The following is a 195,923-nucleotide window of genomic DNA, read 5'->3' on the forward strand; positions in this document are numbered from 1 at the left end:
CCCGCGGAGCGGGATACCGCGCGGCAAGCCGCGCGGTAGTTTCGGCTCCGCTGACGCTCCGCCAAATTCCCGCGCAAGCGCGGGAATTGAATTCCGCAAGCGGAATTCTGAAAGCGAGTCAATTCGCGCAAGCGCGAATTGCGAGCACCCGCGCAAGCGCGGGTGCCGAAGCTGGCAGCAAGGGAGGTGCATCACCCGCGGGACTGTGTAGGGCTTGGGAATCCCAACCACCACCCCCCAAACGGAAGTGACGGACCGTCGGGCTGACGGTGTGCCGGCCGCACCGCAGCGACGGGCTCCGTTACGCTCCACCCGAACCCCTCCCCCACCCTCGAACCATCCCGAGACGTTCACCAATACCCCGCCACCATACACCACAACTCGCCGCATCGGGGCGGGATTCGGCCATGTGTCACCCTGGGGCGGGAACATGGTACGCGGGTGATGCATCACATGGATTTGCTGTGTAGAGTCTGGGATCATACACCACACCCCCGGCCACCCTCATCGCGCCGGACTTTCATTTCAGATTGCGCGCCACATTCCGCGAAAAGGAGAACACGGGAATGGCCGTGAAACTGCGTGACCATCAGATCGAGGCCGTTGCCGGCATTGTGCGCGGTCTCGATATCCCGCAGGGCGGCATTCCCGTTAATGGCCTGCGCGGGCAGGTACACGCTGCGTGCGGGACGGGGAAGACCATCATTGCGGCGGTGTCGGCAAAGCGTCTTGTCCCCAAGGGCCGCATTCTCGTGCTGGTGCCGACGCTGGATCTGCTGACCCAGACGGTGCAGGCGTGGCGTGCGGCTGGGCACACGGGGCCGGCGGTTGCTGTGTGCTCGCTCCTGGACGACCCGGAGCTGTGGAACTTGAAGGTGCGCTCCACCACGAACCCCGTGCAGTTGGCGCTGTGGCACGGGCAGGGGCCGGTGACCATCTTCGGGACGTACGCCTCGCTGGGAGTCTTGGCGGAGGCGTTCGAGGGCGCCTACGGGCAGCAGTTGGCCCCGATGGACCTGACGGTGGTCGATGAAGCCCACCGGACTTCGGGCTCGATGGGTAAGGCGTGGGCCGACGTCCACAACCAAAGCGTCATCCCGTCGCACCGCCGCCTGTATCTGACGGCCACCCCGCGGATCTGGGAAGAGCGGCTGAACCGCGAGGTCGCAGAGGGGGCGCGGGACCCGCTGCCGCGCGAGATGGCGGCCTCTATGGACGACGAGAAGGTCTTCGGGCCGGTCCTCTATAAGCTCTCGCTCGCGTCGGCCGTGTCGCGTGGGCTGCTGGCGCGGTACCAGATCATCGTCCTGGAGCTGAAGGACCCGGTCGTCACCCCGGAGCGGCTGATGGGCGAGGACCGGCACACCGAGGAAGTCCGCGGGCAGCGCCTCGGGGCGCTCCAGGCCGCGCTCCTGCATACGATGGCGCAGCACGGGCTCCAGACCTGCATCACCTTCCACCACCGGACGATAGAGGCACAGGCTTACGCGGAGGGCCTGGAGCGCGTCGCGGCGAAGCTGCACGCCAACGAGCCGGAGAAGTACCCCGCTCAGATCTGGGCGGACTGGCTGTGCGGCGAGCACGTCCCCGAGCGCCGACGCGAGGTCCTGGGAGGGTTCGGGTCCACCGCGCGGCGGGCCGTGCTCTCGAACTGCCGTGTCCTGGGCGAGGGCGTGGACATCAGAGCGGTGGACAGCGTTGCCCTGTTGGACCCCAAGGGTGCTCCGCACGACATCGTCCAGGCCATCGGCCGGGCGCTCCGTCAAAAGCCAGGAGAAGGAAAGCTCGCCTCTCTGATCGTACCGGTATTTCTCCAGCCCGGAGAAAAGCCGGAGGATATGTTCACCTCGGGATCGTATCGCCCGTTGGTGAAGGTATTGGAAGGTCTGCGGGCTCACGACGAAGAGGCCATCGAGCTGCTCGCGATCCCGCAGGAGCCTCAGAAAGACGTCGCGCAGCCGTCCATGAACATCGGTGTCGCGCCAGAAGAGGGCGAAGAAGAATCCCGCTTGCTGCTCCGTTTTGCCGCCCCGAGGGATCCGGTGATGGTCGCGGACTGGGTTTCCTTCAACGTGATCGACACCGAACGCCAGGACTGGGCTCGCGGCTGGGCGAAACTGAAGGCGTACGTCGAGCGGGTCGGGAACGCACGGGTGCCGTACGGGCACCGGGAGGGTGCGACACCCCTTGGGCAGTGGGTCGCGGAGCAGCGACGGGCCTACGCGGCCGGGGAAATGAGCGGGCAGCGCGCGCAGCGGCTGGAGCGGCTCGGCATGGTGTGGTCCGTGGCCGATGAACGCTTCCAGGAGAACCTGGAAGCCGCCAAGGCCTACTACGACCAGCACTGGACACTCTGCGCACCCCGCACCGCGACGATGCTGGACCGGCCGATCGGGCAATGGCTGTCCAACCTCCGCCGCCCAGGCGCCCTCGACGGGCACCCCGACTGGAAGACCGCGCTCGAGGCCGTGGACGAGGACTGGAACCCGGAGTGGCCGGCCGACTGGCAGCGGCACTACGCAGCCCTGCGCGAGCTCGTGGCCGACGAAGAGGGCAGAGCCGACGTCCTGCCGGGCGTCACGGTCCACGGAATGGACATCGGCAAATGGCTGGCCCGGCAGCGCAAGCCCGAGATCTGGCAGGCCCTGGCCGACGGACAGCGCGAACGCCTGGAGCAGCTCGGCATCACACCGCACGCCCCGAAGCCGGAGGAGCCCGCGAAACCGTCCACAGCGCCTCTGAGCGCCTTCGAGCGGGGCGTAGCAGCCCTCGCGCAGTACAAGGCCCGCGAGGGCTCTGTGACCGTCCCCAGAGGCCACGTAGAACGACTCGAAGACGGATCGGAGGTCAAGCTCGGAGTGTTCCTGTCGAACACCAAGACCAGGCGCGCCAAGCTCACCACCGACAAACTCGCCGCACTCGCCGCGCTGGGGCTGGAATGGGCCCTGGAAGGTTAAATAATGGGGTAAATTTGTGGTTAAGTAATCTGGCCTGGAGTAAGGGTGCGGGGTCATGGCATCTGAGGAAGAGTTGTTCGCGTCGGTCGACGCTCTGTTGAACGAGGAGCCGCACCTGCCGCCTCCGGCGGAGCGTGCTCGGCTGCGTGAGGCCGCTGGCATCACCCAGGCCCGCCTGGCCACCGCGTTGAAGACGACGACCCAGTCGGTGAAGAACTGGGAGAACGGCCGCAGCGAGCCGAAGTCTCCGCGGCTGGATGCCTACCAGCGGCTGCTGAAGGGGTGGGCGGCGAAGTATCCCGCCCCCGGTGCAGCCCCGGCACATGCTCCGGCGCGAGCGGCGTCTACCGAGCCGGCCGCGTCCAGGGGGGAGACGGCAGATGCCCCACAGACTCCCGCCGTTCCGGCTGCGGCGCCGGCTCGCCCGGCCTTCCGACCCGCTGCGACATCGCGGCGGCCGGCCACGCAGAAGGCGGCGCAGCCCGCAGCCGACCCGCGCTTCCCGCACGGGCCCCTCGCGGTCCTGGACGGTGACGGCTGCGCGTACGGCGTCGACGGGATCGTGCTGGACTGCCCGGCGACCACGGTGGTGGAGCTGGTGGAGTGGACGCTGCGTGAGTCCGGTCTCGGTGCGCCGAAGCTCAACCGGTACGGCAAGGACAGCGACCCGCTGATCGTGCTCACCGCCGCGGCTGCCGTGAAGCTCGGGCTGCCGGAGCGCCTGGAAGGCCACGAGCAGCGTCGCTCCCTGCGCCTGCCCGAGGACCATCCGGTGGTCAAGCAGGTGGTAAAAGCGAAGTGGCGGCTCACCCAGCGCGGGTTCGGCCCGTGGGTAAGGATCTACCGCAAGGCGCAGGGCCGCGAACGGCAGTGTGTGCAGCTGGCGGTCCTATCCTGGGACGCCCTTGATGAGCGGTCCTGGCCTGGCGTGAGCGAGATGGAGCCGGCCGACATCGCCCGCGTTCTGGGCGTGTACGCCACCCGGGTCATCACCCCGCGCGGATCGACGGCCGTGTCCGGGCTGGAGCTGATGACGGCGCTGCGCCCGCCGACGAAGCCGGAGCGCGATGAGGAGACCGGGAACTGGGTGTCCGCCTACAACCCGGGCTCGCTGGGGACGGAGCCGATGGACCCGGCGCCGCCGGAGGCCACCGCTGAGCACCCCGTCGTCGTGGGCAGCGGCTGGACCGGTGGCTTCCTCGATGAGGAGGCGTACCAGTGGGTGCGGCCGGTGGACCTGCTCACCGATGAGGAGTGCACGCTGCCCTTCGCGGTCGGCCTGGACCTCAACACCGCCTTCCTCGCCGCCGCGGCCCGCCTGGTCGTTGGCCTTAGCGCTCCGGACCACTTCCACGCCCCGAAGTTCAACCCGAAGATCCCCGGAAGCTGGCTGGTCGACCTGAGCCACATCGAGCTGGACCCGCGCCTGCCCTCGCCGTTCACGCCGGACGGCTCCCGGCCCACGGGACCGGCCTGGTACCAGACGCACACCGTCGCCTACGCCCAGGAGATCGGCTACGACGTCCACCCGGTCGAGGCGTACCTGCGGCGGGAAGCCGGCGCGTACCTGGACCCGTGGCACGACCGGCTCAAGAACGCCTACGTCGACACCCTCGCCGACCTCGGCGTCACCCGGGAGCTCTCCGACACCGAGTTCCTCGCGGCGATGGAGCGGCACAAGGACGTCGACCCGGCGATGGCGGCCGTCCTCGCCGCCATCAAGGCCACCGTCAAGGGCGGCATCGGCAAGCTGCGTGAACGCCCCCAGGGCAAGAAGTACAAGGAGGGCGAGCGGTGGCCGGCTCTTCAGCGGCCGACCTGGCGCCCCGACATCCGTGCCGCCGTCATCTCCAAGGCCCGGGTCAACATGCACCGCAAGATGCGCAACATGGCCACGATGACGGGCCTGTATCCGCTCGCCGTACTCTCCGACTGCGTCGTCTACCCCTCACCGGGCGACAGCCCTCTGGACTTCCTGCCCTACGCCGCGTCCGGCAAGCCGCAGCCCGGCGCCTTCCGCCTCGGGCCCACACCGGGCCTGGCGAAGCTGGAGGGTGTTCAGTCGATGCTGTGGGCGGTCGACCTCATGGAACAGGGCCTCAACCCGGCCCGTCACATCAAGGGCGGCGACGCTGTCCTGGACGAAGGCGAGTAGGCGCTGTGGGAGAGATCGACGATGCCATCGAACGCGCCGACCAGGAAGCCTTCACCCGCCAGCCGCCCAAGACCCTCCAGGCCCGCATCAACTTCCTGATCAAGCAGCTCAAGACGACCAAAGCCGTCGCGGCGGAGATCGGGGTCAGCCAGCGGTCGGTGGAGCGCTACCGCAAGGGCGAACGCAAGCACCCGCCCCAGGCCATCGCCGAACGGATCGACGCGGCCGTACGGGCCCGCTGGCAGCCACAGGTACGCAAACGCCGGCAGAAGCAGGCCGCCACCACACGCGGGATCACGGTGGAGACAAGGGCCCGCTTCGGCTACACCGCGCCGATCGGCACGACCGACGACGGACGCTTCCGCCGCCTCACCGTCCACCTCCCCCCCACCTACGCGCAGCGCCTCTTCGACGCCCGCGACGCCGGAGCCAGCGACCAGCAGATGCGCCAGATCATCGCCGAAGGATTCAAGGACGTGTACTTCCAGGACGGCGGAAACCGCGCCATGGGACTCTCCGACGTCACCCTCAACGACATCGACTACCTCGACCTCGACTACTGACCAAACGCCGACCGGGGCAGGAGGCTGCCCCGGTCACTGTACGAGCCGAAGAAGGCATCGGGGGTGAGGTGTGGCCGCAGGGGTGTTGCGAACCGTGCCGCTGGCCGGGGAGCTGACCTCCTCGCTGATCAGCCGGGTGGCGACCCGATACGGTCTCGCAGCCGGCAGCGTGCTGCGGCTGTGGACGTGCCGCAACTCCCCCACCCGGCACGACGACGGCGGTGTGAGGGCAGATGCGGAGGTCGTCCTGAACGGGGCCGGGCGGGGTGTCCTCGCCGAGCTGTGCAGGGTGGAACCGGCGGTGCTGGTGCGCGCTCTTCCGTCGTTCACCGTGGACGATCCCACGATCAGCACCGGCCGGGACGCCTCCCTGGCGCAGGCACGGTGGCGGGCGGCGGCCGCGGTGGCGGGGGAAGCAGCGTTCGGCTGCCGGCTGTGCACAGCGCGGCGCACCGGGCAGGCGCTGCGGGCGGTGCGTTATCTGCCGCGCTGGCAGCGGGTCTGCCTGCGGCACGGGCGCTGGCTGCTGGACGCGGACGCCGACCAGCCGCTGGAACACCTCGATCTGTGCCTGCTGCCGGAGGTGGTGGCCGCGCAGCGGCGGTGGCCGGGCGTGGCACGGCGTGCGGTGCGCGCCGGAATGGAGCCGCAGCAGGCGTTCACGCTGGCGCATGCGGTGGTGGCCCGCTGGTGGGATCAGGCTCTGTACTGGGAGCAGGAGGAGGTCTGGCCGCGCCGTCTGCACCACTTGGCGGGCGGCAACGCGGGATCGCGGCTTGAGTGGTGGCGGATCGTGGGCCGGGACGCGGCGATCTTCCCGGAGGTGACGGCCGTGGCGCAGGCGCTGCTGGAGCCGGCGATGGCCGAGGTGGCCTGGCGGGCAAGCGGCGGGATGCAGCCTCGGGCGCGGGGCGCCGACGATGCGTTCTGTCACCGGCTGGGCGAGTTGGTGGGCCGCACCTGGCTGGGACCCGAGCTTGCGGCTGACCACGGCAGCCCGCTGAACGACTGGAGGGGTGCGATCGTGCGCGCCCGCCGCCACGAGACGGGGCCGGCGGGGTGGCGGGAGGATCCGTGGCGGCTGAAGCGGGAGCAGCAGCCCGCCACGATGGCCGGCCAGCTGCGCGTCCTGGCGGCAGGAGCCCAGTCGGGCGGCTCGGGGACCCGGTGGCGGGCTACGGTGAGCGCCGAACAGCGTTTCCGTATCACGCAGTTGGTCGACGAGGCGCGTGAACAGTTGGTGGAGCTGCGCGGCGTGCACAGCGGCACCACCGCCGAGGTGGCCCGCACCCTACTGGAGCACCTCAGCCGCAGTGCCGCCCTGATCGACCAGGCCCTCGTGCACACCGCCACCGCGGCCGTCGCCGCCGGGGTGGCACTGGAGGAGGTCGCCGCGTGGTCCCGCCTGCCCGCCCACGAACTGGCCGAGGTGCTCGCCGCGGGTGAAGGAGAGGACTGACACGACCGGCGGCAGCCGAATGGCGGCGCGGGCCGGTCGGCAGTCGGCGAGCCGTTGCCCGACAGGGTGCGGCGCGGCGGGGTGAGAGTGCAGAACTCTGCACTGACACCGGTGCCCCCGCCCGGCACTCTGGGTGCCGCGCGCAGCCCAACATCCGGCGGCTGCACCGATGTTGGTTACCGGCCGGTTCTCCTGCGCGGCAGGTCAGGCATGGCGTTGTGTGGAGTACGTGATCATCGAAAGCAGCCATGAGGCCGCATCGTCCGCGGTACCCGGGGCGGGGTGCCGCATCCCCGAGCCGCACAGTACGGGTGGTGCTGTGCGACGTGAAGGCGCTACGGCTGTAGATGCCAGCCTGATCGATGTGCGCTTTCGAGACCCTCTGGGGTGCTCGCGTCAGGTCCCCTGGCTTGAGGCTGCGCAGGACGTCCCCTTCGAGGACTCTCCTGCAGTACGGCCTTTCCCCGTCCGGCACGGGCGGCGGGTTGCTCCTGGCTGGTGGTGGTCGTCGACGACCGGGCGGCTGGTGGCGTACGGGTCCGGTGTCATGCGGACCGAGCTGATGCTGCTGGACCGGGATCCGGCGGTGGCGGCGCTGGCCTGCCGACCGGTGGAACTGGTGTGGCGTGAGGACGGCAAGACTGTCGGTCATGCGCCGCAGCTGATGGCCAGGCTGCAGGACGGCAGCGGCCTGTTGCTCGACTGCGCCGGACGCAGCGGGCCCTCTGCCCGGCTGGCGGAGCGGGCACGGGTTGTGGCGGCTGCCGCCAAGGCAGCGGGCTGGTCCTACCGGCTCGCGGGGCCGCCGGATCCGGTGCTGGTGGCCAACGTGCGGTGGCTGGCGGGATACCGGCATCCCGGGTACGCCGCAGGGCCGTGGACGCCAGCTCTGCTGGAGGCCTTCGGTAGTCCGCGGCCGGCGGTGGAGGCGGTGCGTGAGCTGGGAGACCCGATCGCCGTGTGGCCCGCGGTCTTTCACGCACTGTGGAACGGTGTGCTGCGGGTGCGGCTGGACGAACCGCTGCACGAGCGCGTTGTCGTCTCGGTCGCACGGCAGAAGGCCGAAGCGGCGTGACGCAGGCGGTTGTCGAGGTCGGGGCGCGCCTTCGCTACGACGGACGGGTATGGACGCTCGCCGTGCTGGAAGGCGCCCGGGCCACGCTGGTGACCGACGAGGGCACCTCGGCGGTGGTACTGCTGCCCTACCTGTTCGCTCATCCGTCCTTTGAGGTGGAAGGCGGACCGGCGCCGGGGAGGGTGCCGCCGTTCGGGCTGCTGGAGGCGCTGCCGGTTGAGGTGCGGGAGCGGGCTCTGGCGTGGGAGCGGCATGTGCGGGAGGTGGAGACCGGCTTTCCTGACGCGGTCGGGCAGGGCGCCCCGCGTGAGCAGTTCGATCCGGCGACGCGGAGCCTGGCGCAGCGGGAGCGGGCGAAGGCAGAGGAGTTGACGGCGGCGGGCTGGTCGGCGAGTGCGGCGACGGTGCGCCGGATGCGGGCGCGCTACCGCAGCGAGGGCTTGTGGGGGCTGGTCGACGGCCGGGCGGTGCGGGAACGGTCGGCGGTGGGGCGGGCCGATGAGCGGGTGGTCGCGGCAGTCCGGAAGGTGCTGGAGGAACAGCGGGAGCGGTCGACGGGCACGCTGGTGCGACTGCGCCGCCGGGTGGGGTGGCTGCTGGAGGAGGAGTACGGTACCGGAGTGGTGGCCCTGCCGCCGGCGTCGACGTTCAACCGGCTGGTGCACGCGGTGGCCGACGGACAGGGCCTTCTGGGGACAGCCACACAGCGGCGCTGGCATGCGTCGCGGCCAGCACCTCCGTTCACGCCGACGGTGGCACTGCGCCCGGGTGAGCTGGCGATGCTGGACAGCACACCGCTGGATGTCCTGGCGGTGCTGGACGACGGTGTGACCGGCCGGGTTGAGCTGAGCATCGCGCTGGACGTGGCGACGCGCAGCATCTGCGCCGCGGTGCTGCGGCCGGTGGGCACGACGTCGGTGGATGCGGCGATGCTGCTGGCGCAGATGGTGGTGCCGGCCGCGATGCGGCCGGGCTGGGATGCGGCGCTGTCCATGCAGCGGTCGGTGATCCCGTATGAGCGGCTGATCGCGGTGGACGCACGGCTCGAGGGGGCGGCTGCCCGGCCGGTGATCATGCCGGAGACGGTAGTGGTGGACCAGGGCCGGGTGTATGTGTCGGCTTCGTTCATCTCCGCGTGCGAGAGCCTGGGGATCTCGGTGCAGCCGGTGCCGCCGGCGAACGGCCCGGCGAAGGGGAACGTGGAGCGGACCTTCCGCGCCATCGCCGACGGGTTCAGCCAGTACCTGCCCGGCCACACCGGCTCGGACGTCTCTCAGCGGGGCGCGACCGCGGAGCAGGATGCCTGCTGGAGCCTGGCGCAGCTTCAGGAACTGCTGGACGAGTGGGTCATCTGCGGGTGGCAGGAGCGCCGGCACGAGGCGCTGCGGCACCCGATGATGCCGCAGGTCGCCGTCTCACCCAACGAAATGTGGGCGGCGCTGGTGGCAGTGACGGGGCATGTACCGGTGCCCTTGGCCGCCGACGATTACGTCGAGCTGCTGCCTGTGCGGTGGCAGGCCGTCAACGACTACGGCATCCGCTTCGGCTACCGCACCTACGACCACCCCGGCCTCAATCCCTACCGGCGTCGCCGCTCACCGCGGGCGGACAAGAACGGACGGTGGGAGGTCCACCACAACCCCTACGACCCGAACCGGGTGTGGGTGCGCCTGCCCGAGGGATGGCTCGAGGTGCCGTGGGTCAACGCCGGGGCGGTCAGGCGCCCGTTCACCGCGTTCACCTTCGACCACGTCCGCCGCACCGTCCAGCGCCGGCATGGCCGTGAAGAGCACGAGGCGGCGATCGCCCAGGCACTGGATGCGCTGCTGCGCCGTGCCAGCCAGGGACTGGGCAGCAGGCGCGAGCGGACGGTAGCCGCCCGGGCCCAGGCGGCCGCGCAGATGACCGATCCCTCCCCCGCCACCACCGGGCAGCAGTGGCCTGCGCCTCTCGCGCCGGGGGCCTCGTTCGGGCTGCCCGGCTCCTTCACCGTCCCGCTTGAAGACGGCGACGGCTGGGACACCGACGACAGCCTGGACAACCTCGAGGACGACCCGGACGGCGAGGACTACCTTCTCGCCGCCCTCGCCGACGGCCCAGACGCCGCGGCAGACCACGCGGATGAGGCCGAAGCATCCGAGCCGACGGCCGAAACGGCCCGGGACCAGGCCGCTGAGCAGACGCCGGACGCCGCCGGGGCGGGCGGCATGCGCATCTACGACCCGTACCAGGAGGCCCAGGCATGGTGACAGCGGCCCAGCCCGCCACCACGAGCGCGTTCAGTCCGCTGACCACGTGGGACGGATGGCAGAAGTTCGTCGACACACCCCACGCACCGGCACGGGACACCAGCGACCAGGAATGGACGCTGGAGCAACGGGAGGACTACCACGCACGGTTCGTGGTGCTGAAGACCCCCGCCATGGACACCATCTCCACCGCGGTACGCCGCCTGCTGCTGCTCAACCGCGGCCAGCAGGGCGGAGCCAGACGCGGCCTGATCATCTCCGGGCCTGCCACCACCGGGAAGACCACCGCGATGCAGCAGCTCGGGCGCACCGTCGAACTCGCCGACCGGCGCCGCCACCCCAACCAGGACGGGCGGCTGCCGGTGCTGTTCATCACCGTGCCGCCGTCCTCCACCCCGAAGATGCTCATCAGCGAGTTCGCCCGTTTCCTCGGCCTGCCCGCCCTGGAGAGGATGAACCAGATCCAGATCACCAACGCCGTGTGCGGGCTGCTGTGCGAGCTGAGCACCCAGCTGGTCCTGGTCGACGACGTACACCTGATGGACACCCGCAGCCGGGCCGGCGCCGAGACCTCCGACCAGCTGAAGTACCTCGGCGAGCGGATCCCGGCCACCTTCGTCTACTCCGGCATCGACGTCGAGTCCTCGCCCCTGCTGACCGGAGTGCGCGGCTCCCAGCTCGCCGGCCGCTTCAAAATCGTGCGCAACCAGCCCCTGCGCTACGGCAGCGCAGCCGACAAGCAGATCTGGCACGACCTGGTACACAGCATGGACAGCGCCCTGCGACTGCGCCACCACCGGCCCGGCACCCTGCTCACGCACGCCGCCTACCTCCACGCCCGCACCGGCGGCCGCATGGGCAGCCTCTCCCACCTCATCCGCGAAGCCGCCCTCGTCTCCCTGCTGGACGGCACCGAGAAAATCACCAAGAAACTGCTCGAACAGATCGAACTCGACACCGCCGCCGAACAACGGGCCCGGGCACCACACCGCCGCCGGACGCCCTCGCAACGTCGGCCCTGACCGACGGCGTCCGCCTCAACCGTCCGCCCCGCCCCCCGTTTGGCCCACCCCCGGCCGGCGCATCCGGGCCCGCCAGGAACGGCCTCTGCTGCCTCATGCACGACTTTCTTCCGCCCCAGCCGCAGCCGCCTCGGACAGCAGCGGCACGTCCGGGGCCGGTACGGCTCGCGCCAGTGCAGGGCGAGACGAACCTGTCGTACCTGGACTGCCTGGCCGACCGCTACCGGCTCAGCGTCAGAGACCTCATCCCCGCCCTCCTCCAGACCGGCGGAGGCCTGTTCAAGGGCTACCGCACAGACGGCGAGGTCTACCTCAACACCGAAGCCCGCGCCCGCATCTCCGCGTTCAGCCGCGTGCCCGAAGAGATCCTTGGGCGGGCCCTGCCCGCCTGGACCGCCCAGGAACCCCTCTCGCCGGACGGGGCGGGCGCGGCCGGGCGGTTCCGCTTCGGGAGCGTAGTGCCAGCCACAGGAGAAGGCTGCCGGCCGTGCACGGCCGCACGCACCGGACGGACCAAGCCCGCACGGGTGTACCTGAAACCGCACACCCGGATCTGCCCGCGCCACCAGCGGTGGATGCTCGGCACCCACTGGATCGACGGCGCGCCGGCCGACACCGAACAGGTCGGCCTGACGGGACTGCCGGAGATGGTCACGGCGCACCGGCGGCATCTGGATCTGCTGCGCCATCGGCCGGACGCGGCCCGCGCGTTCGAGGTCGCGCATGCCGTGGTCGTCTCCTGGTGGGCGCAGCAGTGGCCCGAAGAAGAGCAGTGGCCGCACCGGGTACGCCAACTCACGCCCCAGGGGGCCGATCCCGGCTGGTGGCGGCTGCTGGTCAGGGACGCGGTCACCTACCCGGAGACCGTCGCCCTCACCTCCCTCCTCACCGACGAACGCGCCAGGCAGCGGCTGCTCGCCGACACCGGCGGGCATCTGCCCCACACGCTCGCTCACGTGCCTGGTCTGGTCGGCGAACTGGCGCGGGTCACGGGGCGGCCGTGGCTTGCCGAGCGGGTCGCCTCGACCTCGGCCGGTCCTTTGCTGCTCTGGGTGCAGCACTGCGCACGGGCCGACGCAGACCCAGCCGGCGCGGACCGGCTGTGGACACTGCACATGGCGCACCGGCCCCGGCCCATCGCCCGCGAACTCACCGCCTACCGCGACGCCGCTCACAACTCCGAGAGGGCAGAGGGCGGGACGCGGCTTCACCTGGGACTTCGGCACAGGTCGGATCAGGCGTTCACCACCGGTCTGGCGCACGCCCGTGCCTACGCCGCCGTCCACGGCCACCTCGCCGCCCCGATCCACAGCCGCTTCAACGGCTTCGCCCTGGGCCGGTGGCTGTCGAATCACCGGAAATTCCCTGCGATGCCGCCCGAACACGTCGCCGCGCTCGAGGCGCTGGATCCGTGGTGGCGGCCGCCGTGGACAGTGATGTGGCAGCGCTTCTACTACCAGGCCCGCGACCACACCCGCGCCCGCGGTCCCCTGCGCCCCGAACACGGCTTCCCCACCACCAGCTTCGGCCTGGGCGAATGGCTCTACAACCAGTGCACCGGCTACGACACCCTGCACCCCGCACAACAGCGCCTCCTGGCCGACATCGGCCTCACCCCCGAGGCCGTACAGGCGGCCCGGCCCCGCCGCAAGCACATGGCCACCCACTTCCAGCGCGCCCTCGCCTGCGCCCGCTCCTGCACCGGCACCCACGGCACGCTGGTGACCGCGACCACCGATACCGTCCAGGACGGACTGAAGCTGGGGCAGTGGCTGGCCAACCAGCGCAGCAAAGACCGCGCCTACCAGAACCGCCACGGCACCCCCTCACCCCGGGCCCTGGCGCTGTCGGCGATCGACCCCTGGTGGAACCCACCCTGGACGCTGGAATGGCAGCGCTCCTGGCAACAGGCACGCACCCACGTCCAAGACGGTCACGTCCTGGACGCCGCGGCCGGGTTCCCCAGCACCAGCAGCGCGCTGGCCACGTGGCTGACCACCCAGTGCGCCCAGTACGACACCCTCCAGCCCGACCAGCAGGACCTCCTCGCCCACATCGGGCTGACCGCAGACCGGGCTCGCGGCGCTGCCGCACGGCCCGCCGAGCGCGAGACCGACGTTGCTGTCGGCCTCGGCTACGCGCGCTCCTACCACTCCACACACGGCACCCTCGCCGCCGCGATCAGTACCGTCCACGACGGGTTCGAACTGGAGCGGTGGCTGCGCCGGCAACGCCAGCACGCCCGAACCGACGCCGACAGGGGCGCGCCTCAGTCTGCTGCGGCGAAGGCGCTGACCGCCGTGGATCCGTGGTGGTGTCCGCCCTGGAGCCTGGCGTGGCAGCGCGCCTGGCAGCACATCCACGACCAGATCAAGGCAGGCCATCACCTCGACGCCGACCACCACTTCCGCAGCTTCGCCCCCGCCCAGCGCACCTGGCTACGCACACAACGCAACCACTACGACGACCTCCACCCCGACCAACAGAGCCTCCTCGCCGACATCGGCCTCACCAGCGAAACCGCCCGCACCCGGCCCCTCAACCCCTACGCCGAAACCGCGCTCGCGCACGCCCGCGCCTACGCCGCCGCCCACCACACCCTGGCCGTGGCCTACTCCACCATCCACGACGGTTTCCCCCTCGGCCGCTGGCTCAACGACCAACGCCAACAAGCCCGACGCGACACCACCACAAACGCCCGCCACCAGGCCCTCACCACGATCGACCCGTGGTGGAACCCACCCTGGGACCTGGCGTGGCAGCGCGCCTACACCCGCGCCCGCATCACACAAAGCCGCCCCACCGGCTTGCCGGCTGACGTACGAAGCTGGATCCGAGCACAACACGCCGCCTGGACACATCTACGCCCCCAACAGCAGCAACTCCTGACCGACCTGGGCATCGCCCCCGTCGGCCGCCGCCGGACCATCCGCGTCTACCCCACAAGCCCCGGACTCGCCCACGCCCGCGCCTACGCCGCCCTCAACGGCCACCTCGCCTGCAGCAAAGACACCCGCCACGACGGTTTCGCGCTGGGCGAGTGGCTGACACAAAAACGCCGCGCCGCCCGGCAAGGCCGCCTCTCCCCCACCATCACCCAAGTCCTTGAAAACCTCGACCCCTGGTGGTGCCCGCCCTGGCCCCACACCTGGCAACGCACCTACCACCAAGCCCGCGAGCAGCACGATGCCGGCCAGGACCACTCCCCCGCCCTCCAGCGATGGACCGAGCAGCAACGCACCTGCTGGAACACTCTCCACCCCACCCAGCAACACCTCCTCACCAACATCGGCATCCAACCCGAGTAGAACCGACAACACCACCACTGTCAGACCCATACGGAACAATCCCGCCATGGGCGAATCCCTCGCGACACAGTTCCTCAGCACGGACCTCGAAACGGCTTGCCCCGCCTGCGACTACCTGATGTGGGTCCGCTACTCGGAGGTCGTGGCCCAGACCGCCGTGACCTGCCCCTGCTGCTACACCCAGGTATGGCTGGTCGACGAGACCGGCAGCGCCCAGAACGCGGGCGATGTCATCCAGCAGCAGATCACACAAGCTCTGAAAGGCCTCTTCGGGTGAAGTACCAACAGCGCCTCCAGGTCGCCGTACGCGAACGCCTGCGCAAACTCATGACCGCGCCCTTCTCCAGCGCCGGCCACGAAGTCCACCTCGCCGTCACCTGGATCAACAGCCAACCAGCCCTGCGAGGCCTCCTCGAAGAAGCAGCCCAGGCCGAACAAGATCTCGACTACGAGCGCTTCCGCGCCGGCACGGACGGCGACCTGCAGTTCATCTGGTGCAGCCAGACCGAAGAAGGACGCGCCACCCTCATCTGGCGACTCATGCAGGACATCGCCCAAGGCGAGGCAACAAACCCCTCTTCCGGCTGGCGCATCGCAAGCGGCTACAGCAACAAGAGAAACATCCAAGACAGCTGGCGAGAGTTCGCCGAGGACATCCTCCAGCCCTTCTTCGACTTCCTCAGCGAACGCGTCGGCGCCGAAAGCAGCATCCTGCACACCCTCGAGCGCTACCGCACCCGCATCGAATGGTTCGACCGCGAAGAGCTCTACGCCCGCTTCGAAGCTGACCGGCCCAACGGTGAAGAGGTCTACAACCTAGACCTGCAGCGCTTCCTCTTCCTCGAAGGCGACCACATCACCCACGCCAAGCCCCGCTCAGCCTCCGGCGAAGCAGACCTCGTCGGAGAACTCGACGGCCGCGACCCCCTGGTGTGCGACGGCAAGATCTTCGACGGGAGCAGCCGCGGCAAGAGCTACCTCGTCAAAGGCGTGCACCAGATCCTCAAGTACGCCCACGACTACGGCCAGCACACCGCCTACCTCGTCATCTACAACATCACCGACAAGCTCCTCGACCTGCCCACCGACGGCACCCCCGACGCCTGGCCCCCGTACACCGAACTCACCGGCGTCCGCGTCTACTTCATCCACGTCCGAGTCCTGCCACCCACCACCACCGCCAGCAAAGCCGGCAAAGCCACCCGCGTCACCCTCACCCACGACGAACTCACCAACCCCGACACCACCTGATCGGCCGCGCCAAGTAGCAGCTCACTGGAATTGCACTACGCTCGATCAACCTGCGCACACCCGCGTATGCGCAGGTCAGACAGACACCACCCCGCCCAGCTCCACACCCTGCGAGCCCCCAGGGCATCGCGAACATCACCCACAGGAACTGAGAAACCCCAGCTCGCAGCCACAGCAACCACTCAGAAAAACTGGGCGACGACACGTTCATACGCCGCCCAGTCCACGATCTGCACCGCCGCGCCGGCGGCCTCCTGCCCCCGGCAGTGGGCGTGGTGTCTGCGGGCGATGCCGTCCAGGTCGAGGTGGGAGCCGAAGGCGGGGTGCGCCGCCAGCCGTCGTGCGTACGCCCACAGACGGGGGTGGTTGGTGATCCGGTGCACCGCTGCGGCGTCCAGGTGGTAGCGGTGCACGGTGTCCAGCTGCACCAGTGTCACCCACAGCTGTACGTCCGCGAGGGTGATTTCGCCGCCCAGCAGGTGCTTCCGGGAGGCGAGCCGCCACTCCAGCACGTCCAGCGCGCGCAGCAGGGTGGCCAGCGCGGTGTCGCGTGCCGCCGGGTCGCCGCCGGGCTGCCCGGCGCGTTGGGCGGCCCGGGTGATGCCCTGGTCGCAGAGCTGGCCCACGGCCGCGATCGCCTCGTCGGCACCGCGCGGGTGGAGATCGGGACCGTGACCGGCGAACTGCCGGGCCAGGTCGCGCAGGATGTCGGGGGTGTGCGTGCTGACGATCCGCCCGGTCCAGTTGTCGCTGAGGACCGGCGCCACGGCCGGACCGGGGTGCTGGTGTGAGCTGGCCTCGTACAGCGGACGCAACGCCTGGTGTCCGCCGCCGGGTGCGTCGGGCACGGCGGGCAGCAGCGTCACCGGCAGGGTGTCGTCGAGGCTCAGCAGGCTGTGTGTGACGGCGATCTGCAGACAGTGCGGACAGGCCGGCGAGAGGTGGAGCCGGTAGCGGTGCGGCGTGGCGTAGTAGCCGCTGCGTGCGTCACATCCGATCCTGCTCCGGAAGGACGGCACGGCGGTTGGGGATGTGGTGGGCATGCGTCTCCCTGGGGTGCTCGGTCACTGGCATACGGAGGCGACGGCACGCGGCGGCTTCGGCACGGCCGGGGCGGCGGTACTTGTGGGGGAGGGTCAGGCGTGGACGGGGGCTGGGCCGTCGGCGTGCAGGGAACTTGCCGCACTGCACACACGCACGAGGTCGATGTGGCGGCGGGACGTCAGTAGGGGCAGCGGACGGATGGCGGTACGGACAACGTCACTGCCGAGTTCCAGCGCAGCGCGGCCCATGATTCCCTACCAGTTCACTAGGATTCCTGTAGTGGAGTGTCGGGCCGCGTCCAGGCTGCGTCAAGAGGGCCGGTCGTGCCGCACCGGGACGTCTCACCACATGAGAGGGTCCCGGGCCCGCCGGTGCGGTCAGGCCGCGCGGCGGGTTTCGCAAGCGGCGAGCAGTGCGCGGACCGCCTCGACGGCGGCACCGGTCAGCGAGGGGTCCGCGCCATGCCCAGAGCGCGCGCTGAGCCGTACCGGAGAAACAGCGGGCAGGCCCTCGACCGGGGTCAGCCCCTCGGGGTGCTGGCCGCCGGGCACGGCGAGCAGCGCGGCGCCCAGTCCGGCGCGGGCCGCGTCCAGGACGCCCGCGAGATATCCGGCCTCGGCGACGACGGTGGCCTGGGTGTGGTCGGCGGCCAGCGCGGCAAGGGCGCGGCGGCGGATGACGCATGGTTCGTTGATGGCGACCAGCGGCAGCGGGGCGGGGGCGGCGGGCGGCTTCCAGCCGGGGGCGGCGTACCAGCGCAGCGGCAGTCCGCCCACGGGGGTGCCGGCCGCGGCGGTCGCCTCGGTGACGTAGACGGCGAGGTCGAGCTCGCCCCGGTCGACCGCGTCCGTCAGTCGCGCCGAGCGGTCGATCCGCACCCGGACCTCGGCTCCCGGCCGCACCTGCCGTACCGCCTCGGTGAGCACCGGGAGGATCTGGTCGGCGCCGTGCTCGGTGGCGCCGATGACGACGGTCGCGGCAGCCGGGCCGTCCTCGCCCAGCAGCCTGCGCACGGCCGCGTCATGCGTTCCGACGATCAGCCGCGCCTCCTGAAGCAGCTGGGCGCCGTGGGCCGTGAACCGGGTCTTGCGGCCGTCGCGTTCGACGACGGGACGGCCGAGCGTCTTCTCCAACCGCCGTACGTGCTGGCTGACCGCGGACTGGCTGAGCGCGAGCGCGCCGGCGGCACGGTGGAAGCCGCCGTGGTCGGCGACGGCGATCAGGCTGCGCAGCGCCACGATGTCCAGGACCGGTCGCATGGGCGCAGGCTAGCACCGATTGATTAAGGATCGTGATCGGTTTTGATGGCGAATCGTCGTTGGACGTACGTCTTTCGCCTCCTGCATGCTGGGCGCATGCCGCGTACAGCCAACGCGCCGGCCTGCGGGCCGCGTCCCCTCAGCACCGGACTCCGGCCGACGGCCGCCGGGTCGGCGGTGTGCTGCGGTGCGGGCACGTGGCTGACCCGGCGGCGGGTGGTCGATCTCGGCCGTGCCGTCACCATGCGCTGTCGCTGATCCGCGCACGCGCACATTCCCCTTGAGCCGAACCGGTTCTTGAGCTGATCCCGTACGCCCGGCGCTGTGCGGGCCCTCGACTCATGTGCGCGTCACGTTCTCCCCCGCCCACGGCACAGGTGCGCCCTGGCGCCTCCCTGAGCCCTCCCATGAATCGAGTCACCATGAGCTCTCCTCAGCCTGTCCACGCCTGGGACGAACCAGAGGGGATCGCCCCGCGTGGCACCCTCGTCCTCCTCCCCGGCCGCGGCGAACACGGCGGTGTGTACGAGCGGTTCGGCCGTCGCATTGCCGCCGACGGCTACCGCGTACGGGCCCTGACGGATCCCTCCCCCGACCCGGCGGCGGTCACCGACGAGGCCGCCAAGCTGCTGCGCGACGAGACGCTGCCCGGCCCCCGGGTGCTGGTCGGGTCCGACACCGGGGCCCTGTACGCGGCGCGGCTCGCCGCACGTGGCACACCGGGCCTGGACGCGCTGATCCTCGCGGGGCTGCCCACCGCATCGCACGCCGTCGCTGCGGCACCCGACTGGGAGGCCGAACTCGACCGGCGCACCGCCTGCCCCACCCACCGCGGCAGGCTCACCTCCGACGCGGCGTTCCGGCGTGGCGCTCTCACGGACCCACCGCCTGCCGAACTGCCTGCCCTGGACGGCATCTCCGTCCCCGTCCTCGCCCTGCACGGCGCCGACGACACGGTCAGCCCGCTCCCGGAGGCCCGCCATGCCTACCGGGCGCTGCCCGGCGTGGAGTTGGTGAGCCTGGCCGGGACCCGGCACGACGCCCTCAACGACCTCACCCATCGCACGGCCGCCGCCACGGTCGTGCTGTTCCTGGAGCGGCTGCGGCTCTCCCCGGCCCTCGCACCCATCGCCGTACGGGAAGACCTCGCGTGACCGCCCCGGTGCTGACCGGTGTGGCCGAGCTGCGCTCCCTGCTGCGCGGCGGTGTTCCGGCGCCCGTCGTCCTGGACGTGCGGTGGAAGCTGGGCGACCCGCACGGGCGCGAGCACTACGTCAGGGAACACATCCCCGGCGCCGTCTACGTCGACCTCGACACCGAACTCGCCGCCCCGCCCACCCCTCAGGGCGGCCGCCATCCTCTCCCCGACCCCGCCGAGTTGCAGGCGTCCGCGCGCCGCTGGGGCCTCACCACGGGCCGACCGGTGGTCGTGTACGACGACAGCGGCAACACCGCCGCCGCCCGCGCCTGGTGGCTGCTGCGCTGGGCGGGAGTCGAGCGGGTGACGCTGCTCGACGGGGCCCTGGGCGCCTGGCGGGCGGCAGGTCTGCCGACGGAAGCCGGCGAGCCCGAGGCCCCCGTGCGGGGCGACATCGTGCTCACGCCGGGGCGGCTGCCGGTGCTGGACGCCCATGCTGCTGCCGAAGTCGCCCGGGATACGGGGTGCTGTTGGACGCCCGCGGCGCCGAGCAGTACCGGGGTGAGAGCGAGCCGGTCGATGCGCGTGCCGGGCACATCCCCGGTGCGCTGTCCGCGCCCACGGGCGACAACCTCCGTCCCGACGGGACCTTCCGCGACGTGGAGGAACTCGCCGTGCGGTTCACGGCGCTGGGCGCCGATGACGCGACCGAGGTGGGGGTCTACTGTGGGTCCGGCGTCACGGCCGCCCACCAGATCGCGGCGCTCGCCCACGCCGGCATCCGCGCGGCGCTCTACCCGTCGCAACCCCCGTCTCCTGGTCCGCCTACTCGGGGCTCGCCGACCGGCTCCGGCTCATGGTCGAGGATCCGGGGCGGCGCTGCGCGAACGCCGACGCGACGTCCCCCGCCTCCGGCGTGGTCGAGTGGAGGCTGGCGGCCATCGACGCCGAGATCGGCCGCCTGAGCCGGCTGCGCGCCCGGCTGGCCCAGCGGACAGGACGGGTGTAGGCGCTTCCCGTTCGGTGTCGGCGGACCCTGGCAGATCTTCCCTTCCGTCCACCGAAAGCCCAGGTCAGCGACGCATCCGACGGTGCGTCAGGTGGCGCAACACTTCCGCAACACCACTATCCCTACCGGATCGGTATGGTTCCGGCCATGCCGCCCACCGACCGCATCCGAGACCACGCCGGCCAGGGCGCGCCCACCGTCGCCGCCCAGCGCACGCGGCGTCGGCTGCGCGCGGACCGGGCACGCCAGCTCGCCGACCTTCTGCGTCACCAGCTCCTCACCGGGGGCTTCCCGGCCGGCACCCTCCCGCACGAGTCGACTCTCGCCAGCGACTACCGGGCCTCCCGCAACACCGTCCGTCAGGCCCTCGACCTCCTGCGCGCCGAGGGCTTGGTGGAGCGCCTCCCCGGCGTCGGCACGGTGGTCGTCGCCGAGAAGTACCCCCATGGGCTCGACCGGCTGATGGGTCTCGCGGAGACCCTGCACGAGCACGGCCGCGTCACCAACGAGGTCCGCACCATGGGCCCGGTCCCGGCCCCCGCCCCGGTCGCCGAGCGCCTCCGCGTCCCACCCGGCACCGACGTCCTCTACATAGAACGCCTGCGCCGCCTGAACGGCCTCCCCCTGTCCCTGGACCTCACCTACATCCCCCTGGACATCGGCACGGCCCTGCTCGGCTGCGACCTGGAGAACACCGACGTCTTCCGCCTCCTGGAGTCCCTCACCGGCCAGCGCCTCGGACACGCCGACATCACGCTGGAGGCGGTCAACGCGGACGCCCATTCCGCCGCCGTGCTTCAGGCCCCGCGCGGTGCGGCCGTCCTGATGCTGGAACGTCTCACGCACCTCGCCGACGGGCGCCCCGTAGACCTGGAGTTCATCCGCTTCCGCGGCGACCGCATCACGATGCGCGGCCTGCTGCACCGCTCCCTCTGACACCGCCCTCTCCCCCACAGCAAGACCTACAGCGCGACATTCCTGGAGACAGCCATGGCCTTGGTGCCCCAGCGGGCCGACGTGCCCGTGACCATCGACGAGTCGAAGTGCATCGACGGCTGCACGCTCTGCGTGGACATGTGCCCGCTGGACTCCCTCGCCATCGACACCGACAGCGGCAAGGCGTACATGCACGTCGACGAGTGCTGGTACTGCGGTCCGTGCGCGGCCCGCTGTCCCACCGGAGCCGTCACGGTCAACATGCCCTATTTGCTCCGCTGATCCCCTTGACCTGCTCCGGTGAAAGGCCGAACCACCATGAAACGCACGGCAGTCGCAGCATCCGCAGTCGTCCTTCTGCTCCCGCTCAGCGCCTGCGGCGGTGACGCCGAGGCCGGCGGCGGCTCCACGGTCACCGTCACCGTCGGCTACCAGTCCAAGACCATCAACACGGTCACAGCCGGCACCCTGCTCCGCTCCCTCGGCTACTTCGAGAAGCAGCTGACCTCGCTCGGCGACGGCCGCACCTACAGGGTCGTCTGGCAGGACTACGCCACCGGCGCCCCCATCACCGCCCAGATGACCGCCGGGAAGATCGACATCGGCTCGATGGGCGACTTCCCGCTGCTCATCAACGCCGCCCGCGGCAAGCAACTGAACCGCCCCACCCATCTGGTCTCGGTCACCGGCTACAACCTGCGCGGTGGCCTCAACACCATCGTCACCGCACCCGACTCGGGGCTCACCTCCCTGAAGGACCTGAAGGGAAAGAAGGTCTCCACGAGCGTCGGCTCCGCCGCCGACGGCACCCTCGTACGGGCCCTGCAACGCGTCGGCATCGACCCGAACGACGGCATCGAGAAACTCAACCAGCAGCCCGCGGTGGGCGCTTCGGCTCTGGCCGCGGGCAGCGCGGACGCGCTGTCGCAGTTCGTCGCCTGGCCCGGCCTGCTCACCTACCAGGGCAAGGCGAAGGCTCTGTACGACGGCGCCCAGCTGAACCTGCCCACATTCCACGGAGTCACCGCCCGCGAGGACTTCGCGAAGGAGCGGCCGACCGTGCTGGAGGCGTTCCTCAAGGCCCAGGCACAGGCCACCGACTACCTCAACGACCATCCCGTCGCCGCCGCAGAGAAGGTCGCGAAGGCCACCGGTCTGCCCGCCGAGGTCGTCTACCTCTACAACGGCGCCCACGGCATCTCCACCTTCGACCCGGCCGTCAAGCCGCAGCTCGTCTCCGCGCTGAAGCAGGACGTGTCGGTCCTGAAGGCGGCGAAGCTGACCGGCGACGTGGACGTGGACTCGTTCGTCGACGACCAGTACGTCAAGAAGGCGCTCGGCGCCTCGTACGAGAAGCAGCTCGCGGCCACGCCACCGGCCGCCGCGAGCGAGGTGTGGCCGAAGGGCGCCCAGGAGACCAGGACCTTCAAGTCCCCGGCGCAGCTGCTCGGTTACCTGGCCGCCCACCCCGACGGCTTCCGCGCCGCCTACGTTCCCGACGCCACCACCGGCACCCTCTGGTTCGCCGGCAAGGCGGTGTGGGTCACCGACGGCGAGGAGCTGCTGCCGTTCGTCGCCCCCGCGACCGCGCAGGCGTACGCCGACGGACACGACGGGGCGCGGGTCATCACGTATGCCGATGCCCTGGAGCGTGCCTCGTGAGCCGGCCCGCACCACGAGCCGCCCGGTACGCGCTGCGGGTGGCCGCCCTCGCCGCCGCCCTCGGCCTGTGGCAGCTCCTGACCGGCCTGGACGTCGACCTGTGGCTGCGCTTCTCGCAGTTCCCCACGGTCACCGACGTCGCCCACGCCTTCGCCGACCGCCTCGCCGGGGCCGACTACTGGACGGACCTCACCGACAGCCTGACCCGCATCCTCACCGGCTTCCTGCTGGCGGCGGTGCTGGGTGTGGCGGGGGGCGTGCTCGTGGCACGCTCCCGATTGGCCGAGGACCTGCTGGGCCCGCTGCTGGAGGTGGTCCGCCCGATCCCGGCGATCGCCCTGGTCCCCGTCGCGATCCTCCTGTTCCCCTCCAACGAGCAGGGCATCGTCTTCATCACCTTCACCGCCGCCTTCTTTCCGGTCCTGGTCTCCACCCGGCACGCCGTCCGCGCGCTGACGCCCGTGTGGGAGGAGGCCGTACTCACGATGGGCGGCGGCCGGTGGCGCATCCTCGGCTCGGTCGTCCTGCCGGGCGCCCTGCCCGGCGTCTTCGGCGGCCTGTCGGTCGGCATCGGCGTCTCGTGGATCTGCGTGATCTCCGCCGAGATGATCTCCGGCCAGTACGGCGTGGGTTACCGCACCTGGCAGGACTACACGATCGTCGACTACCCCGGTGTCTTCGTCGGGATGGTCACGATCGGCGTCCTCGGCTGGCTCACCTCCACGGCCGTCGAGCTGCTGGGCCGCCGCCTGACCCGCTGGCTGCCGCGCACCTCGTACCGCCCCGGCTCGCGCCTCACGCGGCGGACGCGCGAAGCCCCCTCCCCCGCACCGGTCGGCCCCAGACCCAAGGAGGACGTGTCTCATGACCAGCTCGTCTGACGTCCGTTCACCGTCCCGCACCGGCACCCGCCTCGCCCTGCACGACGCCGCTCTCGGACGCCCCGGCACGCCCGTGCTGGACAAGGTGGACCTTGATGTGGCCCCCGGAGAGATCCTGACCGTCGTCGGCTCCTCCGGCTGTGGCAAGTCGACCCTCCTGCGCACCCTGGCCGGACTTCTGCCCCTGCTCTCCGGAGGGATCACGCAGGACGGACGCCCCCTGACCGCCCCGTCCGCCGAACGCGCCCTCGTGTTCCAGGAGGACGCCCTGCTCCCCTGGCGTACTCTGCGCGCGAACGTCGAACTTCCCCTCGCCATCAAGGGCTTGCCCCGCGCCGAACGCCGTACCCAGGCCGAGGCATGGCTCACCCGCGTCGGGCTGACGGAGCAGTCCCGGCACCTGCCGCACCGTGTCTCCGGTGGCCAGCGTCAGCGCGCCCAACTGGCCCGGGCCCTCGCGGGTGCGCCCCGTGCCGTCCTCATGGACGAACCGTTCGGTGCCCTCGACGCCCAGACCCGTGCCGGCATGCAGGACCTGCTGGTGGAGGTGCTGCGCGGCACGGGCGCCACCGTCGTCTTCGTCACCCACGACGTGGACGAGGCCCTCTTCCTCGGCGACCGCGTGGCCCTGCTGGGCGCGGGCCGCCTCATCGCCGTACGGGACGTACCGCGCCCGCGCGAGCGCGCCGCCCACGACGCTCCGGCGCGTATCGCCCTGCGGCGCGAAGTCCTCACGTCACTCGGTTCTTGAAAGGCACCCTGGTGGACACCCCCCTGCAGATCCCGGACCTCACCGACGCCGAGGAACTGACCTGCGACGTCCTCGTCATCGGCGGCGGCACCGCCGGCACCATGGCGGCCCTGACCGCCGCCGAGCACGGCGCGGACGTGCTGCTCCTGGAGAAGGCCCACGTCCGCCACTCGGGCGCGCTCGCCATGGGCATGGACGGCGTCAACAACGCGGTCATCCCGGGCCGCGCCGAACCTGACGACTACGTCGCCGAGATCACCCGCGCCAACGACGGCATCGTCGACCAGTCCACCGTCCGCCAGACCGCCACCCGCGGCTTCGCCATGGTGCAGCGGCTGGAGTCGTACGGGGTGAAGTTCGAGAAGGACGAGCACGGCGAGTACGCGGTCCGCCAGGTCCACCGCTCCGGCTCCTACGTCCTGCCGATGCCGGAGGGCAAGGACGTCAAGAAGGTCCTGTACCGGCAGCTGCGGCGGCGCGAGATGCGCGAGCGGATCCGGATCGAGAACCGGGTGATGCCGGTACGCGTGCTCACGGCGGAAGGGCGGGCCGTGGGGGCGGTGGGCTTCCACACCCGCACGGGCGCCTTCGTCACCGTCCGCGCGGGCGCGGTGATCCTGGCGACCGGCGCCTGCGGCCGCCTCGGCCTGCCTGCCTCCGGGTACCTGTACGGCACGTACGAGAACCCGACGAACGCGGGTGACGGCTACGCGATGGCGTATCACGCGGGCGCCGAGCTGACCGGCATCGAGTGCTTCCAGATCAACCCGCTGATCAAGGACTACAACGGTCCCGCCTGCGCGTATGTCGCCAATCCCTTCGGCGGCTACCAGGTCAACCGGCACGGCGAACGTTTCGTCGACTCCGACTACTGGTCGGGCCAGATGATGGCGGAGTTCGCGGAGGAAGTCGCGAGCGACCGGGGCCCGGTCTACCTGAAGCTGAGCCACCTCCCGGAGGAGTCGATCTCGGCCCTGGAGTCGATCCTTCACTCGACGGAGCGCCCGACACGAGGCACCTTCCACTCCGGCCGGGGCCACGACTACCGCACCCACGACGTGGAGATGCACATCTCCGAGATCGGCCTGTGCGGCGGCCACTCGGCCTCGGGAGTACGGGTCGACGACCACGCCCGTACGACCGTCCCCCGCCTGTACGCCGCCGGGGACCTGGCCTGCGTCCCGCACAACTACATGATCGGCGCGTTCGTCTTCGGGGACCTGGCGGGCGCGGACGCGTCCCAGTACACGCCGTACGAAGGGGAGTTGCCTCTCGACCAGCTAAAGCAGGCGCACCAGCTGATCTACCGCCCGCTGCGCAACCCCGACGGCCCGCCGCAGCCCCAGGTCGAGTACAAGCTGCGCCGCTTCGTGAACGACTACGTGGCACCGCCGAAGTCCGGCGCCCGGCTGTCGCTGGCCCTGGAGGCGTTCGAGCGGATGCATGACGACATCGCCACGATGGGCGCCCGCACCCCGCACGAGCTGATGCGCTGCGCGGAGGTGAGCTTCATCCGCGACTGCGCGGAGATGGCCGCGCGGGCCTCCCTGGCCCGCACGGAGTCCCGCTGGGGCCTCTACCACGACCGTCTCGACCACCCCCACCGTGACGACGCGTCCTGGTTCCACCACCTCGATCTGCGCAAGTCCCCCACCGGTGCGATGGAGTTCACGGCGCGTCCCGTGGCTCCCTATCTGGTCCCGGTCGACGGTCTCACCGCGATCGGCGGGCCCTCCCGCCACCTCGGCGAGGTCCACCCGGAACAGGTGGCGACCGCTGGGGCCCGGGAGGCGGCGCCGGCGGCGATACGGCAAAAGCCCGCCCTGACCGATACGACCGCCCGCCCCGGTTCCGGCACGGACACGCCGGCCACACCGCGCCTGCTCGAACTGCTCTCCCTCGCGGAGGACGAGCCCCGGCTCTCCGCCCTCGCCCCTTACCTGACCGACCCCGAGCCCACCGTTCGCCGAACGGCCGTCACCGTGCTGACGGAGACGGTGCCGCCGGGCACCGGACCGGCACTGGCCGCCACGCTCGCCGACCCCGACGCCGGCGTCCGCGCTGCCGCGGCCGCCTCACTGCGCGAACTGGTCGAGACGCTGGACCCTGAACCAGCCCTGCGCGACGGCCTCGTCGCCGCCCTGTCCGAAGCCGACCCCGTCGCCCGTGCCGCCGCACTCGACGTCCTGCGTGCCCTGCGCCTCGGCGCCACCGGGCTGTTCGCAGGCTCCCTTTCGGACGCGGACATCGCCGTGCGTATCGCTGCCGTGCGAGCACTCGTGTCGGTCGACGCCGCCGGAGAGCTGGCCCGCGCGGCGACCTGCGACCCGTCCCGCGAGGTCCGCGTCACCATCGCCAAGGCCCTGGCCACCGTGACCGCGGGACAGTTCGACGACACCACGTCGGGCGGCCCCGGACCCGACATGGTCCTTGCGGCCCTCACCGAACTCATCGACGATCCCGACGCCCTGGTGCGTGCGGCCGCCTACGAAGCACTGGGCACGACCGGCTGCCCGGCGCCCCTGGCCGCACACGCGGACGCGGCCCTGTCCGACCCGGCCTGGCAAGTGCGGGCCGGCGCGGCCACCGCCCTCTCCCTCGCGGCCCCCGGCCTCGCCGTACCCGCCCTCGCCAAGGCCCTCGCCGACCCCAACGCCGACGTCCGCAAGGCCGCCGTGGCAGCACTGACCCGGCACCGTGCCACCGAGGACGCCCGAGCGGCCCTGGCCACGGCGAAGACGGACACGGACGCGGACGTCAGGGCCTATGCGACCCGGGCACTGTGAGCGAACCGCTGCGACGCAGACGACAGCTGCGGAGCGCGGGTAGCGACGTGGGCCGTACTGACAAGGGCCCTCACAAGCCATGCGGAGGTTGACCGAGCTTCCGCGACTGTGCGCCGAGGCCGAGGGAAGCCGGTGGTGCTCGATCCGGCATTCGCCCGTACCGTCGGCATCGCATCAGGCATCGTCGTCGGACGGCTGCGCCCGGCCGCCCGCCCGCCACTGGCAAGCCCAGACTGCTCAGCCGGACATCATCCGGAGCGCCCCTTTCGAGGGTGATGCGTTCCGCGTCACGGAGGGCGGCCTCGCGGGCGAACTCGGCGGCCGGCTCGGCGGCGAGGGCGTCCGCCTCGGCGCGTCGGCGATCACGTGGGTCATCGCCGGCTCCCGGCGTCCGCGAACGGGATCTGAGCAACGGGCTGTGCGGCCGTCGCGCCGCGGAACGGATGGCTCCACAGCCCGCGCGCCTGAAGCCGTGGCAGGACGCCCTCGCCGAACCAGTACGCCTCCTCCAGGTGCGGGTAGCCGGAGAGCACGAACTCGTCGATGCCGAGGGAGTGGTACTCCTCGATGCGCTCGGCGACCTCGTCATGGCTGCCGACCAGTGCGGTGCCCGCGCCGCCGCGGACCAGGCCGATGCCGGCCCACAGGTTGGGGTGGATCTCCAGACGGTCGCGGCCGCCACCGTGCAGGGCGAGCATCCGCTGCTGCCCCTCGGACTCGCTGCGGGCGAGCCCGGCCTGGACCGACCGCACGGTTTCCGGGTCGAAGCCCTCCAGGAGACGGTTCGCCTCCGCCCACGCCTGCCCGGAGGTGTCGCGGGTGATGACGTGCAGCCGGATCCCGAAGCGCACGGTGCGGCCCTCCTCGGCCGCCAGCCCTCGGATCCGGGCGATCTTCTCGGCGACCGCGGCCGGCGGCTCGCCCCAGGTGAGGTACACGTCGACGTGCTTGGCCGCGACCTCCCCGGCGAGGGGCGAGGACCCTCCGAAGTACACCTCCGGCACCGGGTCGGGCAGCCGGGCCAGCTTCGCCTCCTCGACCCGGAGGTGCTCACCGGTCAGGTCGACGGTCTTCCCTTGCCACAACCCCCGGACGATCTCCAGGAATTCGCCGGTCCGGCGGTAGCGGGCATCCTTGTCGAGGAAGTCGCCGTAAGCCTTCTGCTCGTGGCTCTCGCCACCGGTGACCACGTTGAGCAGCAGCCGTCCGCCGGTCTGCCGCTGGAAGGTGGACGCCATCTGCGCGGCGAGCGTCGGCGAGACGAAGCCGGGCCGGAAGGCGACCAGGAACTTCAGCCGCTCGGTGTTCTGGCTGACCATCGCCGTGGTCAGCCACGCGTCCTCGCACCATGCGCCGGTGGGGGTGAGCGCGCCCACGAAGCCCAACTCCTCGGCCGCACGGGCGATCTGGCTCAGATAGGCGACCGTCGGCGGCCGGTCACCGCCGGTCGTGGTGACCGGGGTGCCGTGGCCGCCGCCGACGACGTGGCGGCTGTCGCCATTGGTGGGCAGGAACCAGTGGAAGGTGAGGGACACGTGGGCCTCCGATGGGGGATTGGTTCGTCAGAGCAGGCCGTGCCGGGGCGGCCGTGTGCCGTTGAGCAGGTAACGGCCTATGTGCTGGACCTTCCAGCGGGCCGGGTCGTGCAGGGTGTGGGTGCGCGCGTCACGCCAATGGCGGTGCAGGCCGGCGGAGTCGAGCGCCGAGCGGGTGCCGGAGACCTCGAACAGGGCGCTGCCGACCTCCACGGCCGCCTCCGCCGCCGTCACCTTGGCCGCAGCCACCGCTATCGAGGCTTCCGCCGCGGAGTCGTCCGTCAGCTCGGTGCGGGCGGCGTCCACGGTTCTGGCTGCGGTGGCGAGCAACGCGTCGGCGGCCCGCACCCGGATGGCCAGTTCCCCCAGCCGTTGGATCAGCAGCGGGTCGTCGGCGGCGGTCGGGTGTCCTTCGTCGACGCTCTCGAACCAGGGACGGCTCTTCGTGCGCACGAAGTCCACGGCCTCGGCCAGCGCTCCGGAGGCGATCCCGGCGTCGATGGCGGCGTGCAGCAACTGCGCCACCGCACCGTGGAGCTGCGGTCCCCGGAAGGTGAGGTGGTGCGGCACCACACGGTCGGCGGGCACCGGCACCGACTCCAGGCGGACGGTTCCGCTGGCGGTGGTGCGCTGCCCCATGCCGTCCCAGTCGTCCACGACCGTGAGGCCGGGGGCCTCCCGCGGCACGAAGGCCACGTGCAGGTTGTCGTCGTCGGCGCGGGCGAGGACCGGGACCCAGTCGGCGAAGAGGGCGCCGGTGGAGTAGTGCTTGACGCCGTCGAGGACGTACGACCCGTCCGGGCGGCGAGCGAGCCGGGTGCGGATGTCCAGCACGTGCTTGGTTCCCGCCTCGGACTGGGCGTTGCCGAAACGCTTGCCTCGCAGCACCTCGCCGAAGAGGAACCGCTGCTGCTCGTGGGTCCCCTGCCGGCGCAGCACACCCACGTACACGAAGTGGCTCTGCGGGATCTGGGCGAGGCTGGCGTCGGCGGCGGCCAGCAGCCGGAAGATCTCGGCGAGCGTCTCCACGCGGACGTCCGCGCCGCCGAACTCGGCCGGCACCGTCACCCCGAGCAGTCCGGAGGCGGACAGCCGCCCCAGCTCCGCGTGCGGCAGCCGGCGGAGCGCGTCCCGCTCCGCGGCGCCCTTGCGGAAGTCCGCGGCCAGCTCGGCGGCGACGGCGAGGGCCTCCCCGTCGCCGCCGATCACGGCCGGGGCGCTCATCCGGTGGCCGCCAGCAGCGTCGTACGGCCGCCCAGCGCGAGCGAGAACTGGTCCGTGACCTGGGCCAGCGCCTCGGCCGAGGCGGGCGCGACGATCAGCGAGCCGTCGTCGCCGACCGTGATGTCCTTGTCGAGCGTGAACCACCCCGGTGTGATGTGCGCGGGTCCCATGGAGGCGAGGACCGGCCGCAGGGCGTAGTCGATGGCCAGGACGTGGGCGGTGGAACCGCCGGTGGCCAGGGGCAGTACGGTCTTGCCCGCCAGGGCGTACTGCGGGAGGAGGTCGAGCAGTGACTTCAGCAGGCCGGAGTAGGCGGCCTTGTAGACGGGGGTGCCGATGACGACGCCGTCCGCGTGCTTGACCAGGGCGCTGGCCTCGACGATCGCCGGGTGAGCGAAGTCGGCGTGCAGCAGGGCCTCGGCCGGCAGCGTGCGGACGTCGAACGGGATCACCTCGTGGCCCTGGGCCGCGAGCCGGTCGTCGAGGTGGCGCAGCAGCCGGGCGGTGCGGGAGGTGGGAGAGGGACTGCCGGAGACGGAGAGGATGGTGGCCATGGGAGGGACCTTTCAGGAGTACCAGGTGGGCTGCGGCAGTTCACCGGTGAGGACGTGGCGGCCGACCTCACGGCGTTTGTAGGCGACGGGGTCGTGGAGCGTGTGGGTGCGGATGTTGCGCCAGAAGCGGTCGAGGCCTTCGGCGGAGGCGGTGGCGCGGGCTCCGGTCACCTCGAAGATGCGGTGGGTGATCTCCAGGGCGACGTCGGTGGCGCGGGCCTTGACGGCGGCCACCCGCACCTCGAACTCGCCCCGGGCCTGTGCGGTGACCGCGTCCGGGTCGTCGTGCAGCTTCTGGCCCTCGTCGGCCACGGCGTCGGCCAGGGCCTCGACGGCCCACAGCTGGGCGGTGAGGTCGCCGTAGATGTCGATGACGTAGGGCTCGTCGACGGCGTGCTCGTGGCCGCCGTGCAGCCAGGGCCGTGACTTGGTCCGGGTGTAGGTGGCGGCGGTCTTCAGCGCTCCGGCGGCGATGCCGAGGTAGAAGTTGACGAAGACGAGCTGGATGGTCGGCACGTTGAGGGTGTTGTACACGCGGGGCCGGAACTGCTTGTCCACGTATCCGGCGGCGGCGGTCCAGGGGACGCGTACGGCGTCGAGGGTGACGCCGCCGCTCTCGGTGAGGCGCTGGCCGATGTTGTCCCAGTCGTCGTGGAAGGTCAGGCCCTCGCTGTCGGAGGGGACGATGGCGAAGACGTGGTCGTCGGTGCCCTCCAGGACGCCTTCGAGGACGGTGACGTCGGAGACCTTGCTGCCGGTGGAGAAGGTCTTGCGGCCGGTGAAGGTGAGCGTGTCGCCCTCGTCCTTCACCACCACGTCCTCGTCGCGCGGGTTGACCGCGCCGCCGAAGAACCACTGGTTGCGGGCGGCCTCGGCCTCGACGTGCTCCCACTGTTCGCGGGTGCCGACCAGGCGGGCGGCCCAGTTCCACAGGTAGTGGTAGCCGAGCAGCTGGCCGATGGAGCCGTCGGCCTTGGCGACCTCGCGGACGACGCGGTAGGCGGTGGTCCAGTCCTGGCCCGCGCCGCCGTGCTCGACGGGGCCGAGGAGGGTGACCAGGCCGGACTCCTTCAGCAGCCGGACCTCCGCGTACGGGGTGGCGGCGGCCTTGTCCCGGGCGGCGGCGTCGGAGGCGAGGACGGCTGCGATCTCGGCGGCGCGGGCGATCCAGCCTGCGGCGTCGGTCGGGTCGGGGGCGGTCTTCCAGTCGGCCGGTGCGGCGGTGCTCATGGTGGGACCCTTTCGGTCTCGGGTGGGGGAGGGTTCGGGGCGTGCGGTCAGGCGCGGGCGGCGACGGGCTCCGACTCGAACTGCCGGGCCTCCAGTTCGCGTACGAGGGGCAGCACCCGCTTGCCGAAGTACTCGACCTCCTCGTGGTAGTGCAGGAAGCCGAGGAGGAAGAGGTCGACGCCGAGCCGCTTGTAGGCGACGATCCGCTCGGCGATCTGCTCGGGCGTGCCGATCAGGCCGGTGCGGAAGCCGTCGTTGTACTGGACGAGGTCTTCGAAGCTGGAGTCCTGCCACATGCCCTTGCCGTCTGCGGTGGACTGCCCGGCCTGCTGGACGGCGGCGCGGAAGCCGTGGACGGCCGGTGTGTCGGCCTTGGCGACGATCTCGCGGAGTGTGTCGCGGGCCTCGGCCTCGGTGTCGCGGGCGATGAGGAAGCCGTTGAGGCCGAACTTCGGTGCTGTGCGTCCGGCTTGGGCGGCGGCGGCGCGGACGTCTTCGATCTGCTCGGTGACGCCGTCGAAGTCCTTGCCGTTGCTGAAGTACCAGTCGGAGACGCGGCCCGCCATGGTTCGGGCGGCGGTGGAGTTGCCGCCCTGGAAGATCTCCGGGTGCGGACGCTCGGGGGTGTTCAGCGGCTTGGGCTTGAGGGAGAAGTCGCGCAACCGGTAGAAGTCACCGGCGAGTTCGGTGTGGTCCTCGGTCCAGATCTGGCGCAGGGCGGTGATGAACTCCTCCGCGCGGCGGTAGCGCTCGTCGTGCTCCAGCCAGGGCTCGCCGAGGGCCGTGAACTCGCCTTTGAACCAGCCGCTGACGACGTTGACGGCGAAGCGGCCGTTCGACAGGTGGTCGGCGGTGGCGCCGAGCTTGGCGAGGACGCCCGGGTGCCACAGGCCGGGGTGGACGGCGGCGATGACCTTCAGCCGCTCGGTGGCGAGCAGCAGGGCGAGGCTGAAGCTGGTCGACTCGTGCTGGTACTCGGCGCCGTAGCTGGCCATGTAGCGGACCTGGCTGAGGGCGTAGTCGAAGCCGTTGTTCTCGGCCAGCACGGCCAGTTCGCGGTTGTAGTCGTAGCTCCAGTCGGTGCGCTGCTCGATGGTGCTGGTGACCAGGCCGCCGCTGACGTTGGGTACCCAGTAGGCGAAGCGGACGGGGTCGGGTCCGGGGGGTGCGGGCATGGGGAACTCCTGGCGGGAATGCGCATGCGAAAAGGCGCGTGCGGTGACAGGGAAACGTGTTCAGTGATCGGGATTCAGGCGTGCGGCGACGGCGTTCCCGGGACGGCAGAAATCACCACGGAAAAGGCCGGCAGTGGAATCCAGGAAGGGCGTGTCGGCGCAGGTTCGAGGGTTTCCGTCGGGTGCGCTCAGACCCGACAGCGACAGCAGGAGCTGGAGACACGCGCGAGGTCGACGTGGCGTCGCCGCGTGAGGTCCTGTCGCTTCATGCCTTCGATCAAAGCAGTGGGGGTACGGCCGGTCAAGAATGCCCGGATGTCATTTCACATGCTGAGAGTCGGTATTCACGAGGTTGTGACAGGGATTCCCTTGAACGCGGCGCGCGGTGAACGGCAGTCTCCTTGCCGTGCGTATCGAACAGCTCGAATACATCGCTGCCGTCACGCGGTTGGGGTCGCTGCGGCGCGCCGCAGAAGAACTGCACCTGTCCCAGCCCGCGCTCAGCGAGACCGTACGCAACCTGGAGCGCGAACTCGGCGTGGACCTGCTGGAGCGGAAGCGTTCCGGGGCGAAGATCAGCGACGAGGGCCGGGAACTGCTGCCGTACATCATGACCGTGCTGGATGCGGTCGACCGGCTGCGTGGCGCGGCCGGCGACCAGCACCGCATCAGCCGCATGGTCCGCCTCGGCACGGTCAACACGGCCACCGTCCCGCTGGTCATACCCACGGTGCGGGAGTTCCGGGCCTCGCACCCGGCCACCCAGGTCGAGTTGGTCGGCGCACAGCAGTCCGAGATCCACCGCGGGCTGCTGGAGGGCGCGTTCGACCTGGGGCTGGTGAACTACCTCGGAGGCGACGACATGCCACCCGGCTTCGAGACCACCGAACTCCTGCGGGGCCGGCCGGTGGTGTGCGTGCGCCCGGACAGTCCGCTCGCGGCCCTGGACGCGGTGGACGTGGACAGCCTCCTGGCCGAGCCGCTGGTCGTGATGCGGTCCGGCTATGTCATGCACCGCTTTGTCCACCGTCTGCTGGGCGGCCGTACGCCGTCCTTCTCGTACTCCACCGACGGCGCCGAGATGGGCAAGCTGATGGTCGCCGAGGGACTGGGAGCCACGGTGCTGCCCGACTTCAGTGTCATCGGCGATCCCCTGGAACGGCGGGGCACGATCACCGTACGGCCGCTGGCCGGGGACGCGGCCGACGTGCTGCTGATCCTGCAGCGCCGGCACTCCGGTTCCGTCCCGCGAGCCGTCCGCGATCTGCACGAGCTGTTCGTGCGCAACGCCCGTGCATGCCAAGCCCTTTCCTGAGTCAGACATCGCGCTGTCCCCGTCCGGTCAGCGGATGTTGCTCGGAACGGCTGGCCTCAGTCGAGCGCAGCTCCCGCGAGTTCGCCGAGCTGCGCGCGCAGATCGCCCACGCCGTCAAGGCCGCCGCGGCGGCCTGATCCCCCTGCTTGGGAACAGGGCACCCCGGTGAGCAGGCCCGGCGTGGCCCCAGGTTGCGCGGGAACACTGTGGCCGGTCCCGCGCCCGCTCCCTGCCGGCCTGCGCGCGGGAGGCCTGGCGGCGGTTTCCCGCATGCCGGGCCTCCGCCCGCTCACCTCCGGCTCCACTCCTGCGCGAGCAGCTCGTACGACCTCACCCGGTCGGCGTGGTCGTGGGTGATGGTCGTGATGAGCAACTCGTCGGCGCCGGTGGCCTCTTGGAGCTGGAACAGGCGGTCGGCCACCTGTCTCGGTGAGCCGACGAACTGCGTGTCCACGCGGTCCCGCACCAGCTCCCGGTCCTCCTCACTCCACTCCAAGGCCCGGGCCTGCTCCGGCGTCGGGTACTCGATGGCGCCCTCGGCGGTGCGGATGCTGCGGACCCAGGCCGCGTAGCCGGTGGCGAGCTCGTGGGCCGTCTCCTCGTCCTCCGCCACGACCACGTCGGCCGAGACGCTGACGTACGGCTTGTCGAGGACGTCGGAGGGCTGGAAGAAGGCCCGGTAGCCGTCCACGGCCTCCAGCACGGTGGCGGGGCTGACGTGGTAGTTCGCGGCGAACCGCAGCCCCCGCGCGCCGGCGACCTCGGCGCTCTGGCCGCCGCTGCTGCCCAGGATCCACACCTCGACGTCGGCGCCCTCGCCCGGCACGGTGTGCGCCTCGATGCCCTCCGGGGTCCGGTAGGTGCCGGCCAGCAGGGCGAGGATGTCGTCGATCTGCTCGGCGTAGTCCTGCGACTGGGCACCGGGCAGCAGGAGCAGCTTGCGCTGCAGGGCGATGCGGGGTGAGCCGAGGAGGCGTTCGAAGGAGAAGCGGGGCGGGATGAGGAGGCCGTTCGGGGCCCGGCCGCTCACGACGGGGGTCACGGTCGCGGGGGCTGCGGTCGGTTGTGCCGGCGGGCGGCCGCCCGAGCGGCCCAGGCCGAGGTCGAAGCGGCCTGGGTGCAGGGCGTCGATCAGGCCGAACTCCTCGACCGTGCTGAGCGCGGTGCGGTGGCCGAGCTGTACGGCGCCGGAGCCGAGCCGGATCGTGGAGGTGGCGGAGGCGGTCAGCGCGAGGACGACCGCGGGGGACGTGCCTGCGACGCCCGGGTTGAGGTGGTGCTCGGCGAACCAGTACCGGGCGTACCCGAAGCGCTCGGCGTGCTGTGCCAGGTCGATGGAGTTGCGCAGGGCGTCGGCGGCCGTCGAGCCGGACGGTATCGGCACCAGGTCGAGGACGCCGAGGGGAATGTCAGGCATGGGCGGGCTCCTCCTCGGTGACGGGCAGGACCGGTCCCCAGACGAAGGGCGGGTCCGGGATGTCGCGGCGCAGTACCGGGGCGACTTCGGACTGGAAGAGCTGGAGCGAGGCGCGGTGCTGGGCATCGGTCAACCCGTTCGCGTCCGCGTGCAGATGGAGCACGGTGTGCCCGAACTGCTCGTGGTAGCGGTGCACCTTGTCGATGATCTGCTGCGGGCTGCCGATCAGGGCGGAGCTGCGCTCGGCGAAGTCCTCCACGGTCTCGAAGACCACCGGCAGGCCGGACTGCTTCTGGAACGCCAGCGTCGACTCGAAGATCGGCCGGTACGCCTTGAGGGCTTCCTGGGAGGTGCGGGTCACGAGGAGCCCGGCCGTGCCGGCACCGATCGCGATCTTCGCCGGGTCGTGGCCGTAGAATTCCCAGCGCTCGCGGTAGTGGCTGATCAACTCGCTGTACGGCTCGATGGGGTTGGTGACGTTCGCCGAGAACAGCGGGTCGCCGTAGCGGGCGGCGAGGTCTACCGACTCCTTGCTGGTGGCGCTGCCGTGCCAGACCCGGACGGGCCGCTGGTAGGGCCGCGGCCATACCTCGGCGTCCGTCAGCGGCGGGCGGAAGCGAGTCGCCGCGGTCACCTTGTCCTGCCGCCAGATCTGCCGGAACACCTCATAGCTCTCGGCGTTGCGGTCCCACTGGTCCTCGGGAGTGACATGGAACAGCTCGCGCTGGGCGGCGCCGTTGCCCTTGCCGATGATCAATTCCAGGCGTCCGCCGGAGAGATGGTCGAGGGTGGCGTAGTCCTCGTAGGCGCGCACCGGGTCGAGGAGGCTGAGCGTGGTCACGGCGGTGAACAGCCGGATGCGTCGGGTCAGTGCCGCGATGTGGCTGAGGACGACGGTCGGCGAGGAGGAGATGAACGGCCGCTCGTGCCGCTCCCCCACGCCGAAGCCGTCGAAGCCGAGTTCCTCGGCGAGCAGGGCGTTGTCGAGGACCTCGCGGAAGCGGTCCTGGGTCGGCTTGTGCACGCCGGTGATCGGATCCGGCCGGTGCACGATCAGGGTGATGGCGAGGAACTTCACGACGCTGCCCGTTCGTCGCGGACGTCGCCGATGGGGGTCCCCCCGCTCGAGCGAAGCCGAGAGTGGGGGAGGGCCAGGCCGAGGTGGTCGCGCAGGGTCGGGCCCTCGTACTCCGTGCGGAACACGCCTTGTTCCTGCAGGAGCGGGACGACCTTGTCGGCGAACTCGTCGAGGCCGGTCGGGGTGATGTGCGGGACGAGGATGAAGCCGTCACTTGCGTCGGCCTGCACGAACTCGTTGAGGGTGCGGGCGATCGTCTCGGCCGAACCGATGAAGTTCTGCCGGTTGCCGGTCTCGATGACCAGGTCGCGGATCGACCAGTTGTTTGCGGCGGCGAGCTCGCGCCACTCGCGGGCGGTGGCCAGCGGGTCGCGGTACATGCGGACCTGGGCGCGGCCCTGGGAGATGTGGTTGTCGCTGACATCGGGGTCGATGTCGGGGAGTGGCCCGTCCGGGTCGTAGGAGGACAGGTCCCGGTTCCAGACGAACTCCAGGTGCTTGAGGGCGGTGGCGCCGCTGACTTGCTGGCGGCGTACCAGCTTGGCCAGTTCCTCCGCCTCGGCGTCGGTGTCGGCGAGGGTGAAGGTGGCGGCGGGCAGGATCAGCAGCTGGTCGTGGTGGCGGCCGTACTTGGCGAGGCGGTTCTTGACGTCGGTGTAGAAGGCTTGGCCGGCTTCGAGGGTGGCGTGCCGGCTGAAGATCGCGTCGGCTTCGGAGGCGGCGAACTCGCGGCCCTCCTCGGAGTCGCCGGCCTGGAAGATCACCGGGCGGCCCTGCGGGGAGCGCGGCACGTTGAACTGCCCGTGGATGTCGAAGTGCTGTCCGGTGTGGACGAAGGCTCCGGCCTTGGCGTGGCGCAGGAAGGTGCCGGTGGCCTGGTCGGCAAGGATCTCGTCGCCGTGCCAGGAGTCGAAGAGCTCGTTCGCCGTGGCCAGGAACTCCTTGGCGCGGGAGTAGCGCTCCTCCTGGGGCAGGAAGCCGCCGCGGCGGAAGTTCTCGCCGGTGAAGGCGTCCCAGGAGGTGACGACGTTCCAGGCGGAGCGCCCGCCGGAGAGGTGGTCGAGGCTGGCGAACTGGCGGGCGACCTCGTAGGGCTCGTTGAAGGTGGAGTTGATGGTGCCGGTCAGGCCGAGGTGCTCGGTGACGGCGGCGAGCGCGGCGAGCACGGTGAAGGTGTCGGGGCGGCCGACGACGTCCAGGTCGTAGATCTGCCCGCCCTGTTCGCGCAGCCGGAGTCCCTCGGCGAGGAACAGGAAGTCGAACTTCGCGCGTTCGGCGGTCTGCGCGAAGTGGACGAAGGAGCTGAAATCGATGTGGCTGCCGGCCTTCGGGTCGCTCCACACGGTGGTGTTGTTGACGCCCGGGAAGTGGGCGGCCAGATGGATCTGCTTCAAAGGCTTGGTCATCGGTCGGGGATCCTTCCGGCTCAGGCAGCGGCGTAGCGGTTGGCGGGGCGGGCCAGGCCCAGCAGGCCGCGCAGGGTGCCGGCCCCGTAGGCGCGGCGGAAGGCGCCCCGGCGCTGCAGTTCGGGGACCAGCCCCCGGGTGATCGCCGGGAGGTCGTGGCCGGCGACGGCGGGACGCAGCCGGAATCCGGTCAGCCCGACGCTGTGCAACTCCTGCAGCAGATCGGCGAGTTGGGAGGGCGTGCCGGTGAAGATGTGGGCATCACTCGTGTACGGCTGTCCCGCGAGCGCGTCGAGCCGTTCCCGGCGGGCGGTCGCGGCGGCCGGGTCGTCGTCGAGGAAGACGACCAGGTCGCCGAAGACATGGAGGGTGTCGGCGGCTCGCCCCGCCGCGTTCTGTTCGGCGCGGATCCGGGCGACGACGGCGCGGGCCTCGTCGGCGTCGTGCGGGGTGACGTACCCGATGTCGGCGGCGCGGGCCACCAGCCGGTACGGGACGGTGTCGTGGGCGAGGGCGCTGACGATCGGCTGGCCCTGCGGCGGGCGGGGCGTGATGCTGGGGCCTGTGACGCTGAAGTGCCTGCCCTCGAAGTCGATGTGGTGCAGCTTGTCGCGGTCGATGAAGCGGCCGGTGGCGGCGTCCCGGATCTCGGCGTCGTCCTCCCAGCTGTCCCACAGGCGGCGCACGACCTCCACGTAGTCGGCGGCCTCGTCGAAGAGGTCGGCCACCGGCTCCCGGGTGTCCGGGTGGTCGTAGGCCTCGATGCGCGGGACGGTGCGGCGGCCGAAGTGCGCGGCCTCGTTCGGGCGGGCGGTGATCTGCACGCGCAGGCCGGCGCGGCCGGTGCTGACGTAGTCGAGGGTGGCGATCGCCTTGGAGATGTGGAACGGCTCCGTGTGCGTGGCCACCACCGTCGGCACCAGGCCTATGTGCCGGGTCAGCGGTGCGACGCGGGAGGCGATGAGGACGGCGTCGAGGCGGCCGCGTACCTGGTCGGTGCGTTCGTCCGGGTCCAGGAAGTGGGAGGACTGAGGGCCGAGGCCGTCCTCGATGGTCACGAAGTCGAGCAGACCGCGCTCGGCCTCGGTGACCAGATCGGCCCAGTATCCGGCAGTGAACAGGTCGCGCGGGCGGGCCACCGGCTCGCGCCAGGAGGCGGGATGCCAGCCGGTGCCGTCCAGTGCGACGGCAAGGTGCAGGGAAGAGGGAGGTGTTGAGGACACGAGTGGGTGCCTTCCTGGAAGTCCGTGACGAGAACACCGGCCCCCTCGGACAGGAGGAGGCAACGGCGGTGAAGGAACGGGTCAGGAACAACACAGCGCGCCGGCCACGCGCTGGAGGTCTACGTGGGGCCGGGTGTGGAGGTGGACAGCGTGGAATATGTGCGTCACGTCCACCACCTCCGTCCCTGGGGTCATGCGTGGATTCGTCCGCCGAGCGCCGAGAGCCGCCGCCTCGCACCGGGCGTGGACGTGAGCAGGCTCGACAGCAAGGCGGTGGGTCCCTCCGAGCCCGGGCTCAAGCCGAGTGCGGTGCTCGCAACAGCCGACCGCTACGACGCGAGCCCGGTGATGGCCAGGGACACTCCGTGGGCAGCCGCTCCTGGTGCCGGCGCCGCTCACAGCGTGCCGAACAGGCGCGGGGCGCCTCGCAGGGCGTGCGTCGCGACCCGCTCGAGGGCCGGGGTGCGCAGGCGTCGTACGGCCTGCGCACCCCGGGTCTGCTACTTGTTGGTCTTGGGCAGGCCGGGCGGGTTGATCTCGGACTTGGTCACGGCCTCGTCGGACAGGCCCCAGCGCTCGAGTACCTTCGCGTAGGTGCCGTTGTCGATGACGTGGTTGAGGGCGTCGGCGAGCGGCTTGACCAGGCCGCTGTCCTTCTTGGTGGTGGCCGCGATGAGGCCCTGGAGGGTGGAGCCGGCGCCGGAGTAGGTGCCGACGACCTCGGTCTTGCCGGTGGTGGCGGCGTGGTAGGCGGCGGTCGGGTTGGGGCCGAGGTAGAGGTCGATGCGGCCGGACTGGAGCGCGAGGTAGGTGTCGCTGTCGTTCTGGTAGTACTTGATGTTCACCGGCTTGCGGCCGGCCTTCTCGTTCTCCTTGCTCCACTCGATGAGCAGCTTCTCCTGGTTGGTGCCGCTGCCCACGGCGACCGTCCTGCCCGCCACGTCCTCGGGCCCGGTGATCTTCAGGCCGCTGCCCTTCTTCGCCTCGAAGCCCAGGTTGTCCTCGCGGTAGGTGGCGAAGTCGTACTTCTCCTTGCGCTCCTCGGTGACGGTGATGTTGCTGAAGCCGACGTCGTACTTGGCGCTGTCGAGGCCGACGAAGATGTTCTCCCAGGAAACCGTGTTGATGTGCAGCTTGAGGCCGAGCACGTCGGCGACCAGAGAGGCGATGTCGGGCTCGACGCCGATGACGGTCTTGTTGTCGGTGGCGAAGAAGGTCAGGGGCGCGGCGGAGCCGGAGGAGTCGACGATCTCCAGGGTGCCTCTCTTGCGGATCTTCTCGGGGACCTCGGCGGCTATGGAGTCGACCTTGTCGGTGGTGATGCGGTTCTGGTCGGGACTGATGTTGATCTTCGTCTTGCTGCCCGACGTGGCCGCGACCTCGGTCGTGCCGCCGTCGTCGGGGTTGCTGCACGCGGCGAGGACGAGGGCGGTGGCGAGTCCGAGCGCGGCTGCGGCGGTGCGGCGGGTGATCGAGGTGGGCATGGTCGTGCTCCTTGCTTGCGGAAAGGGGTGAGGGTCGGTCAGAGGACCTTGGAGAGGAAGGCGCGGGTTCGCTCGTGCTGCGGGTCGTCCAGGACGGCTGCGGGCGGGCCCTGCTCCACGACGACTCCGCCGTCCATGAACACCACGGTGTCGGCGACCTCGCGGGCGAAGCCGATCTCGTGGGTCACGACGATCATGGTGGTTCCGGTGCGGGCCAGGTCCTTGATGACGTCGAGGACTTCGCCGACCAGTTCCGGGTCGAGCGCCGAGGTGGGCTCGTCGAAGAGCAGCACCTTCGGTTCGAGGGCGAGCGCGCGGGCGATGGCCACGCGCTGCTGCTGGCCGCCGGAGAGCTGGCGGGGGTAGGCGTCGGCCTTGTCGGCGAGGCCGACCCGGTCGAGGAGCCGGCGGGCGGTCTCCTGCGCGGCCTTGCGCGGGCGGCGCAGTGCGGAGACGGGGGCCTCGATCAGGTTGTCCAGCACGGTCAGGTGCGGGAAGAGGTTGAAGTTCTGGAAGACGAACCCGATGTGGGTGCGCTGCTTCAGGACGTCCTTCTCCTTCAGCTCGTGCAGCTTGCTCCCGGCGCGGCGGTAGCCGATGAGTTCGCCGTCAATGCTGATCCAGCCGCTGTTGACCTTCTCCAGGTGGTTGATGGTGCGCAGCAGCGTGGATTTTCCGGAGCCGGACGGGCCGAGGATCACGGTGACTTCGCCGGTACGGACCTGGAGGTCGACGCCGCGCAGCACCTCCAGCGGGCCGAAGCTCTTGTGGACGCCGTGGACGTCCACCATCACGTCGTCGACCGTCGGCGTCGCGTCCTTGACGGCCACCGTCACGTCGCTCATCGGCTGTCTCCCAGGGGCTTCAGGGGTCTGACGGGCTGGTTGCGCTGGGCGGCTGCCGCGCGCAGGGTGCGGACGAAGCGGCGGGCGCGCTGGAGCGGGGTGGGCGGCGGGGTGCGGTTGGCGCCCCGGGCGTAACGGCGCTCCACGTAGTACTGCGCGATGGACAGCAGGGAGGTCAGCACCACGTACCAGGCGGTGGCGACCAGCAGCAGCGGGATCACCCGGCCGTTGCGGCCGTAGATCACCTGCACCTGGTAGAACAGCTCGCCGATGGACATCACGTAGACCACCGAGGTGCCCTTGAGCAGGCCGATGATCTCGTTGCCGGCCGTGGGCAGGATGGCGCGCATGGCCTGCGGCAGCACGACCCGGCGGATCTGCCGCAGCCGGGGAATGCCGAGTGCGGCGGCCGCCTCCAGCTGCCCGTGGTCGACGGCGATGACCCCACCGCGCACGATCTCGGCGGCATAGGCGGCCTGGTGCAGCGTCAGCCCGATGACGGCCGCGCCCATGGTGCCGATGATGCTGTTGCTGTCGACGGACCAGAACACCGGGCCGAAGGGGATGCCGAAGCCCAGCCTCTCGTACAGCGCGCTCAGGTTGAACCAGAACACCAGCTGGACGATCATCGGGATGGACCGGAAGATCCAGATGTAGGTCCAGGCGACGGTCTGGAGCACCGGGCTGCGCGACAGCCGCATGAAGGCCAGGACGGTGCCGAGGAGGAAGCCGAGCACGGTGGCGTACGCGGTGAGTTGGAGGGTTACCCACACCGCCTGGACGATCGTCTCGGACAGCACGTAGTCGCTGAAGACGCCCCATTCCCAGACCGGGTTGGTGGCCAGCCCGTGCACGAACTGGGTGACCAGCACGGTCACGGCGACGGCCGCCACCCAGCGGGCGTAGTGGCGGGCGGGGACGACCTTGAGGGAGGCCGGATCGTCCGGAGCGGGCGGGGCCCCGGGGCCGGTGCCCGGGGTGGCCGCGCCGGGCGGCGCGGTGTCGGTGGTGGATGGCAGCGTGGACATCGTGGACGTTCCTGCTCAACTCTCAGGTCTGCTCGGGCGGGTTGATCCGCGACGTGTCGATCGCGGAGGCGGAGGTGCCCCACTTCTTGAGGATCCGGGCGTACGTGCCGTCCTTGATCAGCTCGTTGACGGCGGCCTGGAATGCCTTGGTGAGGGGGGAGCCCTTCTTGAAGGCGAAGCCGACGTCGAGGCGGTGGAACTCGCCGAGGAAGGTGGTCTGCGAGGCGGGCTGGGCCGCCTGGTGGCGCAGGCCGTTGATGGTCGACATGATCACGTCGATACGGCCCTGCTGGAGTGCGGTGAGGGTCGCCGCGTTCTCCGAGTAGACCTTCACGTCGTACGGCTTCCTGCCCGCCTTGGCGCACACCCCCTTCTGCGCGGTGAGGGTCGCTTCGAAGGTGGTGCCGGCGCCGGTGCCGATGGTCAGCCCGCACAGCTGGGTGAGGTCGGTGACCTTGTTGCCGAGGGCGGTGTTGCCCGTCTTCACCGCGAAGCCCTGGCCGTCGTTGATGTAGGTGACGAAGTCGATGGTCTTCAGGCGTTCGGTGGTGACGCCGAAGTTGCCGGTTCCGAAGTCGTACTTGCCGCTGCCCAGGGCGGGCAGGATCGTCTCGAAGGAGGCGTCCTGCCGCTCCAGCTTCACTCCGAGGACCTTGGCCACCGCGTCGGCGATGTCGATGTCCTGGCCTGCGGGCGGCTTGTCCTGCCCTCCCCCACTCTCGACTTCGCTCGAGCGGGGGGACCCCCATGGGTAGTACGCCCCGGGCGGGAATCCGACCGAGCTGCCGACCCGCAGCGTGCCCGCTTCGCGGACGTCGGCGGGCAGCAGGGCGGCGGCGGAGTCCACCTTGCGTACGGCGGCGACCGGGTCGTCGGTCGGGGCGGGAGACGCCTGAGCGCCCCCCGGTGCGGTGCCGGAGGTGTCGCCGGAGCCACAGGCGGTCAGCGCCAGTACGGGCAGCAGCGCGATGGCCGCGACGATACGCAGGCGGGTTCTGATCGGGCGAGGGTTCACAGGTCGGCTGCCTTTCCCGTGCGTGCTGTGCGTGCTTCGGCCGGCAGATGCTTCTCGAAGGGCAGCGGGCCGATGGTTTCCGGGTCGGCCTCGGTGTCGAACAGCGGTGTGTAGCCGGTGGCCAGGTACAGGCCGCGGGCCTCGGGCTGGCGTGGCCCCGTGGTCAGGTAGATCCGCCGGTAGCCGCGTGTGCCCGCCTCGCGTTCCAGCTCGGCGATGACACGGCGGGCGAGGCCACGCCGCCGGTGGGCGGAGTGGGTCCAGATCCGCTTCAGTTCGGCGGTGGTCGCGTCGTACCGCCGGAAGGCGCCGCCTGCGACGGGCTGCCCGCGCTCCAGCAGCAGGAGCAGCAGGCCGCCGTACGGTTCGGTGAACTCCTCGTCGGGGTAGCGGGAGATCTCGGTGTGGGCGTCCTTGCCGTAGCGCGTGGAGTACTCGTGGCCGAGTTCGCGCAGCAGGGGTCTCACGCGCGGGTCGGAGACGAGTACCTGAATGACCGTCAGTTCGGGGGCGGAGGTCATCCGTTCACCGCCTTCAGGGTCTGCGTCCCGCCTGCCGCCCGCTCGGCGTCGCGCTTGGCGTCGCGCTTGGCGACCTCCTCGCGGACGATCGGGATCACGTACCGGCCGAAGTCGATGGCGTCGTCCAGCAGGTCGTAGCCGCGGGCGGAGAGGATGTCGACGCCGAGGTCGTAGTAGTCGAGGAGCGCCTGGGCGACCGTCTCCGGGGTGCCGACCAGGGCGTTGGAGTTGCCTGCGCCTCCGGTCGCGGCGGCGGTCGGGGTCCACAGGGCGCGGTCGTAGCGCTCCCCCGCCTCGGCGATGGCGAGCAGCCGTTGCGAGCCGGTGTTCTGCGGCTGGGCGTGTCCGTTGTGGCGCTTGGTGATGGCCTCGCCGCGCTGCCTGCGGGCCTTGATCGCGCCGACCGTGCGGTGGGCCTTCTCCCAGGCCAGTTCCTCGGTCGGGGCGATGATCGGGCGGAAGGCGACCTGGATGCGGGGCACGTCGGTGCGGCCCGCGGCCTTCGCGGCGGTCTTCACGTTCGCGATCTGCTCGGCGGTCTTCGCCAGCGGCTCGCCCCACAGGCAGTAGATGTCGGCCTCGGCGCCTCCGGCGGCGTACGCGGCAGGGGACGAGCCGCCGAACGAGACATTCGGGCGGGGCTGTTGGACGGGGAAGACGTCGCTGACGAAGTCGTGGAAGCGGTAGTGCTCGCCCTCGTGGTCGAAGGGCTCGTGGGTGGTCCAGATCTTCTTGACGATCCGGATGTACTCGCGGGTGCGGGCGTAGCGCTCGTCCTTGGTGAGGGTGTCGCCCTCGCGGCCCTGCTCGTGGTCGTTGCCACCGGTGATGAAGTGCACGGTCAGCCGGCCCTCGCTGATCCGGTCGAGGGTGGCGAAGGTCTTGGCGGCGAAGGTGGGGTAGGAGACGTTGGGCCGGTGGGCGAGCAGGATCTGCAGGCGCTCCAACCTGCTCGCGATGTACGCGGCGGCCGGTGCGGGGTCCGGCGATCCGGAGCCGTAGGCGAACAGCACCCGGTCCCAGCCGTGGTCCTCGTGTGCCCGGGCGAGCCGGAGCGTGTACTCCTTGTCGAACGCGGCGCCGGAGCGGGGCGTGGTTTCGGAGCCGTCGTTGGTGGCGGCGATGCCGAGGAACTCCACGGGCATGGGAGATGGCCTTTCAGGGTGCGGCGACACGCAGGCATGACGGAATCGCCTTGCGTGCAGGCATGAGTGAACAGACCGTCAGGCAGACGGGTCGGTGCAGTCGTGACGACGTCGAGCGTCGGGAGAAACAGAGCTGCGGCAGCGCGCGTGAGGAGAGAACTCGGCCCGCGACGGGGTCACCGAGGGAGGGAAGGGCCGGTCAGACGGCCCGCTGCCGAGTCAGGCGCAACACGCGGCGGACCACACTCGACCGAAGTCGATGTGATCGCGCGAGACCAAGCGCTGCTGGGCATTCATGCGACTAATTGAGCAGTACATCGTGGCGCTCGTCAAGCAGTGCCCGGATGCCGGACCGCCCGGGGCCGGCGCCGCCCTGGGCGCTGTTGACACATCGATGCCCTGGGCACATACGATCGACAGCGGATCGGCCGCCCTGCCCGGCAGCCTTTCCGGCCGCGTTGAGGGACGCGGCGATCGTGACGGCGCCGAACCCCGGCCGCACCGTATGCATGCAGCGCCTGTGCCGTTGTGCTCCCTGCGAGTGCCACCGGGTGGTCACCCAAGCCTGCGATTCCCTCTCCCGGAGAGCCTCTCGATGGTCACCCCTTCCGAAGTCACGCCGGCCCCTGCGACGAAACCCCCGAAACGGGCGAGCGTGCCTGGCCCCGACCTCCCGCGGATCGTGCCGCGCCGGCACGTCGGCCGGTGGCTGACCGCTGCGGTCGCCCTGCTGCTGTTCGCTATGGTGCTCAACTCCGTCGTCCGCAACGACGCCTTCCAATGGAGCGTGGTGGGCCGGTACTTCACCACCGCCGCCGTGCTCGACGGACTGCTGCTCTCCCTGTGGCTGACGGCTGTGGTGATGGTGCTCGGATTCCTGCTCGGCACCGTGCTAGCGGTGATGCGGCTCTCCGCCAACCCCGTGCTGCGCACGATGAGTTGGGGGTATGTGTGGATCTTCCGGTCCACGCCGCTGCTGGTGCAGCTGCTGTTCTGGTTCAACATCGGCGCCCTGTATCCGACGCTGGGCCTCGGCATCCCGTTCGGCCCGCAGTTCCTCACCGTCAAGACGGTCAATCTGCTCGGTCCCACCCTGACCGCCGTCATCGGCCTGACCCTGCACGAGACCGCCTACGCCGCCGAGGTGGTGCGCGGCGGCATCCTCTCCGTGGACTCCGGGCAGACCGAGGCAGCCCATGCCCTCGGGCTGAGCAGACGCCGCACCCTGCGCCGGATCGTCGTCCCCCAGGCGATGCGCTCCATCGTGCCCACGGCCGGAAACATGCTGATCGGCACCCTCAAGGGCACCAGCATCGTCAGCGTGCTGGCCGTGCACGACCTGCTGTACTCGGTGCAGCTCATCTACAACCAGACCTACCAGGTCATCCCGCTGCTGATGGTCGCCACCCTGTGGTACATCGCGGTCACCACAGTGCTCAGCGCGGGCCAGTTCCACGTCGAGCGGTACTACGCGCGCGGGGACTCCCGCGCCCTGCCGCCGACCCCGCTGCAACGGCTGCGCGGCCACCTGACCGCCGTGCGCCACCGGCTGAGCGCGGCCACGGCCGCCGACGCCCGCCCGGCGATCGGCGGTGACCGGTGAGCAGCACCCCTTCGCCGGCCGTCCTGGTCGTCGTCGGCGCGGGGCCGCGCGCCACGGGCCTGCTGGAGCGGATCGCCGCCAACGCGCCCGAACTGTGGCACGAGGCACGGGAGTTGCGCATCCACCTGGTGGACCCGCACCCGCCCGGCCCGGGACGCGTCTGGCGTCACGAGCAGTCGGCACTGCTGCGGATGAACTCCATGGCCGAGGACGTCACCATGTTCACCGACGAGTCGTCCACCATCGAGGGCCCGGTGCGGCCCGGCCCCTCGCTCGCCGAGTGGGCCGCCCAGTTCTCCGGCCGGAGCCCGCGCCACGCCCCGTACGCCGAACCCGCCGACCCGGAGGTGCTCGCCGAACTGCGCACGCTCGACGGGTCCGACTTCCCCACCCGCCGCGCCCAGAGCGCCTACCTGGACTGGGTGTTCCGCAGGGCGCTGGCCCAGCTGCCGCCCTCGGTCACGGTCGAGTGGCACCGCACCACCGCGACCGCCGTCACCGGTCCGCCGGACGGCCCTCAGCAGGTGCACCTCGCCGACCGTGCCACTGCGCTCACCGCCGACCTGGTGGTCCTGGCCCAGGGACACCTCGGCTCCACTCCCGCCGCCGAGTACCGTGACCACGCCGCCTTCGCCCGCCGGCACGGCCGCTTCCACCTCCCGCCCGAGTTCTCCGCCGACGCCGACCTGTCCGCACTGCGACCCGGCGAGCACGTCATCGTGCGCGGCTTCGGACTGGCCTTCATCGACCTGATGGCGCTGCTCACCGAGGGCCGCGGCGGCACCTACCGCAGCGAGGCCGACGGCACCCTCACCTATCTCCCGTCCGGCCGCGAGCCGGTCCTGCACGTCGGATCGCGGCGCGGGGTGCCGTACCACGCGAAGACGCGCTACCGCCTCCAGGGTCCCCGGCCTCCGCTGCCACGCCACTTCGGCCCCGAGGCGGTCGACGGGCTGCTCGCCGAGGGCCGCCCGCTGGACCTGCGGCGCGATGTGTGGCCGCTGATGGCCAAGGAGATCGGCTTCGGCCACTACCACGAGCTCTTCCACGCCCACCCCGAGCGCACGGCCGTCCCCTGGCCGGATTTCGTCGCCGTCTACGACCGCCTGGGCTGGTACGACGCCGAGATGGCGGTCCTCGTCGCCACGGCCGTACCCGACCCGGCGGACCGCCTGGACTTCGAGGTCCTGGACCGCCCTCTGGACGGCCTCGCCTTCCCCACGCCTCAGGCCTTCCAGGACCACCTGCGCGACCACATCGCCCGGGACGTCGCCCGCCGCGAGGACCCGGCGTTCAGCGCCGACCTCGGGGCATTCCTCGCCCTGCTCTCGGTCTACGGGCAACTGCCCCGCCTGGTCGCGGCGGGACGGCTGACCGCGCATTCCGTCGCCGGGCAACTCGACGGCTGGTGGCACGGCTTCTTCAGCTTCCTGGCCTCCGGCCCGCCCGGCTTCCGGCTGCGGCAGCTGCTGGCTCTGTCCCGGGCCGGGATCGTCCGCTTCCTGGGCGCCGGCATCCGGATCGACACCGACGAGAGCACCGGCGCCTTCACCGCGACCGGCCCCACCGTCCCCGGCCACACCCTCCACGCCACCGCCCTCGTCGAGGCGTACCTTCCGGGCCCCTCCCTCGACCGCACCGAGGACCCACTCCTGCGCGCCCTGCACCGGGCCGGCGCGCTCACCGAGGAGGTCATCGCCGACCCCACCCACATCCACCGCTCCGGTCTGCTCGCCGTCTCCCCCACGGACGGCCACGTCCTCGACCCGTCCCTCGGCAGCCCCCACCCCCGCCGCATCGCCCTCGGCGCCCCCACCAACAGCCGGGCCGTCGCCGCCTTCGCCCGCCCCCGCACCAACGCGCCCGCCTTCCGCCAGAACGACGCGGTGGCCCGCGCGCTCCTGCGTGCCCTGAGCGCCACCGAGGCTGACACGGCCACGTCACCGGTGGACGGCCGGCCTCTCAGAGCGTGAGACCTTCCCTACTTTTCCTATTGGATTACTAGGGAAGCCTTGACTGCGTCCGCCGGGGGTGCGCAGGATGATGAACATGTCCCGTAAGCAGCAACGACTCGTTCGTCGTCGGCATGTCGACTTTGGTCACGTCGTCAGTGCCGCCTGCTGCCGCGCGTAAGGCACGCGACTCACACCTTCGCCCGTGCCACTCCGCTCCCCCCTTCACAGGCGATCAGGCGAACTCACCCACTGCGCCTGACGGCCCGACACACTTCTGAGGGACAACGCCATGACCACGGCACTTCCGGCCCAGGCCGCCCCACACGTTCCGCTCCCCGCCGACACACCCCGTCTTCGTCTGGTGGGCGATACCGCTCAGCGAGCCGCCCAGGGACACACGTCCGCGCCGCTCGTCGGCTACCTCGTGCTCGTCCCCGAGGGCACCGATCCCACCGAGCTCTTCGCCAAGGACAGGCCACGGCCCGAGATCCGACCGGTCGGCGCCGCAGGCCCGGCCCCTGTCCGGCCGACGGCGGACGACGTCGTCCGCATCGATCCGGCGCGGCATGTCGCCGAGGTCAACGGACGTGAACTCGACCTCACCTACCTGGAGTTCGAGCTGCTGGCGCATCTCGTTCAGCATCCCCACCACGTGCAGACGCGTGATCGGCTGGTGGCCGCCGTCTGGGGCTACGACCACATCGGCGACGGCCGCACCGTGGATGTCCACATCGCCCGCCTGCGCCGCAAGCTGGGCGAAGCTCACCGGCACCGCATCGTCACGGTTCGGCGCGTGGGCTACAAGTACGTGCCCGACCTGCAGGAGAGCTCCAACGCCGCGCTCTGCGGCCGACCTTGAGGAGACCACTTCCATGGGCCTTGCCTCCGCGCCGTCCCACCCCGCCTCGCCGTCCGACCGGACCGGGCCCGGCCATGCGCACTGGCTGCGCGTGGCCCGCGAGACGGCGGACGACCTGGCCACGGACGCGGCGGCCAGGGAGCAGGCGGGCAAGGCCCCGATCGACGAGGTGTCCCGGCTGCGCGAGGCGGGACTGTTGACGCTCCTGACGCCGGCCGAGCCCCGGGGAGGCGGCCCGGACTGGCCCACGGCCTACGCCGTCGTCCGGGAGATCGCCGCGGCCGACGGCGCGATCGGTCGACTGCTCGGCTGTCACTACTTCCTGTCGTGGAGCGCCCGCTTCTTCGCCGGGCCCGCTCTCGCCGCGCAGACAGAGGAGCGGTCCGCGGCCGAACAGTGGTGCTGGGGCGGCGGTTTCGCGCGTCAGGAGCCGCCTCTGGTGCTGGCCAGGACCTCCAGGGGGCTGGTGCTCGGCGGTCGGCAGAGCTACACCACCGGGGTCCTGGTCGCCGATCGTCTCGCCGTGCGCGCCGTGCGGGAGGACACGGGTGAACCGCTCGCCGTCGTGGTGGATCCCGCCCGTCGCGGTGTGGTGGTCGACGGCGATGCGGACACCTTCGGCCAGCGGCTCGCGGCCGGCGGCAGCGTGGAGTTCGACGACGTACCGGTGGATGCCGACGACGTGCTCGGCTCCCTGTCCGCGGACGAGGACCTGCTGTCGCCCCGGGCCGCCCTGGCATCTCCGGCCGGGCGGCTCTTCTCCGCCCAGCTCCTTGTCGGCATGGCCGAGGGAGTGCTCGCCGAAGCCCGTGAGTACAGCAGGACGGGCCACGCACCCTGGCACCCCGCCTGGCCGGCCGGCACCCCGCACGACCCGCAGGTGCAGACCGCCTACGGAGAACTCGCCGTCCTCACCCGATCGGCGTCGGCACTCACCGATCAAGCGCTGGAAGCCGTGCGGGGCGGCCTCGATCGCGGCGAAGAGCTCACCTACGACGAGTGTGCGGACATCTCCGCCCTCGTGGCCATGGCCGAAACCGCCGCGGCCCGGGCAGCGCAGGAGTCCACCACCCGCGCCCTCGACATCATCGGCGCCCGCTCCGCCTCCGCACGGCTGGGCTTCGACCGGTTCTGGCGCAATGCCCGGACCCACACCCTGTACGAGCCCGTCGCCCACCGGCTCCGCGATGTCGGGGAGTACTTCCTCAACGGCGCTCACCCTCCGTTCGTCCTGCCCGCCTGATCGGGAGGCGGGGACGTCCGGCAGGACCGGTTCCGGGGATCGATTCCGCAGTCGCGCCCCTGCCTGAGCCGATCGGCCTGCTGCCAGGATCCCTCGCTACCGGGGGTGCCCAGCAGCCCGGTGGGCCGGCAGCGGGACCACGGCGGCGATACTGGCCGGACATGCGAATCGGGGGGCCTGCCGTGACATGGTCAACGGGGCTGGCCGGACTGGCGGTCGGCCTGCTCATAGCAGTGGTGACCGCGCCGGTGGGGGTGTCGGGTGCCGTGTTCCTGCTGCCCGTGCAGTTGAGTGTCCTCGGGGTGCCCAGTCCGGCCGTCACTCCCACCAATCTGCTGTTCAACGTGGTGGCCGGGCCCGGCGCCCTGGCGCGCTACCGCCGCGAGGGCCTGCTGTACGGTCCGCTGACGCGCCGCTTGGTGACCGGCACGCTGCCCGGAGTGGTCATCGGCGCCGTGATACGGGTCTTCGCCGTCCCGGGGGCCACCGTCTTCCGCCTTCTGGTCGCCGCTCTGCTGATGCCACTGGGCCTGTGGCTCGTCGGGCGCACCCTCCGGCCCGCCCGGCCCGCCCCGGCTGCGGAACCCTCGCCCCGCGCCATCACCGGCCTGGCCCTGCTCGTCGGGGTTGTCGGCGGAATCTACGGGATCGGCGGCGGATCCATCCTCGGCCCCGTACTGGTCGGCCGGGGCATGCCCGTCGCCCGCGTGGCGCCGGCCGCCCTCGCCTCCACGTTCGCCACCTCCGTGGCCGGGGCCGCGACGTTCGCGCTGCTGTCCCTGACGGGCTCCGGTGACATCGCCCCCGACTGGTACCTCGGACTGGCCTGCGGCCTCGGCGGACTGATCGGCGGCTACCTCGGGGCGCACCTGCAACCTCGGCTGCCCGAAACGGCACTGCGTCTCCTGCTCGGCGCCCTGGCCTCCGCCCTCGGTGCCCTCTACGCCGTGCAGTCACTGCGCTGACGGCGGTGGCGGCATGAAACGGCGGTCACCACCCCACCGCCCATCCAGACCATTGTGAACGCCTCGCTTCATTCGCATGTCGGACCGTTGAGAACATATGACGCATACACAAGCGACGTTGACCTGGCTGGATTTCGCTGCAACTCTCGTGGCTGTGAGCAAGTCCGAGATTCTCGCCGCGCGTCTGCACGTCGATCTGCGACGTCAGGCCAGCGCCATCTGTGCCGTCGGCCGCCGCACGCGCTGACAGGCACAGCTCCCCTTCGCTCCATTTCACAGTCGGCTTCTTCTACGCAAGCCGCTGCTTTTCACAACAGACGTCGGTCCTCGTCGTAGCAATTTCTGCTGAGATCTTTTCTCCGCCGTTCGACGTCTGCCTTTCCTTTCCCCGTTTCCCGAACAGGAACCTGCCATGGCCACGACGGCATCGACCCGACGTCACTTCCTCACCCTTCTCGGACTTTCGGCGGTGTCGGTGAGCTGCGGCACGACCGCGTCCGGGACACCGGCCGCCAAGGACCAGACCAAGACGCTGAGATACCAGGGCTGGGCCGGTCAGGTCACGCTGCCCGAACTGGCCGAGGATCTCGGCTATCTGGAGGACGTGAAGCTGAAGTGGGTCGGCAACACGATCAGCGGACCGCAGGACATCCAGTCCGCGGCCACCGGGCAGGTCGACTTCGGCGGCGCTTTCAACGGCGCGGTCGTCAAACTGGCCGCCAACAACGCTCCCGTCAAGGCCGTCATCAGTTACTACGGCGCCGACAAGTACGCCTACAACGGCTTCTACGTCCTCAAGGACAGCCCGATCCGCTCGGCCCGGGACCTGATCGGCAAGAAGGTCGGGATGAACACCCTCGGAGCCCACTCCGAGGCCATGCTCGACATCTACCTTCAGCGGGGCGGTCTGTCCCAGGCCGACATCGGCAAGGTCGAGCCGCTCGTGGTGCCCCCGGTCAACACCGAGCAGTCCCTGCGCCAGAAGCAGATCGACGTGGCCGTACTCGGCGGCATCCTGCGCGACAAGGCCCTGGCCACCGGCGGCATCCGCCCGCTGTTCACGGACTACCGGCTGCTCGGCGCGTTCAGTGCCGGCACGTACGTGATGACGGACCGCTTCCTGAAGCAGAACCCCGACACGGCCCGGACCTTCGTCACCGCCGTGGGGCGGGCCATCGAGTGGTCCCGCTCCACTCCGCACGAGGAGGTCGTCGACCGGATGACAAAGATCGTGAAGAAGCGCGGCCGCAACGAGGACACCGCACCGCTGAAGTTCTGGCGGTCCTACGGCGTCGCGGAGACGGCGGGCCGGATCACCGGCAAGGAACTCCAGTTGTGGATCGACTGGCTGGCCGAGCGGGGCGACATCAAGAAGGGCCAGGTCACGCTGTCGGACCTCTACACCAATGAGTTCAACGCCTACAAGAAGCCCTCCTCCGCCGCGAAGAGCGGGAGCTGATCCCATGCCGGAAGACACCACGCAATCCACGACGCCCAAGGTCGTGTTCGAGGACGTACGGAAGGACTTCACCGTCAAGGACCGCACGGGGGCCGGGCAGACCACCCGTTTCACCGCCCTCGACGGTATCGACCTGGAGATAGCGGACGGCGAGTTCGTCGTCCTGGTCGGTCCCAGCGGCTGCGGAAAGTCGACACTGCTGGAGCTGCTCGGCGGCCTCACCCAGCCCACCGGCGGACGGATCCTGCTGGACGGCGCACCCGTCACCGGGCCGGGACTGGACCGGGGCATCGTCTTCCAGCAGTACGCGCTGCTGCCGTGGCGCACGGCGCAGGGCAACGTCGAGTTCGGCCTGGAGGCCACCGGCGTCCCCCGGCGCCAACGAGCCGCACGCGCCCGGCAGTTCCTGGATCTGGTCGGCCTGACCGGGTTCGAGGACCGCCATCCGCACGAGTTGTCGGGCGGGATGCGGCAGCGGGTGGCGATCGCCCGCAGCCTCGCCTACGACCCCGACGTCCTGCTGATGGACGAGCCGTTCGCCGCGCTGGACGCCCAGACCCGGGAGTCGCTGCAGGACGAACTGCTGCGCATCTGGCAGCGCACCGGCAAGACCGTCGTCTTCATCACCCACGGCATCGACGAGGCCGTCTACCTGGGACAGCGCGTCGCCGTCATGACGTCGAGGCCCGGCCGGATCAAGCAGATCGTGCCGGTCGCCCTCGGCTCCCGTACGGCGACGGACGACCTGCGCTCCAGTGCCGAGTTCGCACGGCACCGCCACGAGATCTGGTCGCTGCTGCACGACGAGGTGGCCAGGGCCCAGCAGCTGGAGAAGGAGGAGGCCTCCGTATGAGCTCCACGACCGGCACGACCGCCGAGAAGGCCGACGCGACCCACGCGACCGCCACCACCGACGCGGCGAACACGGCCGACGCGGCGAACACGGCAGAAGAAGTGCAGGCACCTTCCCTCACCAAGCCCGCCGAGTCCGCCACGTCCCCTGAGACCGGCCCATGGACCGCGCCCCCGTCCGGCGTCTCATCACCTCCGGACGCGCGCCGGGCCCCCTTCCTCACGGCCCGTGTCCGCCGGACAGCGCTGCGGACGGTCCGCCGGCTGCCGTACCTGCTGCTGAAGGGGGCGACCAAGTCCGCGGCCATCGTGGCCCTGCTCCTGCTGTGGGAGATCGCGCCACGAGCCGGTCTGGTGGACCGGACCTTCCTGCCGCCGTTCAGCGAGGTCGCCGACGCCTGGTGGGGGCTCGCCGCAGACGGTCAGCTCGCCGACAACGCGCGTGCCAGCCTGGCGCGTTCGTTCAGCGGATTCGGTATCGCCGTGGCCGTCGCCGTACCGCTCGGGCTGCTGATCGGCTGGTACCGGCCGGTCGCCGACCTCGTCGGACCGCTGCTGGAGGTGTTCCGCAACACCGCGGCGCTGGCCCTGCTGCCGGTGTTCGTCCTGCTGCTGAACGCGGGCCACCACGACGCCGCCTGGCGGCACCCGCGCACCCAGCCCGAACGCGTCACCGACCTGCGCTACTTCCAGCAGCTCGCCCGGACCGCCGAGCGCGGTCTGCTCGATTCGGTGTTCCTCGCCGACGGCCTCGCCCTGTGGGGGAAGGTCCGCTACAACGCCCTCGGCGGCTTCGAACCGCTCACCCTGCTGTCCGCCCTGGCGGCGGTCACCGAGCACGTCGGTCTGATCGCCACCGTCTCCACCACCTTCAACGAGCCCTTCCACACCGCACGCAAGTTCGCCTCCCTGGACCACATCAGCGGCGGCCGGGCGGGCTGGAACATCGTCACCTCCGGCACCGTGAACGAGGCCCGCAACTTCGGGCAGGACGAACACCTGGAGCACGCGCTGCGCTACGAGCGGGCGCGGGAGTTCGTCGAGGTCGCCACCAAGCTGTGGGACAGCTGGGAGGACGACGCGATCCTCCTCGACCGGGAGCGCGGCGTCTACGCCGACACCGGCAAGGTGCGGGAGATCGACCACCGCGGGGAGTACTTCGGGGTGCAGGGCCCGCTGAACGTACCGCGCAGCCCGCAGGGCTACCCGCTGCTGGTGCAGGCCGGCTCGTCGCAGGACGGCAAGGAGTTCGCCGCCCAGTACGCCGAGGCCGTCTTCACCGCCCAGCAGACCCTCGCCGACGGCCAGGCCTTCTACAAGGACCTCAAGTCCCGCCTCGCCCGCTACGGCCGCACCGGGGACCAGCTGCTGGTGCTTCCCGGCATCGCCCCCGTGATCGGCTCGACGGAGGCGGAAGCTCGCTCCCTGGAGCAGGAGTTGACGGACCTCCAGGTCCCGGAGTACGGGCTCGCCCAGCTGTCCGGGATGCTCGGCACCGATCTGACCGGGCTGCCGCTGGACGGGCCGCTGCCCGAGCTGCCCAAGGAGCGGGACATCAACGGCAACAAGAGCCGCTTCACGCTCGTCGCCGAACTCGCCCGACGTGACGGCCTCACCCTGCGTGAGCTCATCGCCCGCCTCGGCGCCGGCCGCGGCCACCGCGTCTTCGCCGGCACTCCCGAGCAGATAGCCGACGAGATCGAGGAGTGGTTCACCCAGGGCGCCGCCGACGGCTTCAACATCATGCCGCCCCATCTGCCGGGCGGCCTGGAGGACTTCGTCGACCACGTCGTCCCGATCCTGCAGCGGCGCGGGCTGTTCCGCACCGAGTACACCGGCCGCACCCTGCGCGAGAACTACGGCCTGGCCCGCCCCGCCAACCGGCTGGCCGCGACAGCCGCAGGAGAGGAAGTGGCCGTATGACCGGTCTCGACCTCACCACGGACGTCCTGGTGGTCGGTGGCGGCCCCGCCGCCACCTGGGCCGCTCTCAAGGCGGCCCAGGACGGGGCGGACGTGGTCCTCGCCGACAAGGGCTACTGCGGCACCAGCGGCGCCACCGCCTCCGCCGGAACGGGCGTCTGGTACGTCCCCCCGGAGCCCGCCGCGCGGGAGGCGGCCATGGCGAGCAGGGAGGGACTGGGCGGATACCTGGCCGACCGGCGCTGGATGGCCCGGGTGCTGGACCAGACATACGCCGGGATCAACGAGCTCGCGGCGGCGGGGCGCTACCCCTTCCCGACCGGGCCCGACGGCAAACAGTTCAGGAACGGCCTCCAGGGGCCGGAGTACATGCGCAGGATGCGCATCCGCGTCCAGCGGGCCGGGGCACGCGTCCTCGACCACAGCCCGGTCACCGAACTGCTCACCGATCCCTTTGGGGCGGTCGCCGGGGCCCGGGGGCACCGGCGGCAGGCCGGGCAGCCGTACCGGGTGCGTGCCGGGGCGGTCGTGCTGGCCACGGGCGGCTGCGCGTTCCTCAGCGGCGCGCTCGGCTGCAACGTCAACACCGGCGACGGCGCGCTGTTCGCCGCCGAGGCGGGCGCGGAGCTGTCGGGGATGGAGTTCTCCAATGCGTACGGCATCGCGCCCGAGGGCACCTCCGTCACCAAGACCGCGTTCTACTCGTTCGCGACCTTCTACCACGAGGACGGTACGGTCCTGGAGGGTGCGGCCAGCCAGGGCGGCCGGTCGGTGATCGCGCGGGCGCTGCTCAGCGAGAAGGTGTACTGCCGCCTCGACCGGGCGGACGCGGCGGCCCGGCAGGCGATGCGGCTGGCCCAGCCCAACTTCTTCCTCACCTTCGACCGGCTCGGCATCGACCCCTTCACCCAGCGCTTCGCCGTCACCCTGCTCGCCGAGGGCACCGTGCGCGGCACCGGCGGCATCCGCATCACCGGCGACGACTGCTCCACCACCGTCCCCGGACTGTACGCGGCCGGCGACGCGGCGACCCGTGAGCTGATCTGCGGCGGCTTCACCGGTGGCGGCAGCCACAACGCCGCCTGGGCCATCTCCTCCGGCATCTGGGCCGGCCGGGGCGCGGCCCGCCACGCCCGCTCGCTCGGCGCACGCGCCGCCACGAGGCGCCTGGTGGCCGTGGGCGGGGCCGGGCTGCGGCCCACCGGAACACCGGGTCCGGCCGGCGGCTTCCGCGAGGTCGTCACCGCGGTCCAGGCCGAGGTGCTGCCGTACGAGAAGAACTACCTGCGCCACGGCGACCGGCTCACCGCCTCGCTGGAGGTCCTCGACACCGTGTGGGCGGAGTCCCGCGCCTCCCTGCACGCCGAGGGCGGGGACGCGATACGGGCGAGGCAGGCGGTGGCGATGGCGGCACACGCCCGCTGGATGTACGCGGCCGCACTGGCCCGTACCGAGACCCGCGGTATGGCCAAGCGGCTCGACTTCCCCGCGCAGGACCCCGGTCAGCACCACCGCATCACGACGGGCGGTCTGGACCGGGTGTGGACCCGCGTCGAGCCCGTGACGGATGCGTCGGCCGCGTCAGCCGCTGCCCTGGAGACGGCCTCATGATCGAACTGGTCTCGGCGGAACGCTGCATCGCCTGCGACAAGTGCATCAGGGTCTGCCCGACCGATGTCTTCGACCGGGGCGAGGACGGCATCCCGGTGCTCGCCCGCCGCGACGACTGCCAGACCTGCTTCCAGTGCGAGGCGAACTGCCCGGCCGACGCCCTGTACGTCGCGCCCCTGACCCATCCGCTGCCCGACGACTCCACCGCCCGCGACGAGGACCACCTGGACCGTACGGGGCTGCTCGGCAGCTACCGCCGGCACATCGGCTGGGGACGAGGCCGCACCCCCGGCGCGCTGCGGGCCGTCGGCCCTGCCCTCGGCCCGCCAGGGTCCCGGGGAACCTCCCTGCCCATCACCTCCTGACGGCCTCCCGGCTGATCGCCCCTCGAAAGGACACCGCGCATGACCACCAGCACCGGCTTCGACATCCGCAGGATCGGCGGCCGTATCGGCGCCGAAATCCTCGGCGTGGATCTTTCCGCCGACCTCGACCCCGCCGTCGTCACCGAGATCAACTCCGCGCTCCTGGAACACAAGGCGCTCGTCTTCCGCGACCAGGACCTGGACGACGCGGGCCAGCTCCGCTTCGCCTCCCTCTTCGGTGAGCTGACCACCGCGCACCCGACGGTCCCCTCCGTCGACGGCCAGCCGAACATCCTGCCGGTCGACGGCGACGAGGGGATCCGCGCCAACCAGTGGCACACCGACGTCACCTTCGTCCGTACGCCCCCGAAGGCGTCCACGCTGCGCAGCATCGTGGTCCCGCCCTACGGCGGCAACACCCTCATCGCCAACTCGGCCGCCGCGTACCGGGATCTGCCCGAGGCGCTGCGCGAGCTGGCGGACAGGCTGTGGGCGGTGCACACCAACGACTACGACTACGCCGCCCCGAAGAGCGAGAAGGCGGCCGAGCACCGCAGGCGGTTCGTCTCCCGGAAGTACCGCACCGCCCACCCGGTCGTCCGCGTCCACCCCGAGACCGGGGAGCGCGGGCTGTTCGTCGGCGGCTTCGCCCAGAGCATCGTGGGCCTCGGCCCGTCCGACTCCCGCGACCTGCTGCGCATCTTCCAGTCGTACGTCACGCGTCCCGAGAACATCGTGCGCGTGGCCTGGGCGCCCGGCGACCTCGTCCTGTTCGACAACCGCATCACCCAGCACTACGCCCCCGACGACTACGGCGACCTGCCGCGCCTGCTGCACCGGGTGACCGTCGCGGGCGACGTCCCGGCCGGTGTCGACGGCCGCCTCAGCCACGTCATCGAGGGAGACGACGCCGCCCACTACACCCCGGCCGCGGCCTGAGCACCGCACCCGCCACGCGCGGCCGCCGGGCAGGGGGCATCGGCTCCCGCCCGGCGGTCTGCCTCTGTCCGATGACGGCCGAGGCCATACGGGATAATGGACGCATGCGGATCTCAGCCAGAGCGGACTACGCGGTACGTGCCGCACTGCAGCTCGCCGCGTCCCGGGATGACGGGCCGCTGAAGGCCGAGGCCATCGCCGACGCCCAGGACATCCCGCACAAGTTCCTCGAGAGCATCCTCAACGACATGCGCCGGGGCGGTCTCGTGCTCAGCCAGCGCGGCGGCAACGGCGGCTACCGGCTGGCCAAGCCCGCCGAGTCGATCAGCATCGCCGACGTCATCCGCGTCGTGGAGGGCCCCCTGGTCTCGGTACGCGGCGTCCGCCCGCCCGAGCTGTCGTACACCGGCCCCGCCGAGTCACTGCTGCCCCTGTGGATCGCGTTGCGGTCCAACGTGCGCGAGATCCTGGACGGCGTGTCACTCGCCGACGTCGCATCGGCCCAACTGCCCGCCGATGTAGCCGCGCTGACCGACGCCCCGAGAGCGTGGGCAAACCCCTGACACGCCGGGCCGCCGACCGGGAATCCCGAAGAGTGAGATAGTCGCGTCCATCATATGAACGCCCTCTTGGGGTGAACGCCTCCTTCTGCCACGATCCCTATCAGCCAGGTAGGAAAACTAGGGATCCGGGGGGGTCATGCGAACGCGCAACCGCGCAGACCTGTCGCTCCCCCTGCTGACCTCGCGCCGCCACATCGACCTCGGCCGCACGTCCAGCGCCCTCTGTCGGCCCGCCTGAGGCCGTCGTGCCCGAGGCCGTCGGCAGAAGATCCTTCGGTCGGCAGCGGCACCCGCGCCCGCCCCTCCCCGCGCAGCTCCTCCCCCGGATCCGCGACGGCATTCCCGCCGCCGAGGTCCGGCGAACGAAGCGCATGCCCATGAGCTGTGCGCCTCGCGCTTTCGGCATCTCCCTGATCAAACCATTCCCCGAGAGGACACCTCCGTGTCTGCCGCAAGACCGCTCACCGCCCTGCGCACCATCGCCGTCGTAGCAGCGCTCCCCCTCCTGCTCACCGCCTGCGGCTACGGATCCGACGCCGCCGACGACGGCAAGCAGACCGAGGTCGCGGCGGGCGCCGAGAAGCTCTCCGCCGACGAGGTGAAGATCGGCTACTTCCCCAACCTCACCCACGCCACGGCCCTGGTGGGCGTCCAGGAGGGCCTGCTCCAGAAGGAGCTCGGCGGCACCAGGATCAAGGCCTCGACCTTCAACGCCGGCCCCTCCGAGATCGAGGCGCTCAACGCCGGCTCCATCGACATCGGCTGGATCGGCCCCTCCCCCGCCATCAACGGCTACACCAAGTCGGGCGGCAAGAACCTGCGCATCATCAGCGGTTCCGCCTCCGGTGGCGTGAAGCTCGTCGTCAACCCGAAGAAGATCAAGTCCCTGGACGACGTCAAGGGCAAGAAGATCGCCACGCCGCAGCTCGGCAACACCCAGGACGTCGCGTTCCTCAACTGGATCGCGGAGCAGGGCTGGAAGGTCGACGCGGAGAGCGGCAAGGGCGACGTCTCCGTCGTCCGCACGGACAACAAGATCACCCCGGACGCCTACAAGTCCGGCTCCATCGACGGCGCGTGGGTGCCGGAGCCGACCGCTTCCAAGCTGGTCGCCGAGGGCGCGAAGGTGATCCTCGACGAGGCCGACCTGTGGCCCGACAAGAAGTTCGTGATCACGAACATCATCGTGCGCCAGGACTTCCTCAAGGATCACCCGGACGTCGTCGAGGCCGTGCTGCGCGGCTCGGTGAAGACCAACGAGTGGATCAACGCCAACCCGGACAAGGCCAAGGCGTCCGCCAACGCGGCACTGAAGGAGGAGTCCGGCAAGGCCCTGCCCGCCGAGGTCATCGACCCGGCCTGGAAGTCCATCACCTTCCTCGACGACCCGCTGGCCTCCACCCTCAACACCGAGGCGGAGCACGCGGTGAAGGCCGGTCTGCTGGAGAAGCCCGACCTGAAGGGCATCTACGACCTCGCACCGCTCAACAAGGTCCTCAAGGCCGAGGGCAAGGACGAGGTCGACGACGCCGGTCTCGGCGCCGAGCAGCCGAACAGCTGACAAACGGCAACCGCCCCGATGAGTACCCAGGAGGTGACGACCATGGCCACCACGGTCGCCAAGGCTGTCCAGGACGCCACGGCGGTGACGCACGCCGCCCGCATCGAGCACGTCTCGAAGTCCTTCCCCGCGCCGGGCACGCCCGGCGGGCAGCAGCTCGTGCTGGACGACATCACCCTCGATGTCGCACCGGGCGAGTTCGTCACCCTCCTGGGGGCCTCCGGCTGCGGCAAGTCCACCCTGCTCAACCTGGTCGCGGGACTGGACCTGCCGTCCGCCGGCTCCATCGGCACGGACGGCCGGCCGGCCCTGATGTTCCAGGAGCATGCCCTGTTCCCCTGGCTGACCGCGGGCAAGAACATCGAACTCGCGCTGAAGCTGCGCGGCGTCGCCAAACCGGAGCGCCGCGCCGAGGCGGAACGGCTGCTGGACCTCGTACGGCTGCAGGGCGCCCACGGCAAGCGGGTGCACGAACTGTCGGGCGGCATGCGCCAGCGGGTCGCGCTGGCCCGCGCGCTGGCCCAGGACAGCCGGCTGCTGCTGATGGACGAGCCGTTCGCCGCGCTGGACGCCATCACCCGTGACGTCCTGCACGACGAGCTGACCCGCATCTGGCACGAGACGGGAGTGTCGGTGCTGTTCGTGACACACAACGTGCGCGAGGCGGTGAAGCTGGCGCAGCGGGTGGTGCTGCTGTCCTCGCGGCCGGGCCGGATCGCCCGCGAATGGACCGTCGGCATCCCGCAGCCGCGCCGCATCGAGGACAGCGCGGTCGCCGCACTGTCCGTCGACATCACCGAAGAACTGCGCAGGGAGATCCGCCGCCATGGCCAGCACTGACACCGGCACCGACGCCGACAAGGCCGGCTCACCGGCAGCCGGGGAGCCCCGGGAAATGCAGGACACGCACGATCTGACGGGGCTGGAGGCCGGGCTCGACGCGCTGGACTCGGTACAGGCCGGCCGTACACCGCTGCGCGAGACCCTGATCCGCAAAGCACTGCCGCCCATCACCGCCGTCGCACTGGTGCTGGCGGTCTGGCAGCTGCTGGTGTGGGCCGAGGTCGCCCCCGACTACAAACTGCCCTCGCCGTTGGCGGTGTGGGACGAGGTGAGCGACGCCTGGCGGCAGGGCACCCTCCTCGACTACATCTGGACATCCGTCTCACGCGGCCTGCTCGGCTTCCTGATGGCACTCGCCATCGGTACACCGCTCGGCCTGCTGGTCGCCCGGGTGACATTCGTCCGGGCCGCCGTCGGCCCCATCCTGTCCGGACTGCAGTCACTGCCGTCCGTGGCCTGGGTGCCGCCCGCCGTGCTCTGGCTGGGCCTGAACAACTCGATGATGTACGCCGTGATCCTGCTCGGCGCGGTCCCCTCCATCGCCAACGGCCTCGTCGCAGGCATCGACCAGATCCCCCCGCTGTTCCTGCGCGCCGGACGCACCCTGGGCGCGACCGGCCTGCGCGGCGCCCGGCACATCGTGATGCCGGCCGCGCTCCCCGGCTACCTCGCCGGACTGAAACAGGGCTGGGCCTTCTCCTGGCGATCACTGATGGCCGCCGAGATCATCGCCTCCTCACCCGACCTCGGCGTCGGCCTCGGCCAGCTGCTGGAGAACGGACGCAACAACGCCAGCATGTCGCAGGTGTTCCTGGCCATCTTCCTGATCCTGCTCGTCGGCATCGCCATCGACCTGCTGATCTTCAGCCCGCTGGAGCGACGGGTGCTGCGCGGCCGGGGCCTGCTGGTCACCCGCTGAACAAACGGACCGCCAGCACCACCACTCCGCCGACACACATGCCGTGGCCGCGTGCACGTACTCAACTCGCAGCCCTGCCCAGGGCAACGAACCGGCCGCCGCCGCTCCGAGCTGGAGCGGGCGGACGTCTTCCACGTCATGGCCACCACCCGGCACGACACCGTGGTCACCCGCTGGGCGATCGACCATCCCGTCCACGACCTGTTCACCGGCCTTGCCCGGCAGAAATGGAAGCGCCGTTCCTGCGGCAGCGGGGCTCACGGCCTGCGGATCTACGACTGGGCACGCGTCGAGGTCCGGCCCTGGCACCGGCCCGACCGCCGCCACTGGGTGATCGCCCGCCGCAGCGTGAGCCGACCCGGGGAGATCTCTTACTATATCGCCTACTGCCCGGCTGAGACAACGCTTGACGACCTGATCCGCATCGCGGGCAGCAGGTGGGCCATCGAGAGGTGCTTCCAGAGCGCGAAACAGGAATGCGGCCTGGACGACTACCAGGTCCGCCGCTATCCCGGCTGGCACCGCCACATGACCCTCGCCATGGCCGCCCACGCCTGCCTGACCGTCCTGCGAGCCCGCGAGCTGGACGCCGGGAAAGCAGAAACGGATCCTCCCAGCTCATCCACCTCAGCCTCGCCGAGATACGACGGCTGATCACCCGCCTCACCGACCGCCGACCCACACCCGTCGAGCACATCCTGCGCTGATCGGCGTGGCGCCGACGACGACAACACCAGGCCCGCACCAGCCACTACAAACGACGCGGACACAGCCCCTGAACTGGCCAGCAGTCACGGCAAGCACCGTTGCAGTACTAAGCTTGTCGTTTATCGTCCGCTGTCGAACGATGCTCGAACTTGCTCGGGGTTTCCCCAGTTCACGGGACGTGTGCGGGGCTGGCGCCTGATCCTGTGCACAGGGTTTCTGCGGCACGGAGGCGGGGATCGTGGAACTGGTCGAGTACGGGGTTCAACGAGACGCGTTCGTGGCGGTGACGGGGTTTCGGTTGGAGTTGTACGCATGCCTGGTCTCCCGGAGCGACGCCCTGTTCGAGCTTTGCGACGCCCTGCTGTGCACCGAAGGCCCGGTCCGCACGCTTGTGGACCTGGCCCTCGCTCCCGAGCACTGACGCGGGCACGGTGCCCTGTATTCCGGACTCAACCAAGGCCGGATCGACGTCGCCCGGCTGCGACGGGCCCTGGTCGGCGTGCCGCTGCCCCGGGCCCGTGACGGCCGGTTGGTGCTGGCGGTGGACGTTTCTCCGTGGCTGCGGCCGGACGCGGACACCTGCTCGGACCGCTCGTTCTGCCACACCTTCGGCCGCGGCCTGGGCAAGCATCAGATGGTGCCCGGCTGGCCGTACTCGATCGTCGCCGCGCTGGAGGCGGGCCGGACCTCGTGGACCGCGCTGCTGGACGCCATCCGGCTGGAGCCCGGCGCGGACCTGGCCGCGGTCACCGCCGTCCAGGTCCGCGAGGTCATCGAACGCCTCGTGGAGGCTGGCCAGTGGCGACCGGGTGACCGCGATGTCATGGTCGTGCTTGATGCCGGCTACGACGCTCCCCGCATCGCCCATCTCTTGGCTGACCTGCCGGTCGAGGTGCTGGGCAGGCTCCGGTCGGACCGGGTCATGCGCAAGCCGGTCCCGGTGCCGTGGATTTGCCCGCCTCAGGGCGGGCGCCCGCCCAAGCACGGCGGCGAGTTCGTCTTCGGGCGTCCCGAGACTTGGGGCGAGGTGGCGGTGGTGACTGTGACCGACACGGAGCGGTACGGGACGGCGACCGCCCAGGCGTGGGACCGGCTGCACCCCCGGCTGACCCGGCGGGCGGCGTGGCTCGACCATGAGGTGCCCTTGCCGATCATCGAGGGCACCGTGATCCGGCTGTCGGTGGCGAAACTGCCGAGCGGCGGGGTGAACAAGCCAGTCTGGCTCTGGTGGTCGGGCACCGACGCCTGCCCCGAAGACGTCGACCGATGCTGGCAGGCGTTCCTGCGAAGGTTCGATGTGGAGCATACGTTCCGCTTCCTCAAGCAGACGCTCGGATGGACCCGGCCCAAGCTCCGGGATTCCGGCGCGGCGGACCGGTGGACCTGGCTCGTCCTGGCCGCGCATGCCCAACTCCGCCTCGCCCGCCCCCTCGCACGGGATCTGCGCCGGCCATGGGAGCGGCCAGCGGAACCGAACAGACTTACCCCCGCCCGCGTCCGCCGCGGGTTCAGGTACCTGTACGCGAAGGCGGGCACGCCAGCCGGTGCACCGAAACCCACGCGCCCCGGTCCCGGCCGCCCGCTCGGCTCGAAGAACCGGCGGCCCGCCACCCGCTACGACGTCGGACTCGTCCTCGCCACCGGCGAGTCCTACTCCCGGCCCTCACACCACAAGAAGGGGACGAAGCCCCGGCGAACGACCGATGATGGCCGCCGTCGATAGGCTGCTCGGATTGCAGCTTCAGCCTGAGATCTACGGGGGGCCACCCATGGAGCACAGCTCTGAGCGGGAGAACGGCGACAGCTCAGCTCGTTCTCGGTACACCCGGGACATGCAGGAAGAACGACACCCAGTGCGCGAGGCACTGCGCTCAGATCTGCCTGCCGCCCACATGGGCTTGGGCGTGACCGTCATCGCCTTGATCGTGATCGCCAGTTTCTCCGGCGCTCGATGGACCTTGATAGTTGCTGGTGCCTTCGCGGCCTGGTTCCTTCTTGCGCTGGCAGTGATTCACATCGGCAGCGGCCGTGGCTGGGACGCCGTCCGACGGGCCTACATCGCCACGTTCGGCTGGGGCAACTGGATCTGAACACCCTTCGGTGCCCACTGCGGGCAGCGAGCCGGGGCGCGCAGGGGGCTTGCTCTCGCCGTCAGTGGCGCGGGGCCCACGGGTCGTCGCACCCCACCGGATCAGGCCGTTCAGGATGGAGCAATCTTTCGGACGCAGTGTCGCAGTCCCGTCTCGCCGGATCCGCCGGCGGCGGCCATCCAGGGCAGGACGTCCATGGCGTGGGCGCACTCGTCGGTGGCGAGACCGTCGACGGCGGCCCGCAGGTCGTCAGGGGCGGGTTCGTCGGTGAGGCAGAGCCAGCCGATCGCGGCGGCCAGCCGGACCTCGGGCGTCTGTGTCCGGTCTCGCCACCGCTCTCGCATCCACGCGGTGCTCGGCGGGTGGGGGTGAGAGCGGGTGGCTTCGGCGATGGCGAGGACCAGGGCGGCGCGGACCATCGGGTCCTGCTCGGCGGCGAGCCGGGCGCGGAAAGCGGAGCGGACGATCCGATCGGGGTCGGTGGCCGTGGCCAATGCGTAGGCGGAGTGGATGCGGATCGACGGGTCGGGGTCGTCGAGAAGGGGCTGCAGGAGGGCGGTGTCGGCGGTGATCGCGGCCCGGGCGGCAGCGATCGACCAGCCCGCCGGGTAGCCGGTCACCTCGACGCCGTAGTCGTCATAGAGGTCGTCGTACTGGGTGTCGGCGCGGTGGAGCAGCAGTTCGTCGCGGGAGGCGACGCCGAAGTAGCGGGCGCGGGCCGGGGAGGAAACTTCGTCGAGCGCGTCGACACGGTGAGGGTGGCGGGTGTCGGCGGCGATCCGGATCAGGAACGGCACGGCGAGCACGGCCGCAGCCCGCATGTCGTTGGCGCACATGCCGCTCACAACGCCCGTTCCGGTGCGAACGGGTGAGTCGCCGGCATGCAGCAGGTGAACGGCCTCCCTGACGCGATCCCCCCGTGGGAAATGCTCCCAGGGGACTTCGTCGAGCAGGAATCCGTCCTTGGCCTCGGCCCGGATGGCGGCCACCACCGCCCGCACGTCGAACGGCCCACCCGCGAATGAGGGCAATTCCACCCCGTCCGCCAACGCCCGGCACATCGCGAAGGTCGGATCGGTCCGCCACTCGCCCACGTCACGCCACCCCACCGCCGAGTCTGATCAAAGCCAATCATGCCCGAGCGGACCGACCTCGGTGCCGACGCGCTGCGTTCGCACCGCAGGGCGGACACGAGGTCAGCCGTGCAGGCGGGTGATCACCAGGCCAGCCTGTTCGAAGGCGGACGTTAAACGCCAAGCTAAGACGTTGTTTCACTTGGTGAGTCGGCGGTAGCTGATGAGGGCTGCGGCGATGCCGACGAAGGCCAGGAAGTGTTCGGCCTTTTGCTCATAGCGGCGGTGCAGCCTTCGGCATCCGGCCAGCCAGGAGACCGTTCTCTCGACGACCCAGCGATGTCGGCCGAGCCGCGTGGACGACTCGATGCCCTTGCGGGCGATGCGGTGGCGGATGCGACGCTCGCGAAGCCATTGCCGCAGGTGGTCGTAGTCGTATCCCTTGTCGGCATGGAGCTTGGCCGGACGCCGGCGGCGCGGGCCGCGGCGGGAGCGGACGGGCGGGATTCCTCGCACGAGCGGCTGCAGGCCGAGGCTGTCGTGCATGTTGGCGCCGGAGATACCCAGTGACAACGACACGCCGTTTCGGTCGGTGATGAGGTGGATTTTCGATCCCGGCTTGCCTCGGTCGGGTCGGATTCGGTCCGGTCAGTGGCCCCCTTTTGTCGCCCGGACGCTGACGGAGTCGATCGCGCACCGCGACCAGTCCAGCTCGCCCCGAGCGCCGAGTTCGTCCAGGATGACGCGGTGGAGCCGGGCCCAGACCCGGTCCCGGCTCCACTGGGCGAAGCGCCGGTAGACTGTAGGCCAGGCGGGCCCGAACGCCGGCGGCAGCTGCCGCCACGTGCAGCCCGAGGTGGCTACGAAGATGATCGCCGCCAGGCATTCGCGGTCCCCGGCCCGCCGTCGGCCGCCGCCTTGCGGGCGTATGACCTCCGTCGGCGGGACCACCCGCCGGAACAGTGTCCACAACTCGTCCGGCACCAACCGCTCCACCAGATCCGTCATGCACGGCACAACGAGCGATCACGCCATCAGAAACGACGTCTTACACCCCGGCCGGGGTCGGCATTCAGGTCGCCGACGGTGGCCTGCCCTGGCGCTACGACCCCGACGGCAGCGTCGCGGTGGCCTCGCCGCCCAAGGAGACACGTACTGGCTTTGTTCACGAGTTTCGACAGCAGGTGTACGCCTCACCGCGCAGCGCGTGGACGGCGGCGTGTTCGATGTTCATGAGAAGTGACAGCGGCCGTGAGGCGGTTGGCCGAGCAGTCGCCTCCGCCGGTCGAGGACTGAGCCACGGTCACGGCCTGGTGGCCAACCAGACGGTCACGGCCGCGGTGGCGGTGAGTGCGACATTGAGTGTGATCCGGCGGTCTTCTCCGGTCAGGTGAACGGCGATCGCACCGGTCTGCAGAAGTACGTAGCCGATGGCTGCGGCCGACGCCAGCCAAGGAGCGGTACCGGTCAGCGGTGGCAGGACCAGACCGGCCGCGCCGAGTATTTCGACCGCCCCCAGCGCCCTGAGGGCGGGCAGGGGAATACGGTCGACCCAAGCCATCATCGGTCGGAGTTGATCGCGGCTGCGGATCACCTTCAGCGTGCCTGCGTAGAAGTAGAAGATCGCGAGCAGTCCCGCGACGATCCAGTAGGCGATGTTCATGGTTTCCGTTCACGGGGGCCCCGGTTCGCGGGGTCCTGTCGATTGCGTCGAGTGCCAGGGAAGCCGCTGGAGACGGCCGGTCCGTCGTCCGAGGGGTTCGGACGTGAAAGGCGGGAGCGCCACGGCCCCAGAGGCCGAAAGGAGGGCGGCCGGGCCGTTCCGTCCCGCCGACTTCAGGCGAGGTCGGTCGCGGGCTGTGTCGCGTAGCGGCTCATTGTGTCGATGTTGGCCTGTGGCGTCAGCGGCTGTCCGGATGCGAGCACCTCATGAAGGTCTCGGAAGTACTGCACATACAGGTCGGGTGTGAATGTGCTGAGCATGACGGCGGGTTGGTCGGTCAGGTTGGCGAAGGTGTGCGGGGTGCCGGGCGGAACCATGACGAGCGTCCCCGCGGCGGCGTCGTAGTCCTCGTCCCCGACGGTGAACCGCACGGTGCCGGAGAGGACATAGAAGCCCTCGTCGTGTTGGCCATGGCGGTGCTGCGGCGGGCCCTGCGTGTGCGGGGCGAGGACGGACTCGGCGATCGCGAGGCGGTGCCCGGTGTGGCTGCCGTCCTCCAGAACGCGCATGCGCGTGGCGCCCAGAACGATCGTCTCGCCGTCGTGGGGACCCACCACCGATACGGCGGGGTCGGCCTGCGGCTCGCTGGTCTTCGCTTTTTCGGTCATGGTCACGAGTGCACCGCCGGGACCTCTCCGGTGTCCAAGACCCATTCAGCAGAGCCGATACCTCATGGGTATCGTTGCAGCGTGGAGCTACGGACCTTGCGCTACTTCGTGGCGGTCGCCGAGGAACTCCACTTCGGCCGGGCCGCCACCCGACTGCATATGAGTCAGCCGCCACTGAGCCGGGCGATCAAGCAGTTGGAAGCCGAGGTCGGGGCCCTGCTCTTCGCCCGCTCGACCACCGGCGTCACGCTCACTCCAGTGGGCGCGGCGCTGCTCGACGAGGCGCGAGCCCTACTCGACCACGCCGACCGCGTCCGGGTACGTGTGAGCGCAGCAGCCGGCGTCGCGACTATCACCGTCGGCATCTTGGGCGACGGCACCGACCCGGGAGTGGCCAGGCTGGCCGCGGCCTACCGCCGAAACCACCCCGGAGTCGACATCCGCATCCGCGACACCGATCTGACTGACCCGACGTGCGGACTGCGCGCTGGACTGGTCGACGTCGCCCTCACCCGGGCCCCGTTCGACGAGACCGCCCTGACGGTGCGTGCGCTGCGGACCGATCCGGTCGGCGTGGTCCTGCGCGTCGACGATCCGCTGGCCCGCCGCGATGAGCTGCGGCTGGCCGAGCTGCGCGACCGCCGGTGGTTCCAGTTCCCGCAGGGCACAGACCCCATCTGGCAGTCGTACTGGAACGGTGGCAGGCCGCGGGAGGGACCAGTGGTGCGCGCCGTCCAGGAATGCCTGCAGGCTGTGCTGTGGAACGGCACGGTCGGCCTGGCCCCGCTCGGACACGACCTGCCCGCGGAGTTCACCGTGGTGCCGCTGATCGACATGGCGCCGAGCCGAGTGGTGGCGGTGTGTAACGAAGGAGACACCAACCCGTTGACCCGGTCATTCATCAAGATCGCGACAGCCGCGTACCGCCACTGAGGATCGGCATTGGCGCTGCCGCAGCTCGTGAACAACTCGAACGCTGCAGCCCTCGTGACCACCTCCGGACATGGTGAATATCTGCTGTCGCTTCCCGTGAACAAAGCCACACGTATCTTCCGCATCCGGGCGTACGTCCTGGAGGAGGCCACTACCACCGACTTCGCCTGTCGGACTCGCTCATCGGCGGGCCGCCCGGGCTGATCCCGGACGCTTCCGCCGGCGCCAGGTACTTCCTGACCGTCGTGCGGTCCACCCCCAGCGACGCAGCCAGCTCGCTCTTCGAGCGGCCCGCGTACCAGTGGACGTAGATCTCGGTGATGTCGACCACGACGAACGTTCTCCTCGCCATCCGGGCTGCCCATCGGCCATCCGAACCACGGGACGAGGAACTTGACCAGCTCCGCGACGACCAGGTCCCTCGATCCCGACCTCCGCGCTACCCATGGCCAATTAGGAGAATTCGGGATGGGGAATTACATGACGCTCAAACCGCCCAACCTGGGGAAAAACTTGATCGTCGACAACACCGACCTGTCACCCGATCAGTGGCCACGCTGAAAGAGCTCACTCACGGAATAGGAATTCCCCGCGGAATCATTCACTCTGTGCCTGCCTGTGAGACCGGGGCCTCGGGGAGGAGGAGGCCCCGGTCTCAGTCGTACGTTCGGGTGCTGTCAGCGGCGGTCGGCCGTGTGGGCGAGGTCGTAGGGGCGCGGGTAGGGGCCGGGCCGGTAGGCGATGTACCGGGCCGGGGTGCTGGGGTCGGCGGTGGTGGCGCGGCTATTGAGGGAGGTGGGGTCGGTTTCGGGCCAGCGGCCGGTGGTGATGTGGTCTTCCAGAGTGTTGAGGGCGCCGAGGCGTTCGGCCGTGCTCAAGGCGCAGTGGCCGGCGTTGTCGACGTAGGCCTGGCGCAGCAGGCCACCGGAGCCGGTTGCGGTCACGGCGCGGTGGTAGCGTTCTCGACCTGTACTGGCACAGTCGCGTCGCCGATGGTGTGGATGTCCATCTGGGGTTTGGTCAGCTTGCCGGTAAGGGCGCTGGTGGTGCTGGTCTCGGCCAGGGCAGCGGGGTTCTCGCTGATCCGGGGGGCGTGGTTGAGGGTGGTGAGGTCGCCGGTCAGGGACAGGCCGGAAGACCTGTAAATCTCGCCCACTTCCTTGGCCACGGAGGACTTCGCCAGCAGCGCGGCGAAGTTCACCCCAGTGGTCCAGGAGGGGTTTCCGCTAGCTCGGGCCTCGGCGTCCTGGCGACGTACGAAGGTGCGCTGCAGGAAGCCCAGGACCGCCGAGTACTGGTTGACCTCCCGGGCAGCCCAGTCGGTTGGTGCGGGACGGGTCTGGCTCGCGGAGTTCCAAACCGGGATGTTGTGCAGGGCGGCGGCGAGAGCGATCCGAGCCCGGCCCTCCGGGGTCGACTGTGCCTCGGTGACCGCGGCGCTCAATGCGCCGGCGGAGTCAGCGGCGGTCTGCGGGGAGGACAGGTCGGTCAGCGGGATGTCGGCATCAGGCGCGATCAACGTCTTGAGGGCGAAGACCGCGTCGAGGGCGTCGTTCCAGTTGGCGATGCCGCCCTGGGCAAGGCCGCACATGGACAGAGATCCGTCGATGCGGTTCCCGTCGCGTTCGGCGATCGGCACCGACAAGACCAAATAGGAAAAACCGGTGGACGTCGTCGGGATACGTGGCAGTAGAGGCGGTCGCTGGCGGTCCTTCATCCGGACGCGGCGTTTCGGCAATCAGTTTGGATGGCTGTGCCTCAAGCGCTCCGCGGTGAACGCGCGCTTGCCGGCCGCGGTCCCATCGTGGCCGTTGGGGCGCCGGTGGAGTGGGGACCTGCGTCGGTGCGGCGTGTCGCGGTTTCCCACGAAATCCGGTGGAGTCTCAGCGGCCGGAAGTGGTTGGGTCCTGCTCAATGCTTCGCTGACACGGCCCGGCACAGTGCGAGGCGCAAGGTCCGAATCGCAGGCGCGGTCTAGCCCGCATGTCGTCGAGTGATGGAGGTTATCGCGGTGGCTGGTTATGGGGCGCTTTCCGACGTATACGAGTGGCTGATCGGGGACGACAGGTTGACCCCCGCCAAGGCAGCCGCGGTTTACTACAGCGATGTCGTGGGCTCTCTGCCGCCCAACGCGCGCGTCCTCGACTGCGCGTGTGGAACCGGCCAACTCGCCGTCGGTCTTGCGAGTCTTGGCCTTGACGTGGTCGCCGCAGACGCCAGCAGTGGGATGGTTCGCCGGACCGAGAAGGCCGCCGACGAGCAGGGTGTCTCTCTTCGAGCCCTCCGCGCGAGCTGGGACGAGCTGCCCGACCACCTGGAGGACTCCACGTTCGATCTGGTGTTCTGTGTCGGCAACTCGCTCGGGCACGCTGAGGGCGCAGCCGGGCGCCTGACCGCACTGGACGCGATGTCGCGGCTGCTGAATCCGGGCGGACGCCTCGTGCTCACGTCACGCAACTGGGAGCTCGTGCGCTCCGCCGGCTCACGGGTAGACGTCCGCGATCGACTCATCCGCCGCAACGACCGCGATGCGGTCGTCAGCTACTACTGGCAGATCGAGCAGCACTGGGAGCAGGAACACTTCCTCGAGATCGTGGTCGCCCAGATCGAGCCGGATGGGGCAGTGCGAGCCTGCTCGGAGCGGTTGTCCATCTGGCCCTACCGGTACGAGGACCTCGTGGCGCAGTTGCGGAGCGTTGGGCTCACGGTGCAGTCCACCACCTTCGACCCCGAGAGCGATGGATACCTGGTGGTCGCCAGCCGTGACCAGGCGCAAGGCACGTCTGAGCCGGCGCACTGATCACGCCTTTCGTCGTCGTCGTTGCCGACCTGCCAGCTCGCGACCGCCTGCAGTGCTTCGCGAAGTGTTGAGCGCTTGAAGCGGTTGCTGCGGGTGCGGTCCTCACCTTGCATCTGACCTGCTCAAGCTGAGGTTGGAAACGGCTCACGGTCTGCCTCACCGTCAGCTCACGTCAGTAGCTGGGGAATTACGTGAACCTCCGCCTGGGGAATTTCGCGATCGTCCACAGGTGTCCCGCAACGCACGAGGCTCCCGTGCCGTTGAGAGAGGTGTTCGACGTCTCAACTCATCAGCGCAGGAGTCTCGTTGGTTCCCTATCCTGCCCCTCACGCTCTCGTCGAGTGGGTAACCATGCTCATCGTCACCCGTGAGGGTGACCGACGCTGCAAGCTCCCGCCTCACCAGCGTGCGCTCGTCGCCCTGGTCTACCTTCGGCGGCACGACCCGCTTACGCAGATCGCCGCCGGGTTCGGCATATCCGTCGGCACCACTCACGCCTACGTCACTGCCGTCGTCGACCACCTCGCCCGGCGGGCACCCGGCCTGCTGCGAGTCCTGAGAGAGACCGATCCCGAGCACGTCCTGCTCGACGGCACGCTCGCCGAGTGCGACCGGGTCGGCGACAGCCGGGCCGAAACTTCTCGCACAAGCACCGCCGACACGGCGTGAACGTGCAGGTCGTCGCCGATCCCGTGGGCGAGCTGCTGCGGATCTCGCCCACACTGCCCGGGCGCACCCACGACCTGACCGCAGCCCGCACCCACCGCATCATCCGGATCTGCGAACGCCAGGGCGTTCCCGTTCTCGCCGACCGTGCCTACATCGGGGCCGGCCCCTGGGTGACCACGCCGATCAGGCGACTCCCGCACCATGACCTCACCCCGACCCAGCGGACGATCAACCGAGCCCTGTCAGCGGCGCGGGCGCCAGTCGAACGAAGCGTCGCAGGACTGAAGTCCTGGCGCATCTTCCGCAGAGCCCGGTGCAGCCCCAACCGCATCACGGTCATCGCCAAAGCCGTCCTCACCCTGGAAAGGCAACGCTGAAAACCCTCATTGATCACGCGGGGGCGGCATCGAGGCCGTGTTCGGCGAGCACTTGGGCCAGCATCTGCTCCTGGCCAGGCGTCAGTTGCCCGTTGTTCAGATTGGTGCGGGTCTTGGCGAGCCAAAGGCCGACACCGACGTCATCACCGACATCGAAACCAACCCCGAGGGCGGCGGGTGCCTTGGCGGGCGGGGAGCGGGTCGCTGGTGATGAGGGTGGCGCGTCGGGCGAGTTGGGCGCCGCGGGTGCCGGTGAACAGGGGGGTGTCGGGGAGGTTGATGCCGGCGTGGACGAAGGTGGCGGGGAGGCGTTCGGTGAGGTCTTTCAAGAGGTCGGCGGTTTGGGCGCCGGTGGTGGTGCGGGGGTTGAGGCGGTGGATTTCGTCGATGAGGACGAGTTGGACACCCGCCTGGGTGTAGGTGTGGCAGACGGCTGTCAGTACCTGCCGTCCGGCTGCGTTCAGCAGCACCTCGGCGTCGGCCCGCGGGCCCCCGCGGTCGTGCCCAAGCTGGTAGCTGCGCCAGTGCCAGTAGAAGCGCAACGCCTTCGCTTCCAGCCCGTAGCGGCTCGCGATGCGGCAGATCAGCGACGAGGCCGTCCCCCGGGTCGCGCTCCAGATGTGCAGGGTCCGCCATCTCGGGCCGGGGTGGATCTGACGCCCGATCAAGTGTCAGCTTTCGGAGTCGGCTGCACTGAGGTCCGAAGTCACCTGCACACGACCGTGAGTTGGTTGAGCAGGCATTTCGCCATGGTGTCGTTGCGGTCCCGCGCACAGGGCTTCCAGGAGCTGGCCGGGAGGCGGCGTGCGAGGGTTCCCGTTCGCTGAGGCTTCCACAGTGACGGCGATCGCGGCGCATACACCTGTCGGCGGCATTACAGCCGGCCCGGGACGATCGGCACCGTCGTGATCGAGGACACCTACTGGCGCGCCAGCCTGTGGCGGTCAGCCCAGGCGTCAATCGCCGCGGCCAGCTCCTCGGGACGGTCCTCCGGGGAGTGGTGGCCGGCGAGGCCGTGGCGGGAGACCTCCAGGCCCGCGATGTTCTCCTCGCACCAGGCCACGGCCCCTTGATCGGTCATCGCGCCCGGGCCCGGCTCGAACGCGGCGAGCACCTTGGGGACTTCGGGGCTGGCGGCCAGCCAGGCGTCGTAGTGCTCGATACGGGCCACGACGTCGGCTGGCTCGGCGTCCAGCGGCATCATGCGCGTCCACGCCAGCACCGGGCGGCGGCTCTGCGGGGTCGGGAAGGGGCGGCGGTAGACCTCCAGGTCGGCAGGGTCGAGCGGGGTGGCGAGCGTGTCCGGGAGCCCCTCGATGAACAGCGACTTCTCCAGGATCATCTCCTCGCCCACCCCGGGCGCGCGCAGGAGGGTGAACAACTCCCGCCCTGCCGCCGGGAACTCGTCGCCTACCAGCGGCTTGATGATCGTCTCGGTGAAGGCAAGACCGCGGACGCGGCCCGGGAGACGGGCGGCGCGGTCGAAGGCCAGCGCGCCGCCCCAGTCGTGGCCGACGAGGACGGCCTCGGCAAGGCCCAGGGCGTCGAACCAGGCGTCGAGGTAGCGGGCGTGGTCATCGAAGGAGTGGGCGAGGTCAGGCTTGCCGGAGTCGCCCATGCCAATGAGGTCGAGGGCCAGAAGGCGGCGGCCGGGCGCGGCCACACCCGGCAGGACGTTCCGCCACAAGTGGGAGGAGGCGGGGTTGCCGTGGAGGAAGACGAAGGGCAGCCCGTCGGGGTCGCCGGACTCGCGGTAGTGGAGGGTGGAGTCGAGGACGGGGAGGGTGGGCACGGCGGTGTTTCTCTTCGCTTTCAGGACGGGGATTCAGAGGCTGAGGCTCAGGACACGGTCGACGGCGATCTCGACGACGACCAGGTCCAGCGGGGCGGGCGGGGCCGCGCGGTAGCGGACGGTGTAGCGGCGGACCGCCTCGGCCAAGCGCGCGGGGTCGTCGGTGACGGCGGCCCGGCCTTCGAGGGTGACCCAGCGGAAGCCGTCCGCCTGGCAGAGCGCGACACGGGCCGTCGGGCCGCCCGCCACCACGTTCCGGGCCTTGCGCGCTCCCGCCCGGGTGGTCACCCGGACCAGGCCGGTGGCCGCGTCGAAGGTGAAGCAGACAGGGGTGACGTGCGGGGTGCCGTCGGGGCGGAGGGTGGTGAGGGTGGCCGTATGAGGGCGAGTGAGGAACGCCCGTGTGACGGCCGATAGTTCGACGGTCGCCCGGCTCACTTTCTCTTCACGCCCTCGTTCCAGATCAGCTTGGCGATGTTCGGCTTCACGGTGGTGGTGATGACACCCATGGCTGTACGGACGTACCGCCGCTCCTCCAGCTCGCGCAGCATGCTCGCGGCGAGGTCGGCACGGGCGGTGAAGACGCCGTCAGCGCTCGTCTCGGCGGTGTGGTAGTCCGTGACGTCGGGGTGCTCGAAGAGGCCCGAGGGCCGGACGAGGGTCCAGTCCAGGTCCGTCTGACGGATCACGGCCTCCATGCGGCGCATGTCCTCGTGGAGGGTACGGCCGAGGCGCCGGTTCACCAGCGGGTCGAGCACATGGTTGAAGAAATGCGCGCCGGCAGGACGCCAGTTCGGGTCGGCGATGCTGGAGCTGACGGCGAGCAGCCGCTTGATGCCGTGGCGGGCCATGGCCCCGGTGATGGCCGTGGCGCTCGCCGAGTACGTGGTGATGGTCTCCTTGCTGAAGCGCGCGCCCAACGCGGAGAGGACGGCGTCCGTCCCCCCGATCGCGGCGTCGACGGCCGCCGGGTCGGTGGCGTCGGCGACGGCCAAAGCGAGGCCGGGCCGCGTGGGGAGGGAGCCGGGGCGGCGGGTCACGGCGACGACCTCGTGGCCGGCGGCGAGGGCCTGGTCGGTGAGGTGGCGGCCGGTCGGTCCGTTGGCGCCGAAGACTGCGATACGCATGGTGTCGGGTCATCCCTTCGTGTGGTTCCCGGAACGCCCTTGACTGTGCCGATCATGAAGCGCAGGCTCAACGCTGATGAATAACGCCGCCCCTGCCCCCACCCGCACCCGAGGCCGCCCCCGCGGCAACCCGCCGACCCGTGAGTCCATCGTCTCGGCGGCCCGTGCGCTGTTCCTGGAGCGCGGCTACCGACGTACCACCCTGCGCGCGGTGGCCGGGGCTGCCGGGGTCGACCCGGCGCTCATCGCGTACCACTTCGGCTCGAAGAAGGGCCTGTTCGCGGATGTGATGCAGTTCCAATGCGCCAATGCGCTGGCTGTGGACGACGTCCTCGGCGGCGACCCGGACACCCTCCCCGCCCGCCTGATCGACGCGGTGACGGACCTGTGGGAGGACGCCGACTTCCTACAGCTCACCGCCCAGGGCGACGAGGCTGCCGAGGCGATCCGCGAATACCTGGAACGCGAGTTGCTGGACCGGCTTGTTGAATTTCTCGGCGGCCCGGACGCGACCGCCCGGGCCACGGCCGTGGTGACGATCCTCGGCGGCCTCATCTACACCCGCTACCTCAACCCCCTCCCCACCCCCGCCGCCCTCACCCCGTCCGAGACCCGCCACATCCTCACCCCGGCGCTGCGCGTGGCACTGGCCCCGAGGCCGCGCACCGCGGCAACCATCAGAGCGGGCCGTCGGGGCTCGCCGACATCCGGTGGAGGCGCCGTCCGGCCTTGACCACCTCAGCACATCCGGTGCGGCTACCCCTGTAGGTAGCGGTGCAGGGAGGTTTTCGGGATGCCGGTCTTGGTGCTGATCTCGCCCGGCTCCCTCTCCGGCCGAACGGGCAGCACGAGAGGGATTTGACGAGCGGCAGTCACTCCCGGACGTCACTGGGGACCATGTCGTCGCGCAGTCGCAGGTAGCGCACCGGGTGCCGGTGCCGGGCCCAGGTCCAGCGCGGTAGCGGCGTCGACTTCGGCGACGTGCTCGGGCACCACGGGCTGGAAGACCAGCAGTTCCTTCGTTCCCCATCCTGCCGAGAACTCCCGGCCCCACCAGGGGTGCTCGGCTCCCGCCGGGCGCAGAACCGCACCTAGCTCGATCGCCGCCGTGCGGGACAGCGTTGTGGAGCGGGCGATCAGCCGCAGACGGCCCGTCGCGTCGAGCCGGCCGAGCAGGAGACTGCGGGGGCGTGCGAGGTGCCGGTGACCGCACCGATGATCCCTCCGCCGTCAGGCGCGTCGACTGGTGAAGAGGCAGTGTTCCACCCATGCGCTATTCGGCGAGGGGTGACGTGATCGCCCCTGCCGTCCAGCCGCACTCGGGGAAGGCGAGCCCCGCCCGTTCCCGCGGTGCGTCAGCCCGGCAAGAAGCGGGCGAGCACATCGAGGGCGAGCGGCTGCAACCGGAGACTTCCGGAAGCATGTACGAGGCATGAGGGCGCTGTCACGTTCACTGACCGGGGTGGGATGATCTCCGAGTTGATCATGCTGGAGGGGGCTCTCCGTGGGGAACGTGTCACCGTCGTACAAGGGACACCGGTACCCGGCCGAGGTCATCTCCCACTGTGTGTGGCTGTATCACCGCTTCCCGCTCGGCTTCCGCGACGTCGAGGAGCTGATGATGGAGCGCGGTGTCGTCGTCTCCTACGACACGGTCCGGCGGTGGTGTGCGAAGTTCGGCCAGGCCTACGCCCGCGAGTTGCGGCGCCGCCTGCCCCGAGCAGGCGACAAGTGGCACCTGGACGAGGTCTTCATCAAGATCAACAGTGAGCAGAAGTACCTGTGGCGGGCCGTCGACCAGGACGGCACGGTGCTCCACATCCTCGTACTCTGCACGCCCTGGCCGTCGCCCCGCACCCCCCGGCGGATGGCCGCCTACGCGGCCGGCTTTCGCTGGCACACCTCCTGCCCCGCCAGGAGGTCCTGGCCGGTCTGGGCGGCCGCCTTCCTGGCTCCGCTGCACGACCTGCCGAAGACCCCCGTGGACGTCACGCGCCTCGCCGTGACATTCCCGCGATCCGCCGTGGCCCGACTGCTGCACATCAGCCGCACCACGGTCGCGGCCCACTGCCGCAGGGCGGAGGAGGCCCTGGGAGTGGACCTCAGTGATGTCCGCGCCCGCGCCACCGTCGACTTGGCCCTGTCCCTCACAGGACCCCAGTCCGTTGCCACGGGCTTGCCGCACCTCGCGCCGCCGCACCTGGAAGACTTGCTGCGCACGGGACTCGCCGTCGACTGGGCGGAGTCCTTTCTGCGCCCCCTTCACGGTGCCCGGCCCTCCACCCTCCACATCACCGTGAGCGCATGGATTGACGCCGACACCGACGCCCGGCGGACGGCGGCACGCGGGGGATTGAGCCGGAATACCGTCCGGGCTCATCTGCGTGCCGCCGAACGCCTGCTCAACCGCGATCGGCTGACCACCGGATCGGGCATCCACGACCTGGTTCACGCCCTGGGCGTGACCGGCGGCCGCCCGCACACCGCCCTCCGGGCAGACGCGTTCTGCCGGAGCCCGTGACCGTTCCGTGGCCGCCCGGGGAGGCTCACGTGTGGGCGTTCACCCAGGAGCCGCAATCCCACGGGGTGCCGCCGGAGCCGTCCTGGAGACAGCCCCGGACCTGGATCGACAGGTTCTCTCCCAGGTCCAGGTCATTGTCGTCCTGGTAGCTGTAGCCACGGCCGTTGTAGTACGAGTGGATCGTGGCGCCGCTGACGGTGTAACGCCACTGCCCGACCGCACCGTGGTCGTCCCGGGACCCGTCCATGACGTAGAGGTGCTCGCCGTACGCCGTGAACGTGACGAGCGATCCGTTGCTGCAACACGACTTTGCGTCAAAGACGTCATAGTCGCCTGCACTGGCGGGAGATGCCACCAGTACGGAGGTGGCGGCGAGCGCGAGGAACGAGCCCGCCAGGGTGGCGGCCCGTCTGTGACCGATGGACGCGAACATGAGTGAACGGCCTCTCTGGCAGAGCCTTCCGGCCGGCGGCCGGACCATCAGGTAGGACGTTAGAAGCAGCCGCACTCGCGGTACCACGGTGCACGCTGACCACATTCGCCCGTCAGCTGTGCACGGTGCCCAAGTGCCGGGGACTGCCGGTGGGACGTCGCGGTCCGACGGTCCATAACCGTCGGTCCCCCGCCCCCTGGGTGCCGGCGGCGCGTTCGGAGTTGCGGCAGCTGGCCCGCGCCCGGGGAGCCGTCCAGGCCGCGTGACCGGGCGCCTCGGGCGACCGCGAGCACGAGGTTGCGCCTATCGGTGCGCTGGATGTTGCGCCAGGGGTTGCGCCTACTGTTGCGCGCCCCGCAGGAGCGTCCCCGTGCCGTGCAGGTCACCATGCCGGTTAGGCGGTGGTCGGAGGCCCGACATCCCTCGATGCCCCCGGACCAGCCCCACAGCAGGAAGAACAAGGAAAGTGGGTGGGTGGGGCAGGCTGGACGGCCGGCGAGGGGATCGGGGCGTGGTCAGCCGGTTGCGCGTCGGCGGGGCCGGCACTCCAGGCGGCCAGCACCGACACGAAGAAGTCGACACCGTTGGGAAGCGCGATCAGCACCTTCCCGGTGGGATGGTCCATCGAGCGCAACGCATGGCCCGCAGTGTGCACACGCCGAAGGAGTTCGGCGTTGGTGCCCCTGCCTGGGTCCACTGGTACCACGAGGAAAATGGCGTCTGGCCGGTCCCGGACGACCGTGACGTCGACCTCAACGCCGAGCGGTGCTCGGTCACGGCGTGGGTTCGACGAACAAACGGGCTGTTGTTCCGGTGAGCCAGCCGAAGCCATCGCGGCCGCCCAGGCCGTCGTTGACGCGCCCGACGGGATCGGCGCCATCACCTCCTACGCCACCGAGGTCGCCTTCCCGGCGACCGGCACGTGGAAGACCCCCGGCATGGGGTACGCGTGGGCCGACATCGTCCTGGTCGCAACGATCGGCACCTTCCCGTTGTTCGCAGCTCCTCTCCCCCTCAGGTGCGGCCGCCGTCGATGGACAAGCCGTGCCTACGCAGATCGTTGAGAGCGCCGCGATGGGAGGCGATGCGCGCCTCCTTCCGCTCAGCCGCCATCTTCTTCGTGGTGTGCCGATACGTCAGGTGCGGTGAGGACAGGCTCTGCGTCTGGTCCGCAGTCGCGGCCTTGAGCACCCCGAGCACGCGCAACGCATCGGCGCGGTGACCGGCCGACGATCCCGCCTCGTTCTCGCGACGACCTACGAGGGCGCGGTCGAGCACGACTACGCCCCTGACGCCAAGAAATTCAACTTCTCCGCGAAATCGATCGCGGCAGACGACAACGGCGCGGGCGGCAGCATCCTGCTCAGCTTCACCGCCAAGAACCGCATCATCGACGGGATGGACGACGCCTTCATCGTGAAGATCGTCTCCTGAGGCTTGTCCGGGCGGAGACGGCCCCACGGCCGTCTCCGCCCGCACCGCCTTCAGGACTTGGCGGGCCAGAACTGCATCAGGTATCGCTCCACGCCCTGGCCGGTTCCCTCGTCCTCGGACAAGGCAGCGGCCTCGGTGCGGCCCAGGCTCATCGACCACAGCGCAACCTCACCGCTGGTGGACTCGAAGTCGGCCTCCGCCTGCTCGTCCCAGGCCCCAGGCTCTCGTACGTGAGGCTGTGCGTCCCACACCTCGACGTCGACCGAAGCAGTATGGGTGTGCCCCGCACTGAAGATGTCCAGACGCCCCGGAAAGACGTTGAGGAACACGCCCCGCGTGAAGCCGTCCGGGAACGGGACAGGCAACGCAGCATCATCACATTCCTGGAGCCCAAAGGCGTGGTAACCCACATCCGCTTCCAAGTGCTGCTTCAGGACAAGCTCAGCCATGACACTTCCGTCGCAACGACAGGCCACTGGTCATCACGGCGATCGTAGGCCGGATCGGGCATCCACAGCAGCAGGAGGTGATCGGGTGGTGCAGCCGACAGGAATGGGGTGCCAGACCTGAATGGACCACGCGAGCGCCGAGCGTTGGGCAGGAGCGTGACCTCAGACGATACCGAAGCACCCCCGCCGACGCAGGGGTGTTCCCGCCAGGTGCGATCACGCCCGCGATACCGCCGGCTGGTGGCGCCACCCCACACACTGGCACTGCGCTCGCTTAGACCTCTCCCCCACCGGCGTCCTCCACATAACGCCACCGCACTGACGATGCCAGCCCTGGGGCGCGCCCCGCCCACGCGTGGGCGACCTATTACAGACATCCACGCAATTGCCCGACCCATGGGGAAGGGCCAAGCGGGAAGGGCGATTGGGCCGTCAACTGCAGGCGTTTCGGCCCGGGGAGGCGGCCAGCCGTCGGTCTTGCTCACCGTAGTGAACGTCGGGATAGGTAGTGGTGTAGTCGTCCGTAGTGAGGGCCTGGTCGGCTACGTACTCTGCGCGTGCCTCCTGGTCTTCCTCGGTGATCTCGGCGGGTACGGGGGGCGTGTGGGGGGCGGGCCAGAGCTGGATGAGGTGGCGTTCGCCGTGGTCGCCGATGGTTCAGGGAGCCGAAGAAGGAACAGGGCCGTGCGGCCGTCAGCGTGGCACAGATAACCTGCGCGAATGAAGCGGATTCAGCGGGCCGCTGGCGCAGTTGTCGGCTCAGCGGTGGGTGACGCCCTGGGCGGCCCCTTCGAGTTCGGTCCCCAGGGAGCGTTTTCCGCGCGGTTTCCCGCGCCTGGTGCCGGTGACGAGATGTGCGGAGGCGGTGGCTGGGACCCCGGCGAGGCCACGGACGACACGCAGATGGCCGTCCTGGTCGCGGAGTCACTGCTGGAGCAGGGCGGACTGGATCTTCCGGACATCTTCGCCCGCTTCCAGCGGTGGGCAGCGTCAGACCCCAAGGACATCGGCCTGCAGACCGAAGACGTCCTGACCAACGGCATGCCCTGGGACCTCGCCGCCGCGATCCATTTCCAGGTCAACCAACGAGCAGCCGGAAACGGCTCCTTGATGCGGGCATCGACCTCCGCAGTCCACTTCGCGGCCGCCGGCCAAGAAGCCACCATGGACGCCGCGCGCCGCATCGCTGCTCTCACCCACGGTGACCGCGCGGCCTGGGAAGGAACCGCGATCTTCCACGAACTCATCCGCGTCACGTTCGAGGACACCGACCCCCTCACCGCGCTCCCGGACATCCTGGCTCATGTCCACCCCGACCACCGCAGCCGCTACGCCACCGTCCTCTCGCCCGACTGGCACCCCGATCAGGCAACCGAGTTCAACGGTGCCGTCTGGCCCTGCCTGGGCTCCGCCGTGTGGGCCCTGCGCACCACCACCGGCTTCGAAGACGCGATACGCGCGGCGATCGACCTGGGCGGCGACACGGACACCGTCGCCGCGGTCACCGGAGGCCTCGCGGGGGCGTACTACGGGCTGGACGCAATCCCCGCCCGCTGGACCCAGCCACTCCATGTCCCCCTCCCCGGCTTCGACGGACGGGTACTGCACCTAGCAGATCTGCTCCACCTTGCACACCGCCTCGGAGGCTGAACGGGGTGCTGCTCCGCGATGGCACTCTCCACGAACTCCAGCCCTCAGCAGCAGCCACCTGACCAGTGGCTCCGCAAGGAGGACGATTCGATCGGCTTCGCCATCGAATCCGAGCACCGGATGACCATGGGCACCCTCCGGATGCATCAACACCGGCTTGCCCAACCGCCGCCCGATCTCGCGCAAGAAGCCGCGGAACACATCAAGTCGCTCCTGCCCCTGCAACTCGCGCAGGTCAACGTCGAAATCGATCTCCTCGTCCGAATAGAAGCGGAAGATCGCCAGCACTTCAGCTCTCAGCCAGACGCGCGATGCGCGACGACCAGCTGGTGCTGGCTCACGCGCACTCCGCACCCGGTGCGCACCGGTAGCCGCACCACCGTGGGGATGGTCGCGCATCTGGGGGGACTTGGCCGAAACCGCGCGCGGAACTCGGTGCCCCGCCTCCCTCGCGTTCGGCCTTCTTGCCGGTGGGCGTCCTGGGCGGCGTTTTTGCGCCGTGCTTATAGCGGCACTGGAGTCATCCCGAACCATGGGTGAGGAAGATGCCACGTGCAGGGTCACTCGCGGGCGGCCGGCAGGAGTTGGTGCGCAAGGCGTAGGCCTCCCGCGGCGAGGCCGCCCCCGCGGTCCGGCCGGGACGGTGGCCCACCGCTCGAGCCGGCCGGCACTCCTCGGGGCTGTGTCCGCGCTGCCCGTACGGGCAGCGCGGACACAGCCCTGCAGCTCGTCAGGGAGGCGGACGGCCTGGAGCTGGACACCAGCTCCAGGCCGTCCGCGGCCTTCCTGGACGCCTCCGGCATGGTGGCACCGACCGCGGCGTACACCGCCGCCGGGACCCGTATGCCCTCTGCCCGCCCAGCAGTTCGCAGCCCTGGCCGAACACGCCGCAGCCCGCCTTGTCCGCGGCCGCGGGGCGGGGAGCTGCCGCGGCCATGTGCGTGCTGTACGCGGGCGTTGCCCGGCCCTGCGCTAGAAGGTCAGGTTCCAGGCGTCGATCTTGCCTGTGTCGGAGGCGGCGTTGTCGTTGACGCGCAGCTTCCAGGTGCCGTTCGCGACCTCCGAGGAGGCGTTCACGGTGTAGCTCTGGGCGATGTTGTCGGCGCTGCCGCCGGCGTGGTTGTGCAGCGTGTAGACGGTGCCGTCCGGCGCCACCAGGTCGACTTTCAGGTCACCGATGTAGGTGTGCTTGATGTCCACACCCACCTTGAGGGTGGCCGGGGCGTTGCCGGTCACACCGGTTACGGCGATCGGGCTCTCCACGGTCGCGTTGTCGTTGATGGCGAAGTCCGCGAGGTTCTCGAAGTACTTGCCGGCCGGCGGGGCGGTCCCGACGGCCTTGAGGGCGTCGACCTGTCCTTCGCCGAAGAACGCGTTGTTGGCCGTCGTGCCCGTGCAGCGGCTGTCCGAGGGGCAGGCGATGTCGTTGGCCTGCTCGGCCAGCTTGGCGCGGAGCTGCGCCGGGGTGATGCCCGGGTTGGCGCTGGCGATGAGTGCCGCAACGCCGGCCACGTGCGGGGTGGCCATCGAGGTGCCGCTCTTGCTGCCGTAGCCGCCGCCGGGGACGGTGGAGTACACGTTGCTGCCCGGCGCCGCGACGTCGATGACGCCCTGACCGTAGTTGGAGAACGAGGCCTTGGTGACGCCGGTGCCGTTGGCCGCGACCGTGACCACGCCCGGCAGCTCGGTCGGGATGTCGAGGCAGGCGTTGGTGATGGTGCGGGTGACCGGCGTCGAGTCGTTCGGGCTCGCGGAGTCGGTCGTCTTGTGGGCGAGGTCGTAGTTCTCGTTGCCCGCGGCGGCGATCTGGAGGGAGCCCTTGCCCTCGGCGTACTCCTGGGCGCGCTTGACGCCCTCGATGATGGCGGCCTGGTCGATGTTGTCCGGGCAGTTGAACTGCCACGGGTCCGTGTAATAGCTGTTGTTGGTGACCTTGAAGCCGTGGTCACCGGCCCAGACGAAGCCGCAGATGGTGTTCTCGGCGAAGAAGAAGGAGGTGCTCGGCTCGGCGACCCGGACCGCGGCGATCTTCACCCCGGGTGCCACGCCGACGACGCCCTTGCCGTTCTTGGCCGCGGCGACGGTGCCCGCTACGTGGGTGCCGTGCGTGTCGACGTCCCGCCACGCGCCGGCACGGGTGTCGGGCTTGCCGTAGGCGCAGGAGACCGAGTCGGCCGCGTCGAAGTTGGGCGCCAGGTCCTGGTGCTGGTCGTCCACACCGGTGTCCAGGATGCCGACCGTGACGGAGGCGGAGCCCGGGTTCACGGCCCAGGCCTGGTCGGCCTTGATCTGGCTCATGTCGGCCCGGACCGGTTCTCCGGCCGGGGTCGAGGCCTGGGCCGGATTGGCCGGGAGTGCCGGGTTGTAGGCGTCGGCCGGGACGTCCGAGGTACGCGTGGCGCCGACGTGCTGCACGCCGGCGACGTCGCGCATGGTGGCGGCGAATCCGCTGGACGCCGAGTGGGCGACGATCACGCCGATGGCGTCGAAGTTCGAGAAGACGGTGCCGCCGTTGGCCGTGATCGCCGAGCGGACCGCCGAACTGTCACCGGGGGCGGTGATCACGAGGTAGGCACGCGTCCCGGCCACCCAGGTCGCACTCCGGGATGCCGGCACGGCGGCAGGAGCGTGGGCCTTGGCGGCCGGCGCGGCGGAGGGGACGACGGGGAGCGTGCCCGCGAGGGCTCCCGGGGCGCCGAAGGCGAGGGCGGCACCGAGCGTGGCCGCCAGCACCAGTGTGCGTCTGGGGCGGCTGGATATGGGGGGTATCAATGCGTCCTCCGGAGACGGCCCGGCCGTGCTGAGGGCACCGGCCGGGCCGTAGGAAACGAGTGGTGGATGCAAGATGTCAGGTGCATGCCCTGTACGGAAGTACCTTTCCGCGCAGGGACGTCATAGAGGCATGGCTGAAAAGAGACGTACTCAGGGCATCGAGGGTCGGGATCCCCCGAGAGCTCGGCGACGTCGACCGCGCCCTGGTGGCCGTCGGCAACCTACTACCCTCTCGTGCCGGTCGAAGCGCCGAGCAAATGGCCGGCGTTCCCGGACCTGGGGTACAGCGTTTCGGGAGCCATCTCGCCGTACCCTCTGAGCTGCTGAACGGACTTTCGTTCAAGTCCTGCACCTGGTGCGGTGGTGAGCATCCACCCTGTGCGCACCACCGCACCAGGTGCGCATGTCGGCGCCGGCGGCGGGGAAGGCCCGCGCGCTGTCCCGCCAGTCCTCGCGGAGCTGCGTCAGGGAGCGAGGCCGCGGTTTTGCGGGGCGGGTCTTGCGGGCGGCAATCCGGTTCAGCTTCGCCCGGGTCCACTCGGAGACCTCGGGCCCGAACTTCAGGTTGCCGTCGTCGTCAGTGGCGGCGACGTACTCGTGCTCCAGGTCGGTGAGGCAGGCGGCGATCTGCGCGCTACGACGGGATGTCCAGCGGATCAGCTCGTGCGGGACGCCGGCGGCTTCCATGACCGGTCGGCGGCCCGGCGTGACAGTGCGCGGCTCGGAAGCCGGCCCCAGCGCCTCGCACGCCTCAGCCATGACGACTTCGTTGTAGAGCGCGGACGCGGCGACGGCCGACTCCAGCAGGGCCGTGGAGTGCACCGCACCCCCAGACACCGTCCTTCCGACGCAGGCCCTTGAGGGACAGAAGGAGGTAGTCGTGGAGCAGCGGCATGCCCGATCTGGCCTCGTAGTGGCGGTAGCGGGCGGCGACCAGGCCGTGCGCGGGGCGGGTGCGGTGGATGCCCTGCGGGCCGTAGCGGATGACGGCGACGTCGTCCTCGATCCATGCGGGCACGAGGGCGATGGCCCGCTCGTGTGCGGCCTCGATCGCCTTCCGCGTCTCCTCATCCCCCAGCGCCCACAGCAGTTGCAGGGTCGGCTCCGAGCCGGTCAGCGTCCGGGTGCCGGCCTTCGCCGTACAGGGAGCGCAGCTGCGCCTCGGCCACCTCCTGACCGAGCGCGAGACCGAGGGCGGGCAGGCCCGGCGTCCTGCTGCGCCTTCTCCAGCGGCGTGCGCCCGGTCGGCGGCCGTCGCCGACGAGGACCTGGCGCAGGAAGTAGCGGTACATCTGACCGGCGGTGATCAGCGCGATAGCGTGACATCCGTGGGAGGGGTCCGTGACAGGCGGCGTGACACTGCGAGCGTGACGTGTGACGATCACGCTCGGTCATCCGGATGCGGCGCCTTCGGCTCGGTGGGACGCCCTCCGTTGGAGAGGCCGGCCTGCCGCTCCCACGCCAGCTCCCAGGTGGTGAGCTCACCCTTTGTATTGCGGGTAGTTCCGCCGTCCAACTCGCCCGTGGGGACCGGGATGCCACGATCACGCGAACGTTTGAAGTAGGTGCGGACCGTGGCGGCTTCCACGGGAGGATGGCTTCCTCGAACGCCTCAGCCGGCGAGCAGCGAGCAGGACGGGGGAACTCCTTCGCATCGTCAGCAGGCAGCGTCTCGGTGGCCTGCTGGGGTACGGAGGCCGGACACAGCGGAGGGACAGCGGGAGCCTGGCCGCACACGTGCGGGCGATCCTGGGCGATCGTCGGCTCCAGCGTCGCCAAAACCTTGGCGAGCGCCTGGCTGGGGGCGCCGGCGCCAATGGCCTGCGCGGCCAGCTCGCTCGGGAAGGAGCGAGTGTGGATCAGTTCTTCGGAGTCCTGCTTGGCGGCGCAATCGCCCTTGTGGCCAGTTCCGGTACTGCCTGACTGCAGGCCCGGATTCAGCGCAAGGAGATCCGCGCCAAGGAGCTGTGGGACCGCCGATCCAGCCTCTGCCTCGACTTACTGACGCACCTGGACGGCCAGGTCTCGTTCGCCGCTGATTCCGACCCCTACCTCATGGGATACGGGCCGAAGACTGCAGAGGGCTACCAACTACGCCGGCAGCTGAGCGCTCGCGTTGATCTGTTCGCCTCGCCGAAGACTCGGCAGCTGTGGGAGAAGAGCACAGAAGCAGCGCTCGTCCTCCATGCGTCAACGATCGAGGGCGGCCACTTCGAGCAGCACTACGACCAGCTGGTCATTCCGGAGACGAGTTCAGACCCCGAGCAGCAACGCCTCATCGACGCGGACAAGCACGCGCGCGAGCAGCTCATCACACACCTGCGTGAGGAACTGAAGCCGTCTCTCGCCCACGTCAGGTCCGGGGCAGCGACGGCAGGGGCCGGGTGGCGATCTCCTGGGCTTCGGCGCGCGTCATGCCGAACATGCGCAGCAGGCGGAAGGCCAGTTGGTCGGAGACATGTGCGGCATCCAGGTCCGGGCGCGTCTCCAGCAGGTGGAGCACTCCGAGCAGGGCGCCGCCGACCATGGCCACGGAGGTGTGCGGGGCGTCGATGTCCAGCCGTCCGTCGTCGGCGGCGGCACGCAGATCCCGCATCGCCCGCGGGGCCAGGCCGCTGTCCGAGGTCAGATAGGGCATGCCCGTGCGTACGAGGATCCGGGCGATCTGCGGGTGGGTGCGCTGCAGTCGGCCGGTCAGGCGGACGCTGGCGGCGAAGATCTCCGCGGGGTCCTTGAGGTCTCCCACTACGGATTCCAGGAGTTCGCCGTGTTGCTCCAGGGTGAGGGCGACGGCGGCGTCGAACAGCTCGTCCTTGCTGGTGAAGTGGTTGTAGAAGGAGCCGAAGCCGACGTCCGCCGCCTCGGTGATCTCCTGGATGCTCACGTCGGTCCGCCCCTGCTCGGCGAGAAACCCCTGCGCGGCGGCGATCAGCGCGGCCCGGGTGCGCGCCTTGCGCCGGTCCAGGCGGTTGGGCGCGCGGCCGGGCGTCCGGCTGTTCGCCCTGCCCTGTCGGTCAATGCTCATCATGCCCTCATCGTATCCGATGGATCAGTATTGATAGATACCTCAGGGGTGATGGGCGTTGACGAGGGCGCCATCTGGGCTGATTCTCTCATCACTGCTGACTGGAGCTGCTCGCGGGAGCGGTCCGGTCGACGTCTGTCCAGGACTCAGGAGAGCCGATGAGTATCCAGGTCGTCCGCACCCCAGACGGCTGGTGGGTGGAGAGCGGCACACTGCTGCACCGCGTCGACACCGACGCGGACACCACCGCCGGCCTGCTCGCCGACCGTTCCGCCGTACAGCGGGCGGCTGCCCGGGCCGCGGCCGCCCCCGACTCCGGGCTTTCCGCTGGAGAAGCGGAGTTGCTGTCGCCCGTGACCACCCCCTGCCGGGTGGTGGCGCAGATGGTCAACTACCGTTCCCACGCGGTGGACTCCGGATTCGACCCGGACACCGTCCCGCCCGCGTTCTTCCGCAAGGCGTCGGGGTCCGTCAGCGGCCCGTACCAGGACATCGTGCGTCCCCAGCACGTGCGCTTCCTGGACTACGAGGTGGAGCTCGGGCTGGTGATGGGTGCGGACCTGCCGGTCGGCACCGAGGTCACCGACGCCACCCTGTCCCAGTACGTCGCGGCGCTGGTCGTCGCCAACGACGTCAGCGCCCGCGACCTGCAGCTGCCCAAGACGCAGTTCTACGAGTCCAAGTCGTACCCGACCTTCACCCCGCTCGGGCCCCGGCTGCTGCTGGTCGATGCCGACGACCTGGCCCGGCTGCCGGACCTGCGGCTCACGCTGAAGGTCAACGGGACCACGAGGCAGGACCGCACCACCGCGGACATGATCGTCCGACCCGCCCGTGCACTCAGCCTTCTCGCCCGCTTTCAGACGCTGCAACCCGGTGACGTCCTGCTCACCGGAACCCCCGGCGGCACCGCCCTGAAATCCCCCGGCAGGCTTCTGACCACGCTTGCCGCCCTGCTGCCGCCGCACAAGCGCTGGCAGAAGTTCTTCGCCCGCCAGCAGGCGAACCCCGACTACCTCAAGGACGGCGACGCGGTCACGGCTCGCATCGCGACCGATGACGGCGCACTCGATCTCGGCGAGCAGCGCACGGTGGTGCGCGCCCGCTGAAGACTCCCGGGACCCCCGCCCGGGACCGGCCGGCCCGGCATCCCCGTATCGGGCCGGCCACTCGACCCCCTCCCTCACCCTGCAAAGGCGCACCGGTGACACTCACACCCACCGACCTGCTGTGGCCCGCACACGACAGCATCGCGGACCTGTCCGCGATCGAGGCTGTTCCGCTGCATGAGCGCGGCCTGCCCGCCACCACGTACGACACCCTGCGACGTGCCGCCCGTCTGTGGCCCGACCGCCCGGCCCTGACGGTGCTGCCCGACGCCGCGCGTTTCCTGCGCCCCGCCACCGCGACCTTCGCGCAGCTGCGCGATCAGGTGCACCGCACGGCCAACCTGCTGCGCTCGCTCGGCGTCACCCGCAGAGACGCCGTCGGCCTGCTCTCCCCGAACACCGCGGAGCTGCCTGCCGCCCTGCTGGCCGCGCAGGCAGCGGGCATCGCAGCCCCGGTCAACCCGGGCCTGGCATCCGAGCACGTCGAGCAGCTGCTGCGGCGCGGCGGTGCGCGGGTGCTCATCGCCGCCGGTCCGCAGCTGGATGCACAGGTGTGGGCCACGGCCCGGCAGGTCGCCACGGATCTGCGGCTGGACGCACTGCTGGCCCTGACCCCCACCCTGGCCGACGGACCCGCCCCCGCTCTGGACCCCATCGAGGGCGTGCGCGTCGGCTACCTCACGGAGCTGGCCGCCGCCCATCCCGCCGACCGACTGGTGGACATCGAGCCCCCGGCCGCCGACGACCTGGCCGCCTACTTCCACACCGGCGGCACCACCGGTACTCCCAAGCTCGCCGCGCACACCCACGCCAACGAGGTCGTCGATGCCTGGATGGTCGCGGCGAGCATTCCTCTCGATGAGGACGGGGTGATGTTCGCGGCGCTGCCGCTGTTCCACGTCAACGCCCTGATCGTCACCCTGCTCGGCCCGCTGCTGCGCGGCCGGGGAGTGGTGTGGGCCGGGCCGCTGGGCTACCGCGACCCCGAGCTGTATCCGGTGTTCTGGAAGCTGGTGGAGCACTACCGCATCGCCGCCATGTCCGGCGTGCCCACCGTGTACTCGGTCCTCGCCCACGTCCCCGTCGACGCGGACATCTCCAGCATGCGGTTCGCCGCCGTCGGCGCCTCGCCCCTTCCGCCCGCCGTACGCACGTCCTTCGAGGAGCACACCGGCATCCCGCTGTGCGAGGGCTACGGGCTGACCGAGGCGACCTGCGCCTCCGCGCTCGGCCTGCCCGGTCACACTCGTCCCGGCAGTGTCGGGCGGCGCCTGCCCTACCAGCAGGTCAAGACCGTGCGGATCGACCCGGACACCGGCGAGTGGCACGACCTGCCGCCGGGCGCCACCGGGGTGCTCGCCATCGGGGGCCCGGTCGTCTTCGCCGGATACGTGGCCGGGCACACCGCCCAGGGACCCCGGCTGGAGACCGCGGGGAAGATCCGCGACGGCTGGCTGGACACGGGCGATCTGGCCCGCATCGACGCCGACGGCTTCATCCATCTCGCCGGCCGCGCCAAGGACCTGATCATCCGGGGCGGTCACAACATCGACCCGGCCGCGATCGAGGACACCCTTCTCGCCCACCCCGACGTCACCGCCGCCGCGGCGGTCGGCCGCCCCGACCCGCACGCCGGTGAGGTGCCCGTCGCCTACGTCACCCTCGCCCCCGGCGCCCGGACCCACCCCGCCGAACTGCTCACCTGGGCCACCGAAAGGGTCCCCGAACGCGCCGCCACCCCGCGCGAGGTGATCGTGATCGACGCCATCCCGCTCACCGCCGTCGGCAAGCCCTACAAACTCGGCCTCCGCCTGGACGCGACCCTCCGCGCGGTCCACGCCGAACTGGCCGCCCAGGGCGCGGACTGCGACCCGGAACGCATCCTGTGCCGGCCGCACGACGGCGGTGTCCGCGTCACGGTGCCCGCCCCTGCCGACGAGACGGTACGCCGCAGGGTCAGCGCAGCCCTCGACCGGTACGTCCTGCACTGGCAGTACGCCCCCAGCCAGCCACCTGAGAGAGAAACCCCGTGAGCATCACCGCCATCGTCCTCGCCGTCCTCCTCGCAGGGATCTTCCTCGTGCTCGGGTCGGCCAAGCTCGCGGCAGTACCCGCGATGCGCCAGGCCGCGGCACACGTCGGCATGACCACCACCCACTACCGCCTCCTGGGTGCCCTGGAGGTGGCAGCAGCGGCCGGACTGCTGCTCGGCCTGCGGATCACCGCGCTCGGTGCTGCCGCATCCATCGGCCTGCTCCTGCTCATGGCCGGCGCCGTCGTCGTCCACCTGCGCAGCGGCGATCCGGCGGCCCGCTGCCTGCCGGCCGTCATCGCGGGTGCCCTGGCCGCAGCCCATCTCGTGCTGCTGGCTTGCGGCTAGCCGACCGCACACCCTGTCGCCGGCTGGCGTGTCGCCGTGACCGCCCAGCTTCCACTCTCAGCACCGCCGCAGGCCGCCTTTGGCCGCCCAGGCCCGAAGCGGCCCTCTCATTCGGCACTGCCGGTCCCCATCAGCCCCTCCGCGCTGTCCGGACCGTACGCGCCGCCGCTCGCTCAACCCGCGAACGGGACCGGCACCCCGCCTCGGTCGATCGACCGGGAAACGCTCTTGGCGCTGTTCCGCCGCCGCTCCCTGAGCCGTCCCCACCCCATGGCCCCGAGCCGTGACACCCCATGGAGTACCCAATGAACGACCTCGACGTCCCCGTCCTCATCGTCGGCGGCGGCGGTGCGGGGCTCACCGCCTCCATGCTGCTCAGCCGCATGGGCATAGAGTCCCTGCTGGTCACCGCCTGGCCCAGCACCTCCGTCCTGCCCAAGGCCCACGTCCTCAACCAGCGCGCCATGGAGATCATGCGCGACGCCGGCGTGGCCGACACCATCTACGCCGCCTCCACCCCGGCCGGGCAGATGTCCCACACCGCCTGGTACGTCGGCCTGGCGGGCGACCACGAAGACTACGGCCGCAGGGTCGCCAGGATGGAGGCCTGGGGAGCCGGCGGCCGCTCACCCGAGTGGCTCGCGGCCAGCCCCGAGCGACAGGCCAACCTGCCCCAGATCCGCCTCGAGCCGGTCCTGCGCGCCCGCGCCGAGGAACTCTCGCCCGGCCGGGTCCGCTTCCACCACGAGCTGACGGGACTCGCCCAGGACGACGAGGGCGTCACCGCCACCGTCGCCGACCGCGACACGGGCGAGACCTACCGGGTGCGGGCCCGCTACCTGCTGGGCTGCGACGGCGGCCGTACCGTCGGACCCGCACTGGGGATCGTCCAGGAGGGCGTGCGCGACCTCGCCCGCGTGGTCTCCTTCCACATCTCCGCCGATCTGTCCCGCTGGGCGCACGACCCGGAGGTGCTGATCCGCTGGCTGTGGCTGCCCGGCCTCGGCATCCCCGGCGTTCTCGTGCCCATGGGGCCCCACCACTGGGGGCCCGAGTCCGAGGAGTGGGTCTTCCACCTCAACTACGGGCCGGATGACGGCCGCGCGCTGGACGACGAGTCGGTACTGGCCGACCTGCGCACCGGGCTGGGCCTGAGCGAGGAGGACCTGACGGTCCACATGATCTCCCGCTGGACTCTGGAAGGCGTGGTCGCCGACCGCTACCGCGTCGGCCGCGTTCTGATCGCCGGCGACGCCGCCCACCGCCACCCGCCCACCGGCGGCCTCGGCCTGACCTCCGCCATGCACGACGTACAGAACCTCACCTGGAAACTCGCCGCCGTCCTGAACGGCCAGGCCGGCGACGCCCTGCTCGACACCTACGAGGCCGAACGGCGCCCGGCGGACGCCACCAACGTCCAGCGCTCGCTGGAGAACGCCATGAACCACATCGCCGTCAACGCCCTCTTCGGCGGCGGGCCCGAGGCCGGCGAGGAGGAGAACTGGCGGCAGGCCCGCCGCCTGTGGAGCGATGACCCCGCCGACGCCGGCTTCCGCCGCACCTTCCTCGCTGCCGTGGCCGCCCAGTCCATGGAGTTCAACGAACTGGGCGTCGAGTTCGGCTACACGTACGACTCCGCGGCCGTCGTCCCCGACGGCACTCCCGCACCCGAGAACCCCGACCCGGTCCGCGTCTACCAGCCCGCCGCCCGCCCCGGACACCCGCTGCCCCACGCCTGGCTGGAGGACCTCGACGGCCGTCGCGTGGCCCTGGCCCGCCTGGTGCGCCCCGGCCGCCTGCTGCTGATCGCGGGAGAGGACGGTCAGGCCTGGTGCGAAGCCGCCGAGAAGATCGCCGCCGAGTGCGGGCTGCCGGTGGACGCCATCCGGATCGGCCACCTCGACGGCGACTACCGCGACCTGCGCTCCACCTGGACCGCCGCCCGAGGTCACACACCGCAAGGCGCCGTCCTGGTGCGCCCGGACCGCTTCATCGGCTGGCGCGCCCACGGTGCGGCCACCGACCCGGTCGCCGCACTCACCACCGCACTGGACACCCTCCTCGCACGGTAGGAACCGCTCACCTGCCGTGCCACCCGGCCCGCCGATCACCGCCGCAATCGGCGGGCCGGGCCCCCCACCCCTCACCCTCGCCTCCGGCACACCGCGGCACCCGCCCCGCCATCGCGACAGGTCGTGGAGGCCACAGGAAGGAATCCCCCGTGAACGACCCGACATCCACCCCCGCCCCTACCTCCGACGCCCATCAGGGTCTGCACAGCGAGCAGGGCGCCCTGCGCGGAGAGCACCCCGGCCGAGCCGCTCAGCCCGTCATCAAGGTGGTCGACCTGGCCTGGCTGGAGTTCACCAAGCCCGACCTGGACCGGGCCGAGACCTTCGCCCACGACTTCGGCTTCACCACCGCCGCCCGTACCGACGACGTCCTCTATCTACGGGGTGCCATGGCCGGACCGCACTGCCTGGTGATCCGCCGCGGCCCCGCTTCCCGGTTCATCGGCCCCGCCTTCCAGGCCGCCGACGCCGCCGACCTCGTCCGGCTGGCCGGCGCCACCGGCCACAAGGTCCGCACCCTCACCGAGTACGGCGGAGGCCGCGCCGTGGACCTGCTCGACCCTTCCGGCATCCCGGTCCGTGTCGTGCACGGCGTCACCGAGCAGCCCGCGCGACCGCTGCGACAGCCCCTGATCCTCAACACGGGCACCACCACCGCGGCCGCCCGCGTCAACGCCACCCAGCGCCCGCCCCGTAAACCCTCCCAGGTGCAGCGTCTGGGCCACGTCGTGCTCTCCACCCGGGTCTTCCGGCGCGCCCTGGACTGGTACCTGCAGCACCTCGGCCTGATCGTCAGCGACTTCCTCTATCTGGACGGGCAGCGCGACCGCGGCCCCACCATGGCCTTCATCCGCTGCGACCGCGGCGACGAACCCGCCGACCACCACACCCTGGCCATGCATCTCGGCCCAGACACGGGGTATGTCCACTCCGCCTATCAGGTAGCCGACCTCGACACGCTCGCCGCCGGCGGCGAGTACCTGCGAGAGCGCGGCTACCACCACTCCTGGGGCATCGGCCGGCACATCCAGGGCAGCCAGATCTTCGACTACTGGCGTGACCCCGACCGCTTCATGCTGGAGCACTACGCCGACGGCGACGTCTTCGACAGCACGCTGGAACCCGGCTGGGCCGCGATGTCCGCCTCCGGCCTGGCCCAGTGGGGCCCGCCCGCCACCCGCGACTTCCTCGGCATCACCCCCTCTCCAGGCGCGCTCCTCCAGGCGATCTCCGCACTGCGCGAGGACAACGAAATCGACCGAGCCCGGCTGATGGGCCTGATGAAAGCCCTGAGCAAGTGACCGCCACCGCCCCCGAGTACGTACCCGTCGTGGTGATCGGTGCCGGACCCACCGGGCTGACCGCCGCGACCCTCCTCGCCCGTCACGGCGTGCCCGCCCTGGTCCTGGAACGCCACCGCGCCCCGTATCCGCTGCCGCGCGCCGTCCACCTGGACGACGAGGTGCACCGCATCCTCCAAGCCGTGGGCATCCACGAGGCGTTCAGCGAAATCACCCGTCCCGCCCGCGGCATGCGGCTGCTGGACGGCTCGCACCGGGTGCTGGCCGAGTTCCTGCGCGACAGTCCGTACGGATGGCACGGCTTTCCCCAGGCCAACATGTTCGACCAGCCCGAGCTGGAGCAACTGCTCCGGGACACCCTCACGAAGCACGCCTCGATCACGCTGCGCGGAGGCATCGAGGTCACCGCCGTGACCCCGCCCCCGCACGGCGGCCTCCCGGTGGAGGTCTCCTTCCGCGACGAGGGCACCGGCGTCTCCCACAGGCTCCTGGCCGACGCCGTCCTGGGCTGCGACGGCGCGGGCAGCCTGGTCCGCGCCTCCATCGGCTCCCGGATGCAGGACCTCGCATCCCAGCAGCAGTGGCTTGTCGTCGACATTCGCTGCCGTGTGCCGCTGCCCGCCTGGGACGGCGTTCACCAGATCTGCGATCCCGGGCGGGCGGCCACCTACATGCGTGTCGGAGAGGACCGCTACCGCTGGGAGTTCCGCCTGCGCGCCGGCGAACAGCCGGAGGAGCTCACCGACCGGGCGCGTCTGCTCGAGCTGATCGCTCCCTGGACACCGGGCATCGCCGAGGACGAGCTGCACGTCCTGCGCACCGCCTTCTACACCTTCCGTGCCCAGGCCGCCGACCACTGGCGCAAGGGCCGCGTCTTCCTGCTCGGTGACGCCGCCCACCTCACCCCGCCCTTCATCGGGCAGGGGATGGGCGCGGGGATGCGTGACGCCTACAACCTCGCCTGGAAGCTCGCCCGTGTCCTCACCGGCCGTGCGAGCGAGGCCCTGCTCGACACCTACCAGGCCGAACGGCGTCGCCACGCACGTCAGTTGATCCGTACCGCCGTGGGCGTGGGTGCGGTCATGACCGGCGGCGGCACGGGCACCGTACTGGCCCGCAACGCCGTCCTGCCCGCCCTCTCCCGCGTGCCGGGCGCGTCCGGTCTCGTCCTGTCCGCCGTCAGCCCACCGCTGCGGTCCGGACCTCTGGTCGGCTTCCGCCGCCCGGGCCATCCACGCCCGGGCACGGTGTGCCCCCAGCCGCTGATCCCCGACGCCGACGGAACCCCACGTCTGCTGGACGACTTGCTCGGCGAGAACTTCGCACTTCTGGCCACTGCACCGATCAGCCCGGCCCTGCACGCCCTCGTCCGAGCGTTGGACGCCCGCGTCCTGAATCTGCACACCCCCCGGCGGCAACAGCCCGGCACGGGCGGCAACGGGCACGGGGCCGATCCTGGCATCGGCGCCCTGGTCCGTTGGATGGGCCGTGCGGGCGCCGTCCTGCTCCGCCCCGACCGAGTCGTCCTCGCCACCGCGACCCGGCCCCGCCGCGGCAGGGCATGTGGCGACGACCTTGCGGCCGCCGCGGCGGCCTGGGCGCCCATACTGTGCAGCGGCGCCGGTACGACCGGAAGCTCCGCTGCCGTGCCCACGCACCTGTGTGACGGTGGCTGAAGGCCCATCGCGCAGCCGCGACCTGCACTCCGTCGTGCCTGTTCACAGGGTCGTTTCGCGGGTGCGGGAACGTCAGCCGGGGCAACCCCCGTCCCCGCCGCCGCACCGGGCTCGGCGGCGGGTGACCCGGCACCCTGGGCGCCGTCAGCAACGCATGGAGATCGCGCGAAGCGGCATCCCCGGGAGCGACGGCGCCGGCGCAACAGATCTCACTCGGCCACATCCCCCCTCGTCAGGCGATACGGGGCCGGGCGGGGTGACGATGGAGGGGAACCGATCCGCCTCCTCTCTTCTCGGAAGGGTGAGCTGGTATGACGTCTCCCTCCGATTCCCCATCAGGCACCGGTACCAGGCCCCAGCACGGCACCGGGCCACCGGACGCCTCCCCTGGCGGAAGCCTGGCGGCCTTGGCGAACATGGGCTGGCAGATCCTTCTCACCACGGGCCTGGCTACCACCGCCCTCGGCGTCGTGGTCCTTGCCTGGCCGGAGGAGACGCTGCGGGTCGTCGGCGTGCTCTTCGGCGTCTATCTGCTGGTCATCGGTGTCTTCCAGCTGGCCGCCGCCTTCGGCACGCACATCCCCGGGCATCTTCGGGCCCTGCATTTCCTCACGGGCGCGCTCTCCGTCCTGCTCGGGCTGATCTGCTTCCGGGGCACGATGCAGTCGATCCTGCTGCTCGCCCTGTGGATCGGCTTCAGCTGGCTGCTGCGCGGGATCATGGTGACGGCCACTGCGGCCATGACTCCGGACACGCCGGCGCGTGGATGGATGCTGTTCAACGGGATCATCGGTGGGCTGGCGGGCATCGTGCTGATCGTCTCGCCGTTCACCTCGATCGGCGCGCTCACCCTGGCGGCGGGCATCATGGCCATCGTCCTCGGCGTGATCGAGGTGGTCCACGCCATCAGGATGCGCATCGAGGTCGGCCGTCTCGCTCCAGGGACCACTGCCGGGCGGCGACCTGCGTTCCGCTCCCAACCGCACCCTCAGCACTGATCGCGGCGCAGACTCCGGCCGCCCCGCTGCCGCAGACGTCCGCCGTACCGGATGTCTGCGGCAGACAGCGGCTGTCCGGCTGCCCGCGGCGCACGGACGCGCCGCCAACCGGCGCTGCTCGTACCTCCGCCACGCCGTCAGGAGGAGCGATGTCCTACGTCAACCCGACGGCCGTAGATCGGCCTGAGCAGCGAGAGTGGGTGCGGTGATGGCCGGCGATCGGACCCGTGCGCGGGTGGTGGTCGTGACGAACCCACGCTCGGGCGGCGGCAAGACCGCTCGTTACGGCCTGGTGCAGCGGGCCGAGGACTTGGGAGCCCAGGTCTGGATGACCAGCGCGGAACGGGACGCGGCGTCGCTCGCCCGGAACGCGGTCGAGGAAGGGGCGCAGGTGTTGGGGGTGGCGGGCGGTGACGGCACCGTGTCGGCGGTCGCCGCGGTGGCCGCCGACGAGGGCCTCCCGCTGCTCGTGGTCCCGGCGGGCACCCGCAACCACTTCGCCCGCGACCTCGGCCTCGACCTCCGCGATCCGGGGCGGGCACTGGACGCCCTGGTCGACGGTGAGTCCGCACAGGTGGACCTGGGGGTGCTCGGCTCGCGTGTCTTCGTCAACAACGTCTCTTTCGGCATGTACGCCGACGCCCTGCTGGAGCCCGGCTACCGGGAGGACAAGCCGCGCGCGTTCGCCACGGTGGCCCCCGACTATCTCAAGGGCAGGCAGTGGGTCGAGGCCCGCGTGGACACCCCCTGGGGGACCGTCGAGTTCCCGCAGGTGGTGCTGGTCTCCAACAACCCCTACCACCTGGCCACACCCCGCTGGCTGGGGCGTCGCTTCTCCCTCACCACGGGACAACTGGGCGCCGTTGTCCTCAAGCGCCCGGCGCAGGCGCCCCCGGACCTCCTGCGGCACCTGCGCGGCGAACTGCGACAGCACCAGCGCGGTGCCGACCCGCCGGGTGAAGGGGTTGTCGTCTGGTCGGCTCCCGGCATCACGCTGCACGGCGAGGTGCGGCACCTGGACGCGGGCGTCGACGGTGAAGCAGTGCGGCTTCCTCTCCCCGTCCGGTGCGGAATCCGGCCGGGCGCCCTACGGGTACTGCTGCCGAAGGACCGGCCAGGGCTCCCGCCGGAGCGCGCGGTGCGCCACTGAGGGACCCGTGCCGCACAACACGACCGGATGGCCTGCTCCGCTCCTCGTCCCGTCGCCCTCATACGAAGCGGGCCGCTTCCGGTGATCATCGGGAGCGGCCCGCCCATTTGGCGATGCCGTCGGGGCGCTGTCCGGTTGCCTTCTCGTCAGCCTCCAGGCGGGCCAGCCTGCCATCGAGGACCGTGTACTCGGCCTCTTCGATGGCGGCCGACGCGAATGCGACCGCGGCGACAGCATCCGCCTCCGCCCGTTCGGCCTCGCGGGCCGCACGAGCCGCGTCGTGCTCCTGCTTGCGGGTCTCGACGTCTCTGCTCACCTTGGCCGTGTGGTCGCGCCAGTTCTGCTGCATCTCGGCCCACCACGGCGAAATCTTCGCTTCGGCGCCGCGCGCCGACTCCTGGAGCTTGGCGGCTTGGGCCTGGGCGTCTTCGCGCGCCCTTTCAACCTCGGCCTGCGACTGCTCGCGGCTCTGGGCTGCGGCCTGGGAGACATGATCTTCGGCGGCCTCGGCCCGCTCGGCGGCCCCTCCACTGGAAACGATCCCGCGTGCGTGTCCGACCGGCAACTTCGGTTCAGAGCCGCGCATTCAAGGACGGTGAACAGCTCATGGCCGGAACCACGCAGTGTGCCGCCTCGATCCCGCAGCGGCCCGACCTCCAGGGCGACCGCTCAAGAGGTGCCGCGCTCCGGGAAGACGTCGTGGGCGCCGGTGCTCCCTCAAGCACCGGCGCCCACTCACCCCTGCCCAGGGTGGCTTTGATGGTCCGGTCGAACAGGCGTCAGGGGACGAGGATGAGGCGGATCGGGTCGCCGGTCTTGTTCTCCAGGCGGTGTACGGCGTCGGCGGCGTCGGCGAGCGGGATGTGGTCGGTGATGGAGGGGGCCAGGTCGAGGCGGCCGGCCGCGGTCAGCCGGACGAGTTCGCTGACGGACTCCGGGAAGCCGCCGTAGTGGCCACGCACCTGCTTGGACAGGTAGTTGAAGGTCAGGCCCTCGCTGATGGTGAGCGGGTGCGGCGTGATGCCGACCAGGATCAGGGAGCCGCCCAGGCCGAGCACGGAGGCGGCCTGCTCGCGGACGGCGGGGACGCCGGCGCAGTCGAAGGCGAAGTCCAGGCCCCGTCCGCCGGTGGCCCCGCGGACCTGGTCGGCGAAGTCGGGGGCGGCCGGGTCCAGGGCGATGTCGGCGCCGAAGGCCAGGGCGCGTTCGCGGGCGCTGGGCAGCGGGTCGACGGCGATGATCGGCGCGGCGCCGACCAGGCGGGCCAGGCGTACGTTGTGGGCCCCGACTCCGCCCACGCCCCAGACACCGACGGACTGGGCGGGGCGGACGCCCGCGGTGGCCACGACGGCGGCGTAGGGGGTGGATACCGCGTCGGGGATGATCGCGGCCTGGTCGAAGGGGAGGCTGTCCGGGATGGGGATGAGGGTGTCCTCGCGGGCGACGGTGTACTGGGCCCAGCCGCCGTCGTAGTCGATGCCGGCGGTGAGCATCCGGGTGCAGGGGCGGCGGCGTACGCAGTCGGCGCACTGGCCGCACGTCTTGCCGGCCTCCAGGGTGACGCGGGTGCCGACGGTCAGGCCGCGCTTGAGGCCGGGGCCGAGGGTGTGGACAACGCCGGAGACCTCGTGGCCGACGGTGACCGTGTCGGAGGTGGCGAACAGCGGGACGAGAGAGCCGTCGATGAGGTGGACGTCGGAGAGGCAGACGCCGGCGGCCTTGACCTCGATGAGGACCTCGCCCGGGCCGGGCACGGGGACGGGGACCTCTTCCACGGCGAACTTCTTGCTGTCCAGGTGGAAGCGTCCGGCGAGCATGGTGTCCATGGGGAACTGCTTTCTGTGAGCGGCACGCGACGGCGGCTCGGCCGATGGGTGCCCATTGGTGGTGTGCGAGTGGTGGTTTGTGGGTGGTGGTTCGTGGGTGGTTGGGGGCCGGGAGACGCACGGCCAGGGAGGGGGTGCCGCACGCCTCCCGGGGAACGGAGGTCAGGCGAAGACGTCCTGCTGGTAGCGCTGTTCGGCCTCCAGCCGGGCCAGCCACTGCTGGGCGGCCTCGTCGTCGCCGCCGGTGTGCTCGCGGTGGATCGCGGCGAGGGCCTCGCGTACGGCGGGTGCCATGCGGCGGCCGTCACCGCAGACGTAGACGTAGGCGCCGTCCTCGAGCGCCTGCCACACCTCCTCGGATGCGTTCGCGAGGGCGTTCTGCACGAACCGGGCCGGGTGCCCGCTCACCGCGGAGAAGGCGGTGTGGACGCGGGCGATGCCGGACAGCTCCCACATCTCCATCTCGTCGCGGTAGAAGTAGTCGTGCTCCGGGTGGCGGCAGCCGACGAACACCTGCGACAGGCCGACCCGCGTGCCGGTCGCGTACTGGTGGGCGCGTTCCTCCAGGAAGCCGCGCAGGGGTGCGATGCCGGTGCCGGGCCCGATGAGGATCAGGGGCGTGGCGGGGTCGGCGGGCGGGGCGAACGTCGGGGAGGGAACGCGGACGTAGCCGTAGATGACGTCACCGGGCTGAAGGCCCGCGATGTAGGAGGAGCAGGTGCCGCGGTACTGGCCGTCGCCCGACAGCGCGGGGCCTTCGAGGAGGCCGACGGTCAGGCGCACCTGGCGCGGGTTGCCCAGCGGGGCGGAGGAGATGGAGTAGAAGCGGGGACGGATCGGGCCCATCAGCTCCAGGAACACCGCGAGCGGCAGTTCGACGGCGGGGAAGCGCTCCAGGAGGCCCAGCACGGAGACGCGCTTGTTCAGGATGTCCTCCTGGTACCGCTTCTGGGCCTCTTCGGTGTCGGCCGTGTACGCCTCCAGCTGCGGCCGGGTCCACGGGCACTGGGTGTACTCGGCGAGCGTCTGGATCTGGGAGCGGGTGGCCACGTCCTGCAGTTCCAGGAACTCGGTGAGCAGGATGCCGGCGGTGACGGGGACGCCGACCGGCAGGTGGGTGCGGCCGCCCGAGGGCTGGTCGAGCCGGAGCACCTGGTCGTACTCGACGCCGAGCCGCCTCAGTGCGCGCTCCACCAGGGCGAGTTCGTTCTTGGCGAAGACGGCCAGGTGGTTGCCGGTGTCGTAGGTGACACCCTCGGGCAGCTCGACGGTGATGGACTTCGCGGACGGGCGCGGCGGCTCGATGCTGAAGTCCCACAGCCCAGTGGCATCACTGACGAGCTCCTCGTTGGCCACCACCGTGAGCGGGTAGGCCTGCTCGGAGACGATGGCGGGGCGCACATCGGCCTCGGTGAGCAGCTGGACCTGGTAGCGCGGGCCGCTCGCCTCGGAGGTGTCGGCTGCGTACTCCTCGGCCAGGGTGGCCCACAGCGTGTCCATCCAGCGACTGGCCATGCCGTCGAAGTCTCCGGCGGCGTCGGCGATGCCGCGCTCGACGACCGGGGTGGCTCCGGCGGCCAGCAGACCTTCCTCGATCCGCTGGGGGAACGCCTGGTAGGTGGCCACCCACTGGGTGTTGCCGGCGCCCAGCAGCGCGAACCGCACATTCGCCAGTGAGCCCTCGGGCAGTCCGGCGGCGAGCAGGTCGTCGAAGCGCTGGGCGTTGTCGGGCGCCTTGCCGTTGTAGCTGGCGGCGACGACGGCGAGCAGGCCCTCGGTGGGCAGGTTGTCTCCCAGCTCGTCCAGGCTGACGAGGGTGGTGCCGAAGCCGGAGCGCTCGCCGCGGTCGGCGATGGTGCGGGCCAGGTCCTCGCACGAGCCGAGGCTGGAGCCGTAGGCGACGGTCAGGTTCACCCCGACACCGCTGACCGCTGCCTGCGCCTGCGTGTCGCCGGCCTGCACGTCCGCGGCGCCGAAGACGGTCCGCTCGTGCTCCTGACGACGGCGGACGATCAGCTCGAAGTTGCCGGGCTTGCGCGTCAGCGCCTCCCGTACGTCCATCTTGTAGTCGCCGGTGTCGGAGAACTTGAACTTCTGCAGCACCAGCGCCAGGGCCAGGCGGGCCTCGGTGAGCGCGAACTGCCGGCCGATGCAGGCACGCAGGCCGTTGCCGAACGGCTTGTAGGCGTGCGGGTGCTGCTGGACCCGGTTCTCCGGCAGCCACCGGTCGATGTCGAACTCATGGGGACGGTCCCACGCCTTGGGGTGGGTGTGCAGCGGGCCCTCCAGGATGAGGACCTTCGCGCCCTTCTTCAGCTCGTAGCGGCCGCCGATGACGGTGTCCTCCCGCGCCGTCTTGCCGAACGCCGGGATGGGAGCCCACAGGCGCAGGGTCTCGTCCAGGATCCGCGGGATGACGTCCAGCTGCATGATCGTGTCGTAGTCCGGGACCGTGTCACCTGGCATCAGCCGGTCCACCTCGGCGTACGCCTGGGCCAGCACGTGCGGGTTGCGCATCAGCGAGTACGTCGCGAACGACAGCAGGCCGCTGGTGGTCTCGTGACCGGCGATCAGGAACGTCAGCACCTGGTCGCGGACGTTGTCGTCGGTCAGCAGCTTGCCGGTCTCCGGGTCGGTGGCCTCCAGCATCAGGCCCAGCAGGTCCTCCTCACCGCCGCCCTTTCCCTCGCGGCGCTCCTTGATCACACTCTCGACCAGGTCCCGCATCTGCTGGATGTTCTCGCCGTACTTCTTGGCATCGGACTTGCGGAGCCTGGTCATCATCGGCAGCTCCTGCGAGCGCCGCAGCGATTCCACCAGCGCGCCCAGCAGCGCGTTGAGGAAGGGGTGCAGTTCCTCCTTGTCGAAGGACCGGAACCGGTAGCCGAACCCCGACAGGGCGATCGTGTCCAGCGTCAGCCGGGTGTAGTCGTCGGTGATGTTGACCGGCTGACCCGTCTTGCGCTCCCACTTGCCCACCAGGTTCCGGGCGATCTCCAGCATCTGCCCGTAGTAGGCCCTCATGGCCCGCTGGCTGAACGCCGGCAGGAGGATCCGGTGCGCCATGCCCCATTCCTCCTCGTGCTGGTGGGCCGTGAACAGCCCCGCGCCCGCGAAGTCGCGGACATGCTGCAGCGGCGTCTTCTCGATCTGCTTGAAGAACCGCGTCTCGTCGGAGACCTCGGCCACCAGGTCCGGGTCGTAGACGAAGATCTGCTCGACACCGGCGATGTCCAAGCCGTAGATGCCCTCGGGGAACTGCTTGGACAGCTCGCCGAAGTACTCCACCGGGTTGGTGCCGGGGATCTGCGGCGTGTGACCGAGAAGGGGGACGCCCCGCGGGGATCGGATGGGACGCAGGTCGGTCACGGGTTGCGTGGTCATGGCTTGCTCCTTCGTGCGGAGAGTGCGGGATGGGCAAGGGCGCTGTGCATGCCGGGAGCCGCCGACGGGCAGCAGGACCCCGGTTTCCATACGCCGTATGGAACTGCTTCAGTGGTACCATACGACGTATGGAAACTCCAAAGAAGCCTCCGCGGGGGACGAGGAAGAGGGATGTACCGCTCACCCAGGACGGCATCTACGCCAAGGCGCTGGAACTCATCGACACCGACGGTGTCGAGGCGCTGACCATGCGTAAACTCGCGGCGACGCTGGACGCGAACCCGATGTCTCTGTACCACCACGTGCCGAACAAGGACGCCGTGCTGCGCGGCGTGACCGAACGCGTCGGATCGCAGTTCCGAACACCGGAGCGGGAGGACGCACCCTGGCAGGACCGGCTGCGCCAACTGGCCCTGGACTTCCGCGCGCTGGCGCACCGTCACCCCAAGCTGATGGGGTACTCCTTCGGGCGCGCGGACTTCATCCAGCCGGACGACCCGTTCTGGCGTGGACTGACCGACACACTGGCCGCCGCTCAGCTGCCCGCCCTGGAGATCCCCCGCGTCGCCGCCACACTGCGCGCCGTTTTCACGGGTCTGCTGGTCAGCGAACTGACCGGAGCGCTGCAGCGGTGGAGCGCCTTCCCCCCGGCCGCGGCCGAGCCCGAGGCGAAGGAGGCAACCGCACCCTCGAACGACGTGATCGACGCGATGTTCAGCTGTGCACTGGCCGCAGCGATCGCGGGCGTGGAAAACCACGCCGCGCGCACCCGCGCGAAGGGATGAAGAGGAGAGGCGGCCACGGCGGGCTCGGGTTCAGCTTCCTCGTCCTGGTCCGGCAGTGCCGCGCGGCGCGATGGAGCGGAAGCGACCGCCGTCAGACCCCATCGTCGGGACCGGGCTCGGCGCTGATCGTGACAGCGGCGTCGACGACCATGGCACTGGCTTGTTGTCCGGCACCCCGGCGCGATCAGGGCGGCGATGACGATCGGGACGGCGTCATCCTCCAGTACGCCGTCGTTGATGCCTTCCAGCAGGGCGACCGTCAGCGCCTCCAGTCCCGCTGCTGAGCGCCACGGGCGGCAGGTAGGAGTGGAAGGCCCCCTCCCGCCGGCCCCTCTCCAGGATGTCCGCCGCCGTATTCCGGACCGGAGCCAGGAGCGCCACGACGCGTTCGGCACCCCAGTGCCGGCGGGCCAGAGCCAGGAGCACCCGCTCGAGTCGTCCTGCACCGGGGCCGTGAGGAAGCCCAGGAGCGACTGCAGTGTCCGAGACCGACGGGGAAGCAAACCGACTTACGATCGCAGCCCGAGCCCCCGGGCTGCCGCCGAATCCCCGGCAAGGAGAGGCCCACCAGATGAGCGCCCCCCAACGACTCTTCGTCGCGGAGGGAACCTTCGGCGTCCTGGACGGCGGAGACATCCCCGTGGACACGGCCGACTGGTCCAACGGCCTGGCCGCTCCCATGTCGCACGGCGCCATCATCCTCACCGGCATCCGCACAGGCGACGTCCAGGTGACCTCCGAGACACGAGACACCCCGCCCCACGAGACCGACCATGCCCGCTGGGACGAGATCGTCGAGGTCAGCGTCCTGTGCCAGTCCGGCCGGCTCCTCGTCGAGTCCCTCGACCTGGGCCCCGCCGAAGACCCGCCCAACCTGGCCACTGCTGGCCCCGGCCGCTACCGCATCCGCGTCCACGCACACGGCCGCAGCACCAACCCCGACGGCACCGCCTCCGACCCCATCGAGCGCTATCTGTTGACCGTCTGGCCCTCAGCCTCCGCGGAAACGGCCATCCTGAAGAGCAGCCAACGCATCGCGGCAGAGCTCACCCGACATGCAGACCAGCCGGAACACGGCTGGGAACGTTCGCCGGGGTCTGCTTGATCAGTCCGATCGTGCTGCTTACCACCTCCATGAGGTTTGGCGAGGGAAGCCGTCGAGTTCTCCGCGGCCGGTGCACCAGAGGAGTACCTGGGTGGGGTCTCCGTGTGGGGCGGCGGGGAAGAGCCGGTCGAGCACTGCTGCGCTCAGCGGCGCCGGCGGCAGCCAGTCCACGGACAGTCCCTGCGTGATGTCGTAGGTGTGCAGCAGGGTTTCGGCGACGCCCATCGCCGCGAACCCTTCGGGGTCGCACGGGCCCCAGTGCCAGGCCCTCAGAGTCGGGTTGGCTGTGGCCAGGGCGCTGCCGAGCAGTCCGCCGCAGGCGGTGACGACCTGGAGTACTTCCACCGGCGAGGCAGCGGGGCGAACGCTCAGGTCGATGGGAAGGTAGGCGTCGGCGGGCTGTGCTGCCAGCTGCCCAGCGTAGGCCAGCAGGTCGTGGCCGATGTGGGCTGCTGTTTGCCAGCAGGTCCATTTCGAGCGGCCCCGCCGGCACCGTCCAGTCCTCGGCGGTATGGGGCCAAGCATCCGCAGCATCTCTGCCACGGCGGCGCGGGGCGGACGAACGCCGATGCCGTCCATATGTGCGGTCCAGCCGAGGTAAGCCGAACAGGGCAGTGGGATGATCATGGCGCCCTCAGTGCTCGTCGTCACCTCGTGGCCCAGTCGTCGTCGGCGCATCCGCGGTCTAAGCGGCGCCCGCCTTGTCGTTGACTTGGAAGGTGACGACGTCGACTTCGTCGGATACCGCCAGACCTGGGTAGTGGCCCTTGAGGACTTCCCGGAGTTCGGCTGCCGTCGTCAGCCCCTCAGCTTGGGCGTCCTGGTTGGTGAGTTCGCTGACCAGGCAGTGCCTGATGCCGGTCACCTCTGCCGACAGGACGACTTCGGGGTCGCTCTCGAACACCAGCCGGGCCGACCCGAGTTGGGCCGGGTCCCGGAAGCGGGTGGTCTTGGTCTTGGCGCCGGAGCGGACGACTTCGAGGTAGCGGGGGTTGAACCGAATGATCGGGGGACCGGCCTCGGGGTCTTGGCAGAGCGATGGGTCGAGACCGTTCATGCCCGCCTCCGGGGTCCATTGCTGAGCCAGCGGCATGAGATCTGCGGCGAGAACGGACCTGAGCCCCGCGGGCGTGGGCACGATGACGCGCATGGTGGGGTAGTAGTCCACGAAGACCTGCCGATCACGCCCGCACGGGCCGATGACCCCGCGCCCGTGGTTTCCCACGGCGACGATGCAGCGCATCTGGCGGGCGCCCTGGGCTCGCGCGGCTCCCAGAGCCACGAGTTCGGCGCAGGGTCCGCCGGTGAAGTGGTAGAGGTTCACGCCGGCGAACATCCGGTAGTTGGCGGCCATGACCGCGGCGCCCACCGTGTGGATCCCGTCTTCGTCGGGCCCGGCGTCGGTTTGCGCGTCTATGGTGCGGCGTGCCAACTCCACGAGCTCACGCTCGTCATCATCGAGAGCTCGTGCAGATGACGGGACGTACACCTTTGCGACCTTCCCTTCCGTCAGCAGTCGCCCAAGAGCATTCCACGCCATGCAGGTGGGCTCCACAGGGTTTCGGCTTACCTTGGCTGGACCCCTATGGTGGTCCCGTGGGCAGGGATGGAGCGCCCCGGCTGAGGCTGGTCGTGGTCACGGACGACGATAGCGGGCCGAGGTTGTGCCGGGGGTGCGGTGGTCCGTTGACGCCTTCGGTGAAGGCCTCGGCGGTGTTCTGCTCGTCACCGTGCCGGTCACGGCACTGGCGGCGGATGCGGCGGGCGGGAGCGAGGGCCGAGGCGGTCCAGGCCGGTGTGACGTCCAACTGCCCGGAGTGCGGCGCGTCGTGGACGATCGGGGTCGAACATCCTGCTCGGCAATGTACTGCTCTCCCTCCTGCCGCGAACGGGCCTGGCACAGGCGGCGCGCGGCGGACACCGGGTTGTGAGACCGCGCATTCGGCAGCTGTCGTGGTGCTGCACTGCGGTGCCGTGCGCCCTGGCAGGTGCCTGGAGTCGGCTGGATGGTGCGGAGTGAGCCTCCGCCAACTCGAAGTCCCAGGTCTGAGCGACCGATGACCACGCGGCCCTCGGCAGCGAGGCCGGCAGGGCTGTCGCCGTCCACCGATCATGTGACTACTCCGTTGGCGAATCGTTCACGTGGTCATGGGGCGGGGTGACCTGCCGGATGCCGAATGGGAGCAGCCTCGCCCGTTCCCGCCGGTCGGCAAAGGGCGTTGTGGCAGATGGCGGGATCACCGGCGGGTGATTCGAAACCAAGTAGGGCGCCCAGAGCAGAGCCGATGTGGAATCGCTCAACGAGCTGCTCGCCGATGTGGCGTCGGGTTGAAGAATGAACAAAAGTCTCCGTGAGGCACAGCTGCCGGCCGCCGAATGAGCTGCGGCGCGGGGAGGTGCCGCGACGGCGCGGTCCGAAGCGGAGGGCCTGGCGCACCGCATCGACGCCCTGTGAGCTGCCTCACCCGACACTGTCGGCCCGGACACACGAACTGCCTGGCCAGCCCCCCGATTCCCGGTCCACCGACCGCTTGTTGGCCGGATACGTCAATAATCTGTCATTGCAGCCAGTACGACGGTCGATACAGGCTGTGACTGTGTTGAAGCGACGTGTTGTTGTGGTGGTGTACGCGGGCGCGATGGCTTTGGACATCACCGGACCGATTGAAGTGTTCGATACCGCCAACCGGCTCCTCGACCTCTCGAGCGCCAGCCCCCCTTACGTCGTCGACTTCGTCTCCGCCGACGCACCACTGGTGCGCATGAGTTCCGGAGTGGTGATGGAGGCCTCACCCCTGGAGGCGGGGCAGGGGCCGATCGACACGCTCCTCGTGCCGGGCGGTTGGAGTCTCCACAGCGCACTTCGGGACCGGGGGCTCGTCTCCTGGATCAGCGGGGCGGCCGCCCGGTCGCGCAGAGTCGCCTCCGTATGCGGCGGATCCTTTCTGCTGGCCGAGGCCGGCCTTCTCGACGGCAGACGCGCCACCACCCACTGGGCGTACAGCGAAGCAATGGCCGGCCGCTATCCGGACGTGACGGTGGACGCCGAGCCGATCTTCGTCTGGGACGGACCCTTCGTGACCTCTGCGGGGGTGTCGACGGGCATCGACATGGCGCTGGCTCTGGTGGAGGCCGATCACGGTGCGACGCTCGCGCTGGAGACGGCACGTTTCCTGGTGCTGTTTCTCAAGCGGCACGGAGGACAGTCCCAGTACAGCGCCGTCCTCGACGCCCAGTTGGCCGACCATCCGCCGATCAGGGCAGCACAGGAGTGGATTCTGGGCAACCTGCACAACCCACTGCCCGTAGCGGAGATCGCCCGGCAGGCCAACATGAGTCAGCGCAACTTTGCCCGGGTCTTCCGGCGCGAGGTCGGCACGACACCCGGCCAGTACGTCGAGCGGACGCGTATCGCCCGCGCTCGCGAACTGCTGGAAACCACCGATCTGACGATCAGCGAGATAGCCGGCCGCTGCGGATTTGCCGCCCCCGAGACCTTCTTCCGCTCCTTCGGACGAACCCTGGGGCTCACCCCCAAGGAATACCGGCACCGCTTTCAGGTCATCTCGCCATCCGGCCTCATCGACCGGCACCACGAGAGGGACAGGAGCCCCGTATGACCAGCACGGCCTCGAACTCACCCGAGGCGAAGACGGTACGCCTGGTCGACCATCTGGCCGCGGAACTCGCCAGGGCCGGCGTCACCCACGTATTCGGCGTCGGCGGCGCGAACATCGAGGACCTGTACGACGCCATTCACCGCTGCGGTGCCGTCCGCGGCGTCGTCGCCAAGCACGAGTTCTCCGCCGTCACCATGGCCGACGGATGCGCGCGCACCACCGGGCGCATCGGCGTCGTTGCCGCCACCTCGGGCGGCGGGGCGATGAATCTCGTCCCGGGCCTGGCGGAAGCCCATGCCTCGCAGGTGCCCGTGCTGGCCCTGGTGGGCCAGCCACCGACCGGCCAGGAAGGTCACGGGGCGTTCCAGGACTCCAGCGGCAAGGCGGGCTCCTTCGATGCCCGGGAGGTTTTCGCACCCGTCTCCCGGTTCTGCGCACGGGTGGACGACGCGGACTCGCTCACGCAGCTGCTGCCCCGGGCGATGGCGGCGGCCCAGGCCCATCCACGTGGGCCGGCCGTACTGCTGCTGCCCAAGGACGTGCAGCAGGCACAGATCCCGCTGCCCGGCCGCGATACAGCCCCGACACCGCGCGTGCCGGCGCCGACGGCATCGGCGGCGCGGCTCGACACAGCCGCGCTCACCGCCGTGTCGGACACCCTCCGCGGGGCCGGCCGCGTCCTCGTCATCGCCGGTGAGGATCTCGCCGCCGCGGACGCGCGTACGGAGCTGGCCGAACTGGCCCGGCGCCTCGGGGCATGGGTGGCGGTCACCCCGGACGCCAAGGACGTCTTCGACAACCGTGATCCGCGATTCGCCGGCGTGGCCGGGGTGATGGGCCACGCCAACGTCGAAGACTGTCTGCGGCGAGCCGACGTGTGCCTGCTGGTCGGAACCCGGCTGCCGCTCCTGGCACGCGGCGGGCTCGACCGGGCCCTCGCCGCCACCGACGTCGTCTGCCTCGGCCCCCAACCGCCGTTCGTGGCAGCCACCACGCTGGACGGGAACATGCGGGACGTCCTGCACGCGGTGACCGCCCGCCTGCCGCCCCGCCCACGTGCCTGTCCACCGCACGCCGGCCCCCTTCCCGCCCCCATGCCGAGCCCGCTCTCCGATGCCCCGGGGCGAACCATCCCCTATGCGCAGGCACTTGCCGCGGTGGAGGCGGCACTCCCTCAGGACGCCCACGTCTTCGTGGACGCCGGCAACGCAGGAGCCAGCGCCATCCATCTGCTCCCGGCACCGCGCCGCGGCCGGTTCGTGGTCGCGGTCGGCATGGGCGGCATGGGCTACACCTTCGGTGCCGGCATCGGCGCCGCGCTCACCACCGGTCGACGCACCTACGTCCTCGCCGGAGACGGGGCCTTCTTCATGCACGGGATGGAAGTGCACACCGCTGTGGAGTACGCCGCACCCGTTACCTTCGTGATCTTCAACAACAACGCGCACGCCATGTGCGCGCTGCGTGAGGAATTCCTCCAGGGCGGCGTCCGCCGGGACGACCTGTTCGGCCGGACCGACCTCGCCGCCGGGGTGGCCGCTGCCTTCCCGTCCCTTGAGGCCACAGGGGCCGGTGACGCGGCGCAGCTGCGCACGACGCTGCTGCGCGGCAACGCGGGCGGCGGCCCGGCTTTCGTCGCGGTGGACTGCGACCCGCGGGAGATCCCGCCGTTCCTTCCCTTCCGGCCCTTCACCGACCTCACCGAAAGCACCAACGGTGCCGACAGCAAGGAGAGTTCAGATGAGCAAGGAGTCCTCCACGTTGGCTGACGTCCCCGGTCTGATGCGGATCGAGAACCCCGGCAAGGATGAGCTGACCGCGCACTGCATGGAGCTCACCCACGCCGTCTACCCCCACCATCAGGTCTACGGCCAGTACTGCACCATCCAGGAGTACGTCGACTGCCCCCCTGAGCAGGCCTACGGCTACCTGCGTCAGGGGCACCACCTGGAGGAGTGGACCTGCAGCCTGCGGGACTTCGCGCCTTCCGGTACGCCGGGGCTGTGGGTCGGGTACGACCGGCTCGAGGACGACACCAGGATCTACTGCAAGGTCGTCGCCAACCCCGAGGCGATGACCGTGGACTACCACTGCTCGTGGGACCAGGGCGAGAAGCTGTGGATGATCTACCTGATGCGCGTCGTACCGGCCCGCCTGGTGCTCGACAAGCCGGGATCGGTGATCACTTGGACCAACTGCCGGCACCCCTATTACGACGCCAACCCGCACCCCGACAGGGCCCCCCGCCCGGACCGGCCCTGGGTGGGCGACTACTGGGACCTCTTCTACGCGGGGCACACCGTGGAGATGAACAACCTCAAGGCGATCCTGGAACACCGCCACCGCAACGGCCTGCCGGTCAGCGTGGCCCCGGGTAAGGCGGTGGCGCGGTGACCCCGGTCAGTCTCACCGACGTCGCGAGCTACCTGCCCGGCGCTCCGGTGCCCGCGGAGTTCTACACCGAGTACCCCGGAGCCGAGGACAAGCTCCGCAACCACCCCATGTTCAAGGTCCCGCCGTCACGGCACCACGTGGCCGCGGACGAGACCAACGCGGACATGGTCGAGCGCGCCGTACAGCCCCTGATCGAACGGCACGGCAGGGACGAGATCCGGGGCGTCGACGTGCTGTTGGTGCACAGCCAGCTGCCGGACCTGCCGTTCACAGGCGCCGGCACCGAGGTGGCACGCCGGCTGGGCCTGAACCCGGAGTGGCTCGTCGACGTGGCCAACGCGGGCTGCGCGTCCTTCGTGTACATGCTGAAGCTGGCCCGGCAGATCCTTGCCACCACCGATGCGAAGACGGCACTGATCTGCAACGCGCAGAGCGCGGCGGGCCAGTGCTTCACCCAGTCCGAGGTGCGCAGGCTCGCACAGGCGGCGATCCCGGGCGACGGCTGCGGAGTGGGATATGTGACGAAGTCGGCCGGCACGCCGGTCCTCGACGTGGAGACCCGGCACATCGGCGCGTACGCCGGGGACATGACCGTGGCGGTCGACGACGGACGCAAGTACTGGGAGCCGGGAGAGTCCCAGCTGCGGATCGGATTCACCGACTCCAGTGTCGCCAGGGTCCTGGCGCGCGGGAACCGCCTCGTCCCCGAAGTGGTCGCGGACCTGTGCCGGCGGATCGGCGTGGCGACCACCGACATCGACGTCCTCATCACCAACCAGCCCAACCGCACGTTTCTGCGGAACTGGCGCGAGGCGCTGCAACTGCCGGCCGAACGGCACCTGAACACCTTCGACGAGTACGGAAACCTGTTCGGCGCGGCGATCCCGATCACCCTGGACCGCGCGATCGGCTCCCGGCAGGTCGAGGACGGCGACCTGGTGGTGCTCGCAGGATTCGCCCACGCGGGCGACTTCGCCGGTGCCGTCGCCGTCCGCTGGCACGGCGGACGGGACTGAGCGATGGACATCCCCGTACCGCACCGACTTGCCCTGAACGAGAGCCCGTATCCCCCGCTGCCCTCGGTGCGCGAGGCGATGCAACGGGCGGTCGCGCAGGCCCATCGCTACCCGCAGTTCCATCCCGACGACCTCACCGAGCGGATCGCCGCATGGTGCCAGGTGGCCTCCGACCGCGTCGTGGTCGGCAGCGGATCGGTGGGGGTGGCCCTGCAGTTGCTCCAGGCAGTGGTCCGACCCGGCGACACGGTGGTCCACGGCTGGCGCACGTTCGACGCCTATCCCCTGCTGGCCACGATGGCCGGCGCGCACCCCGTCCCCGTACCCCTGTCGCCGGACGGACACCAGGACCTGAGCGCCCTGCTCACGGCGCTCGACCACCGCTCCCGCGTGGTGGTGCTGTGCAATCCCCACAACCCCACCGGAAGCCTCGTCACCGCCGACGCGCTGTCGGCGTTCCTGCGGCAGGTTCCCCGACACGTCACCGTGCTGCTCGACGAGGCGTACGTGGAGTTCGCCCGCCACACCGCCCTGCCGGACACGCCCGCGCTCTTGGACTCGCATCCCAACCTGCTCGTCCTGCGCACCTTTTCGAAGGCCTACGGCCTTGCCGCCCTGCGGGTCGGCTACGGACTCGGCGCGTCCGAGCTGGTGGCGCGGATCCGCCGGCAACAACTGCCCTTCGGAATCAACGCGGTGGCCACGGCGGCGGTCAAGGCCTCGCTGCGAGCCGGCGGCGAGCTGCGCCGACGCGTGGACGCCGTCGTCGCCGAACGCGAACGGGTGTGGCACGCACTCGTCGGCCTCGGCTGGCGCGTGCACCCGAGCCACGCCAACTTCCTCTGGGTCCCCGCACCCGGTCCGGTCGACGAGGGGGCCATGGCACTCACCGCGGCCGGTGTTCAGGCACGCCACCACCCCGGCGAGGGGCTCCGGATCACCATCGGCGGCCGGCAGGCCAACGACGCCGTGATCGCCGCGCTGGCGGAGGTGGGACGCCCCGGGGTGTCAGGCAGGCGTGCGCCGAACACACCGGCGGACGAGGCGGTCGCTCCCTGTCACCGTCGTCTGCCGGTGAGCGGGCGGAGACCTCGGATGCGCCGGTCCTGACGGCTGCCTGCGGCGTTCCTGCACCCGAAGGCCTACCACGCCCTGGTCCCGACGTCGGAGGCGGTGCGCGCCACGGCCGCCGACGGACGCGGGCCTGGTCCGCATCCTCGTCGAGCCTTGGTGAACCTGCGCGGCAGAGGAGGGCGACGACGAGGCCGGTCACGGCGGGGGCCTTGTCACGGCTCAACGGCTGCGCCTGCTGCCTCGGCGTGCACACCAAGGCGGCCGTGCACGCCGGTGAGACGCCCCGGCGACTCGGTGTGCCGGCCGCCTGGCGAACCGACCTGATCACGCCGCAGGAGCGGGCCGCGCTCGCCCAGGCGGGCGACCACCTGCCCAGCCGACCACGCCGCCCGGGACACCGCGTACGCCACGACCCGGGAGGTCGTCACCGAGGAGCAGATCTCGGTGGTGATCTGGGTGGCGGTCACCGTCAAAGCCTTCGACCGGCTCTCCGTGTCAGCGGGCATCCCGTGCGCTGACCGGGGTACCCGGGGATCGTCCCTGTGATCAGGAGGCGACCATGACCGAGCCCGTCCCGATGCCGACCCCGTCCCAGGCCGAGGGCGAACGCGAACCGGACGACGTCCCGACCGAACCGGACCGTACGACGCCTTCCCAGGCGGAGGGCGAGGACTACGACGAGCAGGAGACCGACCTGCCCGAACCGTGACCCTCACCTGCTGGTCCGGGCCTGCGGTGCCTGCTCCCTGAGGAGGGTGTCCGTCCAGCGGATCTGCCGCGGCGTCTGCGGGTGGCAGTGGCTCGCCGCCAGGGCGAGCAGTTCCTCGTCGCGCAGGGCCTGCGCGGCGGCCTGCGCCAGCATCTCCCATGGCAGCGAGGTGCGGGGCGCGGCCACGTGCAGGTCGCACAGGTCGTGCAGGAGCGGCAGGGCCGGCTCGGGCGCCGCCCGAGCGCCTCGGAGGTTTCCTCGCGCCGCGCGGCGATGGCGCCCAGCGAGGCGTCGTCCACGGGCCCCTACAGGTCGAGGCCGCGCTCGTGGCCGAGGTCGGCAAGGCGCGCGCAGTGCTCGCGGGACCAGCGGGCACGTCCAGGGCGATGTGGTGGAACGGTGCGGTGCCGCTCGGCCGCGGCGAGGTTCCCTTCGCGCTCGTCGTGGAGGGCGCGCAGTGTTGCGGTGCGTCTTCCTGCCTTCTCGGGCGACACGGTCTCCGGACGCATCCATGTGAGCGAAGAAGGAACGCTGACAGTGCAGGGCTGCGGCCGCCCTCGCGGACCTCGACTCGCGGACCTCGACTTGTTGGGGCGGCCCGATGTCCGTGAAGTGATCGATGCTGTCGAACACCTTGTCACCCGACAAGTCAGAACGTCCCTTGCGCGGCCCGACGAGCACAGCTTGTACCGAGGGCCTCCGACCAGCCGTCCGACGCCGCTCAGCGCGCCCTGGACGTCCTCGACGGGGTACCGCCCGCACCCGGCTGCAGCGACTGGAGGGCCTGCTCGCCGCCCGCCCCGCCGAGTACGTGGCCGATCTCCGCGAACGCCTACGCGCCCTGCCGCCTCCTGTGGACGCGTCCGGCGCCGCATCGGCGTGAGGTGCGCCGGACATCCGGCCGTGGTCCGCGGTCGGGGTCGCGGACCTGCTCGGGGTCGAAGGCGGCGAACCAGTCGGGCGGGGCGAGATTGACCATGCCCAGTGACTGATGGATCTCGTTGTCAGGCTGTTCGATGCAGTCGAGGGCGTTGTCGAACAGCATCAGTAGGTGTTCTTGAACCCGAGACTCACTATCTGATTCGGACGTCAGGTCCCCTGGTGACGGAGTCGGTGCATACGCATTATGGGACGCATGAGGATTATTGAGGTGGTGCGACGACGCTGGGCATGGCCGACCAGTACTCCGCCGACCGTGCCGCCTTCAGGGCCGCCAGCGTTTCACCGCCCAGGATGTCGTCGGCAGGTGTCCGACAGCGAGACCGCCTGCGGTTCGTGTGGAACACGACGAATCGACGACTGACCTGCTCTCCTTCAGGCCCACCGATATGCTCGCGCTATGCGAGAACAGAGGCGAATGGCCAAGACGGCTCGATGGCTGATGATTTGGGTCGTGTTCACCATCGTCATGCGCTTCGTCACCGGCCTCGCAGGCATTTACCAGGGCTGGCTGAACACTGCGGTGACGTCCGCGTCGATCGTGGCCGTCTGGTTCCTGGGCTCGTGGTTTCGGTCCCGCAGGGAGCGCAAGGCCGCAACGTCGTAGCCAGACTGCGGCTCGGAGGGCCGACGGGACCGGCTCTCGGCCGGGATATCCAGCAGGAAGCGGACTGTTCGATCCATTACCTGCGGCGTACTCCGATTCGAAGCATCACCGCGACCCCACTACGCAGACCGGGAACGGCGGTCAGCCGAGTCGCTTGCACCCAAAGACGCGAACGCGGCCCGGCCTCATCGCCCTCCAACAGGCCGCCTCGCCCAACCCCGAGCTCGAAACAGACATTCACTCGCGAATCACCCGCTCAAGGCATGGCCTCATGTGTGCGGATCGGCTGATGCGCCGTTTCGGCTACTCCGCGACGCTCGCGATGAACGTGTGTTGGATGCCGGCTGCGAGGACGCGTATGTCCTCGCCTGCCGCGTGCACCGTGGTGGTCTCGAAGCGCCACTCCTCGGCGGGTGCCCGGTCGTGAATGCCCCAGGTCAAATGGACGTGGCCACCGGGGCGGTGTTCGGCTGCGAGGGTCAGGTCGTAGCAGAGGGAATGCCAGGTACGTGCTCCTGCCCAGCCCCTGAAGTCTTCGGCGAGTGAGGCGAAGAAGGCGGCGAGACCGTCGCCGGCCCAGGTCTGCACCGAGGTTTCAACATGTCCCCAGGGCCCGCATGCCCTGAGGAGGAAATCGAGTGTCGGTTCACCCGCAAACGGACGGGTCGGCTCGGAGAGCAGCGGGTGAGCGGGACCGGGACTTCCCACCTGGACCACGGGGAGGCCGGAATCGTCGTAGTCGATCACGCCAACAGGTGAAGGGAGGCGGCACCGGGTGCAGCCTCACCCTGAAATGGCCGGAGTCGCTCCTGGCCTCGCTTCTTCGACCCTTGAAGTGAGTGGGGAGGGTGGGAGCGAAGAGGAGGTCGCGATCATCTGTGGATAGGTTCGGGCCATGACTGGTGACTGGCGGATGGACAGGATCGGGGCTGCTCTGCGGGGTGAGAACCCGACCGTGTTGCGGCGGCTTGAGTCGGGTTTTGCGGTGATCGGCGATGTGCAGTTCCTGCCGGGCTACTCGGTTCTCCTCGTGGATGCACTGAACGTTCAGCGGCTGTCTGACCTGCCGAGGGCCAAGCGGCTGGCGTTTCTGTCCGACATGGACCGACTCGGGGAAGCGGTTGAGCGGGTCTGTCGGCAGCTGGACCCTGATTTCCGCCGGGTCAACCTGGAGATCCTGGGAAACACGGATCCGTTCTTGCATGCCCATGTCTGGCCGCGCTTCGCATGGGAGCCGGCCGAGCTGGTGGGCAAGCCTGTGTGGCTGTATCCGCGTGAGCGGTGGAGTGACGAGCGGTTCAGACTCGGTTCGCAGCATGATGTGCTGCGGGAGGCGATCGGCAGGGAACTGGACCGGTTGCGTTCGACGGACTGACGGTGAGGGCCCGCCGACCCTCAGGTCGGCGGGGGCGGGCCAGAGGATCAGTGACGTTCGCTGGACGTCACGGAGTCCTTCGCAACGGAACCACGTCAGGGATGGCCCTGGGGACAAAGCGGCGGGCCGTTCCCGGACGCACCTCACGGCGGGCCCGGAAAGAGGAAGCACCGCATGTGTGACGTGACGATTCACGCCACGGAGTGCGAAGCCGAGGCCGCCGGTGTGAAGCCGGCGGCCGAGCGCCAGGACGCGCTCGACGAGCAGCTCATCGGGTAGCTGGTCGACCGGGGGGGCTGAGGGCCGACCTCACCCCGTTCTCCGGCGCCGCGGTGGGACCGCCGCCGGACCGGCCGGCGTCGGCGGCGACTGGTACGACGCCGCCTGCGCCCACAACGGATACCACGCCTGCCCGCGCGAGCCTCTTGAGTGTGCCGGGATGCCGGTCACCGTCCGTCGGCCTCCATGCCGGGCTGGGTGAGGGTGCGGAAGATCTTGTCGATGTTCTCCGGTGCGCTCTGGGGGCTCTCGGTGAGCCACCACTCCAGACAGGCGAGGCGTGAGGCGAGGATGAAGCGGACGACCGCCTCGCGTGAAAGCCCGAGGTCAGCTGTAGACGGTCAATTCTGCGATTGACCACCAGTTACTCGCGACGTTGCCAGTGTTGACGACCTTGATGTGGCGAGCTGTCTGGGTCGGGAAGGATACAAGTTCGACCCGCTGGCCGTCCGTTATGGAAGAGACCTTGGTCCAGTCGGTTCCGTTCGTGGAGACGTACACGTCCGCGCTTCGCGCATAGTCGCCGATGTTGCTGCCGGAATCCAGCAGGATCTTGTCGAACGTTTGGGTCTGCTGCATGTCGACCTGGATCCAGAGACCGTCGTACTGGCCCGTTCCAGAGCTGTACCGGGTGCCGGAATCGCCGTCCAGCATGTTCGCGGGACCGTCGTTGTACGGGCTTGTGTCCGAGGTCGTCGCTGTCCAGCCCGTCCGCGACAGCGCGGGGCCCAGGTCTATGACGTCGAACGATGCTGAACCCGCGTCCGCTCCGCCGGCGCCGTTCACCGAGACCTTGTACGTCCCCACCGCAAGCCCGCTCGGCACGTACGCGCTGATGCTCGTGTCCGACCAGCTGTCGATTTCGGCGAAGAGCTTCCCGAAACGCACCGTACCCAGCCCCTGTGCGTCACCGAAGTGAGAACCGCTGATCGTGAACTTGGCGCGCGGTATGCCCTGCTTCGGCTTCAGACTGCTGAAGACCGGCGCCGGGAAGCCGGACAGGTTCTGTGTGGTGAACATCGCCGACGTCCCGCTCGGCAGCGTGTAAGTGTACGAGCCGTCGGCGGACACCGAGAAGCTCTGGCTGCCGACGGTTCCATTGAATACCGCAGTGACCTGCGCCCCTTCCGGACTGGTCCAGGTCTTCATCTGGAGCCCCTTGGGCACCGATGTGGGCGCAGCGATCGAACCGGTGCCGCTCGAGGATCCGTATACGCTGATCTCAGCGATGCTCCACCAGAAACCGGATGCCGCGACGCAGACGATGCGAATGTACCGTGCCGTCTGCTCCGGCAACGTGACGGCTGTCCTGCCTATGTTCCCGCTGCCGTTCGCGACCGCGCTGCCCCAGTCGGCCCCGTCGTCCGAGACGTACACCTGGTACTTGGTGACGTAGTCGAAGGAGTTGCTCTCTCCGGTGGCGAAGACGATCTTGTCGAAGGTCGTCGGGCTCCCCAGATCGATCTGGAACCAGGCACCGCTGGTCGTCCCCTGGCCGAGATTCCACCGGGTGTTGATGTCGCCGTCGATCGCGTTCGAGGCCGCACCCCAGTCCGGGCTCGACGAGGCCGTGGCGGTCCACCTGCCACGGCTCAGTGAGGATCCGGGCGTCCGGATCGCCGCTCCGATCGGCAGTGAGTACGTGAGCAGCTTGCTTCCGGTGCGGACTGCGTTCTGGTAAGGCAGGAGTGCCGGGTCGTACGTGACCGTCATCGGCCCCAGCGATGACTTGAACGTGAAGTCATGGGTCGGATCCGAGACGTTGGTCGCCGCCGGGGTACCGCCGCTGCGCCGACCGGAATACGTGAACGTGACGGCGTCACCGGCGTTCAGGGTGTAGTCGAAGGACTGCGTCCCGTCCGCCACGCTGAAGTTCTTCGCCGCGGTCCCCGAGTTGTACGCGATCAGGACCTTCGAGCCGTCCGGGTTCTGGAACGCGACGCTCTCGATGCTTCCTTCCCCGAAGGTGTTCGAGTAGATGCGATGCGCTCCGGGCTTCACGAACCTGCTGGCGTGAGCGAGTGCGTAGTAGTCCACGTTGTAGGACACCTGCCCGCTGCCCGGATCGACCGTGACCAGTCCGCGGCACATGGGGATGCCATTGGTGTCGCTGTTGAGCGGCCCCAAGTCGGGGTCGAGCGCTGTGTTCCAGAGCGTCACGCCGTTCGCCCAGTTGCGCATGCCCTTGATGATCCAGGTGCCGAGTGCGTCATTGAACGCGGTCTCATCGTCGCCCTGCCAGACGCCGCCGCTGGCTTCCGTGATGTAGGTCTCCTTGCCCGGAAAGTCGTTGTGGACCAGGGTCTGGTACGTCGGGTTGCCGCTGTAGATGTGCCAGCCGGTGCCGACCGTGTACCGGGAGGCGGCGGGGTCGCTGAAGATCGTCTCGGGATACGAGGGCACATCCCAGTTGTGGTCCCAGGCGAGGATCTTCGTGGAGATGCCGTTGGCCGCGAATGCCTGGCCGATCTCCTGGATCAGCGCGGATTCCTGGTAGGCGGACAGGAACATGCCGGGCCAACTCGGCGTGCCCATGGGCTCGTTCTGCGGCGAGATGTAGGAGATGGGCACACCGGCCTTGCCGTAGGCCTTGACGAACTTCACGAAGTAGTCGGCCAGCGTGGAAGCGTACTCGCTCTTGAGGGTGCCTCCGATCATGGAGTCCGAGGTCTTCATCCAGCCTGGCGGGCTCCATGGGTTGGCCATGATCTTGGCGGACGGGTTCTGTGCGAGAGCCTGCCGCAATACCGGAATGATGTACTTCTCGTCATGCTGGACAGAGAAGTTGGACAGGGTCGGGTCCGTCCTTCCCGCCGGCATGTCGTCGTAGGAGTAGTTACCGGACGCGTTGAAGTCCGTGGCGCCCATCGGCGTGCGGATCAGGCTGAGACCGATGCCCTTCGAGGGGTCGTACAGCTTCTCCATCAGCTTCGCCCTGTCAGCGGTGGACAGCTTGTTGATGAGCCAGGCGGAAGAGTCGGTCATGGCCGCCCCGAAGCCCTGGATCTTCTGGTACTTGACGCTGTCGTCGACCTTGATCGTGAACGGGTTGTCCGTGTCCCTCGTCCGGAACAGCACATCGCTCTGGCCGACGACCCACTTCTTGGCCGACATGTCGGTCAGCCAGACCTGCACAGACGAACTGCGTGACGAGGCGGCGGCGTTGCCGGAAACCTGGGTCCAGGCGGCGACGCCGATGGCGGTGGTGAGGAACTGACGTCGTCCAAGACCGTACGAGCTCATTGAGGATCCTCCTTCAGACCTGTTTGTTCAGTCCTGCTCTGTGGCGCCGGTGCTCGGCGTCTTGATCACGAGTGGGTGCAGCTCCCACGCGTCGACCGCGAAGCCGAGACGCGCACCCGGTGCGGTGCGGGCCTGAAGTCGCCACGGGCTCTGCCCTGTCGGGTAGAAGCGCAGCGTGAGGACCTGGCCGGTGGTGGTCAGGAAGACCTCGGCGATGGAGTGGTCGACGACCACACGCAGGTCGACGGACCGGCTGGTGGGGCAGGGCATCCGGTAGGAGCCGCCTTGGGCGCGGCTGTCCAGGGAGGCGTGGTCGCGGTCGACGACCAGTTCGCCGGCATCGGCATCGAGGCGGATGTCGAGGTACTCGGAGTCGTCCGGGGTGGTGAGCAGCCGCAGGCCGGCGTTCCCGGTCGGCTCCAGACGGGCCGTCAAGTCGAAGGCACGGCCCACGTCGCCGAGGTCCACCGGCTCCGGGCCATGGGTCGCACCCCCGGCATGCACGGTGTGCGCACCGCGCAGGGCGAGCAGTTCGGCGGCGGGCCGCTGGCGCAGCGTGCCGTCGACGTCGACGTGGATCTCGCGGGGCAGGGTGAGGACTCCGGCCCATCCGCCGGCGACGGCCCAGGCTTGGTCGCGGGCTTCCCATGACCAGCCCCACAGCAGCCATCTGCCGCCAGGTGCGCGCAGCAGGGCGGGTGCGTAGCAGTCGGGGCCGTGGTCCGCCCACGCCGGCGGGCCGGCCTGGAAGTGGCCGTCGTGCTCTTCGCCGATCAGGGCGGCGACGCGCATCGGGCCAGTGGGTTCGGTCCAGGTACCGAAGATGAGGGCGCCGAGTCCGCTGGCTGCCGGGAGGTACTGGGGGCATTCCCAGCCATCGCCGGTGAGCTCCTCGGTGCCGCAGATGGGCTCCGGGTGACGGGTGGCGAAGGGCCCTCGGTAGGTCCAGTTCTCCAGGTCGGGCGAGTCGTAGAGGAGGGCGGCGGCGCGGCCGTCCGCGAGGGCGGCGCCGACCAGCATCCGCCAGCCGTCACCGTCCCGCCAGACGTAGGGGTCGCGGTACATGGTGCAGCCCTCGGGCAGCTCGGGGATGAGCAGTTCGCCCCGCGGGCTGAAGGTCGTGCCGCTGTCGTGGGAGACGGCGCAGGTGACCGGCTGGTGCTGGGGCGAGCGGTCCTCGCGGTGCGCCGAGTAGAAGGCGACGAGTCGGTCGCCGTCGGAGATGGCGTTGCCCGAGAAGCAGCCGTCGGAGTCCACGCCACCGGGCGTCGGGGTCAGGGCGATCGGCAGCGGCTCCCAGCTCAGCAGGTCGGGGCTGCGGAAGTGGCCCCAGTGCAGGTTCGCGTGTGTCGCACCGTACGGGTTGTACTGGTAGGAGACGTGGTAGTGACCGTCGTGGAAAGCCAGCCCGTTGGGGTCGTTGATCCAGTTGCGGGGCGGGCGTAGGTGCGCCACGGGGCGGTGCGGATCGCTGGGTGAGGTGGACACACGCGTGCCTTTCGGTGGTTCAGGTAGTGCCCGCCCCGCCGGCCCTCGGTTCGGCGGGGCGGCAGGCCGGCGGGGCGGGGGTCTTCAAGCCGGATACGGCTTTCAGGTCCGGATGCGGAATCCTGCGCTCAGCTGCTGCTCCCGTCGTGAGCTGGGGCCGACGCGGAGCATGAACTCGCCTGGTTCGACGACGCGGCGGTTGTCGGCCGTGACGAGTGAGCACTGCGAGGCAGGGATGCTGATGGTGGCGTCCAGGGTTTCGCCGGGAGGGATCTCGACCTGAGTGAACGCCTTCAGCTCCTGCTCGGCCCAGGTGACGCTGGTGGTCAGGTCGCTGATGTACGCCTGGACCGTCTCCAGGGCCGGACGGCTGCCGCTGTTGGTGAGTCGTACCGTGGCGTTGACTGTGCCGTGAGCGGGGACGTCCGGGTCGTGCACGACGAGGTCGGAGTAGGTGACCGTGGTGTAGGTGAGGCCCTCACCGAACGCGAACAGGGGGTCCTGGGTGAGGTCGGCGTAGCGTTGGCCGTGCTGACCGCGCACCTGGTTGTAGAAGACCGGTTGCTGTCCGACGTGGCGTGCGAAGGAGACCGGGAGCCGGCCGCTCGGTTCGATCAGTCCGAAGAGGAGTTCGGCGATGGCGCGGCCACCGCGCATGCCTGGGTTGAACGCCTCGATGAGTGCGGCCGCGTTCAGTGCCGGGTCCGGGAGGGTGCTCGGCTTGGACTGGGCGAGTACGACGATCATGGGTGTGCCGGTGGCGGCGACCGCCTCCAGCAGCGCGATCTGGCCTCCCTGGAGGTCGAGCGTGGCTGTGGAGCGCACTTCGCCGGTGAGGGCGATGGTGTCCCCCACGACCACTACGGCGTAGTCGGCGGCCTCCGCGGCGGCGATGGCCTCCAGAAGCTGGGCCTGATCGACCAGGGCGGGGGTGAAAACGTCCGGCTGTGGCTGGCCGTCGGGCCCGGTGGACCACCCCGTGTCCTGGTCGGGGCTTTCGATGTCGGCTCCGCGGGCGTGCGTGATGGTCCAGTCGGCGGGTGCGACGGCGCGCAGGCCGTCGAGCACCGTCTCCACCAACTCCCGTGGATGTCCTTCGGGCATCCACGGAACCTGGCCGGTCGCACCCGCCCAGTCGCCGAGCATGGCTTCCGTGCTGTCGGCGTTGGGGCCGATGACCGCGATCGTCCGTGGTGTGCCCCTGTTCGCGGCGCGGCCGGTCCCGTCGGAAGTCAGCCCGCCTTCGAGGGGCAGGATCCCCTCGTTGCGCAGCAGCACAAGGGAGCGTCGGGCGGTCTCGAGGTTGAGGTCGGCGTGTTCGCGGCAGCCGATCACCTGCGTCTGCCGCTGGGGGTCGGGTGTGCGGGGGTCCTCGAAGAGACCGAGTTCACACTTCAGCCGCAGAACCCGCCGTACCGCGTCATCGATCTGCTTCTCTTCGACCAGACCGCGGGCGACCGCCTCCTGCGCACCCTCGAAGAACGCCGGTGTGGCCATGATGAGGTCGTTGCCGGCGTTGACGGCGACCGCCGCCGCCTCGGCGTAGTCGGCGCAGGTCCGCTGGTCGTAGACCATCCGGCCGACGTTGTCCCAGTCGGTCACCAGCGTCCCGCTGAAGCCCCACTCGCCCTTGAGCACATCGTTGATCAGCCACTCGTTCGCGGTGATGGGCACCCCGTCGATCGACTGGTAGCCCAGCATGAAGCCGCGGCAGCCAGCCCGAACCGCCTGCTCGAACGGGGGCAGGAACCACGAGCGCAGCTTGCGTGGACTGAGATCGGCTTCGCTCGCGTCGCGCCCGCCCAGGGTCTCGGAGTAGCCCGCGAAGTGCTTGGCGTACGCCAGTACGGCCGTCGGGTCGCTGAGGCCCTCCCCCTGGTAGCCGCGCACCATCGCCGACCCGAGTTCACCGATCAGGTACGGGTCCTCGCCGAACGTCTCGTTGATGCGGCCCCAGCGCAGGTCCCGGGTGATGCACAGCACTGGGGAGAACGTCCCGTGGATTCCGGTCGCTGCGATCTCGGTCGCTGCCGCACGGGCGACCCGGTGGAGCAAGGAGGGGTCCCAGCTGCAGGCCATGGCCAGCTGGGTCGGGAAGATCGTCGCGCCCGGCCAGAACGAGTGGCCGTGGATGCCGTCGTCAGCGGTCAGCAACGGAATGCCGAGCCGTGTCCGCCGGGCCAGTTCCATGGCCTCCGGCATCAGGTCTGGAGACACATGCAGGACCGATCCGGCCAGCTTGGCCGAGACGATGTCCGCCAGGTCCCCGTGCTGTGCGTCGAGCATCAGCAGTTGCCCGACCTTCTCCGGCAGGGTCATCCGGGACAGCAAGTCGTCGATTCTCGCTTCCACGGATGCTTCCGGATCCAGGTACACGGCGGAGTGGACCGGCTGTCCCACGTTGTTCTCCAAGAGATGAGTTGTCACAGGTCAGAGAGTTGGCAGGCGACGGCGAGCGCTTCGTCGCAGCGACGCCGCCGCCTGCCGCGGCGGGGGTCGTGGACTGTGCGTCCGCCGCGACGGGCGGGACCGATGCCGCAGAGGGCGCCGGGGCGTCACTTCAGGCCGGTGGTGGCGATGCCGGCCACGAACTGGCGCTGGAAGAGGAGGAAGACGATCATCACCGGCAGCAGGACGACCACGGCGCCGGCGAGCAGGATGCCGAAGCGGGTGAAGGACTGTCCGCTGCTGGCCAGGGCGAGACCGACGGGGAGGGTGTACTGGCTCTCGTTCTGGGCCACGACCAGGGGCCACAGGAAGTTGTTCCAGGAGCCGAGGAAGGTGATGATCCCGAGGGTGGCGAGGGCCGGCTTGGCCAGCGGAAGGATGATCTTCGCGAAGACGGCCAGTTCGCGGCAGCCGTCGACGCGGGCGGCGTCGATGAGTTCGTCGGGCAGGGTGGAGATGAACTGCCGCATCAGGAACACCCCGAAGGGGCCGGCCAGGAACGGAAGGATCAGCCCGACCAGGGAGCCGGTCAGCTGCATGTTGGACACCAGCACGTACAGCGGTACGAAGGTGACCAGGCCGGGGATCATGAGCGTCCCCATGACCAGCAGGAACACGGCGCGCTGTCCGCGGAACTCCAGCTTGGCCAGGGCGTAGCCCAGCATCGAGCAGAAGATCAGGTTCCCGGCGGTGACGGCGAGGGCAACGATCACGGAGTTGGCGAACATGCTCGTGAAGTCGAGCGTGCTGAACAGCTCACCGTAGTTGGCGGTCGTAGGCGCCGTGGGAACCAGGACGGGCGGCACTCGGCGGATGTCGGCCTCGGGTTTGAAGGAGCCGGAGAGCATCCACAGAAACGGCGCGATCATCAGCAGCAAGGCGCCGGTGAGCGGTATGTACAGCCAGGGTTGGCCCCAGGTCTGCCGGACGCGGCGGTGCCTCAGGCTGCGGTCCGGGCCCGGCTGTGCCGTCGGAAGAGTGGAGAGGGTGCTCATGGGGCATCAGTCCTTGTCTCGCAGCACGCGGAACTGCAGCACGGTCAGCGCCACGATGAGGACGAAGATGACGTAGCTGGCGGCCGACGCCATGTCGTAGTTGCCGTTGCCGAACTGGTTGTAGGCGTACAACGTGGCCGACAGGGTGGAGTCCAGCGGCCCACCACCGGTCATCACGAACGGCTCGTCGAAGAACTGCAGATAGCCGATGCCCGTGGTCACGGCGGTCAGCAGCAGGGCCGGACGCAGGAGCGGGAAGGTGACCCGCCAGAATCGCTGCCAGGGCCCGGCGCCGTCGAGTTCGGCCGCCTCCATCAGGGACTGCGGGACGGACTGCAGACCCGCCAGCATGATGATCATGACGGTGCCGAGGTTGCGCCACACCGCCATCACGATCATGACGGGCAGAGCGAAGCGGGTATCTGCCAGCCAGGCCGGGCCGTCGATCCCGAACCAGCCCAAGACGAGGTTCACCAGTCCCGCGCGCGGTTCGAGGAGTGTCTTCCACACCACGGCGACGGCCACGATGCTGGTGATCACCGGTAGGTAGAAGCCGACGCGGAAGACGGCACGGAAACGGCGGATGCCGCGGTCGAGGGCGACCGCCGCCGCAAGCCCGGCGGCCAGCGTCAGGGGCAGGGCCACCAGGACGAACACGGCCGTGTTGCGCAGGGCCGTGAAGAACTGATCGTCCTGGAAGAGCCGCACGTAGGTGTCGAGGCCCGTGAACGACACGTTCAGCGGGGTGCGCAGGTCGGCGCTCTTGGTGTCGGTCAGGCTCATCAGCAGCGACCACACCACCGGCACCAGCATGAAGGCCGCGAACAGTGTGAGGAACGGGGCGGCGAGGATCCAGGCGGCCCGCGCCTGCCTGCCGCGCGCCGTGCTCCGGAACCCGGAGTGCCGGCGATCGGCACTCCGCTGCGGCCCCGCGGTGCTCTGCTTGTGGGTGTCGCCCCGCCCAGGGAGCGTTTTCGTGGACATGGATGTCATCCGTCCGTACGAGGGGTCCTCACGCGGCGGCACTCAGCGGCCGGTGCCGATGCTGCTGGCCTTGGACTGCAGCGTCTTCTGCACTTCGGCGACGGTGGCCTTGCCGAGGATCAGCTTCTCCAGTTCGGAGTCGATGGCGTCGGCGATCTGCTGCCAGGTCGTGATGGCGGGCGGCGCCTTGCTGACCTTGAGCTGCTCGTCGAACGCCTTCATGTTCTCGTCCTCGGTCAGCTTCCCCTCCGACCACGCCTGGGGCGAAGGGGGCAGACTGCCGGTGGCCTTGGCATAGGTCGCGAGGTTGGCGGGCTCGGTCAGGAACTGGGCGAACTTCCATGCCGCGTCGGGGTTCTTGGCGTCCTTGAACACCGCCAGGTCGCTGCCGCCGGCGAACCCGGCCGGCTGCTCGGAGTACGGCACCGGCATGGTCTTCCACTTGCCGTCCAGCTCCGGGGCGTCCTTGTGGAAGCTGCCGCCGGCCCACGCACCCTCCTGGTAGACGGCGATCAGCCCGTCCCGGAAGCCCTGCACGTTGTCCGACCTGTCGGTGGGCGCCAGGCCCTCCTTCGGGACGCTTGCGTAGTACTCCAGCGCCTTGGCGACCTCGGGCGAGTCGAAGATGAACTTCCCGGTCTTGGCGTCGTAGATGTCACCGCCCTGCTGCCAGACCATCGGTACCCAGAAGATCCAGGAGTTGAAGCCCATCACCAGCCCGCTGGCATGACGCAGCTTGGGGTTCTGCTTGCCGGCGGTGGCCTGAATGGCCTTGAGATCCTTGAGGAATCCGGCCCGGTCGCCAGCCAGGGCGCCCTTGATGCCGGCCTTCGTGGTGATGTCGGTCCGGTAGTAGATCGCTTGGGTGTCGGCGATGAACGGGACGCCGTAGGAGGTGTTCTTGTACTTGGTGGTGTCCCACTGGCCGGGGTAGAAGTCCGACGACTTGATCGATGCCGGGGTGGCCTGGAAGGCGTTCATGGCGGCCATCTCGGCCATCCAGGTGGTTCCGACCAGGGACATGTCCGGTGTGTTGCCGCCGGCGACCGCGGTGGTCAGCTTGTCGTGGGCGGCGTCCCAGGGAACGGCAGTGATCTTGATGTCTGCGTCCGGGTTCTCCTGCTCGAACTTCTTGGCCAGGTCCTTCAGGTTCTCGTCGGGGTCGCCCATGGACCACATGACCACGGTTCCCTTGGCCTTGCCGGCGCCGAGTTTCGCGGGCGCATCGTTGCCGGGGCCGGAATCCTCGCTCCGGCCGCAGCCGGTGGCCACCAGGGCTGCTGTGACGGCGATGCACAGGGTCTGGACGGTTCTGACAGCGTGACGGGTGGTTATACGCATGGTGCGGCTCCTTGCCGTTGAGCTTTACAGAGGCGGGGGGCGGCGAAGTGCGGGAGCGGGCGGACGCCCGGATGGGTCAGCACACGAGCGGAGACCGTCTGCGGTGGCAGCGGCGTCGGCGGTCAGGCGCAGGTCGCGGCTGGAGCATCCGACGCGGAGGGGCAGCGGCCGGGCGGGTGTGCCAGGCGCACCGTTCGGCGTCCCGGAACGGGACGAGCAGATGGAACGGTGCATGTGGGTGGTGTCGCCTGAGCGCAGGCGCAGCCGCTGGGGGTTGTGAGGAAGGCGAGGCTGAAGTGGTTCGCCGAGGTTCGAGGAGATGGGGGCGGTGCGTCACCGGCAACGCACCGCCCAACTGCGAGGCGCATGACTTGCGCATCGCGATGACGTGGCGTCAGTTGGAGCTCGGCTGTAACGTCGAGCCACGGACAACGAGGCTGGTGGGAACGATGCGCGAGGAGGCCGCCTCGGGCGATCCACGCACGTGGTCGAGCAGCAGACGCGCCGCCGCCTCACCCATTTCCCGCATCGGCTGGCGGATGGTGGTCAGGGCCGGGTAGGTGTACGACGCCATCTCGACGTCGTCGAAGCCCACCACGGCGACATCCTGCGGAACCCACAGACCGGCCTCGTGCAGGGCGGCGAGCACGCCGGCCGCCGAGGGGTCGTTGTGTGCGAAGACCGAGTCGAACTCCAGGCCGTCCGCGAGAGCGCGTTTGACCGCGCTTCGGCAGCGTTCGAAATCGAAGTCGCCGCAGACGATGGCGCGTTGGTCGATCTGGATCCCGGCTTCCGTGTACACGTTGACGAAGCCGTCCAGCCGTTCCCGAGTACAGCCGAACGTCTCGGGACCAGTCAACACCAAGGGACGACGGCGCCCGATCTCCAGCAGGTGCCGCGCGGCCTGTTCACCCCCCTGCCGGTTGGTGGTGGCCACGTAGGGGAATCCCGGCCGCTGGAAGCGATCATCGATCAGCACGACCGGCAGCCCCGCTTCGTGCAGCTCCGTGATGTACCCCATGGCGCCCTCGGGCTCTATCACCAGCAGCCCGTCGAACGACTTCGCAGCGACCTGCAGACCGAGCCTGCGCAGTGACTCCTCACCGCGGTTCCAGGTCAGCATGCGCAGCCCGAAGCCCTCGGTCTCCAGCGTTTCGACGACCGCCTGCACGATGCCGGCCCAGGCCCAGGCCATGTCTGGGACCAGCATGCCGATCATCTGTGTGGTGCCGCGTGCGAGCCCGACTGCTCCGGCGCTCGGCACATAGCCCAGCTCCGATATCGCCTTGCGGACCTTCAGGACGGTGTTCTCGTTGATCTCGCCTTTGCCGTTCAGCACTCGCGAGACCGTCGTCTTGCTGACGCCGGCCCGTGAGGCCACGTCGGCGATGGTGACTCCCATGCCACCTCCTCTCACTCCACGCAGAGGCGGAAGATGTTCTCCCGCACCGAAGGTGCCGATCGTACAGAGATCGGTGGGAACCGGTACCGGCAGCGGTTCCGGAACCGGTTTCGGTACCGGTTCCGGCAGTGAAGCACCGCGAGGCTCGCCCCGTCAACACACCGGAAACAACTCGTTCACGGGGAAGCCGTCAGACGTCCTCGGGAGCGGGGAGTTCGCCGGAACCGCGGGCGAGGTAGCGGGTGGGCAGCACACGGTGACGGGTCGGGCCGCCCTCGCCCTCGAGTCGCTCGAACAGCAGGCCCGCGGCCTCCCTGCCGATCGCCGCGTGATCCTGGGCGATCACCGAGATGCCGGGGTCGAGCAGGTCGGCGAGGGGCAGGTCGTCGAAGCCGATCAGCGCCACACGTCGCTGGAGCTGAAGCTCCTGCAGGGCCATGCGGGCCCCGATGGTCAGGAGGTTCTGGCCGGAGACGAGTGACGTGGGCGCGTGGGGTAGCGCCAGGAGCCCGCGGGTGGCCTCCCGGGCGGCTTCCGCACCGTGCAGGCCGCGCCTCACGAGAGAAGGGTGCAGGACGCAGCCCACCTCGGCCAGCCCCTCCACGAACCCGGCGTAGCGCTCTTCGGCGGTCCAGATCGAGCGGAGGTCCCCGAGGAAGGCGATGCGTCGGTGCCCAGCCTCGTTCAGCCTTTTCACCGCCGCCCGCACACCCGCACGGTTGTCCACGGTGACGGTGTCCACCTGCGGCGCTGTGGTGCGGCGGTCCACGCAGACGACGGGTGTGCCGGCGCGGCGGGCCGCGTCGAGGTCGGTGTCGTTCTGACCGGTGGGCACCACGATGAGGCCGTCGACCCGGCGGGCGGTGAACGTCCTCAGCAGGCCGCGCTCCCGGACCGGATCCTCGTCGGTGGACCCGGCCAGAAGCAGCATGCCGCGCTCGGCGGCGGCGTCCTCCACCGCACGGTGCAGCGCGGCGGAGAAGGGGTTGGCCGCGTCCTCCAGGACCAGGCCGAGCGTGTGGGTGCGGCGGTCGGCCCGGCGCAGGCTGCTGGCCGTCAGGTCCTGGCGGTAGCCGAGCAGCTCGGCGGCGCGCGTCACCCGTTCCGCCAGGTCAGGGGTGACGGGCTTGCCGTTGATGACCCGCGAGACCGTGGCGATCCCGACCCCGGCCATGGTCGCGACGTCGCGCATGGTCGCCGATCGCCGACCTGTGTCGTTCTGCTCGCTGGACAACGTTTTCTCCCGAGGATCAGTGGCACGGTGCAGCCGCGCTCATCCTCGCATTCAGGAGTTTTCGCGCACAGGGTCTGGACTTCGGCGACATGTGCCCGTACGTTCGGCGAAACGTTTCCAGTCGCTGGCTGGAGCTGCCGGTGCGTGCTGCCACCACAGCCGCTCGCCCGTTGCCTTGGACGAGGCCACGGCGCAGCCGTCGCCCGTACCCCGACACGCGTAGCCGCCCGCACCCGCCACGCGTCGCTCGTCAGTCCCCTGCGGCTGAGCCGAAGCCCGTACGCCTGCAAGGAGCGCCATGTCCAGAACCGTTCGTCCGCGCCGCAGACTCCTGGCCGCACTGGCCGTCCTGTCCGGGCTCGGCCTGGTCGCCGCCTCGCCGGCCTCGGCCGACACCCTCTACCACGAGAAGTACCGCCCCCAGTTCCACTTCACCCCGGCCCAGAACTGGATGAACGACCCCAACGGCCTCATCTACTACAAGGGCAAGTACCACCTGTTCTTCCAGTACAACCCGTCCGGCGACACCTGGGGCAACATGTCCTGGGGCCACGCGGTCAGCACCGACCTCGTGCACTGGAAGCAGCTTCCGGTGGCCATCCCCCAGGACGACCAGGAGATGATCTTCTCCGGCAGCGTCGTGCTGGACAGGAACAACACCACCGGTTTCGGGACCGAGAAGAACCCTCCGCTCGTCGCCGTGTACACCAGCGCGCAGAAGGCCTCCGGCAAGCAGCAGCAGGCCCTCGCCTACAGCACCGACGGCGGCACCACCTGGACGAAGTACTACGACAACCCGGTGCTCGACATCGGCTCGAACGACTTCCGCGACCCCAAGGTCTTCTGGTACGCCCCCACGCAGCGCTGGCTGATGGCGGTCTCCCTCGCCGACCAGCACAAGATCGCCTTCTACAGTTCGGCCGACCTCAAGCACTGGACACACCAGAGCGACTTCGGCCCGGCCGGCGCCACCGGCGGGGACTGGGAGTGCCCGGACCTGTTCCCGCTGCCCGTGGACGGCGACCCGAAGAAGACCAAGTGGGTGCTGGCCGTCAACCTCAACCCCGGCGGCATCGCGGGCGGCTCCGGCGCCCAGTACTTCGTCGGCGACTTCGACGGCAAGAAGTTCACCTCCGACGACGCCGGCACCACCTACACCCCGCCGAGCGGCACCGTGATGCAGGACTTCGAGTCGGGCTCGTTCGGCGACTGGAGGGTCACCGGGACCGCGTTCGGCAGCGCGCCGGCCGCCGGGGCGGTGGACTGGCAGTCGGAGGTCACCGGCATCGAGGGCAAGGCCTTCGCCAACAGCTTCCACGGCGGCGACGGCTCCACCGGCACGCTGACCTCGCCCGAGTTCACGGTGAGCAGCAACTACATCAACTTCAAGGTCGGAGGCGGAGTCCACCCGTACGACCCCCATGCCGTCCTGGGCGACCAGTCGGCCCCTACCGGTGAAACCCTCGCCGACTTCGAGGGCAGCACCTACACCAGCCCCATCGGCGACTGGACCACCACCGGCGATGCCTTCGGCAGCGGACCGGCCCAGGGCGCCATCGGAGACCAACAGCAGGTCTCCGGCTACCTCGGCGACGGACTGGCCAACAGCTTCCACGGCGGCGACGCCACCACCGGCACTCTCACCTCGCCGGCCTTCACCATCGACAAGAAGTACCTGAACTTCCTCATCGGCGGCGGCTACCACCCCGCGAGCTCCGACGCCCCCACCGCGGTGGAGCTCGTCGTGGACGGCAAGGTGGTGCGCTCCGCCACCGGATCCAACGGCGAAGCCCTGAACTGGGCCTCGTGGGACCTGTCCGACCTGCAGGGCCAGCAGGCCCAGATCAAGGTCGTGGACGACAACACCAGCGGCTGGGGCCACCTCAACCTCGACCAGGTCGTTCTCTCCGACGATCAGATCAAGCCCGCCTCCACCGAGACCGGTGTCAACCTGCTGGTCGACGGCAAGGTCGTCCGGAGTGCCACCGGCGCCGACTCCGAGAACCTCGACTGGACCAGTTTCAACACCATGGCCTACAGGGGCAAGAAGGCGCAGATCCAGATCGTGGACGCCAACTCCGGAGGCTGGGGACACGTCCTCGCCGACCAGTTCACCGCCGCCGACAAGCCCGCCCTGTCCACCACCCAGCGCGCCCACTGGCTCGACCACGGCGCGGACTTCTACGCCGCCAACACCTGGACCGACGCCCCGGGCGGCCGCCGCGCCATGATCGCCTGGATGAACAACTGGAACTACGCGCAGGCCATCCCGACCTCCCCGTGGCGCAGCGCCGACACGTTCCCCCGCCAGCTCTCCCTGAAGACCGTGAACGGCAAGGTCCAGCTGATCCAGCAGCCGATCCGCGAACTGACCGACCTGCGCGGCTCCGTCACCCGGATGCCCAGCACGCGCGTCACGAACACCACCGCCCCGCTCGCGGTGCACGGCAGCAGCCTGGAACTCCGGGCCGACCTCGCCCCCGGCACCGCCGACCGCTCCGGCCTGGACGTCCGCACCGGCAACGGGCAGCGCACCCGCATCGGCTACGACACCGCCACCGGCGAGGTCTACATCGACCGCTCCGCCTCCGGCGACACCGACTTCGACCCGACCTTCACCGACGTCCAGCGTGCTCCCCTCGAGCTCCACGGCGGCCAACTGAGCCTGCACATCCTCGTCGACGCCTCCTCCATCGAGGTCTACGCCGAGAACTCACGCGGCGAACAGGTCACCCTCACCGACCAGATCTTCCCGGACCCCTCCAGCAGGGGTGTCGGCGCCTTCGCCGAAGGCGGCACCGCCACCCTCGACCATCTGCGGGCGTGGCAACTGAAGTCCATCTGGCCCTGACGGGTCCTCAAGCCTCTGCGCCGGACGGCTGGAGCCGCTTCCGGCGCACAGATCGACGCCGTCGTCCGGCCACCAGCAACGGCGCGATCGTCCTAGCCGGCACAGGAGTCCCAGCGCCTCGCCCACACCAAGGCCCAGGCCCAGCACTGCGGTACCGAAACGATCCTTTCGAAGTCTCTTGCAACGGTGCCTGCAGACAAGGGCACCACCCAGTCGGAGCAAACGATCAGTGATCCGAGGTCCGGTGTTGGACCGGCAGTACCCGGACGACCGTCCCTGCCGGCTGACTCGCGCAGCTGTTGGTTCTCGATTTACAGGACGTGTAAGACCCGTACCAGCTGCTGGACGTCCGTACGCAGCCGGTCGCGCTCGGCCCGCAGGGGTGAGCTTCGACCCTGATCACCCCGGGCGGTGAACTGCCGGCCGGGTGAGCCGGTCAGAACAAGGCCATCGTGCCCAGCGGCCCCCTCAACGTCTCGTCGGCCGGCTCGTCGGCCTCCTCGAACTCCGGTTGTGCCTCCGGCGTCGGCGGGTCGACGATGGCCGGCGCACCTGCGGCGGACCCGAGGGCGTCGCCGAACGCCTCAGGCCGCTCGGGTCTGGTCATCCCGCCACATACGAGCCCTTACCGCGGGCGCTCACCATCCCGGCCGCGATCGACCGGGACCGGAACTCGCGCTCAAGCCGGGGCAGCGTTCGTCTGGTACGCGAGTCGGCAGGCCGCGGAGACCCCTCCGCCGACGACATGTCGGCCGTCGTCGCACGACGGCGCCTTCTTCGCTTCGACAAGTGCGCGCGTCAGGCGCCGAAGCGTTGATGGAATTCGTCGGCCACGGCGCCGCCTGCCAGCTCCACCAGGTGGATCACCACCGGGTGGACCACCAGTCCCGTCACTGCTTCCGTGAGCGCGGGCAGGTGGCGGCTGAACCAGCGACGGACGTACGCCATGGTGGACAGACCGTCGGCGTCGGGGGCGGTGGCGGACTCCTCCAGTTCGTCGAGCAGTTCCCGCGCCCGGTCCGCCTCCGGGGCGTCCTGTGGTACGAGCGCGCGTACACGAGCGAACTCGGCGTGCAGCTCGGCCAGTTCCCGTTCGGTGACCGGGGTGGTCGCGGCCGAAGCCACCTCGAGGCGGGTCACGGTGTTGTCCCGGCCGACGACGAGTTGTCCGGAGACGTCGTCGGCGCGCACGTCGTAGCGGTCGCCTTGGCTGTCAGTCATGTCTCTAACCACCGTTCGAGGGTGTCGTGGCGCACGTGTAGTACGGGGATTCGAGCGGGGCCCAGTCCGACGCTCCGGCGCTGTTGACGGCGCGGACCCTGAAGCACATGTGGGTGCCCGGGGCCAAGCCCTCCCAGGTGTAGGTGTTCCGGCCGCCGGGAACCGTCTGTGAGGTCTCCCCGTTGTTGATCTCGATCTCGGTCGGGTTGCCGGGGACATACCCCCAGGAGACGAATATGGAGGTCGTGTCCACAGGGAAGGAACCGACATCGGTGGGTGCGCCGGGAGGGGCTTCGGCGGAGGTTCCGGTCACCTGCAGCGTCATGGATTCGCGCCGTGAGTCGTCGAGCATGGTGACCCGTGCGGTGTAGGTCCGGCCCGGATCCTGGGGTGTGAAGACCACATCGAACGCGCAGGCCCCGGACCGGTCCGGAGGCGGACAGGAAGTCGGCTTCACCCGCCAGTTGGCCGCGTCGTCGACGGCCAGGGTGTCCTTGTCGCCGCAGCCCGGCAACACGGCGAACTCCATGTGCCGGGTTTCCTCCTTCCCGGCCGCCACCGGGCCGAACGTCTCGGGTCGCATCGAAACGACTGTGCACGCCCTGGGGCTGTCTTCGGGCTTCTTCGAGGGGGGCCCGGAGACTTTGTCCGTCGTGTCACGGGACCGGGATGGACGGGGTCCGTGCACCGAGGCCGGGGCCGACCGAGTCGGGGGGAAGGCCGTCGCCTGGTATGACGCAGCGGGCGCGGCCGCCGGCTGCTCACCGCCGTCGCCTGCGAGGCCCACGGTGAAGATGCCTCCGGCCACCAGGGCCGCCACCCCGATACCGATCGCCGTCGGGCTGGTGACGACCGCGGCTGCGCCTGATTTGGCGGCCCCCGACGCGGCCACGCCCGATTTGGCCGCGGCGCCGTGCAGAGCGCCCTGGCCGAGCACCGCCGCCGCTCCGGCCGTGACGCCGGCCGTCACCCCTGCCGCCAGCCCCAGACCGCGCCTGCGCACCTGCTCTTCGCGCGAGAAGTACGCCTCGTCTTCGGCCGATCCCAGCGCACGGGCCGCTTCCAGGCCGAACTCCAGGACTTGCCGCCAGGTGCCCCAGCGCAGCGTACGGGCGAACACCGGCGCCGCGGCCCGCGCCAGGTCCCGCACGGCCGCGTGGTCGCCCGCCCGGGCCGCTGCCGTGAGGACGTGGCAGATCGCGGCGGCTTCGCCGGCCACCTCGCGCCGGGCGGCCGCGGTCCGTATCCAGTCCGCCAGCGGGCTCGCGAATTCCGCCGCACCGCGCACAGTCCCGGACCGCTCAGCGACCAGCTCGGCGAACCGTCCCACGACGCGGTAGCCCGTGCTGTCACACACGACCAGGGCCAGCGACTCCAGCTCCGTGACGGCGGCGCGTTCCACGCCGCCCGCGAGCGCCGTGAGCAGGGCCGGTGAGAGGGAGAACGGCTCGAAGGCGCGAAGGAGACGCAGCAGCTTGCCCGCTTCGTCGCTCAGTCGGCCGGCGAGCCCGACCGCGAGCGCCGACTGGTGCACGTCGAAGCCCGTGCCGGCGAGGCCCGCCTCGGATTCGGGCTCTTCACCCGCGTCCGGCGTGGTCGCCGCATGGCCGCGTTCGAGGGCGGCAACGGCACCCGCGGTCTGGACGAGCGTCAGAGGGTGACCCCGTACGGTGGTGATCAGTCCTCTGGCCGCCTCCGGTTCACCGCCGCGCAGCGGGCGGCCGAGTTCCCGGGCGAGCAGCGCGAGGGCGTGCTCTTCGGCGAGTCCGTCGAGGCGCAACGCTCTCGCCCCGTCCCAGGCGATGCGCTCGGCACAGGCCACCACCACCTCGCAGCCCGGAGCGGCATCGACCAGGGCGGCCAGATCTTCGGGGGCGCCCTGGAAGTCGTCGACGACGAGGAGGGCGCGGACCGCCCCCATCAACCGCCGCACTCTGGCGTGGTCGGGCTTGTACCCCTCGGTCTCGAAACAGGCGTGGAAGAGGTCCTGGACGACATCCTCGACGGGCAGCCCGGTGGCCGGGAGGTAGATCACATCGCCGCCGCCGGGTCTCGCGGCGCGGTCCGCCGCCACGCGCCGCAGCAGCGCGGACTTGCCGACTCCCGGCGGCCCGTACACCTGCACCGGGTGTCCTTCGGACAGCCAGTCGTCGAACCGGGCCAATTCACGCTCGCGCCCGAGCAGTGCGGGAATGCGACCGGGCAGAGCCCGGCCCACGGGCCGACCGCGCCGCTCGACCTGCGGGGGTCCTTCGGGGCGCACCATGACGGAGGAGCCCCGTGCGGCGTTGACGACGACGGTCTGGACGACATTCCGACTGCCGACGACCACCTGTCCGTCGACGTCTCCGTGTACGTGGACGTTGTTCGCACTTGTCATTGAACTGTTCCCCCGCGGCGCCCGCACTGCCCCCGGGAAAGTCGTAACACGTCGTTTCAGGTGATCATGCGTCAAGTTTCGCCATTGCTCAGGAAATGACGCTTCTGGCGCGTGTACGGGTCACTGTTGTGCGCTGGGGTCCGGGTAGTTGTCACAGTGACGAGCCCCCGTTTTACCCGGGTGCCTGCCACCCGCCGATCTTCTACCCTGTGCCGGGGCGGCTGAGCAGGGGGTTGGCGATGAGCATGTACTTCGACATGGGTGACGAAACGCTGTGGAACCCGTCGAACGGTGCCGGCCGCCTCTTCCTGCGGCAGGTCGAGGTCTTTGAGGCGGAGCTCAAGCTGCCCTCGGGAATCGGCCAGGGAAGGCATTGGGGGGACCCGGACACACTCGAGGTCGATCCGGCCGTGTACGCGGAGTTCGTACGCGGCCTGGTCGCATGGCACTGCCGGACGGGGCACTTCGTGATCCTCGCGCTCTCCGAGGGGTTCGTGGCGACGGCGGTCGCGCTCGCGCGGCGGGCGGGAGTCGAGGTGGAGATGCCCGAACCGGGGCCCGGCCCTGTGTGGGGTGGCGTCCAGCGCGACGTGCAGGTTCCCGGCAGTCCCCGGACCGCGTCGGCCGTCGTCACCACGTTGGACATGCGGGCCCGGGAGATGGAGCGCTGGATGGCCTGCTGAGCCGGTGCGCCCAGGTCCCGGGTCGATCCAACCACCGGGACCGGCTTGCCGTTTCTGCCTTGCCCTCCCCCGGCTGAGGGCCGGGAGACGGGGTCGCTCGTGTCGGGATGCTCGGCATGTCTGGGCGCGCGCTGAGCTTCGGAACGGTGGCGGAAGCGTACGAACCGCCCCCCGACGGGACGCCTCCGGGTCATGAGATGCAGTGGCCGGGTACGGAGCTGCAACGGTCCGAGTGGTTCGTTGGCGTTCAGCAGTCCGTGATCGCACGGTGCGTGACGACGAGCGCTCGTGAGTGTCTTGGTCGTCTCTCCACCATCTCGGCCTATCTCGTCCTGCCGGCTGCGGAGCGAGAGCAGGTGTTCCGCCGGATCACGCGGGTGCTGCCGAACGGAGCAAGTGAACGGTCGCGTGGGACACGCCGTGGAAGAACTTGGGCGCCGTTGTCGATCCAGCGACGTCCCGTTCGACATCCTCATGGAGGACGCATCGCCATCCGAGGCGGCGACCGGGCCTGATGAGGAAACACATGGATCAGCTGCTGCGAGTGCAGAACTTCACCATCTCGAGCGACGGCGTCGCCGCGGGCGAGGACCAGAGCCTGGAGAGGCCCTTCGGCCACCACATCGATCCGGGCAGGCTCTTCTTCTGGGCCGGCGCCACGGCGAGCTGGCCCAACCGCACCGAGCCCGGGGGAAGCAGGGGCCTCGACGACTACTTCACCCGGGACTTCAGCCACAACATCGGCGCCGAGATCATGGGCCGCAACAAGTTCGGACCCCAGCGCGGCCCGTGGCGCGACCACGAGTGGCGCGGCTGGTGGGGTGACGAGCCGCCCTTCCACACGCCGGTGTTCGTCCTGACCCACCACAAGCGTCCGTCGTTCACGCTCTCCGACACCACGTTCCATTTCGTGGACGGCGACCCCGCCACCGTTCTCGCGCAGGCGCGGGAGGCCGCGCAGGGCAAGGACGTCCGGCTCGGCGGCGGCGTGACCACCATCCGGGAGTTCCTCGACGCCGACCTCGTCGACACCCTGCACGTGGCCGTCGCACCGGTGAAGCTCGGGTCCGGGCTACGCCTCTGGGACTCACCCGAACAGCTGCTGGACCGGTTCCACATGGAGGTCGTGCCCAGCCCGAGCGGCGTGACGCACCATCTTTTCTGGCGGAAATGACCAGAGAGACGACGCGGGAACCTCAGCACGGCTGACGCGAGCGTTCCGGCAAGGTGGCCCGGCGGGGGGACCGGGCCACCGTCTCGAGGAAGGCGTCACTCGTGGGAGACGGTGAACGCCACCGTCGCGTTGTCGCCGCCGCCACCGGTACGCGAGCAGGTGTAGTGCGCGGGCACGGTGCAGGAGTAGCTGTTCGAGCCGACGTAGGGGTTGTTCCAGTGCACGGTCACGTAGCCGGCCCCGGCGAGGAGGTACTGGACCTCACCTTCGGTGCCGGTCATGAAGCCGTCCGACTCGCTCTGCCAGGAACCGCTGCGGCCCGGCGGGATGTTGCCCGGGGGCAGCCGGTTGTCGGTCCAGATGCCCCCGTCGAGGCGGTCGTAGCTGCGGCCGAGCAGACCGCCGGTGTTGTTGTTGAGCGTGACGTACGTGCTGCGCGCGGCCTGGACGGTGGCCGGGCTGTGAGCCTTCGTCAGGGCCTTCAGGCGCTGGTGGCCGCCCGTGACGGTGAAGGTGACGTTGGCGTTGTCGCCGCTGCCGCCGCTGCGCGTGCACGAGTAGCCGTCCGGGACGGTGCAGGAGTAACTGTTCGAACCCGCCCACGGGTTGTTCCAGTGGATCTTGACCTGCCCACCGTCGACCGCGAAGTCGGCGTCGCCCTCGGTGCCGGTCATGAAACCGCAGGACTGACTGCCCCACGCGGTGGACCTGCCGCTGGGCAGATAGTCGGCCGGCAGCTGTCCGTCGGTCCAGCACCCGTGGGCGAGACCGGCCCAGACCCGCTGCATGCCGCTGCCGCTGTAGTTGTTCACCGTCACGCCCGTGCTGCGGGCGGCGGACGGTGCCGCGGCCGGCCGGGCCGCGTCCTGGTCCGCGGACGCGGAGGAGGGGGCGGACGCCGCCGGGGCGGGTTCGGCGGCGTGCGCGGACGGGACCGCTGCGACGAGGCCGCCGATCACCAGGGCGGCGCTCGACAGGGACGTGGCCACCGCGCGGGGCGTCATGGCGGCGGAGGTTCGGGGCGGGCGCTTCGTGCTCATCAGGACAGTCACCTTTCGGTCGGGAGGGACGACGGGCGGGATCACGCGGCGCTCGCGGCCTACCAGTACCAGAGGACCCAGTCGGGCCCCTGGGCCTGGACGTACTCGACCACGAACGACGCGGCGGTGCCGGCGAGCATCAGCAGCGCGCCGGCCGCCTCGGCCGACGCCCTGTCGGCGTACGCGCCGCCCCAGTGGCGGAAGTCGGCGGCGGTCCGAGCCGCGGCCGCGGAAGCCTGCGGCGCGACCTCGGGAGCCTGCGGCGCGACGGCCGGACTGCTCGGATGCGGGGACGCGGCGAGAGCCGCGGGCGCATCGGCGGCGGTGGCGGGCGGGGCGCCGGCGCCGGCCGTGACGACGGCTGCCACGACGGCGAAACCGACGGTGCCGAGGAGGCGTCGGACGGTGTGGTGGGCGGGGACGGGCATCTCCGTGCCTTTCTCATCCGGCCCGGCGGAGGGTGGACGGGCGTTGGCAGTGCACCGGGCACGCATCACCCTGCCGGGCCGGCGGGACGGCGGGCATCGTGGAAAACCACGAGCCGTCCGGGGGCGGTGCGCGTTCGCGATTCAGGACGTCCCGAACTCCGTGAGCCTGGCCAGGAGTTGCGTGCGGCGGGTGACGCCGAGTTTGCGGTAGGCGTGGGTGAGGTGGGTTTCCACCGTGCGGCGGGAGAGGTGGAGTTCGGCACAGATCTGTACGTTCGTCCGGCCCTGGACGGCGAGGTCGACGATCCGCCGCTCGGACGGGCTGAGCGGGCTGTCGCCGTCCGCGGGCGCCGCCCGGCACGTTCGACGGGTGGCGTGGGCGGCGACGGCGTCCCGGGCCTCGACGACCACTCTGCCCTCACCGGTGGTGGACCGGGCCAGCAGCCGGACCGCCAGGTCGTGGGCCTCGCGGAGATCGGCGCTTCCCTTGCGGCGGTTGCCGACCAGGATCCGTGCCCGGCCGAGATCCAGCAGCGACTCGATCAGCTCGACGGGCGCGGGCGCCGTCCGGAGCAACGCCACCGACTCGGTCAGCGACTCCAGCGCCTGCCGGCTGCCGACCACGGCGGCACGGGCCCGCAGCGCCCGGCCGACCGTGCGCGGGGTGCCCCAGGTGCGGGCGTGCGCCAGTTCCTCGTCCGCGAGCGCGCGGCCCTCCACCGGCCGGCCGAGCCGCGCCAGCGCCAGGGCCGCACCGGAGCGCCACGGCGTGGCCACCGGGCTGACGAAGTCGCGGGCGTCCTGACCGGCCCCGCAGGCCAGGAAGGCGTCGAGCGCCGCCTGGTGGTCGCCGTCGTACGCGTGCAGGACACCTCGGGCGTAGTGGAGTTCGTTCCATTCCCAGGAACTGTCCGGGGTCTCCTCTCCCCCGCGCCCCAGGAGTCGCCAGGCCGCCTCGCGCTCGCCGAGCTCGTACCGGGCACGGGCCACCATGGCCGTGAGGTGGTTCAGGCGGATGCCGCGTTCCGTGCAGGCGTCCAGCAGCGGGGCGTTCTCGGCGAGGGCGCGGCCGAAGTCACCGGCCATCAGGGCGGCTTCGGCCCGCACGCTGACCAGGCACTGGTGTCCGGCGTCGGCCGGGTCGGGCAGCGCGGGCGGCGCGGGGAGGCACGCGTCGGCGAGGGCGCGGGCGTCGGCGAGCCGGTCGGCCCACTGGAGCAGGGTGGCCGCGCTGCCGAGCCAGGCGGTGCGGATCCTCGGGTCCACCGGTTCCGGTGCGGCGAGCCGCGGGAGCACCAGGTCGAGCACCGCCGTGGCGGACAGCCGGCCTGCCCCCGCGTCGTACTCGGCGACCAGCGTGCGCATCAGCGGTTCGGTCGCGGCGGGCGCGGTGGCCACCGACTCCCGCATCCCGGCCACCGCGTCGCGCCAGGCGACGGCGTCGTGCGAGGCGATGAGGGCGGCGACCGAGCGGAGCGCGTCGGCGCACCGGGCGTCGTCCGCCGTCCGGTTCTCGCGACGCAGGACCTTCAGCGCGCTCTCCGTCCGTCCCTGTGCTGCCAGGGCCGTGCCGAGGGCCGATGCGACAGCGGCCCGGTGGCCCGGGTCGGCGTGCAACTCCAGGGCGGCGCGCAGGCGGCGGACGCCCGCGTCGGCGTTGTGGCGCAACTCGAGGCCGCCCAGGCGCAGGGTGATGTCGGCGCGGCGGCCCACCGGGAGGGGGCCGGTGAGCGCGTGGCGGAGGAAGGCGGTGGCCTCCGCCGTCCGGCCCACGCGCAGCGCCTCTTCGGCGGCGTCCTCCAGGGACTGCGTCATCCACTGCTCGGTGAGCGGGTCGAGGTGCACGAGGTGGGCGGCGACGGTCGTCGCGGACGCGCCGCTCTCGTCGAGCTCGCGCGCCATTCGGCCGCGGATCACGGCGAGTTCGGCCGGGTCGGCGGCGCCGAGGGCGGCTTGGCGGGCAGGCGGCTCGGACAGGATCCGCGCGAGGTGGTCGGCGCCCGGCGGAAGGGTGCGGAACTCCGGTCCCAGCGCTGCGACTTCGCGCATCATGGCGCGGGGATGCGGGCAGTGCTGTGCGGCGACGGCCAGGGCGAGGACGAGGGCGCGGACGACCGGGTCGGCGCCGGCTCGGACCCAGTGCGCGATCGTCCGGCCGTAGCGGCCCGGTCCGGGCTCACCCGCCGCGTCGGCGAGGAGGGCGTGGACGAGGGCCGGGTTGCCGTGCGCCTCCTCCGCGACGCTGCCGGCGAGCCGGCGGACGGCGGCCGGGCTGAGCGGGTCCAGGTGCAGCGTGGTGCCGGCAGCCTCGGGCAGCGGGCCGACGAGCCCGTCGGCGCTCGCGGTCAGCAGGAGGAACACCGGCAAGCCCACGAGCCGACGGGCCAGATAGCCGAGCCAGCGCTTCGACGGTGCGTCGGCCTCGTGCACGTCGTCGACGGCCAGGAGCAGGGGTTTTCGGCGCGCGTCCCGGGCGACTGCGTCAAGGAGGCGGTGAAAGGTCCGCTGTTCGGCCACGGAGGATTCGCAGGCGAAGGGTATTTCCTCTTCCGTCGCCGGAAGGAGCTGGCGCACCAGGGCGAACGGGAACGCTCCCTCCTCGCGCGAACCGCGCGCCTGCCGGACGGCCATCGCTCCGCGCACCGACTCCTGCCCGACCACGTCATCAAGCAGTGCGGTACGCCCCATTCCGGGCAGCCCTCTGACCAACAGCCACCGCCCGGTCCCGGCCCGCGCGGACGCCCCCGCGTTCGCCGCGAGGGCGCCTGCCTCATCCCGTTCGAGCATCGGGTTCCCCACTCGTTCCCTCCTGCGGCGTACCGGTCTTCCCTGCTCAGGTAGATGGCATTCCGGAGAGTGAGGGGCTGTCGACTATCGGTCAGATTTCCGGTCGGGGAACCGCACGCTCATGTCCTGAACAGGCCCGCACGCGGCTCCACATGACCTTGGACCGGTCACCGCCTTGATCTCAACCACACTTGAGGTTGCACCATGCTCCACATGAACGCGGAACCCGCGGCGTACGCCGCCGACATCGAAGCCATCAAGCAGGTCGTCGCCACCGTCGAACACTCCCAGCAGCACAAGGACCCCGACGCGTTCCTCGCCCTCTTCCACCCCGACGCGGTCTGGACGACGGCTCACGGGAAGGTTCTCATCGGCCTCGACGCGATCTCGGAGTTCACCCACAAGGTGCTCCCCGCGGCCCACTGGGACGGCGAGGTCAGGTACGAGGTGGTCCACGTGCTCTTCATCCGCCCCGATGTCGCGGCGGTCAAGGTACGTCAGCGCTACCTGGGCGGCAGCGACGAGAGCGAGGGCGCCCCGCTGTACGTGATGAGCAAGCAGGACGGCGGTCGCTGGCTGCTGACCGCCTGCCAGAACACGGGCGTCGTGGCCGACTGATCACTTTCGGACGGATCGGCCTCGGCGGCGGCGTCGCACAGGCCAGGAGGGCCGGGTTGCGGGTGGGCGACCGGAGGCCCGGGAGCGTGGTGTCACGGGCCAGCGGCCGGTGGCGCGCGGGGCCGGGGCTGCCCTGTCACCGTCCCAGGTACGCGTGTGTGACCGCCAGGGCCGCCGCCATGATGCTCAGCTGGGGGTTCACTTCGGGACAGCCGGGGAGCAGGGCCCCGTCCGCGACCAGCACACCGCGCACGCCCCGCAGCCGTCCCGTCCCGTCCACGGGAAAGCGCTCCGGGTCCGCACCCGCCGCGACCGTGCCGGTGGGGTGGTAGGCCGAGAGATGCAGCTGCCGCGCGCTCGTGCCGGCGAGGACCGTGTCGAGGTCCGTCAGACTGCGGACCCGGGGCGCGGCGGGGATGCCGGTGAGGACTTCCTCGGCGCCCGCGGCGAACAGCAGCTCGCCCATGGCGCGTGCCGCCCGCATCAGACGGCCCGCGTCGCGGCGGTGCAGGTCGTAGCGGAGCAGCGTGCGGTCACGGCCGAGCACCCGGCCGGAGGGCAGGTCGGCGATCATCGCGCCGAGGGTGGCCAGCCGGTCGGCGCCCTCCAGTTCACGGCGCAACTCGCCGCCCACTCCGGGCAGCACGAAGGAGCCCATGCCCGGTGGGGTGGCGGTGGCCTCGATGAGGACGCCTGCGTGGTGATGTTCCTCCACGCCCACGCTCTGCAGCACACCCTGCCAGGCGGTGACCGGTTCCGTGAAGCGTCCGGCGACGCTGGTGGCCGGGTGGACGCTGAGGTTCCGCCCGAGCCGGGGATGCCGGCCCAGGCCCGAGCGGCGCAGCAGCGGCGGTGACGAGAGGGCGCCCGCGGCCACGACGACCAGAGGGGCGAGGATCTCGAACCCGTCGTCCTCCCGGCGCACGCGCACCCCCGCCGCGCGCGGCCCGCCCGGCCGGTCCGTGTCGACGAGCACGCGCTCCACCCGCGCTCCGGTGACGACGCGGGCCCCGGCGGCGCAGGCGTCGGGGAGCACGGACAGCTGCACGCTCTGTTTGGCGCCGGTCGGGCAGCCCACGACGCATTGACAGGAGCCCTTGCAGCCGGGCGCGTTGCGGCGCAGCGGGGCCGCGTGCCAGCCGAGCCTGCCCGCGCCGGTAAGGGCGATCCGGCCGTTGCCGCCGAGGACGTCCAGGGGCTGGGTGGCCACGCGCAGGGTGCGCTCCGCGTCGTCCAGGTGGCGGTCGAGGTCCTCGGCGAGCGCGAATCCGAAGTCCGTGCTCCAGTGGGCGAGGACATGGCCGGGAGTGCGGTAGCACGTGCCGGAGTTGACGACGGTGGTGCCGCCGACGGCCCGGCCCACCGGCAGCAGCAGCGGCGGGCTGCCGACGGCGACGGTCGCTCCGCCGTCCCGGTACAGCTCGGCGAACCGGTCGAGCGGTGTGCGGCGTCCGAACGATGCGGTGGGGTGGTGCTGTCCTTCTTCCAGGACGACCACGTCGAGCCCCGCCCGGGCCAGGGTCCGCGCGGCCATGGCCCCGCCCGCCCCGGATCCGACGACGACGGCGTCGGCGGTGGACCGCGCGGGCCAGGCGTGCGACGGTACGCAGTCGAGCGGTGGGTCCGCCCGCGGGAGCCCGTGTCCCGGCAGGCCGTCCTCGAGCATCCGCTCGGTGCCGGCCGCGAGGAGAACGGGCACCTTGAGCAGGTCGAGGAGCGGCAGAAGCGCCGGCCGTGCGACGAGCCCGGCCAGCACCGACTCGCGCTCGGGGCCGGTGAGCGCGGCCAGTGGGCGCCCGGTCCGCGCCATGGCGTACGCGTCGAGGCCGCGCGCCGCCGCCCGTACGCCGACGCGGGCGGGGAGCGGCATCGAGGCGAGGACCGTCTCCAGCCTCGCGGGGACGCGGGTGGGCCAGTCGGCCGTGCCGTCGTCGGCGATGACGGCGGCCACCAGGCCGGTGAGGCTCATCGGTGGCCCACCTCCGCATGGGCCGTTCCGTCCAGCGTCCATTCCCGCTCGGTGCGCCAGCCGCCGAACCACCATCGCTCGAGCCGGACATGGGCGTCGGCGCGTTCGCTGTTGCGGCAGGTCGCGCGGGCGCCGTCGGGGTCGGTGTAGTTCAGGGAGAGGGTGCGGTCCGCGGGCTGGGTGACCTTCACGCGGATCCGGCGCAGTCCGGCGCGGCCGGTGACCGTCCAGGTGGGCAGGCCGATGGCGGCGCGGAATCGTCCCGCTCCGGCCCAGCCGACGGCCGCGCGTTCGGGGCGGCGTGGCCAGGCGCGGCCGCCCCGGCGCAGACGGAGGAAGACCAGTGGGGGGAGCCTGCGCAGGCCCGGGCGCGTGGAGACCGCGGCGACGATCTCCAGGATGTCGCCGCCGCCGAGGTCCGCGTGCAGCCAGGCCCAGCGGCGGGCGTTGCCGTGACCGTAGATCCGGGCGGACGCGCCCGGGGCCGCGGTGAGCGTCAGGGGCGTGCCGTCATGCGTGAAGGTTCCGTTGTAGAAGGCCCGTGCGGCGGGAAGCATGTGGGCGGCGGGCAGCACCGGCCGGCGCCACGCCCACCGGGGAAAGGTGAACAGCGGCTCGGCCACGGGCTGTTCGGTCAGCTCCCAGTGCAGCGAGCCGCCGTCGGCCGACCCGGTCAGACGTCCGGGCCCGGCCAGGACTCCGTCCGCGCGGAATCCGGCCTGGCCGGCGGTCCACGGAACGGGTCCGAAGCGCGCGTGCCGTACGGGTCCGTCCTGGGGGAAGAGGGCGGCCCAGCCGTGTGCGTACGGCTCGGATCCGTCGGCAGGCGCGGTCAGTTCATGGTGCAGCCACACCCCGCTCCCGGTCGCCGGGTCGGTGAGGGTGGTGTACCAGACCTCGGTACGTCCTGGCTCGCCGTTCCAGCGCGGCGCGAGGAGCGCGTCACGGTTCTCCCGCCGGGGGAAGCGGAAGCTCGCCAGGAACGGGGCGAGCTGTGTGGCCAGGGGGAAACGCAGGGATCCGGTGCCGATGGGCGCGCCGTCCTCGTACACGGTGTACGGCAGTACGGTCATCGAGGCCACCGGTCTGCGCGGTGTCACGGACTTCCAGCCGTCGAGGGTGAGCCTGCGGCCGTCCGCGGTGAACGCGATGCGGTAGCGGATACGGCGCCTGGAGAACGGCGAGATCTCCAACTCGCCGCGGACGTCCGGGTCGTCGGCCCAGCCCGGGACCCGTATCCGGCCGGTGGCGCGGGCCTCGGTCGTGCCGGTCAGCCGCATGACATGGTCCGCTGAGACGGTCAGGTCGAGGCGTAGCGGGCGGGTGCGGTTCTCGTGGTGGAGTCGCAGCGTGCCGACCATGGCTTCGCGGAAGACGGTGCCGCGACCGGAGGTGGTGCTCTTCGGGGGCGAGGCGGGGAGCGTGCTCATGCGAGACCCTCCAGCATGATCCGTTCGGTGGCCGTCAGATACTCCTCGGCCGCGCGCCGTGCGCCGGTCGCGTCGCCGTCGACGACCGCGTCGACGACCGGGCGAAGGCGCCCATGGGCCGCGGCGGCGTCCGTGAAAGGACGGACGAGCGCGGCGCGCACCGGCAGGTAGGCGTTGAAGAGCGTGTTGGTCAGCAGGACGTAGACACGGTTGCCGGTGGCGCGGGCCAGGGCCCGGTGCACCTCGATGTCGGCGAGCTGCACGGCGTCGCCGCCCTCGGCCTCGCTCACCGCGGTCAACAGGCTGCGCAGCTCGGCGCATTGCCTGTCCGTCGCCCGGGCGGCCGCGCGCTCGGCGATCAACGCGCCGATACTGCGCCGCACTTCGAAGATCTCGCCGAGCCAGTCGGGGCTGTGCCGGACGAGCATGGGCAGCAGGTCGGCTCCGCCGAGGCGCAGGTAGTCCCGTACGCGGGTGCCGACGCCGTGGCGGGTCTCCAGCAATCCGGCCTGCACGAGCCGGCCGAAGGCGTGCTTGAGAGTCGTCCGGGTGACTCCGTAGCCGTCGGCGAGACTGCGCTCGGGTGGCAGGTAGGTTCCGGCCGGGTGCCGCCCGGTGAGGATGTCCTCACGCAGACGGCTCTCCAGCACGTCGACGATGGTTTCGCGCGGCAAGGGCTCCACACGGTCCTCCCCAGTGGCTCAGTGGATGAGCCACTCAACCAACACCCGTTGACGAAGTCAATGCCCCAACCACCGGTGTGGGCAGGCCCGTTACGGATGCGTCAAGGCCGAGATCCTCGCCGGTGCTCGGAGTGGTCAGCCCGCGTAGGGGCCCCTGACGACACTGTCCCCGGAGTGGTCCGGCTTGCCGTTGTACGGCTGGACGGAGACGTCGACCACCGAGTACTCCTCGAGGTCGATGTTGTCGGGCACCGGCAGCACGGCGTGGCCGTCCGGGCCGAGGACACCCATCGAGACGAGTTTGCTGTGGGAGCGGTCCATCAGCCAGACCTCGAAGTAGCCCTGGGTCTTCGGCAGCCCCTTGACGGTGATGTCGAGGGTGCGGTGATCGCTGCTGCCGTCGAGCCGGGCGTACCCGGCCGAGCGGGGCTGGAGGGAGTCGAGCCGTCTGCCGTCCTCGGCGGAGGTGCTGGAGGTGTTGTCCTGGGTGACCCACCAGGTGACCGCGCTGCCCGCGCCGGCGCCCAGGAGCGCGGCGCATGCGGCGAGCATGACGGTGAAGCGGGCGAGACGGCGGGGCCTCGGCAGGGAGCGCACCGGCGTCCCCGGGTCCGCGGCGTCCGTCGTGGCCGACGGGGCGTGGTGTCCGGTGGGCGGCGGCCGGAGGCTCGCCGGACCTTGTCCGGGCGCGCTTGCGCCGGTCGCCCCGGTGGTGTGGGAGGCCAGGTCGAGTTCTCCGGCGATGGCCTCCCACAGGTCGTCGGGCGGGGCCATCAGGTCGTCGTCATGAGGCAGGGGCGTCTTGACCGTGGCGACCACGCGGCGCAGTGCCTCGAGTTCCTCCGTGCAGCGAGCGCAGTGACGCAGGTGCTCCTCGGCGGACGGGGAGGGTACGTCTCCGATCGCCATCAGCGCCAGCGTCTCGTCATCCGCGTGCTTCACCGTCCACCTCCAGCCTGTTCTTCAGGCGCATGAGCCCGCGCCGGGTGTGGGTCTTGACCGTGCCCAGCGGCAGCCCGGTCCGTTCGGCGATCTGCGCTTGGGTGAGATCTTCGTAGAAGGCCAGTCGGAGCACCATCTGTTGCTCTTTGGAAAGTCTCTCCAGCTCGTCCGTCAGCAGAACGTAGTCCACGACGGAGTCCGACGGGGAAATCTGCTGCCGGTCGTGGTCGGGCGTGGACACGATGCCCACTGCCTCGACGTCGCGCAGCTGCCGCGACCGCCGCGTCAGGGCGTCGGCCACCTTCTTGTGCGTGATGCCCATGAGCCAGGTCTTCAGTGACCCACGTCGTGGATCGTACCCCTCACGGCCGCGCCAGGCCCCGACGAACACCTGCTGTGCGACGTCCTTGGCCTCCTCGGCGTCGCCCAGCTTGCGGGCCGCCACCGTGAACACCAAGGCTCCCCAGCGGCGGTAGGCCTCGTTGAGGCACGCTTCATCGCCGTCTGCGAAACCGTGGCCGAGGTGCTCGTCGGAGACGGAGGTCACACGGGACACACTAGCGGCCAGAACCTGCGAGCCGCCCCATGCCGAGGTCACTTCGCCGCCTCCACGGCCGTCACGACGAGATTGTTCTGGTAGCCACCGTCGTCCGGCAGGTAGGGGCCCGTGCAGGTGATCAGTGTCAGGGCGGCCGGGCCGTCCGTGCGGAAGGCACCGGACGCCGCCAGCGCCTGTTTGGCGACGGTACGGCGGGAGACGACGCGGTAGTCCACGCGGCTGCCGTCCGCCCGCTCGACCGTCACCCGGTCGCCCTGGCGCACGTCGTTGAGGGCGACGAGGACTCCGAGGCCGCGATCGTCGGAATCGACGTGGCCGACGATCACGGACGACCCAGCGGGTGCACCCGGCTGCGGCGAGTAGCGGTACCAGCCCACGCGGCGCGGGTCTTCCGGTATGGCGACGCGGCCGTCGTCGGTGACGCCCACCGGATCGACGGCGGCGCGCAGATCCAGGCGCGGCAGGCTCAGCCGCGTCGGGGCGGGAAGGGACACAGGTGTGGCCGGCGAGCCGTACTCCCCGGCGCCTGCGGGGGCCGGGGCCGCGCCGGACGCCGTCGGACCGGTGGGGGCCGGGGACGCCGCCGCGGGAGCACCGGGGGCGGCGCTCGTGACCGGCTCGGTGCCGAAATCTTCGGCGTCGGCGCGCACGCCGGCGGAGCCGGCACGCACCACGAGGACCACGGACGCGGCGAGCCCGCAGAGCGCGACGGTGAGACCGATCAGCAGCGCGGAGCGAGAGCTGAGCCAGTTCATGCGGTGGTTCCTCTTCACCGGTGGGGACGTGGTGTGCCGCCGTCGCCCTCGCGGCACACCACGTCAGGGGCAGGGTCTGAGCCGCGGACGCGTCCGGAGGGGCTCAGCGCGCGGTCGTGCGCAGCCGGTACAGCAGACCGGCTGCCCCCAGGAAGGACACGGCGCCCAGAGACAGCGCGCCCAGCGGCAGGCTCGCGTTGTGCGCGGCGGCCCGTCCGCTCTCGCCGGCGTCCGCGCCCGCCGGTGCGGAGTGCATGCCGGTCAGGGTCTGGGTCTTGAGCGCCAGGTTCTTGTCCGCGGCGCTGCCCCAGGCGTACACGACGGTGTTCGTGCCCTCGGCCAGGTTCAGGTCGGCCGGGCCGATCGCCACGGTGTCGGTGCCGGCGAGTACCACGTCGGCGCTGACCGTCCCGGCCGCCACCTCGCCCTTGGCTTCCTTGGGGTTGACCAGGCCCTTGAACACGGGTGTTCCGTCGGCGCGGACGTCGACGGCGGGTGCCGCGGCGACGTGGCGCACGGTCAGCCGGGCCTTTCCGGCCGGCACCTTCGCCATGTCGTTGACGAAGGTGTCCAGCGCGGGCTTGCCGTCCGCCGTCAGGTGGGCGACGAGGGTGGCGTTCGCGCCGGCCGGCACGTCGACCGTCTTCTCGACGGCGGGCGTTCCGTCGGGCCCCTCACCGTCCTTGAAGATCTTGATGTCGTAGGAGCCCGCGTCCAGCTTCATCGGGTCGGTGAGCGTGCCCGGCTCGAAGTCCGGGATCAGTTCGTCGTTCCCCGCGTACACGTCGACCGTCAGGCCCGGTACGGCGTGCAGTACGGAGACGGTGGCCTGCTCGCCCGTGGCGTTCGGCTGGGCGAGCGCAGGAGCGGCGGCGGCGACGGACACAACGACGGCGACACCGGCGGCAAGGGCGGCACCCGCGGCTCGTGCGGTCATGGCGGTTCCCTTCGATCGAGTCTGTCTCGCATCTGTGAGGACGCATTCCGCCACCTGGGCGGGGTTGGTTTCACCCGCCGCCGAAAATTCTTCTCGGGCTCCCGCTCGACTCGGGGCGCGCCGGCTCTGGGGCTGGAACGCGCCTGGTCAGGGCCCTGCGTGCCCTGCGCTGGCGTGATGGGTTTGGGGATCGAGGTCCTGATCGTGGACTGGCCGCGGGCGGAGGCGGCGCCCGGCGACCGGGAGACGCTGCTGACCGATGCCGCCTCCGGAGAGGCGTACAGCGATGATCTCTTGATCGCGGGATGGTGGCAGCGGGCGGCACCGCACCTGGAGAGTCTGCGCATGCCGTTCACCCGGCATGCCGCGGATTCCAGCGGCTGGATCACGACCTTCGAATCGTTCGCGTACCTGCTCACCGACTGGGGAGAGGTGGTCACGGAGGCGGAGCGCCGCGGCTGGGGCATCGTCGGCCTGCGCTGCTGAGCGCCGCCACGCGTCCGGATCCAGCAAGATCAGGCTGACACCGCACGGCTTCGGGCGGTGGGCCCCTGCCGAGCCGGCAGGGGCCCACCGCATCAACGGTTCATGTCCTACCGTCGGCCGGCCGCGTGGCGGCCCGGCCTCACCTCAGGTGCCGGGTGAAGAACTGGGCCGCGGCCTCCCCCGCGAACTGCGGGACGCCGGTGTGCCCGCCCATGTGGGCGTGCAGGGACTTCTCCTGGGAGCCGAAGGCGTCGAACAGGTCCAGGGCCGCCTGCCGGTCGTTGCCTTCGTCGTCCCACTGCAGCAGGACGTGCAGCGGAATGGTGACCTGGCGGGCCTCCTCGAACATGGCGCGAGGCACGAAGCTCCCGGCGAAGAAGCCGGCGGCCACGATGCGTGGCTCCACCGCCGCAAGGCGAACGCCGATGGAGATCACTCCCCCGGAGTACCCGACCGGGCCGCCGATCTCGGGCAGCGGCAGGAGGGCGTCGAGGGCGGCCTGCCATTCCGGGACCGCTTTGTCGACGAGCGGGAGGATGAGGGCGTCGATGATCTCGTCACCGACCGGCTCGCCGGCTTCCACAGCCCGGCGCAGGCCGGCTCGGGCCTGCTCGGCGGCGGCCCAGCGGGGGCGGTCACCGCTCCCCGGAAGCTCGATGGTGGCCGCGGCGAAGCCGTCCGCCGCGGCGTGTCGGGCCCGCGCCACGAGCCGGGGGTACATCGTGCGCAGTCCGAGCGGGGGATGGCCGAGCAGGATCAGCGGCGCCGGTGCGGGTGCGGATGCGGGCGTCCACAGGATGCCGGGGATGTCGCCGAGGGTGAATTCGCGTTCGAGGACGCCGTCGTCGAGGCGTTGTCCGGAAGTGAAGTGAAGGGGCATGGTCGTGCCTTTCGGGAGTGCGCTGGAACGGCGCTCCCGGACGACCTATCGCCCGACCGTGACCCCGGAGGGGAGCACCCATGTCGAAACGTTCACGGGTACCACCTCCTCGTTCTCTCGCACGGCCTCGGCGAAGGTAGCAGCGGCCGCCGTGGTCCGCCAGTCCGGTCCAGGGCCGCGGCAGTTGCCATACCGGCTGCGGGGGTGGGGGATGGCTGTGCTGTCGTCGCCCTTGCCGGCCCGCGAGAGGGAGGAGACCCCCTGCGCACCGCCCGCCCCGGACTCGTCGCCGCCCTGCGTGCCGGGGGCTTCGGCCCTCGCGGAGTCACCGGGCGATGATGCCGACTGCGCAGGTCACCAGCAGGGTCATGCCGGCCAGGGCGACGGTGAGGGGGACGGCCAGGCGTGGGCGGGTGTGAACGAGGTGGAACAGGCCCCCGCCGAGCAGTGCGGCGAGCACCGCGAACATCAGCACGAGCAGCGCGGTCGTTGTGGTCATGGGGGTCCCTCGGTCGGTCCGGTACGGCTGCACCGATCATGGAAGGCGACCAGGTGTTGCGGCACGCGCAAACCATTGCGACTTCGCGCAACGGCACGGAGTTCGAGGGAAGGGAACGGATGTCACAGGGGGAACTGCCGGGTCCGTACCGGCCGCGCTCGATGGTCTTCCAGAGGGACGTCGACCGGGCTCACGTCGGGGCCGAGCGCTACGAACTCGCCCTGGCGTTACGCGATCTGGCCCAGCGTCTGGGCGTGAGCCTCAGCCGTTACGCGGTCCGTGTCTCCTGGGACCGCTCCACGCTCTCGCGCTACTTCAGCGGTGTGCTCGTGCCGCCCGCGGAGTTCGTGGAGCAGCTCATCGACGACGGCGACCGGGAGACGAGCAGTGAACTGACGCCGGCGGCCCGGGACCTGGTGCGCAGGCTGCACCGCAGTGCCCTGCGCGCCACGAGTCCGCAGAGCGCCGCCCTTCAGGACCTGCGGGACGAGCTGGCGGCCGCCGACCGGGAGAGCCGACATCTGCAGCAGGAGACCGAGCTCCTGCGCGAGATGGTCCGCAGCGCGCACGAGCGGCTGCGGGAACAGCAGGTGCGGCTGCGGCAGCTGGAGCACGCCGGTGCGGCCGACCGGCTCGCACACCGGGCCGAACTGGCCCAGTGGACAGCCGACTTCGCCTCCGTACAGGCCGAGCGGGATGCCCTCCAGGCGACGCTCACCCGATTGTCGGCAGAGCTGGCGGACGCCGAGGGCCGCGCCCGGGACGCCGAGGAGCGGTGCGCCGTCCTGGAACAGCGGTTGGAGACGGCAGAGGCCCAGGCCGAGGAGCACGCGGCGGGGGCCGGGGAGCCCGGCGACGACCTCGCGCGCGCGGGCGCCGCAGGGCACCGGGACGTCTTCATGGCCACGGGGGCCACGAGGACCACGAACGGTGACGGCGTCAGCTTCCACCTCGGCATCACCGCGGCGCTGGGCGCCCGTCTCGCGCAGACCCTGGACGAGCAGGCAGCCGTGCCGCTGACCGAGGCGGACGTACGGATGCTGGCCCCCGGGCCGGGGATCTTCCAGCTGATCCGCAGGGCTCCCGACCGGGCGGATGAACCCGTCTATCTGGGGAAGGCCGACCACTCCCTGCCGCGACAACTCGAGGACGCCCGGATGAAGATCCTGGGCCGCGAGCACCTCTTGCCCGAGGAGATGTACTTCACGTCCGTCTACGTCGAGGACGATCTGTCCGCGGTCGCGCCCGAACTGCTCGTCCTGAAGCACCTGCGGGATGAGCGCGGGATCGAACTCCCCTGGAACCGGAACGGATTCGGCTCCCGGGAGGCGGGCCGCAACCGGGACCGGACACAGCTCAGCGCCCTGCACTTCGACATGGTCCACCCGATCGACCTGGGCTGGGTCCTGCACGACGACGGGCGCCAGCGGGTGTGGTCCGTCAGGGACTTCGCCGGCCACGTCAAAGCGCGGCTTCCCTACGTCTTCCGGTACACCTTGGCACGCGGGCACGCCGATGCGGCGTTGACGGAGGTTCCTCCGGGGCCGCTGAGAGCCGACGCGGCTTTCCGGATCCTCGCGCGCGGCCTCGGACCCTCCTGGCAGGTGAGCGCCCTGAAGGGACGGGTACTGCTGTACGAGGAACACACCGACTATCCCAGCGCCGTCCGCTACTACCGCGGCGAGGACGTCCTGGACGCCTGATGCCGTGACCGGGCGCACTTCCGGGGTGCACGGCCCGGCGGCGAGCACCCACTCGACGAGGGGCAGCTTGCCCGACGTGGGGGCGCCGGGGTGGGGATGCGGCCCGGCGTGGGAGTCAGTCGGTGGCCGGGGCGACGGCGTACTCCTCGTCGGTGACGGGGGTCAGCCACCGCACGACGTCGTGGTCGGCGTCCCCTTCGTTGATGGCCACGTGGACCATCAGCCGGTCGGGCGCGGCGCCGTGCCAGTGCTCCTCGTCGGCCTCGAACAGGACGCGGTCACCGGGCCGGACGACCTCGACCGGTCCGCCGCGGCGCTGGCAGAGACCGATTCCCTCGGTGACGAAGACGGTCTGGCCCAGCGGGTGGCGGTGCCAGTGGGTGCGGGCGCCGGGCATGAAGTGGACGAGGGCCGCGGTGACCCGGGACGGGGCCGGAGCTGCGGCGACGGCGTCGATGTAGACGTCGCCGGTGAACCAGTCGGCGGGGCCCTTGACGGTGGCGATCGAGCTGCGGGTGATCTGCACGGTTACTCCTTGTGGTGGTCAGGGCTTGAGGAGGGCCTTGATGGCGCGGCGCTCGTCCATGGCCCTGTAGCCCTCGGCGACCTGGTGCAGGGGCAGGGTGAGGTCGAAGACCCTGCCCGGGTCGATGGCGCCGGTCAGGACGCGGTCGACGAGGTCGGGCAGGTAGCGGCGTACGGGGGCGGGGCCGCCGCGCAGGCCGACGTGGGAGAAGAACAGTTCCTGTCCGTCCACGGCGACGTCGTGGGGGACGCCGACGAAGCCGACGTTGCCGCCGGGCCGGGCGGAGCGCAGGGCCTGCTGCATGGCCTGGGCGGTGCCGACGCACTCCAGCACACTGCCGGCACCGATCCCGCCGGTCAGCTCCTTGATGCGCTCGACGCCTTCGTCTCCCCGCTCGGTGACGATGTCGGTGGCGCCGAACTCTCGGGCCAGCCGCTGCCGGGAGGCGTGGCGGGACATGACGATGATCCGCTCCGCACCCATCGCCTCGGCGGCGATCACCGCGCACAGGCCGACCGCGCCGTCCCCGACCACCACGGCGGTCGAGCCGGGCTTCACCTCGGCGGCGTCCGCGGCCCACCAGCCGGTGCCCATGACGTCGGAGACGGCCAGCAGGCTCGGCCAGAGTTCCTCGCCCGGGACATGGTCGGTGGCGACCAGGGTGCCCTGGGCGTTGGGGATGCGCACGTAGTCGGCCTGGCAGGTGGACATGAACTCGCGGTGCAGGCAGTGCGACTGGAAGCCGTTCTCGCAGTTGGCGCAGGTGTTGTCCGAGGTGGCGAAGGAGCCGATCACGAACTGGCCCGGCCTGACCGAGGTGACCTCGCTGCCGACCTCCTCGACGAAGCCGACGTACTCGTGTCCCATCGGGTGCGGCTCGTCCGTCGGCTCCAGGCCGCGGTAGGGCCACAGGTCGGAGCCGCACACGCAGGTCACGGCCGTGCGGATGACGGCGTCGGTCGGGTTGAGGATCTTGGGGTCGTCGAGGGTCTCGAAGCGGATGTCGCCGGGGGCGTGGATCACTGCGCCGCGCATGACAGAAGTTCCTTTGCGTGCCGAGGCGTGGGGCACCGGAGGTCCGGGGCCGTCGCCGGGTGCAGGGCCAGGTGCACGCCGGGCGTGCAGGCCGGGCGGTAAGCACCATGTCATCCAGGTAACCCGCTCTTCGCAGGGGTAGCGAGACACCGTCAAGGGGTGTACCGCCAGTACATCCCTACTGCGGCGGGTGGGACGTACCGTCGAAGGCGTGGACAACCAAGCAGAGGTCCGCGAGTTCCTCACCTCGCGACGAGCGAAGATCACCCCCGAGCGGGCGGGCCTGCCGTCGGGCAGCCGACGCCGGGTGCCCGGCCTGCGCCGCAGCGAGGTCGCCGCGCTGGCCGACGTCAGCGTGGAGTACTACGCCAAGCTGGAGCGCGGCCACCTCGCCGGCGTCTCCCCGGCCGTCCTGGAAGCGGTCGCCCGTGCCCTCCAGCTCGACGACGCCGAGCGCGCCCACCTGCTGAACCTGGCCCACGCGGCAGACGGCTCCGACGCCCTCACCCGGCCCCGCCGCAGCACCAGCCGGCGGGCGTGGACTCCGCACCGGAGCCTGCAGTGGGTGCTGGACGCCGTCACCGCCGGCCCCGCCTTCGTCCGCAACGGCCGTATGGACCTGCTCGCCACGAACCGGCTCGCCCGCGTCTTCTACGACGACGTCTACGCCACGTCCCACAACCAGGCGAACCTGGCCCGCTTCACCTTCCTCGACCCCGCGTCGCGCCGTTTCTACCCCGACTGGGAGCAGGTCGCCGATGTCGCCGTCGCCATCCTGCGCACCGAGGCCGGCCGCGACCCTCATGACAAGGACCTGCACGACCTCGTCGGCGAGCTGTCCACCCGGAGCGACGACTTCCGCACCCGCTGGGGCGCTCACGACGTCCGCCACCACGGCACCGGGACCAAGCGGTTCCGCCACCAGGCCGTCGGCGAACTCACGCTCGCCTACGAAGGCCTGGAGATGGCCGCCGAACCCGGTCTCACGCTCACCGTCTACACCGCCGAGCCCGGCTCGGCCTCGGAGGAGGGACTGCGGCTGCTCGCCTCCTGGGCCGCCACTCAGGACGCCGGGTCCCCGGCGGAGCGGGGAGCCGGCTGACACCACCAGCGGCATCGGCTCACGGGCGGGAGGAGCCGACACGTATGCCGGCGCCGTGACCGTACAGACGGCGACGATGCCGAAGCTCTACCACCTGTCTCCCCCGCATTCGGCAATTCACGAAAAGACGGCATTCATACAGCTCAGCTTTTCCATAGCGGCAGATGTCGGCTTGCGTGACCGTCAGAATCCTCTGGGTGATACGTCTTCCCGAACACGCGCGGCGACAGCGCGTCGGCAAGGTCCTGCTCGTTCTGCTCGGTGTGCTGTCCCTGGGGGTCTTCGCCTGGATAGGTGTTTCCAGCAGCGACACCGCAGGTCAGATCACGGGCGTGGCCGGACTGGCCGTCTCCGTGGCGGGGCTGGCCCTCGCGTTGGTCCCGTTCCTGCAACCGCCGCCTCCGGCGAGCGAGAGAGAACTGGCGGACATCCTCGCGGAGACGCTCCAGGGCCAGTGGGACGACGAGGTGGGGGCCCGCAGACTGCGGGACCCGTCGGTGATCCCCCTGGTGTGGTCCGCCACCGAGCGGTCAGTCGCCGACACCCCGAACTCCATCGCCGGTTCCAGCGGCACCCGGATCCGGTCCCAGGCCCTCGAGGGGCGCCTCCACGGCAGCTTCGACGAGGCGATTCGCCGGCTGGGTGACGGATACCGCCAGATCCCCAGCGGACGTCTCGTGGTGCTCGGCGAGCCCGGAGCCGGCAAGACCGTGCTGGCCATCATGCTCGTGCTCGGCCTTCTGGAAAGCCGCGAGAGCGGTGTCGCGGTACCCGTTCTGCTGTCGGTGTCGAGCTGGGACCCGGTGAGCGAGTCGCTGGACGACTGGATCGTGCAGTCGCTCGCCACGTCCTACTACAACGGCCGTCCCGAGGTCCCCCGCCGTCTGCTCGGCCGACGCCTGCTGCTGCCGGTGCTCGACGGCTTGGACGAGATGCCCGAGTCGGCGCGCCGCAGCGCGGTCCGCGGCATCAACATCGCTTGCGGTGACGGGCGGGGGGTGGTCGTGACCTGTCGGTCGGCGGAGTACGAGGACGTGATCGCGGGCGGCGCGCCGGTCCTGCGCCGGGCGCCGGTGGTGGAAGTCCGGCCGGTTCCCGCGCCGGACGCTCGCGCCTACCTGAGTGCCGTCGACTGGCCGGAGGCGACCGACTGGAGCGAGGTCTACGAGCGTCTGGAGTCGGAGCCCGACAGCGCCGTGTCCACAGCGCTGTCGACCCCGCTGATGCTGTCCCTGGCCCGGACCGTCTACCAGCACTGCCCCGAGGCCCCGGCCGCTCTTCTGGACCACGCCAGTCGACACGAGGTGGAGGACCACCTCGTCGACCGGGTGATCGTCGCGGCGTACGCGCCCCGACAGGCACCGGGCGACCTGTCCAGCGCCGGGCCCGACTGGCGAGTGCGGGCCGATGAGGCCGAGCGCTGGCTCACGTACCTGGCCAGGTACCTGCACCAGTACCGCGAACGCGACCTCGCCTGGTGGCTGATGAGCGGCCGCCTGCTGTCCCGCTGGGCCGGACCTGCCATCGGTATCGGGCTGGGGATGATCGTGCTGCTCGGGGCGTGCGCCGTGGCCGCCCTCATGCTCACGACCACGACCGAAGACGTTCTGGCCGTCGGTGCCGGCACCGGAGGCGGCTTCGCCGTCCTGGCGATGTTCATCTGGTTCGCGGCCCCCGAACGTCCCCCCGGCCGGCTGTCGTTCGCCGTACGCGGATCCCTGGGCCGACTGCGCCGCGGATATGCCACCGGGCTCGCGCTGACCGCGATTCCCGCCGTGCCCCTGATGGCCGCGGCGGCCGTGACCACCTCGATCGACACCGGGTGGTCGGCCGACGAGGTATGGGGCTACTTCGCCGGGATCACCACGCTGGTGGCGGTCGCCTCGTCGGTCGGTCTGGCACTGGCCGTGCACAACTGGCTCGACGCGCCCCCCGAACGCTCGATCCGGGCCGACCCACTGGACTTCCTCGTCCAGGACCGCAAGTCGTCCTTGACCGCGGCGCTGTGTGCCGGAACGGTGCTGTCGCTCTCCGCGTTCCCCCTGCTGGCGATCGTCGTGCTGGCGGACTCCGTCATCGTGGCGGTGGCCACCGGTTGGTCCCACGAGCCGATCCTCGCCGCTGCCTTCACCGGCCTGGCAGTCGACGACCTCGGCGGCGGCCTGCTCGTGACGATCTGCCTGGGCGGAGCCGGAACGGTTCTCGCCCTGCTCGTCCTGCTGACGAGGGCCTGGCCGCGGTTCCTGCTGACACGTCTGGTTCTCGCGGCGCAGCGCCGGCTTCCGTGGCATCTGATGGCCTTTCTCGCCGATGCGCGGCGGCGGCAGTTGCTGCGCCAGTCCGGTGGGACCTATCAGTTCAGGCATGTCCGCCTCCAGGAACGGCTGGCGAGCCGGTCGCTCGCCGAGGACCGTGAGCCGCCCGATCCGGGCGTCGTCGGCCGGCGGCGGCGTCGGCTGACCGTGACGGTCGCGGTGGCCGTCGTGGCACTGTGCCTGATTCTGGGCAAGGCCCTGCCCAGCGACACCTCGCAGGCGACCTCGATCACCGGTGACATCGACGGCATGGTGCTCAGCCCGGACGGCTCGACCGCGCTCACCGTCTCCAGCGGGGAGATCACCCGCTGGAACGCCGGGACGGGGGCGCCGGCGGGATTGCGGCACCGCCCGCAACTGCCTTCGACGGAAGGACTGTTGAGCATCACGGAGACGGCTGCCGGCCGGATCGTGGCCTACCAGGGGGGCACGATCCGTGTGTGGGACGCCGTCACCGGCAGGCAACTGGGACACCCGAAGTCGGTCCGCCTCCACGGCTACCAGGACAGGAGTCACCGCTGTGAGTGGGACATGGATCAGTCCATCACTCTCAGCGGTGACGGCACGCGCCTGGCCCTCGAGGGCAGACGCTGCCTGCTGGTCTGGGACGTCGTCGAAGAGGCTCCCGTTGCCCTGGCGTGGCTGGACGACGAGGACTTCGGACGGCAGATCGGGCTGAACGAGGACGGTACGCGGCTGACCGTGTGCGGCCCGGTCGACCTCGGATCAGGCGGTGTCCTCGTCAGACGGTGGGACCTCGCGAGTGCCGCCGACGCGGACGACGTCCCCACCATCGACGAGTCCGGGCGGTCAGACATCCGTCTCCAGGACCACTCCTATCCGATCGCGTTGAGTGGCGACGGCACCCGTCTCGCGGCCGTCCGGGACAACGAGGTACGCGTGTGGGACACGGGCGTGGTCCAGGGGACCGGACGAGGGACGAGGGTCGCGGATCTCACCGGCCATGTCTCGGACATCGACTACCTGGCGCTCAGCGAGGACGGAAGCACGCTGGCCGCAACGGCCGGGGACAGTGCCCGCTTCTGGACCGTCATGCCTCGGGGCGGCCCGGGCGGGGTTTCCGCCCGGAGCCGTCCCGGACGTGTTCCCTGACGAGGCCCGGAGCTCGGCCGGGCCGCCTGCCGGCGCCGCCGCCTCGATGTCTGCGCTGACGGCGGTGTGCCTGTGGCCGAGAGAGGCGCCCCGATGAGGTCATGCCTCGTTTGAAGCAGCGCATCACACGGAGGGACCGGCTCGGACAGGCGCGCCAAGGGTGAAAGGTCACCACAGGCACTGCCTGCGAAGACGTGAACCGGCACGCTGAAGAGCGAGCGGATTAGCACGACGAACGGCGTCGTCGCCGATCACGAAGCCGCGTTCGAAGAGAGAGCAGTCGCCTTCGACGGTGTGAAGGGCCCCGCCCGGGCCTTGTCCCACCTCGGCGGGGACGTCACGGTCTGTGCGGGGGGCGGATGTGACACAACGGCGAACTGTCGGAAGTTACACCTCATCAGGTCCGGGCGGCGCTGTGCCGCGCGGGTTGCCCCGTCACGTCGCGTGCGTGATGGACGGCAACGGGCGGTGGGCCGCGCAGCGGTCGCTGCCGCGGACGTCGGGCCACCGCGCCGCGGAAACGGCGGTGATCGACGTCATCGAGGCGGCTCGTTCGGCCGGTGTCGGATGGCTGAGCTTGTACGCGTTCTCCACCGAGAACTGGCGCCGCCCGAACGCCGAGGTGGACTTCCTCATGCGGCTGGTGCGGCGTGTGGTGCGCAAGCACGCCCCGCTGCTGCACGCGCGCGGAATCCGCTGCCGCTTCCTCGGTGTGACCGATCCGCGGGTGCCCGCGTCACTGGCCCGGGATTTCGCCGACCTGATGACCTTGACCGGCGGCAACCGGGGCATGACGCTGACTGTCGCCTTCGACCATGGTGGGCGCAGGGACATCGTCGAGGCCGCACGGTCACTGATCCGCAGTGGGGTGCCGGCCGACGCCGTGGACGAGAAGAGCTTCGCCGCCCACCTGCCCTTCCCCGACACCCCTGACGTCGATCTGGTCATCAGGACGTCCGGGGAGCAGCGCATCTCCAACTTCATGCTCTGGCAGGTCGCCTATGCCGAATGGGTGTTCCCGCCGGTGCTCTGGCCCGATTTCCGGGCAGCGCACTTCCTCGAGTGCCTGCACACCTTTCAGCAACGTGATCGCCGCTTCGGCGGCGTGCTGCCCCACCAGAACGGAGAACGCCGACCTTGACCCACGCAGACGGCGGCTGCCGCGCCAACACCGGTACCGAGGCCCGTGCCGGTACCGAGGCGGACGGGACGGAACGCAAGGGAAGTTCTGAGCATCTGGACGCCGAAGGCAGGACAGCACCGGTGTTCGGACCCGGCTCGCAGTTCCACGAGTTCTTCAACGATCCGCGCTGGGCGCTGGCCATGCTCCGGGCGACCGTCCTGGAGGCGGCCCACCCGCAGATCGGCGGCGCCCTGATCGACAACTCCACTTTCGTGGCGCACCCGTGGCGCCGACTGCGCAACACCTTGGTGAGCATGCAGCGCATGTTCGGCCCGGACGATCACGTCCGGCAACGGGAGGCGGCCCGACTGAACCGCTTGCACGCACGGCTGAACGGCACCGACCCGCAAGGGCGTCCCTACGACGCGATGGCCCCCGACGTGCGTGCCTGGGTGGTGGCGACGCTGTTCGAGAGCGCCGTCACCATGTGCCGGCTGAGCGGACAGCCCCTGGAACAGGAGGTCATGGAGCGGCTGTACGCGGAGTTCCAGGCATTCCTCGCGGCCATGGGCGACGAGGCCGGCCATCTGCCGCCCTCCTTGCCCGACTTCTGGCGCTACTACGACCGGGTGGTGGAGGAGGAGCTCGAGAACACGGAGGCGATGCGCATCATCCTCTACAGACTCTTCGACCACCTCCCGGCCCCGCCCCTGCTGAACGGCCTGCCCACTCTGTGGGCGGCCGGCCGGGCGGTCGCCGGCCCCGTGATCGGCGCTGTCACCGTGGCGTCCTTGCCCGAGCCGTTCCGCCGACGGGCAGGTCTGCCGGAACTGCCCGGTGCGCAGACCCTGATGCAGGGCGCCTATCTGGCCGTCGGTCTGGCTCGCCTCCTGCCGGACGGCTGGATCCAGGCCGACGCCATCACCGACCTGCTGTCCCTCTCCCCCGACAGCGACGACCCGCGAGCGCGCGCGATCACCGCCATGCGCGACACGATGAACCGGGCCGGTGCCCTCATCCGGCTCATCTCCCCGCTCCCCCCGGAACCGGAGCCCGTACCGGAAGACGGGACACAGCGCAGCGCGCAACGGTTCTTCGCAGAGGTGCTGGACCAGACCGGCGACGGACACCTGGACTGGCCCGACCTCGCCGCCATGGCCCGCGAGCTGTCCAGCCGCCTCGACCTGGACGAACCCGAGGAGACCAGGCTCTACAACGCCTTCGCCGACTGGTGGCGGGAACTGCAGACCGCCCTCGACAGCGACGGCGACGGCCGCATCAGCGCCCAGGAGTACGCCGCCGCCGTTCCCTCCCTGGCCGGACCCGCTTTGATCAGAGTCGCCGAAGTCCTCTTCGACGCCACCGACAAAGACGGCGACCAGAGCATCGACGCAGACGAATACCGCGCCCTGTTCCACACGGCCTTCCAGCGCGAGACAGCCGGCACCGAGCCGGCGTACACACGCAGCGCGTTCATGAAGGACTTCCTGTCCTTCATGACCGGCCGCCGGCGCACCACTCCCTACGACCCGCTGCTCGGGCAGGCATGACCGCCCGCGCCCGCGCCGCCCCACCACGGCAACGGGTCGGGGGCGGGCCGGCCCTCGCCGACGGGCCAGGACCGCGCAAGCCCTTCTGAGCCAGGAGGAGCGCAGGAGCCTGCCGCTGCCCGAGGCTGCCAACCATGAGCCCGCCCCCGGTCACCCCGACTGCAAGTTGCCCTCGTACAGGAACGCCGGCCCGCCGAACCTTCTCGGGGCCCTCGTGCCGGGGTGCTTCGGTGGGCGGTCGGCAGGAGGACCGCGAGCATCGGGGGCGGGACGGGTCCGGTCCCCCCAGCGGCGAGGGCGGTTCGCCTCGGAGGGTCAGTGGTGCGTGAGCATCAGGCGCCACGCCTGGGGGCCGCGTTCGAGGTACTCCACCGCGAACGCGCCCGGGTGGCGGTCCTCGATCTGGCCCAGCAGGGGCAGGGGGTCGTGCGGGGCGACCAGGACCATGGCGCGTCCGGAAGGCACCGCGGCGAGCGCGCCGAACACCGTGGCGTGCCGCAGCGAGTGGGGGACGTCGCGTACGTCCAGTTCGGGCACGTCCGTCTCCTCGGAGCCTCCGCAGCCGCAGGCGCCACCGCAGCCACCGCCGGTCGTGGCCGCCTCGTCGGCACCAGCGTGCTCGTGGCCGTGGCCGAGGATGTCGTGCATGCCCGCGAGGAGTCCGGCGAGGGAGATGTCCGGGGCGCCGGCCAGCAGGGGCAGGACCAGGGTGTTCTCCTTCTCCAGGTGCTCCTCGAACAGCACCTGGAGCGCCCGGCCGTCCGTGGCCGCCTGGACGGCCGAACCGGCGGTGCGCAGTGCGTCGACGAGCGCGGTGAGCCTGCGGTGCTCGGCGAGCATGCCGTCGACGAGGAGGCGGGCGGCGGGCAGGTCGTGGGCGACCGGGTAGAGGGTCTCCTCCTCGGCGGCCGCGTGCGGCAGCAGGTCGCGGTCGCAGAAGTCGACCAGTCCGGCCCGGACCGCGTCGGCCCCCGCGGGGTCGCGGTCCACGGCCGCGACCAGCATCGCGACCCGTCCGGCCAGCTCACCCGCCAACTGCGTGTGATGCGCCTCGACGGCTTCTGCGGCCGCCGCGTCCTGGGGATCCGATGCGATGGTGAGCGTGCTCATGGGAGGCGTCCTTCCAGCAGCCGGCGACCCGTCCCCGTTCGGTCCGGGCCGATGACTGCAATATAGTACGGACATGACCGTGGAAAATAACGGGCCGCTTCCCGGCAGCGGAACCAACCGCGTACCGCTGTCCCGGCAGCGCCGCGGTGTCCTGCAGTACCTGCGCGGCCAGGCCGCTCCCGTCACCGCGAGCGGACTCGCCCAGGTGTGCGCCCTGCACGTCAACACCGTCCGCGAACATCTGGACGCCCTGGTCGACGACGGCCTCGCCGTCCGTGAACGGTCCAACCCCTCCGGACGCGGCCGCCCCGCCTTCCGCTACCGGGCCCGCCCGCCGCAGGAGTCACCCGCACGCGAGTACGCCGGGCTCGCCGCCGTCCTCGCCGCGCAGATCGCCCGCTCCAGCTCCGACCCGCGCCGGGACGCCCTCGCCGCGGGTGAGCACTGGGGGCGCGTCCTCACCGCCGGGCAGACGCCCACGGCGGACCCCAAGGAGGCGCGGACCCGGCTGCTGGGCCTCCTCGACGAGATCGGCTTCGCCCCGGAGGCCGACGCGCAATCACGCCACGTCCGTTTGCCGTGCTGTCCGTTCGTCGAGACGGCGCGTGAACACCCCGGCGTCGTCTGCGGTGTTCACGAGGGCCTGGCCCGGGCCGCACTCGCCGCTCTGGGCGTGGCACCGCAGGAGGTCGAGCTGCTGCCGTTCGCCGAACCGGGCGCCTGCCGACTGCACTTGGGCGTGACCGAGCGAAGCGGCGGCGAGGACGCCGACGAGCCCCCGGCCCCGGCCGGCTCACCCGGGGCGCACCGGTGACCCCGGCATCCGGCTCCGCCCCCGGCACGGCCGCCGCCCGGCGTGCGGGCGCCCGGCGTGCGCCCCTGCTGCTCGCCGCCGGGCTCTGCCTGCTGGCCGGACTCGACGCCGCCCTCGGCCTGCTCGGCCTCCCCGCCCCGGTCACCGCCGACCGGCTCCCGCGGGTGCACGGCGTGCTGATGGTGCTCGGCTTCGCCGGCACGCTGGTCGCCCTGGAACGCGCCGTCGCCCTCGGCCGCCCCTGGGCGTACCTGGCCCCCGGCTGCCTCGGCGCCGGGGGCTTGTTGCTGCTCAGCCCGGTGGACCTGGTCGTCCCCCGGCTGCTGCTCGTCGCCGGATGCGCGCTCCTGGTCGCACTGTACGTACGCTTCTGGCGCCGGCAGCCGAGCGTCGCCCTGATCGCTCAGGCAGCGGGCGCCGTGTCGGCGCTGGGCGCGGTGCTGCTGTGGCTGGGCGGGACCGACGTACCGCGCATCCTGCCCTGGCTGGTGGCGTTCCTGGTGGTGACCATCGCGGGCGAGCGGCTGGAACTCGCCCGGGTCGGCGTCCTGGTGCCCTCGGCTGAACACATGTTCCTGGGCTGCGTCGGCGCGGTCACCGTCGGCGTGGTCACCACCCTGCTGTGGCCCGCGATCGGCAGCGTGCTGCTCGGTTCCGCGCTGCTCGCACTGGTCGCCTGGCTCGTCGTGCACGACGTCGCCCGCCGGCTGCTGCGCTCCACGGGCCTGCCCCGTTTCACCGCGGCATGCCTGCTCGCCGCGTACGCCTGGCTGGGTGTGGCCGGCGCCCTCTGGCTGCTCACCGGGCCGGTCACCGAGGGGACGGGGTACGACGCGGTGGTGCACGCGGTGTTCCTGGGCTTCGTGATGTCGATGATCATGGCGCACGCCCCGGTGATCCTGCCCGCTGTCCTGCGCCGTCCCCTTCCCTACCACCCGGCGCTCGCTGCGGCGGCCTGGCTGCTGCACCTGTCGCTGTCGCTGCGCGTGATCGTCGGTGACCTGCGGGGCGTCCGAGGCGCCTGGCAGCTCGGCGGCTTGCTCAACATCGCCGCCGTGCTGCTGTTCGTCGTCTCGGCGGCCACCGCCTCCGTCACCGCCGCACGGCGCGCGTCAGCGACGCCCTCAGCCTCCGTCTCCGCCCCCGCGTCACCCCTGTCCGAAGGCACGAGGACCACCCCGTGACCACGAACCTGTCCCCCTCCACGGCGAGCGGATCCGCCCCGGAGCCTCCCGGCCGCTCTTCGCGCGCCTCCTGGCACCTCGGCGTGAACGCGATCGTGGTCGTCTGGCTCGCCCTCTTCGCCGCGGTCGGCACGGCCCACCACTTCCTGCCGCACGCCTTCTGGCTGCTCGTCCATGTGCTGCTCCTCGGCGCCGTCACCACCGCGATCGTCATCTGGTCCGGCCACTTCGCCGCCTCCGTCCTGCGGCTGCCCGAGGCGAACCGCGGTGCCCCGGCCGCACTGCGCCTGGTCTGCCTGAACGCCGGTGCGGTCGGCGTGATCGGCGGTTTGCTCTTCGAGCGGTGGTACGTCGTCCTGGCCGGCGGATGCCTGGTCGCCGCGGCGGTCACGGCGCACGCCGTCTGGCTGCTGCGGCTGATGCGCCGGGCGCTGCCGGGCCGGTTCTCCATGACCGTGCGCTACTACGTGGCCGCCTCCGCGCTGCTGCCCGTGGGTGCCGCGCTCGGGGTCGTCATGGCTCGCCGTGGTCTCGCCGGTGATCTGCCCGAACGGCTGCGTCTCGCCCACGAGACGGTCAACCTGCTCGGCTGGGTCGGCCTCACCGTCGCCGGAACGCTCATCACCCTGTGGCCGACGATGCTGCGCACCCGGGTGGTGGACGGCGCGGAACGAGCGGCCCGGGCCGCCCTTCCCGTCCTGCTCGCCGGCCTCGGTGCCACCGTCGCCGGCACCCTGCTCGGCCCGCCGCCCCTGGCCGCCCCCGGTGTGGTCGTCTACGCCGCCGGACTGGTCGTCGCGGGCCGGCCCTGGCTGCGTGAGGCCCGGGTCAAGGCGCCGCGTTCCTACGCCGCGTGCTCGGTGGCCGCGGGATGCGGATGGCTCGCCGGGTCGCTGACCGCCCTGGCCTGCATCCTCCTCTCCACAGGCTCCTGGATCACGGTGGGAGAGCGCACGGCGCTGCTGACCGCGCCGCTCGCCGCCGGCTGGATCGCCCAAGTACTGCTCGGTGCGCTGAGTTTCCTCGTCCCCGTGGTCCTGGGCGGCGGCCCCGCTGCCGTACGCGCCGCCACCGCCGGCCTCGAACGGGCGTGGCCGGCCCGGCTGGCCGTCACCAACGCCGCGCTGCTGCTGTGCGTGCTGCCGGTGCCGTCGATGGTGCGGGTGGCGTGCTCCGGGCTGCTGCTGGTCATGCTGCTGTTCTTCCTGGTGCTGCTCGCGCTGACCGTCGTACGGGGGATGCGCGACCGCCGCAGGGCGGCGCAGGGTGCTCCCGTGGCGGCGCAGGGAGAGCCCCTCCCGGCTCCGGCCGAGGTCCCGGCGCGGCCGTTCCGGGTGCTCGGTGGCGTCGCCCTCGGGCTCGCGGTCGTGATGCTGGCCGTCGCGGGCGGCGGGGCGGCGGACGTGCGGTCGCTGCCGGTCCTCGAGCGGTCCGCCGCCACGGGCGCCGACGGGGACGCGGTGACGCCGACCGGCCGCACCACCCGGATCGCGGTGACGATCCGCGGCATGCGCTTCTCGCCGTCCTCCGTCGACGTGCCCGCCGGAGACCACCTGGTGATCACCCTGCGCAACACCGGCACCGACACCCACGACCTCGTGCTGGAGACCGGTGCCCGCACCGGCCGGCTGAGCCCGGGAGAGAAGGGCACGCTGGACGCGGGAGTCGTCGGCCGGGACCTGGAGGGCTGGTGCTCCATGGTCGGGCACCGGCAGATGGGGATGGTCTTCACCGTGCACGTCACCGGCGCCTCCGGGTCCGGTTCGGACCCCGGCGACTCCGGCGCGGACGGCGACGGGGCCACCCATGACCACAGCGGCGGCGGCACGTCCGCAGCCACGGACGACACCGCCGCGAGCGCGTTCGACCCGCTGGCCGAACCGGCCGCCGGCGCGACCGCCCGTGACGCCCGAGTCCCGCCTGCCACGGGCGGGACCGAGCCCCGGGTGCACAGGCGGACGATCACCGTGAAGGAGGTGACGAGGGACGTCGCTCCCGGCGTACGGCAGAGGCTGTGGACCTTCGACGGAACGGCCCCCGGGCCCGTGCTGCGCGGACGCGTCGGCGACACCTTCGAGATCACCCTCGTCAACGACGGATCGATCGGCCACTCGGTCGACTTCCACGCCGGCTCCCTCGCGCCGGACGGGCCGATGCGCACGATCAGGCCCGGCGAGTCCCTGACGTACCGGTTCACCGCCACCCGCAGCGGCGTGTGGATGTACCACTGTTCGACCATGCCGATGTCCCTGCACATCGCCAACGGCATGTTCGGCGCGGTGATCATCGACCCGCCCGGCCTGTCGCCGGCGGACCGTGAATACGTGCTGGTCCAGTCGGAGTTCTACCTCGGCAAGCAGGGCGGTACGGCCGACGCCGCCAAGGTGAACGCCAGGGACTACGACATGGTCGCCTTCAACGGCTATGCCAACCAGTACGATCACGACCCGCTGACCGTCAAGGCCGGTGAGCGCGTGCGGATCTGGGTGCTGGCGGCCGGGCCGAACCAGTCCAGCGCCTTCCATGTCGTGGGCGGCCAGTTCGACACGGTGTTCCGCGAGGGTGCCTACGAACTCAGGCCGGGAGACTCGCAGAGCGGGGGCGCGCAGGTCCTCGATCTCGCGCCCGCGTCGGGCGGGTTCGTCGAGCTGTCCTTCCCGGAGGCAGGCGACTATCCCTTCGTCACGCACGTCATGAGCGACGCCGAACGCGGCGCGCATGGCGTCGTCCGGGTGGGTGAGCGGTGAAACGTACCGGGACATGGATGAGAAGTGGAACGTCTTCGTCGAAGCCGATGTCGCGTTCATGCACCGGAGTTGGACCGGCCGCGGCGTGTTCGAGGCGTCCTTCGCCCCCGTGGCCGGTGGTGGGAGAAGGATCGTCTCGGCTGTGGTGGAGACCGACGAGCGGTGCTGTCGGAGCCCGGGCGAGGCCTACGATCGCCTGATGATGGAGCTGGTCATCAGTGCGATCGTCCTCGGCGAGCCGGCTGCCGACCTGCGGGCCGGGCTCGTGGTCCTGACGGCCCGGGCTGCCGGGGACAGCGATCTTCCCTCAGGTGTGGTGCAGCACAGCGCGCTGGGCCCGCGTTCCGGATCGTGAGCTCGTGAGCCGGACGGCCGAGCGGCCCGGCTAGCGTCTTCCGCCGGGAACCATGCCCGTGCCCAGCAGTGCCGACAGCTGCGGGGAGTACGTGGCGTGCAGGACGAGGGCCGCGCTGCCCACGACCGCAGCGTCCGTGCCGAGCCAGGATGCCTCGACGTCGACGACCCGCACATGCCGGGACAGCGGGCGGCTCCTCAGCGCGGCGGCGACGATCTCGACGTACCGGGACTCGACGTGCTGGATGCCGTGCCCTCCCAGGACGATCAGGTCCACGTCGATGAAGTTGACGATGTCGACCGCGACCGAGGCGACGTGCTCCGCGGCCTCGTCGATGACGGCCGCGGCGAGCGGGTCGCCGGCCGCCGCGGCCGTCCCGATGGCGGCGTGGTCGACGGCTTGCGGATCGCGGGCGAACGTCGCGGCCAGCGCACTGTCCGGGTGCGGTCCTGCGGCGAGCCTGCGGTGCGCCTCGGCGACGATGGCCGTCGGGTTGACGAGCCCCTCCAGACAGCCCCGGTTGCCGCAGTAGCACTCCGGGCCGTCGGGCAGCACCGAGGAGTGCCCGAACTCGCCCGCGTTGAGTGAACCGCCCCGGTACACCTGGTGGTTGAGGATGAGGCCGCCGCCGACGCCGGTGCCGAAGAAGAAGTACGCGAAGTCGGCGACGCCCCGGCCCGCACCGGACCAGCGCTCGCCGACGGCGGCGGCGGTGGCGTCGTTGTCGAGGGTCACCGGCAGGCCGGTCGCCTCGCTCAGCATGTGCTGCACGGGCACCCGCGTCCAGCGGGCCAGCTGGGGCGCGCCGACGATCGCGCCCTGCTCGGGGTCGATGGGCCCGGGGGTGGCGAGCCCCAGTCCGAGGACCTTGGCGCGGTCGACGCCCGTCTCGGTCAGCACGTCGGCGACGAGCTCCGCCATGGCCTTGACGACCTGGGCGGGGTCGTCGCCGGGATGCGTGGGGCGCTTCTTGACGACGAGCGGCCGGCCGAGCAGGTCGACGACGGCGCAGCTGAGCTCCACGGGGTCGAAGTGCAGACCGACCGCGCTGCCCGCGTCGGCGTTGATGCGCAGGGTGGTGCGGGGCTTGCCGCCGCTGGACACCCTGCTCGCGCCGTCCTCCCGCACGATGCCCTCGTCGAGCAGCCGGCGCACGATCCCCGACACCGTCTGCGGCGTGAGGCCGGTGTGCTCGGCGATCTCGACCCGGCTGATGCCGTCGGCGAGCTGGATCTGGTCCAGGACGACAGCCCGGTTGTATCGCCCGACCTTGGGAAGGTTCGTTCCTGCCTGCCGCACGCACGGTCCTCTCTCGTTACCCCACGCCAAACCTATCTCTCGCGGCCCATTGACTTAGTAAAACAAATGGATTTAGTGTCCGGTCCCGCAGACGAAATCTCGGACACGACGGCACAGGGCAGTGCCATCGGAGGCAAGTTGATGTCCATGCAAGGCCGCAGGCCCGAAGACTCGGGGACGCCTCCGCGCGTCCCCGGCGGTGGGGAGCACCGCTCATGACGCCCACCGCCCCGAACCTGCTGGAGATGCGGTCGATCACCAAGACCTTCCCCGGCGTCACCGCGCTCGCCGACGTCAGTCTCGTCGTGCGGGAAGGTGAGATCCACGCGATCTGCGGCGAGAACGGCGCCGGCAAGTCCACGCTCATGAAGGTGCTCAGCGGGGTGCACCCGCACGGCAGCTACACCGGGGACATCGTCTACCGGGGTGAGCCGGTCCGCTTCGCCGGCATCCGGGCCAGCGAACAGGCCGGCATCGTGATCATCCACCAGGAACTGGCCCTGGTGCCCGGCATGTCGATCACCGAGAACCTCTTCCTCGGCAACGAACCGCGCCGCCGCGGCGCCATCGACTGGAAGACGGCCCAGCGCCGGGCCCTGGAACTGATGGAGCAGGTCGGGCTCCGCGAGGACCCCGACACGCTCATCAAGGACATCGGTGTCGGCAAGCAGCAACTCGTCGAGATCGCCAAGGCGTTCGCGAAGGACGTCAAACTGCTCATCCTCGACGAGCCCACCGCCGCCCTCAACGAGGCCGACTCCCGGCATCTGCTCGACCTGCTGCGCGGCTTCCGCGAGCGGGGCATCACCTCGATCATGATCTCGCACAAGCTGAACGAGATCGAGGCGGTCGCCGACACGATCACCATCCTGCGCGACGGCCGCACCATCGAGAGCCTCGACGTGAAGGCCGACGGGGTCAACGAGGACCGCATCGTGCGCGGCATGGTCGGCCGCGAGCTCGACAGCCGCTTCCCCGACCGCACGCCCGACATCGGCGAGGTCTTCTTCGAGGTACGCGACTGGACGGTGCGGCATCCGACGTCGGACGAGCGGATGGTGTGCAAGGGCTCGTCGTTCCACGTCCGCCGCGGGGAGATCGTCGGCTTCGCGGGACTCATGGGCGCGGGCCGCACCGAACTGGCGATGAGCCTGTTCGGCCGGTCCTACGGCACCTGGCTGTCGGGGCAGGTCTTCAAGGACGGCGAGGAGATCCGGCTGAAGACCGTCTCCGACGCCATCCGGCACGGCCTGGCCTACGTCAGCGAGGACCGCAAGTCGATCGGGCTCAACCTCCTGGACGACATCAAGACCTCGATGGTGGCCGCCAAGCTGTCGAAGATCGCCCGGCGTCGCGTCATCGATCCGGTGCGCGAGCACCGCGTCGCCGAGGAATACCGCCGGAGCCTGCGCATCAAGACGCCCAGCGTCGACGAGGGGGTCGTCAAGCTCTCCGGCGGCAACCAGCAGAAGGTCGTCCTGGCGAAGTGGATGTTCACCGACCCCGACCTGCTGATCCTCGACGAGCCGACCCGCGGCATCGACGTGGGGGCCAAGTACGAGATCTACGGGATCATCCAGCGGCTCGTCGCCCAGGGCAAAGGGGTGATCGTCATCTCCTCCGAGCTGCCCGAGCTGATCGGCCTGTGCGACCGCATCTACACGGTGTTCGAGGGCGCCGTCACCGGCGACGTGGCCCGCGCGGACGCCGATCCGGAAGTCCTGATGAAGCAGATGACCGCTACCAAGAAAAGCCCGACTCCATGAGCCGAATAACTGACCTGCAGAAGAACCTCTTCGGGGGCACGACCTCCAACGCCCGCCAGTTCGGGATGATCTCCACCCTGGTGGCCATCGTCCTGCTGTTCCAGATCTGGACCGACGGTCTGACACTGACCTCCGGCAACCTCATCGCCGTCGTCAGCCAGTACTCGTACATCCTGATCCTGGCCATCGGGATGCTGATGGTGATCGTCGCCGGGCACATCGACCTGTCGGTCGGTTCCGTCGCCGCGTTCACCGGCATCGTCGTCGCCAAGGCCATGCAGGAGTACGACCTTCCGTGGCCCGTCGGCATCCTGCTGGGCCTGCTCGTCGGCGCGGCGATCGGCGCCTGGCAGGGCTTCTGGGTCGCCTACATCGGCGTGCCGGCCTTCATCGTGACCCTCGCCGGGATGCTGCTGTTCCGCGGCGGCAACCAGTACATCGGCAACGCCGATACGGTCCCGGTGCCGGAGGGCTTCCGCGAGATCGGCGCGGGCTTCCTGCCCGAGGTCGGACCGGACACCGGGTACAACAACCTGACGCTCTTGCTCGGGGTGGCCGCCTGCGCGGGCGTGGTGTGGCGCGAGTGGAAGGCGCGGCAGACCCGCCGCGAGATGCAGGCGGACCTCGCGCCGCTGTGGGTCACGGGCATCCGTCTGGCCGTCATGGTCGGCGTCATCGTCTTCGCGACGCTCCGGTTCGCCGGCGGCCGGATCGGCACCAGCCTGCCGATCTCCGGCATCATCCTGATCGTCCTGGTCCTGGCGTACTCGCACTACACCCGCAACACCGTCGGCGGCCGGCACATCTACGCCGTCGGCGGCAACGCCCGCGCGGCCGAACTGTCCGGCGTGAAGCTCAAGCGGGTCAACTTCCTCGTCATGATGAACATGTCGGTGCTGGCCGCTCTCGCCGGCATGATCTTCGTCGCCCGGTCCTCGGCCTCCGGCCCGCAGGACGGACTGAGCTGGGAACTGGACGCCATCGCGGCCGTGTTCATCGGCGGGGCGGCCGTCTCCGGCGGCCTGGGCACCGTCAGCGGCTCGATCGTCGGCGGCCTGGTCATGGCCCTGCTCAACAACGGCCTCCAACTGGAGGGCGTCGGCTCGGACATGGTCCAGATCATCAAGGGCCTGGTTCTTCTGCTCGCCGTCGCCTTCGACGTCTACAACAAGAGCCGGGGACGCTTCTCGATCATCGGAACGCTGACCCGCCCCTTCAGCCGGGACGACCCGGCGGACACGGCCGCACCTGCGGCCCCGGCGGCCGACGCCGGCAAGACCAAGGTCGCGGGCTGACCGCAGAGCCCGCTCACCGGGCGACGACGGACGCTCTGCTCACCGACCGGTCTCCCCGAACGCTTCACTCACCCCGCCCCCGACGGCCGGACATCCGGCCCCCTGACGGGCCGGGTGTCCGGTCCCACCCCGGCAACCAGCACGACCCGGCACCGGCACACGGTCCGGCGGTCGAACCGCACCGCCTCAGCCGCGCTCGACGGCACACCGCTCACTCCGGCAACCAGCACGCACGAAGGGTTCCACTCCACCATGCGCAGAATCGTCATCAGAAGCATCGCCGCCGTCGGCGCCGCCGCCCTGCTCACCCTGGGCACGGCCTGCTCCAACGAACGCGAGGGCTCCACCGGCAGCGACAGCGCCGACGGCAAGGGCTTCTCGAAGAACTCCCTGATCGGCGTCGCCCTGCCCGCCAAGACCTCGGAGAACTGGGTGCTCGCCGGTGACCTGTTCACCGACGGTCTCGAGGACGCGGGCTTCAAGGCGGACGTCCAGTACGCGGGCGCCTCGACCACGGTCGCCGACCAGCAGGCGCAGATCTCGTCCATGGTCACCAAGGGCGCGAAGGTCATCGTCATCGGCGCGACCGATGCCTCGCAGCTCGCCACCCAGGTGAAGCAGGCGAAGGAGGAGGGCGCCACCGTCATCGCCTACGACCGGCTCATCACCAACACCCCGGACGTCGACTACTACATCGCCTTCGACAACTTCAAGGTCGGCCAGCTCCAGGGCCAGGCCCTGGTCGACGGTATGAAGGCGAAGAAGCCGAAGGGTCCCTGGACGATCGAGCTGTTCTCCGGCTCGCCGGACGACAACAACTCCAAGGTGTTCTTCGACGGCGCGATGGAGGTCCTCAAGCCCTTGATCGACAAGGGCGACATCGTTGTCGGCTCGGGGCAGACCGACATCAAGCAGACCGCGACCCAGGGCTGGAAGGCCGAGAACGCCCAGCAGCGCATGGACTCCCTGCTGACCTCGGCCTACGGCGGCAAGAAGACGCTCGACGGCGTCCTGTCCCCGAACGACACCCTCGCCCGCGCCATCCTCACCTCGGTGAAGGGCGCCGGCAAGCCGGTCCCGGTCGTCACCGGTCAGGACTCCGAGGTGGAGTCGGTCAAGTCGATCATGGCCGGTGAACAGTACTCGACGATCAACAAGGACACCCGCAAGCTCGTCGCGGAGACCGTCGCCATGGTCAAGTCCCTGCAGAAGGGCGACAAGCCGACCATCAACGACACCAAGTCGTACGACAACGGTGTCAAGGTCGTGCCCTCCTACCTCCTGCCGCCCGTGATCGTGACGAAGGAGAACGCGGCCGAGGCCTACGCCAACGACCCCAAGCTGTCCCCTCTCACCAAGTAGCACCGACCACCGCCGTCGCCCGGCTCCGGCAGGCGCCCCTTCCGGCGCCTGCCGGAGCCGGGCGGCTGCCGCGCGCGGGCGGGAACCACGGGTGAGGCGAGCAGGCGCGCAGGACGGGCGCGGTCCGGCCGCGGTCGTGGAGACTGGCTGCGGCGGTCAGGGGTCCGCGGCGGGCGCGGGGGCGCCGGGTTGCTGCGGATCCCCTCCGTGGACAGCTCAGCCGGGCAGTTCGGTGTGCAGGCGGATCGTGGTCCCCTCATCCGGCATGGAACGGATCTCGACGAGATCGCACAGCTGGTGCGCCAGCCACAGGCCCCGCCCTCCGACCTGCGTGCTGCTGGGCCGGGACCGACCCACGAGAGGGTCCGCGATGTAGCCGGCGTCACGGAACTCGCACACCAGACGGTGATTCTGGCTCCACGTCCGCAGGACGCCCTGGCCTCCACCGTGACGGATGCTGTTGGCAGCCACTTCCGTGGCGGCCAGGTGCAGCTCGCGCAGCCGTCGGCCGCCCAGCCCGTGCAGCTCGGCGCAGGCGGCGATCTTCTCCCGCAGTGCCGGCAGGTCACCGCTGGCGTAGGCGAACTCGTCGTACGGGTCGCAGGGGTGACTCAGCGGGGCGAAGTCGAACGGTGCCTCCGGGTCGAAGTCCGTGGAGGACGCGGTACGGCCGTCCGCCCGGATCTCGGGGTGGCAGCGGGCCATCTGCTCCAGCGCAGCCGACTCCCCCGCGGTGTCGTAAGGACACAGCAGCCACCAGGCCGGACCGGCGGCGAAGGCCTTGTTGAGCAGCCACTCGTGATAGCGCAGCTCTTCCTGCTCGGCGCGGCACCGGACCTCGCTCCACGGTGACTCGCCGATCCCGCGCACGGGGCGCCCCTGCTCGGCATGCTCCTTGATCCATTCCTGCCAGGCGCCGATGAGCCGGCCCGGGTGGTGCGCCACGCTCGTGGTGTCGACGTATCGCACCGCCCCGTCGTCCGGGATCTCGGCGCGCAGCAGAAAGGCCTTGTCCTCGGGGACGGCGACGACGACGGCCTCGCCGCCGTCGAGGGCTTCGCGGATGAAGCCCACGGTGCCTTCGAGGAACTCGTCCCGGCCGCGGTAGGGGTACAGCTCGTGCCGGTATCCGTCGCCGGACGGGACCGGAGTGGGGCGGGAGGTGGTCACGGTGCCATCACCACCGGAACGGAGGGGTCCGCGTAGCCGGAGAGCTCCCAGGCCAGGCGTACGGTCTCGTTCGTCCCCTCCAGCACCACCTTGCGGTCGTGCAGACGTCCGGCCGCGCCGGCGAGGGCGCCCATCCCGGCGGCGTCGAGGAAGTCCAGGCCGTGGCACAGCAGACGCACCGTCGCCGTCTGCCGCAGCAGCGTGCCCAGGATGGCGCCGAAGGCGGAGGCGCCGTCGGCGTCGATGACCCCATTCACCGTCCAGCCGTCCTTTCCCGTCCGGTACACCTGGAACGAAGGTGACGCCGGACGGCCGCCCAGGTGGTGAGGGTGCACACACCTGGCGTTCTCCAGTGTAGAAGCGTCCCAGTCGCCACCTTGGTAGGCGCACACCACCAGAGCCCCGCTGTCCGCCGCGAACTCCTCCAGGTCCAGCTCGCAGCGCAGCAACCCTTCCGGCCCCTCAGCGGAACCGCCGGAGGTCACGTGGTGGAGCACGCGCAGCGAGCGGTAGCCCTCACGCTCGGCACTGGCGGCCTCGCGCCGTACCGCAGCGAGCAGGGAATCCTGCAGCCGGCCGGGATCGAGCACCATGGAGGCGAGATCACTCGTGGCCTGCGGGAGCGGGGAGACGATCACCACCTTGTCGCCGAAGAGAGCTCCGTCCGCGACGAAGGCCCGGCTGCGATCCATGACGTCGTCCGCAGGATCCAGCAGCTGACAGACGTGGTCGCCACAGCCGACCTCGTCGAGGGTCGCCAACGTGCGTGTCGCTCTCACCGCTTCCTCCCCTCCTCTCGCATGCCCACCTTAACGACAAGCACGCCCCCCGGCTCCAGGGCCGCGGCCACAGCGCCGCGACGGTCCCGAACCGGCCGCCGGCTTCTCCGGCCGACCCCCAGGCCCGGGATCGGCGGGCGCGCATATGTCCGCATCCGCCTGTTCGGGTCACGGCAGTCCGTCGAGTTCGGCGCGGTCGAGTCCGGGGAGGAGTACCCCTGATCGAGTCGTGGATCGGTCCCGGCGGGAAGGCGATCCGCTCGGGCCGGCGTCCGGGGTGCCGACGGGGAGACCCTCGACGCTCGCGGTCCGTGGTGCTGCGCACCGGCTTCGTCGCGTGTCACAGTAGCCGATGTGCTGCCTGAGCGGATCTCGCGGTCAACTGGTCGTCGCCACACGCCACTTGCTGTGCGTCTCGGCCTGCTGTGCCTCGTCGCGGGTGTCGTCGCGTCGTTGTTCCGGGTGCCGGAACTGTCCGCCCTGGGCTGGGCGGCCGTCGCGGCCGGGCTGACCGCGGCGATAGCCGGAACGGTTCAGGGACTCGTCACGTCAGGGATCGGCAAGGGGCAGAAGCTGATCCTCGGGGACGCCGCTCCGATCGCCGTCCACACGGTCTTCACCCACCAGGAGCTCACCCTGCGACGGCGGGGCGGGACGGGAGGCCAGGTGCACTGCGGTCACGTCCGCATGAGTGCCGAGGGACTCGTACCGCACGCCGTGGTGCTACGACGGCTCAGGGTTGTCGTGGACGGTCGACGACCGGCGCTGGATCTCGCGCCGGGTCCGCAGCAGGCGCCGTTGCCGTGCCGGACGTTCCTCGCGGACCTCGACGCAGACGAGCCCCGCCTCGTCCCTCAGGGCTCGCCCGACTTCCCGTACGTGGTGACACAGACGGAACCCGAGGTCTTCCAGGTCATGGCCTACACCGGCAGCCAGTGCGTCGACTGGCACCTGGAGCTCGAGGTGGTCAGCCAGGGCGAGACGCACACGGTGGTCGTGGACGACGACGGCAAGCCGTTTCGGGTCAGCCACCAGCCGCCGCGACAGCTCGCGTAGTGGGCTTCGTCGGGCTGGGCAGGGACGACGAGGGGATGGTCGTGGGCGTGAAGGAGCGCTGGGGAGAGCCGCGGGTACACGTGCTGCGGTCCCAGGGAACCGGGTCGCGGGGTGGCCTCGTCGGGCGCGCCGGTGAAACGGCGACGCTGCTGGATCTCCTGGGGCCGGACTCGGCGGTCCCCGGCTGCCTGGTGCACGGCCCCGGCGGCACGGGCAAGACGGCACTGGCTCGCGCCGTCGCCCGCCTCGCTCTGGGGCGCCCCGGCTGGTTCACCGGCGGGTCTCTGTTCCTTGAAGCACGCGGGAGTTGCGGCGAGGGGCACACGACGACGGCCCAGATGACCAGCGCGATTCTGCGGGCGACGCAGCTCCTTCCCGACGGTGCGGAGCTGACCGAGCAGGAGAAGGCCGCCTTCCTGCGGAAGTGGCTGACCCGGCAGAGCGCGGCCGGCAGGCGCGTCCTGTTCCTCCTCGACGACATCCAAGAGGTGCCGTCTGCCGAGGAGTTGCTGCCACCCGGAACCGGTCACCGGCTGCTCGCGACCGCACGCGGCCGACCGGCCGCCCTCGGTTCTCTCACCGCCGTCGAGCTCACCGCCTTGTCGTGCACGGACACGGAGGAGTTGATCACCGCTGTCGCGGCCCGGAACGGGCGGTCCAGTCTGTCTGTTGACGACGTCGCCGCCCTGGCCCGGTTGTGTGACGGCATTCCCCTGGCCGCAGAACTGGCCGCCGGAGCGGCGGCGTCGGACGGGCGCGCGGCCGAGCGCGCCGTAGCGCGAGCGCACGATCGGGTGTCCGATCCGGTGGAGCCGGACGGCCGGGCCCGCGCGGCGGTGCGCGCGAGCGTGGACCTGGTCCTTTCCGGCCTTCCGGAGAGCGACGGCCGTATGGCCGTGCGCATGGCTCGGCACCCCGGACCCGACCTCGGCCGCATCCATCTGACGGCATGGGGCGGAACGCCGGCCGTGCCGCCCGCCCGCGTCACGGAGCTCGCCCGAGCCGGTCTGGTCGCGCCGACCACAGGTCCGGGCGGCGAGGTCCGGTACGTGATGCATCCACTGGTCCGGCAATGCCTGCGGGAGCGCGACGACGCCGGAAGCGCCGGCCGGAACTCGCTCGCGGTCTCCTGCCTTCTGGAGACGTACGAGCGTGAGGCCGTCTCTCCGGCCGCCCGCAAAGGACACGATCCCCGGGGTGAGCAGGGGGACGCCGACGGTACCGAGGACGAGAACCTGCTGCTGGAGGACCGGGAGAACCTGGTGGCCGTGCTCCTCGGGGCAGCCGACCCCGGCGCCCCCGGCACTCTCTCGGCCGCCCGCACCGTCCTGCCGCACCTGGCCCGCGCGGATCGCCCCTACGAGACACTCGCCCTCGTCGATCGCTGCGTCACGGCTGCCCAGGCCCTCGGCGACCGGGAAGCGCTGGCACGGGCTCTGCTGGGTTGCGGTGAGGTGCTCGGGCGACTCGGCCGGTTCGAAGAAGCCGAGGCCGTGCTCGGGAAGGCAGCGGCGGCATACGAAGGGCTGAGCCGGCAGCCGCCGGAGGAGGAACGAACCGACCCCCAGGGCCGCCGGTACCGGGTACTGCTCGGGAATCCGACGCGCTACCGCCATCTCCTCGCCACCGCGCACGAACGACGCGCCGCCGTCCAGCTCGGTGCCCATCTCCACCTACGGGCCGCTGCCGCTCATCGGGCGGCCAGTGCCCTCTACGTGGACGACGGCCAGTGGTACGACCTCATGACCCGGGGTCCTGTGCGCCCCGAGTACCAGATCCGGTGGGCCGCGTCGCTGCACCGCCAGGGTGTCGCACTGGCCCGTGCCCACCGCTTCCTGGAGGCCTGCTCGGCTCTCCACCGAGGGGCGACGCTGCAGAGCGGTCTCGGAGCACGTGAGAACGAGGCCGTGGCGCTGACGGTGCTGTGGAAGACGGTGTCCCGTGCGAGCCGCCTGGCCGCGTCGGGCGTCACACACGTACGCGGTGAACTCGAGGCGCTGGACACGTTGGTGGCGGCGGTGGATCAGCAGTACCGACGGGTCGACGTGGAGGCCGCGCTCCGTGACGTCGTGGACGAGCGTGAAGGCCCCTGTGCGCATCCGGTGGAGGCATCAGCCCTCTGGGGCAACAGTCTGGTCAACTGCGGCAGGGCGGACGACGGCGTGCGTGTGCTCGGCGACGCGGCCTCTCGCTGCCGCGGCGACGGGCGGCTGATCCCGCTGGTGGAGATCCTGGACGATCTGGGTGACGCCCTGGTGGAGACGCGTCAGGCCGCTGAGGCCGTGGACGTCCACCGCGAGGCTGTTGCCGTCCGGGAGGAGCTCGCGGACCGTCGTGGTCAGGCCCTCGCCGCCGTCGGACTGGCCGGCGCGTTGCTGGCCGCCGGCCGGCGGGACGAGGCGGTGCCCCTGCTGACCGAGGCGGAGCACGTGCTGCGGCCGAGCGCCGCTGACGTCGGACCGCGTGTCATGGACAGCATCGCCGACCTCCTCACGGCCGCACAGCAGCCCGGTGCGGCTCGGCCGCCGGGGAAACGTCGATGGCGACGGCCGAGACGCCCGCGGTGATCCGGGGGCTGCGGCGGGCGGAGCGGCCGGAGGGGTGGTGGCGAGGCCGTTCCCGCGTCGGTCGACCGGCCTCCGGGGCCCCACGCGGTCGGCTGACCGATCGCGGCGCTCGGACGTCTCAGCACGTGGCGGCCCCGCACGGCGGCCGACCGTCTTCCGATGGCCCGAACGATCCGACGACACGGCCCTCAGGTCGCCTCGGCATGGACCTTCCGGCCGCTCACCGCCCAGGCCCGGGCGGTGAGCGCGATGGAACCGTCCGGCTCGGTGGGGACGGCCGCGCTGAGCGCCTCACGCAGGCGCTCCCGGCCGGCCGGAGTGAGGGCGGCCACGTAGCCCGGTGCGGGGCCCTGCCCCGCGAGGAAGGGGTTCCACAGGTCGGCGAAGTCGGTGAAGACCGTGGCCACCTCGATCGACGCGATCGACACATCGACCAGCCCCGCCTCGGCCCATACCGCGCGCAGCCGCTCCGGACGGCACACGGGGAACCGGCGGCCCTCGTCCAGCGCGGCGGCGGACGGATCCACCTGGACGGCGGCGTCCCAGAAGCGGCGAAGGAACCCCATGCCGTCGGCGTAGTCCCACACATACGCCGCGATCAGGCCGCCCGGCCGGACCACCCGGGCCATTTCCGCCACCGCCGCGGCTGGTAGGGGAAGGAAGTTCAGGGCGAGGCCGCTGACGGCCGCATCGCACGCTCCGTCACGTACCGGGAGCCGCATCGCGTCCGCCACGATGAAGTGCGCGGAGACCGGCGCCGTGGTGCGGGCCGCCGCCACGAACCCCTCGGACCGGTCGATTCCCACCATCGTCCGAGGCCGCCACCGGGCCGTCACCGCGGCCGACAGCACCCCGGTACCGCATCCCACGTCCACCCACCGCAGCTTGTCCTCGCAGCTGAGCCACGCCGCGAACTCCCGCGCGACAAGCCGGCTCCACCGGCCCATGTACCGCTCGTACGCGGCTCCGACCGCCCACACGTCGAACGGCTGCCTGTTCATGGCACCACGATCCCCGCCCCGGGGCCTCCGGGGTCGCAGCGACGCGAGCCTGCCGGGCGGCGGCCCCGGTCGAGTGGATACAGCGGAGGAAGCACTCGGAACCCGGTTGCCCGGGCGACTGTCGGCCGACGAGCGCACGGGCCCAGGCGGTTTCGTGTGGGCACGTGTGTGGCTGCCCGAGCTGGTCCGGAGGCCGAGGTTGCCGGGAGGAACGGCGACGGCCGATGAGTTTCTCCATGATCCGCAGTCAGAGATCATGGCTGGTGCGCCTCAGCCGCGAGTGCGGCCGAGGCGTGCACCGACCGAATCCTCTGAGAACCGGACACGAGACACCGAGGAATTTCAGATGCGTACCCTGATCAGCACCGCTTTCATCTCGCTCGACGGCGTCGTGGAAGCCCCGGGCGGCGAGCCCGGCTACCGGAACTCCGGGTGGACCTTCAAGGACATCGAGTTCCTCCCCGAGGCATTCGAGATCAAGGGCCGGGAACAGAAGGAAGCCACCGCCATGCTGATGGGCCGGACCAGCTACGAGGCGTTCAGTCCGGTGTGGCCCGGCATGGAGGACTTCGCCGGCTACAGGGTGATGCCGAAGTACGTCGTCTCCACCACCCTCACCGAGGACGACCTGGTGTCGAACTGGGGCGAGACGACGGTCCTGCGCTCGCTCGACGACGTCGCCGCGCTGAAGGAGACCGAGGGCGGCCCGATCATCGTCCACGGCAGCGCCTCCCTGAACCAGGCCCTTTCGGACGCCGGCCTGATCGACCGTTACCACCTGCTCGTCTTTCCGCTCCTGCTCGGAGCGGGCAAGCGGCTCTTCAGCGCCACGGACAAGGACACCCAGAAGCTGAAGCTCGTCGAGCACGAGGTCTACCCCAACGGTCTGCAGAAGAACGTCTTCGACGTCGTCCGCTGACAGGGCTCCCGCACCCGCCCTGCCGTCGCGTCCCGGACGTGCTCGGCGGGTTCGTCGGCCGGGTCCCTTTCGCGGACCCCGGCCGCGTGCTGGTGGGCGCGCACGATTTTCAGGGCACGGCTGGGTCGACGACCGGCCGATCCGAACGGAACTGCCTAGTCCGAGTGCTTCGTTCCCGCGCGAATGATCACCTCGGGCATGGTCACGGGGTGTCCGTCGCGGCAGATGAGCTCCGACTGCACCGGCGCGCCGCACTCCTGGTGGGTGAGCAGGAGCGGCGCCCGGCCCCCCGGCGAGAGGTACCGGGCTCCCCAGTCGTACAGCCCGATCACCGCGGGCGCGAGGTCCCGGCCCATCGGGGTGAGCTGGTACTCGTACCGGGTGCGCTGTCCCGGGTCCTGGTACGGCACCCGGGTGAGGATGCCCGCGGCGGTGAGTTCGCGCAGGCGGGCCGAGGCGACGGCCTCGGTGATCTCGACGCGCTGGGCGAAGTCGTCGAAGCGGGTGGTGCCGTAGAAGGCCTCGCGGAGGATGAGCATCGCCGAGCGGGTGCCGACGACGTCCAGCGCCTTGGCGATCGGGCAGTTGTCCCCGATGCGCCAGGTCGACCGATCCGCCAGCCGGTCCTCGAAGGTCGCAGCGTTCTGGGTCACATCCCCCACCCTAACTTGCGTAGGGCATAGTCAGCCATCTACGTTGCCTGGCTATGGCAAACACAAGTCAGCGCTCGGGCTTGATCCTGCTCGTGCTCACGCTCGCCGCGTTCATGGCGAGCCTGGACGTCTTCATCGTCAACGTGGCCTTCGACGCCATCGGGGACGACTTCCGCGGGACGGGGATCACCGATCTCGCATGGGTCCTGAACGCGTACGCGATCCTCTTCGCGGCCCTGCTGGTGCCGGCCGGCCGGCTCACCGACCGGTACGGCCGCAAGCGCGGCTTCCTCATCGGCCTCGTCCTCTTCACCGCCGCGAGCGCGGCGTGCGGGGCGGCCGGCAGCATCTGGGCCCTGGTCGGCTTCCGGGCGCTCCAGGCCGTCGGCGCCGCCATCCTGACCCCCGCGAGCCTGGGTCTCGTGGTCGCCTCGGCACCACCGGAGCGTCGCGCCGCGTGGGTGCGCATCTGGGCCGCCGTCGGGGCCCTGGCCGCCGCGCTCGGCCCGGCCGTCGGCGGCGTGCTGGTGGAAGCGTCCTGGCAGCTGGTGTTTCTCGTGAACGTCCCCGTCGGCGTCGCGGCTCTGGTCGCGGCCGTCGTGTGGGTGCCGGACTCGCGCGACACCTCGATCACCCGCAACCCCGACCTGGTCGGCGCGATCCTGCTGGCTTCCTCGGTCGGCGCCCTCTCCCTCGCCATCGTGCAAGGGCCGTCATGGGGCTGGACCAGCGGCAGAACGAACGCGGCCTGGATCGTCACGGCCGTCACCCTGGCCGCGTTCCTGCTGTCCTCGGCACGCCACCCCGCCCCGGTCATCGCCCCCGCGCTGATGCGCGTGAAGGCCTTCGCCTGGTCGAACGTCACGGCACTGCTGTTCACCGTCCCCTTCGCCGCGGCCCTGCTCACGAACATCCTGTGGATGCAGGAGGTCTGGCACTTCTCGGCCATCGAGACCGGCTTCGCGGTCGCGCCCGGGCCGCTGATGGTCCCGCCGTTCGCCCTCGTGTCCGCGCGCCTGGCACGCCGCCTGCCCGTCGGCGTCATCGTCTCCGCAGGATGCCTGCTGTGCGGCCTGGGCAGCGTCGTCGTGGCCACCCAGGTCGGCGCGACCCCCGACTACGCCGGCGAGCTCCTGCCCGGCTGGCTCATCGGCGGCGCCGGCGTCGGCCTCGCCCTGCCGAGCATCCTGTCGGCCGCCACGGCCGACCTGCCCGCGTCCCAGGCGGCCACCGGAAGCGCCATCGTCAGCATGAGCCGCCAGATCGGCACGGCCCTCGGCGTCAGCCTCGTCGTCGCCGTCCTCGGCACCCCGACCACATACGACGCGGCACACACCGCCTTCCAGCACGCGTGGTGGCTGCTCGCCGCGGTCGCGGCGGCCGGAGCGCTCAGCGCCCCGCTCATGACACCGGCACCGGAGCCGGAGCCGGCGCCGGCTCCGGCTCCGGCACACCCCGCCGCCGAGGCAGCGTCATGAGCCCGCGCACCTTCGCCCAGGCCACGGCGGTCACGCAGACGGGTCAGGGGACGTTCACCGCCGACCTGGACCCGCTGTGGACGGTCGTCGGCAAGCCCGGCGGGGGCTGCCTCCAGGCCATCGCGGGCCGCGCAGCGGGCCACGCGGCGGGCGCCGCCGCACCGCATCCGCACCTCGTGAGCGCGACCAGCAGCTTCATCCGTACACCCCGCCCCGACAAGGTGAGCGTCACCACCGAGGTGCTCCGCGTCGGACGTACCACCACCCACGTCCGCACCCGGATCAGCCAGGAAGACGAGCCCTGCGTGGAGACCCTCGCGGTGTTCGCCACGCTCACGAGCGAACCGGCTTCCAGAACCTGGCTGCCCGGCAATCAACCGCCGCCCGGGCGCCCGTACGCCGAATGCGCGCGATTCCAGCCCCCCAAAGACGTCTTCCCGGTCGACCTCCTCGATCAGATCGAGGTCCGCATCGAGCCCGACTCACTGGGATTCGCCACCGGTGAACCCCGCGGGCTCGGCGAGGTCCGCGGCTGGCTCGACCTCCCCGGCACACCGGCGTTCGACCCGCTCGCCCTGCTCCTGGCCGCCGACGTACTCCCGCCCGCGACGTTCGACATCCAGCTCACCGGCTGGGTACCGACCATCTCGCTGTCGACCTACGTCCGCGCCCTCCCCGCACCCGGGCCCGTGCACATCACCCTGCACGCCAACGCCGTCGCCCACGGCCGCGTGGACGAGACCTGCACCATCCGCGACAGCACCGGCCGGCTCGTCGCCCAGTCACACCAACTCGCAGCCATCCGACTCACATAGGGCCGGCAACGGGCTCCGAGCTCGGCTCTGCCGGGAATCCCGGGGTGGTCGAGGGCGACTCCGAGAACGCTCGACGTTCACAGCGAAGGCCGTGAGCAGTCGGTTTCCGGCAGCGGTCGCATGAGATCGAGGTCGTCGCCCCATGCGTCCAGCACCGCATCGTGCCCGGCTTCTCGGGCCGCCGTCTCCACAAGGGCGAAGAGGTGTCGTTGCCGGGATGCGTCGCCCGTGGCCGAGATGAGGTCCACGGCACGGAGCAGCGCGCCGGTGTCCCAGCCCGGCAACGGGTGCCGGGCGAGTTCCCACTCCAGGTACTTGTTGTAGGGGCGGGGGCGGCGTTCGAGAGCGAAGAGCAGCTCGAGCAGGAACCGGATGCTGTCGGCGGCGTCGAGACGAGCAGCGAGAGTCAAGCCGTCCCGGTGGTTCTTGACGGAGCGGTAGAGCGAGTTGGCGTAGGCGTCCAGCCAGCCACCTGCGTCCTGGAACGCCTCCTCGGCACCCAGGCGGGCCATTTCGGCGAGGATCCGGGCGATGTCGCCGTCACGGCGGTCCAGCACGATCCGGGCACGGGCGAGGGCGTGGCGTTCCCCACCGGGCGTCCCGGCCTCACGAAACTCCGTGAGGGTGACGATGACGAGGTCGAGCTCGGCGCTGCGGTGGCCCGCGAACCGGGTCAGATCGGTGCGGGCGTCGTCGGCGACGACCACGTACAGGTCGTGGTCGGAGTACGGCGTGGCCATGCCGTCGTGGGCTTGGGACCCTTTGAGGACGAGGCCGACGACGGCCGGATCAGCGGCAGCGAGTTCGACGAACGCGTCGTATGTGAGGGGTTGCCGAGCAGTCATGGTGCGGATCTCCGGTGGGTGAGTCGGGTATGCCTGCTGGGGCGACCTCTTCACGAGGCGCCCTGCACCGCCTGCGGCAGCACATGGCTGCCGCCCGGTAGATCAACGCACCTCTCGACTCCAGCGCCCGACCGTGCGCGCAGGTGAGTGCGGGGGAGACCGGAAGGAGGCGGTGCCGGTCTTCACCTGACCGACGGTGGCCTTTCCCTCCACCCTTCACAAAGGAGCCTTTGCAAAGAGTCGTTTGTGGTTTAACGTGCATGTGCATGGCAGAGATTCCCGCGGAGAAGTCCGTCGTCCTGGATGCCAAGGGCCTGCGTGCTCTGGCTCACCCCGTGCGCGTGCAGCTGCTTGGTCTGCTGCGGCTCCACGGACCCGCCACCGCCACGCAGTTGGCCGACCGGCTGGGCCTGAACTCCGGGGCGACCAGCTACCACCTGCGCCAGCTCGCCGCGGCCGGCTTCGTCGCCGAGGACGCGGAGCGGGGGAACGCGCGGGAGCGCTGGTGGCGTTCGGTGCACCAGTTGACCCGTTTCCACTCCGAGGACCTCGCGGAGCAGGAGCCTGAGGCGGCGTTGGCGTATCTGCAGTCGGTGCACAACGCGTACACCCTGCGCACCCAGCAAGCGCTCAACGGTCTCCAGACGCTGCCGCGGCCGTGGCGGGACACGTTCGACATGAGCGACACCGCCCTGCGGCTCACTCCCGCGGAGGCACGGGAGATGCGGGATGAGATCTGGTCCGTGATCGACCGGTACCGGCGGGCTCCGCACGGCGAGGAGCCGGAAGGCGCCGAGCGGGTATGGGTGAACGTCCATGTGCTGCCGGATGCCGACATCGCCGAGCAGGAGGCGGAGAGCTGATGTCGTCCAGGGGGACAGGCGTGGCCGGCCGGGCGCGGTTGCGGCCGCTCGCGGGGATTCTCACGGCGCTGCTCGTCGCGCAGAGCGGCACGAGGATTTCGGCCATCGCCATTCCGTGGTTCGTGCTCGTCACGACCGGCAGTGCCACGCAGACCGGTCTGGTCGCGTTCTGTGAGATGGGCCCCTACGTGGCGATCAAGGCCTTCACCGGGCCGCTGGTCGACCGGGTCGGGCCGCGCCGGATCTCCTGGGTCGCGGATGTGGTCAGTGCGGCTGTCGCCCTGCTGATCCCTCTGCTGCACGCCGGGGGCATGCTGTCGTTCGGGGTCTTGCTGGCCCTGGTCGCGGTGATCGGCGCTGTCCGCAGCCCTGGGGACCTGGCGAAGGACGTCATGATCCCGGAGGCGGCGGAGCGCAGCCAGGTGCCGCTGGAGCGGGCAACCGGGCTGGAGGGCGTGGTCGAGCGCCTGTCCGGGACCGTGGGGCCCGCCGTCGGCGGCGCACTGGTGGCGCTGGTGGGCCCGATGGCCGGGTTGGGAGTCAACGCGGCCTGCTTCGTCCTCGGTTCGCTGGTCGTCGCCGTGGCGTTGCCACGCGGTATGGGACGACCGCACGGGCGCCCCGCGGAGCGAGGAGGGGGCGTAAGTGCTGCGGAAGGCGGTTACTGGCACAGCCTCCGACAGGGCTTCGCGTTCCTGCGCGGGGAGCCGCTGCTGCTGACGCTCTGCGCGATGATCGGCGTCACGAATCTGCTGGACGCCGCGTGTGCGGCCGTGTTCGTGCCGGTGTGGGCCAAGGAGTCCGGCCACGGACCTGCCGCGATCGGACTGGTGTGGGCCGCGTTCAGCGTCACGGGGACCGTCGGCAGCCTCGTCGCCGCGGCGGTGGCGCACCGGTTGCGGCGTCGGCCGGTGTTCTTCCTCGGCTGGCTCGTCACGGGGGCGCCGCGGTTCCTCGTCCTCGCGTCCGGGGCGCCGCTGTGGGCCGTTGCGGTGGTCATGGGCATCGGCGGTCTCGGGGGAGGCTTCCTCAACCCGATCATCGGGGCGGTCACGTATGAACGGATCCCGCCGGAGATGGTGGGCAGGGTTCGCGGTATCGGGCAGGCCCTCACCTGGGCCGGGATTCCCCTGGGTGGCCTGCTCGGCGGCGCCGCCGTGGCGGGCGCGGGTCTCGGACCGGTACTGGTGGCCGCCGGTGTCGTGTACTTCCTCACGACCCATCTCGCGGGTCTGCGCCCGGAGTGGCGGGAGATGGACCGCCACCGCGGCAGAGGACGGGCCGGGTCGGTCCATCCGGCCACCCCGGCGGACGCCACCCCATCGGCCTCGTAGGAGCCGGTGATCCGGTCGCCCGCCGACGTTCAGCCCGGCCGGGTGCCGGTCTCGCCGTTCCCGCCCGCACGGCCGGCCTGGACGTCGACGCCCGGAGTGCGGCGGGACCTCGCCGCCGGGCGTCCTGCCGATCCGGCCGTCGCCATGCCCCCGGCGATGCCCTCCGCGCGGGGGCATGGCAGGCGCCCGTCACCGGACTAGAAGAGGCCCTTGTACCCGGCCCAGCCGCTTGCGATCTTCGTACGGGAGCCGAAGGTGCCCTTGCCGGTGCCGTTCTGCCGGTAGAGGTGTCCCGCGGTGTCCCGGGCGACGATGTCGGACGTGCCGTCACCGGTGATGTCCCCGACGCCGACGACCGCGTCGTACGAGCCGCCCCAGTCGGCGGTGATCTTCACCCGGGAGGTGAAGGTGCCCTTGCCCGTGCCGTTCAGTCGGTAGAGGTTGTCGGCCTTGTCCTGGAGGAGGAGGTCGCCGATGCCGTCGCCGTTGAGGTCTCCGGCGCCGACGATCTTCTTGTAGCCCTTCCCGTTGTCGTAGAGCTTGACGCGGGAGGAGAGCTTGCCGGTGCTGGTGCCCTTGGCGAGGTAGACGGCACCGGTCGAGGCGTTGCGGGCGACCAGGTCGGGGAGGCCGTCCCCGGTCACGTCACCCGGTGCGGTCAGGACGTCGTACTGGTTCCAGTCGCTGCCGGCGAGGGTGGTGTACGGCGTCGACGGCTTGAGCGCCGCCCCGCAGGCCGGCTTGTACAGGCGCAGGGCGCCGCTGCTCAGCCGGACCAGGACGTCGTTGCAGCGGTCCCCGCTCAGGTCGCCGAACGGCACCGCTCTGACCGAGGCCGGCCAGCCGCTCGCCGACACCGTGCCGGAGAGCTTCCCGGCCCCGTCCCCCTGGTGGAAGGTGAGCGTTCCCGAGGAGTTGAGCGTCAGGAGGTCGCCGGCACCGTCGGGCAGCGACGAGCCGCCGACATGGTCCCGCCGCACCGCCGCGCCTCCCGTCAGCCGGACGGTGCCGGACTGGACCAGTGCCGCGCCCTGCCCGTCCGCCGGCACAGCCGTCAGCGTCCAGGTGTACGAGCCGTTGGGCAGCAGTCCGCCTGCCGTGTCACGGCCGTCCCACGTCGTCGCGATCGAGTAGGCGGCCGGTCCGCCGTCGCGCGTGGCCACCACGCGGCCCGAGACCTTCTGACGTATCTCCACCTTCCAGGAGGCCACCGGTTCGGACAGCCACCACGCGCCGCGCCAGGAGACCGGGGTGGCGTCCGTCTCCACCCGCGTGGTGACGCTCCGGTAGGGAGAGACCAGCGCCGCCTCCGGCCGCCCGGTGGTCAGGACATGGACGGCCTGGTCCGGCGTGGAGTACGCGAGATCACCGGTGCGCGGGTCGAGCGCCACGAGCCCGGCGGTGTCGGTGGTCCAGCACTGGACGGCCGCCCCGGTCCACAGCCCGTAGACGCCCAGCCCTCGCTCGCCCCGGACGGCGACGACACCGTCGCCGAGGTGGGCCTGCCCGGTGGGGAGCGGGATGCTCTTCCTGGCCTGGAGGTCGTAGACACCCGCGGCGTACGGAGCGTCGCTGACGTTGCACTTCCAGTACAACCACCGTCCGACAGCCTGCAGTTCGACCATGGAGGAGCAGGCGGTGCTCACCGTGAAGGAGGTCAGCGGGGTCCCGGTGCGCGCGTCCTTGGCGGTCACCGCGCCGCCCGGGGCCGAGGACCACACCGTGGTCCCCCAGATCGCACCCGTCCGGTACGGCTCCTTGTGCAGGATCTCGCCGGAGTCGATGTCGACGACACGGAGTTCCCGGGCGCCGCCCGCGGGGGTCCCGTCGACCAGCACCAGGTTCCCGGATGCCCCCACGATCCTCGTCTGCGCCTCGGAGCTGCTGAACGAATCCTGCAGGCCCGTTTCGATCGGTGTGCCGGGAAACGTCCCGCCCTTGCCGACGACGAGCAGCTTGGGCTGCCGTCCGCCGTCCGTGCTCACTGCCCCTCGGTAGACGGTCCGGCCGTCCCCGGTGGGATACGGCTCGGGGCACAGCCCGTAGGCGGTGCTGCACCTGTCGTACGGGGCGGGCAGGCCGCCGGCCCGCGTGCGCTCGCCGTATCCGGGCGCGGCACCGGTGAGCGGGCGCTCGTACGCGGAGGTGGCCTGATCGCCGTACTCCACGGTCCTGAGCGTTCCGTGATCCAGTGTCAGGCGCTGGAGCTGCATCGGGACCGGCCGGATGCGCAGGACACGCGTCGCGTGCGGTGCGGCGTCCGCCCCGGCGGTGATGTCCTGGTAGCCGTAGTCCTCCGCCGACTGGCCGCCGACGATCTGAACGCCGCCGTCCGGCCGGACGGCGACACGGTCGGCCACCGCGCGGGCGAGGAGCGTCCGCTCGCCGGAGCCGTCGAAGGGGACGGCGACGACCTTCCAGACGGACGCCTGGGATTCCTTCTGACCGAGCGAAGGGTCATGGCGGCCCACGATCAGCGAGTCGCCGACGACGCCGAGGACCTTGGCGTCCCTGAGGCCGACCTGGACCTCGCGCACGGGCGCGTCGAACCGGCCCTGCTCGTAGATCCGTACGCCGCCCGCCTGAGGGGTGACCAGATGATGAGCGGTCACCACGGAATTGCCGTACACCGTGCCGTACGGCAGCAATGTCGCCTGCGCGGTGCGCAGATCGATCCAGGCGTACTGTCCGACGTCCTCCCCGGGGACCTTCAGAAGGGACAGGAACCCGTGGACACCGGCACGCCCGGCGTCGAGGACGTGGGCCCCCTCCGGAAGGCCCGTCACGCGACGGTCCACCGTGGTCCCGTCCGCACTGCTCAGCAGATGAAACCCGGTCCACTTCCCGTCGGCGCCGGCGCCGACCTGGGTCACCACGGTGGTGCCGATCGTTCTGCCGTACTTCTGCCCCGCGGGGACGGTGACGGTGGTGGTCTCGTCGGTGGCCATGTTCCGCAGCGAGACGTCGCCCGTCCCCCCGCTCGGCGGCAGCGCCACCACGTCCGACGCCGTTCCGAAGTACTCCACGGGGTCGTGCGCCTGCGTGCCCTCGAAGACGCGGGTCGAGCCGTCCGTGCCCGTCCACTCCAGTGCGGAGGAGCCGTTCGCGGTAGTGGCGGAGTGCAGGAACCCGGAAGGCCCGGCACTCACCACCGAGCCGGGGCCCGGTGTGGCGCGCAGGGTCGCGGGGATCGTGGCGTCGCTGAACGTTCCGGCATCGGCCGACACGGGCGAGGAGGCCGGGCCCACGGCCACCGACACGGATACGACCGCGACGGCGGCGACAAGACTCGGACGTACACGGGCATGACGAGCCAACTGGACCCTCTCCCCCACCCGGGACGGGGCGTGCACCGCTTCCCGGTGCCTCTCCCCCAGCACACCCGTCCCGCAAGTGCACTGATCCTACAGTGACTTGACAGTCCATTAGAGAGTCTTTCGATCACCCTGCCGTCCGCCAACGGCACGTACACGATCCAGGAGGCCAGCAACAGCCGGTCTCTCGACGCCTACGAACTGCCCTCCCAGGACTACCAGGTCGTCACCCGGCCGTGGAAGAACGCGGACGAGGAGCGGTGGCGGATCATCGACGTCTGAGGTCGGACGCGGGTTGCCGGGGCATCGGCGAGTCGGGCGGTGGGGGGACAAGGCCGGCGGAGTTCTTCCTGGAGCTCCCCGATCCACCGCGCGGAATCCGGGTCCGCCGGGCGGTCGCCCTCTATTATGTCATGTACACATCAAACCGAGGAGGCTCCTTGCACAGGCTGACCCGCTCGGGAACGACGATGATCATCGCCCTGGCCTCCTTCTGTGCGGCCGTCCCCGCCGACGCGTCCCCGGCTCCTCCCGGACCGGCGTCGTTCTCCGCGCACACGGTCGACGCCTCTCTGCCCGGTGCGGCCTTCGCCGTGGCGGGTGACATCGAAGGGGACGCCCGTCAGGAACTCGTGGTGACGGGGTTCGGCCGATTCGAGGCCGTTCCGGGAGGCCCGCCGATCCCCCCGGCGGCCGGCCGGCTCGCCGTCTACCAGCAGAGCGGACGAGCGCTCGACGCCTGGTCGAAGCAGCTGGTGTTCGACACCGACGCCGCGATCCCCTTCCCCAACGAACCGGGCGTGGCCGATGTCGACCGGGACGGCGACCGCGACATCGTGGTCCCGGGCGGATTCATTCGCTGCGCCGCACTGTGCGGATCCCTCACCTGGTGGGAACACCGTGCCGACGGCGTCTGGAAGCGTCATGACATCGTGACGCCGGGCAGCTCTCCGCTCTTCTACCACCGCGCCGTCCTCGTCGACTTCGACGGCGACGGCCGCAAGGACCTGGTGACCGTCGGCGAGTCCGCGCAGCCCGTCGCCAGGATCGAGGGCCGTCCCCCGGCCAGCGCCTGGATCCAGGTGTTCCGGGGCGTCGACGGGCCCGACCGCTTCAGCCGGGAGCCGGTCGACCTCGCACCCGGTGGGGGTGCCCTCCCCGTCGTCACGGACGTGGACTCCGACGGCGACCTGGACGTGGCCTCCGCGCAGTACTTCGAGCCGGGAGCAGCGTTCATGTGGCTGGAGCGCACCACGGCCCCGGGTCCGGACCACCCGGTGGGCGGCTTCACACCGCACGTCATCGACACCACGCAGGGCAGGGCGATCCAGCTGCGGCCCGTGCGCAACCTGCACGGCGACGGTCGTACCGTGTGGGTCGGTTCCAATCACACCAACACCGTCTTCCCGCCGGGCTCGACCGATCCGGCTTCCCAGGTGGTCTCGTTCTCCGTGCCGGCCGACCCGCGTTCCCCGTGGACCACGACCCCCTTGTCGACGGGGATCGTCGCGCGCGGCCGGGCCGGGCAAGCCGCGCCCGGTGTGTTCGGCAGCGGTGACCTGGACGGGGACCGGGACATCGACCTGCTGGTGTCCGGGGACGGTGACGACCGGCTGTTCTGGCTGGAGCAGAGGGACGACCGCACCTTCGACACCCATGTCCTCGCCACCGCCGCCGGTCAGGCCGGAGGCGCCCTCGTCACCGATCTCGACCGCCGGTGGCCGCCGCGCAACGAGGCCGTGTTCACCGTGTTCGAGTCCGACAGCGTCGTGGTCTGGTCCCGGGACCGAGCCGTGTGACCGCCGGTCTTGGGGGGGGGGGGCCCCCCCCGGGGGGGCGGGGGGGGGGCGCCCCCCCCCCCGCCCGCGCGGGGGGGGGGGGCCCCCCGGGGGCCCGCCCCCCCCCCCCCGGCCCCCCCCACCACCGGCGCC

163 protein-coding genes and 9 pseudogenes are annotated in these 195,923 nt (G+C 70.7%); 93 read left to right on the plus strand and 79 right to left on the minus strand.

The features are described from left to right. Positions 1–566: 566 nt before the first annotated feature. The 10 genes from ACFY2L_RS25930 to ACFY2L_RS25975 all read left to right on the plus strand — a co-directional run bounded on the left by ACFY2L_RS25930 (position 567) and on the right by ACFY2L_RS25975 (position 16,039). Positions 567–2,957, plus strand: coding sequence for a Helicase associated domain protein (locus ACFY2L_RS25930; protein ID WP_390823515.1), 2,391 nt, complete (start codon positions 567–569; stop codon positions 2,955–2,957). Between the two features lie 55 nt (positions 2,958–3,012). Beyond that, positions 3,013–5,112, plus strand: a complete 2,100-nt coding sequence (tap, locus tag ACFY2L_RS25935; protein WP_390823516.1) for a telomere-associated protein Tap — start codon at positions 3,013–3,015, stop codon at positions 5,110–5,112. 5 nt (positions 5,113–5,117) lie between these two features. Further along, complete coding sequence (gene tpg / locus ACFY2L_RS25940) at positions 5,118–5,675, plus strand: telomere-protecting terminal protein Tpg (protein ID WP_355650749.1); 558 nt, start codon at positions 5,118–5,120, stop codon at positions 5,673–5,675. Between the two features lie 82 nt (positions 5,676–5,757). Beyond that, a complete protein-coding gene (locus ACFY2L_RS25945; RefSeq protein ID WP_390823517.1) occupies positions 5,758–7,134 on the plus strand; it encodes a DNA-binding protein in 1,377 nt (458 codons plus the stop codon). A gap of 169 nt (positions 7,135–7,303) precedes the next feature. Continuing rightward, positions 7,304–8,209, plus strand: coding sequence for a TnsA-like heteromeric transposase endonuclease subunit (locus ACFY2L_RS25950; protein ID WP_390823518.1), 906 nt, complete (start codon positions 7,304–7,306; stop codon positions 8,207–8,209). Beyond that, positions 8,206–10,458 carry a transposase gene (locus ACFY2L_RS25955; RefSeq protein WP_390823519.1) on the plus strand — a complete coding sequence of 751 codons (2,253 nt, stop codon included), beginning with the start codon at positions 8,206–8,208 and terminating at the stop codon, positions 10,456–10,458. The genes ACFY2L_RS25950 and ACFY2L_RS25955 overlap by 4 nt, the downstream gene beginning before the upstream one ends. Further along, a complete protein-coding gene (locus tag ACFY2L_RS25960) occupies positions 10,452–11,480 on the plus strand; it encodes a TniB family NTP-binding protein (RefSeq protein WP_390823520.1) in 1,029 nt (342 codons plus the stop codon). Before ACFY2L_RS25955 ends, ACFY2L_RS25960 begins: the two co-directional genes overlap by 7 nt. Positions 11,481–11,653: 173 nt before the next feature. Next, the gene (locus tag ACFY2L_RS25965) at positions 11,654–14,788 is read left to right on the plus strand and encodes a helicase associated domain-containing protein (protein WP_390823521.1); all 3,135 of its coding nucleotides are present in this window, start codon (positions 11,654–11,656) and stop codon (positions 14,786–14,788) included. A gap of 46 nt (positions 14,789–14,834) precedes the next feature. Beyond that, a complete protein-coding gene (locus ACFY2L_RS25970; protein WP_390823522.1) occupies positions 14,835–15,065 on the plus strand; it encodes a hypothetical protein in 231 nt (76 codons plus the stop codon). Continuing rightward, positions 15,062–16,039 (plus strand): hypothetical protein, encoded by a 978-nt coding sequence (locus ACFY2L_RS25975; protein WP_390823523.1) that lies wholly within the window; start codon positions 15,062–15,064, stop codon positions 16,037–16,039. The genes ACFY2L_RS25970 and ACFY2L_RS25975 overlap by 4 nt, the downstream gene beginning before the upstream one ends. A 182-nt stretch (positions 16,040–16,221) precedes the next feature. On the opposite strand, the gene ACFY2L_RS25980 is transcribed toward ACFY2L_RS25975, so the two are convergent. Together ACFY2L_RS25980 and ACFY2L_RS25985 are read right to left on the minus strand one after the other, a co-directional pair. Further along, positions 16,222–17,082 carry a glutathione S-transferase C-terminal domain-containing protein gene (locus tag ACFY2L_RS25980; protein WP_390823524.1) on the minus strand — a complete coding sequence of 287 codons (861 nt, stop codon included), beginning with the start codon at positions 17,080–17,082 and terminating at the stop codon, positions 16,222–16,224. Between the two features lie 378 nt (positions 17,083–17,460). Continuing rightward, on the minus strand, positions 17,461–18,342 hold the full coding sequence (locus ACFY2L_RS25985; RefSeq protein WP_390823525.1) for a LysR family transcriptional regulator: 882 nt from the start codon (positions 18,340–18,342) through the stop codon (positions 17,461–17,463). A 422-nt stretch (positions 18,343–18,764) separates the two neighbouring features. Between ACFY2L_RS25985 and ACFY2L_RS25990 the strand changes: the two genes are divergently transcribed. From ACFY2L_RS25990 to ACFY2L_RS26030, 9 genes and pseudogenes are all read left to right on the plus strand, one after another. Continuing rightward, complete coding sequence (locus tag ACFY2L_RS25990) at positions 18,765–19,496, plus strand: alpha/beta hydrolase (protein WP_390823526.1); 732 nt, start codon at positions 18,765–18,767, stop codon at positions 19,494–19,496. Between the two features lie 8 nt (positions 19,497–19,504). Next, a pseudogene (locus ACFY2L_RS25995) lies at positions 19,505–20,313 on the plus strand (sulfurtransferase); the annotation flags it as partial. A 23-nt stretch (positions 20,314–20,336) separates the two neighbouring features. Next, positions 20,337–20,489, plus strand: coding sequence for a hypothetical protein (locus tag ACFY2L_RS26000; protein WP_390823757.1), 153 nt, complete (start codon positions 20,337–20,339; stop codon positions 20,487–20,489). Positions 20,490–20,636: 147 nt separating this feature from the next. Then, positions 20,637–21,425, plus strand: coding sequence for a GntR family transcriptional regulator (locus tag ACFY2L_RS26005; RefSeq protein WP_390823527.1), 789 nt, complete (start codon positions 20,637–20,639; stop codon positions 21,423–21,425). 54 nt (positions 21,426–21,479) lie between these two features. Next, entirely contained in the window at positions 21,480–21,707 is a 228-nt protein-coding gene (locus ACFY2L_RS26010) for a ferredoxin family protein (RefSeq protein WP_390823528.1), read from the plus strand. Positions 21,708–21,743: 36 nt separating this feature from the next. Next, entirely contained in the window at positions 21,744–23,087 is a 1,344-nt protein-coding gene (locus ACFY2L_RS26015) for an ABC transporter substrate-binding protein (protein WP_390823529.1), read from the plus strand. Then, positions 23,084–23,968, plus strand: coding sequence for an ABC transporter permease (locus ACFY2L_RS26020; protein WP_390823530.1), 885 nt, complete (start codon positions 23,084–23,086; stop codon positions 23,966–23,968). Before ACFY2L_RS26015 ends, ACFY2L_RS26020 begins: the two co-directional genes overlap by 4 nt. After that, complete coding sequence (locus ACFY2L_RS26025; RefSeq protein WP_390823531.1) at positions 23,952–24,719, plus strand: ABC transporter ATP-binding protein; 768 nt, start codon at positions 23,952–23,954, stop codon at positions 24,717–24,719. The genes ACFY2L_RS26020 and ACFY2L_RS26025 overlap by 17 nt, the downstream gene beginning before the upstream one ends. A gap of 11 nt (positions 24,720–24,730) precedes the next feature. Continuing rightward, positions 24,731–27,505 (plus strand): fumarate reductase/succinate dehydrogenase flavoprotein subunit, encoded by a 2,775-nt coding sequence (locus ACFY2L_RS26030; protein ID WP_390823532.1) that lies wholly within the window; start codon positions 24,731–24,733, stop codon positions 27,503–27,505. A gap of 371 nt (positions 27,506–27,876) precedes the next feature. Here the strand turns inward: ACFY2L_RS26030 and ACFY2L_RS26035 are convergent, their stop codons facing one another. The 6 genes from ACFY2L_RS26035 to ACFY2L_RS26060 all read right to left on the minus strand — a co-directional run bounded on the left by ACFY2L_RS26035 (position 27,877) and on the right by ACFY2L_RS26060 (position 33,492). Then, a complete protein-coding gene (locus ACFY2L_RS26035) occupies positions 27,877–29,040 on the minus strand; it encodes an LLM class flavin-dependent oxidoreductase (RefSeq protein ID WP_390823533.1) in 1,164 nt (387 codons plus the stop codon). Positions 29,041–29,067: 27 nt separating this feature from the next. Next, positions 29,068–30,264 carry an SfnB family sulfur acquisition oxidoreductase gene (locus tag ACFY2L_RS26040; RefSeq protein ID WP_390823534.1) on the minus strand — a complete coding sequence of 399 codons (1,197 nt, stop codon included), beginning with the start codon at positions 30,262–30,264 and terminating at the stop codon, positions 29,068–29,070. After that, the gene (ssuE, locus tag ACFY2L_RS26045) at positions 30,261–30,818 is read right to left on the minus strand and encodes an NADPH-dependent FMN reductase (RefSeq protein WP_159765178.1); all 558 of its coding nucleotides are present in this window, start codon (positions 30,816–30,818) and stop codon (positions 30,261–30,263) included. Before ssuE ends, ACFY2L_RS26040 begins: the two co-directional genes overlap by 4 nt. 12 nt (positions 30,819–30,830) lie before the next feature. Beyond that, positions 30,831–32,048 (minus strand): acyl-CoA dehydrogenase family protein, encoded by a 1,218-nt coding sequence (locus ACFY2L_RS26050; RefSeq protein ID WP_390823535.1) that lies wholly within the window; start codon positions 32,046–32,048, stop codon positions 30,831–30,833. A gap of 47 nt (positions 32,049–32,095) precedes the next feature. Then, positions 32,096–33,223 carry a dimethylsulfone monooxygenase SfnG gene (sfnG, locus tag ACFY2L_RS26055; RefSeq protein WP_390823536.1) on the minus strand — a complete coding sequence of 376 codons (1,128 nt, stop codon included), beginning with the start codon at positions 33,221–33,223 and terminating at the stop codon, positions 32,096–32,098. A gap of 188 nt (positions 33,224–33,411) precedes the next feature. Beyond that, positions 33,412–33,492 carry a putative leader peptide gene (locus ACFY2L_RS26060; RefSeq protein WP_351078001.1) on the minus strand — a complete coding sequence of 27 codons (81 nt, stop codon included), beginning with the start codon at positions 33,490–33,492 and terminating at the stop codon, positions 33,412–33,414. Between the two features lie 137 nt (positions 33,493–33,629). On the opposite strand from ACFY2L_RS26060, the gene ACFY2L_RS26065 reads away from it, so the two are divergent. After that, positions 33,630–34,538 (plus strand): LysR family transcriptional regulator, encoded by a 909-nt coding sequence (locus ACFY2L_RS26065; RefSeq protein ID WP_390823537.1) that lies wholly within the window; start codon positions 33,630–33,632, stop codon positions 34,536–34,538. A 289-nt stretch (positions 34,539–34,827) separates the two neighbouring features. On the opposite strand, the gene ACFY2L_RS26070 is transcribed toward ACFY2L_RS26065, so the two are convergent. The 11 genes from ACFY2L_RS26070 to ACFY2L_RS26120 all read right to left on the minus strand — a co-directional run bounded on the left by ACFY2L_RS26070 (position 34,828) and on the right by ACFY2L_RS26120 (position 45,700). Further along, the gene (locus ACFY2L_RS26070) at positions 34,828–35,955 is read right to left on the minus strand and encodes an LLM class flavin-dependent oxidoreductase (protein WP_390823538.1); all 1,128 of its coding nucleotides are present in this window, start codon (positions 35,953–35,955) and stop codon (positions 34,828–34,830) included. Next, positions 35,948–37,033: an LLM class flavin-dependent oxidoreductase gene (locus ACFY2L_RS26075; protein WP_390823539.1), complete on the minus strand. Its 1,086-nt coding sequence runs from the start codon at positions 37,031–37,033 to the stop codon at positions 35,948–35,950. The genes ACFY2L_RS26070 and ACFY2L_RS26075 overlap by 8 nt, the downstream gene beginning before the upstream one ends. Beyond that, positions 37,030–38,439 carry an NtaA/DmoA family FMN-dependent monooxygenase gene (locus ACFY2L_RS26080; RefSeq protein WP_390823540.1) on the minus strand — a complete coding sequence of 470 codons (1,410 nt, stop codon included), beginning with the start codon at positions 38,437–38,439 and terminating at the stop codon, positions 37,030–37,032. Before ACFY2L_RS26080 ends, ACFY2L_RS26075 begins: the two co-directional genes overlap by 4 nt. Before the next feature lie 20 nt (positions 38,440–38,459). Continuing rightward, positions 38,460–39,662 carry an LLM class flavin-dependent oxidoreductase gene (locus ACFY2L_RS26085; protein ID WP_390823541.1) on the minus strand — a complete coding sequence of 401 codons (1,203 nt, stop codon included), beginning with the start codon at positions 39,660–39,662 and terminating at the stop codon, positions 38,460–38,462. Between the two features lie 81 nt (positions 39,663–39,743). After that, positions 39,744–39,857, minus strand: a complete 114-nt coding sequence (locus ACFY2L_RS26090) for a putative leader peptide (RefSeq protein WP_390823542.1) — start codon at positions 39,855–39,857, stop codon at positions 39,744–39,746. A gap of 305 nt (positions 39,858–40,162) precedes the next feature. Next, positions 40,163–41,146 (minus strand): ABC transporter substrate-binding protein, encoded by a 984-nt coding sequence (locus tag ACFY2L_RS26095; protein ID WP_390823543.1) that lies wholly within the window; start codon positions 41,144–41,146, stop codon positions 40,163–40,165. Positions 41,147–41,184: 38 nt separating this feature from the next. Beyond that, positions 41,185–41,991 (minus strand): amino acid ABC transporter ATP-binding protein, encoded by an 807-nt coding sequence (locus tag ACFY2L_RS26100; RefSeq protein WP_390823544.1) that lies wholly within the window; start codon positions 41,989–41,991, stop codon positions 41,185–41,187. Next, entirely contained in the window at positions 41,988–43,010 is a 1,023-nt protein-coding gene (locus ACFY2L_RS26105) for an amino acid ABC transporter permease (protein ID WP_390823742.1), read from the minus strand. Before ACFY2L_RS26105 ends, ACFY2L_RS26100 begins: the two co-directional genes overlap by 4 nt. Positions 43,011–43,041: 31 nt before the next feature. Beyond that, the gene (locus tag ACFY2L_RS26110; protein ID WP_390823545.1) at positions 43,042–44,034 is read right to left on the minus strand and encodes an ABC transporter substrate-binding protein; all 993 of its coding nucleotides are present in this window, start codon (positions 44,032–44,034) and stop codon (positions 43,042–43,044) included. Beyond that, on the minus strand, positions 44,031–44,555 hold the full coding sequence (locus ACFY2L_RS26115; RefSeq protein WP_390823546.1) for a GNAT family N-acetyltransferase: 525 nt from the start codon (positions 44,553–44,555) through the stop codon (positions 44,031–44,033). The genes ACFY2L_RS26110 and ACFY2L_RS26115 overlap by 4 nt, the downstream gene beginning before the upstream one ends. Next, a complete protein-coding gene (locus ACFY2L_RS26120; RefSeq protein ID WP_390823547.1) occupies positions 44,552–45,700 on the minus strand; it encodes an LLM class flavin-dependent oxidoreductase in 1,149 nt (382 codons plus the stop codon). Before ACFY2L_RS26120 ends, ACFY2L_RS26115 begins: the two co-directional genes overlap by 4 nt. Positions 45,701–46,295: 595 nt before the next feature. Between ACFY2L_RS26120 and ACFY2L_RS26125 the strand changes: the two genes are divergently transcribed. The 20 genes and pseudogenes from ACFY2L_RS26125 (at position 46,296) to ACFY2L_RS26220 (ending at position 66,157) form a co-directional block, all read left to right on the plus strand. Further along, entirely contained in the window at positions 46,296–47,303 is a 1,008-nt protein-coding gene (locus ACFY2L_RS26125) for an amino acid ABC transporter permease (RefSeq protein ID WP_390823548.1), read from the plus strand. After that, the gene (locus tag ACFY2L_RS26130; protein ID WP_390823549.1) at positions 47,300–49,276 is read left to right on the plus strand and encodes an FAD/NAD(P)-binding protein; all 1,977 of its coding nucleotides are present in this window, start codon (positions 47,300–47,302) and stop codon (positions 49,274–49,276) included. Before ACFY2L_RS26125 ends, ACFY2L_RS26130 begins: the two co-directional genes overlap by 4 nt. A 271-nt stretch (positions 49,277–49,547) precedes the next feature. Beyond that, on the plus strand, positions 49,548–50,117 hold the full coding sequence (locus ACFY2L_RS26135) for a winged helix-turn-helix domain-containing protein (RefSeq protein WP_390823550.1): 570 nt from the start codon (positions 49,548–49,550) through the stop codon (positions 50,115–50,117). A 13-nt stretch (positions 50,118–50,130) separates the two neighbouring features. Continuing rightward, a complete protein-coding gene (locus ACFY2L_RS26140; protein WP_390823551.1) occupies positions 50,131–51,360 on the plus strand; it encodes an acyl-CoA dehydrogenase family protein in 1,230 nt (409 codons plus the stop codon). A 182-nt stretch (positions 51,361–51,542) separates the two neighbouring features. Next, positions 51,543–52,325, plus strand: coding sequence for a TSUP family transporter (locus tag ACFY2L_RS26145; protein WP_390823552.1), 783 nt, complete (start codon positions 51,543–51,545; stop codon positions 52,323–52,325). A gap of 154 nt (positions 52,326–52,479) precedes the next feature. Continuing rightward, positions 52,480–52,572: a putative leader peptide gene (locus ACFY2L_RS26150; RefSeq protein WP_390823553.1), complete on the plus strand. Its 93-nt coding sequence runs from the start codon at positions 52,480–52,482 to the stop codon at positions 52,570–52,572. 165 nt (positions 52,573–52,737) lie between these two features. Then, positions 52,738–53,784, plus strand: a complete 1,047-nt coding sequence (locus ACFY2L_RS26155; protein ID WP_390823554.1) for an ABC transporter substrate-binding protein — start codon at positions 52,738–52,740, stop codon at positions 53,782–53,784. Positions 53,785–53,788: 4 nt separating this feature from the next. Next, positions 53,789–54,637, plus strand: a complete 849-nt coding sequence (locus ACFY2L_RS26160) for an ABC transporter ATP-binding protein (RefSeq protein WP_390823555.1) — start codon at positions 53,789–53,791, stop codon at positions 54,635–54,637. Positions 54,638–55,218: 581 nt separating this feature from the next. After that, positions 55,219–56,559, plus strand: coding sequence for an LLM class flavin-dependent oxidoreductase (locus ACFY2L_RS26165; RefSeq protein ID WP_390823743.1), 1,341 nt, complete (start codon positions 55,219–55,221; stop codon positions 56,557–56,559). Then, on the plus strand, positions 56,556–58,169 hold the full coding sequence (locus ACFY2L_RS26170) for an FAD-binding protein (protein WP_390823556.1): 1,614 nt from the start codon (positions 56,556–56,558) through the stop codon (positions 58,167–58,169). Before ACFY2L_RS26165 ends, ACFY2L_RS26170 begins: the two co-directional genes overlap by 4 nt. Beyond that, positions 58,166–58,534 (plus strand): 4Fe-4S dicluster domain-containing protein, encoded by a 369-nt coding sequence (locus ACFY2L_RS26175; RefSeq protein WP_390823557.1) that lies wholly within the window; start codon positions 58,166–58,168, stop codon positions 58,532–58,534. Before ACFY2L_RS26170 ends, ACFY2L_RS26175 begins: the two co-directional genes overlap by 4 nt. A 39-nt stretch (positions 58,535–58,573) precedes the next feature. Then, positions 58,574–59,473: a TauD/TfdA dioxygenase family protein gene (locus ACFY2L_RS26180; protein ID WP_390823558.1), complete on the plus strand. Its 900-nt coding sequence runs from the start codon at positions 58,574–58,576 to the stop codon at positions 59,471–59,473. Between the two features lie 104 nt (positions 59,474–59,577). Continuing rightward, a complete protein-coding gene (locus ACFY2L_RS26185) occupies positions 59,578–60,036 on the plus strand; it encodes an RrF2 family transcriptional regulator (protein WP_390823559.1) in 459 nt (152 codons plus the stop codon). 136 nt (positions 60,037–60,172) lie between these two features. Beyond that, the gene (locus ACFY2L_RS26190) at positions 60,173–60,274 is read left to right on the plus strand and encodes a putative leader peptide (protein WP_390823560.1); all 102 of its coding nucleotides are present in this window, start codon (positions 60,173–60,175) and stop codon (positions 60,272–60,274) included. A gap of 204 nt (positions 60,275–60,478) precedes the next feature. Further along, positions 60,479–61,597, plus strand: coding sequence for an ABC transporter substrate-binding protein (locus ACFY2L_RS26195; protein ID WP_390823561.1), 1,119 nt, complete (start codon positions 60,479–60,481; stop codon positions 61,595–61,597). A 42-nt stretch (positions 61,598–61,639) separates the two neighbouring features. Further along, positions 61,640–62,437: an ABC transporter ATP-binding protein gene (locus tag ACFY2L_RS26200; protein WP_390823562.1), complete on the plus strand. Its 798-nt coding sequence runs from the start codon at positions 61,640–61,642 to the stop codon at positions 62,435–62,437. After that, positions 62,424–63,359: an ABC transporter permease gene (locus ACFY2L_RS26205; RefSeq protein WP_390823563.1), complete on the plus strand. Its 936-nt coding sequence runs from the start codon at positions 62,424–62,426 to the stop codon at positions 63,357–63,359. The genes ACFY2L_RS26200 and ACFY2L_RS26205 overlap by 14 nt, the downstream gene beginning before the upstream one ends. A 102-nt stretch (positions 63,360–63,461) precedes the next feature. Continuing rightward, positions 63,462–64,013: pseudogene (locus ACFY2L_RS26210) on the plus strand (IS701 family transposase); the annotation flags it as partial. Positions 64,014–64,305: 292 nt separating this feature from the next. Then, a pseudogene (locus ACFY2L_RS26215) lies at positions 64,306–65,790 on the plus strand (NF041680 family putative transposase). Positions 65,791–65,899: 109 nt separating this feature from the next. Continuing rightward, positions 65,900–66,157: a hypothetical protein gene (locus tag ACFY2L_RS26220; protein ID WP_390823564.1), complete on the plus strand. Its 258-nt coding sequence runs from the start codon at positions 65,900–65,902 to the stop codon at positions 66,155–66,157. A 110-nt stretch (positions 66,158–66,267) separates the two neighbouring features. Here ACFY2L_RS26220 and ACFY2L_RS26225 read toward each other — a convergent pair whose 3' ends face one another. Together ACFY2L_RS26225 and ACFY2L_RS26230 are read right to left on the minus strand one after the other, a co-directional pair. After that, positions 66,268–66,993, minus strand: coding sequence for a HEAT repeat domain-containing protein (locus tag ACFY2L_RS26225; RefSeq protein ID WP_390823565.1), 726 nt, complete (start codon positions 66,991–66,993; stop codon positions 66,268–66,270). 435 nt (positions 66,994–67,428) lie between these two features. Then, a pseudogene (locus ACFY2L_RS26230) lies at positions 67,429–68,238 on the minus strand (IS5 family transposase). Between the two features lie 41 nt (positions 68,239–68,279). On the opposite strand from ACFY2L_RS26230, the pseudogene ACFY2L_RS26235 reads away from it, so the two are divergent. Continuing rightward, a pseudogene (locus ACFY2L_RS26235) lies at positions 68,280–68,384 on the plus strand (succinyl-CoA--3-ketoacid-CoA transferase); the annotation flags it as partial. A gap of 149 nt (positions 68,385–68,533) precedes the next feature. On the opposite strand, the gene ACFY2L_RS26240 reads toward ACFY2L_RS26235, so the two are convergent. Further along, the gene (locus ACFY2L_RS26240; RefSeq protein WP_390823566.1) at positions 68,534–68,893 is read right to left on the minus strand and encodes a DoxX family protein; all 360 of its coding nucleotides are present in this window, start codon (positions 68,891–68,893) and stop codon (positions 68,534–68,536) included. 173 nt (positions 68,894–69,066) lie between these two features. Further along, on the minus strand, positions 69,067–69,561 hold the full coding sequence (locus ACFY2L_RS26245) for a cupin domain-containing protein (RefSeq protein WP_206187736.1): 495 nt from the start codon (positions 69,559–69,561) through the stop codon (positions 69,067–69,069). A gap of 81 nt (positions 69,562–69,642) precedes the next feature. Here ACFY2L_RS26245 and ACFY2L_RS26250 point away from each other — a divergent pair, with 81 nt between their 5' ends. Next, entirely contained in the window at positions 69,643–70,494 is an 852-nt protein-coding gene (locus ACFY2L_RS26250) for a LysR substrate-binding domain-containing protein (protein WP_390823567.1), read from the plus strand. A gap of 151 nt (positions 70,495–70,645) precedes the next feature. Here ACFY2L_RS26250 and ACFY2L_RS26255 read toward each other — a convergent pair whose 3' ends face one another. From ACFY2L_RS26255 to ACFY2L_RS26265, 3 genes are all read right to left on the minus strand, one after another. Continuing rightward, positions 70,646–70,825 (minus strand): hypothetical protein, encoded by a 180-nt coding sequence (locus ACFY2L_RS26255; RefSeq protein WP_390823568.1) that lies wholly within the window; start codon positions 70,823–70,825, stop codon positions 70,646–70,648. A gap of 346 nt (positions 70,826–71,171) precedes the next feature. Then, positions 71,172–71,438, minus strand: a complete 267-nt coding sequence (locus ACFY2L_RS26260; RefSeq protein ID WP_390823569.1) for a hypothetical protein — start codon at positions 71,436–71,438, stop codon at positions 71,172–71,174. Then, positions 71,435–72,133 carry a hypothetical protein gene (locus tag ACFY2L_RS26265; RefSeq protein WP_390823570.1) on the minus strand — a complete coding sequence of 233 codons (699 nt, stop codon included), beginning with the start codon at positions 72,131–72,133 and terminating at the stop codon, positions 71,435–71,437. The genes ACFY2L_RS26260 and ACFY2L_RS26265 overlap by 4 nt, the downstream gene beginning before the upstream one ends. Positions 72,134–72,490: 357 nt before the next feature. Here ACFY2L_RS26265 and ACFY2L_RS26270 point away from each other — a divergent pair, with 357 nt between their 5' ends. Then, on the plus strand, positions 72,491–73,294 hold the full coding sequence (locus ACFY2L_RS26270) for a class I SAM-dependent methyltransferase (protein ID WP_390662214.1): 804 nt from the start codon (positions 72,491–72,493) through the stop codon (positions 73,292–73,294). Positions 73,295–73,600: 306 nt separating this feature from the next. Beyond that, positions 73,601–74,340, plus strand: a pseudogene (locus tag ACFY2L_RS26275) (transposase family protein). 167 nt (positions 74,341–74,507) lie between these two features. On the opposite strand, the pseudogene ACFY2L_RS26280 reads toward ACFY2L_RS26275, so the two are convergent. The 4 genes and pseudogenes from ACFY2L_RS26280 to ACFY2L_RS26295 form a co-directional block, all read right to left on the minus strand. After that, a pseudogene (locus ACFY2L_RS26280) lies at positions 74,508–74,786 on the minus strand (ATP/GTP-binding protein); the annotation flags it as partial. Between the two features lie 473 nt (positions 74,787–75,259). After that, positions 75,260–76,156: a haloalkane dehalogenase gene (locus tag ACFY2L_RS26285; protein WP_390823744.1), complete on the minus strand. Its 897-nt coding sequence runs from the start codon at positions 76,154–76,156 to the stop codon at positions 75,260–75,262. Positions 76,157–76,165: 9 nt separating this feature from the next. Further along, on the minus strand, positions 76,166–76,570 hold the full coding sequence (locus tag ACFY2L_RS26290) for a pyridoxamine 5'-phosphate oxidase family protein (RefSeq protein ID WP_390823571.1): 405 nt from the start codon (positions 76,568–76,570) through the stop codon (positions 76,166–76,168). Then, entirely contained in the window at positions 76,567–77,259 is a 693-nt protein-coding gene (locus tag ACFY2L_RS26295) for an NAD(P)-dependent oxidoreductase (protein ID WP_390823572.1), read from the minus strand. The genes ACFY2L_RS26290 and ACFY2L_RS26295 overlap by 4 nt, the downstream gene beginning before the upstream one ends. A gap of 76 nt (positions 77,260–77,335) precedes the next feature. Between ACFY2L_RS26295 and ACFY2L_RS26300 the strand changes: the two genes are divergently transcribed. The 3 genes and pseudogenes from ACFY2L_RS26300 (at position 77,336) to ACFY2L_RS26310 (ending at position 79,780) form a co-directional block, all read left to right on the plus strand. Further along, positions 77,336–77,992: a TetR/AcrR family transcriptional regulator gene (locus tag ACFY2L_RS26300; protein ID WP_390823573.1), complete on the plus strand. Its 657-nt coding sequence runs from the start codon at positions 77,336–77,338 to the stop codon at positions 77,990–77,992. 771 nt (positions 77,993–78,763) lie between these two features. Then, positions 78,764–79,087: pseudogene (locus ACFY2L_RS26305) on the plus strand (IS6 family transposase); the annotation flags it as partial. Positions 79,088–79,126: 39 nt separating this feature from the next. Continuing rightward, the gene (locus tag ACFY2L_RS26310) at positions 79,127–79,780 is read left to right on the plus strand and encodes a helix-turn-helix domain-containing protein (RefSeq protein WP_390823745.1); all 654 of its coding nucleotides are present in this window, start codon (positions 79,127–79,129) and stop codon (positions 79,778–79,780) included. 25 nt (positions 79,781–79,805) lie between these two features. Here ACFY2L_RS26310 and ACFY2L_RS26315 read toward each other — a convergent pair whose 3' ends face one another. Then, positions 79,806–80,213, minus strand: a complete 408-nt coding sequence (locus ACFY2L_RS26315; RefSeq protein ID WP_390662203.1) for a hypothetical protein — start codon at positions 80,211–80,213, stop codon at positions 79,806–79,808. 1,218 nt (positions 80,214–81,431) lie between these two features. Here ACFY2L_RS26315 and ACFY2L_RS26320 point away from each other — a divergent pair. Beyond that, the gene (locus ACFY2L_RS26320) at positions 81,432–81,647 is read left to right on the plus strand and encodes a hypothetical protein (protein WP_390662202.1); all 216 of its coding nucleotides are present in this window, start codon (positions 81,432–81,434) and stop codon (positions 81,645–81,647) included. A gap of 50 nt (positions 81,648–81,697) precedes the next feature. Here ACFY2L_RS26320 and ACFY2L_RS26325 read toward each other — a convergent pair whose 3' ends face one another. Further along, the gene (locus ACFY2L_RS26325) at positions 81,698–82,096 is read right to left on the minus strand and encodes a hypothetical protein (RefSeq protein WP_390823574.1); all 399 of its coding nucleotides are present in this window, start codon (positions 82,094–82,096) and stop codon (positions 81,698–81,700) included. Positions 82,097–82,816: 720 nt separating this feature from the next. Between ACFY2L_RS26325 and ACFY2L_RS26330 the strand changes: the two genes are divergently transcribed. Next, entirely contained in the window at positions 82,817–83,746 is a 930-nt protein-coding gene (locus tag ACFY2L_RS26330; RefSeq protein WP_390823575.1) for an ADP-ribosylglycohydrolase family protein, read from the plus strand. Here ACFY2L_RS26330 and ACFY2L_RS26335 read toward each other — a convergent pair. From ACFY2L_RS26335 to ACFY2L_RS26360, 6 genes and pseudogenes are all read right to left on the minus strand, one after another. Beyond that, a pseudogene (locus ACFY2L_RS26335) lies at positions 83,705–84,058 on the minus strand (hypothetical protein); the annotation flags it as partial. The gene ACFY2L_RS26330 and the pseudogene ACFY2L_RS26335 sit on opposite strands and share 42 nt — an antisense overlap. Positions 84,059–84,718: 660 nt before the next feature. After that, on the minus strand, positions 84,719–86,479 hold the full coding sequence (locus ACFY2L_RS26340) for a S8 family serine peptidase (RefSeq protein WP_390823746.1): 1,761 nt from the start codon (positions 86,477–86,479) through the stop codon (positions 84,719–84,721). 378 nt (positions 86,480–86,857) lie between these two features. Beyond that, positions 86,858–87,340 carry a relaxase domain-containing protein gene (locus ACFY2L_RS26345; protein ID WP_390823576.1) on the minus strand — a complete coding sequence of 161 codons (483 nt, stop codon included), beginning with the start codon at positions 87,338–87,340 and terminating at the stop codon, positions 86,858–86,860. Beyond that, on the minus strand, positions 87,270–87,635 hold the full coding sequence (locus tag ACFY2L_RS26350) for a relaxase domain-containing protein (RefSeq protein ID WP_390823747.1): 366 nt from the start codon (positions 87,633–87,635) through the stop codon (positions 87,270–87,272). The genes ACFY2L_RS26345 and ACFY2L_RS26350 overlap by 71 nt, the downstream gene beginning before the upstream one ends. Then, positions 87,586–87,810 (minus strand): hypothetical protein, encoded by a 225-nt coding sequence (locus ACFY2L_RS26355; RefSeq protein WP_390823577.1) that lies wholly within the window; start codon positions 87,808–87,810, stop codon positions 87,586–87,588. The genes ACFY2L_RS26350 and ACFY2L_RS26355 overlap by 50 nt, the downstream gene beginning before the upstream one ends. A 1,061-nt stretch (positions 87,811–88,871) precedes the next feature. After that, positions 88,872–89,546 carry a TetR/AcrR family transcriptional regulator gene (locus ACFY2L_RS26360; protein WP_390823578.1) on the minus strand — a complete coding sequence of 225 codons (675 nt, stop codon included), beginning with the start codon at positions 89,544–89,546 and terminating at the stop codon, positions 88,872–88,874. Positions 89,547–89,701: 155 nt separating this feature from the next. On the opposite strand from ACFY2L_RS26360, the gene ACFY2L_RS26365 reads away from it, so the two are divergent. The 8 genes from ACFY2L_RS26365 to ACFY2L_RS26400 all read left to right on the plus strand — a co-directional run bounded on the left by ACFY2L_RS26365 (position 89,702) and on the right by ACFY2L_RS26400 (position 100,229). Further along, positions 89,702–90,652 (plus strand): fumarylacetoacetate hydrolase family protein, encoded by a 951-nt coding sequence (locus ACFY2L_RS26365; protein WP_390823579.1) that lies wholly within the window; start codon positions 89,702–89,704, stop codon positions 90,650–90,652. 95 nt (positions 90,653–90,747) lie between these two features. After that, positions 90,748–92,685 carry an acyl-CoA synthetase gene (locus tag ACFY2L_RS26370; RefSeq protein ID WP_390823580.1) on the plus strand — a complete coding sequence of 646 codons (1,938 nt, stop codon included), beginning with the start codon at positions 90,748–90,750 and terminating at the stop codon, positions 92,683–92,685. Continuing rightward, complete coding sequence (locus ACFY2L_RS26375; protein WP_390823581.1) at positions 92,682–93,032, plus strand: DoxX family protein; 351 nt, start codon at positions 92,682–92,684, stop codon at positions 93,030–93,032. The genes ACFY2L_RS26370 and ACFY2L_RS26375 overlap by 4 nt, the downstream gene beginning before the upstream one ends. Before the next feature lie 305 nt (positions 93,033–93,337). Continuing rightward, entirely contained in the window at positions 93,338–95,104 is a 1,767-nt protein-coding gene (locus ACFY2L_RS26380) for an FAD-dependent monooxygenase (RefSeq protein WP_390823582.1), read from the plus strand. A gap of 149 nt (positions 95,105–95,253) precedes the next feature. After that, complete coding sequence (locus ACFY2L_RS26385; RefSeq protein WP_390823583.1) at positions 95,254–96,405, plus strand: VOC family protein; 1,152 nt, start codon at positions 95,254–95,256, stop codon at positions 96,403–96,405. Further along, positions 96,402–98,081 (plus strand): bifunctional 3-(3-hydroxy-phenyl)propionate/3-hydroxycinnamic acid hydroxylase, encoded by a 1,680-nt coding sequence (locus tag ACFY2L_RS26390; protein WP_390823584.1) that lies wholly within the window; start codon positions 96,402–96,404, stop codon positions 98,079–98,081. The genes ACFY2L_RS26385 and ACFY2L_RS26390 overlap by 4 nt, the downstream gene beginning before the upstream one ends. Positions 98,082–98,392: 311 nt before the next feature. After that, complete coding sequence (locus tag ACFY2L_RS26395) at positions 98,393–99,079, plus strand: HdeD family acid-resistance protein (RefSeq protein ID WP_390823585.1); 687 nt, start codon at positions 98,393–98,395, stop codon at positions 99,077–99,079. A gap of 244 nt (positions 99,080–99,323) precedes the next feature. Then, the gene (locus ACFY2L_RS26400; RefSeq protein ID WP_390823586.1) at positions 99,324–100,229 is read left to right on the plus strand and encodes a diacylglycerol/lipid kinase family protein; all 906 of its coding nucleotides are present in this window, start codon (positions 99,324–99,326) and stop codon (positions 100,227–100,229) included. Positions 100,230–100,314: 85 nt separating this feature from the next. On the opposite strand, the gene ACFY2L_RS26405 is transcribed toward ACFY2L_RS26400, so the two are convergent. From ACFY2L_RS26405 to ACFY2L_RS26415, 3 genes are all read right to left on the minus strand, one after another. Next, entirely contained in the window at positions 100,315–100,815 is a 501-nt protein-coding gene (locus ACFY2L_RS26405; RefSeq protein ID WP_390823587.1) for a hypothetical protein, read from the minus strand. 193 nt (positions 100,816–101,008) lie between these two features. After that, the gene (locus ACFY2L_RS26410; protein ID WP_390662182.1) at positions 101,009–102,055 is read right to left on the minus strand and encodes a zinc-binding dehydrogenase; all 1,047 of its coding nucleotides are present in this window, start codon (positions 102,053–102,055) and stop codon (positions 101,009–101,011) included. Positions 102,056–102,217: 162 nt separating this feature from the next. Further along, positions 102,218–105,439 (minus strand): bifunctional cytochrome P450/NADPH--P450 reductase, encoded by a 3,222-nt coding sequence (locus tag ACFY2L_RS26415; protein WP_390823588.1) that lies wholly within the window; start codon positions 105,437–105,439, stop codon positions 102,218–102,220. Positions 105,440–105,567: 128 nt separating this feature from the next. Between ACFY2L_RS26415 and ACFY2L_RS26420 the strand changes: the two genes are divergently transcribed. Both ACFY2L_RS26420 and ACFY2L_RS26425 read left to right on the plus strand, forming a co-directional pair. Beyond that, the gene (locus ACFY2L_RS26420) at positions 105,568–106,224 is read left to right on the plus strand and encodes a TetR/AcrR family transcriptional regulator (protein ID WP_390823589.1); all 657 of its coding nucleotides are present in this window, start codon (positions 105,568–105,570) and stop codon (positions 106,222–106,224) included. A gap of 571 nt (positions 106,225–106,795) precedes the next feature. Then, positions 106,796–107,329, plus strand: a complete 534-nt coding sequence (locus tag ACFY2L_RS26425; protein WP_390823590.1) for a hypothetical protein — start codon at positions 106,796–106,798, stop codon at positions 107,327–107,329. A gap of 18 nt (positions 107,330–107,347) precedes the next feature. Here ACFY2L_RS26425 and ACFY2L_RS26430 read toward each other — a convergent pair whose 3' ends face one another. Both ACFY2L_RS26430 and ACFY2L_RS26435 read right to left on the minus strand, forming a co-directional pair. Next, entirely contained in the window at positions 107,348–107,956 is a 609-nt protein-coding gene (locus ACFY2L_RS26430; RefSeq protein ID WP_390823591.1) for a hypothetical protein, read from the minus strand. A gap of 58 nt (positions 107,957–108,014) precedes the next feature. Next, positions 108,015–108,869, minus strand: a complete 855-nt coding sequence (locus tag ACFY2L_RS26435; protein WP_390823592.1) for an ASCH domain-containing protein — start codon at positions 108,867–108,869, stop codon at positions 108,015–108,017. Between the two features lie 1,057 nt (positions 108,870–109,926). Between ACFY2L_RS26435 and ACFY2L_RS26440 the strand changes: the two genes are divergently transcribed. From ACFY2L_RS26440 to ACFY2L_RS26470, 7 genes are all read left to right on the plus strand, one after another. Beyond that, the gene (locus ACFY2L_RS26440; protein ID WP_390823593.1) at positions 109,927–110,949 is read left to right on the plus strand and encodes a GlxA family transcriptional regulator; all 1,023 of its coding nucleotides are present in this window, start codon (positions 109,927–109,929) and stop codon (positions 110,947–110,949) included. Further along, positions 110,946–112,718: a thiamine pyrophosphate-binding protein gene (locus ACFY2L_RS26445; RefSeq protein ID WP_390823594.1), complete on the plus strand. Its 1,773-nt coding sequence runs from the start codon at positions 110,946–110,948 to the stop codon at positions 112,716–112,718. Before ACFY2L_RS26440 ends, ACFY2L_RS26445 begins: the two co-directional genes overlap by 4 nt. Next, the gene (locus ACFY2L_RS26450; protein ID WP_390662174.1) at positions 112,690–113,343 is read left to right on the plus strand and encodes an SRPBCC family protein; all 654 of its coding nucleotides are present in this window, start codon (positions 112,690–112,692) and stop codon (positions 113,341–113,343) included. Before ACFY2L_RS26445 ends, ACFY2L_RS26450 begins: the two co-directional genes overlap by 29 nt. After that, positions 113,340–114,359, plus strand: coding sequence for a 3-oxoacyl-ACP synthase III family protein (locus tag ACFY2L_RS26455; RefSeq protein WP_390662173.1), 1,020 nt, complete (start codon positions 113,340–113,342; stop codon positions 114,357–114,359). Before ACFY2L_RS26450 ends, ACFY2L_RS26455 begins: the two co-directional genes overlap by 4 nt. Before the next feature lie 3 nt (positions 114,360–114,362). Then, positions 114,363–115,469 (plus strand): histidinol-phosphate transaminase, encoded by a 1,107-nt coding sequence (locus ACFY2L_RS26460; protein WP_390823595.1) that lies wholly within the window; start codon positions 114,363–114,365, stop codon positions 115,467–115,469. Between the two features lie 209 nt (positions 115,470–115,678). Then, positions 115,679–115,951: a hypothetical protein gene (locus tag ACFY2L_RS26465; protein WP_390823748.1), complete on the plus strand. Its 273-nt coding sequence runs from the start codon at positions 115,679–115,681 to the stop codon at positions 115,949–115,951. A gap of 41 nt (positions 115,952–115,992) precedes the next feature. Further along, on the plus strand, positions 115,993–116,142 hold the full coding sequence (locus ACFY2L_RS26470; protein ID WP_390662171.1) for a hypothetical protein: 150 nt from the start codon (positions 115,993–115,995) through the stop codon (positions 116,140–116,142). Positions 116,143–116,145: 3 nt separating this feature from the next. Here ACFY2L_RS26470 and ACFY2L_RS26475 read toward each other — a convergent pair whose 3' ends face one another. Together ACFY2L_RS26475 and ACFY2L_RS26480 are read right to left on the minus strand one after the other, a co-directional pair. Continuing rightward, positions 116,146–116,328 carry a hypothetical protein gene (locus ACFY2L_RS26475; RefSeq protein ID WP_390662170.1) on the minus strand — a complete coding sequence of 61 codons (183 nt, stop codon included), beginning with the start codon at positions 116,326–116,328 and terminating at the stop codon, positions 116,146–116,148. 646 nt (positions 116,329–116,974) lie between these two features. Further along, a complete protein-coding gene (locus tag ACFY2L_RS26480) occupies positions 116,975–117,187 on the minus strand; it encodes a hypothetical protein (protein ID WP_390662168.1) in 213 nt (70 codons plus the stop codon). 348 nt (positions 117,188–117,535) lie between these two features. Between ACFY2L_RS26480 and ACFY2L_RS26485 the strand changes: the two genes are divergently transcribed. Then, entirely contained in the window at positions 117,536–117,688 is a 153-nt protein-coding gene (locus ACFY2L_RS26485; protein ID WP_390823596.1) for a hypothetical protein, read from the plus strand. 303 nt (positions 117,689–117,991) lie between these two features. Here ACFY2L_RS26485 and ACFY2L_RS26490 read toward each other — a convergent pair whose 3' ends face one another. After that, the gene (locus tag ACFY2L_RS26490; RefSeq protein WP_390662166.1) at positions 117,992–118,435 is read right to left on the minus strand and encodes a DUF6228 family protein; all 444 of its coding nucleotides are present in this window, start codon (positions 118,433–118,435) and stop codon (positions 117,992–117,994) included. A 148-nt stretch (positions 118,436–118,583) separates the two neighbouring features. Between ACFY2L_RS26490 and ACFY2L_RS26495 the strand changes: the two genes are divergently transcribed. After that, the gene (locus tag ACFY2L_RS26495) at positions 118,584–119,063 is read left to right on the plus strand and encodes an HIT family protein (RefSeq protein WP_390662165.1); all 480 of its coding nucleotides are present in this window, start codon (positions 118,584–118,586) and stop codon (positions 119,061–119,063) included. Positions 119,064–119,669: 606 nt separating this feature from the next. Here ACFY2L_RS26495 and ACFY2L_RS26500 read toward each other — a convergent pair. The 8 genes from ACFY2L_RS26500 to ACFY2L_RS26535 form a co-directional block, all read right to left on the minus strand. After that, the gene (locus ACFY2L_RS26500; protein WP_390823597.1) at positions 119,670–122,585 is read right to left on the minus strand and encodes a discoidin domain-containing protein; all 2,916 of its coding nucleotides are present in this window, start codon (positions 122,583–122,585) and stop codon (positions 119,670–119,672) included. Between the two features lie 27 nt (positions 122,586–122,612). Next, the gene (locus ACFY2L_RS26505) at positions 122,613–124,073 is read right to left on the minus strand and encodes a glycoside hydrolase family 32 protein (protein WP_390823598.1); all 1,461 of its coding nucleotides are present in this window, start codon (positions 124,071–124,073) and stop codon (positions 122,613–122,615) included. Between the two features lie 102 nt (positions 124,074–124,175). Beyond that, entirely contained in the window at positions 124,176–126,473 is a 2,298-nt protein-coding gene (locus ACFY2L_RS26510) for a glycoside hydrolase family 3 N-terminal domain-containing protein (protein WP_390662235.1), read from the minus strand. A gap of 155 nt (positions 126,474–126,628) precedes the next feature. Beyond that, positions 126,629–127,516: a carbohydrate ABC transporter permease gene (locus ACFY2L_RS26515; protein WP_390823599.1), complete on the minus strand. Its 888-nt coding sequence runs from the start codon at positions 127,514–127,516 to the stop codon at positions 126,629–126,631. A gap of 6 nt (positions 127,517–127,522) precedes the next feature. After that, a complete protein-coding gene (locus tag ACFY2L_RS26520) occupies positions 127,523–128,509 on the minus strand; it encodes a carbohydrate ABC transporter permease (protein ID WP_390823600.1) in 987 nt (328 codons plus the stop codon). Positions 128,510–128,542: 33 nt separating this feature from the next. Further along, positions 128,543–129,841, minus strand: a complete 1,299-nt coding sequence (locus ACFY2L_RS26525) for an extracellular solute-binding protein (RefSeq protein ID WP_390823601.1) — start codon at positions 129,839–129,841, stop codon at positions 128,543–128,545. Between the two features lie 394 nt (positions 129,842–130,235). Next, positions 130,236–131,243, minus strand: a complete 1,008-nt coding sequence (locus ACFY2L_RS26530; protein WP_390662159.1) for a LacI family DNA-binding transcriptional regulator — start codon at positions 131,241–131,243, stop codon at positions 130,236–130,238. A 190-nt stretch (positions 131,244–131,433) separates the two neighbouring features. Continuing rightward, positions 131,434–132,435, minus strand: a complete 1,002-nt coding sequence (locus tag ACFY2L_RS26535; RefSeq protein WP_390823602.1) for a LacI family DNA-binding transcriptional regulator — start codon at positions 132,433–132,435, stop codon at positions 131,434–131,436. Between the two features lie 340 nt (positions 132,436–132,775). On the opposite strand from ACFY2L_RS26535, the gene ACFY2L_RS26540 reads away from it, so the two are divergent. Next, on the plus strand, positions 132,776–135,328 hold the full coding sequence (locus ACFY2L_RS26540; RefSeq protein WP_390823603.1) for a GH32 C-terminal domain-containing protein: 2,553 nt from the start codon (positions 132,776–132,778) through the stop codon (positions 135,326–135,328). Positions 135,329–135,764: 436 nt separating this feature from the next. On the opposite strand, the gene ACFY2L_RS26545 is transcribed toward ACFY2L_RS26540, so the two are convergent. The 3 genes from ACFY2L_RS26545 to ACFY2L_RS26555 form a co-directional block, all read right to left on the minus strand. Further along, positions 135,765–135,935, minus strand: coding sequence for a hypothetical protein (locus ACFY2L_RS26545; RefSeq protein WP_390823604.1), 171 nt, complete (start codon positions 135,933–135,935; stop codon positions 135,765–135,767). A gap of 191 nt (positions 135,936–136,126) precedes the next feature. Continuing rightward, positions 136,127–136,549 (minus strand): hypothetical protein, encoded by a 423-nt coding sequence (locus tag ACFY2L_RS26550; RefSeq protein WP_390823605.1) that lies wholly within the window; start codon positions 136,547–136,549, stop codon positions 136,127–136,129. 4 nt (positions 136,550–136,553) lie between these two features. Beyond that, positions 136,554–138,929 carry a fibronectin type III domain-containing protein gene (locus tag ACFY2L_RS26555; protein ID WP_390823606.1) on the minus strand — a complete coding sequence of 792 codons (2,376 nt, stop codon included), beginning with the start codon at positions 138,927–138,929 and terminating at the stop codon, positions 136,554–136,556. Between the two features lie 239 nt (positions 138,930–139,168). On the opposite strand from ACFY2L_RS26555, the gene ACFY2L_RS26560 reads away from it, so the two are divergent. Then, positions 139,169–139,612: a DUF6086 family protein gene (locus ACFY2L_RS26560; protein ID WP_390823607.1), complete on the plus strand. Its 444-nt coding sequence runs from the start codon at positions 139,169–139,171 to the stop codon at positions 139,610–139,612. A 526-nt stretch (positions 139,613–140,138) separates the two neighbouring features. Beyond that, positions 140,139–140,786: a dihydrofolate reductase family protein gene (locus ACFY2L_RS26565; protein ID WP_390823608.1), complete on the plus strand. Its 648-nt coding sequence runs from the start codon at positions 140,139–140,141 to the stop codon at positions 140,784–140,786. Positions 140,787–140,881: 95 nt separating this feature from the next. Here the strand turns inward: ACFY2L_RS26565 and ACFY2L_RS26570 are convergent, their stop codons facing one another. The 3 genes from ACFY2L_RS26570 to ACFY2L_RS26580 all read right to left on the minus strand — a co-directional run bounded on the left by ACFY2L_RS26570 (position 140,882) and on the right by ACFY2L_RS26580 (position 145,041). Further along, on the minus strand, positions 140,882–141,826 hold the full coding sequence (locus ACFY2L_RS26570) for a Crystal protein ET79 (protein WP_390823609.1): 945 nt from the start codon (positions 141,824–141,826) through the stop codon (positions 140,882–140,884). A gap of 59 nt (positions 141,827–141,885) precedes the next feature. Then, positions 141,886–142,254: a hypothetical protein gene (locus ACFY2L_RS26575; protein WP_390823610.1), complete on the minus strand. Its 369-nt coding sequence runs from the start codon at positions 142,252–142,254 to the stop codon at positions 141,886–141,888. Between the two features lie 141 nt (positions 142,255–142,395). After that, complete coding sequence (locus tag ACFY2L_RS26580; RefSeq protein WP_390823611.1) at positions 142,396–145,041, minus strand: LuxR C-terminal-related transcriptional regulator; 2,646 nt, start codon at positions 145,039–145,041, stop codon at positions 142,396–142,398. A gap of 204 nt (positions 145,042–145,245) precedes the next feature. Between ACFY2L_RS26580 and ACFY2L_RS26585 the strand changes: the two genes are divergently transcribed. Beyond that, positions 145,246–145,659: an SgcJ/EcaC family oxidoreductase gene (locus tag ACFY2L_RS26585; protein WP_390823612.1), complete on the plus strand. Its 414-nt coding sequence runs from the start codon at positions 145,246–145,248 to the stop codon at positions 145,657–145,659. Between the two features lie 136 nt (positions 145,660–145,795). Here ACFY2L_RS26585 and ACFY2L_RS26590 read toward each other — a convergent pair whose 3' ends face one another. The 7 genes from ACFY2L_RS26590 to ACFY2L_RS26620 all read right to left on the minus strand — a co-directional run bounded on the left by ACFY2L_RS26590 (position 145,796) and on the right by ACFY2L_RS26620 (position 152,934). After that, a complete protein-coding gene (locus tag ACFY2L_RS26590; protein ID WP_390823613.1) occupies positions 145,796–147,628 on the minus strand; it encodes a GMC family oxidoreductase N-terminal domain-containing protein in 1,833 nt (610 codons plus the stop codon). Then, a complete protein-coding gene (locus tag ACFY2L_RS26595) occupies positions 147,625–149,058 on the minus strand; it encodes a hypothetical protein (RefSeq protein ID WP_390823614.1) in 1,434 nt (477 codons plus the stop codon). Before ACFY2L_RS26595 ends, ACFY2L_RS26590 begins: the two co-directional genes overlap by 4 nt. Continuing rightward, positions 149,055–149,741, minus strand: coding sequence for a FadR/GntR family transcriptional regulator (locus ACFY2L_RS26600; protein WP_390662145.1), 687 nt, complete (start codon positions 149,739–149,741; stop codon positions 149,055–149,057). The genes ACFY2L_RS26595 and ACFY2L_RS26600 overlap by 4 nt, the downstream gene beginning before the upstream one ends. A gap of 135 nt (positions 149,742–149,876) precedes the next feature. Then, entirely contained in the window at positions 149,877–150,683 is an 807-nt protein-coding gene (locus ACFY2L_RS26605; RefSeq protein ID WP_390823615.1) for an anti-sigma factor domain-containing protein, read from the minus strand. Continuing rightward, the gene (locus ACFY2L_RS26610; RefSeq protein WP_390662143.1) at positions 150,667–151,230 is read right to left on the minus strand and encodes a sigma-70 family RNA polymerase sigma factor; all 564 of its coding nucleotides are present in this window, start codon (positions 151,228–151,230) and stop codon (positions 150,667–150,669) included. The genes ACFY2L_RS26605 and ACFY2L_RS26610 overlap by 17 nt, the downstream gene beginning before the upstream one ends. 47 nt (positions 151,231–151,277) lie before the next feature. Beyond that, positions 151,278–151,997, minus strand: a complete 720-nt coding sequence (locus ACFY2L_RS26615; protein ID WP_390823616.1) for a class F sortase — start codon at positions 151,995–151,997, stop codon at positions 151,278–151,280. A 103-nt stretch (positions 151,998–152,100) separates the two neighbouring features. Continuing rightward, a complete protein-coding gene (locus tag ACFY2L_RS26620; protein ID WP_390662141.1) occupies positions 152,101–152,934 on the minus strand; it encodes a DUF4397 domain-containing protein in 834 nt (277 codons plus the stop codon). A gap of 177 nt (positions 152,935–153,111) precedes the next feature. On the opposite strand from ACFY2L_RS26620, the gene ACFY2L_RS26625 reads away from it, so the two are divergent. After that, entirely contained in the window at positions 153,112–153,420 is a 309-nt protein-coding gene (locus ACFY2L_RS26625) for a hypothetical protein (protein WP_390662140.1), read from the plus strand. 139 nt (positions 153,421–153,559) lie between these two features. On the opposite strand, the gene ACFY2L_RS26630 is transcribed toward ACFY2L_RS26625, so the two are convergent. Together ACFY2L_RS26630 and ACFY2L_RS26635 are read right to left on the minus strand one after the other, a co-directional pair. After that, positions 153,560–154,300 (minus strand): alpha/beta hydrolase, encoded by a 741-nt coding sequence (locus ACFY2L_RS26630; protein WP_390823617.1) that lies wholly within the window; start codon positions 154,298–154,300, stop codon positions 153,560–153,562. Between the two features lie 325 nt (positions 154,301–154,625). Then, on the minus strand, positions 154,626–154,799 hold the full coding sequence (locus tag ACFY2L_RS26635) for a hypothetical protein (protein ID WP_390662138.1): 174 nt from the start codon (positions 154,797–154,799) through the stop codon (positions 154,626–154,628). A gap of 119 nt (positions 154,800–154,918) precedes the next feature. Here ACFY2L_RS26635 and ACFY2L_RS26640 point away from each other — a divergent pair, with 119 nt between their 5' ends. Further along, positions 154,919–156,502: a helix-turn-helix domain-containing protein gene (locus ACFY2L_RS26640; RefSeq protein ID WP_390823618.1), complete on the plus strand. Its 1,584-nt coding sequence runs from the start codon at positions 154,919–154,921 to the stop codon at positions 156,500–156,502. 115 nt (positions 156,503–156,617) lie between these two features. On the opposite strand, the gene ACFY2L_RS26645 is transcribed toward ACFY2L_RS26640, so the two are convergent. Both ACFY2L_RS26645 and ACFY2L_RS26650 read right to left on the minus strand, forming a co-directional pair. Continuing rightward, entirely contained in the window at positions 156,618–157,028 is a 411-nt protein-coding gene (locus ACFY2L_RS26645; RefSeq protein ID WP_390662136.1) for a cupin domain-containing protein, read from the minus strand. 18 nt (positions 157,029–157,046) lie between these two features. Beyond that, complete coding sequence (locus tag ACFY2L_RS26650) at positions 157,047–158,063, minus strand: zinc-dependent alcohol dehydrogenase family protein (protein WP_390823619.1); 1,017 nt, start codon at positions 158,061–158,063, stop codon at positions 157,047–157,049. Between the two features lie 211 nt (positions 158,064–158,274). Here ACFY2L_RS26650 and ACFY2L_RS26655 point away from each other — a divergent pair, with 211 nt between their 5' ends. The 4 genes from ACFY2L_RS26655 (at position 158,275) to ACFY2L_RS26670 (ending at position 165,266) form a co-directional block, all read left to right on the plus strand. Continuing rightward, a complete protein-coding gene (locus ACFY2L_RS26655) occupies positions 158,275–159,165 on the plus strand; it encodes a helix-turn-helix domain-containing protein (protein WP_390662134.1) in 891 nt (296 codons plus the stop codon). A gap of 197 nt (positions 159,166–159,362) precedes the next feature. Beyond that, positions 159,363–162,593 (plus strand): hypothetical protein, encoded by a 3,231-nt coding sequence (locus ACFY2L_RS26660; RefSeq protein ID WP_390823620.1) that lies wholly within the window; start codon positions 159,363–159,365, stop codon positions 162,591–162,593. A 415-nt stretch (positions 162,594–163,008) separates the two neighbouring features. Then, positions 163,009–163,734 (plus strand): polyprenyl diphosphate synthase, encoded by a 726-nt coding sequence (gene uppS / locus ACFY2L_RS26665; protein WP_390823621.1) that lies wholly within the window; start codon positions 163,009–163,011, stop codon positions 163,732–163,734. Positions 163,735–163,829: 95 nt separating this feature from the next. Then, the gene (locus tag ACFY2L_RS26670) at positions 163,830–165,266 is read left to right on the plus strand and encodes an oxygenase MpaB family protein (protein WP_390823749.1); all 1,437 of its coding nucleotides are present in this window, start codon (positions 163,830–163,832) and stop codon (positions 165,264–165,266) included. Positions 165,267–165,581: 315 nt separating this feature from the next. Here the strand turns inward: ACFY2L_RS26670 and ACFY2L_RS26675 are convergent, their stop codons facing one another. Further along, positions 165,582–166,376, minus strand: a complete 795-nt coding sequence (locus tag ACFY2L_RS26675) for a DUF2249 domain-containing protein (protein ID WP_390823622.1) — start codon at positions 166,374–166,376, stop codon at positions 165,582–165,584. A 73-nt stretch (positions 166,377–166,449) separates the two neighbouring features. Here ACFY2L_RS26675 and ACFY2L_RS26680 point away from each other — a divergent pair, with 73 nt between their 5' ends. The 4 genes from ACFY2L_RS26680 to ACFY2L_RS26695 are packed head-to-tail and all read left to right on the plus strand — an operon-like array spanning position 166,450 to position 171,476. Continuing rightward, the gene (locus ACFY2L_RS26680) at positions 166,450–167,190 is read left to right on the plus strand and encodes a helix-turn-helix transcriptional regulator (protein ID WP_390823623.1); all 741 of its coding nucleotides are present in this window, start codon (positions 166,450–166,452) and stop codon (positions 167,188–167,190) included. Then, positions 167,187–168,374, plus strand: a complete 1,188-nt coding sequence (locus ACFY2L_RS26685) for a hypothetical protein (protein WP_390823624.1) — start codon at positions 167,187–167,189, stop codon at positions 168,372–168,374. Before ACFY2L_RS26680 ends, ACFY2L_RS26685 begins: the two co-directional genes overlap by 4 nt. Next, positions 168,371–171,121 (plus strand): multicopper oxidase domain-containing protein, encoded by a 2,751-nt coding sequence (locus tag ACFY2L_RS26690; RefSeq protein WP_390823625.1) that lies wholly within the window; start codon positions 168,371–168,373, stop codon positions 171,119–171,121. Before ACFY2L_RS26685 ends, ACFY2L_RS26690 begins: the two co-directional genes overlap by 4 nt. A gap of 13 nt (positions 171,122–171,134) precedes the next feature. Then, positions 171,135–171,476: a hypothetical protein gene (locus ACFY2L_RS26695; RefSeq protein WP_390823626.1), complete on the plus strand. Its 342-nt coding sequence runs from the start codon at positions 171,135–171,137 to the stop codon at positions 171,474–171,476. A gap of 30 nt (positions 171,477–171,506) precedes the next feature. Here ACFY2L_RS26695 and ACFY2L_RS26700 read toward each other — a convergent pair whose 3' ends face one another. Continuing rightward, complete coding sequence (locus tag ACFY2L_RS26700) at positions 171,507–172,775, minus strand: ROK family transcriptional regulator (protein ID WP_390662126.1); 1,269 nt, start codon at positions 172,773–172,775, stop codon at positions 171,507–171,509. 215 nt (positions 172,776–172,990) lie between these two features. Between ACFY2L_RS26700 and mmsA the strand changes: the two genes are divergently transcribed. The 3 genes from mmsA (at position 172,991) to ACFY2L_RS26715 (ending at position 177,198) form a co-directional block, all read left to right on the plus strand. After that, on the plus strand, positions 172,991–174,541 hold the full coding sequence (gene mmsA, locus ACFY2L_RS26705; protein WP_390662125.1) for a multiple monosaccharide ABC transporter ATP-binding protein: 1,551 nt from the start codon (positions 172,991–172,993) through the stop codon (positions 174,539–174,541). Next, entirely contained in the window at positions 174,538–175,836 is a 1,299-nt protein-coding gene (gene mmsB, locus ACFY2L_RS26710; protein WP_390823627.1) for a multiple monosaccharide ABC transporter permease, read from the plus strand. Before mmsA ends, mmsB begins: the two co-directional genes overlap by 4 nt. Before the next feature lie 252 nt (positions 175,837–176,088). Further along, entirely contained in the window at positions 176,089–177,198 is a 1,110-nt protein-coding gene (locus ACFY2L_RS26715; RefSeq protein ID WP_390662123.1) for a substrate-binding domain-containing protein, read from the plus strand. Between the two features lie 216 nt (positions 177,199–177,414). Here the strand turns inward: ACFY2L_RS26715 and ACFY2L_RS26720 are convergent, their stop codons facing one another. Both ACFY2L_RS26720 and ACFY2L_RS26725 read right to left on the minus strand, forming a co-directional pair. After that, positions 177,415–178,368, minus strand: coding sequence for an anti-sigma factor RsbA family regulatory protein (locus tag ACFY2L_RS26720; protein ID WP_390662122.1), 954 nt, complete (start codon positions 178,366–178,368; stop codon positions 177,415–177,417). Next, the gene (locus tag ACFY2L_RS26725) at positions 178,365–179,147 is read right to left on the minus strand and encodes an MEDS domain-containing protein (RefSeq protein ID WP_390662121.1); all 783 of its coding nucleotides are present in this window, start codon (positions 179,145–179,147) and stop codon (positions 178,365–178,367) included. The genes ACFY2L_RS26720 and ACFY2L_RS26725 overlap by 4 nt, the downstream gene beginning before the upstream one ends. A gap of 408 nt (positions 179,148–179,555) precedes the next feature. On the opposite strand from ACFY2L_RS26725, the gene ACFY2L_RS26730 reads away from it, so the two are divergent. Both ACFY2L_RS26730 and ACFY2L_RS26735 read left to right on the plus strand, forming a co-directional pair. Continuing rightward, positions 179,556–180,203 (plus strand): hypothetical protein, encoded by a 648-nt coding sequence (locus ACFY2L_RS26730; protein WP_390823628.1) that lies wholly within the window; start codon positions 179,556–179,558, stop codon positions 180,201–180,203. Beyond that, positions 180,203–182,770, plus strand: a complete 2,568-nt coding sequence (locus ACFY2L_RS26735) for an AAA family ATPase (RefSeq protein WP_390823629.1) — start codon at positions 180,203–180,205, stop codon at positions 182,768–182,770. The genes ACFY2L_RS26730 and ACFY2L_RS26735 overlap by 1 nt, the downstream gene beginning before the upstream one ends. Before the next feature lie 188 nt (positions 182,771–182,958). On the opposite strand, the gene ACFY2L_RS26740 is transcribed toward ACFY2L_RS26735, so the two are convergent. After that, positions 182,959–183,771 carry a class I SAM-dependent methyltransferase gene (locus ACFY2L_RS26740; protein ID WP_390823630.1) on the minus strand — a complete coding sequence of 271 codons (813 nt, stop codon included), beginning with the start codon at positions 183,769–183,771 and terminating at the stop codon, positions 182,959–182,961. Positions 183,772–184,117: 346 nt separating this feature from the next. Here ACFY2L_RS26740 and ACFY2L_RS26745 point away from each other — a divergent pair, with 346 nt between their 5' ends. Next, on the plus strand, positions 184,118–184,690 hold the full coding sequence (locus ACFY2L_RS26745; protein WP_390823631.1) for a dihydrofolate reductase family protein: 573 nt from the start codon (positions 184,118–184,120) through the stop codon (positions 184,688–184,690). A gap of 155 nt (positions 184,691–184,845) precedes the next feature. Here ACFY2L_RS26745 and ACFY2L_RS26750 read toward each other — a convergent pair whose 3' ends face one another. Then, positions 184,846–185,343, minus strand: a complete 498-nt coding sequence (locus ACFY2L_RS26750; RefSeq protein WP_390823632.1) for a winged helix-turn-helix transcriptional regulator — start codon at positions 185,341–185,343, stop codon at positions 184,846–184,848. Positions 185,344–185,396: 53 nt separating this feature from the next. Between ACFY2L_RS26750 and ACFY2L_RS26755 the strand changes: the two genes are divergently transcribed. Together ACFY2L_RS26755 and ACFY2L_RS26760 are read left to right on the plus strand one after the other, a co-directional pair. Next, entirely contained in the window at positions 185,397–186,821 is a 1,425-nt protein-coding gene (locus ACFY2L_RS26755) for an MFS transporter (RefSeq protein WP_390823633.1), read from the plus strand. Next, positions 186,818–187,636, plus strand: a complete 819-nt coding sequence (locus ACFY2L_RS26760) for a thioesterase family protein (RefSeq protein ID WP_390823634.1) — start codon at positions 186,818–186,820, stop codon at positions 187,634–187,636. Before ACFY2L_RS26755 ends, ACFY2L_RS26760 begins: the two co-directional genes overlap by 4 nt. 77 nt (positions 187,637–187,713) lie before the next feature. Here the strand turns inward: ACFY2L_RS26760 and ACFY2L_RS26765 are convergent, their stop codons facing one another. Continuing rightward, positions 187,714–188,481, minus strand: a complete 768-nt coding sequence (locus tag ACFY2L_RS26765) for a hypothetical protein (RefSeq protein WP_390823635.1) — start codon at positions 188,479–188,481, stop codon at positions 187,714–187,716. Between the two features lie 266 nt (positions 188,482–188,747). On the opposite strand from ACFY2L_RS26765, the gene ACFY2L_RS26770 reads away from it, so the two are divergent. Beyond that, on the plus strand, positions 188,748–189,344 hold the full coding sequence (locus ACFY2L_RS26770) for an ArsR/SmtB family transcription factor (protein WP_390823636.1): 597 nt from the start codon (positions 188,748–188,750) through the stop codon (positions 189,342–189,344). Further along, entirely contained in the window at positions 189,344–190,678 is a 1,335-nt protein-coding gene (locus ACFY2L_RS26775; protein ID WP_390823637.1) for an MFS transporter, read from the plus strand. Before ACFY2L_RS26770 ends, ACFY2L_RS26775 begins: the two co-directional genes overlap by 1 nt. Before the next feature lie 197 nt (positions 190,679–190,875). On the opposite strand, the gene ACFY2L_RS26780 is transcribed toward ACFY2L_RS26775, so the two are convergent. Next, the gene (locus tag ACFY2L_RS26780) at positions 190,876–193,938 is read right to left on the minus strand and encodes an FG-GAP-like repeat-containing protein (RefSeq protein ID WP_390823638.1); all 3,063 of its coding nucleotides are present in this window, start codon (positions 193,936–193,938) and stop codon (positions 190,876–190,878) included. Positions 193,939–194,432: 494 nt separating this feature from the next. On the opposite strand from ACFY2L_RS26780, the gene ACFY2L_RS26785 reads away from it, so the two are divergent. Beyond that, entirely contained in the window at positions 194,433–195,791 is a 1,359-nt protein-coding gene (locus ACFY2L_RS26785) for an FG-GAP repeat domain-containing protein (RefSeq protein ID WP_390823639.1), read from the plus strand. Positions 195,792–195,923: the final 132 nt, after the last annotated feature.

Origin of the sequence: Streptomyces sp. NPDC001381 (assembly GCF_042895685.1) — a bacterium.
Taxonomy (GTDB): Bacteria; Actinomycetota; Actinomycetes; order Streptomycetales; family Streptomycetaceae; genus Streptomyces.

Excerpts from the sequence above, each read along its gene's own strand:
- ACFY2L_RS26360 (WP_390823578.1), bottom strand. The coding sequence starts at position 89,546 with ATGATGAGCATTGACCGACAGGGCAGGGCGAACAGCCGGACGCCCGGC.
- ACFY2L_RS26545 (WP_390823604.1), bottom strand. The coding sequence starts at position 135,935 with ATGACCAGACCCGAGCGGCCTGAGGCGTTCGGCGACGCCCTCGGGTCC.
- ACFY2L_RS26245 (WP_206187736.1), bottom strand. The coding sequence starts at position 69,561 with ATGACCGAAAAAGCGAAGACCAGCGAGCCGCAGGCCGACCCCGCCGTA.
- ACFY2L_RS26155 (WP_390823554.1), top strand. The coding sequence starts at position 52,738 with ATGGCCACGACGGCATCGACCCGACGTCACTTCCTCACCCTTCTCGGA.
- ACFY2L_RS26410 (WP_390662182.1), bottom strand. The coding sequence starts at position 102,055 with ATGGACACCATGCTCGCCGGACGCTTCCACCTGGACAGCAAGAAGTTC.
- mmsA (WP_390662125.1), top strand. The coding sequence starts at position 172,991 with ATGACGCCCACCGCCCCGAACCTGCTGGAGATGCGGTCGATCACCAAG.
- ACFY2L_RS26180 (WP_390823558.1), top strand. The coding sequence starts at position 58,574 with ATGACCACCAGCACCGGCTTCGACATCCGCAGGATCGGCGGCCGTATC.
- ACFY2L_RS26595 (WP_390823614.1), bottom strand. The coding sequence starts at position 149,058 with ATGAGCACGCTCCCCGCCTCGCCCCCGAAGAGCACCACCTCCGGTCGC.
- ACFY2L_RS26100 (WP_390823544.1), bottom strand. The coding sequence starts at position 41,991 with ATGAGCGACGTGACGGTGGCCGTCAAGGACGCGACGCCGACGGTCGAC.
- ACFY2L_RS25990 (WP_390823526.1), top strand. The coding sequence starts at position 18,765 with ATGAGCTCTCCTCAGCCTGTCCACGCCTGGGACGAACCAGAGGGGATC.
- ACFY2L_RS26580 (WP_390823611.1), bottom strand. The coding sequence starts at position 145,041 with ATGCTCGAACGGGATGAGGCAGGCGCCCTCGCGGCGAACGCGGGGGCG.
- ACFY2L_RS26460 (WP_390823595.1), top strand. The coding sequence starts at position 114,363 with ATGGACATCCCCGTACCGCACCGACTTGCCCTGAACGAGAGCCCGTAT.
- ACFY2L_RS26495 (WP_390662165.1), top strand. The coding sequence starts at position 118,584 with ATGACTGGTGACTGGCGGATGGACAGGATCGGGGCTGCTCTGCGGGGT.
- ACFY2L_RS26175 (WP_390823557.1), top strand. The coding sequence starts at position 58,166 with ATGATCGAACTGGTCTCGGCGGAACGCTGCATCGCCTGCGACAAGTGC.
- ACFY2L_RS26560 (WP_390823607.1), top strand. The coding sequence starts at position 139,169 with ATGAGCATGTACTTCGACATGGGTGACGAAACGCTGTGGAACCCGTCG.
- ACFY2L_RS26025 (WP_390823531.1), top strand. The coding sequence starts at position 23,952 with ATGACCAGCTCGTCTGACGTCCGTTCACCGTCCCGCACCGGCACCCGC.
- ACFY2L_RS26450 (WP_390662174.1), top strand. The coding sequence starts at position 112,690 with ATGAGCAAGGAGTCCTCCACGTTGGCTGACGTCCCCGGTCTGATGCGG.
- ACFY2L_RS26585 (WP_390823612.1), top strand. The coding sequence starts at position 145,246 with ATGCTCCACATGAACGCGGAACCCGCGGCGTACGCCGCCGACATCGAA.
- ACFY2L_RS26330 (WP_390823575.1), top strand. The coding sequence starts at position 82,817 with ATGAAGCGGATTCAGCGGGCCGCTGGCGCAGTTGTCGGCTCAGCGGTG.
- ACFY2L_RS26565 (WP_390823608.1), top strand. The coding sequence starts at position 140,139 with ATGGATCAGCTGCTGCGAGTGCAGAACTTCACCATCTCGAGCGACGGC.
- ACFY2L_RS26060 (WP_351078001.1), bottom strand. The coding sequence starts at position 33,492 with ATGAAGCGACAGGACCTCACGCGGCGACGCCACGTCGACCTCGCGCGT.
- ACFY2L_RS26365 (WP_390823579.1), top strand. The coding sequence starts at position 89,702 with ATGAGTATCCAGGTCGTCCGCACCCCAGACGGCTGGTGGGTGGAGAGC.
- ACFY2L_RS26650 (WP_390823619.1), bottom strand. The coding sequence starts at position 158,063 with ATGCGCGGCGCAGTGATCCACGCCCCCGGCGACATCCGCTTCGAGACC.
- ACFY2L_RS26480 (WP_390662168.1), bottom strand. The coding sequence starts at position 117,187 with ATGCTGTTCGACAACGCCCTCGACTGCATCGAACAGCCTGACAACGAG.
- ACFY2L_RS26500 (WP_390823597.1), bottom strand. The coding sequence starts at position 122,585 with ATGAGCTCGTACGGTCTTGGACGACGTCAGTTCCTCACCACCGCCATC.
- ACFY2L_RS26715 (WP_390662123.1), top strand. The coding sequence starts at position 176,089 with ATGCGCAGAATCGTCATCAGAAGCATCGCCGCCGTCGGCGCCGCCGCC.
- ACFY2L_RS26550 (WP_390823605.1), bottom strand. The coding sequence starts at position 136,549 with ATGACTGACAGCCAAGGCGACCGCTACGACGTGCGCGCCGACGACGTC.
- ACFY2L_RS26470 (WP_390662171.1), top strand. The coding sequence starts at position 115,993 with ATGACCGAGCCCGTCCCGATGCCGACCCCGTCCCAGGCCGAGGGCGAA.
- ACFY2L_RS26395 (WP_390823585.1), top strand. The coding sequence starts at position 98,393 with ATGACGTCTCCCTCCGATTCCCCATCAGGCACCGGTACCAGGCCCCAG.
- ACFY2L_RS26575 (WP_390823610.1), bottom strand. The coding sequence starts at position 142,254 with ATGCCCGTCCCCGCCCACCACACCGTCCGACGCCTCCTCGGCACCGTC.
- ACFY2L_RS26120 (WP_390823547.1), bottom strand. The coding sequence starts at position 45,700 with ATGCCCGTGGAGTTCCTCGGCATCGCCGCCACCAACGACGGCTCCGAA.
- ACFY2L_RS26135 (WP_390823550.1), top strand. The coding sequence starts at position 49,548 with ATGACCACGGCACTTCCGGCCCAGGCCGCCCCACACGTTCCGCTCCCC.
- ACFY2L_RS25970 (WP_390823522.1), top strand. The coding sequence starts at position 14,835 with ATGGGCGAATCCCTCGCGACACAGTTCCTCAGCACGGACCTCGAAACG.
- ACFY2L_RS26205 (WP_390823563.1), top strand. The coding sequence starts at position 62,424 with ATGGCCAGCACTGACACCGGCACCGACGCCGACAAGGCCGGCTCACCG.
- ACFY2L_RS26625 (WP_390662140.1), top strand. The coding sequence starts at position 153,112 with ATGGGTTTGGGGATCGAGGTCCTGATCGTGGACTGGCCGCGGGCGGAG.
- ACFY2L_RS26070 (WP_390823538.1), bottom strand. The coding sequence starts at position 35,955 with ATGCCTGACATTCCCCTCGGCGTCCTCGACCTGGTGCCGATACCGTCC.
- ACFY2L_RS26515 (WP_390823599.1), bottom strand. The coding sequence starts at position 127,516 with ATGAGCACCCTCTCCACTCTTCCGACGGCACAGCCGGGCCCGGACCGC.
- ACFY2L_RS26125 (WP_390823548.1), top strand. The coding sequence starts at position 46,296 with ATGGTCACCCCTTCCGAAGTCACGCCGGCCCCTGCGACGAAACCCCCG.
- ACFY2L_RS26200 (WP_390823562.1), top strand. The coding sequence starts at position 61,640 with ATGGCCACCACGGTCGCCAAGGCTGTCCAGGACGCCACGGCGGTGACG.
- ACFY2L_RS26300 (WP_390823573.1), top strand. The coding sequence starts at position 77,336 with ATGAATAACGCCGCCCCTGCCCCCACCCGCACCCGAGGCCGCCCCCGC.
- ACFY2L_RS26270 (WP_390662214.1), top strand. The coding sequence starts at position 72,491 with ATGGAGGTTATCGCGGTGGCTGGTTATGGGGCGCTTTCCGACGTATAC.
- ACFY2L_RS26425 (WP_390823590.1), top strand. The coding sequence starts at position 106,796 with ATGAGCGCCCCCCAACGACTCTTCGTCGCGGAGGGAACCTTCGGCGTC.
- mmsB (WP_390823627.1), top strand. The coding sequence starts at position 174,538 with ATGAGCCGAATAACTGACCTGCAGAAGAACCTCTTCGGGGGCACGACC.
- ACFY2L_RS25980 (WP_390823524.1), bottom strand. The coding sequence starts at position 17,082 with ATGCCCACCACATCCCCAACCGCCGTGCCGTCCTTCCGGAGCAGGATC.
- ACFY2L_RS26615 (WP_390823616.1), bottom strand. The coding sequence starts at position 151,997 with ATGAACTGGCTCAGCTCTCGCTCCGCGCTGCTGATCGGTCTCACCGTC.
- ACFY2L_RS26680 (WP_390823623.1), top strand. The coding sequence starts at position 166,450 with ATGACCGTGGAAAATAACGGGCCGCTTCCCGGCAGCGGAACCAACCGC.
- ACFY2L_RS26740 (WP_390823630.1), bottom strand. The coding sequence starts at position 183,771 with ATGAACAGGCAGCCGTTCGACGTGTGGGCGGTCGGAGCCGCGTACGAG.
- ACFY2L_RS26445 (WP_390823594.1), top strand. The coding sequence starts at position 110,946 with ATGACCAGCACGGCCTCGAACTCACCCGAGGCGAAGACGGTACGCCTG.
- ACFY2L_RS26635 (WP_390662138.1), bottom strand. The coding sequence starts at position 154,799 with ATGACCACAACGACCGCGCTGCTCGTGCTGATGTTCGCGGTGCTCGCC.
- ACFY2L_RS25930 (WP_390823515.1), top strand. The coding sequence starts at position 567 with ATGGCCGTGAAACTGCGTGACCATCAGATCGAGGCCGTTGCCGGCATT.
- ACFY2L_RS26695 (WP_390823626.1), top strand. The coding sequence starts at position 171,135 with ATGGATGAGAAGTGGAACGTCTTCGTCGAAGCCGATGTCGCGTTCATG.
- ACFY2L_RS26640 (WP_390823618.1), top strand. The coding sequence starts at position 154,919 with ATGTCACAGGGGGAACTGCCGGGTCCGTACCGGCCGCGCTCGATGGTC.
- ACFY2L_RS25985 (WP_390823525.1), bottom strand. The coding sequence starts at position 18,342 with ATGCGACCGGTCCTGGACATCGTGGCGCTGCGCAGCCTGATCGCCGTC.
- ACFY2L_RS26190 (WP_390823560.1), top strand. The coding sequence starts at position 60,173 with ATGCGAACGCGCAACCGCGCAGACCTGTCGCTCCCCCTGCTGACCTCG.
- ACFY2L_RS26090 (WP_390823542.1), bottom strand. The coding sequence starts at position 39,857 with ATGACCCCAGGGACGGAGGTGGTGGACGTGACGCACATATTCCACGCT.
- ACFY2L_RS26095 (WP_390823543.1), bottom strand. The coding sequence starts at position 41,146 with ATGCCCACCTCGATCACCCGCCGCACCGCCGCAGCCGCGCTCGGACTC.
- ACFY2L_RS26745 (WP_390823631.1), top strand. The coding sequence starts at position 184,118 with ATGCGTACCCTGATCAGCACCGCTTTCATCTCGCTCGACGGCGTCGTG.
- ACFY2L_RS26050 (WP_390823535.1), bottom strand. The coding sequence starts at position 32,048 with ATGAGCACCGCCGCACCGGCCGACTGGAAGACCGCCCCCGACCCGACC.
- ACFY2L_RS25960 (WP_390823520.1), top strand. The coding sequence starts at position 10,452 with ATGGTGACAGCGGCCCAGCCCGCCACCACGAGCGCGTTCAGTCCGCTG.
- ACFY2L_RS26140 (WP_390823551.1), top strand. The coding sequence starts at position 50,131 with ATGGGCCTTGCCTCCGCGCCGTCCCACCCCGCCTCGCCGTCCGACCGG.
- ACFY2L_RS26040 (WP_390823534.1), bottom strand. The coding sequence starts at position 30,264 with ATGAGCGCCCCGGCCGTGATCGGCGGCGACGGGGAGGCCCTCGCCGTC.
- ACFY2L_RS26630 (WP_390823617.1), bottom strand. The coding sequence starts at position 154,300 with ATGCCCCTTCACTTCACTTCCGGACAACGCCTCGACGACGGCGTCCTC.
- ACFY2L_RS26540 (WP_390823603.1), top strand. The coding sequence starts at position 132,776 with ATGTCCAGAACCGTTCGTCCGCGCCGCAGACTCCTGGCCGCACTGGCC.
- ACFY2L_RS26380 (WP_390823582.1), top strand. The coding sequence starts at position 93,338 with ATGAACGACCTCGACGTCCCCGTCCTCATCGTCGGCGGCGGCGGTGCG.
- ACFY2L_RS26675 (WP_390823622.1), bottom strand. The coding sequence starts at position 166,376 with ATGAGCACGCTCACCATCGCATCGGATCCCCAGGACGCGGCGGCCGCA.
- ACFY2L_RS26315 (WP_390662203.1), bottom strand. The coding sequence starts at position 80,213 with ATGTTCGCGTCCATCGGTCACAGACGGGCCGCCACCCTGGCGGGCTCG.
- ACFY2L_RS26185 (WP_390823559.1), top strand. The coding sequence starts at position 59,578 with ATGCGGATCTCAGCCAGAGCGGACTACGCGGTACGTGCCGCACTGCAG.
- ACFY2L_RS26010 (WP_390823528.1), top strand. The coding sequence starts at position 21,480 with ATGGCCTTGGTGCCCCAGCGGGCCGACGTGCCCGTGACCATCGACGAG.
- ACFY2L_RS26170 (WP_390823556.1), top strand. The coding sequence starts at position 56,556 with ATGACCGGTCTCGACCTCACCACGGACGTCCTGGTGGTCGGTGGCGGC.
- ACFY2L_RS26525 (WP_390823601.1), bottom strand. The coding sequence starts at position 129,841 with ATGCGTATAACCACCCGTCACGCTGTCAGAACCGTCCAGACCCTGTGC.
- ACFY2L_RS26000 (WP_390823757.1), top strand. The coding sequence starts at position 20,337 with ATGGTCGAGGATCCGGGGCGGCGCTGCGCGAACGCCGACGCGACGTCC.
- sfnG (WP_390823536.1), bottom strand. The coding sequence starts at position 33,223 with ATGCCCGCACCCCCCGGACCCGACCCCGTCCGCTTCGCCTACTGGGTA.
- ACFY2L_RS26430 (WP_390823591.1), bottom strand. The coding sequence starts at position 107,956 with ATGATCATCCCACTGCCCTGTTCGGCTTACCTCGGCTGGACCGCACAT.
- ACFY2L_RS26415 (WP_390823588.1), bottom strand. The coding sequence starts at position 105,439 with ATGACCACGCAACCCGTGACCGACCTGCGTCCCATCCGATCCCCGCGG.
- ACFY2L_RS26295 (WP_390823572.1), bottom strand. The coding sequence starts at position 77,259 with ATGCGTATCGCAGTCTTCGGCGCCAACGGACCGACCGGCCGCCACCTC.
- ACFY2L_RS26570 (WP_390823609.1), bottom strand. The coding sequence starts at position 141,826 with ATGAGCACGAAGCGCCCGCCCCGAACCTCCGCCGCCATGACGCCCCGC.
- ACFY2L_RS26755 (WP_390823633.1), top strand. The coding sequence starts at position 185,397 with ATGGCAAACACAAGTCAGCGCTCGGGCTTGATCCTGCTCGTGCTCACG.
- ACFY2L_RS26535 (WP_390823602.1), bottom strand. The coding sequence starts at position 132,435 with ATGCGCGACGTCGCGACCATGGCCGGGGTCGGGATCGCCACGGTCTCG.
- ACFY2L_RS26620 (WP_390662141.1), bottom strand. The coding sequence starts at position 152,934 with ATGACCGCACGAGCCGCGGGTGCCGCCCTTGCCGCCGGTGTCGCCGTC.
- ACFY2L_RS26355 (WP_390823577.1), bottom strand. The coding sequence starts at position 87,810 with ATGTACCGCTACTTCCTGCGCCAGGTCCTCGTCGGCGACGGCCGCCGA.
- ACFY2L_RS26555 (WP_390823606.1), bottom strand. The coding sequence starts at position 138,929 with ATGACAAGTGCGAACAACGTCCACGTACACGGAGACGTCGACGGACAG.
- tap (WP_390823516.1), top strand. The coding sequence starts at position 3,013 with ATGGCATCTGAGGAAGAGTTGTTCGCGTCGGTCGACGCTCTGTTGAAC.
- ACFY2L_RS26240 (WP_390823566.1), bottom strand. The coding sequence starts at position 68,893 with ATGAACATCGCCTACTGGATCGTCGCGGGACTGCTCGCGATCTTCTAC.
- ACFY2L_RS26760 (WP_390823634.1), top strand. The coding sequence starts at position 186,818 with ATGAGCCCGCGCACCTTCGCCCAGGCCACGGCGGTCACGCAGACGGGT.
- ACFY2L_RS26005 (WP_390823527.1), top strand. The coding sequence starts at position 20,637 with ATGCCGCCCACCGACCGCATCCGAGACCACGCCGGCCAGGGCGCGCCC.
- ACFY2L_RS26310 (WP_390823745.1), top strand. The coding sequence starts at position 79,127 with ATGGCCGCCTACGCGGCCGGCTTTCGCTGGCACACCTCCTGCCCCGCC.
- ACFY2L_RS25950 (WP_390823518.1), top strand. The coding sequence starts at position 7,304 with ATGTTGGTTACCGGCCGGTTCTCCTGCGCGGCAGGTCAGGCATGGCGT.
- ACFY2L_RS26435 (WP_390823592.1), bottom strand. The coding sequence starts at position 108,869 with ATGGCGTGGAATGCTCTTGGGCGACTGCTGACGGAAGGGAAGGTCGCA.
- ACFY2L_RS26325 (WP_390823574.1), bottom strand. The coding sequence starts at position 82,096 with ATGGCTGAGCTTGTCCTGAAGCAGCACTTGGAAGCGGATGTGGGTTAC.
- ACFY2L_RS26420 (WP_390823589.1), top strand. The coding sequence starts at position 105,568 with ATGGAAACTCCAAAGAAGCCTCCGCGGGGGACGAGGAAGAGGGATGTA.
- ACFY2L_RS26520 (WP_390823600.1), bottom strand. The coding sequence starts at position 128,509 with ATGACATCCATGTCCACGAAAACGCTCCCTGGGCGGGGCGACACCCAC.
- ACFY2L_RS26220 (WP_390823564.1), top strand. The coding sequence starts at position 65,900 with ATGCAGGAAGAACGACACCCAGTGCGCGAGGCACTGCGCTCAGATCTG.
- ACFY2L_RS26765 (WP_390823635.1), bottom strand. The coding sequence starts at position 188,481 with ATGACTGCTCGGCAACCCCTCACATACGACGCGTTCGTCGAACTCGCT.
- ACFY2L_RS26225 (WP_390823565.1), bottom strand. The coding sequence starts at position 66,993 with ATGTGCGCCAACGACATGCGGGCTGCGGCCGTGCTCGCCGTGCCGTTC.
- ACFY2L_RS26080 (WP_390823540.1), bottom strand. The coding sequence starts at position 38,439 with ATGACCAAGCCTTTGAAGCAGATCCATCTGGCCGCCCACTTCCCGGGC.
- ACFY2L_RS26770 (WP_390823636.1), top strand. The coding sequence starts at position 188,748 with ATGGCAGAGATTCCCGCGGAGAAGTCCGTCGTCCTGGATGCCAAGGGC.
- ACFY2L_RS26405 (WP_390823587.1), bottom strand. The coding sequence starts at position 100,815 with ATGCGCGGCTCTGAACCGAAGTTGCCGGTCGGACACGCACGCGGGATC.
- ACFY2L_RS26160 (WP_390823555.1), top strand. The coding sequence starts at position 53,789 with ATGCCGGAAGACACCACGCAATCCACGACGCCCAAGGTCGTGTTCGAG.
- ACFY2L_RS26015 (WP_390823529.1), top strand. The coding sequence starts at position 21,744 with ATGAAACGCACGGCAGTCGCAGCATCCGCAGTCGTCCTTCTGCTCCCG.
- ACFY2L_RS26530 (WP_390662159.1), bottom strand. The coding sequence starts at position 131,243 with ATGGGAGTCACCATCGCCGACGTGGCCTCACGGGCCGGCGTCAGCAAG.
- ssuE (WP_159765178.1), bottom strand. The coding sequence starts at position 30,818 with ATGGCCACCATCCTCTCCGTCTCCGGCAGTCCCTCTCCCACCTCCCGC.
- ACFY2L_RS26775 (WP_390823637.1), top strand. The coding sequence starts at position 189,344 with ATGTCGTCCAGGGGGACAGGCGTGGCCGGCCGGGCGCGGTTGCGGCCG.
- ACFY2L_RS26590 (WP_390823613.1), bottom strand. The coding sequence starts at position 147,628 with ATGAGCCTCACCGGCCTGGTGGCCGCCGTCATCGCCGACGACGGCACG.
- ACFY2L_RS26115 (WP_390823546.1), bottom strand. The coding sequence starts at position 44,555 with ATGACCTCCGCCCCCGAACTGACGGTCATTCAGGTACTCGTCTCCGAC.